The sequence below is a fragment of the Deinococcus budaensis genome, from assembly GCF_014201885.1.
Classification (GTDB): Bacteria; Deinococcota; Deinococci; order Deinococcales; family Deinococcaceae; genus Deinococcus; species Deinococcus budaensis.
In genome coordinates, this window is record NZ_JACHFN010000001.1 from 163,822 (window position 1) to 389,031 (window position 225,210).

A 225,210-nucleotide genomic window follows, 5' to 3' on the forward strand; every position below is an offset into this window, starting at 1 on the left:
AGATAGAGGGTGATCCCCCGCTGGGGCTGGGCAAAAACAGCGCCTGTGTGCGTACTGGTGGAGAGGTGACTCGGTATGCGGTCCCCAGTTTGAAGCTGATGGGTCGGCAGACCGTCTCCTCTGACCTCTGGTTTTGCCGTTGAAGTTGGGATTGGGTCACCCCGCCGTCATGCAGCCTGCGTAGGGTGAGGCATGCTCGCGCTTCTGCTGGCTTTGACTGCTCCGCAAGGTGGCTCCCTGACCATCGGCTTCGGGGCGGCAGGCTCGGTCAAAATCGATGGCCTGACGCCCTGGTACGACGAACGGGTTTATCACGACCCGCCGCTGATGTCCCCGCGTGGGGACGCGGCGGCGCTCCGCTTTTGCCACGATTTCGCCAAGTACCAGCCTTGCACGGTGTACTTGGCGCAGCCCGGTCAACCCGTCCAGACGCTCAAAAACAGCAACGTGCAGCGCCTCCTCTGGACCGGAGACGGCCAGTACTTGATCGGGGCAGGGGCGAACACGGTGCGGTTATGGAACCTGTCCGCTGGTGGCAGGGCCGCCGTACCCTATCCGGTCCTGACGGGCAAGCAGCGGAGCGTCTCACAGATCGAGCGGTTGTGGTTCCGGGACCGCGACCTGTGCGTGGCGATGAGCAGCGAGGTATTCGGCCCGAACGGTGGATACGCCACTGGACGGCTCACCACGACGACCCGCTACGCCCTCCCGACCCTCCAACCGCTCACCGTGACCACCCTTGAAGGCAGCAAAAAAGAGGCGGAGTGCCGCCCCTCCACCTCGTCGGCCCTCTGGCCGTGATTATTCCTTCCCCACCTCATCATGCCCGTCGTCCCGCTGCTCCAGCCGGAAGCCGTGCGGCAGAAAGTCGCGCACGTGCCCGCTGACCACGTCGCCGTGCTGGTTGGTGCAGACCACCCGGGCGTCCGGGGCGAACTCGAACAGCACCTGACGGCAGGCGCCGCAGGGGCTGGCGGGCGGGGAGGCTTCCGAGTACACCACGATATCGGTGAACTCGCGCCCTCCGGCGGTCGCCATCGCCTGCACCGCCGACTGCTCGGCGCAGCGGCCCAGGCCGTAGCTAGCGTTCTCGACGTTGGCGCCGAAATAGACCTGGCCCTCTGGCGTGCGCAGGGCCGCGCCCACCCGGAAGCGGCTGTAGGGGGCGTAGGCCTGCTTGAAGGCGGCTTTTGCGCCGTCGAGCAGTTGGGGGTCGGGGGTCAGGCCCAGGGGATTGTCGTCGGTCACGGGAATGCTAGTCACGGGAATGTTCCTCCTGCACGCCAAAGACCATGACCTCGGGGGCGCGCTCGACCCGCACCCGGGTGACGCGGCGCTGGTCGGCCTCCTCGACCGTGAAGGCCCAGCCCCCGTGCACGAAGCTCTGGCCGACCTCCGGAATGTCCCCGAAATGGCTGGTCATGAACCCCGAGAGGGTATCGTACTCGCCGTCGCCGTCTTCCAGGTTGCTGCCCAGCCGCTCCTCGACCTCGCCCACGGTGAGAGAAGCGTCCATCAGGTACAGGCCTTCGCCCAGCACCTCGATCAGGGCCACCTCCTCATCGTCGGTCTCGTCGTAGATCTCGCCCACGATCTCTTCCAGGGCGTCTTCCAGCGTGACCAGGCCCGAGGTGCCGCCAAACTCGTCTACCACGATGCTCAGGTGCGACTTCTTCTCGCGCATCTTGGCCAGCAGGTCCTTGATCTTCATGCCCTCCGGCACGAAAAAGACCGGGCGCATCACGTCCGCGATCAGGGTCTCGTCCAGCATGTCGAGGTGCCGCAGCATGTCGGAAGTGTGCGCGATCCCCACAATGTTGTCGGCGGTGTCCTGATACACCGGCACCCGCGAGTAGCCGTGTTCGGTGTTCAGCTCCAGCAGCCTCCTGAGCGGGCTGGCGCCGTCCACCAGCACCATGTCGATGCGCGGCGTCATCACCTCGCGCACGGTGGTGTCGGACAGATCGAAGACGTTGTAGACGAGTTCTTTCTCGTCGTCCTCCAGCACGCCTTCCTGGCTCGACGCGCCGACGATCATGCGGATTTCCTCTTCCGAGTAGGCCGCGTGGTGCCCGGCGACCCCGCGCAGGCCGAACATGCGGACCACGCCGTTGCCCATCGCGTTGAGGCCCACGATGGCCCACTTGAAGACGGCCGTAAAGATCAGCAGTGGCCGGGTGACCAGCAGGGACACCTGCTCGGAGCGCTGCAAGGCCCACGACTTGGGCGCCAGCTCCCCGAACACGATGTGCAAGATCGTGCTGATGGTAAAGGCGATGCCAAAGGACAGCGCCGTGATCTGCCCCTCACTGAGGGCCGTGTCGCCCAGCAGCGGGTGAACGAGGTGCTCGATGGCAGGCTCGGCCACAAAACCGATACTCAGCGAGGCCATGGTGATGCCGAGCTGGGTCGCAGCGATATACAGGTCGAGGTTTTTCAGGGCGCCCTGGGTCGCGCGGGCGGTGACGTTGCCCTCGTCGGCCAGCTGGTCGATGCGGGTGCGCCGCACGCTGACCAGCGCGAACTCCGCCGCGACGAAAAACCCGTTCAGGAGGACCAGCACGAAGAGGGCAACGATGCCGAGAAAGTCATTCATGGGTGGGCGCGCTCCATCGCGCCCCGGCTTGCCGCACAGGCACATGCTGCCCACCCGGCTGCCGCAGAAGCGGGCCGGGCGTCGGGTACCGGTTGGGGGGGCCACAGTAAAACGCCGCCCGCAGGCGGTGCAAACCGGGCGTCAGGTCAGAGCCAGAACTGGGAGGCTCCATAGGCGATGGGGAGCTTAACACACCCCCGGCCGCCATTATTGAGACCGGCGGAACCTTCGGCGACCTTCAGAAAGTCATAAGCCGCAGCAGGGGAGGCCCCAGCTCCACCACCCCGACCAGCAGCGCCCCCAGGCTCGCCACCAGCACGGCGCCCGCCGCCGCGTCTTTGGCGACCTTGGCGAGCGGCTGCCATTCCGGACTGGCGAGGTCCACCGCCGCCTCCAGCGCCGTGTTCAGCAGCTCCAGCCCCAGCACCAGCGCGCACGCCAGCAGGATGGGGGTGGGGGGAACCCGCAGGCCCACGGCCAGCCCCAGCGCCACGGCCCCCGCCCAGACCTCGATGCGGAAGTTGGGTTGCGCCCGGTAGGTGTGGGCGATGCCCGCCCAGGCGTACCCTGCCGAGCGCACCCAGCGCCGCCAGGAGAGGGCCGAGCCGCCCGGGTTCATGCGCCGGGCCTCACGAGGACTCGGGGGGAAGCGCCGCCCGCGCCGCCTCCCAGGCGTCGTGGAAGACCTGCCACTCCGGCCCGGTCGCGCCTTCCTCGAAGCCCAGGCCCTCGGCGTGGGGGTGATCGAAGCCGACCAGATGCGCGAGACCGTGGCTGGCGAGCAGCGCCACCTCGCGCGTCAGGCTGTGGCCGCGCGCCGCCGCCTGCCGCCCCGCCGTGTCCAGGCTGATGATGATGTCGCCCAGGTGCGGCGGCATGAAGGGGTCGCCCGGTTCCCAGGTTGGAAAGCTCAGCACGTCGGTGGGGGCGTCCTCGCCCCAGTGTTCGCGTTTGAGCGCCCGGATCGCGCGGTCGCCCACCAGCACGACCGTGACCTCGCGGTCCTGAACGCCGAAATGGCGCATCGCCGCCGCCAGGGAAGCGCGCAGGGCCGGGCGCAGGCCGGGGGGCGGGGTCTTGCGGGCCACGAGGTCGATCACGGGGTCAAGGATAGGGGACAGCGCGTGGGGGTGGGGAGCGCGCGGGGTCAGTCCTCCCGGCCCCCGACCGTGATGGCCCCGTAGGCGCCCTGCCGCTGCACCCCGGCCTCCGCCTCGATGGCGAGAATCACGCGGTTGACCCGGTTGGCCGTCTCCCCGAGTTCGCGGGCCAGGCTGCGGGCGGTGTAGCGCCCCGGCTCGGCTTGAAGCCGCAGCAAGACGCGCACGGCGAGCCGTTCCAGGCTCAGGCCGCTGGAGCTGGTGGGCATGGGTCTTCTCCTCTGGGGGACGGGACGGTCTGGGTGGGGAGACAGGCAAAAGCCCCGCGGTGGGCGGGGCCGGCCGTGCGTGGGGGGGTCAGGGGCGGTCGCCCTCGGCCTCGGGGATGGAGGCGAACTCGCCCCGGCGGGCGGCGCGCTTGTCCTCCTCGGCGTCCTCGGCGGCCTCGTAGGCCTTGATGATGCGGCCGACCAGGGGGTGGCGCACCACGTCCACCTCGGTGAATTCGTGCCAGGCGATGCCCTCGATGCGGCTCAGCACCCGCTTGGCGACCGCCAGCCCGGAGGTGATGTGGCGCGGCAGGTCGATCTGGGTCACGTCACCCGTCACCACGACCTTGGAGGAGTACCCCATGCGCGTCAGGAACATCTTCATCTGCTCGCCGGTGGTGTTCTGCGCCTCGTCCAGGATGATAAAGGCGTCGTTGAGGGTGCGCCCGCGCATAAAGGCGAGGGGAGCGATCTCGATCACGCCGCTGGTGAGGTACGACTCGAACTTCTCCTGGTCGAGCATGTCCTGAAGCGAGTCGTAGAGGGGGCGCAGGTAGGGGTCGATCTTGGCCTGGAGGTCGCCGGGCAAAAAGCCCAGCTTCTCGCCCGCCTCGACCGCCGGGCGGGTCAGGATGATGCGCTTGACCTTCTTGGCCTTGAGGGCCTGCACCGCCATCGCCACCGCGAGGTAGGTTTTGCCCGTTCCGGCAGGACCGACCCCGAAGGTGATGTCCGCGCCTTCGATCTTGTCGAGGTAGACCTTCTGGCCGGGCGTCTTGGGCTTGAGGCCGCGCGGCAGGCTCAGGCCCGAGACCTGGGTTTCTTGCGCCAGGCTGCGGCCCTCGCCGCTGAGCCGGGCGCTGCGCAGCAGGCTCTCGGGGGTCAGCTCGCCGCCCGACCGCACCACGTCGAGGGCGTCGCGCACCATCCGCTCGGCGGCCTGCAAGGTCTCGGCGCTGTCGGCGGTGATGGTGACCGTCTCGCCGCGCGTGGTGATCTTGGCCGGGGTCAGCTCGCGCATCCGGCGCAGGTTGGCGTCGCCCGCGCCGAGCAGCTCGAAGGCCTCGCGCTGGTTGTGCAATTGCAGGGTGGCGGAGACGCCCGCGCCCGCCGCCTCGGTCGCGGTGGGGGGCAGGGGGGTGGGCTGGCCGGGGGTGCGGTCTGTCAACTGGACTCCTGTCGGGGCACGTCGGCCCCCTGAACTCGGCGCGTCAAAGCGCACTCTCCCCCCAGTGGTGTGCTGGCGGGAGTCTGGAAGGGGGAGGGCATTGCAACGCCCCTATTGTCTGGCGTGCGGCCGGACCCGGGCGTGGGATGATCCACATTTCCCGCCGGAACCGCCGCCCGCCGTGGCGAGCCTGCGGGCAGAGAGGAGAACGGCGCCAGCGCACGACGAGAAAAACGGCGCTGTTTCTGGCCCAGGGCGTGCTCTAGACTTGCGGGCGTGAACCCTTCCGGCGCGCTGCGCGCCTACCTGTATGCCGACCCCGCCGCGCATTCCCGCTCGCCCGCCCTGCACCGCGCCGCTTTCGCCCATGCGGGCTTGCCGGGCGAGTACACGGCGCTGCGGGTGCCTGCGCCTGACCTGCCCGCCGCCCTGGCCCGCCTGCGGACCCCCGGCACCCTGGGCGCCAACCTCAGCCTGCCGCACAAGGAAGCGGCGCTCCCCTGGCTCGACGAGCTGTCGGACGCGGCGCGGGCGGTCGGGGCGGTGAACACGGTGATTCACCGGGGCGGGCGGCTGATCGGAGAGAACACCGACGCGCCGGGGCTGCTGGCCGCCTTGCACGGGTTGGGCGTGGGAGCTGCCGGCGACCGAGCAGTGGCCGGACCCGTCGTCGTGCTGGGTGCGGGTGGAGCGGCCAGGGCGGCGGTCTACACCGCCCTGATCCTGATGAAACGCGACGTGTTGATCGTCAACCGGACCCGGGTGCGGGCGGAAGAACTGGCCGCCTCCTGGGCGCAGGCAGAGGCCGGAGCGGAGGTCCGGGCCGCCGATCTCGCTGCCGTTCCCTGGCCCCAGGTCCGCCTGATCGTCAACGCCTCCAGCGCCGGGCTGGACGCGCCGGGGCAAACGCCGCTGCCGGGCTTCGACTTCTCCGCGCTGGCCCCCGGCGCCCTGGTCTACGACATGGTGTACAGCCCCCGCGAGACCCGGCTGCTGCAAGACGCCCGCGCCGCCGGGGTCCGCGCCGAGAACGGCCTGGGCATGCTCGCGCACCAGGCCAGGCTGGCGTTCCGGGCCTGGACCGGAGTGGACGTGCCGGCCGGGGCGCTGCTCGCGGCGCTGGAGGAAGCGTGAGGCGCGGCCTGAGGCGGGGCTTTCCGGCGGGGCATCACCTGCCGCTGGCGGTGCTGGTGCTGGTGCTGCTGCTGAGCGTGGTGGCGGCGGCGCTGCTGCACCGCTTCGTGCTCGACCAGCAGGAGGCGCGCTTTGGCCGCGAGGTGAGCGCCCACACCGCCAGCCTGCGTGACCGCCTGAGCGACTACGAGAACCTGCTGCGCGCCAGCCGCTCGTTCTGGCGGGTGGAGCAGGGGCCGGACCAGACCACCTTTTCCACCTATGTGGACAACCTCGACCTGCGCCGGCGCTTTCCGGGCGTGCTGGCCGTGGGGTTCGTGCGCTGGAGCGGGCCACCGGGCCGCCCGGCGCGGGCCACCATCGAGCGCATCGCGCCGCTGGCCGACGTGAACCGGGCCGCCCTGGGCTTTGACATGATGGCCGAACCCCGCCGCCGCGAGGCGATCTTGCTGGCGCGCGAGCGCGAGGACATCCAGGTGAGCCAGCCGGTCAAGCTGGTGCAGCGCGGCCCGGACGGCCAGCCGCTGAACGGCATGCTGCTGTTTTTGCCGGTGCGCGAGGCGGGCCAGCTTGAAGGTCTGGTCTACCTCGCGCTGCGCACCGATCAGTTTCTGGCGGGCCTGACGCCGCCTGACGCCACCCCCGGCGTGACGGTCCGCACGCTGCTCAACGGGCAGCCGCTGGGGGGATCAGCGTTCGCCGCCCTGCCCGGACAGGCCGCGTTCAGCGCGGCGACCCGCGTGAACACGGCGGGCGCGCAGTGGCAGCTCGTCTTCAGCGCGCCGGGCAGCTTCGGGCGCGACGCGGCGGCGGCGGTGCCGGTGGCGGTGCTGGTGGCGGGGCTGCTGGTGGCGGGGCTGGCCTTTTTGCTGATGCAGGCGCAGGTGCGTGCCCGGCAGCGGGCCGAGGAGGCGTCCGCCACCCTCTCGCTGTCGCGCGCCCGGTTGGAGCGCTCGCGCGCCGAGTTCGAGGCGATCTTCCAGTCGATTCAGGACGCGGCGGTCTTCGCGGACCTCTCGGGGCGGGTGCAGCTGGTCAACCGGGCGCTGGCCTCGCAGTTCGGGCACACGCCCGAAGCCTTGATCGGCCAGCCGCTGTCCCGGCTGCACGTGGACCGCCGCCTGGAAAACCGCGCGGCCTTTCAGGCGCTCACCACCCCGTACCGCCGCGCCGACGGCACGGTCTTTTCCGGCGAGGCCCAGCGCAGCGAGGTGACCGGGGCCGGGGGCGAGGTCCTGGGGCTGCTGGAGGTCGTGCGCGACGTGACCGGGCGCCTGGAAGCCGAGCGGGCCGTGCAGGCCGGAGAGCGCCGGTCGCGCGCGGTGCTCGACGCCATTCCGCACATCCTGTGGGTGAGTGACCCCCAGGGGCAGGTCACCTACGTGAACGCCCAGCACCGCGAGCGGTTGGCCCCGGTTGCGCCGGACGGCTCCCCGGAAAACCAAGCGGGCGTGCGCGAGCGGGTCCATCCCGAAGACCGCCCCGTCTATGCCCGGATGTGGGAAGACGCCTACGCCTCGGGCGAGCGCGCCCAGAGCGAGGTGCGGCTGGCCGTCGGGGAGGGCGGGACCTACCGCTGGTTCGTGCTGCGGGTGGCGCCGATCTCGGTCGAGCCGGGCGCGGGCGGGCCGGGAGGGGGCCGGGTGACCGAGTGGGTGGCCTCGGCCACCGACATCCACGACCGCCTGGAGGCCGAACAGCTCGCGCAGCGCAACGGCGAGCGCTACCGCGCGGTGGTGGAGGGCATGCCGCAGATCGTGTGGCTCACCGACCCCCAGGGCCAGCCCACCTACTTCAACCGCCGCTGGGACGAGTACGTGGGCCAGGACCGCGCCCGCTTCGGCTTCCTGAGCCTGCTGCACCCCGAAGACCGCGCCGAGTACCAGGCCCGCTGGGCCGCCGCCGTGCGCGCCGGGCGCCCCTTCGAGGCCGAGCACCGCCTGCTGAGCAAGGAGGGCCGCTACCGCACCTTCGTGACGCGCGGGTTGCCGGTGCACCGCGGCGCCGGGCCTCAGGCCGGGGGGGCAGCGCAAGACGGGGGCGGCGGCCGCGAGGAGGTGGCCGAATGGGTGGGCACCAGCACCGACGTGGACGACCAGGTGTACGCCGAGGCCGCCGCGCGGCTGCTGGCCAACGTCTCCGAGCGGCTCTCGGCGCGGGCCGAGGACCCGCTCGCCTCGCGCGGGGCGCACTACCGGGCCGCGCTCGACCTGATCACCGGGCGGCTGACCGAGGGCGCCGGGCTGTGGGGGACCGCGCCCGAGCTGAGGCTGCTGGCGGCCTCGCGCCTCGACCCGGAAGGCGTCTCGCCCGCCGCGCGGGGAGCGACCCGCGCCGCCGTCACGCAAGCGCTGCGCGGCGAGGACCCGGTGTTCGTCCACGCCGAGGATTCGCCGCTGCTCTACGAGGTCGGGGCCGCCGGGGCCATGCTCTACCCGCTGGCCGGGCGCAACGGCGCCGCGCGGGGCGTGCTGGGCCTGACCTACCGCCAGGCACCCACCGACCGCGACCACGACCTCGCGCTGGAACTTGCCCAACGCTTTGCCACCGCGCTCGACAACGACGCGCTGCGGCTGGAAGCCGAGGCGGCCCAGGCCGACCTGCGGGCGCTCAACACGTCGCTGGAGGAGCGGGTGCAGCTGCGCACCCTGGAGCTTCAGGACGCCAACCGCGAGCTGGAGGCGTTTTCCTACAGCGTGTCGCACGACCTGCGAACGCCCCTGCGCCACATCGTGGGCTTTGGCGACCTGCTGCGCAAGGACGCGGCGGGCAGCCTGTCCCCCAAAAGCGAGCGGTACCTGGGCGTGATCACCGACGCGGCCGGGCGCATGAGCCGCCTGATCGACGACCTGCTGGAGTTCTCGCGGATGGGCCGTCAGGAGCTGCGGCGCGGCCCGGTGGACCTGGGAGGCGTCGTGCGCGAGGTCTGGGCGTCCCTGGAACCCGACCGCGCAGGCCGCGACGTGACGCTGGACCTCGGGCCGCTGCCCACCGTGCAGGGCGACGCGGCGCTGCTCACCCAGGTGTTTGCCAACCTGCTGTCCAACGCGCTGAAATACTCGCGCACCCGCGAGCACGCCCGCGTCTGGGTGCAGGCCCAGCTGGCCGGCGAGGAGGTGACGGTGACGGTGCGCGACAACGGCGTGGGCTTCGACCCCCGCTACACGGATAAACTGTTCGGTGTGTTTCAACGTCTGCACCGCGCCGAGGAGTTCGAGGGAACGGGAATCGGCCTCGCCAATGTCCGCCGCATCGTCGTGCGCCACGGGGGCCGCGTTCAGGCCGAGGCGGTGCCCGGCGAGGGGGCGACCTTCCAGGTCACGCTGCCCCTGAGCGGCGCTCCCCAGGAGGCCCCCGCATGACCCTTTCGCAACAGGCGCTGTCGGAACGCGCGCTGCCCGAGCCGGGCGAGGCCCTGCGCATCCTGCACCTGGAGGACAACGAACTCGACCACGAGCTTGTGGCAATGCACCTCGGCGAGCTGCCCTGGCCGATCGAGATCGAGCGGGTCGAGGACGAGCCGGGGTTTCTGGACGCCCTGGAGGGGCACCGCCCCCACCTGATTCTCAGCGACTACGCGCTGCCGGGCTACGACGGCCTCTCGGCTTTCCACGCCGCGCACCAGCGCGCCCCGCACCGCCCCTTCATCATCGTGACGGGCGCGATGGGCGAGGAGGTGGCGGTGGACACCCTCAGCCAGGGGGTCACCGACTACATCCTCAAGCAGCGCCTCGAGCGCCTCAGCCCCAGCGTCCGGCGCGCCGTCGCGGAGGCCGACGCCCGCGACCGCCGCGAACGCGCCGAGCAGGAGGTCCGCGAACTCAACCTCTCGCTGCGCGCCCGGCTGGAGGAGGTCGAGAGGTTGCGCGGCATCGCGGAAGGCCAGCGCCAGCGCCTGGAAACCCAGGCCAAACAGCTCGAGGAAGCGCTGAACCTCCAGAAGACCTTTCTGGCCGAGACCAGCCACGAGCTGCGCACGCCGCTGACCGCCCTGCTGGGCTACCTGCGCCGCGCCGAGCGCGAGGCGGGCGGCTCGCAGACCCTGCTCGACGCCCAGCGGGTGGCCGAGAACATGACCCGGCTGGTCAACGACCTGCTGCAACTCTCGCGCGGCGAACTGGTGCAGGGGATCGAGATGCATTTCGTGAACCTGGGCAATATCGTCCGGCAGGTGGGGCGCGACTACGGGGTGCGGGTGGACGCGCCCGACCTGGAGATCGTGGGCGATCCGGGGCGGCTCACCCAGGTGTTTGTCAACCTCGTCAGCAACGCGATCCGGGTCTGCGGCAGTCCCGAGCTGGTGCACGTCGAGGCCCGGCAGGAGGAGGGCGGGCGGGTGTGCGCGTGGGTGATCGACCGTGGCCCCGGTATTCCCGACCACATCAAGCCGCGCATCTTCGACAAGTTCTACCGGGGCAAGGAGGCCGGCTCGACCGGCCTGGGCCTCACCATCGCGCAGCAGGTCGTGAACTCGCACGGCGGCAGCATCGAGGTGCAGGACACGCCCGGCGGCGGCGCCACCTTCGTGGTGTGCTTGCCGCCCCCCGACGAGGACGAGGACGACGGCCTGGACCCGGCCACCGGCCTGGACTCTGCCGATCTGGACTCGGCCGATCTGGATTCAGCCGATCTGGACTGGGCGCCCTCCGGCGTGGGGGGGCAGAGCCTCTGATTCACCGCTGGTTCGGGGGGCCGGCGGCCATTCCTCCGGCCCCCGCCGCGCTACGCTGGGGCCATGACCGCCACCCCGAGAAAGACCCTGAACGTGACCTGGCTGGGCGAGCAGCGCTATGTGGGCGTCAGCGAGAGCGGGCACCAGCTCTTGATCGACAACAGCGCGACCAAAGTCGGCGTCTCGCCGATGGAGGCCCTGCTGGGCGCGCTGGCGACCTGCACCGCCTACGACGTGGTGCAGGTGATGGGCAAGAAGCGCGTCAAGCTCACGAGCTACCGCATCGAGGCCGAGGGCGAGCGGGCGGAGGAGCACCCCAAGCGCTACACCCGCATCGTGGTCCGGCACATCGCCAGCGGGGAGGGCCTGACCCCCGAGGCGCTGGAGCGGGCCGCGCACCTCAGCCACGAGAAATACTGCTCGGTGGCGGCCAGCCTCAACAGCGAGATCGTGGTGGAGACGCGGGTGGAGGCGGGCGAGACGGCCAAGGTGTAGAACATGGGGGCCAAAACAGGAGGGGGACGCGCCGAACGTCTCCCTCCTGTTGCGTCCCGTTCGCTATTCCCAGACGCGCACCCCCGCCTCCCGCAGCAGCCGGATCACCAGCCCCAGCGGAAAGCCGACCACGTTGGAATAGTCGCCGTCCACGCGCCTCACCAGGACCATGCCGACCCCCTGGATGCCGTAGCCCCCGGCCTTGTCCAGCCCCTCGCCGGTGGCGGCATAGTGGGCGATCTCGTGGTCAGTCAGGGCGCGGAAGGTCACGTCGGTGCGCTCCACGCCGCCCCGGACCTGCCCGCCCACGATCACCGTGACGCCGGTATAGACCTGATGGGTCCGGCCCGCCAGCCGCCGCACGAAGGCGCGGTTCTCGGCCTCGTCTCCCGGTTTGCCCAGCAGTTCGCCCCCCAGCGCGACCACGGTGTCGGCGGCGATCACCACGGCGTCCGGGGCGAGCCGGGCCACCGCCCCCGCCTTGAGCGCGGCGAGTTCGCCCGCCAGCCGCGCGGGGTCACGCTCGGGGCTGTCCTCCGCCTCGCCGCTGACGACCACGCGGAAGGGCACGCCGAGATTCGCCAGCAGTTCGCGGCGCCGGGGGCTGCCCGACGCCAGGATCACCTCCGGCCCGCTGCCCTCCGGCACGCTCAGTAGCCCGCCCCGGGCCGCTCGCCGGACACCAGCGCCACGCCGCCCGAGGTGCCCAGGCGGGTGGCGCCCGCCCCGACCATCGCCCCGGCGTCGGCCACCGAGCGCACGCCCCCGGCGGCCTTGATCTGCACGCGCCGTTCGGGAGAAAGGGCCGCGATCACGTCCGCCATCAGCCGCACGTCCTCCACGGTCGCGCCGCCCGTGCCGAAGCCGGTGCTGGTCTTCACGAAGTCGGCGCCGCCCCGCACGGCGGCCCGGGTCGCGCCGCGCTTTTGCTCGTCGTCGAGATAGCAGGTTTCAATGATGACCTTGAGCACCGTGTCCGGAATCGCCTTGCGAACGGCCCGCACGTCGGCCTCCACCGTGTCCCAGTCGCCGGCGAGCGCCGCGCCGATGTGAATCACCATGTCCACCTCGTCGGCGCCCGCCTCCACGCTCAGGCGGGCCTCGACGGCCTTTTGCTCCGGCAGCATCGCCCCCAGCGGAAAGCCGCAGACGGTGGCGACCTTCACGCCCGAGTCCTGCAACTCGGCGGCGGCCAGCGGCACGTAGACCGGATTGACGCACACGGCGTAAAAGGCGTGCTGGCGGGCCTCGGCGCACAGCTGGCGGATGTCGTCCGGGGTCGCGGTGGCCTTGAGCAGCGTGTGGTCGATGTAGGGGGCGAGGTTCATGGTCCCAGGATACGCAGCCTGCCCGCTGGGAATGGCCCGGCCTCCACTCCCCGGCTTGTCGGCTACCCTCTGAGGCATGACGGCCACTCCTGTCCAGCCCGGCGCCCCCTTTCCCGACTTCTCGCTGTCCGACGCTGCGGGCCAGCCCCACCGTCTGGCGGATTACGCGGGCCGCTACGTGGTGCTGTACGCCTATCCCAAGGACGACACGCCCGGCTGCACCAAAGAAGCCTGCGATTTCCGCGACAGCGCCCGCCTGAGAGCACTGGGCGCCGCCATCCTGGGCGTCAGCCGCGACGACGCCGGGAGCCACCGCGCCTTTGCCGAGAAGTACAGCCTGCCCTTTCCGCTGCTGACCGACCCGGACGCGGAATTCCTGAAGACGGTGGGCGCCTACGGCACCAAGAACCTCTACGGCAAGGTCAGCGAGGGGGTCAAGCGCGCGACCTTTCTGATCGGCCCGGATGGACGGCTGGTGCGCGGCTGGCCCGCCGTGAAGGTGGAAGGCCACGCCGACGAGGTGGCCGCCGCCATCGAGGCCGACCGCCGGGAGCGCGGCGATGCCTGATCTGGAGGCCCTGAAAAAGGAGGCCGCCCTGCGCGCCGTCGCCCTGGTGGGGAGCGGGATGCGCGTCGGGCTGGGCACCGGCAGCACCGCCAAATACGCCATCGAGGCGATCGGGGAGCGGCTGGCCTCCGGCGACCTGCGGCGGGTGGTCGGCGTGGCGACCAGCGACGCTTCGGAAGCGCTGGCCCGCGCGGTGGGCATTCCCGTCGAGCCGCTCGACCCCCGCCCGCTCGACCTCGCCATCGACGGAGCGGACGAGATCGACCCCACGCTGAACCTGATCAAGGGCCTGGGCGGCGCCCTGCTGCGCGAGAAGCTCACCGAGGTGCAGGCGCGGCGGCTGGTCATCATCGCGGACCACACCAAGGTCGTGACCCGGCTGGGGGAGAAGGCGCCGTTGCCGGTCGAGATCGCGCGGTTCGGGTTTCTGTCTACCATCGAGCGGGTGCGGGCGCTGGTGCCGGGGGGGCGGCTCAGGCAGCCGGGGGCGCAGCCTTACGTGACCGACAACGGCAACTACATCTATGACGCGCAACTTCCCGCCTCGTTCGATCCGGTCGAGCTGGAGCGGCAGCTTAAGGGGACGCTGGGTGTGGTGGAGACGGGGTTTTTCCTGGGGATGGCAGACGCAGCGTTTGTGGCGGCGCCGGGGGGGGTTCGGGAGCTGGGGGGGTGAGACTGAGCTTCTTGGGCGGTGCGGGCATGGGGGAATTGTCTTTCGAAGATTTGCCCCCACCCCCAGCCCCTCCCCCAAAGGGGGCAGGGGAGCGAAGCGCTGCGCTCGGCAAGGACAAATCGGCGGCGTTGGGGGACGTGGTTCTCGGCCGGAATGTTTGATCTCGGTGCGTTCCCGCCTGCGGCCACCGTCTCGCTGCGCGAGCCGACGTGGGGAAGGCGGTGCGGACTCTATTCGCCCTCACCTGTGCGGCGTCCGCTGTGCCGTTTTTGAAAAGCTCAAGCTACGGCGCCTCTTCTCCCTCCTTGTGGGCGACTCGCAGAGCTGCGTCAGCAGAGGGTTGGGGAGGGGGGTGGCGGGCGCAGCTCGCCCTCATCCAAGGCCCGGCGCCCACAGCCCATAACCCTTGGCCTCCGCTGGCGACTTTCTTTCCCCTCACAACCGCCCCAACTGTCCCCCCAGCACCTCCGGGTCCCTCGTCGGCAGGTCGCAGGCGTGGCCGATGCACACGTAGGCGGTGCCGCCGCCCGGCCTGCCTTCCAGCACGGGCAATCCTTCGCCCTGTTCAGCCGGAGCGAGGGCCGCGAAGGGGAGGGGGAAGCGGGCGACCACCCGTTCGAGGGGGGCGCGTTCGGCGGGCGTGCCGATCAGGGCAACCTCGACGTGGGGGGCTTCCAGGAAGGCGGCCGCCTGCCACAGGCCGCCGAAGCCGCCCGCCGCCGCGAGCATGTCCCCGGCGTAGGTCTGCACCGTGCGCCGGGCCAGGGCCTCGGCCTGTTCGTCCCCGTAATAACGGCCCATCCACAGGCCCAGCAGTGCGGCGGCGGCGTTGTCGCTGAGGACGGCCGAGTCGAAGCCCTGGGCCTGCCGGGTCAGCAGCGCCTCGGCGCGGCCCCCGGTGGAGCGGAAGAGGCCCGCCTCCTCGTCCCAGAAGTCGCCCCGCACGACGCCCCACAGCTCGCGCGCCCACTCCAGATGCGAGAGGTCGCCGCCCGCCTGGTACAGCGCGACGAGGCCGAGCGCGTAGAGGGCATGGTCCTCCAGCAGCCCCTCCACGCGGGCCACGCCGTCCTTGTAGGTGTGGCGCAGGGTGCCGTCCGGGAGGCGCATCCGCTCCCGCACGAAGCTGGCGTTGCGGCGGGCCACGTCGAGGTAATGGGCTTCACCCAGGATGCGCCCGGCGTCCGCGAAGGCCGCCAGCGCCAGCCCGTTCCACGAGGTCAGCACCTTGTCGTCGGTGCCGGGCTGGGGCCGCGTCTGCCGGGCGGCGAGGAGCCTGGCGCGGGCGGTGTCCAGCCGCGCGGTCAGGGCCTCCACGCTCTCGCCGAGGTCGCGCGCGAGGCCAGCGGGCGGGGTCAGGACGTGCAGAATGCTGCGCCGCCCCGCGTCCGGGCGGTGGGGGTCCTCGAAGTTGCCCTCCGGGGTCACGCCGTAGACCCGCAAGGCCAGCTCGGCGTCCGGGCCGCCGCCCAGCCCCCCCTCATTCAACACAGCGCGGATTTCCTCCGGTGTCCAGGTGAAGGTCAGGCCCTCGACGCCCTGGGTGTCGGCGTCCTGGGCGCTGTAGAAGCCGCCTTCCGGCGCCAGCATCTCGCGTTCCAGGTAGCTCAGCGTCTCGCGGGCCAGCCGGGCGAAGTCCTCGTCCCCGGTGTGCTGGTAGGCGCGCAGCAGCGTGCGGGTGAGCTGGGCGTTGTCGTAGAGCATCTTCTCGAAGTGGGGCACCAGCCACTGCGCGTCCACCGAGTAGCGGTGAAAGCCGCCGCCAAGCTGGTCGTAGATGCCGCCCCGGCCCATCTGCCTGAGGGTGTGCAGCGCCATGTCGCGCCCGTCCGCACGGGTCAGCAGAAAATCGAGCGTGGTGGGGGCCGGGAACTTGGGCGCCCCGCCGAAGCCGCCCAGGTCGGCGTCGTACACCCGACGCAGGTTCGCCACGGCCCGCTCCAGAAAGTCCTCCGGCAGCTCGCCCGCCGAGGGCCGGGGACGGCTGGCCTCGCGCACATGCCCCGCGAGCGCCTGCGCGTTGCCCTCGATCTTGTCGCGGCCCTCCTGCCAGGTGTGCGCCACGCTCGCCAGCAGGCGGGGAAAGCCGGGCATCCCGTAGCGGTCTTCGGGCGGAAAATAGGTGCCCGCGTAGAACGGCTCGCCGCCTGGGGTCAGGAAGACCGTCATCGGCCAGCCGCCCTGCCCGGTCATCAGCTGGGTGGCCGTCATGTACACCCCGTCCACGTCGGGGCGCTCCTCGCGGTCCACCTTGACGCTCACGAAATGGGCGTTCATGAACTCGGCGGTGGCAGCGTCCTCGAAGCTCTCGTGGGCCATCACGTGGCACCAGTGACAGGTCGAGTACCCGATGGACAGCAGCACGGGCACGTCGCGCCGCCGGGCCTCCGCGAACGCCTCCTCGCCCCAGGGCCACCAGTCCACCGGATTGTCCGCGTGCTGGAGGAGGTAGGGGCTGGTTTCCTGGGCCAGACGGTTCTGGGCGGGCCGGTTCATGGGAGGCAGCGTAGCGCCCGCCCGCGCGCCCCGGTCTGACGCCGGATGAAGTGCCCGGTGTGGGAAGCTTCACACCCGCCACACCCGCCCGGCGCGGCAGACTGTGGGGGTATGGCCCAGCCCGATGCCCGCCCGCCCGCCGACCCCGCCGCCTATCCCATCGAGCAACCCGTCCGCGTCCGCGCGGGCTTTTCTCTCACCTTCGAGGTGCCCTACCCCACCCCGATGCTGTTCGTGGTGCAGCCCCGCGAGCGGCTGGAGGCGACCGGAACCCGCCAGCGGATTGTGGCCGAGCGGGCCCTGGGCGCGGCCGAGGGCATCCAGCGCTACACCGACACCCATGGCAACGTCGTGTGGCGCACGCTGGCGCAGCCGGGCGAGTTCACAGTCGGGCACGACCTGATCGCGGAGGTGACCCGCCGCCCCGACCCCGTGCTGCCGCACCTGCGCAAGCACCGCGTCGAGGAGCTGCCCGACGAGACCATCGGCTACCTGCTGCCCAGCCGCTACGTGGACAGCGATCTGGTCAGCCAGGAAGCCTGGGACCGTTTCGGGCATATCCAGGGCGGCTGGGCGCAGGTGCAGGCGATCAGCGACTTTCTGCAAGACGAATGCGTCTACGGCCCAGGCAGCACCTCCAGCACGACCGCCCGGCAGGCCTTCGACAGCAAGCGGGCGGTGTGCCGGGATTTTGCCCATATGGGCGTGGCCTTTTGCCGGGCGCTGAACATCCCGGCCCGCTACGTCTGCGGCTACATGCCCGACATCGACATCACGCCCGACCCGGTGCCGATGGATTTTCACGCCTGGTTCGAGGCGTATCTGGATGGCCAGTGGCGCACCTTCGACGCCCGCCACAACAAGCCGCGCGTGGGCCGCGTGCTGATCGCCCAGGGCCGCGACGCTTCGGACGTGGCCTTTACGACCACTTTCGGCAGCGCCCGACTGGTCCACATGAAAGTCTGGGCCGACGAGACGGGCGTGGACACGACGCTCGACGACGCGCCGAAGCCGCGGGTGTTCTGAAAACTTTCCCCTGCGGTCGGCAGCGTTCCGGGGAGGGAGGCAACTCTGACTTTGACCTGTCGGCAAGCTTGATTGCCACACTCGTCTCTCGCTCCTGAGATGTGGACCCCCGACGGGGGTATTCGCCTATGCGGCACTGGTCCTGCTGACGAGCCTGTACATTCCAAGCGTGAAATACCAGCACCTCGTTGTGACTTTGGCCGCCGCAGCAGTGATCACTTCATGTGGAGGGACGAACAGCCCCACTCCAAATAACCCTGCCCCAGGTACGCCTCCTGCTACGGGCGGTGGCGCAATCTCCTTCAATCAGCAGCAAACGGAACGCCTCTACGGATCATGGAACTTCACCTTCACCATAATCAGCACGTTCTCCGAAACCTACAAATTGAAGACTCTCAGGGCGTCCACAGTGACTCCGGGGGATTATTACCTCGCCGGGACCGACCAGTACAACGATCTGGTCATCTCCAGTTACGACTCTGAATACAAAAAGTTCAGTCTGTATGATCCCAGCATAACGATCGATAGGTTCTATACCTTTGATTTCGCGGGTGCCAACACCATTCAAGGTTGCTACTATCAGATTAACCTGTCCACCAACGAAATGTCCAGGTGCTACCCCATGACGGGAAATCGCTATTCACTGTCCACAAGTGCTCTCGCACCCATCACCACAGACGCTGCTCTCAAGGAACAGGATGCGCAAGAACAGTCCGGTGGGCAAACCTCGAAAGACAGCGCGGCTTACAGACAGTATCTGGAAGTGAAGGCGCTCGCCTCGCGCCAGTAAGCGTTCCTTCCTGTCATTTAAGAGTGCCTGCGAGTTCCTCTCGGTCATAGGGATTCGCAGGCACTTGGATTTCTCCGCCTTCCAGTCCTCAAATCCCCGTCAGCAGCCGTTCCACGTCCTCCAGACTCGTGTAGTGCGCGACGCTCGCCCGCACCACACCCTCCGGGTACAGGCCCAGGTCTTTCAGGGGCTGCACGGCGTAGAAGTGTCCGGCGGCCGCGTCCACCCCCTGCGCCGAGAGCCGGGCGGCGGTGGCTTCGGGGGCCTCTCCCAGCACCCGGAAGGCGACGGCGCCCATCCGGCCCTCCATCGTCGGCGGGCCGTAGACCGTGACGCCGGGGGCCTCCCGCAGCCCCGCGAGCAGCCGCCCGGCAACCGGGGTCTCCAGCGCCGCGATCCGCGCCGAGGCCGCTTCCAGCGCCGCGCGGGTCAGTGTGTCGTGGCCGCCGAGTTCGCGCAGGTAGTCCAGGGTGCCCAGCCACCCCGCGAGCAACTCGAACTGTGGGGTGCCGTACTCCAGCCCGGTGATGTCGCCCTCCGGTACGAAGCTCAGGCGGGGCCAGGGCAGCCCGGCGCGGCGCTCGGGCGCGACCCACAGCGCACCCAGGTGCGGCCCCCAGACCTTGTAGGGGCTGAACATGACGAAGTCCGCACCCCAGGCCTGCACGTCGGGAAAGGCGTGCGGGGCGGCGTGAACGGCGTCCACCACCGTCCAGGCGCCCGCCGCGCGGACCTGCGAGGTCACCGCCGGGATGTCCACCGCCACGCCCAGGACGTTGCTCGCCGCCGTGATCGCCACCAGCCGGGTGCGGGGGGAGAGCAGGGCGGCGAGGTCTTCGGTGTGCAGGCGCATGTCGGGCTGCCGGGCGTGCCAGACCTTGACGGTCACGCCCACGCGCTCCAGCTCGCGCCAGGGGCTGGCGTTCGCCTCGTGGTCCAGGCCCGACAGGATCACCTCGTCCCCCGGTCCCCACAGCCGCGCGAAGGCCGCCGCCAGCCGGAAGGCCAGGGCGGTGGCACTCGGCCCCAGCGCCACGTCCTCCGCCTGCGCGTTCAGAAAGAGGGCCGTGGCCTCGCGCGCCCGGCCCTTGAGGGCCAGCATCTCGCGGCCCGGCAGGTGGCCCGGCATCGCGTTGGTGGCGCCAAAACGGGTCAGGTGGTCGGTAATCGCCGTGATGGCGCGGGTGGGGAGCAGGCCGCCCGCCGCGTTGTCGAGGTACGCGCGGCCGGAGGCGAGCGGGGGAAACTGCGCCCGGATGGCTTCGAGGTTCATGGGGGAGAGTCTAGAGGGGGAGCGGGGACGGGAGGCGCGGTGCGCGGCAGAAGATGACCGCCGACGGCCTTCCGCGCCCTGTTCACCGCCTCCCCGTCAGCCACAGCAGCCCGCCCCCCAGCGCCAGCCCCCACACCGCGCTCCCGATGCCCAGGAAGCTCAGGCCGCTCGCGGTCACCGCCAGCGTCAGGAAGGCGGCCTCGCGCCCGCGCTCGTCCCCCAGCGCCGCCGTGACGCTTGACAGGGTGGTGGACACCAGCGCCAGCCCCGCCAGCGCCGCGACCACGGGCGCGGGGACGGCGCCCACCGCCCCCACCACCCAGCCCGCGAACACGCCCAGCAGCAGGTAGAACAGGGCCGCACTCAGGCCCGCGACCCAGCGCCGGTTCGGGTCGGGGTGCGCCTCCTCGCCCGCCGCGATGGCCGCCGTGATCGCGGCGAGGTTGGTCGTGTGCGCGCCGAAGGGGGCCGAGAGCAGGCTCGCCAGCCCAGACCACGTGATCAGCGGCGAGGTCGGCACCCGCGCGAAGCCGCAGGCCCGCAGCACCGCCACCCCCGGAAGCTGCTGCGAGGCCAGGGTCAGCACTGTCATGGGCAGGGCCAGCGTCAGCACGGCGGAAAGCGAGAAAGCAGGCGGGGTCCAGACCAGCGTGCCCAGGCCACCCCCGGTCAGCGGCCCCACCGCTCCGGCCGCCAGCGACAGGCCCGCCCCGGCCAGCAGCGCCGCCGGGACCGCCCAGCGCGCGAACCACACCCGGCCCGCCAGGAAGACCGCGATCATCCCGCCGACCGGCAGCGGGGCCTGCGGCAGCGCCCGGAAGGCTCCCAGCACAAAGGGCAGCAGCACCCCGGCCAGCAGCGCGTTCGCCAGCGCGGGCGGCAGCCGCGAGGTCACCCGCTCGAACGCCCCGCTCACGCCCAGCCCGGTCATGATCAGGGCGCTCAGCACATAGGCGCCCAGCACCTCGGCGTAGCTCAGGGTGCCCGCCGCCGCCACCGAAGCGACGAGCGCCAGCCCCGGCGTCGTCCAGGCCATCTTGACGGGGGCGCGGTGCCGCCAGGTCAGGGCCGCGCCCGACACGCTGATCGCCAGGTAGCAGCTCAGCACCCAGCTCACCGTCTGCCCGTGGCTCAGCCCGAAGTCCCGCGCCGCCCCCACCAGCAGCCCGATGCTGCTCGCCGCACCGACCACGACCGCCACAAAGCCCGCCGTGACCGCCGAGGCGGAAGCGTCCCGCCGCAGGTCGTGGAGGGTGGTGGGGGGGGTGGACGGCATCGGGAGTTCCATCTGCCGGGCATTCCAACACATGCCGGGAGGGAAAAGGGCAGGCCCTTCTAGGTTTTCTGGGGCGTGTCAGCCAAGCCTCGTAAAGCCAGATAATGTGGGAGCAACATGGTTGATGTTCTCCCCCTGCCGCGCGGCATCACCGGGTTTATCCAACAGGGTGAAAAACTTCCTTGGGTTGACGCTCCCGACTTTAAACGGGTGTGTTATGAGGCTGCACGGTCTATGGGTGCTCGTGTCGTCCGGGTGGACAGCGCTGACGGCAAAGTTGACCGAAATTATCATGCCGCAGAGGTGCAGATCGATGCTAAGCGAATCCTCGTTCTGTGTAACGCGCATTACCCCTGGCTTGCTCTGGTAGAGTCGAGCGCTAAGGTCGAGCTTGGCTCGCCCATCTTTGACCTGGGATGGGAAGACGTGCCTGCCATGACTCAAGCGCTGGAAGCCTTTTCGGAGTTCCGCGTGCTGGATGTGATGTATCTGGAGAGTGTGCCGGAGCCGCAGGTGCTCCAGCACCTCTGGGAAGGTGAGGTCAAACAAATTCGGTTGTGGAAGCCTCGGAATATCGGGGAAATCATTTTCAATCCCTGGGACTAACCTCGACCGTCCAACTTGGCTGACATACCTTACGCGCTCACCCACTCCCTCAGCACCTGTTCCAGGTGGGCGTCGTCCAGTTCCCCGTGCTCGGCCAGCGCCTTGATGTAGTCGGTGACCTGCCGCAAGGCCTCGTCGCCGTAGTGCAGGCCGAGTTCGCGCGCCCGGTACGCGATGGCGTGCTTGCCCGTCACCTTGCTCCCGGCCTGGATGCGGCGGCCCACCCCGAACACGCCGGGCGGAATCGCCTCGTAGGCGCCGGGGTTGAGGTAGATCGCCTTGAGGTGCATTCCCGCCTTGTGGTTGTAGGCGAATTCGCCCGTCAGGTAGTTGTTCCAGGGCACCGGCAGGTCCACCATCCGGGCGATCATGCGGTCGAGTTCGGGCAGCAGCTCCAGGTCGTACTTGTCGATCAGGCCCTGCGGGTCGAAGGTGAACATCCGCGCCAGGAAGCCCCCCAGCGGCGTGATCCCGTTGCGCTCCCCGATCCCCAGGATGGTCGTGTCGATGTGCGTGGCGCCCGCCTCGACGGCCTCGTAGGCGTTGGAGACCGCGCAGCCCGTGTCGTTGTGCCCGTGGAACTCGATGCCGCAGTCCTCGTGGATGACCTTGCGCACCTCGCGGACCAGTGTGTACACCTGCCGGGGCGTGGCGACCCCCACCGTGTCCGCCAGCCCGACCCGGTGGACGCCCAGCGCGGAGACGGCGCGGTACACCGCCATCAGGTCCGCCTCCTGCGAGCGGAAGGTGTCCTCGGCGCTGAAGCGGATTTGCAGCTCCGGGTGGTGCTGCTTGATCCACCCGATCACCTCGGACGCCGTGTCGATGATCTGCCCGATGCTCTTGCCGTGGCTGAACTCTCGCAGAAAGGAACTGGTGCCGAACAGCAGGTCCAGCCCGTCCACGCCGAGGTCCACCGCCCGCTGCACGTCGTCCATATGGCAGCGGACGTGCGTCAGAATCTTGGCCTTCAGGCCCAGCCCGGCGAGGGTGCGGATGTCCTGCGCGGTCTGCGCGCTCACCATCGGGGTGGTGACCTCCAGAAACTCGGCCCCGAAGGCGTTCAGCGCCCGCGCGATCTCGATCTTGTCGCCCCGTTTGAAGTTCCCGCGCGCGAACTGCTCGCCCTCCCGCAGCGTCGAGTCGATGATCGCCCAGGACCGGGCGGGGATGGGGGGGAGAGGAGAGTCTGGGGTCATGGGGAGCCTCGTGCCCGGTAGTCTGGCCTTTTGCCTATCAAATGTCAACAAGTTATGTAAATAGATTTGCGAATGTAAAACATCGTCTCTCTGGCAGGCAGGTGAAGATGCTCCTCATACCCGGGCGCCGGGGCGGGGCGTAGGGTGCGCGCATGACTCCGCACCAACGCCCACTGGGCCGCACCGGCCTGCACGTCACCGAGATCGGCTACGGCGCCTGGGGCATCGGCGCCGACATGTGGAAGGGCGCGCAGGACGACGAGAGCCTGACCGCGCTGCGGCGCTACGTTGAGCTGGGCGGCAACTTCATCGACACCGCCATGGGCTACGGCGACGGCCACAGCGAGCGGCTGGTCGGTCAGGTGGCCCGCGAGCACCCCGGCACGCTGGTCGCCACCAAGATCAGTCCCAGGAACGGCGAATGGCCCGCCGCGCCTGGCACGACCGCCGAGCAGGCGTTTCCCGGCGAGCACGTCATCCGGTGCACCGAGGCCAGCCTGGAGCGGCTGGGGTTGCCCTCCATCGACGTGCAGCAATTTCACGTCTGGAACGATTCGTGGCTGGGGCAGGGCGACTGGCAGGACGCGGTGGCGCAGCTGAGGCGCGACGGCAAGATCCGGCACTTCGGCATCTCCATCAACGACCACCAGCCCGAGAACGCCGTGAAGGCCGTCGAGGCGGGCGCGGTGGAGACCGTGCAGGTGATCTACAACGTGTTCGACCAGTCGCCGCAAGACCGCCTGCTCGACGCCTGCCTCGCCAACGGCGTCGGTGTGATCGTGCGCGTGGCGCTCGACGAGGGCAGCCTGACCGGCAACATCACGCCGGAGACGACCTTTCCGGAGGGTGACTGGCGCCACCGCTACTTCGGCGGCGACCGCAAGACCGAGTTGCAGCCGCGCCTGCGCGCCATCGAGACGGCCCTGGGCATCCCGACCGCGCAGCTTCCCGAGACGGCCCTGCGTTTCGTGCTGAGCCACCCCGCCGTTAGCACCGTGATCGTGGGAATGCGTAGCGCCCGCAACGTCGAGCGCAACCTCGCGCTGGCCGATGGCCGGGGCCTGTCCGCCGAACAGGTGCAAAAGCTCCACGCCCACCGCTGGGACCGCAACTGGTACGGCGCCGCCGACTGAGGGGGGCGAGGGGTGGAGTGCGGGGGAGGAGGCGGATCCGGGTCCGCCTCCTCCCTTTTTTCGGGGGCTCGCGCGCCGTCTCGCAAACCGGGACTCGGCCGCAGCGGATTGAGCGTTTCCTCAGCGATCCGGGAAGCGGCGCGCCCTCCCGCTCCCCTACAGTGCCCGGCGGAGGTTTTGCCTTGTCCAGCGTGCCCGACTCCAGTCTCTCCGCCGACCGCCCTACCGGGTCCGGCGACCACCTGCGCGACATCCTGCGGCTGGCCGTGCCCGCCAGCGTGGAGGGCGTCGTGCAGCTTGTGTTCAACTTTCTGGCCCAGCTGATCGTGGCGACCCTGGGCGCGACAGCGGTAGCAGCGGTCGGGTTTTCCAACAATGTCACGCTGCTGCTGATCTTCACGCTGGGCACGCTGGGGTCGGGCGCGGGGATCCTGGTCGCGCGGGCGCACGGGGCCGGCGACCGGGGGGCGGTGGCGCGGACCTCGGGGACGGCCCTGCTGCTCGCCGCTGCCCTCACGCTCGCGCTGGTGGCGGGGCTGCACGCTTTCGCCGCGCCGGTGCTGAGGACGCTGGGCGCTCCGGCCGAGCTGACCGAGGCCGCCACGCCCTTTTTTCAGGTCGCGCTGCTGAGTGTGCCGCTGATCGTGCTCAGCGTGGTCGCCGGAAGCGTGCTGCGGTCGCTGGAGCAGCCGCGCGTGCCCATGCTCGCCACATTTGCGGCGGCGGCGGTCAACGTGGCGCTGGGGTACGCGCTGGTTCACGGCGCGGCCGGATTGCCGCGGCTGGGGCTGGCGGGCGCGGCCTGGGGGGCGCTGGGCGGGCAGGCCTTGCGGGTGGGCCTGCTGGGCTGGTTCCTGTACGGGCGGCGCGGGGTGATTGCCCCGGCGTGGTCCGGCCTGGGGGCAGGCGGGCGGGTCCTGATCCGCGAGCTGCTGCACCTCTCGCTGCCGCTGGCCGCCACCCAGCTCGCCTGGAGCGGCGGCAACCTGCTGTACGCGCTGCTGCTCGCGCGGCTGGGCACGGCGGCGCTTGCCGGGGTGCAGATCGCGTCCACCCTGGAGGGCATCTTCGTGGTCGCCTCCTTCGGGCTGGTGCCTGCCGCGACCGCCTTGATCGGGCAGGCGGTGGGCCAGCGCGACGAGCAGCTCGCCCGCGAACGTGCCCGCGCCGTCGAGCGTTTCGGGCTGGTCACGGGCGTGGCCTTTGGGGTGCTGTTCGCCCTGACGGCCCTGGCGCTGCCTGCCCTGTATCCCGGGGTGGGCGCGCAGGTTCGTGAGATCGCCCTGGGCGCGATCCTGATCAACGCGGCGGTGCAGGTCGTCAAGGTCGCCAACATGGTGCGCGGCGGCGGCGTGCTGCCCTCGGGCAGCGACACACGCGGCGTGCTGATCGGCGACGCGGTCAGCGCCTTCGCGGTCGGGCTGCCGCTGGCCTACCTGCTCGCCTTCGGGCTGGACCTGGGCGTCTGGGGGGTGCTGATCGCCCGGGTGCTGGAGGAGATCGTCAAGGTCGCCATCTTCACCTGGCGCGCGAAGAGATTGTCGTGGGGCGCGGTGGTCGCGGGGCAGGCGGCGCTTCCGGCAGCGGCGGATTGAGCGCGCCTGCGGGCAGGCTGGATCAGGGGCGCCGCTGCATCAGCGCCGTGCGTTTGCAGCGGGCCACCACCTCCCCGCGCTGGTTGATCGCCCGGTGCTCGACGGTGACGATCCCGGCGTCCGGGCGGCTGCGGCTCGTCCGGGTGTCCAGTACCTCCGACTCGGCGCGGAGGGTGTCGCCGTGAAAGACGGGCCTCGGAAACACCACGTCGGTCAGGCCCAGGTTGGCGATCAGGGTGCCCAGCGTGAGTTCGTGCACGCTCAGGCCGACCAGGAGGCTCAGCGTCAGCAAGGAGTTCACCAGCGGCTGCCCGAACTCGGTCTGGGCGGCGTACTCGCGGTCGAGGTGCAGCGGCTGCGGGTTCATCGTCAGGGTGGTGAACAAGACGTTATCGGCCTCAGTGAGCGTGCGGGTGACCCGGTGGCGGATCACGGTGCCGGGCGGCAGTTCCTCGAAATAGCGGCCCTGGGGGCGCAGCAGGTCTTCGTTCATGGGGAGCCTCCGGGGAGTGGGCAGGGGGCAGTGGGGGCGGTTACTTCGTCTGTTCGCGGGCGTGCAGGATAGCGCGGGCTTTTGCCAGCATCGGCTCGTCGACCATCTGGCCCTCGAAGCTGAAGGCGCCGTGCCCCGCGAGGGCGGCCTCGTGCGCGGCGTCGAGCAAGCGGCGGGCGCGCTCGGCCTCGGCGTCGGTGGGACCGAAGTAGTCGTGGGCCAGCGCCACCTGCGCCGGGTGAATGCACAGCTTGCCGCCGTAGCCCAGGGCGCGGCCCTGCGCGGCGTCGGCGCGGAAGGTGGCCGCGTCGTTCAGCGCCGTGACCACGATGTCCAGCGCGTGCACCCCGGTCAGCCGGGCGGCGAGCGCGACGTGCGAGCGGGCATAGAGCACCTCCAGATTTCCAGGGGTACGGCTGCCTCCCAGGTCGGTGGTGTAATCCTCCGCCCCGAAGTAGGCCCAATGCACGCCCTCGTCGGCCAGAATCTCACGGGCATTCCAGACGCCCGCGCCCGTCTCCAACCCGGCGAGAAGGGGGAGGTCCAGCCCCCGCGCGGCCAGCGCCTCCCGCACCCGCCGCACGTCCGCCGCCGACTCCAGCTTGGGCACGACGACCCCCGCGAGTTCAGGCGTCAGCACCGCGAGGTCGTCCCCGAAAAAGGGCGAGTGCGGCGCGTTCACCCGCACAAAGACCGCGAGGTGCGGCGCGGCGGCGATCAATTCGCGGGCGGCGTCGCGGGCCACCGGGCGCGCGGCGGCCTTGGCTTCCGGGGTGCCCGGCACGGCGTCTTCGAGGTCGATGACCACGGCGTCGGGGCCAGAACGGGGCAACTTGGCGATCAGGTCGGCGCGGTTGCCGGGCGCGAAGAGGACGCTGCGGGGCCGCAGGCTGGGGTCGGAGGCTGGCACGCCGCCCAGGATACGGGCAGAGTGGGAGGCATGACCTCCCCGGCGCCCTTCGAACTCGGCCTGTATTCCTTCGGGGACCTCACGCCCGATCCGGCGGGCCGGGTCAGCCTCAGCCCGCCGGAGCGCCTGAACAATCTGGTGGAGGAGGCCGAACTCGCCGACCAGGTGGGCCTCGACGTGTTCGGCCTGGGCGAGCACCACCGCCCCGACTACCTGGTGTCGTCGCCCGCCACGGTCCTGGCGGCGATGGCGGCCCGCACCCGCCGCATCCGCCTCACGAGCGCGGTGACCGTGCTGGGCACCGACGACCCGGTGCGCGTCTACCAGGCGTTCGCCACGCTCGACCTGCTCTCCGGGGGCCGCGCCGAGATCATGGTGGGGCGCGGGTCCTTTGCCGAATCTTTTCCCCTCTTTCTGGGCGGCATGCCCGCCGACTACGACGCCCTCTTCGCCGAGCGGCTGGAGCTGCTGCTGGCGGTGCGCGGGGCCGAGCACGTGACCTGGCAGGGCCGCACCCGGCCGCCCCTGCGGGACGCGGGGGTCTACCCGCGCCCGGAAGCCCCGCTTCCGCTGTGGCTGGCGGTCGGCGGCACGTCCGCTTCGGCCCGGCGGGCGGGCACCCTGGGCCTGCCGATGGCGCTGGCGATCATCGGCGGGGCGCCCGAGCGCTTCCTGCCGCTGGTGCGCCTCTTCCGCGAGTCGGCCCAGGCCGCCGGTCACGGGGCGCTGCCGCTGGGTATCAACGCGCACGGGTTCCTGGCGGACACGTCACGGGCGGCGGCGGACCTCGCCTTTCCCGCCCACGCCCTGGTCATGAACCGTCTGGGGCGCGAGCGGGGCTGGGGGCCGATGGACCGCGCCCACTTCGAGGCCGAACGCTCGCCGCGCGGGGCGCTGTTCGTGGGAGACCCCGATGAGGTGGCCGCCAAAATCCTGGCCCAGCACGAGCTGTTCGGCCACACCCGTTTCCTGATGCAGATGAGCGTGGGCACGCTGCCGCACGCGCAGATGCTGCGTTCCATCGAGTTGTTCGGCACCCGGGTCGCGCCCGTGGTGCGGGCGGAGGTGGCGCGGCGTCAGGCCAGCCTGGGCCTATAGGGCCAGTTCGTACCGCACGACAAAAAAGCCCTTCACCGTCCGCTCGTCCACCGCCCGGAAGCCCGCCGACTCGTAGAGGGCGCGCAGCTTGGGGCGCTCGGCAGCGGTGTCGAGGCGTAGAAACGCACCTCCGGCCTCCCGGGTCTCGCGCGCCGCCTCACCCAGCAGCCGGTGGGCCAGCCGCCGCCCCTGCGCGTCCGGGTGAACGCCGAGCTTGTGCAGATACCGCGCCTCGCCGGGCGGGTCCCCAGGCCAGAAGAGGGGGTCTGCGTCCAGCAGCGCGAAGGTCCCGACCGCCTGCCCGCCGCGCCACGCCACCCGCCAGCTTGCCAGCGGGTAGTGCCGCAAGAGCCGCTCGGGGGTCAGGCTGGGCACGGGCCAGAGGGCCTCGCCGCGCTCCAGCAGCCGGGTCGCGGCGGCGGTCAGCACGCCGGAAGCCGCCCCCAGGTCGCCCCGCGTGAGGGTCAGCCCGTCCATTCAGCCCCCCAGCGGCGGCGCGGGTTCGATGCCGCTGGCGTAGAGCGCCCCGTCCCGAAGCTCCAGCCGCACGCGCGGCAGCGGCCCATTCGCCTTGCCGAAGACCGCCTGTCCCGCCTGCAAGGGGTCGAAGACGCTGTAGTGGCAGGGGCAGCCCAGTTGCGGGTGCCGCTCCCCCGGCGGGGGGCGGTAGTTGTAGGCAAAGGCCAGCACCTCGGGGTCGCGCACGAGGTGCACTGGGCAGCCCAGGTGGGTGCAGATGCGGCTGTAGGCGACGAGGTGGCGGCCATCCACGCTCAGGCCCCCCGGCACCGGCCCCGGCACCCGCAGCGCCAGGCAGGGCCGCCCCGCGTAGGCAAAGGGCACCTCGGCCCAGACCTCCCCGAACTGCCCCAGGGGCGCGACCTGCACGGCGCCGCCGCCCGCCACGAACTCCGGCTCGCCCGGCTCGCGCTTGCCGAAGGTCACCCGCGAGGCGTACCAGCCCATGTACCCGAAGGCGCCCAGCGTGCCCGCGACCGGCACCACCCACCAGCGTTCCAGCACGGCCCGGCGGGTGAGCCTCATACGGATTCCGGTGAAACAGTGAGAAAACCTGGTCCATCCGGGCAGACTGGTCCAGCTCCGCAGGAGAGCGAGCAGGAACAAACGGGTGCCGGGAAAGGACTTCTCCCCTCGGCGCTCTCCCGGGTTGACAACGGAGTGGACGGAAACCGGATCACTCGCCTTCCTTCTGCCAGCGCTCCAGCAGATCGAGCAGGGCATTCAGCTCGGCGGGCTTGAGGCCCGGATAGGCGGGCATGGCGCCCTTGCCGTTCACGATCACGCCCCGCAGGGCTTCCCGTGAGAGGTTCGACGCCCGCAGGCTGGGACCCAGCGCCCCGCCCCCGCCGTCCGCCCCGTGGCAGCTCGCGCAGTTCGCGGCGTAGACCCGCAGGGCGGGGTCGGCCTGGTTCTGGCGGGCGCGGATGGCGGTGATCGTCTCGTCCGCGTCGCGGCCCGAGGGGTTGAGCGTCCGGTAGCGCTCCAGGGCCGTCAGCGCCTCCTCGTCCTGCCCGAAGCGGGCCAGCGCGTAGCCCAGAAAGAGCTGCGACTCCGCCTCGCGGGGGGCGAGCTGCGCCGCCGTGCGAATCAGGAGGAAGGCCTGCTGCGCGTCACCTGCGCTGATCTCCTGCCCCGGCTGGCCGGGCCGGGTGAGCAGCAGGATGCCCAGCCGCCGCAGCGCCTCCGGCTGGCGGGGGTCGAGTTTCAGGGCGCTCCCGTAGGCCGAGACCGCCTGGTCGTAGGCGCCGCTGTCGAAGGCGGCCTGGCCCCAGGCGAGGAAGTCGGCGCTCTGCCCACTGGCTTCGGCGGCGCGGCGCAGCTCCGGCAGGGCCAGAGCGTTTTGCACCACCTGCGCCTCACCCGCGCCCAGCGACGCGAGCTGCCAGCGCGGCACGAAGGTCAGCGCTCCGGCGGCTGTGAGCAGCGCGGCGGCCCCGACCCCCAGCAGGGCCAGCCTGCGGGTGTGCCCGGCGCGGCCCGCCGGGGGCGGCGCGGGCGGCAGGGCGTCCAGGCCGCGCAGCGCCAGGGCCGCGCGGCGTTCGAGGTCGGGGCGCCTTCCCTCGTCTTCCAGCGCCGCGAGTTCGGCGTACAGACGGTCACGCTCGGCCGTCAGGCGCCCGCGCTCGGCGGCGTCGGGGTCCGCCGGACTTCCGGCCCGCAGCGGCTCGAGCGTCAACCACAGCGACACCAGCACGATCAACGCCAGCAGCACCACGCCCAGGATCACGCGCCGCCCCCTTCACCCGGCGCGTCCCGCCGCGTGCGCCGCTGCACCTCGGCCAGGTAGGGGTCGAAGGGATCGTCGAGCGCGGGCGCCGTGACCGGAGCCGCCTCCCCGGCCTCCACCCGCCCGCGCCGCAGGAAGCGCAGCAGCAGCGCGCCGCCCGCTGCCAGCGCGAGCACGGGCGCGCCCCACAGCAGCACCCCTGCCCCCTCTTTGGGCGGGTCGAGCAGCACGAAATTGCCGTAGCGCGCCGCGAAATAGGCGTAGACCTCGCGGTCGCTGCGCCCGGCGGCCACCTGCTCGCGCACGTCGCGCAGCATCTCGCGGCTGATGTCGTTGGTGCTCTCGGTGATGGGCACCCCCGTGCAGATCGGGCAGCGCAGGTTATCCCCCAGCCGCTCGGCCCGCGACTCCTGCGCGGGCGTCAGGGCGAGAGACGTGGACATTAGCAGGCAGAAGGCCAGAGCCAGGGAGCGTAGCCCTGTGGGCCGCAGGCCGCTGGACGCTGACCGGCTCACAGCCCCGTCACCCCGATCTTCTCCAGGCCGACGTTCAGCCGCTCGCGGGTCAGGCCGCCCCGGTCCACGTGCCGGATCACGCCCTCCGCGTCGATGAACACAGTCTCGGGAATCCCGGCCACCCCGTAGTTGATGCCGGTCTTGATGCCGGGGTCGCGCAGGTTGGGGTAGGCCAGCGCGTACTCCTGAATGAAGTCGCGGGCGTTTTGCTCCTTGGTCTCCTGAAAGAGGATGCCCAGGATCGCCGGGCCGTTCTCGCCGCTCCGGCGCTCGCCCAGTTCGCGAAACAGCGGCGCCTCCTCGCGGCAGGGCACGCACCACGACGCCCAGAAATTCAGCACGACCGGGCGGCCCTGGAGAGCGGCGAGGCTGACCTGCGCTCCGTCGAGGCTCTCCAGCGTGAAGGCGGGGGCGGGTTTGCCCACCAGCGGCCCGCCGTCGGTCGCGTTGCGCGCGGGATTGAGCAGCGCGGCGCCCAGCACGGCGACGAGCGCGGCGGCGATCAGGGGCGGAAGCAGCCGCCGCCAGAGGGGGGCAGGAGCCGGGGTCGGAGGGGAAGAGGGGGAAAGGTCAGTCATGGGTCACTCGCTTCAGTCGGTCGCCGGGGCCGGACTCAGGGCGGGGACGCGGGCGGGGGCGGCCCGGCGCGGCGGGACCAGGGTCAGCCCGGCCCCCAGCACCACGATCAATGTGCCCCACCAGATCCACGACACCAGCGGACTCTCGATCAGCCGCACGCTGACCCACTTGCCCCCCGGGTCGAAGGCGGTCGCCACGAGGTAGGTGTCGCCCAGCAGGCCGTAGCGCACGGCGGGCGCGGGAAAGAGGGTGTCGCCGCCCTGGACGTAGGTGTTCATGCGGGTCTCGAAGGGGCGGCCGTCGATGCGGACGCGCGCCACCGCCGAGGTGCCGTAAGGCTTTTGCTCCAGCCGGGTGCCCTCCAGCGCCAGCGTCTCGTGCAGCAGCCGCACCGGGGCGGCGCCCGCGTTCAGCGTGATCTGCGCGTCCTGACGGTAGGCGCCTGAAAAGGCGATCCCCAGCGCCATCACGACCAGCCCGGCGTGGGCGAGGTAGGCCCCGTAGCGGCGGGGTTGCTCGCGTACCAGCCCCGGCAGCCCGCCGCCGCGCCCCCCCGCCCGGTACTGGCGCAGCGCCCGCGCGGTCAGCAGCCCCAGGCCGACGAGGTTGTAGGCCGACAGCGCCACCGTGCCCAGCACGCCCCAGCCGCGCAGGCCGAACGCGAAAGCGACGAGGGCCGCCCCCAGCCCGGCCAGCAGCAGGGGCCGCAGCGCCCGCCACAGGCCCTGGCCCTCGGCCCGGCGCCACGGCAGCAGCGGCCCCACGCCCATCAGCCCCAGCAGCCCCAGCCCCAGCGGAATCGCGAAGGCGTTGTAAAAGGCCGGACCCACCGAGGCGTCACGCCGTCCCTGAATGGCTTCCACGAAGGTCGGAAAGAGGGTTCCCACCAGGACCATCACGGCGAACACCAGAAAGAGCCAGTTGCCCGCCAGGAACGCCCCCTCGCGGCTCAGCGCGGCGGGGGCTTCGCCCTCGTCACGCAGTTGCGGGGCACGCCACGCCGCCAGACCGATCCCGGCGATCAGCAGGAACGCCAGGAAGCCCAGGAACACCGGCCCCACCGGCCCGCCCGCGAAGGCGTGGACGCTCTGCACGATGCCCGAGCGGTTCAGGAAGGTGCCCAGCACGGTCGAGGCGTAGGCCAGCACGATCAGCCAGACGTTCCACGAGCGCATCAGGCCCCGGCGCTCCTGAATCTGCACGCTGTGCAAGAAGGCGGTCGCCAGCAGCCAGGGGATGAATGACGCATTCTCCACCGGGTCCCAGGCCCAGTAGCCGCCCCAGCCCAGCGTCTCGTAGCTCCACCAGCCGCCCGCGACGATGGCGGCCGTCAGAAAGGCCCAGGCGGTCAGCGTCCAGCGCCGGGTCGCCACGACCCAGTGGTCGGAAAGCCGCCCGGTCACCAGCGCGGCGACCGCGTAGGCAAAGGGCACCGCGAGGCCCACGAAGCCCAGGTACAGCAGGACCGGGTGAACGGCCATCATCCAGTGGTTTTGCAGCGCGGGGTTGGGGCCACGCCCGTCGGCGGGAATCTGCGCCAGCGGTGTAAAGGGGCTGGCGATGCTGACGCACACCCCCACGAAAAACAGCAGGCTGGCAAACATGGCCGCCAAGGCCCAGGGCCGCAGCGCGTCGCGCCGCAGGGTCAGGCTCAGGACGAAGGCGTACCCCGCCAGCAGCCAGGCCCACAGCAGAATGGAGCCTTCCAGCGCCCCCCACAGGCTGGTTACCTTGATCCAGGTCGGGGAGGCGCGCATGGAATGCTCGGCCACGTAGCGCACCGAGAAGTCGTCGCGCAGCAGCGCCGCCATCAGGACCACCGTGGCGAGGGAAACCAGCGCGAAGACCGCCCACATCGCCCGCCGCGCCGCCTCGGTGGCCCGGGTGTCGGCCTTTAGGCCCCCGACCACCGCCAGCCAGCCCCCGCCCAGGGTGAAGGCCAGGGCGCCGAGCAGCGCGAGTTGCCCCAGGGCGCCCGCCGCGCTCGCCTCGAAAGAGATCAGGTTCAGCACGGGATCACTCGCTCTGCTGGCGCAGCAGGTCTTTCAGCTCGGCCTGTGTCTGCGGCACGTTGTATTCCTCCGAGTGCTTCACGACCAGCTCGGAGGCGTGGAAGGTCTCGCCCTGAAACTCGCCGCGCACGACCACGCCCTGGTTTTCCTTGAACAGGTCGCTGACCGCGCCCACGTACTGCACCGGAAAGGTCGCGCCGCCGTCGGTCACGTCGAAGCGCAGGTTGAGGGTCTGCGGGTCGTAGTTCACGGCCTTGACCAGTCCGCCGATTCGCAGCGGGCGCCCTTCCAGCTCCGAGCGCTGCTGCACGTACTCGGTGGGGGTCACGAAGTATTCCAGGCTCTTGCCCAGGTTGCCAAAGGCGATAAAGGAGGTCAGCCCGACCAGCGCCAGCACCCCCAGCACGGTGGGCAGGGGACTGCGCCGCCGCCGCCGGGCGCGCGGAAGCGGGGTGGGGGAGGGCGCGGTCATCGCCGCTCCTCGTCGCGCACGGCCCGCAGCTTCCACCAGATCCAGCCCAGGTAGGCGGCCAGCAGCACAAAGGTCACCACGTACACGACGACCACATATCCGGTGTACTTATCCACGGGCGGCCTCCAGTCCATTCAGGTCGTCCATCAGTTCGCGTTCCTCGCGCGCCTCCTCGCGGGCGGCCAGGATCGCGCGCACCCGCAGCAGGTAGACGTACAGCAGGGTGAAGGCGAAGGTCGCCACCATCAACACCAGGCCGTACACGGGCGCGGCATTCCAGCGAGCGGACCAGTCCAGATCGCCCAGCAGCTTCAAGGTCTGCGTCTGGTGCACGCCGCGCCACCACTCGACCGCCATGTAGTTGACCGGCACGTACAGGGTGCCCACCAGCCCCACGACCGCCGCGATCCGCGCCCGGCGCTCGGGGTCGTCAATCAGGCTGCGGATCAGCAGATAACCGCCGTACACGACCAGGCTCAGGGCGGTGGTGGTCAACCGGGCGTCCCAGACCCAGTAGGTGCCCCAGGTCGGCTTAGCCCACAGCATCCCGCCCACGATGGTCGCTGCGGTGAACAGCACCCCGATCTCGGCGCTGCTCAGGGCCAGGCGGTCCCAGCGCCTTTGCCGGGTCAGCAGGTACAGCAGCCCGAACAGCCCGGTGCCCCCATAGGCGAGGTAACTCAGCCACGCGGTCGGCACATGCACGAAAAAGAGCCTTACCAGCGATCCCTGGTTGAGGTCCAGCGGCGCGCTGAGGCCCAGGGCCACGGCCACTCCCAGCGCCAGCAGGGTCGCGGCCCCCAGCAGCGTCGTCACGCGGTCTTGTCTCATGTCACTCCCTATTCTGACCCGCGCGCCGCCCGCATCACCGTGAGGCAGGGGAAGCGCAGGAAACCTTCGTGAGCGCAGCATCGCGTCTGGCACAGGCTGGGGCAAGTGCGAGTGTCCCCGGAGAGAGGGCGGCCCCAGGGCACGAGGCCGCAAGGTGCAGGCCAGGAGCGCCGAGGTGTCCGCCCCCTGACTCGCGGCCCCGCCCTCCCGCCTGCTACGGTGAGGCCACGCCCAATTCACCCGGAGGTTTTCCCGCCATGAAGCGTTCCCGCGTCCTGTCCCTGCTGGCCCTCGCCGCCGTGTCTGCCGCTGTCCTCGCCGCGTGCGCGCCCTCGGCCACCACCGCGCCCGCCGCTCCGCTGCCCGACCCGGCGACCTACCGCCCCGCCGATGCTCCGGTCACCGTCCCCGGCATCGGGGAGGTGGGGCGCTGGATGATCACCAAGACCCTGGTGCCCGCGACCTGGCTGGGCGAGAAACTCGGTGGGCGCACGCTGCGCGAGCCGGTCAACGTGCTGCTGATCGACCGCGTGGCCCGCACCCCTGAAGAAGCTACCACCCGCCTGCTCGCCGCGATGAGGGCGGCCGGCTACCCCCCGCGCGGCGGCCATTCGACCGGCTACTGGGGCGAGGTGGGCGGGCGCCTGTACCCCATGCTGCCCACCGGTGAGGGCGAGGCCTTCAGCGACGATCCCTTCTTCGTGCCCAACAACCACGGGCGAATCTTCGGGCCGGTGCCGGTGGAGGGCGGTTTCGCCTTCACGGGGGCCTTCAGCCTGGAGGGCATCCGCCTCTTTCCCCGCCCCGGCCATCCCTACCGCTCCTTTCAGGTCGCCCGCGAGGACCTCGCCGACCGCCTGAATGGGCGCAGCGCCTTCAAACGGGCCGGATACGTGGAGATGGGGTCACGCCTCGACACGCCCACCGAGACGACCGGGGACCACGACGGGCGGGCGGTGCTGCTGGTGGCGGGGGGGTAGGGAAAGGAGACGTAAGGGCGGGCTTCAGGCGTAGATCAGGCACCCCCGCGCCTCCAGCTCGGCAAAGGCCGGAGGCAGGGTGCTCAGCCGGTTCCAACGCAGGTCGAGCTTTTCCAGCCGGGGCAGCGCGGCGAGTTCCGGCGGCAGGGTCGTCAGGCGGTTCGCCCGCAGGTCCAGAACGCGCAAGCTCTCCAGTTCCGCAAGCGAGGCGGGCAGCTCCGTCAGCCCGTTGAAACGCAGGTCGAGTTCGCCCAATGCGGTCAGCCGCCCGATCTCGTCCGGAAGCGCCGTGAGGCGGTTGCCCTGGGCCATCAGCTTGCCCAGCCGGGTGCAGCGCCCCAGCTCGGGCGGCAGGCGGGTCAGGCGGTTGTTCATGACATGCAGTTCGCGCAGCTCGGACAACTGGCCCAGACTGGCGGGCAGCGCCGTGAGCGCGTTGTTGTAGGCGCGGAACTCGACCTGCCTGCCAAGTTCGCCCAGCCACCCGGGAAGCTGCTCCAGCGCGTTGTCGGTGACGTTGAGGTACGCCAGGGACCGCAGGTGCCGCAGAGACTCCGGCAGGGCCGTCAGCCGGTTGTTGCTGAGGTACAGAAAGCGCAGTTCGGCCATCCCGGCGAAAGCGTCCGGGAGCGCCTCCAGCCCGTTGTGCCCGAGGTCGAGCATCTCCAGCCCGGTCAGGTTGCCCACTCCTGGCGAGAGGTACGTTAGCCGGTTGGCCGAGAGGTTCAGGGTCCGCAGCCCGGTCCAGCTCCATAGCCAGTCCGGGACGGTGGTCAATGCGTTGTCGTAGACACTAAGCGTCCGCGCGTGGGTGCAGCGGCGCAGGCTCCCGGGCCACTCCGACAGGCCGCAGCCGTTCAGATTCAGTTCGTTGGGCAGCCGCTCCGCGTCCTGTTCGAGCGCTGCCAGCAGTGCGGGACCGCGTGCGCCAGTGGGGTGCTGGTGGCTCGGCGGGAAGACATCCGGGGTGGGCATGGGCCACTGTATCCGTCGCCGTCCTAGCCCTCCACCGCGAAAGGAAACAGCAGCGTCGCCAGAATGACCGTCCCCAGGTCGAAGGCGGCCAGAAAGACCACCCAGGTCGTGACCTCGGGGGTCCAGCCAGCGGTCAGCAGCAGGCTGGTGCCCTTGACGGTGGCGATCACGACCGGCACCAGGATCGGAAAGGCCAGCGCCGGGAGCAGCGCCTCGCGCGCCCGCAGGCTGACCGTGATCGAGCCGTAAAACGTCGTCCCCGCCGCGAAGCCCACCACCCCCAGCGCCGAGAGCAGCGTCAGCGCGGGCCACGGCACCGCCCGCCCCGCGCCCGCCGCGCCGAAGAGGACCAGCCCCGCCGGCAGCGTGAAGGCGGCGACCAGGCAAAGCGGCCCCAGCACCCCCAGCAGCTTGCCCAGGTACAGCGCCCCGTGCGGCCCCGGGTAGAGGGTCAGCTGCTCCAGCGCTCCCGCCTCCTGCTCCTGCGCGAAAGCCCGCTGGGCGCCCACCGCCGCCGCCAGAGCCAGCGCCGTCCACACCGCGCCCGCCGCCACTCCCGCCGTCTGCGCCGGGGTCCGCCCCGAGGTGTCCCCCCCCAGCGCCAGCCCCAGCACCAGCAGCACCAGCCCCGCGAAAAAGGCGGTCGCCAGCAGCGTGTCGCGCGTGCGCCCGGCCACCCGCAGGTCCTTGGCGGCGACGTGGAGGGCGGACTTCATGGGGCGCCCGGTGGGCGCCGGAAGTGGAAAGTGGAAAGTGGTGAGCAGAACAGACCAGGCGACCCATCCCCCGACCCCTGCTCCCTGCCCACTGACCTCACGCCTCCTCCACTTTCCCGCCCGCCACCCGCAGCGCCCGGGGCGCCACCTGCCGCGCGAGGTGCGGTTCGTGGGCGGCGATCACTAGCGTCACCCCGCGCCCGGCGAGGTCGCCCAGCAGCTCCAGCACCAGCGTGCGCCCCGCGCCGTCGAGGTTGGCGAACGGCTCGTCCACCAGCGTGAGGGGCCGGGCGAGCAGGTGCGCCCGCGCCAGCGCCAGCCTTTTGCGCATCCCCGCCGACAGGAACCGCACCCGCCGCCCCGCCGCCCGCTCCAGCCCGACCCGCCGCAGCGCCCCGGCGGCGTCTCCACGCTGCCCGTGCATCTTCAGGGCAAAGTCCAGGTTTTCCGTTCCGGTCAGGTCGGGATACAGCCCCGCGTCCACCGGCATCAGGTGAACGAGGTCGCGCACCGCCCGCGAGTCGCGCAGGTCGAAGCCCAGCACCCGGCCTTCCCCCCGGGTGGGCCGCAAGCCCGACGCGATCAGGCGCAGCAGCGTGGTCTTGCCCGCCCCGTTCTCGCCCAGCAGCGTGACGCCCCCTCCGGCGGGCACGTCCAGCGTCACGCCGCGCAAGATGACCTCGCGGCCCAGGCGCAGCCACACGTCGCGGAGTTGCAGGGCGTGGGAGGAAGCGGGAGGCGGGGCGCGGTGCGCGGTGAGAACAGTTTTTTCCTGCGCCCCGCGCACCGCGCCCTGATCCCCTACAGCGTCAGCCACGCCGGCATCACCTCATAGAAAAAGGTCGCCAGCCGCGTGAACTGCCCGGTCAGCATCAGCACGCCGACGACGACCAGCACCGCGCCGCCGACCTTCTCGAACAGAGGGGCATAGCGGTTGAGCCGGCGCAGGTTCAGCCGGTTCCACAGCAGCGCGGCCAGCAAGAAGGGGAGCGCCAGCCCCAGCGTGTAGGCGGTCAGGAGGCCCACGCCGGTGCCCAGGCTCGCGCTGCTGGCCGCCAGCCCCAGGATGCTGCCCAGCGCCGGGCCGAGGCAGGGACTCCAGCCAAAGGCGAAGGCGGCGCCCAGCGCGACCGGGCCGTACCCCCCGGCGTCGGCCAGCGCCCGCGTGTCGCGCATCAGGAAGGGCAGCCGGATCACCCCCAGCATCACCAGCCCGAAAAAGACGATCAGCGCCGCCGCCACCTGCCCCAACACGAACTTGTAGGGCGCCAGCAGCGCGCCCAGGCTGCTCGCGGTCGCCCCCAGCGCGATAAACACCAGCCCGAACCCCAGGATGAAGCCCAAGGCCCGCACCAGCGGCGCCCGCGCCCCCCCGATCACGCCCAGGTAACTGGGCACCAGCGGCAGCACGCACGGACTCAGAAACGAGAGCAGGCCCGCCAGAAAGGCCACCGTGACGGACGGGGCGCCGGGGGAGACGAACATGGGGCGAGTCTAGCCCAGCCGCAGGGGGCGGGCGTCCCCCGGCCGCGCCTCATCTTCCTCATAGGCTGGAGAGCACGCGGGATGTGAGCTTTCGTACACTCGGCCTCAGCGGGCGCTTGGCCGGACACCTGCCGGGCGCCGCAGCCTGCGCAGAGACTGGGCAGGCCGGAGTCCAGGCACCTTCGCCATTCACGCTCAGGTGGGAGGGCAGATCGCATGTCGGAGGAGACGCGGACCGCTTCCATGCCTATCCGCACGCCGGACCAGCGGCTGCGGGTGTTCGTGAGTTCGACCTTGCAGGAACTCGCCGAGGAGCGCCGGGCCGCCCGCAGCGCCATCGAGCGGCTGCACCTGTCCCCGGTGCTGTTCGAACTCGGCGCCCGGCCGCATCCGCCGCGCGAACTGTACCGGGCCTACCTGGCGCAGTCGGACGTCTTCGTGGGCATCTACTGGGAGCGCTACGGCTGGGTCGCGCCCGGCGAGACGGTGTCGGGCCTGGAGGACGAATACCGTCTGAGCGGGACCCGCCCCAAGTTGATCTACGTCAAGACCCCGGCGGCCCAGCGCGAGGCGCGGCTCGCGGGGCTGATCGAGCAGATTCAGCGCGACGATCAGGCGAGCTACCGGCCTTTTGCGGGCGCCGAGGAGCTGCGCGAGCTGCTGGAAAACGACCTCGCGCTGCTGCTCACCGAGCGCTTTGACCTCGCGCGGGCCGGGGCCGGGCCGCAGCCGCAGGACGCGCCCCCGGAGGTCCCGCCGCCGCCCGCGCCGCTGCCCCAGCCGCTCACGTCGCTGGTGGGCCGCGAGGCGCAGCTCCAGCGGATCGGCGCCCTGCTGGCCCGGCCGGGGGTGCGGCTGGTGACGCTGCTGGGTCCCGGCGGCATCGGCAAGACCCGGCTGGCGCTGGAGGTCGCGCGCCGGGCGCTGGCCGAGGGCCGCTACGCAGGCGGGGTGCGCTTCGTGGGGCTGGCGAACGTGCGCGAGCGCGAGGGCTTCGCGGCGGCGCTGGCCCACGCCCTGCGCCTGCCCGAGCGCGCGGACCGTCCGGCGCTGGACAGCGTGCAAGACGCCCTGCGCGGGCAGCGGCTGCTGCTGCTGCTGGACAACTTCGAGCAGATGCAGGGCGCGGCGCCCGATGTGGCGGGGCTGCTCGCGGGCCTCCCGGACCTCCAGATTCTGGTGACCAGCCGCGCGGCCCTGCGCCTCAGCGCCGAGCAGGAGTGGCCGGTGCCCCCGCTGGAGCTGCCGCAGGGCGACGGCGAGCAGGACGCGCAAGGCAGCGAGGCCGTGGCCCTGTTTGTGGAACGCGCCCGCGCCGTGCGGCCCGACTTCGAGATCACGCGGCAGAATCTGCCCGCGCTGCTGGCGATCGTGCGGCGGCTGGAGGGGATTCCGCTCGCCATCGAACTTGCCGCCGCCCGGCTGCGGACCAGCACGCCCGAGCTGCTGGCCGCGCGGTTGGCCCGCGGCCTGGACTGGCTGGGCGGCGGCCCGAGCGACGTGCCCGAACGCCAGCGGACGCTGCGGGCGACCCTCGACTGGAGCTACCAGCTGCTCAGCCTGCCCGAGCAGGCGCTGCTGCGCCGCCTGGGCGTGTTCGTGGGCGGCGCCTCTCCGGAGGCGGTGGAGGGCGTGTGCGGCGAGGCCTGCCGCGAGGTGGGCGGCACCGGAGACGCCCTGGACGCGCTCGAACGCCTGGTGGATCACAGCCTGGCGCGCCAGGAGGAGCGGGAGGACGAGGTCCGGTTCAGCCTGCTTCAGTCGGTGCGCGAGTACGCGCTGGCGGGGCTGGCGGCCCACGGCGAGGAGGAGGCCGCGCGCGCCGCCCACGCCGCCGCCTTTCTGAAGTTCACCGAGGCGACCGTCCCGCTGCTGTTCGGCCCCGAGCAGCTCGCGGCCCTGCACCGCCTCGACCGCGACGCGGGCAACGTGCGCGCCGCGCTGCACTGGCTTCAGGCCCACGACCTGGAAGCGGCCCAGCGGTTGACCGCCTGCCTGCGCTGGTACTGGGACGCGCGCGGCCTCTTCAGCGAAGGGCGCCAGGAGAGCGCGGCGGTGCTGGGGGGCGCCGGGACCCCGCCGCTGGTCCGGGCGGGCGCCCTGCTGGCCTCGGGAATGATGGCCTGGCGCCAGGGGGATTACGCGGGCGCCCTGCCGCAGCTGGAAGAGGCGCTGGGGCTGGCCCGCTCCTCGGGGGACCGGCGGCTGGTCGCGGCCAGCCTCCAGCTGCTCGGGAACCTCGCCGCGCACCAGGGCCGCTCTGGAGACGCCCGCGCCGCGCACAAAGAAGCGCTGGCGCTGCGCCGCGAGCTGGGCGACCCGCGCGGCGTGGCCGACTCGCTGTTCTCGCTGGGCAACGTCGCGCTGCTGCGCGGCGAGCTGGCCGAGGCCCGCCCGCTCTACCAGCAGAGCCTGACCGGCTTTCAGGAGGTGGGCGACCGCGCCAGCGCGGGCTTCGCGCTGATGAACCTGGGGGTCGTCGCGCGCTTCGAGGGCAACTTCGCGCTGGCCCGCACCCTGACCGGGGACGCGCTGGAGGTGGCGCGCACCCTGGGTGACCGGTTGCGGGTCGCCAACGCGCTCCAGAGCCTGGGCCTCATCGCCGCCGACGAGGGCGACAACGCGGAGGCGGGGCACTTTCTGGAAGAGGCGCTCGCCCTGTACCGCGCGTGCGGGCACCGCTACAAGGCGGCGTTCGTGCTCAGCGAACTCGCCACCGCCCTGCGCCGTTCGGGCGAGCTGGGCCGCGCCCGCACCCTCTACGAGGAGGGCCTGCGTGCCCACCGCGAGCTGGGCGACGGTCCCGGACTCGCCTTTGCGCTGGTCGGGCTGGCCCAGCTGGAGCGCGAGGAGGGGCGCCTCGACCGCGCGGGGGACCTGCTGCGTGAGGGCGTGCCGCTGGCCCTCGACCGCGCCGACGGCACCACGGCGGCCCGCGCCCTGGAAGCGCTGGCGGCCCTGCGCGTCGCCCAGGGCTGGCCCGAGCGCGGCGCGCGGCTGTTCGGCGCGGCCGAGACCCTGCGCGAGACGGCGGGCATCCCGCTGCCGCCCGCCGCCCAGCAGCTGCGCGCCCGCGAGACGGCGGCGGCCCGTCAGGCGCTGGGGGGCGCCCGCTTCGCCGTCCTGTTTGCCGAGGGCTGCGCGCTGACGCCCGCGCAGGTGCTGGCGGAAGAAAGCCTGACCCCCGCCGCGTCCAGCGAGTCTGCCTCGGGGTCGCGTCCCGCCCAGGCCGAGCACACGCCCGCGTGAAGCGGGACTGGAGGGGAAGCGGGCTTACAGTTCCTCGAAAAACTCGCTGTCCACGCGGTGGATGCGGTAGGTCTCGCGGGTCAGCACCCCCACGCCGGAGTCGATCATCAGCCGGGCGAGCTGCGGGCCGTCGATCAGGATGATGCTGCCGATGTGGGAAGCCGTGTTTCTCGCGCCGTCACTGAACCCCGACGTGGTGATAAAGACGCCCTTGCTGGCCTTGTGATAGGTCAGGCTGCCGGAAAAGGTGCGAATTTCCGGGCTGTGGACGGTGTTCTGCCAGCGTTTGGCCTGAAGGTAGATGCGGTCGAGGCCCAACGGGTCCTGCTTGATGACGCCGTCGATGCCGTTGTCACCGCTGCGGCCCAACGCCTGTCCCGCGTCGCGCACGTTGCCGCCGTAGCCCAGCGCCACCAGTACCTCCACCACCAACCGCTCGAACTGAGCGGGCGTGAGCTGCTGAACCTGCGCGAGCAGCTCGTCCGCAAGGCTGGCCGTGAGTTCGGCATAGAGAGTGGAGAACTGTTCTTCGGGAGAGAGGAACGGCAGAGCTTGCTGTGCGGGCGCCCGGGTTTCCTCCCCGGCTTGTGCCGGCTCCAAGTGTGCTGTGCCCTGAAAGCGGGCAAACTCGGGAAAGGCGAAGAGCTGCTTGGTGGTGACGCCTCCTGGAGAGGCCGTCAGCAGGTCGCGGCCGCGCGGGGTAATTTCGACCGTCCCGCGCTGCGGACTTTGCACCGCGCCTGCTTTGAGCAGATACGTCTTGGCCCAGCCGATGCGGTTCATGTAGGTCGGCTGGCGACCGCTGGGCAGCATCTCGGCCAGCTCCGCCTCGTCGAGACCGAACTCGGCGGCCAGGCGGACGTAGAGGTCGCGCATCTTCCAGACCTGGCCATCACTCAGCGCGAGGAGCAGGGGGCGCATGAACGCCTGGTAATCGGGGAGGGGCACCCGGTCAGTGTAGGGAAAAGGGGCTGCTGACCTGCGCTCAGTCCGTCACCGCGCCGCGCGCCGCGCTGCTTACCACCCGCGCGTATTTCGCCAGCACGCCCCGCCGGTACCTCGGCTCGGGCGGGGTCCAGGCGGCCCGGCGGCGCTCCAGCTCGGCTTCCTCCACGTGCAGGGTCAGTTCGCAGGTCTCGGCGTTCAGCTCGATGGTATCGCCCTCCTGCACCAGCGCGATGGGGCCGCCGACGTAGGCCTCGGGCGCCACGTGGCCCACGACCAGCCCGTAGGTGCCGCCGCTGAAACGCCCGTCGGTGATTAGGCCTACGCTGTCGCCCAAGCCCTTGCCGATAATCGCGCTCGTCGGCGAGAGCATTTCCCTCATGCCCGGGCCGCCCCTCGGCCCCTCGTAGCGGATCACCAGCACGTCCCCGGCGCGAATGCGGTCTGCCATGATCGCCCCCATGCACTCCTCCTCCGAGTCGAAGACGCGGGCGGGGCCGGTGATCTTGATGGACTTCAGGCCGCTGATCTTGGCGACCGACCCCTCCGGCGCGAGGTTGCCGCGCAAGATGGCGAGGTGACCCTGGCCGTACAGCGGCTGCGTGAAGGGCCGGATCACGTCCTGGCCCGCGTCCGGCTCCTCCGGCTCGTCCGCGAGGTTCTCGGCCACGGTTTTGCCGGTCACCGTCAGGCAGCCCCCATGCAGCAGGCCCGCCGCGAGCAGCATCTTCATCACGCGCGGGATGCCGCCCACCTCGTGCAGGTCGGTGGCGACGTAGCGCCCGCTGGGCTTGAGGTCGCAGAAGACCGGCGTGCGCTCGCGGAGGCGCTCGAAATCGGCCAGGTCGAGCGGCACATCACAGGTGTGGGCGATCGCCAGCAGATGCAGCACCGCGTTCGTCGAGCCGCCGACCGCCATGACCACCGTGATGGCGTTCTCGAAGGCTTCTTTCGTCAGGATGTCCAGCGGACGGATGTCCTGCTCGATCAGGTGCAGCAGGGCGCGGGCGCTGTCGGCGCTGGAGGTGGCCTTTTCGGCGTCCACCGCGCTCATGGTCGAGGAGTACGGCAGGCTCATCCCCATCGCCTCGAACGCACTGCTCATGGTGTTGGCGGTGTACATGCCGCCGCACGAGCCGTTGCCGGGGCAGGCGCGGCGCTCGATCTCCTGAAAGTCCTCGCGGCTGATCTTGCCCGCCCCGAAGGCCCCCACCGCCTCGAACACGCTGACGATGGTGAGGTCTTTCCCGTCGTAGTGGCCGGGTTTGATGGTGCCGCCGTACACGAAGATGGCCGGGATGTTCAGCCGGGCGATCCCGATCATCGCGCCGGGCATGTTCTTGTCGCAGCCGCCCACCACGATCACGCCGTCGTGGCTCTGGCCCCGGCTGACGGTCTCGATGGAGTCGGCAATCACCTCGCGGCTGACGAGCGAACACTTCATGCCCTCGGTGCCCATGCTGATGCCGTCGGACACCGTGATCGTCCCGTACACCTGCGGCATCGCTCCGCCCCGGCGGATCGCGTCCGTGATGTGGTCCGCCAGCTCGCCCAGCCCGTTGTTGCAGGGGGTGATGGTGCTCTGCGCGTGCGCCACGCCGATGATCGCCTTGTCAAAGTCGCCGTCCCCGAAGCCCACCGCCCGCAGCATCGCGCGGTTGGGCGCCCGCTCGTCGCCCTGGGTGACGTGGTGGCTGTTCCAGTTGGCCCTGCGCCCGGTGCGGGTGTCGGTCATGCCCCACGCTACGGCAAAGGTGGGGCGGGGGAAGGCGGGCGGGACAGACAGGCCGGGCAGGGCCAGGGCAGGGTGGGTGGAGGCGCGCAGTCTCCCCGGCCCTGTTTCCCGTACCCTCGGGGCGTGGCGGCTTCCTCCCGGTCCCTGATCTTCGTCTACAACGCCGACGGCGGTGTGCTGAACGGCCTGAAGGACCTGTGGATCAAGACGGTGCGCCCGCAGGACTACGATTGCTCGCTGTGCGCTGTCACTTACGGCCCCCTGGGCATGAAGCGCGCGTGGCGCGAGTACGTGCGGGGCCTGGGGGCGGATGTGCGCTTCCTGCACCGCGACGAGCTGCGGGCCGGGTTCGGCGTCAGCGGGGTGGCCCTGCCCGCCGTCTTCGAGGTGGGGCCGGACGGGCGCCTGCGCGAGTGGCTGTCCGCCCACGAGCTGCGCGCGGTGACCACGCTTGAAGACCTGATGCAGCTCGTCGGTGTGCGGTTCCAAAGGGACGGGGAGGTCGAAGCCCTCACCCCGGTCCCCTGACGCTCACCCGATATTCAGCCCCACGTCGAAGGTCGCCCGGTAGCCCCGCTCCGGGCTGCCGGTGAGGTTCAGCAGCAGTTGATTGCCGCCGTTGCGGTAGAGGCCGTCTTGCGCGTTGAGGGTGTTGCGCCTGCCCTTGCTGCTGTAGGGCGCGCGGGCGTGGACCCGGTCGGTGACGGCCTCCGGGAAAAAGAGCTGCGAGGTGAACTCGCCGGTTGCCTGCCCGGCGGCGTTCAGCGGCCGCAGCTTGAAGTGGATATGCACCGCGCGGCCCGGATACCACCCCGGATAGACAGTCGTGAAGGTCGCCTTGCCCCGCGCGTCCGTGACCTGCGCCCCGCGCAGAAAGTCGCCCGTGTTGCCCGCCACGTCCGAGTACACGCCCAGCGCGTCACAGTGCCACACGTCCACCAGCACGTTGGCGCGCGGCTGGCAGGCGTTCACGGCCACCCGCGAGGTCACGAACTCCAGCACCAGCGGCACACCCGCGCTGACCTTGCCGGTGGTCGTGTCCTTGCGGATGTCGCCCCGGCGCAGCCCCTCGTCCACGAAGTAGGGTCCCTCGGTCATCGCGGGCCGCACCACGCAGCCGGGCAGGCTGGCCGCGCCGCCCGTGCCCGCGCTGGTGCCGCCGCGCTGGGCCAGGACCCCGCCTGCGGCCAGGGCCGCCACCCCGCCGCCCAGGCCCAGCAGGCGCAGGGCGTGGCGGCGGCTGAGCAGGGTGCCGATGGTCTCGTCGTCGTTGTCGTCGTCGGGGTGCGCGGGGTGCAGGTTCATGGGCGGACCTCCTTGAAAGGGTGCCCGCAGCGTAAGTGCCGCCGATTAAAGCGGGGTTGGAAGGGTGGAGCAGGACACGTTTCCCCCCCGCGACTCACACGCCGCCGTGGCCTGCTCTCTCGCACGGGCCACAGGAGCAGGAGGCGGCCCCCTCTCCGGAAGCCGCCCCCTGGTGTTCCTGCGCGCCTTAGGCCTTGGCCGCCGCCTGGGCGCGCTTGCGCTTCGCCTGCCATTCCTCGAAGTACACGACCATCGGGGCCACGATGTAGATCGAGGAGTAGGTGCCGACCAGGATGCCGGTCAGGAGGATCAGCGAGAAGTCGCGCAGCACCGGGCCGCCGAAAATCAGGAGGCTCAGCAGCGGCAGCATGGTGCTGATGGAGGTCATCACCGTGCGCGAGAGCGTCTGGTTGATCGAGGTGTTCACGATCTCGCGGTAGGGCCGCCCGCGCATCTCGCGCAGGTTCTCGCGGATGCGGTCCGAGACGATGATCGAGTCGTTGAGCGAGTACCCGATCAGGGTCAGCAGCGCGGCCACCGTCGCCACGCTGAACTCCAGGCCCAGCAGGCTGAACAGCCCCATCGCGATCGCCACGTCGTGGATCGCCGCCACGATGCTGCCCAGCCCCATGATGAAGTCGAAGCGGAAGCCGACATACACCAGGATCAGGCCCAGGCCCAGCAGCACGGCGTACACGGTCTTCTGGGTCAGTTCCTGGCCCACGGCCGGGCCGACCGTCTCGCGGGCCAGCACCTCGCCCTGCGGCAGCGCGCCGATGGCGGTGCCCAGGCGGTCGGCCTCGGCGGCGCTGAGTTCGGGCACCTTCACGGTGTACTGGGCGCCCTCGATGCCGGGGATGATGTCCCGCTGAATGGTCGCGCTCTGCGGGGTGACCTTGCTCAGCCCGGCGCCCGTCACCGCGCCGCGCACCTGCTCGGTGGAGGTGTCCTCGCTGGCCCGGACCGTCAGGGTGGTGCCCGAGGTGAAGTCCACCCCGTAGTTCAGGCCCTTGGTGGCGAGAATCAGGCCGCCCGCCAGCGCCAGCAGCACGCTGACGGTGGTCACGAGGGTGGCGGCCTTCATGAACTGAATGTTGGTCTTGCCGATACGGGTGGGCGCGCTGATGTTCGCCCTGCGCTGCGAGAGCCACTGCATCAGCCACTTGGCAAACACCAGGTTCGAGAAGGTCGAGGCGATCACGCCGATGATCAGCGTGACGGCAAAGCCCTTCACGGCGCCGGTGGAGTAGTTGTAAAGCGCCAACGCCGAGAGCAGGTGCGAGGCGTTCACGTCCAGAATCGCGGCGGTGGAGTGTTCGTACCCGGCGCCGATGGCTCCCCGGAAGCCCTTGCCCTTGGCCATCTCCTCCTTGATGCGCTCGAAGGAGATCACGTTGCCGTCGATGGCCGCGCCGATGGTGAGCACCAGCCCCGCGATGCCCGGCAGCGTCAGGGTCGCGCCGAAGCCGCCCAGCATCCCCAGGATGATCACGATGGAAAAGAGCAGGCCCAGCGCGCCGACCAGACCGAACCAGAAGCCGTAGTACAAAAAGAGCATGCCGAACACCAGCGCGATGCCGACCAGCGAGGCGATGGCGCCGCTGCGAATCGCGTCCGCGCCCAGCGTGGGGCCGATGGCGCGCTCGGCCTCGGTCGTGATCTGGATGGGCAGGGCGCCCGATTGCAGCACCAGCGCGAGCTGACTGGCTTCCTCGGCGTCGAAGTTGCCGCTGATCTGCACGTCGCGGAAGAGGCGCTGCTGGATGGTGGCGACCGACTGGATCTGGCCGTCAAGCACGACCGCCATCAGGCGGCCCACGTTCTGGCCGGTGAACTCGCCGAACGTCTGGGCGCCCTCGTCGGTGGTCTGGAAGGTGACCAGCCAGCGCCCCGAGGTGGGGTCGGTGGCGGCCTGCGCGTTGTCGATGGCCTCGCCGGTCGCCAGCACCGGGCCGAGGTCTTCGAGGGTGTAGCCGCCCGTCTCGGGCTTTTGCTGGGCCAGCGCGGGATCCGGCTGCGCGCCCTGCTCCACGATCCGGAACTCCAGCCGCGCGGTCTGCCCGATGATGTCGCGCGCCCGCTGCTGCACGGCGGGGGTGGCGCCAGGAATCTCGACGACCACGCGCTTGCCGCCCGCCACGGTGACGGTCGGCTCGGCCACGCCCAGCGCGTTGATGCGGTTTTCGATCACGGTCTTGACCCGGTCGAGTTCCTCGCGGGTCGCGTTGCCGCTCTCGGGCGCAAGTTCGATCCTGAGACCGCCCTTGAGGTCGAGGCCCAGCGTGATGAACTGGTACTGCGCGTTCCACAGCGAGAGGGGCGTTTGCGGATGCTCCCAGGGACGCCAGATGTACAGCAGGCTGCCCAGCAGCGTGAGCAGCAGCAGCAGCCCGGTCCACAGGTTGGGGCGGCTGGCGGTCGGCGCCGCGCGTCTGGGGGGCGGGCGTTTGCGGTTGCGGTTGTTGTAGGTCACGGGGACAACTCCAGGGAAAGAAAGCGGGGAATAAAGAACATGGGACGCCTGGTCTTGGCCGCCGGGTCAGCCTCCGTCGGTCTGCCGGCGTCCCAGCAGCGCCAGGGTGCGCGGCAGGTGCGGCGCGGCCCAGCGCGGCGCGCCAGCAGGGGAGGGCGGGGCCAGCGGCGCGGCCCACACGGCGGCCGGAGGGGGGGCCGTCAGCAACGCCGGGCCGGGCGTGGGGGTGGGCGCGGGCCGCAGTTCCGGCACCACCGGCGCCTGCGCCCCCGCCGTGACGCGCGGCCCCGCGTCGGCGGCCACCGGAGGCTGCTGCCCGAGCCAGACTGCCAGCACCGAGAGCAGCGTGAGCAGGCCCGGCCAGCCGCCCAGGCTCCCGGGTAAACGCGGCAGCAGACGTGCCGCCAGCCGCGAGCGCCAGGGCGGCGTCACGTCGGAGCGCGTGGGGGAAGGCTGGGACATAGGCAGAAGAAGGGAGCCGCGCACGGGCCGCGACCGCCAGCGGAAATCCGCATGCGCGCAAAGGCGTGCAAAAGCGCCACAGGATAGCAGAGCGCCCCGGCCGCAAAGGAGGCCGGACCGCGTTCCGGCCGGGGCCGCACCGCGTTAGCCCCCGCTTAACCGCCCCCGGCCATGCTTCCCCTGTCCCGGTCAGGGTGGCCGGGCGAGTTCAGCAAGGAGTGTGCTTTCCCCATGACCCCCCACCAGAAACGTTCCGTCCTGTTTGCCCTTGCCGCCCTGCCGCTCACCGCCGGACTGGTCCTGGCTGCGGGCACGGCCGCCCAGCCGCCCCAGGCCTCTCCGACCCAAACGCAGCAGGCGCAACCCGCCCAGCCGGGCAGCGGGCAGACCGGGCAGCCGCGCACCCAGGCCAGCGGCACCAACTACGCCGAGGTCTTCTTCCAGAAACTCGCCGCGCAGCTCGGGGTCAGCGTCGAGCGGCTACGGGCGGCGGCCGTCGCGGCGGGGGGCGCCACCCTCGACCAGGCGGTAGGCGCCGGGGACCTGTCCGCACAACGCGCGGCGGCGATCAAACAGCGCCTGGAAGACGCGCCGCTGAACTTCGGCTTCGGGCGGCACGGCTTCGGCGGCCCTGACCGGGGCCGCCACGACCCCGGCGGACGCGGCGGCTGGGGCCAGATGGACGGCGGGCCACGCGGCTTCGGCCACCCGCACGTGCCGAACGGCGCTGGCGGCGGCGACACCAGCGGAGTCACCAGCGGGGACACGGCCGGAACCTGAGCGGCGGCCGCAGGTGCGGCCCGGCAAGGCCGCCGCGCGGGTGACAATGACCCCGTGACCTCGCTTCCCTCCCCGGCTCCCCCCGCCGACGTTGCGCCGCCGCGCTGGCCCGCGTGGCGGCGCCTGCTGCTGAACGTGGGCAGCCTGTACCTGGGGCTGTATTTCCTGATCGGGGGCCAGCCGCTGCTGGGGCTGCACGAGCTGCGGTTCCGGGCGGCCGACGCGCTGCACGGCCTGCTGTTCGGCCGCCGCCTGCCCCCCTTCACGCCGACCGGCAGCGGCGACACGCGCTTTGACTGGACCTTCGCGCTGCTGGTGCTGGGGCTGGCGCTGGTGGGGGGCCTGCTCTGGACCCTGCGGCGCCGCCGCGCCCCCTCCGCCGCCCACCTGCGCTGGCTGGAGGCGGGCCTGCGCGCCGCCCTGGTGCTGTGGCTGAGCGTGTACGGCCTGGCGAAGTTCAGTTTCGGGCAGTTCGGGCTGCTGCACGCGGGCCAGCTCGTCAGCACCTACGGCGAGTCCAGCCCGATGGGCCTGCTGTGGCGCTTCATGGCGGCCAGCCCCGGCTATCAGTACGTGGCGGGCGTGGCCGAGCTGCTGCCCGCCTTGCTGCTGCTGCACCGCCGCACGGTGACCCTGGGGGCGCTGCTCGCCGCCGTCACGATGACCAACGTCGCGGCGCTGAATCTCCTCTACGACGTGCCGGTCAAGCTGTTCAGCTTGCATCTTCTCCTCGCCGCCCTGGTGCTGCTCGCGCTGGACGGGAAGCGGCTGTGGGCCTTTGTGACAGGCCGGGCGTTTGCCGGCCGGGCAGTGGCCTCCCGCTTCCGCTGGGCGGCCCCCTCGGCCTGGGTCCTGACCGTCCTGCTGCTCGGCGGCGCGGTCGCCAGCACCCTGAGCGGCCTGCCCAGGCTTCAGGAGGCCCGGCGGGCGGCGGCGCAGGAAGGCGACCTGCTGCGCACGCGCGGCTTTCACTGGGTCAACGAACGGCCCTTCAACCGCTAGCCGCTGGCACAAGAATGGGCCCCTGGAACAAAGCCCCCTCACCCAGGGGAAGATGGGGACGGCCGCTGGCGGAGGGGCCTCGCGCGGAAAGGGGGGAAGGGGTCTTGCGCCCGACCACCGCTGAACGCCAGAGCAACGAAAAAGGGGGGCGGCCCCCACCGGGAAGCCGCCCTCTTTTTTCTGCTGGTGGCTGGCCGCTGGACGCTGGCCGCCTGCCCTTACGCCTGCTCGACCTCGACCATCTCCGAGGCCTCGATGATGTCGCCTTCCAACACGCCTTCCCAGTCGAGGTTGATCCCGCACTCGTAGCCCTGCTGGACCTCGCGCACGTCGTCCTTGAAGCGCTTGAGGCCGACCACGGTGCCCTCGTACACGACCGCCTTGCCGCGCGTGACTTTCGCCTTCGCGTTGCGGCGGAACATGCCGTCGGTGACGTAGGACCCGGCGATATTGCCGCTCTTGGGGTGCCGGATGACCATGCGGACTTCCGCGCGGCCCAGGTAGCGCTCCTCGAAGACGGGTTCGACGTTGCCCTTGAGCAGGCGGTCCACCTCGTCGATCAGCTCGTAGATGATGCGGAAGGACTTGATGTCCACGCCCTTGGTGTCGGCCACCTTCTTCACGCCGCCCGAGGGGGTCACGCTGAAGCACAGGATGGTCGCCTCCGCCGTCGAGGCCAGCAGCACGTCGCCCTCGGTGGGGGCGCCGATGCCCGCGAGCATCACGTTGATCTTGACGTCGTCACTTTCCTTGCGCGCCAGGATGCCCTGGATCGCCTCGACGCTGCCCTGGGTGTCGGCGCGCAGGATCAGGTTCACCGTGCGCGTCTCGCCCAGCTCGCCCATCATCTCTTCCAGGGTGAGCTTGCGGCGCTCGCGGGCGTTCTCGCTGTCGCGGCGGTCGCTGGCGCGGGCCCCGATCACCTCGCGGGCGGCGTGCTCGTTCTTGGCGCTCAGCACCGTCTCGCCGCTCGCCGGGGCTTCCGAGAAGCCCAGCACCTGCACGGGGGTGCTCGGCCCGGCCTCCTTGATGCGCCCGCCCGCCGAGTCGGTCATCGCCTTGATCTTGCCGTAGCCCTCGCCCACGACCAGGAAATCGCCCACGTGCAGGGTGCCCTGCTGCACCATCACGGTGGCCAGCACACCCGCCTGACGGTCCACCCGGCTCTCGATGATGACGCCGGAAAAGGGCGCCTTGGGATCGGCCCGCAGGTCCTCCAGCTCAGCGGTCAGCGAGATGTATTCCAGCAGGTCCTCGACGCCCTCGCCCGTCTTGGCGCTCACGGGCACGACCACGAGGTCGCCGCCGTACTCTTCGGGCACGAGGTTGAGCTGGGTGAGGTCGGTCTTGACCCGCTCGGCGTCGGCCTGCGGCAGGTCCACCTTGTTGATCGCCACGATCATGGGGACCTTGGCGGCCTGCGCGTGCGCGATGGCCTCGCGGGTCTGGGGCATCAGCGAGTCGTCGGCGGCGATCACGATGATGGCGATGTCGGCCACGTTCGCTCCGCGCGCCCGGATGGTCGTGAAGGCCTCGTGGCCGGGCGTGTCGATAAAGACGATGCGGCCCTTGCTGGTCTGGGCCTCGAAGGCGCCGACGTGCTGGGTGATGCCGCCCGCCTCCTTGGCCGCGACCTTGGTCTTGCGGATGTAGTCCAGCAAAGAGGTCTTGCCGTGGTCCACGTGCCCCATGATCGTGACGACCGGGGCGCGGTGGGGGACCTCGGCCTCGGCGGGGGCGGCGGCGGCCACCTGGGGTTCGCGCTCGGCGGTGGCGGTGGGGCTGGAGGCCGCGGCGACCTGGGGCTGAGCGCCCTGGGCCTGCCCCTGATTCACCTGAGGCTGGGCCGCTTGGGCCTGGGCGGGTGGGGTCGTCTGCGGTTGGGCCTCCGCCGCAGCGGCCGGGGCGCCGTCACGCGCTTCTTCCTCCAGAATCTGCTTGATCAGTTCGACGGTGTCCTCCTCGATGGTGCTGCTCACGCTCTTGTACGACACGCCGAGGCCGTCGAGAATTTCCAGCATTTTCGCGTTGTCCACGCCAAGGTCCTTGGCGAGGCTATAGATCCGAACTTTCGACATACTCACCTCCGGTGAGGCCCGCGCCGGGTGCGCCGCTGAGAAGGGGGCAGGGACGCGGGCAAAGGATCAGGGGGTCAGGGCTGATCCGGGGTTGGGGTGATGGGGGGGACGGACGGCGCCTGCCGGGCGTGCAGCGCCGCGCTGATCGCCGGGGCACCTTCCCGGAAGGCCCGCCGCAGCCGTTTTTCGGCCCAGCACGCGGGCGAATCGGCGCACACGTAGGCGCCCCGGCCTGTCCGCTGGCCCGGCAACACGCGCCAGCCGCCCTCCACCCGCGTCACCCGCACGAACTCGCCCTGGGGACGTTTGGCGCGGCAGGCGACGCAACTGCGCTCCGGGACATGCCGGGAGGGCGCGGTGGGGGGGAGGGAAGCAGGCACGGTCACGGCGGAATTACTCCTGGGCGTCGTCCGGGCTGGCGGTCGCCACCGACTTGCTGTCGCGGAACAGCGCGTCGAAGGCCGAGGCGGCGGCGCTGCCCTGGCCCGCGCCCTCCTGCTCGTCTTGCAGCGCCTGCTGCATGGCGGCGTCGAGGTCGGAAACGGCCGCCGTCTCGCGCAGGTCGATCTTGAAGCCGGTCAGCTTGGCGGCCAGCCGCACGTTCTGCCCGCCCTTGCCGATGGCGAGCGAGAGCTGGTCGGGCGTGACCGTCACGGTCGCCTCGCGGCTGTCGGGGTGCAGGTCGATCAGGCCCACCTTGGCTGGCGAGAGCGCGTTGCGGATAAAGTCGCGGGTGTTGGCGTCCCAGAGAATCACGTCCACCCGCTCGCGGCCGAGTTCGCCCGTCACGGCCTGGATGCGGTTGCCGCGGTGCCCGATGCACGCGCCGATGGGGTCCACGTTGGCGTTGTGCGAGAAGACCGCCACCTTGGAGCGCTGCCCGGCCTCGCGGGCAATCGCCTTGACCTCCACGATGCCGTTGGCGACTTCGGGGATTTCCTGCCGGAGCAGGTAGTCCAGCAGCCGCTCGTCGGCCCGGCTCGCCAGGATGGTCGGCCCCTTGGGCGTCTTGCGGACCTCCTTGAGGTAGATCTTGACCCGGTTGCCGGGGGTCAGCTTCTCGCCGGGAATCTGCTCGCGGGGCGGCAGGATCGCTTCCCCGGCGCCGAGTTCGACGAACCAGTTGCCCTTGTTGTCGCTGCGGGCGACCTGCGCGGTGAGCACCTGGCCCTCGCGGTCCTTGTACTCGTTGAACACGACGTTGCGCTCGGTCTCGCGCATCTTCTGGGTCAGGGTCTGCTTGGCGGCCTGGAGAGCGATCCGGGAGAACTTCTCGCGGTCCACCGGAAACTCCATCTCCATGCCGAGTTCGACGCCGGGATCGAGTTCGAGGGCGTCGGCGAGAGAAATCTGGAGGTTCTCGTCCTCCACCTTCTCGACGACCTCGCGCACGATCAAGACTTCGAGTTCGCCGCTCTGGGGATCGAGGTGGACCTCGACGCGGCGGTCGGGTTCCACGTTGCGGGTGTAGGCCTGCGCGAGCGACTGCTCGAAGGCCTCGATCAGCTGCATCTCGTTGATGTTGCGCTGCTGCGCCACTTCGCGCAGTGCATCCGCGAAGTTGAATTCTCCCTGGGTCATACCACTTCCTTCCTGCTGGGGGGCCTCGCCGGGCGGCGGGGCTGAGGGGGTGCGCGGGTCTTAGCGGTGGCGGTCGGGGAACTCGGCCAGGTTGCCCTGGAAGGTCCCGACCCTCAGCGTCACGTCGCCCTGGCCCTCGACCGCGAAGGTGACCGCGTCGCCCTCGACCGCCTTGATGGGCGCGGTGAAGCTGTGGGCCTCGTGCCGCACCCGGGCCTTGAGACCCACCATGCGCTCGAAATGCCGCGCGCGGGTGAGCGGACGCTTGGCGCCCGGCGACTCGAGTTCCAGCCGGTACTCGCCCGCGATGGGGTCCGTGCGGTCGAACTCCGCGCCGACCGCGCGGCTGGCGGCCTCCAGATTCTCGACCGTCACGGGCTGCTCGTCGAGGCGGTCCATCCGGATCACCACGATGGGCCGCCGACCGGGGTTTTGCACCTGCACGTCGAGCACCTCGAAGCCCAGGGGCCGCAAGACGCCGTCGGCAAGGCGCTGAAGAGTGTCTGAATTGTGCGTTGCGTTGTTATTCATATTGTGGGCCGCAGAAGAGCGGGCCGGAAACCACCCCCTCCACGAAAAGGGGTGGGCGAAAAACCCACCCCACCTCGAGGAATTCGTCTGGAAGTATACCTCAGCCTGGCGGGGACGCGCAGCAGCACGTCACAAACGCCCGGGCGGGGCGCGCGGCTCAGGGCGCGGGGGTGTCGGTGCCCAGCCGCACGGTCACGTCGGCGCCGGGGGCGCCCGCGTCCCGGCTGAGCTGGCCGTGGCCCACGTCACGGAGCACCTGCTCGGCGGCCGCGCCGCTCACGGTGGTACCCACGTCGGCGCGCGGGGCGTCGGCGACCCACACGTTCTGGTAGCCCAGGGTCAGGAGCTGCTCGCGCAGCTGCCGGGCGCTGCCGTCGGGGGCGCCGACGTTCAGCACCGCCACCCGCAGGCCGCGCGGGTCATTGGGGTCGCGGAAGTGCTCGGCGATCAGCGCCGAGAGCGCCGCGCGGTCGGGGACCCAGGTCGGGCCGCCGAAGTCGCCGGGCACGGTGTAGGTGCTGATGCGCGGCCCGTGCAGCGCCGCGCCCAGCAGCGCGCCGACCTCGTCCCGCGTCAGGTCCGAGCGGGTGTTCTGGTGCAGGGCGCCCACCATGCCGGGAAGGCGCCACCAGTTCAGCGGGTTGGTCATCCGGTTCGTCATCGCCGTCAGGAACGCCTGCTGCCGCGCGACGCGCCCGATGTCGCCCAGGTTGTCGTGCCGGAAGCGGAGGAAGCCCTCGACCTGCTCGCCGCTGAGGTGCTGGCGCCCCGGCTGAAGGTCGATGTGCAGGTGCCCGGCGTTGTCGTCGTACTTCATGCGCCCCGGCACGTCCAGCGTGACCCCGCCCGCCGCCTCGGTGAGCGCCCGCAGAGCACCCAGCGAGAGCAGCACGTGGGCGTCCACCCGCAGGCCCGTCAGCTCCTGCACGGTGCGGACCAGCAACTCCGGCCCGCCCTGGGGGTTGGCGGCGTTGATCTTGCTCCAGCGGTAGCCGGGAATGTTCACCCAGGTGTCGCGCGGAATGCTCAGCAACTTCACGGCGCCGTCGGGGCGCACCTGCGCGAGCATCAACGTGTCGGTGCGCTGGTCGTAGGCTTCCGGCTTGGGCGGGTACGGCCACACGGCGGCCGCGTCGTCGTAGTCCACGTCCACCCCGGCGAGCAGCACGTTGACCGGACCGTCCGCCACGCGGGGCAGCGCCCCGTAACGGCTCAGGGCGGGAAAGGCGGGAGCGGCGAGGGCGACGAGGCCCGCGAGAACGGTCAGGAGGACAAGGGCGGCGCGGCGCACCGGGCGAGTGTAGCGGGCGCGCGGATGAGGCACAATCGCGGCGGGCCGGGCCAGTTCCGCAGAGCGGACCCCCGGGACCCGCAGGCCACTTGACGAACTGGAGACGTTCCCGCAACCCCCGGCGCGGCAAGCTCCTGGGGGTGAGAGACCGTGCGGGGCTGCGGGAGGAGACTGAGGAGCGGTCGCTCGTCGGCCCTGGGTTGACCCCTCTTCGCCCCCCCCCCGCCCGCCCGGCCCGGGCATCCCCAGCGGGACCCCGGAACTGCCCCGCACCCTCCCCACAAGCCAGAATTTTCCCGCACCCAGGAGCAGGATGGTCAAGCAATTTTCTGTCATCGTCGCGGTCTACAACGCCCAGAACTACCTTCAGGAGACGCTGGTGTCTCTGCAACGCCAGACCTACCGGGAGTTCGAGGTCGTGATGGTGGACGACGGCTCGACCGACCAGAGCGCCGAGATCGCCCGGCAGTTTTGCATCAGCGACCCCCGCTTCCGGCTGCTGTCCACCCCCAACCGGGGGATCTCGCCCACCCGCAACCTCGCGATCGAGCACGCCCGGGGCGACTGGCTGGCGATCTGCGACGCCGACGACACCTGGAACCCGCACAAGCTCGAAAAGCAGGCGGCCTTTATCGCGGCGTGGGACGACCGGGCCCACGGTCCCCTCGCCGCGCTGGGCACCGCCGGGTACATCACCAACCGGTTCGGGCAGGTGCGGCGGGTCGAGGACCTGGGCATCACCACGCTGGAGGACTACCGCTACTGGCGCGACGAGATCGGGCAGATGGCGATGATCAACTCGTCGGTGGTGTTTCGCAAGGACCTCTTTTTCGAGGTGGGCGGCTACCGCGCGGACTACACGCCCGCCGAGGACACCGACCTGTGGACCCGGCTGGCAGGGCGGGGGGTGGTGCTCAACCTGCCCGGGCGCCTGACCTACTACCGGATGCACGGCGAGAACATCTCGGAGAGCAGCTACGTCCGCATGATGCTCAATGCCCGGCGGGTCCGCGCCAACTCGGGGCGGCGCCGCGCGGGGCTGCCGGAATACAGCTACGACGAGTTCTACGCGCACCTGGCCGAGCATCCGGAGCAGCTCGCCCGATTGCTGCGGCAGCTGAGGCACGAGATGCACTACTACGTGGCGCGCAACCGCTGGAACAACGGCCGCCGTTTGGGCGGACTGGGCCGTTTTCTGCGCGCGACCCTGCTGGCGCCGGAGCGCAGCCTGCGCCTGCTGCGCGAGGGCTACCTGCACCGCCTGCGCCGGGGGCAGGCGGCGTGAGGCGCCGCTCCCCATGACGGGCCACTCTGCTCCCGCGCCGCCCGCCGCCGCCGACTTCGATCTGGTGATCGAGGGCGGGCGGCACGAGCGCGGCTACTGGCGCGACCTGTGGCGCTACCGCGAACTGCTGCTCTTTCTGGCGTGGCGGGACCTCCTCGTGCGCTACAAGCAGACGGTCCTGGGCGTGGCCTGGAGCGTCCTGCGCCCGCTGGCGACCATGGCGGTGTTCACCTTCGTGTTCAGCCGGGTCGCGGGCCTCCCCTCCGAAGAGGGCGTGCCGTACCCGATCCTGGTCTACGCGGCGATGCTGCCCTGGAACCTCTTCGCGGGGGCCATGAGTGACAGCAGCAATTCGGTGGTGGGCAGCTCGGCCATCGTGTCCAAGGTGTATTTTCCGCGGCTGATCATCCCGGCGAGCACCGTGCTGGTGAACGTGGTCGATTTTCTGATCTCGCTGGCGGTGCTGCTGGGGCTGATGCTCGCGCTCGGGTTCGTGCCGTCGTGGCGGATGGTGCTGCTGCCGCTGTTCGTGGTGCCCGCGCTGCTGGGGGCGCTGGGGCTGGGGATGACGCTGGCGGCGCTGAACGTGCGCTTCCGCGACGTGCGGGTGCTGATTCCCTTTATCACCCAGTTCGGGCTGTACCTCTCGCCGGTGGGCTTCAGCAGCAACGTGGTGCCCGAGGCGTGGCGGGGGCTGTACGCCCTCAACCCGATGGTGGGCGTGATTGACGGCTTTCGCTGGGCGATTCTGGGCGACCGGGTAAGCATGAACTGGCCGGGCTTCGTGCTGGCCTGCGGGGTGGTCACGGCGCTGTTCGGGTTGGGCCTGTGGGTCTTCCGCCGCACCGAGCGCCAGTTCGCGGACGTGATCTGAACCATGGAGGAAAAACAGACATGACGGTGATCGACGTGGAAGGGCTGTCCAAGCGCTACACCCTGCGCCACGAACAGACGCACGACACCCTGCGCGATCAGCTCGCGCACGGGGCGCGGGCGCTGTGGCAGCGGGCGCGCGGCGGCGGGCAGGAGAGAGGCGGCAGCGAGACCTTCTGGGCGCTGCGCGACGTGGCCTTTCAGGTGCGCGAGGGCGACCGCCTGGGCATCGTGGGGCGCAACGGGGCAGGCAAGTCTACGCTGCTCAAGGTGCTCTCGCGCATCACCGAGCCGACCTCCGGGCGGGTGCGGATGCGCGGGCGGGTCGCCAGCCTGCTGGAGGTCGGCACCGGCTTCCACCCCGAGTTGACCGGCCGCGAGAACATCTATCTCAACGGGGCGATCCTGGGCATGCGCCGGGGCGAGATCCGGCGCCGCTTCGACGAGATCGTGGCCTTTTCCGAGATCGAGCGCTTTCTGGACACGCCGGTCAAGCGCTATTCCAGCGGCATGTACGTGCGCCTGGCCTTTGCGGTGGCCGCCCACCTCGAACCCGAGGTTCTGATCGTGGACGAGGTGCTGGCGGTGGGCGACCTGGAATTCCAGAAAAAGTGTCTGGGCAAGATGGAGGCCGTGGGCCGTGAGGGCCGCACCGTGATTTTCGTGAGCCACAACCTCGCCGCGATCAGCCAGCTGTGCAGCAGCGGCCTGCTGCTCTCGGGCGGGCAGGTCGAGGTGGCGGGGCCGGTGGGGCAGGTCGTCTCGGCGTACCTGAGCCGCATGGGGGCGGTGGGCGAGTCGGCGGACCTCGCCTCGGGACCGCCCCGGCCCGGCACCCAGGCGGCGCGCTTCGAGTGGGCCGAGGTGCAGGGCGCGGACGGCGCGCCCCGCCGCGAATTCTCGCTGGGCGAGGACGTGGCGATCCGGTTCCGGGTGAACTTCACGCCGCGCTTCACCGAGCGGCAGGTGCGGCTCTCGGTGGTCGTGAGGGCAGCCGACGGCACGCGGGTGTGCGACCTCAACGACGTGGACTCCCACTTCGACCTGCGCGACTTCGGTCCGCACGAGACGCTGACCGTCACCCTGCGCGACCTGCGCTTTTACCCCGACATCTACTACGTCGGGCTGTGGGCGGGCAGCGACTACGCCGACGAGACCCACGACTACGCCGAGGACTGCCTGAGTTTCGAGGTCGTGGACGGCGGGCGGCTGACCACCCGGCGCCTGAGCCGCAGCTCGGGCCTGATCTACCTCACGCCGGAGTGGCGCCGCGAGCAGGTCACCGCCCAGGCCGGAGCGGCTCAGGCCGTCTCATGAGCCAGGCTAAGATCAGCCGGTGGAGAGTGTGGACAAGGACGTGGGGTCGCCGCAAGTTTTTCCCGGGGCGCGCGTGAGTGGGGGGCCAGAACGGCGGCCGCGTCCGCTGCGGCAGGTGCTGGGCGCGGCCGTTCCGGTGCTCGGTCCCCTCACCCGGCGCCTGCTGCCGCCGCCGCTGTATGCCCGCCTGAGGCGGCAGCTGCGGCCGGAGGCGCCCCCCCCGGTCGGCGCGGTGGAGTTCGGCAGCTTCCGGCGGCTTCAGCCCATCAGCCAGGACTACGGCTTCGACCGGGGGGTGCCGGTGGACCGCAGCTATATCGAGGCCTTTTTGGAGCGGCACGCCGCCGACGTGCAGGGGCGCGTGCTGGAAATCGCGAACAATGCCTACACGCTCCGCTTCGGCGCGGGGCGGGTCACCCGCAGCGACGTGCTGCATGTCGATCCCGGGCATCCGGCCGCGACCTTTGTGGGTGACCTCGCGCACGGCGAGGCGCTGCCCTCCGGGACCTTCGACTGTTTCATCCTGACGCAGACGCTTCAGTACATCTACGACCTTCCGGCGGCCGTCGCCACGATTTACCGGGTGCTGAAACCCGGGGGCGTGGTGCTCGCCACCCTGCCGGGCATCACGCCCACGGGCGGCGACGACTGGCCGTGGTACTGGAGCTTTACCGGGCACTCGGCGCGGCGCTGCTTCGAGGAGGCCTTTCCGGAGAGCCACGTCGAGGTGGGGGGCCACGGCAACGTGCTGTCGGCCGTCGCCTTTCTGGAGGGGCTGTCGGCCGCCGAACTGCGGCCCGCGGAACTCGCCGCCCACGATCCCCGCTATCCGGTGATCTACACCGTCCGGGCCACCAAGCCCACCTCCGGGTGAGGGTGCCCGGCAGCGGCCGGGTGCGCCGCGGCCTGCGCCGCCTGCGGGGGCGGGTGCAGCACCTCGCTGACCCGCCGGGCGTCATCTTGCTCTACCACCGCGTGGCCTGCCCGGAGGTGGACCCCTGGGGCATCAGCGTGCGGCCCGAGCATTTCGCGCAGCATCTGGAGGTGCTGCGGCGCCTGGCCCGCCCGGCGGCGCTGGCGCGGCTGGGACAGGACGCGGGTGCCGGGCGCCGGCGCGGGGGGTTGGTCGCGGTCACCTTCGACGACGGGTACGCCGACAACCTCCACGCCGCCCTGCCCCTGCTGGCGCGCCACGAGGTGCCCGCCACCGTCTTTGTGGCGAGCGGCTACCTGGGGCAGCCGGGGCCTTTCTGGTGGGACGAGCTGGCGCAGCTGATCTTGCGTAGCCCCGTCCTGCCGGAGCGGTGGCGACTGGAGAACCCGGATCAGGAGTGGAGGCTGGGCCGCGCCGCCCAGGGGCCGGTGTCCCCGGCGTGGCGGGCCGAGACGGCGGCGGACCCCGGGCCACGCGGGCGGCTGTACCTCGACCTGTACTGGCGGCTGCGGACCCTGAGCGGCCCCGACAGAGAAGCGCTGCTCTCGGCGGTGCGCGCCTGGGTGGGCGCTTCCCCGCCGGCGGAGGGTCCCGGCGCCCCGGACCCCCACAACCGCCCGCTCACCCCGGCCGAACTGGAGCGCCTGGCCGCGCATCCGCTGGTCGAGATCGGCGCCCACACGGTGACGCATCCCCCGCTGGCCGAGCTGGGGCCGGCAGCCCAGCGGGCCGAGATTCAGGCCAGCAAGACCCGCCTGGAAGGCCTGCTCCAGCGTCCGGTGACGAGTTTCTCGTTGCCTTACGGCTCGCGGAGCGACCAGACCCTGGAGCTGGTGCGTCAGGCGGGGTTCGTCCGGGCCTGCACCTCCGTCAGCCGGGGGGTGCGCCGCGGCGACCAGGCCCTGGCGCTGCCGAGGTTCAGTGTGGCCGACTGGAACGGCCAGGAGTTCGCGGCGCGGCTGGGCCACTGGCTGGGGCGCTCCCTGGCCCGGTAAGCGCGCTGGGCCGCCCCTCTCCGGGACCGGCGCGGGGGAGCCTTGTGGGGAAGGGTCGCCCCCCTTCCCGGCGCGCGGTCACATCCCGCGCCGGTAGGACCGGACGATGAACCACATCTCGCGCGGGTCGCGCAACACCCACAAGAAGCGCAGCAGCACGCCGCGCGTCTGGGCGTCGCGCAGCCAGGCCCAGCGCGGCTGGCCCTCGCGGTGCAGCCGGAACTGCCACCAGCAAAAGGCCCCCAGCACGCTGCGGTAGGCCCGGGTGCCCCGTCCGAAGTTCTTGTCTGCCATCCGCGTGATGTTGGCCCACATGAAGGCGTAGCGGCGGTGCATCTGGGTGCCGTGCTGGCGGTACACGCACACCTGGCCGGGCAGGTAGGCAAAGCGGCCCGCCCGCTCGCAGCGCAGCCAGAAGTCCCAGTCCTCGCAGGCGTGCAGCGAGGCGTCAAAGCCCCCCACCCGCCGCGCCAGCGAGGTGCGCAGCAGCGCCGCCATCACCGGAAAGACATTGGTGTAGCGGTACGCCTCGCGCAGCGGCAGCCGCTTGCGGGTGCGCTCGTAGGAGAGCGGAAACAGGGTCTCGCTGACCATCAGGTAGTCCGAATACACCAGATCGGTCCCGGGGTGCGCGAGCAGGTAACCCAGCTGCCGCTCGACCTTGTCGGGGGCAATCAGGTCGTCGGCGTCCAGGAAGACCAGGTACTCGCCCGCCGCGTGCCGGATGCCGGTGTTGCGCGCGCCGGGCAGGCCCCGGTTCTCCTGCCGCACCACCTGCACCCGGGGGTCCCGGGCCGCCAGCCGCGCCGCCACCCCGGGCGTCTCGTCGGTCGAGCCGTCGTCCACGATCACGGCCTGCACGTGCGGGTAGGTCTGGCGCAGCACCGAGTCCACCGTGTCTTCCAGGTAGCCCGCCGCGTTGTACGCCGGGATGATGACCGAGACCAGCGGAGACGGTCCGGGGGCCGTCATGCGCTCTGCCCAGAGAGGACTCGCTGGCGCGCCTGCTGAAGCGCCGGGGGGGCGTGGGGGCTGGGGTGCATACTCACGTTTGGCTCCTGCGGCGGCGCCCCCTCATCCTGACTGGACCGGGAAAGAGCGTGCCTGAGTGCATCCAGGTTAGGTCCCGCCGCGTCAACGCAACGCAAAACCCGCCCCGCGTCACTCTCCGCCCCCCAGCAGCCACCCCGGCAACTCGGCGGGCGGCGCCTGTTCCCACAGCCAGCCGAAGAGGCGGGCGTACTCGGCGGCGGCGGCGGGCGCGGTCGTGGCGACGGTGTACTCGTTGAGGCCGCGCGGGGTCCACGAGGAGTAGTGCAGGTTCTGGCTGCCCACCGTGAGCAGCCGCCGGTCGATCAGCCCCGCCTTGGCGTGGAGGGGACCGGGGGACCAGCGGGCCTCGAAGCGCCCTGACAGCCCCCGCGCGGCGAGTTCGCGGCGCAGCGAGGCCAGCCCGATGCGGTTTTCCAGCCCCAGCAGGCTGTGTTCGTGCAGGATCACCCGAATCTGCACCCCGCGCGCCGCCGCCCGCACCAGCGCCCGCATCCAGGGCAGCGCGTCGCCTTCGGTGCACAGCCGGGGGTTGAGCAGCGCGAGGTTACAGCGCACGTTCATGCTGAAGCTCACGTGCAGCAGCTCGATGCTGCCTTGTGCGGCGTCCAGGGCCGCGACCAGCGCCTCGTCGGCGGCGGAAAAGCCCTCGCGGCGGTAGAGGCTGAAGGCCCGCACGTCCCCCGCCCGCGTCAGGGGCTGGCGGTCGGTGCCCTGCGGGTGCTCGGGCACGCCCAGCCCCCCGGTTTGACAGGCGGCGCGCACGCTGCGGGGGGTCACGCCGGGCGCGCACGCCAGCACCCGGCTGCGCGCCCACAGGTCGTCGAAGACGTTCAGGCCGTCGCGCGCCACCGGGCCGCGCAGCCGCAGCCCCAGGTCGCGCAGGTCGCCGCCGTAGCCCCCGGTAGGGCCGGAAGGCAGGTGCAGCGGCCCCACGTTGAAGCCGGTCACCGTGAGGTCCACGCCGTCGGTGACGAGCAACTTGGCGTGGCTGTGGGGAAAGCTGCCCGCGTAGTTCGCCACCTCGACCCGCCAGCCCAGCCGCTCGTCTTGCAGCGGCACCCCCGCCGCGAGCAGGTCGCGGGTGGCCGCGTACACCTGCGGTCCCCATTCCAGCGTCGCGGTGACCGGGAAGTTGCCCAGCGCCAGCCGCACCGTCACCCCGTCCGGGTAGGCCGCCGGGTCCGCCTGCACGCGGCGGTAGAGCGCGGCGACCCCCCCGGCGATCACCGCGCCTGGCCCCCGCCCAGGCTCGTCGGCCCACTCCATCACGGCGTACAGCACCTCGCGCCGGGCGCCCGCGATCTGTGCGGCCAGCCGGTCGTAGGCCCCGTGCGGCGTGGGCGCGGCGGCGCTGAAGGCCGGGTCGGGATTCGGCGTGTGCAGCATCCCCAGGTAGGCGTTCCCGCACGAGAGGTCGGGCCGCCCGCCCCGGGTCGTGACCCGCCACACGGCAAGTTCCAGGGGGTCCGTGGGCGCCGCGCAGTCCACCCCGGCCGCGAGGGGCACCGCCAGCGGCGCGGAGGGCGCCGGGCGCGACTGCACGAAGGCGACCGCCCGTTCGGCCAGCCCCCAGCCCCCCAGCAGCGCCAGCCCCAGCGCGGCCAGCGTGAGCTTGACCTGACGGTCGTCGGCGGCGTCGCGCTCCGGGTGCTCGGCCGCCGCCGCGATGCCGCCCGAGATCAGCAGGTCGCCCACCACCTGGAGGGTCACGAAAAAGACGGCCAGCACGAGCAGCAGCGCCCAGCCGCCCCCTGAAAGCAGGTCGGGCACCCCGCGCCAGGCCAGCAGGCTGCCCCCCAGCAGCCCGGCGGCCCCGAAGCCCAGCAGGCCCCCCAGGGCCGGGCGCCACGCCAGCCCCGCCCGCACGGTGAGCAGCCCCAGCACCCCGCCCGAGACCAGGCCGTACAGCGCGCACGCCGCCGTGACCAGCCCCACGAGCTGGGTGCCCCCCAGGGCGTCCCCCAGCAGCCCGCCCTGGTAGATGCCCGCCAGTCCCATCAGGCCGCCGACCGGCACGACCAGCAGGCCCGCCGTCGCCCCCGCCGCCGCCCCTGCCCGCAGGCGGGCCTGCCCGCGCGTCAGCCCCAGGCGCGCGAGCGGCAAGGCCCGCGCCGACAGCCCCCCCGCCAGCCCGAAGCCCAGCGTCACGCTGATCAGCGCGCTCAGCCCGCCCACCAGCGTCCGCACGTAGGGTTGCCCCGGCGGCACCAGCGCCAGCACCACGCTCACGGCGCCGCGCGCGAGCAAGGCTCCCAGCAGCAGCCCTGCCAGGGCGGCCAGCGCCAGTCGCCAGCCCTGGCTGAGGGGATCGTGACGGGGCAGCAGGCGCATCGGGGATCAGGATAAGGTCGGCGGCGGCCCACCGCTTCCCGGGCGCGGGGCCGCAGGGTGGGCTGGCGGCCCGCGTTTCAGCCGTCTGCCAGCAGCGCCGCGCCCAGACTCGCGTACCCCACCTCGTCGGAGGGCGGGTGGGTCAGGCCCGCCCGGGCGTCGCGCAGCAGCCGCTCCAGCGGCAGCGCGGGCATGAGCGCCGCGCCCCCCGCCGTCCGCACGGCGAGGTCGGTCGCGTTCACGGCGGCGCCCGTGGCGTGGGCCTTGGCGGCCGCCAGCCGGGGCAGAGCGCCGGGCGTGGGGTGGGCGTCCCAGCCCCGCGTGCTGTCCTCCAGCAGCGCCCGCGCCGCGTGCAGCTCCGAGGCGATCCGGCCCACGTTTTCCTGCACGCGCGGCAGGGTGGCCAGGGGCGCGCCCAGCGCCGTGGGGACCCGCTCGCGGGCGTAGCGGGTCAGGGCGTGCAGGGCCGCGAAGCCGACCCCCAGGTACGTCGCCGCGACCGCCGTCCAGAACCACGCGCTGCTCGCCGGGTGGGGCGCGCCAGGGGGCGCGGCGTGCTCGGCGGGCACCCGCACCTCCGCAAAGGTCACGTCGTGGCTGCCGCTGCCGCGCAGCGCGAGCGCGCCCGTCCAGGTCGGCTCCACCCCCACGCCCGGCGCGTCCATCGGCACCAGCAGCCGCACGACCTCGCCCCCCGGCGCGGCGGCGCTCACCAGCGCGAGGTCCAGGGCGCGCGCGCCCGTCGCCCAGGTCTTGCGGCCCGTGACTCGCCAGCCGTCCCCGTCCGGCACCGCCACGGTACGGGGCAGCCCCCCCCGCGAGGGACTGCCGAGTTCGGGTTCGCTCGCCAGCGCGTTCACCAGCCGCCCGTCCCGGCTGGCCTGCGCGAGGGCCTCCAGCAGCGGCCCGGGAAGCGTCCTGGCCTGAAAGGCCGCCCCGACCACGTGCGTGTGCATCGCCAGCACCAGTGCCAGCGCCGCGTTCGCCTGGCCCAGCGCGAGCTGCGCCGCCGCGTACCCGGTCAGGCTGGCCCCCAGACCCCCGGCCCCGCGCGGCAGGGTCAGCCGGGTGTACCCGCTGGCCCGCAGCGCCGCCGCCGCGCCCGGCGTCACGTCCCCGGCGGCCTCGCAGGCGTCGGCGTGGGCGTGGACCGCCTGCACGGCCCGCGCGGTCACGGCCTGCGCCTCCGGGGACAGCCCCTCCAGAGGCGGGGGGGTGGGGGAGGAGGGCAGCGTCATGTTCGCCAGGCTAGCGCGCCGGGCCGCTCTGCCTCCCCGACACGGTTCGCTGAAAACAGAATATAATACTGACAATATGTCCAAAGCTGCCCGTGATTCCGCCCGCGTCGTTATCCAGGCCCGCTTTCAGGAGAGTGTCGACCGCGACGTGAGCGGTCTGGCGGCCCAGCAGTGCGGGGAGCGTGATCTGCGCGCCCCTGACGGCACGCCCGCCCAGCTGCTGTGCCTGGGCAGTCATCCGGGCGTGACCCGCCTGCTGTGGCGGGACTTCGTCCCCGGCTGGGACGAGGTCGTGTATGTCTACGACGGCACGCGTTCCGAGCAGGCCCGCTACCTCAACGCCAAGCTGCACCTGACAGTCGCCCTGGCCGCCGCCGGGGACGAGGCCACGCCCGGCGTGCAGGCGGCTCTCAGCCACGCCCGGCAGACGCTGCACGCCCTCTGGCTGGTCTGGGCCGGGTATCAGGCGACCACGACCGACGCCCTGGCGCAGGCGGTGACCGAGTTCGAGGACGTGCGCTGAGGGGGAGGGAATGCGTGGTCCCCTCAGCACAGATCAGAAGTGGCGTCAGGCCATTCTCAAGGCAGCAGCCGAACGATGTACCCGTTGTTCAGGTTGTAGCCCGTGTTGGTGTAGCCACTCAGCACGATCTTTCCGTCGGCCTGGACCAGGAAATCAAAGAGGTTGAACTGGGTGGCTCCCGACACCGCGTCATTCAAGACGATGCGCGCAATCCCATTGGTCCCGAACGTCTTGTCTGGCTGTCCCTGGGGCGTTAACCGGGCCAATCCAGAGATGTAAGGCTGATTTGGGTGGTAATGGTGCGTGAATACATTGTCACCCCACCCCAGAATCTTGCCGTCCGTTTGAAGTTCGATGCCGTTAAATTGATCAAAGGGGGCGAACGAGGCGACGCCACCCACTCCAAAGCTGGCGTCCAGCGTCCCGTCGGTGTTGAGGCGCGCCAGCTTCGCAAGATAGGGGTCCTCGTCCCCCATCAGGGTGACGGCGGCCAGCAGCTTGCCGTCCGGCTGCACCTCCAGGTCGTGCAGTTCCTGACGGGTCGCGGCCGAGTTGATCCGGACGGTTCCACCAGCGAAGGACGCATCCACCTGGCCGTTCACGGTGTACCGGATGAACGTGGCTGCCTGGCTGCCCAGGGTGCCGGTGACGCCGCCGAGGACGATCCGGCCGTCAGGTTGAATGACCATGTCCCGAATCGCCGCGTCGTCGCCCACGTCCGTGAGGATCGCCCCGGCGGTGCCGAAGGTGAAATCCAGGGCGCCGTTTTGCGTGTACCTCTGCAACTTCCAACGGCTGGCTTTCCCGCTTCCGACCGGGTTCTTGGGTGCGTCATATTCCGCCGTCGCCACAATCACCTTGCCGTCCGGCTGTAACTCCATAAACACGCCGCTGGACACGCCCTCGTTGCTCGGCCTGGCTTCGATGGTCACCGTTCCATTCACGCCGTATGTCGGGTCCACGGTGCCGTCCGGCCTGAGGCGATTCAGGACGTATTGAGGTGGCTCAAGGCAGTAAGGGTCGAGGCAACCTAAGATGAGCAAGCGGCCGTCTTGCAGCACCGCACGTCTTGGAGAGAAGGGGAGTGGCGCCACACCCTGATTGCCGAACGCCCGGTTGAACTGGCCGTCAGGAATCAACTGCACGATCTTACGGTCCTGGAAAGCGATAGCGAGCAAGTTCCCGTTGGGCAGTTGAAGGAGATTCGACAAACCATAGAACCCAGTCTGGCCTGCGTTCGGGAAAGCGACGTAGCCGTCTCCGTCGAAGGCAAGGTCCAACGTGCCGGGCTTGCCGGTCGTGGGCGGCGTCTGTACCGCCTGGCAATAGATCTTCGGATCCGCCCAGTCCGCATGGTCGTAGTTGATCCCGTTCCCCGCGTCCGTCACCACCAGCCGCAGCTCCCCCTTGCCGCTGATGTCCAGGTCCACCCGCCGGGCCGCGTCCTTGCCCTTCATCACGCCGCTGTCGTAGGCCTTCACCCCGTCCAGGTAGACCTGAAAGACCACCTTGCCCCGGGGGCCGACCTCGTCGTCCACCCCCACGTCCGCCGTGAAGCGGGTGCAGGTCGCTCCGGTGCCCTTCAGGCTGAAGCGCAGTTCGCTGCCCGCGTGGGTGCCGAAGCCCCGGGTATAGGTCTTGCCGTTGATGGAAAGGGTCCGGCCGTCTCCGGGGGCCTGCTCGCCGTTGGAGCGGTTGACCTCGATGGGACCCCAGCCGTTGCGCGCGGCCAGAACGGGTTCGTATTGCAGGGTGTTCTCGCCGGGCGTGAGGGTGAGGGGAGTGAGCCTGTCCGCCGGAGCGGTGTAGGCCCAGGGGTAGCTGGCGCCGTTCGCGTAGGGGTCGGCCTCGGCGGGCTGCATCTGGGGCTGACCACATGCCGCCAAGAGAAGCGTCAGGGTACCGCCGAGCAGCAAGGAACGTCGTGGGTGCATGGGTGCAGACCTCTAGCCACCGGGAAGAGACCGTCTGAAATTGTGGTGGCTGAAGCCAGCATGACCCGGTATGAGGTTTTTCACATTGAGCAGCCCCTCATGAGATGTAAGGCGCCCTCCTGCGCGGGAGGGGTGACTCTCTCAGCGGACGCTCGCGGCCACGGCAGCCCGGGGTAGGCTGAAGCCTCCCCGTTCCAGCAGCCTAGACCCAGGAGGTTTTGCCCATGACTCGATCCAACCTGCCCCTGCCCGAACAGTTCCGTGCCCTGCGCGCCGTGAAAGACGACGCGGGCTTCCGCACCGAGTTCCAGACGCTGCCGCTGAGCGCCCTGCCAGGGGGCGACACGCTGGTCCGCGTGACCCACTCCAGCCTCAACTACAAAGACGGGCTGGCCGTGACCGGGCGTCCCGGCGTGCTGCGCTCGCTGCCCATGACGCCCGGCATCGACCTTGCCGGAACGGTCGTGCAAGACGAGACGGGCCGATACCAGCCCGGGGACGCGGTGGTCCTCACCGGCTGGGGCATCGGCGAGCGGCAAGACGGCGGGTACGCCGAGTACGCCCGCGTCCGGTCCGAATGGCTGGTGCCGCTGCCGCCCGGCACCGACGCCGCCTGGGCGATGAGTGTCGGCACGGCGGGCTTCACGGCCATGCTGGCGGTGCTGAGCCTGGAGGAGCACGGGCTGACCTCCGGCGGTGGCGGCGAGGTTCTCGTTACCGGCGCGGCGGGCGGCGTGGGCAGTACAGCGGTCGCCCTGCTCGCGGCGGCGGGGCACACGGTCACGGCGAGCACCGGCCGCCCGGGCGAAGAAGGCTACCTGCGTTCCCTCGGCGCTTCCCACATCATCGGCCGTGAGGAGGTGCCTGCCCTCAAGCGCCCGCTGGAAAAGGAGCGCTGGGCGGGCGTGGTCGACAGCGTGGGCGGGGAGACGCTGGCCGGGGCCATCGCCAGCACCCGCACCCACGGGGCCGTCGCCGCCTGCGGGCTGGCGGGCGGCAGCGAGCTGCACACCAGCGTCTTTCCCTTTATCCTGCGCGGGGTCGGGCTGCTGGGCATCGACTCGGTGACCTGCCCCATGGAGCGCCGCCGGGCGGCGTGGACCCGGCTGGCCCGCGACCTCCCCGCCGCCCGGCTCGCGGACGTGACCCAGGTTCGCCCGCTGAGCGACGTTCCCGCGCTCGCGCAGGAGATTCTGGCGGGCCGGGTGCGGGGCCGCACGGTGGTCGAGGTGGGGGCGTAGCTTGACTTTCCACGGCGGCCCCCGGCCCCCAGCCCGCGCTTGTTAAGCTGTTGCCATGAAGACCCTGACGCGCCCCGCGCTGCTCGTCGGCGCCGCCCTCGCCCTCAGCGCCTGCGGTTCCGCCCGGCTCCCCCCGGCTCCCGAGAACCAGCCTCCCGTGGCGGCCGTGCGGGGAGAGATCGCCAACTGGGCGGGGACGGGCACCGTGACCCTCCCCGGCCCCGCCGGTCAGGCGCTCGCCAGCGCGGAGGTCGCGGCGGACGGGAGCTTCAGCCTGGCGCTGCCCACCGAGGGGGCGCTTACCGGCGCGGGCGCGCTGCGGGACTCGGCCAGTGCGCTGGCGCAACTGGGCTGCACAGGGACGCTGAGCAGCAGCACCCCGGCGGCACGCGGCTACGGCTTCCTGGCCCTGAACGCGCGGAGTTCGGCGCAGGCGCAGACCATCGTGGCCGCGACCGTGGACTTCAGCTACCTGCCCCCCCGGGCCAGATTGCAAGGCTACGCCTGGCTGTACGCCGACCAGGCCACCCGGCTGACGGGCACCCTGGACTGCGGGAATCTGCTCGGCCTTCCCCGGGCGGCCGTGACGGTGAACGTTCAGGCGAAACAGGGCTGGAACGTCCTGGGAATCGTGCTGGACGCCAGTTCCGGTCTGGGTGGGATCAGCGCCCGGGGGACCATCGGGGACACCGCCGACACGCGGACCGTCTGGCGCGACCAGTCCGGCCTCATCGAGTGGTAGGCGCGCGCTTCTCCCCGCCGGGACCCGTCCTGATTACGCCTCAGGCGTAACGCGCTATCCTGTTCCTCCATGACCGCTGTCCTTCCGCCCACCGATCAGCGCGCCCTGGACCTCCTGAAAAGCGTCTGGGGCTACGGCGCCTTCCGGGGGGTGCAGGCCGACATCGTGCGGACGGTGGCCCAGGGCGGCAACGCGCTGGTCCTGATGCCCACGGGCGGCGGCAAGAGCCTGTGCTATCAGGTGCCCGCGCTGCTGCGGGACGGGGTAGGCGTCGTCGTCTCGCCCCTGATCGCGCTGATGAAAGACCAGGTGGACGCCCTGCGGCAGGTCGGCGTGCGGGCGGCCTTCCTGAACTCGACCCTGCCGCCCGAAGGGGTGCGCGAGGTCGAGGCCGCGCTGATGTCCGGAGACCTCGACCTGCTGTACGTGGCGCCCGAGCGGCTGCTGCTGGGGCGGACCCTCGACCTGCTCTCGCAGGCCCCGGTGGCGCTCTTTGCCATCGACGAGGCGCACTGCGTTTCTCAGTGGGGCCACGACTTCCGGCCCGAGTACGGGCAGCTTCATGTGCTGCCGCAGCGCTTTCCGCAGATCCCCCGCCTCGCCCTGACGGCCACCGCCGACGAGCGCACGCGGGCGGACATCCTGCGTGTGCTGGACCTGGGGGACGCCCCGCAGTTCATCTCGTCGTTCGACCGCCCCAACATCCAGTACCGGGTGGCGGCCAAGGAGGGGCCGAAGTCGCAGCTGCTGGACTTCATCCGCACCGAGCACCCGGGCGACGCGGGCATCGTGTACTGTCTCTCGCGCAAGTCGGTGGAGGAGACCGCCAGATGGCTCCAGGCGCAGGGCGTGGACGCGGTCGCCTACCACGCGGGCCTCTCGCCGCGCGAGCGCAACGCGGCCCAGGAGCGCTTCCTGAACGAGGAAGGATTGATCGTGGTCGCCACGGTCGCTTTCGGCATGGGGATCGACAAGCCCAACGTGCGTTTCGTGGCGCACCTCGACCTGCCCAAGAGCCTGGAAGGCTACTACCAGGAGACGGGCCGCGCCGGGCGCGACGGCCTGGGCAGCACCGCCTGGATGGTCTACGGCCTGGCCGACGTGGTGAACGTCAAGCGGATGCTCTCGCAGAGCCTGGCCCCCGAGGACGTGAAACGGGTCGAGGCCGCCAAGCTCGACGCGCTGCTGACCTACTGCGAGGCCGCGACCTGCCGCCGTCAGGTGCTGCTCTCGTATTTCGGGGAGACCCTGCCGGAGCCGTGCGGCAACTGCGACGTGTGCCTGACCCCTCCGCGCGTGCGCGACGCCACCCGGGAAGCCCAGATGGCGCTCTCGGCCGTGGTCCGCACCGGCAACCGCTTCGGCGCCGCGCACCTCACCGACGTATTGCTGGGCCGCGACACCGAGAAGGTCCGGGCGATGGGGCACCACACGCTGCCCACCTTCGGCGTGGGGCGAGACCACGACGAGAAGACCTGGCGCGGGCTGCTGCGCCAGCTGGTCAGCCTGGGGTACCTCGCGGCGGGCGAGCACCACGGCCTGACGGCGACGGCCAAAGCCCGCGCGATCCTGAAGGGCGAGGAGACGCTGACCCTGCGCGAGGACACCCTGGCTCCGAGGGCGGCCCGCGCCGGGCGGGACCGGGCCGCCCGGGGCAACCGCGCCCCGGTGGACGCCCAGGACCAGCCGCTGTTCGGGGCGCTGCGCCAGTGGCGGCTCTCGAAGGCCCGCGAGCAGGCCGTCCCCCCCTACGTGATCTTCAACGACGCGACCCTGAAAACCATTGCCGAGCTGCGGCCCGGCAGCCTGAACACCCTGGGCAGCGTGGGCGGCGTCGGATCACGCAAGCTCGCGGAGTACGGCGAGGAGGTGCTGGCGGTGGTGCGGGAGCATTCGGGGGGCAGCCAGCGGCCAGCGGTCAGCCGCCCGCCCACGGAGGCCGAACGCGGCGCGGCGGGCAACGCGGCGGTGCTGGGGCTGCTGCGGGGAAGCGGCGCCCCGGTCCCGGCGCCCCCCGTTCGCCCGCGCCCGGAAGCTCCGCCTTCCGCCCGGCCCGCCGCCCTTTTCCCGGAGGCGCCCCAAGCTGCCGCTCCCACCCTGCCCCCCAACCCCGAGGTGGCCGAGGCGCTGCGCGAACTTCGCAAGGAACTGTGCCGCGAGACAGGCCTGAGCGCCTTCGTGATCTTTCCCAACGCGACCCTCGACGCCCTGGCCGCCCGGCAGCCGCGCACCCTGGCCGAGCTGCGCGGGTTGCCGGGACTGGGGGACAAGCGCATCGAGGCGTACGGGGAGCGCATCGTGGACGCGGTGCTGACCGCGCTGGACGGGTAGGCCGCAGGCAGGCTCAATCGGCGCCGGAGGGCTTCGTCTCCGGCGCCCCCCCCGCACCCGGCCGGACCACCCGCAGCCCCAGCGTCAGCACGAAGCCCAGCGTCACCAGCCCGAAGGCGAGCACATACGCCCGCTGCAAGCCCTCGGCCAGCGCCAGGCCGCCCGTCAGGATCGCCGCCGGGCCGATCAGGAGGGCCATCAAGGCGACCCCCAGCGCCCCGCCCATCTGCCGGGCGAACAGCACGCCGCTGGTCACGGCGCCGAGTTCCTCGCGCGCGGCCTTTTCCTGCGCCGAGAGCAGCAGGCTCAGCATCGAGAAGCCCATCCCGATCCCGACCACGAAGCCCAGCGCGGACGTGACCCACAGTGGGGCGTGAACCGCGAAGATCAGCGCCGCAAAGGTCACGGTGAGCACCAGAAAGCCCAGTTGCGAGAGCCGCGCCAGCGGTACCCTGGTCAGCAGCCGGGCGCTGAGAATGCTGCTGAGGGTCCAGCCCACCAGCATCGGCGTCAGGATCGCGCCCGCGCCGGTCGCGCCGCCGCCCCCCACCCCCTGCGCGTACAGCGGCAGGTAGGCGATCACGCCGAAGTAGGCCGCGCCGCCCAGCAGGTTGCCCGCGAAAGCCAGCGCCGTGACCCGCTGCCCCAGCGCCCGCATGGGGAGCAGCGGTTCGGGGTGCCGCCGCTCGGTGACGATGGCGGCGGCCAGAATCAGCAGCCCCGCGCCGACCAGGGTCCAGGCGCGGCCCTCCAGCCCCCACACGGTCAGGCCGCTGCCCAGCGTAAAGAGCGCCGCGCCCGCCCAGTCCAGCCGCGCCGGGCGCGGGGTGCCTGTCTCGCGCAGGTGGCGCCAGGCGATCACCAGCGCCGCCAGCCCGAACGGCAGCGAGGCGTAAAAGGTCCAGCGCCACGACAGCGTGTCGGTGAGCCAGCCGCCCAGCAGCGGCCCGGTCAGCCCCGAGAGGCCCCACACCCCGCTGATGAACGCCTGGACCCGCCCGCGCTCGGTCAGCGCGTACGTCTCCCCGATGATCGTCAGCGTGAGGGGCAGCACCGCGCCCGCTCCCAGCCCCTGGAGCGCACGGGCGCCCACCAGCCAGCCCATGCTCTGCGCGAGGCCGCACAGGGCGCTGCCCGCCAGAAACAGCACCACGCCCACCAGATACAGCCGCCGCCGTCCCCACACGTCCGAGGCGCGGCCCCACAGCGGACTGCTCACGGTGCTGGTCAGCAGGTACACCGCGAAGGGGAGGGCGTACATCCGCTGTCCGCCCAGGTCGGCGATCACGCTGGGCATGGCCGAGGCGACCACGCTGGACTCCAGCGCGGCCAGAAAGACCCCCAGGATCAGGCCCGAGGTGGCGAGCTGCCGCGCACGCTGCGCGCTGGGGGAAAGGGAGGCGGCGTCACTCATGCCCGGCAGGCTACTCCCCCCGCCCCGAGGAGAGACTGGATGCCCGGCCCCTTTTCCCTCCTGGGTGAAGGCGGGCTTCAGCGCGGCGGCAGCGTGTCCAGAAACCCGCCCACGGCGCGCACGATCTCGCGCTCGGTCTGTTCACGCGTCACGTCCGGCAGGCCGTCGCCGCGCTGCGGCCCGTAGCGCCCGAAAAAGGCGTGGACCGCGCCGGGCAACACCGTCAGGGTCGTCCCCGGCGGCAGGCGGTCCAGCCCCCCGCGCACGTCCTCCGCCGCCGCCACCCCGTCACGCGCGGCCAGCAGCGACAGCACCGGAAAGGGGGCGGCGCGCAGGTCCACGTTCCGTGCCGGATAGGCTGCCAGCAGCACCAGCCCCGAGAGTGAGCTGCCCTGTTCTGCCGCGTATCCGGCCGCCACCGCGCCGCCCAGCGAGTGCCCGGCCAGCACCACCCGTTTGCCCGCGCCGAAACGCCCGATCAGGCTCCCGGCGCGGTTCACCCCGGTCACGGCCAGGTCCAGCGGAAAGACCGGGATGACCGTCTGCACGCCCCGCGCCGCCAGCGCTCGCCCCAGCCACTCGTAGGCCTGGGGCCGCACCAGCCCGCCGCCGTAGAAGACCAGCAGTGTCCCGGCCGCCCGGCCCCGGGGTTCGATGTTGATGAAGGGCTGCGGCGCCCACTCCAGCGTCACGCGGGCCGTTCCCGCCGCCCCTGGATACGCCGCGTCTTGCCCCAGCACCAGCGGCGGGCGCACCACCACCGGGCTGAGGCGCCCGGCTGCCGCCCCCAGCAGCAGCACCACCCCCAGTTGCAGCGCCCGCCGGGCACGGGAAGAAGGCGTCAGGCGCGGGCGGCGGCGAAGGGTCACCCGCCCAGCCTAGAGCGCCGGAACGCCAGGTCGGCCTGCTCAAGGGGCGGCTCTTCACCCCCCACACCGAGAAAAGCCTCCGGGGCGCAGCAGCAAAACGCCGCCCCCCACCTGGGAGAGCGGCGCCCTGGAAAGAAGTGTTAGCGGCGGTCGACCGGCAGCGTGGGGATCGCGCGGTGGGTCGCCGCGCTGCGGGCGCCCATGGTGGAGGCCAGCAGGGTCAGGCCAGCGGCCAGCAGCCAGCCCAGGCCGGTGTTGCGGGCGGCGGTGCGGGCGGTCTGCTCGGCGGTGTCGGCCAGCTGCTGGGTCTGGCGCTCCAGGCGGTTGATCTCGTTGTTGATGACGGTGCGCACTTCCTCGGCCTGGGCGCCGCTCAGGCCCTGGCGCTCCAGCCGGGTTTCAAAGGACTCGCCGGTCAGCGCGTTGCGGATGGCGGTCAGGCGGGCAGGCAGGAAGTCGGTGATGGTGGTGAGGTCCTGCTGGCCCAGGTCGTAGGCCGAGCGGCGGAAGATGTTGGTCACCACGTTGGCGGCGGCGTCCACCTGCTCCTCGTTGAGGCTGGGGCTGTTCTGGGCGATCAGGTCCACCACGTCCTGCTGGTTGACGCCGCTGATGAAGTTCTGAAGACCGTTCTGGAGGTTGCCGCTCTGGGCCGCGTCCCCGGCCACGTTGGCCGCCGTGCCCACCACGCTGCTCACCGCGTTGGTCGCCAGGCCCAGCAGGCTGCGGGCGGCGTTGAACAGCAGCAGGGTCGAGAGCAGCACCAGCAGGCCGCCGGTGATCAGCCCGGTCAGGCTGGCGTCACTGTGGGTCATGGCGGCGATGCCGTCGTCGTTGCGGGTCGAAGGCGCGCTGGCCCGCACCGCCGTGCGCCCGGCCGCGTAGGCGCCGACCAGCGCCGCGATGGCGGTCCAGATCAGCGCCTGAATGCCGGTGCCGGTCAGGGTGATGCCGGTCAGGGCCGTGATCACCAGCCCCAGCGCGATGATCGTCAGCGTGCTGACCAGGCCCATGACCAGGCCCGCGAGAATTCCGCGCCAGCTCAGGCGGCGGGAGAGGGCGTCGGTGTTCAGTGTCATAGGGTCTCCTTACGGCGCCGCTCCCACCTCGGGGAAAAGACTCGCGGCGCGCTCCCGGCCCCCCTCCGGAGGCCTGAAGCTCTGTCAGAACCCACCCTAAGCGGCCCTTGCGGCCTGTGTCTCCCTCGCATGCTTAATGCCCGGCTCATTCGTGGCCGCCTGCCGGGGCCTGCTTTCCGGCCTCACACGAAGGCGCTGAAGCCCGTGATCGCGCGCCCGACCACCAGCGTGTTGATCTCGTTGGTGCCCTCGTAGGAGTAGATCGCCTCGGTGTCCGCGAAGTGCTTGATGACCCCGTGGTCAAGCAGAATGCCGTTGCCGCCGAAGGTCTCGCGGGCCAGCGCCACCGTCTCGCGGCAGCGGGCCGCCGTGACCACCTTGGCCAGAGAAGCGTGCTCGTCGCGCATCTGCCCTGTGTCAGCCATGTGCGAGAGCCGCAGCACCATGCTCAGGCTGCTCGTGACGTTGCCCAGCATGTGGACGAGGTGGTTTTGGATCAGCTGAAACTCCCCGATGCGCTTGCCGAACTGCTCGCGCGTCTGGGCGTAACGCAGCGCCAGTTCGTAGGCGCCCAGCGCGCAGCCCACCCCCTGCCACGCCACCCCGGCCCGCGTCAGGCGCAGCACCTCGGCGGTCGTGCGCCAGCCCTGCACCTCCTGAAGGCGGTCGGTCTCGGGCACCCGGCAGCCTTCCAGGGTGATGTGCCCGTTCTCCACGATCCGCAGGGCCACCTTGCCCTCGATTTTCCGCACGCTGTAACCGGGGGTGCCCGTGCGCACGATGAAGCCCCGGACTTCCTGCGTGTCCACATCGCGCGCCCACACCACCGTGAAGTCGCTGAAGGGCGAGTTCCCGATCCAGTATTTCTCGCCGTTCAGCACCCAGTTGTCCCCGTCGCGGCGGCAGGTCGTCCGCATCCCCTGGCTGACCTGCGAGCCGCCTTCGGGTTCGGTCAGGCCGAAAGCGCCGATAGCCTCCAGGTCGAGCATCTTGGGCAGCCACTCGGCCTTTTGCTCGGGCGAGCCGCCCAGCGCGATGGATGCGAAGGCCAGCCCCGCGTGGACTCCGAAAAAGACGGCGGTGGACACGTCCACCCGGCAGGCTTCGAGGGTGATCAGCCCCTCCATGACGGTCGCATCACTCTTGCGGGTGCCGTCCTCGTTCCAGACGCGGCGCAGCAGGTCGAGCTTGCGGAGTTCGGGAATCAGGTGCTGGGGGAACTCGTCGCGGCTCCAGTGCTCGTTCATGATCGGCGCGACGTGGGCACGCATGAAGTCGGCCACGCTCGCGGCCACCGCCCGCTGCTCGGCGCCCAGTTCCGCGAGTTGCCCGTAGAAGTCCCCGTTCGCTTCGGGCAGGGCGCGCTGTTGTTCGGACCCGCCCGCCAGCATCCGCGAGAGCTGCTTCAGCTGTCCGTCGTTCAGGCGCGAAGCGCCGTTCAGCAGTGCGGGCAGATCGACTTTCTGGCTCAGGCGCCCCAGGGCTTCCAGGTCGAGCTGCGCGAGCAGGTCCATCGGATTTCTCGGCTGGGATGTCATGCTCAACTTTGTACCCAGTCCAGCGTGCCGCGACTGCGACCGCCGACCCAGGCCGCATTCACCTGACGTTGAGCCTTGCCGGGCGAGGGATGAGAAGGGCGCTGCCGTGCCGCAGGCCGGTTGAGCGGGGAGGGTGCGGCGACCGGCCCGGTGCTCCCACCCCTTACCATGACGGCGTGACCCTCAAGCCCACCCGCCCACTGCCCGCGCGCCCGGCCGGATACGTGGAACTCGCGCGGTACAGCAGCCTGGGGCGCTTCTGGGCCTACCTGGGGGGTGCCCAGCGGGCCGGGCGCGAGGTGCGGTCCCCACGCGGTGACGATCCCGAGCTGTGCCGCCGCCGCGTGACCGGCTACTCCCTTCCTGGCGCGGCCCTGATGCTCGACGTGGGCCGGGTCACCCAGGCCCTCGACGACGGTTTCGAGACGCACCCGGCCTTGCTGGCCCTGCTGGCGGGCGACCCTGGTCCCCTGCGCGCCGAGCTGAACGCCCACTTTGAGCTGAACGTGAATTTCGTGCTGGCCTTCACAGCCGCGCGCGACCTGGTTGCCCGGCCCGAGTTCAAGTACGCGCCCATCGTGCGTGGCCTCTCTGACCTGCCGCTGAGCCTGCCCCTCCAGCCCCGGCGCCTGGGCCGCGACGAGGTGCATCTGCTGGTGCAGCGGGCGTGCGGACTGGCGTAGGGGAGGCGGGACGCCGTGCGCGGTGCGCGGGAAAAGCTCTGTGACTGCGTCCCGCGCACCGCCTCCCGCGTCCTGCCTCTTACCCGTCGCTTTCCGTCCGCTTCTTGGGCTTGCTCGCGGCGAACTTCGCCAACCGGGCGGTGACGGCGGGCGGCGTGTTGGTCAGCAGGTGGCGCGAGGCGGGATTGCGGGCGGCAAAGACGCCGACCCGGTCAAACATCGCGCCGAAGAGGTCCTCGGGCATGTCGAGGGCCGGGGTCAGGCGCACGGTGCGCTTGGAGCTGAGGCTGAGGTTCGCCATCACGCCCGCCGCGTGCAGCTCGCGCAGGGCCAGAATGGCGGTCGCCTCGAAGACGATCTCCTTCAGCACGCCGGGGAGGGGTACCCCCACCACCGGCCGGAACTGCATCGCCAGCAGCAGGCCCTGGCCGCGCACGTTTTCCAGCAGGCGCGGGTGCTGGCGCTGAGTGGCCTGCAATCTCTCCAGCCCCAACGCTCCCAGGCGGGTGCTGCGGGCCGGGAGGTCCTGCTCCACGAGGTATTCCAGCGATTTCAGGCCCACCGCCATCGCCAGCGCGCCGCCGCCGAAGGTGTTGGAGTGCCGTTTGCTGCTCAGGCCGCCCAGCATCTTCTTGTAGATCGCGTGGCGGACGATGGTCGCGCCCACCGCCGTCATGCCCCCGCCCAGCGGCTTGGCGAGGGTCACGATGTCGGGGTCCAGGCCCTGCGCCGCCGACTCGAACCAGTGGCCGGTGCGCCCCAGCCCGGTCTGAATCTCGTCCGCGATGCACACGATGCCGTGACGGCGGCACAGCTCGCCCACCCCGCGCAGAAAGCCCGGCGGGGGAATGTTCACGCCGCCCTCGCCCTGAATCGGCTCGACGACGACCGCGACCACGTTGTCCGGCCCCAGCCGCCGCACCAGCCGGGTCAGGGCGTCCAGGTCGCCGTAGGGGCTGGTCAGCGCGCCGGGAAGCAGCGGGCGGAACACGTCCTGATACTCGGGGTTGGGCGTCAGGGACAGGCTCCCCAGCGTCTTGCCGTGGTAGCCGCTGGAAAAGGAGAGGTAGAACTTCGCCCTCGGGCGCCAGGCCTTGGCAAATTTCAGTGCGCCCTCGATGGCCTCGGTGCCGCTGGAGCAGAAAAAGACCTGCGAGTCGGCGTGGCTGGGCAGCTCGCGCGCGAGCAGCCGCACGAGGTTGCTCTGAAGCGCCGCCCGCCACGGCGAACTCGACTGCTGGGGCAGGCCCATCGCGCGGTTTTTCGTCAGGAATTCGCGCAAAAAGTCGGTGATGACGGGCGGCATCTCCCCGAACGGCACCGCCGCGTAGCCCGAGGCGTTGATGCGCCGCACGCCGCGCTCGTCTTCCAGCTCCCAGGGGGTCACGCGCGAGAACGGCCCGGCCAGGCCCAGCAGGTCCAGCCCGAAAAGCAGTTCCTCGTTGCCGTGTCGCTGGTCGAGGGTGCGCGTCTGCGCCGGGCTGAGGCGGCCCTCCAGCACGTCCCCCGCGCGGATGAAGCCGGGGGGAAGCTGGGCGGCGGGCAGGGGCGAGCCGGGGTCCGGGGGCAGGGGTGCCGGAAGACCCGGAGGGAGCGCAGGAGAGGAGGGGGAGGCGGTCATGGACGGCAGTGTAGCGCCCGCTGCCCAGCCGCCTGATCCAGCCGCCTGACCCGCGCACCCAGCGCGTTCGCCAGCTCCGGCGCCGCTCCCCGCACCCCCGGCAGCTGCCCGGCGAGTTCCTGCGTCCAGGCCCAGGCCTCGGCATAGAGGCGCTCCAGCTCGTCCAGCGAACCCGTCAGCCGGGCGTAGCGGCCCAGCGCGGCCCCGCTCAGCTCCCATTCCGCCCGGCGCGAGGCGGTAAGCCAGTGCCCGGTCTTCCCCTCCGCCAGCCGCGCCAGCCGCAGCAGCCCGGCGCGCACCCAGCCCAGCAGTTCCAGCGCCCGCACCCGCTCGCCGCGCTCCAGCACATTCAGCCCGAAGACCAGCCAGCCCAGCAGCCGGTCGTGGATGGGCTGGGCCTCGGTCTCAGGCTGCGGCCTGCCTTTCGCGGCCAGCGCGGCGAGGTGCCGGGCGAGGCGGCCGTCCCGGTCCTTGACGAGCATGGCCTCGGGCCGGATATGAAAGCCCGGCCAGCTCTCGACCCCGGCCAGCGCCGTTTCCGGCTCGGCGTGCAGCTCGACCCGCAGCAGCCCGTCCATCACCGCGTTCGGCGTGCCGAAATCGTTCACGAAGAAGTGGCGCACCGGGGCGACCGCCTCCAGCCACCGCCTCACGTCGAAGGTCGCCAGCTCGGCACTCGGCAGGAACACGAAATATTCCAGATCGCTGAAGGCGTCGGCGGTCCCCTGCGTGAAGCTGCCGTAGGCGAGCGCGTGCCCGATGCGGTCGTCCTGCTTGATGGCGGCCCGGATCGCCCGGTCGAGGTCGCGCTGGGCGGAGGTGACCGGCGAGTAGGGAAGCATGGGGTGAGTGTAACGGCGGGGAGCGGGCGCGGCTTTTTCAGTCCAGGTCCACGCCCAGCCCCGGCTCGCGCCACAGCTCGACCATCCGCTGCACCTGCTGGGGCAGATTGCGGCCCAGCGACAGGGGCGGCAGCGCGTCCGGCGCGAACCAGCCGCTTTCCAGCGTCTCGGTGTTGCCGGGGTGCGCCGTGTCCTCCAGCAGCTCGCAGGCGATAAAGACCTTGTACACGGCCCACAGGTCGGGCGGATGCGGGTGCTTGTCCTTGTCCAGCAGCGCGAGCAGCCGCGTGGCCCGCACTCCTCGCCCGGTTTCCTCGCGGACCTCGCGCACGGCGACCCGGCGGGGGCTGTCGCCGGGGTCGGCCCAGCCGCCGGGCAGGCTCCAGAGGCCGTCCACCCGCTCGCGGGTGAGCAGCACCTCGCCCGCCGCGTTCAGCACGACGGCCCGCACGTCCACCTTGGGCGTGAGGTAGCCGCGCTCCACGTTCAGCAGCCCGTGTACCTCCTGCGGCGTCTGCCCGGTGCCCTCCGCCAGCAGGTCGGCGGTCAGGGCCAGCAGGCGCCCGAAGCGTTCGCGGTCGTAGGGATCGCGGGTGTACGTCAGCCCCGCCTGGGCCAGGGACTGGAGTTCGCGCAGCTGCGAAAGGGTCGGCATGGCCGAGCGTATATCCTCCCCCCATGCGTCTGGTCCGAATCGAGCACGGGGAGGCCCCGCAGTGGGGGCAGGTTGAAGGAGACACGGTGTACCTCACGCGCGGCATGGGCGGCGAGCGGACGGGGGAGACCGCGCCGCTGTCCGGTACCCGCCTGCTGGCTCCCGCCGAGCCGACCAAGATCGTCTGCGTGGGCCGCAACTACCTCGACCACATCCGGGAACTGGGCAACGACACGGGCGATCTTCCGAAGGAGCCGGGCCTGTTTCTGAAAGGACCCAACGCGCTGGCCGCCGACGGCGAGACGGTTGGGTACCCGGAGTGGACCCGGAACTTCCACTTCGAGGGCGAACTCGCGCTGGTGGTCGGGCGGCGGGCGCGGGACCTCACGCCGGAAAACGCGCTGGAGCATGTCGCGGGCTACACCTGCGGGCTGGATCTCACCGCGCGCGACCTCCAGAAGACCGACCTCCAATGGTTCCGCGCCAAGGCGGCCGACCGCTTCTGCCCGCTGGGGCCGTGGCTGGAAACCGAGCTGGACCCCGCCGACGTGCGCGTCGTGACCCGCGTGAACGGTGAAACGCGCCAGGACGGCCGCACCGCCCAGATGATTTTCGGCGTGGTGCAGATTCTGACCTACGTCACCCGTTTCGTGACCCTGGAACCCGGCGACGTGGTCCTGACCGGCACGCCCGAGGGCGTCGGCCCACTGCACCGGGGCGACACGGTGGAGGTCGAGGTGGGGGGCATAGGGGTGCTCACCACCCGGATCGGGTAAGCCCGCACGGTTTGCGCTCCAGTTCGCGCGCTAGCCTGGAGGCGTGCGCCACAACCCACGTTTTTTGCGCGTCCTCGCGCTCGCGGCCCTGACTTCCGCTCTGGCGCAGGCCAGTCCCGCCAGCGACCTGTTCGGCGCCGCCACCCGCGCGGTGGAGACCCGGTATTTCGGCTGGTCCACCGCCGACCGCGCGGCGCTGAGCGGCAAGTACGCGGCGGTCTTAGAGGAGCGCTGCGCGCCCCAGGGCGACGCCTGCGACTACGCGACCGCCCGCAAGGTCGTGGGCGAACTGCTGACCGAGCTGGGCGACCCCCACACCAACCTGCGCGACCCCGAGGGTGCCGAGCGGCTGGCCGAGGTCTCGCAAAACCGCGCCGTGAGCCGCACGGGCGCCCGCGTGGTGCGCGTGACCGGCGGCCTGCTGGTGGTGTCGGTGATGCCCGGCAGCCCCGCCGAGGCCTCGGGCGTGCGGCGATTCGACCTGCTGACCCGCGTGAACGGCCAACCTGCCGGAAAGGACGCGGCGGGCCAGGACCTCGCTGCCGGGCCGAACGAGTTCGTGCGGCTGGAGCGGACGGGGGCGCCCATTCCGGTCACCCTGCGCCGCGCCGGGGCGCCCGACCGCGACCTCAGCCTGACGACCGCCCGGCTTCAGGCGCGCGACGAGCCGACCCTGGCCTGGGCCGGACCCGGGGGCAAGACAGCCGTGATTCAGCTGCCGACCTTCCTGTCTTCCGACAGCTCCGAGCTGTTCCTGACCCGGCTGGGCGAGGCGCGGGCGGGCGGCGCGGCGGCGCTGGTCGTGGACCTGCGCTACAACGGCGGCGGCTCGCTGGGTGAATGCGTGGCGGCGGCCAGCGCCTTTGGTCCGGTGCTGTACCAGTCGCGCTGGCAGGGTGGGGGCCACACCTACGGCGGCCTGCGCGGCGAAGAGGCGCTGCCCCTGCTGGCGCGGGCCGCGAAGCCAGACTGGAACGTCTGGCCGGGGCCGCTCGCGGTGCTGGTCGGCCCCGGCACCGCCTCGTGCGCCGAGGTCTTCACCTACCACGCGCGGCGGGCGGGCGCCGTCGTGGTGGGCGAGCGGACGCGCGGCGTGGGCAACAGCGGCGTGCTGTTCGAGCCGATGCCCGACGGCGGCGTGCTGTCCCTGACGGTGCTGCGCGCCTACACCGACGCCGACGAGGCGCTGCCCGCCTTCCTGACGCCGGACGTCTCCGCGCCCACCGACATCGCGGCCCTGACGGCCGAGGGCCGCGACACCACCCTGGAAGCCGCGCTGACGGCCCTGAGCGCCCTGGCCACCCAGCAGGGCGCGGCGGGGGGAGACGGGGCCGCCACGGTGACGCGCGCCGGAGCCACGCCTCCAAAGGCGGCCAGGACGACAGACGCCCCCCGGCCCGGCGGCGCTAGCCTGGGCGCAGGCAGAAGGTGACGCTGGCCGCCCAGTACGCGGGAACCCGCCCGTAGACTAGACTCCAGGTGTCACGCTTCCCCGCCTTCTTCTCGCCCCGCGCTCCGGGGCCGCCTTTGACCGCCCGGCCCCAGCCCGCAGCCACACAGGGGGTAGCCCAATGAACCGATACGACGACCGCGCCCGCCTCGTGTTTCACTACGCCCGCGAAGAGGGCAACCGCCTCGGGCACGCGATGGTCGGCCCCGAGCACCTGCTGCTCGGCCTGATGCGCGAGGGCGGCACCGCCGCGACCATCCTGACCGAGTTCGGCGCTTCGCTCGACGGTCTGCGCCGCCGGGTCGAGGAGATCATCGGCCGGGGCGAGGGCAACCGCCTCAACGACGCGCCCTCTATCACGCCGCGCGCCCGCCGGGTGATGGAACTCGCCTCCTCGGAGGCCCGCAACCTCGGCGCCCAGGTGACCTCCACCGAGCACATCCTCCTCGGCATCATCCGCGAGGGCGACGGGGTGGCCTTCCGCATCCTGCAGGAACTCACCAAGGACGTGGACACCATCCGCTGGCGGGTGCTCGCCCAGGGCGAGGGCGGCAGCTCCGGCAAGGCCGCCAAGCCGGTCGCCACGCCCTTCCTCGACGAGTACGGCCGGGATCTGACCAAGCAGGCGCGCGAGGGCAAGCTCGACCCGGTGATCGGCCGCTCGGAGGAGATCCGGCGCGTCACCCAGATCCTCACCCGGCGCACCAAGAACAACCCCGTCCTGATCGGGGACCCCGGCGTGGGCAAGACCGCCATCGTGGAGGGCCTCGCGCTCGCCATCCACGAGAAGCGCACCCCGCCCAACCTGCATGGCGTCCGGTTGGTCAGCCTCGACCTCTCGGGCGTCGTGGCGGGCACAAAGTACCGGGGCGAGTTCGAGGAACGGCTGCGCCAGATTATCGAGGAGCTGCGTAACGCCAAGGTGATGGCCTTTATCGACGAGCTGCACACCCTGGTCGGGGCGGGCGGCGCGGAGGGCACCCTCGACGCCGCGAACATCCTCAAGCCCGCGCTGTCGCGTGGTGAGATTCAGGTCATCGGCGCGACCACGACCGGCGAGTACCACCGCTATATCGAAAAGGACGCCGCCCTGGAACGCCGCTTCCAGCCTGTCATCGTGCTGGAACCCAGCCCCGCCGAGACGCTCCAGATTCTGCGCGGCCTGCGCCCCCGCTACGAGGAGCACCACGGGGTCCAGATTCCCGATCAGGCGCTGGAACTCGCCGTCCGCATCGGGGAACGCTCTCTCCCGGGCCGCAACTTCCCCGACAAGGCCATCGACCTGATCGACGAGGCGGCCAGTCGGGTCCGGTTGAACATGAGTGTCGGCCTGCCCGTCGCGGAGACCGAGGACGGCGAACCCTTCGTGACCCGCGAGGACATCGAGAGCGTCATCAACTCGATGGGCGGCGTGTACTCCGAGGAGTCGGCGGCGCAGCTCAGCGACCTCGAAGACCAGCTTACCGATCAGGTCTACGGCCAGCCCGACGCGATCAAGGCCCTTTCCAGCGCCCTGCGCCGCGCCCGGGTGGGCCTGGGCGGGCGCACCCGCGTGGCGGCCAGCTTCCTGTTCGTCGGCCCCAGCGGCGTGGGCAAGACCCACCTCGCCAAGGCGCTCGCGCGCACCCTCTTCGGCTCCGAGCGCTCGCTGATCCGGGTCGATATGAGCGAATTCCAGGAGTCCCACTCCATTTCCAAGCTGATCGGCTCGCCTCCCGGCTATGTGGGCTTCGAGCAGGGCGGGCGCCTGACGGAAGCCGTGCGCCGCCAGCCCTTCTCGGTGATCCTGCTCGACGAGATCGAGAAAGCGCACCCCGACGTGTACAACACCTTCCTGCAAGTGCTGGACGACGGCCGCCTGACCGACGGCCTGGGCCGCACGGTGGATTTCCGCCGCACGATTATCATCATGACCAGCAACACGGGCTTCAACGTCAACCCGACGGTGGGCTTCAGTCCGGTCACCCAGGATTCCAACACGCCGCTGCGGCATATCTTCACGCCGGAGTTCCTCGACCGCCTCGACGACGTGATCCGTTTCCGTCCGCTGGGCGAGGAGGAACTCGTGCGGGTGGCGCAGCAGCTCATGGGCGAGATGCGCGAGGAACTCGCCAGCCGCGAGCTGAGCGTCACCTTCGACCCGGCGATCGCCGCGTGGCTGGTGGGCAAACTCAAGTCGCGCAGCCCCAAGCACGCGGTCGGAAGCAGCCGCCAGCTGCGCACCCTGGTCCGCGAGGAGATCGAGGACCCGCTGGCGCTGGAGTTGATGGGCCACGCGGGCGAGGAGTTGCGGGTGGTGCTCGGCCAGGACGGCATCCAGTTCGAGCGCGGCACGACGGCGCCGCCGCAGATTCTGGCGTAGACGTCAGCAGGACACGCGGCAGAGGGCGGGAGAGCTTCCAGCGAGGCTCTCCCGCCCTCTGCGCTGCCGGCCAGACCGCAGGGGACGCTGGGGCATAGGGTTCCTGTGTTGGCCGCACCCAACCGCTACCATGCACGCCATGACCAAAAGCATCGCCGCCTTTCAGGACGAACACGGCCGCATCACCGGCTGGCCTTCGGATCGCCGCCGGGCGCACCAGCTCGCCATCCTCGACCACCTCACGGGCCTCTTCGAGCCGGGCCGCCGCTATAGCGAGGCCGAAGTGACGGCCCTGCTGCATGACCACAGCACCCTGGAAGACCCGGCCGTCCTGCTCACCGAACTGGTGGACGGGGACTACCTCGCCGCCGGGGACGGGGGCTACTGGCGCGCGGACGCGAGGCCCAATGGGTAGGCCCCGTGGCTAGGGTCACCACCCGTTACGCCTGCACGAGCTGCGGCTACCAGTCCGCCAAGCCGCTGGGCCGCTGCCCGAACTGCCAGGCCTGGAACTCCTTCGAGGAGGAAGCCCCCACCGCCCTGGCAGGCAAGGCCCGCAGCGGCGGCGCGGGTGGCTACGGCGGCGTGGCGGGCGGTAAGCTCACCGCCCTCTCGACCGTCGGGCGGCGCGAGGAACCCCGCACGGCCACCGGCATTCCCGAACTCGACCGGGTGCTGGGGGGCGGGCTGGTCGCGGGCGGCGTCACACTGATCGGCGGCGAACCCGGCATCGGCAAGAGCACGCTGCTGCTTCAGGTCGCCGACCGGCTGGCGCGAACCGGGCAGACGGTGCTGTACGTCGCGGGCGAGGAGTCGCTGGAACAGATTCGCCTGCGCGCCGACCGCCTGGGGGTGACTGCCGAGATTCAGCTCACCCGCGACACCCGCGCCGAGCACGTCGCCGCGCTGATGGCCGAGCACAAGCCCGCGCTGTGCATCGTGGACTCGATTCAGACCGTGACCGTGGAGGGGGACGGCACCCCCGGCGGCGTCGCGCAGGTCCGCGAGGGCACCGCGCTGCTGACCCGCGCCGCCAAGGAGACGGGCACTGCCACTGTCCTCGTCGGCCACGTCACCAAGGAGGGTACGGTCGCCGGGCCGAAGGTGATGGAGCACATCGTCGATACGACGGTCTTTCTGGAGACGGTCGGATCGTTCCGGCTGCTGCGCAGCGTGAAAAACCGCTTCGGGCAGGCCGGGGAACTCGGCGTGTTCGAGATGCGCGGCGAGGGACTGGTGGCGGTCGAGAACCCGTCCGGCGCCTTTCTGGCCGAGCGGCCCGTCGGGGTGCCCGGCAGCGTGGTCGCCGCGACCATCGACGGGCAGCGGCCCATGTTGCTCGAAGTCCAGGCGCTCGCCAGTAAGACGCCCTATCCCAACGCCCGGCGGGTGGTCGTCGGTCTCGATCCCCGGCGGGTGGACGTGGTGCTGGCGGTGCTCGAACGCCGCCTCGACCTCACGCTGGGGGGGCTGGACGTGTATGTCAACCTCGCGGGCGGCCTGAAGGTGCCCGATCCCGGCCTCGACCTCGCCACCGCGCTGGCGGTGTATTCCGCCGTCGTGGGCCGCGCCCTGCCGGGCAACGTGGCCGTCTTCGGTGAGGTCGGACTGGCGGGCGAGGTGCGCAGCACCCAGGGCACCCTGCGCCGCGCCGAGGAGGCCACCCGCGCGGGCTACCGCCGGTTGATCGTGCCGCCCGGCGTGGAGGGACACGGCGGCGTCCGCAGCGTGGAAGAGGCTGTCGGGCAGGTCTGGCAGGCCGTGCCCTGAAGCCGGGGACCGCACATGCAGGTTTGCTCAAGGGCACGTCATCTGTGCACTCTGGGCCATGCGTCACACTGCGTCTCATGAAGAGCAACGTTCTGAAGACGCTGACCCTCGCCGCCGTGCTCGCCCTGCCCGTCCAGGCTTATGCCCAGACCGACGGTACCGAGAGCGAGACCGTGGGCACCGAGGCTCCCGCCGAGGCGACCGACGCCGCCACCGACTGGGGCTGGCTGGGCCTCGCCGGTCTGCTGGGCCTCGCGGGCCTGGCGGGCAAGCGCTACACGGAAACCACCACCGTTCGCCGCTGATCCCCGCGAACGAAAAAGCCGCCGCCCGAGCCTGGGCGGCGGCTTTTTAATGTTCTTCTCTCTGGCTGGAGGCGCAGAACCTCAGTTCAGCACTCCGGCCTCGAAGGTGAAGCCCTGGCCGGTGTAGTCCACCGTGAGGCTGCTGCCGTCCGTCACCCGGCCCGCCAGGATCTCGCGGGCGAGGGGCGTCTCGATCTCGCGGGCGATGGCGCGCTTGAGGGGCCGGGCGCCGAAGGCCGGGTCGTAGCCGATCTGGGCCAGCCGGTCCTTGGCGGCGTCGGTGAGGTGCAGCGTCACGCGGCGCTCGGCCAGCCGCCTTCTCAGGCCGCTGATCTGGATGTCCACGATGCGGTGCAGGTCGGCCGGGGTCAACGCGTCGAAGACGATAATGTCGTCCACCCGGTTGAGGAACTCGGGCCGGAACTCGCCGCGCAGCTCCTCCAGCACGGCGTCGCGGATGGCCTCCGGCTCCTCCCCCCGGTGCTGCATCTCCAGGATCAGCGGCGAGCCGATGTTGCTCGTCAGGATGATCAGGGTGTTGCGGAAGTCCACCGTGCGGCCCTGACCGTCGGTGAGGCGCCCGTCGTCCAGGACTTGCAGCAGCACGTTGAACACGTCGGGGTGCGCCTTTTCGATCTCGTCGAGCAGCAGCACCGCGTAGGGGCGGCGCCGGACGGCCTCGGTGAGCTGCCCGCCCTCCTCGTAACCCACGTAGCCGGGAGGCGCCCCGATCAAGCGGGCCACGGTGTGCTTCTCCATGTACTCGGACATGTCGAGCCGCACCATCGCGTCCGCCGAGTCGAAGAGGAACTCGGCCAGGGCCTTGGCCAGCTCGGTCTTGCCCACGCCGGTCGGTCCCAGGAACATGAACGATCCCAGGGGCCGGTTGGGGTCGTTGAGGCCCGCCCGCGCCCGGCGGATGGTGTCGGCCACGCTCACGATGGCGCGGTCCTGCCCGATCACCCGGCGGTGCAGCTGCTCTTCGAGGTGCAGCAGCTTCTCGCGCTCGCCCTCCATCAATTTGCTCACCGGAATGCCGGTCCAGCGGCTCACCACGGCGGCAATGTCCTCCTCGGTCACCTCCATGTGCGCGAACTCGGCACCCTTGAGCTTGCGCTCCAGCTCCTGTACCTCGCGCTCCAGTTGCGGCAGGGTACCGTATTCCAGCTCGGCGGCTTTCTGGAGGTCGTAGTCGCGCCGCGCTCGCTCGATATCGGTGCGGACCTGGTCGAGCGCCTCGCGCTTCTCGCGCAGCTGCTGCACCTCGCCGCGCTCGGCTTCCCAGCGGCTGCGGACCTCGGCCAGCTCGTCCGTGACGGCCTTGAGGGACTCCTCGAGGTCCAGCAGGCGGTTTTGCGAGTCCTGGTCCTTCTCGCGCCTGAGGGCCTCGCGCTCGATCTCCAGTTGCAGCTTGCGGCGCGCCAGCTGGTCGATGCGCTCGGGGCTGGACTCCAGCGCCATGCGCAGCCGGGCCGCCGACTCGTCGATCAGGTCGATGGCCTTGTCGGGGAGCTGGCGGTCGGAGATGTAGCGGTGCGAGAGCTGCGCGGCGGCCACCAGCGCGGGGTCGGTGATCTCCACGTTGTGGTGGACCTGATAGCGCTCCTTGATGCCGCGCAGGATCGAGATGGTGTCCTCCACGCTGGGTTCGTCCACAAAGACGGGCTGGAAGCGCCGCTCCAGCGCCGGGTCCTTTTCGATCTCGCGGTACTCGTCGAGCGTCGTGGCGCCGATCAGGTGCAGCTCGCCGCGTGCCAGCGCGGGCTTGAGCATGTTGCCCGCGTCGGGGCTGCCCTCGGTCTTGCCCGCGCCCACGATGGTGTGAATCTCGTCCACGAAGAGGATCACTTCACCCTGGGACGCCACCACCTCGTCGATCACGCCCTTGAGGCGCTCCTCGAACTCGCCCCGGAACTTCGCCCCGGCCAGCAGGCTGCCCATCTCCAGCGAGACGATGCGCTTGTCCCTCAGGCCCTCGGGCACGTCGCCCTGCACCACCCGGATGGCGAGGCCCTCCGCGATGGCGGTTTTGCCCACGCCGGGTTCACCGATCAATACGGGGTTGTTCTTGGTGCGGCGCAGCAGAATCTGCATCGCGCGGCGAATCTCCTCGTCGCGGCCGATCACCGGGTCGAATTTGCCGTCGCGGGCGCGCTGGGTGAGGTCGGTGCCGTACTTGTTCAGCGCGTCGAATTGCTGCTCGGAAGTCTTGCTCGTCACGGTCTTTCCTTTCCGCGCCTCAGAGACGGCCTGGCGCAGGGCCTGTTCGGGGGGCAATCCCACCGTGCGGCTCTCGCCGCGCAGGGCGAGCAGCAGCGCGTCGGCGGCGATAAAGGCGTCGCCCAGGGCTTTGGCTTCCTGCTCGGCTTTCTGGAACGCGCGGTTCAGCGCCGGGTCGAGATAGAGGTTCTCGCCTGCGCCCTGCACGCGCGGGAGCTTGCCCAGCTCGGCGTCGAGCGCGGCGCGGATCACGTTCAGGTCGCCCCCGGCAGCGGTCAGGGCACGCGCGGCGGTGTCGTTGTCGGTCAAGGCGCGCAGCACGTGCGCGACGGTCAGGTTCTGCTGCTGGTTCGCCTGGGCCAGCTGTTGGGCGCTGGCGATGGCCTGCGTGGCAGCCTCGGTGAAACGTTCGGGATTCAAGGCAGTTTCCTCCTCAAGTGCTCCCATTTTGAAACTTGAGTGCGGTTATGTCAAGTTTGTGGAGTCTTGAATAAGGTAGCCGTTGCCCTGCCCTACCGCCTTGGGGGAAGGAAGCGGCCCCCCTCAGCCTGGGTCAGCACGCCGCCGACGAACTCGCCCATGCCTTCGGCGGTGAGGGCCTGACCTCCCAGGGTGCCCGCGCCGCGCACCGGCCCCTCCCAGTAGGCGACCGAGGTGGTCTTGGAGAGCAGCTCCTGCTCGTCGCGCACGGCCTCCAGCGCCAGGCGCAGGTCGGGCGCGGTCACGTCCCAGGTCAGCACGTACTCGCGCCCGCTGGGACTGCGCCACACCCGGCCCGGGGTCATGGTGACGCCCGGCACCTCCCGCGCCACACCGTCCACCCCGACGCGCGAGGCCGCGACCTGCACCACCTGCCCCGCCGCGTCTCGCACCCGGTAGAGCATCAGGTCCGAGCCGTCCGAGAGGTGCAGCCCGAACCAGTCCCAGCGCGCCTGGGCGCCGGGCTGCTGGTCACCCCACTGGTGGTCGAGCCAGGCCTGACCCTGGGCGGGGCGCCGCTCGCCGCCGGGCAGCTCGACCGTGCCGCCCACGTCCAACCGGGTCACGCTCTGGTAGTACAGCCGCCCGACCTCCGGAGTGCCCGAGTACCCGGGCGGGTGGACCACCGGGCCTTTGCGCGGCGTCAGTGTCAGGTTGAGCGGCCCGGCCCGCAGGGTGTAGGTGGCGGCGCCTTGCCTCAGCCGCCACCCGCCCTGCTCGACCCGCAGCGGCGGAAAGCGGAAGCGCGCGTCTTGCGCGTCGTTCTCGATGAAGGTCAGCCGCCCGGTTTTCAGGTCGGTGATTGCGACGTGCCCGGCGTGGTAAGGAATGCCCCGGTAATTGACCTTGAACTGCGCCCAGTGAAAGGCCAGTCCCGACCCCGGCAGGTAGCCCGACACGTACCACCACTCCATCGGCGCGTTCTTCGCGCCCAGGTCGCGGGCCTCGGGCAGCCGCGCCGGGTCGAAGGCCTGCGGCGCGGGCAGACACGAGGAGAGCACCAGGGCCGCAAGGACGGACGCCGCGCCGACACGGAGGGGTCGCATGGCTGACCTTACCCGGCCCGGGCGTGGGGAAGACGTGGGAAGGGCCATGAACCGGGTGCAAGCAAGGCCAGCGAAAGGCCCACAGCAGAAGGCAGAAGGCGTTCCTGCTCGGCCTTCTGCCTTTCGCGTTCCGCTGCGCGTTATTCGTCGCCCAGGTACGCCTTGCGGACGCTCTCGTCACGGGCGATGTCGGCGGCCGGGCCGCTGAGGCGGATCTCGCCGGTCTGCAACACGTAGGCGCGGTGCGCGATCCCCAGCGCCATGCTCGCGTTTTGCTCGACGAGCAAGATGGTCGTGCCGCGCTCGCGGTTGAGCTTCTCGACGATGTCGAAAATCGCTTCCACGAAGAGCGGAGAGAGGCCCATGCTGGGTTCGTCCAGCAGCAGCAGCCGGGGATTGACCATCAGCGCGCGGGCAATCGCCAGCATCTGCTGCTCGCCGCCCGACATGGTGCCGCCCAGCTGGGTCTCGCGCTCCTTGAGGCGCGGAAACAGCGCGAAGCCCTCCTCGATGCGCTGCTCGACCACCGCGCGGTCGGTCACGGTGTAGGCGCCGACCTCCAGGTTCTCGCGCACGCTGAGCTGCGGAAAGATGCGGCGGCCCTCGGGCACGTGGCTCATGCCGCGCCCCAGGATGGTGTGGGCGGGCACCCCGCCGATGCTCTGGCCCTCGTAGACGACCTGCCCGTGCTTGGGCTTCATCATGCCGCTGATCGTGCGCAGGGTGGTCGTCTTGCCCGCCCCATTGCCGCCGATCAGGGCCACGATCTCGCCCTGGTTCACGGTCATGTTCAGGCCCTTGAGGGCGTGAATCTGGCCGTAGTAGGTGTGCACGTCCCTCAGCTCCAGCATCACCGGGCCGGAGGCCGGGGCCGCAGGCTGCCCGCCCGGGTCCCGCTCCGTCTCGACCGTTCCGGGCCGGGCCGCGCCCACGATCACCTGTGTCTCGGCTGCTGCTCGGTCAACCACTGTGCCCCGCCTCCTTGCCGTACTCGCCCGCCGCCGCGCCCCGGCCCAGATAGGCTTCCATCACGCGCGGGTCGTTGCGAACCTGGTGCGGCAGGCCCTCGCTGATCTTGGTGCCGTAGTCCAGCACCGTGATGTTCTCCGACAGGGTCATCACCAGCCGCATGTCGTGCTCGATCAGGACCACCGTCACGCCCAGGTCGTCGCGGATCGAGCGGATCAATGCCTTGAGGTCCTCGGTCTCGCGGGGGTTCATGCCCGCCGCCGGTTCGTCCAGCAAGATCAGCTTCGGGGTGGTCGCCAGCGCGCGGGCGATTTCCAGCTTGCGCTGGTCGCCGTAGGGCAGATTGGTCGCCAGCTCGCCGCGCCACTTGCTCAGCCCCACGAAATCGAGCATCACCCGGGCCGTCTCACGCGCCTCGGCCTCGGTGGAGTGAAAGCGGCGGGTGTGCAGCACGGCGTCCCAGAAGCCCACCTTCAGGCGGCTGTGGCGGCCCACCATGATGTTTTCCTCCGAGGTCATGGTGGAAAAGAGCCGGATGTTCTGGAACGTGCGCGCGATGCCGGCGGCGGCCACCTGGTCGGGACGCAGGCCGATCAGCTCGCGCCCGGCCAGCCGCACGGTGCCCCGGTCGGGCGCGTAGATGCCGGTGATCAGGTTGAAAAAAGTCGTCTTGCCCGCCCCGTTCGGCCCGATCACGCTGATGATGCTGCGCTCGGGCACCTCGAAGGTCACGTCGTTCACGGCCGTCAGGCCGCCGAAGGTCTTGGTGACCCCCTGCACTTCCAGAATGTTGCCCGCGCCCATGGGGGCGCCCCCCCGCAAGCTGGACTGTCTCGTTGCGGTGCCCGTCACTTCGCGCCTCCTGCCCGGTCTTCTTCTTTCAGGGGGGCCAGGCCGGGGCTGTACACGTGGCCGCTTCCGGCGGTCAGCGCCCCGGCGTTGCCCCGCGCGCTGTCGTCTTCCTGGTTGTCCTCGTGGTGCAGTTCCAGCGTGCGGCGGCGGCTGGGCAGCAGGCCCTCGGGGCGCAGCAGCATGATCGTGACCAGAATGACCCCGAACACGAAGCGCTGGAGCTGCCCGGGGTTGACCTGCTGGGGAATCCAGGCGATGTTGGCGGTCGCCTCGCCCAGCCCCGGCAGAATGCGCAGGTTGAGCAGCGTGACCACCGTGGCGCCCAGAATCACGCCGGGAAACGACCCCATGCCGCCCAGAATCACCATCGCCAGCACGCCGATGCTCTGAAAGAGGTTGAAGCTCTCCGGGCTGATAAAGGTCTGCTTGGCCGCGAAGATCATGCCCATCGCGCCCGCAAAACTCGCCCCGGTGGCAAAGGCGATCAGTTTGGTCTGCACCAGCGGCACGCCCATCGCCTGCGCCGCGACCTCGTCATCGCGGATGGCGATCCAGGCCCGTCCGATGCGCGAGCGGTCGAGGCGCACGTTGACGAGCAGGATCAGCCCCACCATCGCCAGCGACAGCGCGTACAGAAAGAGCAGGTAATACTGGTCCTCGGCAAAGCCCAGGCGGGCGGCCAGCGCGTCGAACCACGGCACCGAGGCGCTCCGGATGGGCGTGATGCCCTGCGACCCCGCCGAGTACAGGTCGAGGTTGTTCGCCAGCACCCGGATCACCTCGCCCAGCCCCAGCGTGATGATCGCCAGGTAATCGCCCTTGAGCCGCAGCACCGGCAGGCCGATCAGGACGCCCACGATGGCGGCGGCCATCACGCTCAGCGCGAGGAAGAGCCAGAAAAAGGCCGGGTCGATGCCGTTCGCCAGTCCCTGGGCGCGGAAGGCGTTGAGCACGATCAGCGCCCGCGCCGTCAGCGTCAGCCCGGCCAGCAGCCCGAAACTCGCCAGCGCGAAGCTCCAGGAGGCGAAGCGGCTGGGCCGCGCCGTCCGCCCGCGCCGCCGGATGTAGACCAGACTGGCCGCCGTGACCGCCGTCAGAAAGAGGCCCAGCGCCAGCGTGCCCGCGTTCGTCGCGCCGGGGTTCTCGCCGTAGTAGCGCAGAATCTCGCCGAAGCGCGGGCTGGCAAAGATGCCCCAGGTGTACGCGCCCACCGCAAAGAAAGCCACGTACCCGAGGTCGAGCAGCCCCGCCAGCCCCACCACGATGTTCAGCCCCAGCGCCAGGGCCGCGAAGATCATAATCTGGATGCTGAGGTCGAGCAGCGAGGTGTCCTCCTGCCCGGCCCACGGCAACACCAGCAGCAGGCTGCCCAGGCCGACCAGCGCCTTGGCCCAGGGTGCCGCGCGCCACAGGTAGGCGAACAGCACATTCGCCAGGAAAAGCGACACGACAATCGCTTCCACGATGGGATTGCGCAGGAACGCGCCCACGCCGCCCAGGCCCCCCAGCACGTCACTGTTGTGCGAGAGCAGCAGCAGCGAGCTGGTCAGCAAAAAGATCAGGACCAGCAGCCCGGTGCGGTCGGGAGGCGGGGCCGTGCGGCGCGGCGTCAGGGGACTGGCGGCCGTCATACCTTCTCCACGTTGCTCTTGCCGAGCAGGCCGGTCGGCTTGAAGATCAGGATCAGCACCAGCACCAGAAAGGCCCCGATGCGCTGGTAGCTGGCATCGATCGCTTCGAGGTTGGCGATCCCCAGCAGGCTGCCGAAGATGTTGCTCACGCCGATCAGGTTCTGGATCACGCCCAGCAACAGGCCGCCCAGCACGGCTCCCGGAATCGACCCGATGCCGCCCAGCACGGCCGCCGTAAAGGCGATGATTCCCGGATCGAAGCCCGAGTAGGCGTTCACGGTGCCGAACTTCACGCCGAACAGCACGCCGCTGATGCCGCCCAGCGCCCCGCCGATCAGGAAGGTGGCGCTGATCATGCGGTTGGCGTCGATGCCCATCAGGCCCGAGGTCACGCGGTCTTGCGCCACGGCGCGGATCGCCTTGCCCAGCCGGGTGCGGCTGACCAGGTAGTTCAGCACGGCCAGGCTCAGCAGCGACACCGCGATCAGGATCACATCCTTGAGTTGCAGGTCCACGCCGACCGTCCGCAGGGCGTTGCCCAGACCCGCGCAGGAACTCTCGGCGGCGCAGAACTTGTTGCTGAAGCCGTCGGGCAGCGTGTAGGTCAGGTCAAAGCGGCCCTGAAAGCCCTCGATGACCCGCAGGGTGTCTTGCAAGATCAGCGACACCCCGATGGCGGTGATCAGCGGCACCAGCTTCGGGGCGTTGCGCAGCGGACGGTAGGCCAGGCGCTCGATCAAGACGTTGAGCAGGCCCGACACCACCATCGCGGCGAGCAGGGCGACGCCCAGCTTGAGGTAGCCGTTCATGGGGCTGGGGGTCAACACCCGGAACACCTCGAAGCCCACCACGGCGCCGGTCACGAAGACCTCCGAGTGGGCGAAGTTGATGAGCTGCAAGACGCCGTACACCATGGTGTAGCCCAGCGCGATGATCGCGTAGACGAACCCCAGCACCAGGCCGCCCACGATCACGTTCACGACGAACGGCAGCAATGTGGCGAGATCCAAAATCCTTGCTCCTCTCTAGGGGTGCCCCGGCGCAGCCGGGCCAGGGCAGAAACGAAAAAACGGCGAATGGAGTGCTTCTGGCGGGAGAGGCGCGGGCGGGCGCGCGCCCCCCCCGGCGCCAGAGCACCTTAGCGTGACGGGGCGCGGCTGCGAACCGACCCCTCTAGCATGACCCCTTCCCCGGCAGGTTTTCAAAAAACAGGGCCGGGCACGGCGGCCCAGCCCAGGGGGTGCAGGAAGGAGGAGGCCCACTTCCCGCACGGGTCGTGCTTACTGCCGGACGGGCCTGACCGGCACGCTGGTCGCCAGCTTGTACTTGCCGCCTTCCACGTTCATCACGTAGAGGGTCGCGGCCTTGCGGTCGCCCACGCTGTTGAACGACACGTTGCCCGAGAGCAGGCCGGTGAAGCTGCCCTTGCGGATGGCGGCCTCGACCTGCTGGCGGCTGGGCGCCTTGTTGCCGTTGGCCTGAGCGGCCTTCAGGATGCCCTGCAAGACGACCTTGGCGGCGTCGTAGCCAAAGGCGCCGAAGCCCTGCGCGCCGTCGTTGAAGGTCTTCTGGAAGTTGGCGGCGAAGGTCTTGGCGGCCGGGAGCGCCTCGATGGGGGCCGCCACGGTCGTGAAGTAGATGTTGCTGGCCCCCTTGCCCGCGATGGTGGCGAGTTCGGAGGAGTCCAGGCCGTCACCGCCGACGACCGGGGTGGTGATGCCGTTTTCACGCAGCTGCTTGATGAACACGCCCACCTGGTTGTAGATGCCGCCGAAGTAGATCGCGTCGGGCTTTTGCAGCCGGATCTTGGCGACGATGGAGGAAAAGTCGCTCTTTTCCTCGGTGCCCTCGTTGCCGACGACCTGGGTGCCCTTGGCCTTCAGCGCCTTTTCGACTTCCTTGGCGAGGCCCTCGCCGTAGGCGGTCTTGTCGTTGAGGATGTAGACCTTCTTGGCCTTGAGGTTGCCGGTGATGAAGTTCGCTCCCGCCGGACCCTGCGCGTCGTCGCGCGCCACGATGCGGTTCATGTTGCTCAGGCCGCGGTCGGTGACCTGGTTGGCGGTGTTGGCCGGGCTGACCATCGCCACGCGGCTGGACGCCAGCGCCTGGCTGCTGGGAATCGCCACGCCCGAGTTCAGGGTGCCCACCACCGCGAGAATCGCGCGGTCGGAAGCAATCTTGCGCGCCTGGGCGGTGCCGGTCGCGGGGTCGGCCTGGTCGTCGTAGGCGACGAGTTGCAGGTTCATGCCCAGCCGCTGGAACTGCGCCTTGTACTCGTTGACGGCCAGCTGCGCGCCGTTACGAATCTGGAGGCCGAGGTCACTCTGGCCACCCGAGAGCGGCGAGAGGGTGGCGATCTTGACGGTCGTCTGGGCGCTGGCGCTTCCCAGGGCGAGGGCGGCCAGTACGGACAGGCTCAGGGCAGTCTTCTTCATGGATCTCCTCCGGGTATTCCTGCGCTCACGCGCCTTGTTTGAGATGGACCGATTCTAGGGATACATGAAGGGGAAGTCAACGCCACCCTCACCGTAGCCATCGCAATAAAAGCTAACCAGCCCCGAGGCAAGTGCGCGAACATTGCGCCTCAACCCATGATCCGGCAACGGCTCGCACGATTGTTGCCTGTGGCCTCTGCTGTGACTGGCCTGTGACGGCCGCCTGGCCTGCGGCGGTGCGGCCCGGCCAGGCGGAGCGCCCTCAGATCAGGTCGAGGTAGCGCTCCAGCTCCCAGGCGTGGACGGCGGCGCTGTACTCGGCCCACTCGGCTCGTTTGGCGGCCACGAAATGGTCCATGACGTGCTCTCCCAGCGCGCCCGCGATCACCGGGTCCTTTTCGAGTTCGTCCACGGCCTCGCGCAGGTCGCCCGGCAACTCGCGGATGCGGTGGTGGCGCTTTTCGCGAACGGTCATGCGGAAGATGTTGCGGGCGATGGCGGGGGGCGGCTCCAGGCCCTGCTCGATGCCGTCCAGGCCCGCCGCGAGCATCACCGCCAGCGCGAGGTAGGGGTTGCACGAGGGGTCGGGCATCCGCACCTCGGCGCGGGTGGAGGGGCCGCGCTTGGCCGGAATGCGGATCAGCGCCGAGCGGTTGCCGGTGCTCCAGGCCACGTTGACGGGCGCCTCGAAGCCGGGGACCAGCCGCTTGTAGGAATTCACCAGCGGGTTGGTGATCGCCGCCATGCCGCCCGCGTGCTCCAGCAGCCCCGCGATGAACTGCCGCGCGGTCTGCGAGAGGCCCCCGTCGCCCTCGGGGTCGGCAAAGGCGTTCTCGCCCCCGCGCCACAGGCTGAGGTGACAGTGCATCCCCGAGCCGCTGACGCCCTGGATCGGCTTGGGCAGGAAGGAGGCCAGCAGACCGTATTCCAACGCCACCCTTTTGACCACGAACTTGAAGGTGGCGATGCGGTCGGCGGCCTCCAGCGCGGGGGCGTAGCGAAAGTCGATCTCGTGTTGGCCGGGCGCGACCTCGTGGTGGGCGGCCTCGATCTCGAAGCCCATGCCGACCAGCCGGTGGGTGATCTCGCGGCGGATCCGCTCGCCCCGGTCGATGGGCGCGAGGTCGAAATACCCGGCGCGGTCGTGGGTCACGGTGCCCTGCCTGACTCCGCTGCCGGGAGCCGGGCGCTCGAACAGGAAGAACTCGGGTTCGGTGCCCACCGACATCTCGAAACCCAGCGCGGCGGCCCGCTCGATCTGCCGCCGCAGCACCCGCCGCGGATCACCCCCGAACGGGGTGCCGTCCGGCAGGGTCACGTCGCAGATCAGCCGCGCGACCCGGCCCCCCTCCTCGTCCTCGCGCGAGAAGGGCGGATAGATCAGGAAGGTCGAGAGGTCCGGCGAGAGCAGCATGTCGCTCTCCTCGACCCGGGTAAAGCCCTCGACCGCGCTGCCGTCGAAGGTCACGTCGCCGCGCAGGGCCTTCTCGAACTGCGAGCGCGGCACCTCCACGTTCTTCGTCGCGCCCAGGATGTCGGTGAATTGCAGCCGCAGAAATTCGACCTCTGCCTGCAAGAGGCGGTCGAGCAGGGCCTGAAGGGTGGGGAGAGGGGGGGTCATGTCTGTAGGCGCCTCCGTGGTGTGCTGCTGACCGTAGCGGGTCGGCCGGGTGGTCTGCAAGCCGCGCGCCCCCGATCTGCCGTGTAGCAAGGTTCCGGAAAACAAATTGCAGGCCCGGGCTGACCAGCGCATGCTTCCTGCCCCGAAAATTGCAGGTTGTGCAGGCAAAGTTGACCGCTCTTCGCGGCGGCTCCTATACTGACCCCCGCAAAGGCGGCGGCGCTCCGGCCCCAGCCGCCCGCCCAGGAGACAGCCCATGAACCACGATTTCGACGTGATTTCCGCCGCCCGCAACTGGCGTGTTGACGCTTCCGCCCCGGCCACGCCCGCGCAGGTGGTGGGCGAACTGTTTGCCAGCGACGTGCTGACGCTCGAACAGCTCAAGACCCGCCTGAGCAAGCCCGACTACCGGAGCCTGCGGGCGACCGTGGAGCGCGGCGCGCGGCTCGACCCCGCGATTGCCGACACGGTGGCGCTGGCGATGAAAACCTGGGCGATGGAAAAGGGCGCGACCCACTACACCCACTGGTTCCAGCCGCTGACCGGCTCGACCGCCGAGAAGCACGATTCGTTCGTCTCGCCCAACGGGGACGGGCTGGCGATCGCCACCTTCAGCGGCAAGGAGCTGATCCAGGCCGAACCCGACGCCTCTTCTTTTCCGTCGGGCGGCCTGCGCGCGACCTTCGAGGCGCGCGGCTACACCGCCTGGGATTCGAGCAGCCCGGCTTTTCTGATTCGCCACGCCAACGGGGCGACCCTGTGCATCCCGACCGCCTTCGCCTCGTGGACCGGCGAGGCCCTCGACCTCAAGACGCCGCTGCTGCGCTCGGTCGAGGCACTGAACCAGGCGGTGACGCCCGCCTTGCGGCTCTTCGGGGCCTCGGCGGGCACCCGGGTGGGCAGCAGCCTGGGCGCCGAGCAGGAGTATTTCCTGATCGCCGAGGAGTACTTCTTTCGCCGCCCCGACCTGGTGATGACCGGCCGGACGCTGTTCGGGGCGCGGCCCCCGCGCGGTCAGGAGCTGGAGGACCACTACTTCGGCGCGATTCCCGACCGGGTGCTGAGCTTCATGACCGACGCCGAGATGCAGCTGTACGCCCTGGGCATCCCGGTCAAGACCCGCCACAACGAGGTCGCGCCCGGCCAGTTCGAGATCGCGCCCATCTACGAGAGCAGCAACGTGGCCGCCGACCACCAGCAGCTGATCATGCAGGTGCTGCGCAACACCGCCCGCAAGTACGGTCTGGTGGCGCTCCTGCACGAGAAGCCTTTCGCGGGCGTCAACGGCAGCGGCAAGCACTGCAACTGGAGCATGGCGACCGACGCGGGCGAGAACCTGCTGGAACCCGGCGACACCCCGCACGAGAACCTCCAGTTCCTGTTCTTCTGCGCCGCCGTGATCAGGGCGGTGGACGAGCACCAGGACCTCTTGAGAATCAGTGTGGCGGGCGCCAGCAACGACCACCGCCTGGGCGCCAACGAGGCCCCGCCCGCGATCCTCTCCATCTTCCTGGGCAGCGAACTGACCGATATCCTCGACCGGCTGGAAAGTGGCCGGGGCGGGCGCGGCCCCGAGGCCGGGCTGCTGGGCCTGGGGTCAAGCGTGCTGCCGCCCATCCCCAGGCACGCCGGGGACCGCAACCGCACCAGCCCCTTTGCCTTTACCGGTAACAAGTTCGAGTTCCGGGCGGTCGGCAGCAGCCAGAGCATCTCCTTTCCGGTCACGGTGCTGAACACCATCATCGCGGACGCGGTGCAGGCCCTCACGGCGGACCTCCAGACCCGGCTGGACGCGGGCGCCGACCTCGACGACGCGGTGGGCGAGATCGTGCGCGAGACGTACGCGGCCCACAAGCGGGTGGTCTTCAACGGGGACGGCTACTCCGAGGACTGGCACCACGAGGCCGAGCACGGGCGCGGGCTGCTGAACCTGCGCACCAGCCTCGACGCGATTCCGCTGCTGACCAGCCCCAAGAACGCCGCGCTGTTCGAGCGCTTCGGGGTCCTGACCGGGCGCGAGTTGACGGCCCGGCAGGAGATCATGTACGACATCTACTTCAAGACCGTGAACATCGAGGGCGAGACGACCGAGTACGTCGCCCAGACGATGATCCTGCCCGCCGCCGTGCGTTACCTGGGCGACCTGCGTCAGGCGGGAGCGGGCCGCGCCGTGCAGGGCCTCGCCGCGCAGGTCGAGGCCGCCGCCGACGCCCTCTACGACGCCCTCTTGCACCTGGGCGAGCAAAACCGCGCCCTGGGCGGCGACGAGGTCCACGAAAAAGCCCACCACATGCGCGACCACGTCCTGCCCGCCATGACCGAGGTCCGTCAGGCCGCCGACGCGCTGGAAAAGGTGGTCGCGGACCTGCACTGGCCGCTGCCCAGCTACCGGCAGATGCTGTTCGTGAAGTGAGGCCAGCCCCCCCCCGCGACGGGCGAGAAGCCTGGGGAGGCGAAGCGTGGGAGACGCCCGGAGTGGGAGGGCGTCTCCCGCGCCGCGCCTCAGCTCAGGGGCACGCCAACCGGAAGCCCCGATCTGTGGCCCGGTCCGCTGACCCGCACGGGGGCCGCGCTGGTAAGCTGAGGGGGTGCTGAACCTGCTGCGCAAGCCCGCTGTCTCGGCGGCCGACCTCGACGAGGGGCTGGCCTCGCTGGGGCTGGACGGCTCCCGGCACGTCATCGTCCACGCCAGCCTGCGCGCCTTCGGGCAACTCGACGGCGGCGCGCGCACGGTGGTGGACACCCTCGCGGCGCGGGCGGCGACCGTGGTGGCCCCCGCCTTTACCTACAGCACGCTGCTGCGGCACGCGACCTCGCCGGTCCACGCCCGTTTCCACCGGGACCTGCGGGTGAGCCGCGACATCGGCCGGGTGCCGCAGGAACTGGTCGAGCGCCCGGAGGCCCGGCGCTCCTTTCACCCCACCCTCAGCTTCGTCGCGCTGGGGGCAGAGGCTGAGCGGATCACGGCGGCGCAGACGCTCTCCAGCCCCTACCAGCCGGTCGGCGCGCTGTACGACCTCGACGGCTTCGCGCTGCTGATGGGGGTGGATTTCGGCAGCAACACGACCGTCCACTACGGCGAGCACGTCGCTGGAATGCCGCTGCTGACCCGGTACGTGCCGCTGGGGGACCAGGTGCTGCCCACCGCCTTTCCCAACTGCTCGGCGGATTTCGGGCGGCTCGAACCCCACGTGCGCGGGGTGAGCACCCGGGTGGGCGGCGCCGAGCTGCGGCTCTACCGGGTGCGCGAGCTGGTGGACGCCACCGTCCGGCTGCTGACCCAGGACCCCGAAGCCTTGCTGTGCACCTATCCCTCCTGCCGCTGCCAGGAGGTCCGGCGCCTGGTGCGCCAGCAGGGCCTGACGCCCCGCCCGCTGTGGTGACCCGGCCCCTCTACCATCAGGCGCCGCTGGAACTGACCTTCGGGGCCACTGTGACGGCCGTGCGGCCCGGCGCCGTGGCCCTGGACGCCACCGCCTTTTACCCGGAAGGCGGCGGCCAGAACGGCGACGCGGGCACGCTGCGCTGGCCCGGCGGCGAGGCCCGCGTGGGCGATACCCAAAAGGACAAGGCCAGCGGCGTGATCTGGCACGTGCTGGACGGAGAGGCCCCGCCGGTCGGCACTTCGGTCACGGGTGAAGTGGACGCCGCGCGGCGCTGGCGCCACATGGCCCGCCACAGCGCCGAGCACCTGCTCGCGCAGGCCTTTTTGCGGGTGAATCCGGCGTTCCGGGTCGCGGCGGTGGGCATGAGAAGTGCGGAGGTGACCCTCGACCTGGAAGGCCAGCCGGGCGAGGCCGACGCCCGCGCCGCCGAGGCGCTGCTGCGCGGGGTGCTGGCCCGCCGCGACCTGACGCTGGAGACCCCGGTCGTACCCGAGGCCGACCTCTTGGGCTACCCGCTGCGCCGCGAGACGAAGGTGCGCGGAGAGGTGCGGCTGGTGATCTTCCGTGACGCCGACGGCGTGCCCTTCGACGTGAGCGCCTGCGGCGGGACCCACCTGCCGCGTGCCAGTCTCGCCGCGCCTGTTACCGTCTTGCGAACCGAGCGCATCCGGGCGGGCCTGACCCGGGTCGTGTTCATGGCGGGCGAGGAGGCGGCCGAGTACCTTTCCGGCGTCTACCAGGAGTCCCGCATGCTGGCCCAGGGCTTCAGCGTGCCCGTCTCGCGACTGCCCGAGCGGGTGCGGGCACTGGCCGCCGAGCGCGACACCCTGAAAACCGAGGCCGCCGTCCTGCGCGAGCGGCTGGCGCGGGCGCTGGCCGACGCCGCGCCCCTGGAGCACCCTGCGGGCGTTTCCCTGCGGCTGATCGCGCTGGACGACCCCGCGTTGCTGCCCGCCGCGCTGGCCGCTACCCCGGCGGGCGAACTGCGGGCGGCCCTGGCCCCCGGCGGGCGCTGCGGCGTCGGCAGCGGGCACACTGACTGGCCTGCGGGCGAGTTGCTGGCGGCGGCGCTGCGGCAGACCGGCGGCCGGGGGGGAGGCCGGGCCACCCTCGCCCAGGGGACGACCGAGGCGCCGGAGAGCTTCTTCGCGGCGCTGCGGGACCGTCTGGCCGCCCCGCGCTCTCCGGCCTGACGCTCCGGTCACCGCTCTGGCGCTATCCTGAGCCGAACATGAAGAACAACCTGATGTTGGTCGGCGCGGCCCTCAGCCTGAGCAGCTGCGCCTCGATTCTGGCTCCCTCACAGTCCACCGTCGACGTGACGGTTATGGGCGTCAACGACTTTCACGGCAACCTGCTGCCCTCCACCCTGCGGGTGCCTGACCCCGCCGACCGCACCAAGACGCTGACCGTGACGGCGGGCGGCATCGAGGCCATCGGCGGCGTGCTGGCCGAGACGCGCAAGGAAAACCCCAACACCGTGTTTGTGGGCGTGGGCGACATGACCGGGGCCAGCCCCATCATCAGCGCCCTGCTGCGCGACGAGCCGACCATCGACGCGCTGAGCAAGCTGGGCATGGCCGTCAACGTGGTCGGCAACCACGAGTTCGACTATGGGTTGGGTGAATTGCAGCGTTTCCAGAAGGGCGGCTGCAACAGCAACGACGCGGCCCGGGCCTGCAAGTACAACAACACCTTCGCGGGGGCCGAGTTCACCTACCTCGCCGCCAACGTGGTGGACGAGAAGACCGGAGCGCGGGTGTTCCCGGCCTACAAGATCGTCAAGGTCGGCGCGGCGCGGGTCGCCTTCGTCGGCGCGGTGCTTCAGAGCACGCCCACCGTCGTGACCCCCTCGGGCGTGGCGGGGCTGCGCTTCCAGGCCGAGGTGGCCTCCATCAACGCCGCCGTCCCGCAGATCAAGCGCGGCGGCGCGGACGCGATCATCGCGCTCGTCCACCAGGGGGGCGCGGCCAAGGACGCCTTTGACGTGACGGACTGCAAGACGCTCACCGGGGACATCGTGGACATCGCCCGGGGCCTCGACCCCGCGATCAGCGCGATCATGACCGCCCACACCCACAACGGCTACAACTGCCGCGTGGCGGGGCCGGACGGTCAGGAGCGCGTGGTCATTCAGGGCGCGTCGTTCGGGCGCCTGCTGCAACGCCTCGACCTCACCATCGACACCCGCGCCAACCGGGTGCTGAGCCTCAAGGCCCGCAACGTCGTGGTGAACGCCGCGACCGCCCCCAAGGACCCCGCCATGACCGCCATCGTGCAGAAGGCCAAGGCCCTGACCGACGCCGAGGCGAACAAGGTGGTCGCCACGCTGGGCACCGAGCAGATCACCCGCGCCCAGAACCCGGCGGGCGAGAGCGCCCTGGGTGACGTGATCGCCGACGCTCAGCTCGCGGCCACCCGCGCGCCCGAGAAGGGCGGCGCCGTGATCGCCTTCATGAACCCCGGCGGCATCCGCGCGGACCTGCCTGGCCGCGCGTCCAACCCCAGCCGTCAGGTGACCTTTGGAGACGTGTTCGCCGTGCAGCCTTTCGGCAACATCGTGACTGTGATCACCCTGACCGGCGCGCAGATCAAGGCTGTGCTGGAGCAGCAGTTCGGCAACCCCACAGCCACGGAAAACCGCATCCTTCAGGTCAGCCAGGGCTTCGCCTACACCTGGGACAACGCCAGGGCCAAGGGCGAGAAGGTCGTGAGCCTCACCCTGAATGGCCAGCCGCTTGACCCGGCCGCGAGCTACCGCGTCACCGTGAACAACTTCCTGGCCGACGGCGGCGACGGCTTCACCGTCTTCGCGCAGGGCAAGGACCGCCTGGGCGGCGACCTCGACATCGACGCTTTCCAGAACTACCTGAGGGCGAACACCGTCACGCCCGGTCCCTTGAACCGCATCACCCGGCTGAACTGAAGTTCGGGTCCAAGCCGTGCAGAAGAGGGGAGAGGCGGAGGTGCTTTTCCCCTCACTGCTTGAGCAGCGCCGTGAGCTGCCGCCGCAGCGCGTCCAGGACGGGCGCGCTTTTCAGGCAGGCGGCCAGCGCGCGGGTCGCGTGGTGCTCGCTGCCGCCCATCGCGTCCCCCAGGTGGGCGGCGACGGTGGGGTGCAGCCGCCCGCCCCGGTAGAGCGCCGAGTCGAGCAGGTCGTCTACCGGCAGCCGGGCGTGCCGCTCGCCATCCGGGGTCACCGTCTCGACCACCGCGCGGCCCCGCCCGTCGGCCACGACCTGCGCGTGCAGCGGCCGGCCCGCGTGGCGGGTGACCTGCTCGACGGTGGGGACCAGGGCGTTGACCAGATTCACTGCCAGGCTCAGGCCGATCAGGTGCGCGCGGGCCACGTCCCCCTCGCCGCCCCCCAGCGTCTGCGCCAGCCGCCGCGCGAGGCGCTCGCCCTCGGCGTACAGCAGCGCCTGGGCGTCGTCGGGGTCCATTGGGGCGGGGGAGTGCGGCATGGGTCCCAGGCTACCGCTGTCTCAACATCCGCTGTGGCCCCCTATCATCCGCGCGGCCCTCCGGCGCCTAGCCTGCGGGGATGGAAGGCGCAGCGGTGGGCGAGATGGCGGGACTGTTCGGGCAATTCGAGGCCGTGGTGCGGCAATTCACTGTCTATCTGGCGACCGGGGTCGAGGCGGCGTCGGGCATCATCGTGGGCATCGCGGTCATCGAGGCGCTGTGGCGCTCGCTGGGGCTGTTTTTCCGGCAGCACGGGACGCCCGAATCGCTCAAGGAGGCCATTCGCCTGCGCCTGGGCCGCTGGCTCTCGGTGGTGCTGGAGTTCCTGCTCGCCGCCGACATCCTGCGGACGGCCATCGCGCCCACCTGGAACGACATCGGAAAGCTCGCCGCTATCGCGGGCATCCGCACGGCCCTGAACTATTTCCTGCAACGCGAGGTCCGCGAGGCCGAGCAGTCGCGCACCGACGCGAAAATCACGGCTCCCCTTCAGCGGAACCAGGCCCGGCAGGAAGGGGGATAGGAACGGTGCTGTCGGTGCTGCGCTTGTTCGTGGAGCTGCTCACCAATCTGGTACTCGCGGGCTACGTCGCCTCGGCGCTGCTGAGCCTGTTGCGCGGCGCGGACCTGCACCGCGCCCGGCTTCAGGTCGCGGACGGCATGTTGCTGGCTCTCAACCTCAAGGTCGTGGCGACGCTGCTGCGGACCCTGGAATTGACCTCGTGGAACCAGATCGGTCTGTTCGCGGCCGTCTTCGCGCTGCGGACGGTGCTCAAGCGGGCCGTGACCTGGGAGCGCCAGCAGCTCCAGGCAGATCAGCGGGCGGGCCTGAACCCCCATGGGGGTGCCGAGGCACGGTGAGGTAAGCTTCTTTCCATATGAACGTCATCGGTCAGGTCACCGTTCTCCCCGAGTTGCCCGGCTCAATCGGGCGGCTGTCCGAACTCGCCTACAACCTGTACTGGTCGTGGACGCCGCACGCTCAGGCGCTGTATCAGGCCCTGGACGCCGAAATTTGGGAGCGCTTCCAGCACAATCCGGTTCGCACCCTGCTGGAAGTTCCCCAGGCGCGACTCGACGAGCTTGCCGCCGACGCCGACTATCTGGAGCGCTACCGCCAGGTGCTGGCCGACTTCGACGCCTACCTGAACAAGCAAGACACCTGGGCAAAGCAGAACGCGGCAAAGATGGCGCCGGTCGCCTACTTCAGCATGGAGTACGGCTTTCACGAGTCGTTGCCAATCTACTCGGGCGGCCTGGGCGTGCTGGCGGGCGACCACTGCAAGAGTGCCTCCGACCTGGGGCTGCCCTTCACGGCGGTCGGGATGCTCTTTCACCAGGGGTACTTCCGGCAGCTGCTGAACAAGGATGGCTGGCAGGAGGAAGCCTACGACGAACTTGACCTGACCACCCTGCCCATCCGCCCCGCGCGCACCTCCTCGGGCGACGAGGCCCGCGTGCAGGTCCGCATCGCTGAGCGCGACGTTCATGTGCGGGTCTGGGAACTGGCGGTGGGCCGCATCCGGGTGCTGCTGCTCGACACCAACGTGCCGGAGAACCGCGAAGACGACCGCAAGCTCACCGCCCGGCTCTACGGCGGCAACCAGGAACTGAGATTGCAGCAGTACGCGCTGCTGGGCGTGGCGGGTATCCGGGCGCTGCGGGCACTGAACATCCCGGCGGGCGTCTACCACATGAACGAGGGCCACGCCGCGCTGCTGGGCCTGGAACGGGTGCGCGAGTTCGTCGAGGGCGGCCTGGACTTCCGCGCGGCGGTGGAGGCGGTCGCCAGCTCGACCCTCTTTACCACCCACACCCCGGTGCCCGCCGGAAACGACGCCTTCGCCTACGAGCTGGTGGACCGCTTTCTTGCCAAGTGGCCGGGGCGGTTGCATGTCAGCCGCGACGAGCTGTACGCGCTGGCCCGCCACGACCAGTTCTGGGACGGCCACTGGGTGCCGACCTTTTCCATGACCGTCTTCGCGCTGAACATGAGCCGCGCGGCCAACGGCGTCTCCGAGCTGCACGGTGAAGTCAGCCGCGACATGTGGAAGTTCCTGTACCCGGGGGCCGAGGTCGCAGAAGTGCCCATCGGCCACGTCACCAACGGGGCGCACAACCTCACCTTCACCTCGCAGGCGATGCGCGACCTGCTCTCGACCGTGCTGCCGCAGGGCTGGGAAGAGCGGCTGGAGGACGAGGCGATGTGGCAGGCTGCCGAAGGCCTCAGCGACGCGCAGCTGGCCGACGTGCAGCGCGACATGAAGCGCGGCATGGTTCAGTTCGTGCGCCGCCGGATGCGCGAGCAGAAGATCCGCAACGGGGCCAGCGCCGCTGAGGTGGCCGCCACCGACACGCTGCTCTCGGAAGACGCCCTGACCATCGGCTTTGCCCGCCGCTTTGCCACCTACAAGCGCGCGACCCTGCTCTTTCGCGACCGCGAGCGCCTCAGCCGGATCGTGAACGATCCCCAGCGGCCGGTGCAGTTCGTGTTCGCGGGCAAGGCGCACCCCGCCGATAACCCCGGCAAGGCCTTTATCCAGGAACTCTACCGGATGTCCCAGGAACCCGAGTTCCAGGGCCGAATCGTGATTCTGGAAAACTACGACATGAACGTGGCCCGCTGGCTCGTGCAGGGCGTGGACATCTGGCTGAACAACCCCCGCCGCCCGCTGGAGGCGTCGGGCACCAGCGGCATGAAGGCCAGCTTCAACGGGGCGCCCAACTTCTCGATTCTCGACGGCTGGTGGCGCGAGGGGTACGACACCACCAACGGCTGGCCCATCGGCGAGGAGCGTGAGTACGCTGACCTGAATGTGCAAGACGACGCCGACGCCTACAGCCTGTACTCGACCCTGGAAGAGCAAATCGTGCCGCTGTACTACGGCCAGGCCGACGCCGAGGGCCGGGGCGGCTGGGCGGGGACCGTGCGCCGCGCCATTCAGACGGTCAGCCCGCGCTTTTCCATGCAGCGGCAGGTGATCGACTACGTGCAGGGGTACTACCTGCCCCTCACCACGCGCGGCGCGGCGGTCGCGGCCGGCGGCGGGCAGCGGGCGCGCGAGATCGCGGGGTGGAAAACCTGGGTGCGCCAGCAGTGGCCCCACACCAGCCTGAGCGCCAGCGCCGACCTGCCCACCACCGCCCGCCCCGGCCAGACGGTCGAGGTGCGCGCCAGCGTGAACCCCGCCGGAATCCGCCCCGAGGACCTGCGCGTCGAGGCGGTCCTCAAGCGCGGCGACCACGTGACCCGCGTCCCGCTGGCCCACGCCCAGGGCGGTCAGTACAGCGCCCAGGTGACGCTGCCGGACAGCGGCCTCTACGCGGTCGGCGTGCGGATGCTGCCCGTAATCGACGGCCTGAGCAGCGAGCTGGAGGCGGGCCTGATCAAGTGGGCCTGAGCCTGACGGCAGGAACCTGACCGAACAGACTGGCACCGCTGAGCGAGCCGCCGGGGGAGATCAGGCGCCTTCTCCCCCCGGCGGCTCGCAGGCACACTGGCCAGCTGAACGCGGACCGCCCCCGGCCCCATAATGCCCCCCGTGCGCCGCGCCCTCCCCACCCCTGCCCTGCCTCCGGTCCCGGCGCTGCTGCTCTCGATGCTGAGCATTCAGGGCGGCGCGGCCTTTGCCAAGACGCTGTTTCCCGCCCTGGGCGCGGCAGGCACCACCGCCCTGCGGGTGACCCTGGCCGCCGCGCTGCTCAGCCTGATCTTCCGCCCCCGCCTGCGCGAACTGTCACCGGGCGCCTGGCGGGCCGTCGTGCCCTACGGCGTGGCGCTGGGGCTGATGAATCTCACCTTTTACCTGTCGCTGACGCGGCTGCCGCTGGGCCTGGCCGTCACGCTGGAGTTCGTGGGGCCGCTGGTGCTGGCGCTCGTCCTCTCGCGCCGCCTGACCGACCTGCTGTGGGTGGCGCTCGCCGGGCTGGGCATCGTCTTGATCGCGCCGCACGGTGGGGGAGAGGGGAGCCTCGATCTGCCCGGCGCCGGGCTGGCGCTGACCGCCGGGGCCTTCTGGGCGCTGTACATCCTGGCGGGAGGCGCGGTGGGGCGGCGGGTGCCGGGCGTGACCGGCGTGGTCGCGGGCATGCTGGTCGCGGCGGCGGTGACCCTCCCTTTCGGCATCGCCCAGGCCGGACCAGGTCTGCTGGCCCCCGCCGCTCTGCTCGCGGGGCTGGCGGTCGCGGTGTTGTCAAGCGCCCTGCCCTACACCCTGGAAATGGCGGCCTTGCGCGCCCTGCCCGCCCGGGTGTTCGGCGTGCTGATGAGCCTGGAACCTGCCATCGCGGCGCTGAGCGGCCTGTTGCTGCTGGGCGAGCGCCTCAGCCTGGGGCAGTGGCTGGCCCTGCTGTGCGTGATCGCCGCGAGCGTGGGCATCAGCGTGGCCGGTCAGCGCCCGGTGGTGGAGGCGGAACCGGCCAACTGACCGGCTGTGCCGACGACCCCGCGCGGCGTTCTGCCCGTCCCGGCGCCCGGCCGGACGCGGCCCTTCTGTCCGGGGGCCGCCTACCCTCGCCGCGACGGCTCCGGCGCCGGTTCGTCCAGCAGGAGGTCCGGGGTCTGGAACCGCTCGCGCAGAAAGCGGCCCTGGGTCAGCACCCGGTCGGCCGCCGCGTGGTCGAGGCGCAGGGCGTCTTCCAGCCCCTCCCCGATCAACCCGAGTTGCTCGCTCAGCAGCGTCTCGGGGTCCAGGCCCTGGGCGGCGAGCCGCCGCCGCGCGCCGTCATGAAGGTCGAGGTAGGCGCGCAGGGTGGCGGGCAGGTACTCCGCCTGCGTCTGGCGCACCAGGTAGGCGCTGCGCGGGTCGAGGTCGGCGGGGGCGTCCGCGAGCTGGCACAGCAGCCGCAGCGCCTGCGTCCGCTGGGGTTCAGGCAGCCGCAGGGCCAAGGCGGGCGCGGCGTGGGGATCGGCGGGGGCGGCCGCCGGGGGCAGGGCCAGGCGCTGGGCCTCGGCCAGACGCGTCTTCTCGCGCAGCAATTCGATCTTCTGCCTGCCGGAGACGTAGGTCATCAGCGCCACGCCGCCGAAGATGCTGCCGAACATCGCCAGGGTCGTGAGTGCCTCTTCCATACGTCCCTCCTGCCCGCGCCTTGACCCAGTGCCTCGATTCAGGGCCGCGACTCAGGGCCATTTGAGCACGGCGGCCTATGGCAAGGGGCGCCGGAAGCGACATAGCTCCGGCCCCCTCCCCAGTCGCGGCGGCTCAGCCCTGCGCGTGCTCCGGCATGCTCGCCGTGACCGCCGGGTCCACGCCGTCCTCGAAGCGCTTGAAATTCTCGCGGAACATCCCGGCCAGCTTGCGCGCCGTGCGGTCGTAGGCCTCCTGGTCGCTCCAGGCGTCGCGCGGGTTGAGGACCTCGCTGGGGACGCCGGGCACCTCGGTCGGAATTTCCAGGTCGAAAAACGGTTCGCGCTCGAACCGCACGCCGTCGAGCTGTCCGGAAAGCGCCGCATTGATCAGGGCGCGGGTGTGCGCGATGCTCATGCGCTGGCCCTGGCCGTACTGCCCGCCGCTCCAGCCGGTGTTCACCAGCCAGACGGTCGCGCCGCTCTTCTCGACCTTCTCGGCCAGCAGCCGGGCGTACTCGCCGGGGTGCCGGGGCATGAAGGGCGCCCCGAAGCAGGTCGAAAAGGTGGGCTGCGGCTCGGTGACCCCCTGCTCGGTGCCGGGAATCTTGGCGGTAAAGCCGCTGATGAACTGGTACATGGTCTGCTCGGGCGTCAGGCGGCTCAGGGGGGGCAGCACCCCGAAAGCGTCGGCGGTCAGGAACACCACGTTGCTGGGGTGCCCCGCCATGCCCTCTTCCACGATGTTGCCGATCTGGGTGATCGGATAGGCGCTGCGGGTGTTCTCGGTCAGCGAGCCGTCGTCCAGGTCGGGCGTGCCGTCAGGACGCAGCACCACGTTTTCCAGCACGGTGCCGTAGCTGCGGGTGGTGCGGTAGATCGCGGGTTCGGCCTCGGGGTTGAGCTTGATCACCTTGGCGTAGCAGCCGCCCTCGAAGTTGAAAATGCCCCGGTCGGTCCAGCCGTGCTCGTCGTCGCCGATCAACTTGCGGCCGGGGTCGGCGCTGAGGGTGGTCTTGCCGGTCCCGCTGAGGCCGAAAAACAGCGCCACGTCGCCGTCCAGCCCGACGTTCGCCGAGCAGTGCATCGGCATCACGCCCCGTTCGGGCAGCAGGAAGTTCAGCACCCCGAAGATGCCCTTCTTGTTCTCGCCCGCGTACTGGGTGCCCCCCACGATGATCATCCGGCGGGTGAAGTTCACGATGATAAAGGTCTCGCTGCGCACGCCGTCGCGGGCAGGATCCGCCTTGAAGGAGGGAATGTTCAGCACCGTCCACTCGGGCTGAAACCCGGCGCGTTCCTCCTCGGTCGGGCGCACGAACATGTTGCGGATAAAGAGCGAGTGGTAGGCCATCTCGGTCACCATCCGCACCGACAGGCGGTATTCGGGATCGGTCCCGGCGAACACGTCCTGCACGAACAGTTCCTTGCCCTGGGCGTAGGCGGTCATCTTTTCCAGCAGCCGGTCGAACACGTCCCCGGAAATCGGCGTGTTGAAGCCGCCCCACCACACCCGCTCGCGCGTCAGGTCGTCTTCGACGATAAAGCGGTCCTTGGGGCTGCGGCCCGTCTTGTCGGTGCGGACCGTCAGCGGCCCTCCCGCCGCGCGCACGCCCTCACCCAGCCGCAGGGCGGCAGCGTACAGCTCGTCCACACCGGGATTGTGGTGGATGGTGGCGTCGTAGATACCGAGGTCGTGCAGCAGAGCAGCTTGGGTCAGACTCATGGGGAATTCCTCCGGAAGCGTGGGGCGTGCGCGAGGGTGAAAAGCAGAGAACAGCCGCATCCTGCCCCATGAAGCGCTTCCACGCCAACAGCATCCGCTGTTACAGACGGGGAAACAAGGCGCGGCGCCGCTGACGGGCCAGGCGGCGTGCGGCAGCGCCGCCTTTGTCCCGCTTCTGTGGACTGGGTTCAGGCTTCCCCCGCCGCCGATGACGCGCCGGGCACCCCAGCGCTGGGGTGCCCGGCGGTCTCGGGGGAGCGGCTCTCAGCGGGTCAGGCCGCCGCCCGTGCCGAGCTGGAGGGGCCGACCGGACGGGTCCACCAGCCTCACGTCGCGGAAGTTGCCCGGCACCCGCACCAGCGTCCAGGGGCTGGTCAGCGCCTGGGTGGTGATCGCCCCCGCCCCCGGTGCGCGCACCTCCACCGTCAGCGTCAGCGTCTCGCCCTGTCCGCTCGCCCCGGTCACGCGCACGCTGTAACCCCCGGTCGGGCGCTGGCCCAGGAAAACGCCGACCACCGTCTCGCCGGCGCGCAGGGTGGGGACGGGAGGGGCGCCGGTCTGGTTGCCGTAGGCGACCCGGTACAGGGTGCCCAGGGCGCCCGGGGTGGCGGCCAACTGGACGGCAGGGGCGGTCTGGGCGGCGTTGGTGCCGCTGGCGAGTTCGGTCACGGGCACGCGGCCTCCAGCAGTGGGGGGGGCGGGGGTCACCGGAGCAGGCGCTGGGCCGGCGGCCACCGTCGGCACGCCGGGCAGCAGGTACAGCGCCGTGCGGCGGTACTCGGCCGGGGCGGGTTCGGCGGTCAGCCGGGCATCGGGCACGGTCGCCTCGTTCAGCACGGCCACCGCCAGCGTCCCCTGGTTGAGCAGCGCGCCGCCCAGGGCGTCCGCCTCGGCGTCGGTGAGGTTGCCCGCGCCGCGCAGGCCGCTCACGGGGGTGCCGGTCAGCCCTGCGCCCTGCACCCCGTTCACGCGGGTCCAGCCCCGGCCGTCGGTGTAGTAGACCGCGCCGCGCGCCTCGTTGAAGGTGACGTTGAAGCGCCCCAGGGTGTCGCGCGTCACCGCGAGCTTGGGCGTCAGGGCGGTGGTCGGCTGCCGGTAGGTCGCCTGACCGTTCACGCTGAGGGTGCCGGCCAGGGCCAGGGGGTCACGCACCTGCGGCCGCAGCTCGACCGCCGCGCCGCCCAGCTTCAGGCTGCCCTGCGCGCCGCTGCCCAGCGAGCCATAGACCCAGACGATGCGCTCCTGGGCGGCGCCGTACAGCAGCGCCTCGTGGAGTCTCAGGGTGCCGGGGCCATTCACCGTGCAGCCTGCGAGCAGGCCCGCGCCGAGAGCCAGCGCGGCAGCTAGGGTCTTGTTCATGCGGCCAGCTTAGGGGCGGCGTCTGACGGCCGACTGAAGGTCCCCTTGAGCAAACCCCCACCGGGGCGTCAGGCGCCGCAGGCGCTCCTGGGGCCGCGCTTCAGTGCAGCGCTACCTGACTGCGGCCCAGCAGTTCGCGGGCGTGGCTCAGCGCCGCGTCAGAGATGTCCCCGCTCAGCATCCGGGCGATCTCCTCCAGGCGCTCCGGGTCGCTCAGTTGCCGCACCCGGCTGACGGTGCGCCCGCCCTCGACGTGTTTCTCGACCTTGTAGTGGTGGTCGGCGCGGGCGGCAATCTGCGCGAGGTGGGTGACGACCAGCACCTGCCGCTCCTTTGCCAGGCGCCCAAGCTGCTCGGCGACGGCCAGCGCCGCCGCGCCGCCGATTCCCGCGTCCACCTCGTCGAAGACCACGGCGGGCGTGTCGGCGCCCAACACGGTGGAGATCGCCAGCATCACCCGCGACAGCTCGCCGCCCGAGGCCACGTCGGCCAGCGGCCCGAGTTCCTCACCGGGGTTGGCCGTGAACCGCAGCGCCACGTCGCTCAGGCCATGCGAGGCCGGCTGCGCCAGGGCCGTGAGCTGAAAGGCCAGCCGGGCGTGCGGCATGCCCAACTCGCGAATCACTCCCAGCAGCTCGGCGGCGAGCGGCCCGGCCCGGCGGGTACGGGCGGCGTCGAGCGCCTCGCCTGCCCCGCGCACCGCCCGTTCCAGCTGCGCCACGTCGGCCTCCAGCGTGCCCGCATCCCGCTCGTCGCGGGTCAGGGCCGCGAGGTCCTCCGCCGCCTTCGCCTGGAATTCCAGCACGTCCTCCAGCGTGGGGCCGTACTTGGCGCGCAGCTTGCCCAGCGCCGAGAGCCGCGTTTCCACCCGCGCGAGTTCGGCGGGGTCGGGCGCGCTGTCCTCGGCCACGCCGCGCAATTCGCCCACCACCGCCTGCACGCCCTCCAGCGCCTCGCGCAGTTCGCGCCCCAGCTGGGTGCTCGTCTCGTCGTATTTGGCTCCGGCGTTCAGCGCCCGCAGCGCCTCGGCGATCAGGGCCGCCGCGTTCGTCTCGCCGTCGGAGAGCAGTTCCAGCGCGCCCGCCGCCCCCTGCGCGATGGTGTCGAGGTTCGCCAGCCGGGTGAGTTCGGCCGCCAGCGGCTCTTCCTCGCCGGGCTGCGGGTTGACTTCCGCGATCTCGCGCACCTGGAATTCGAGCAGGTCGAGCTGCCGCGCCCGCTCGCGCTCCCCGGCGCGCAGGGTTTCCAGCCGGGTGCGGGCGTCTACCCAGGCGCGGTAGGCCGCCGCGTAGGCCGCCGCCTCGGCGCCCACCTGGCGGTCGAGCAGCCCCCGCTGGTTGGCGGGCGAGAGCAGGCTGACCGCGCTGTGCTGCCAGTGGATCGTCAGCCGGCCCGAGGCCCAGTCCTGAAGCTCGCGCACGGAGACGAGTTCGCCGTCCAGCCGGGCGGTGCCGCGCCCCTGGGTGGTCACCCGGCGGCTGGCGCTGGCGCCGTCCTCGCCCCCCTCGCCCCAGAAGCCGGTCACCAGCAGGGCGTCTTCCCCCGTGCGAATCAGGTCGGTGTTCGCCCGCGACCCCAGCAGCAGCCCCAGCGCGTCCACGATGATGCTCTTGCCCGCGCCTGTCTCGCCGGTAAAGACGCTGAAACCGCCCCCGAACTCCAGCGTCAGGTCGCGGATGGTGGCGAGGTTGCGGACTTCCAGCCGTGAGAGCGGCGGCCCGGCGGGGGCCGGAACAGGTGGAGCCGCCGCCGGAGAGGAGGGCGCGGCGGCAGCTTGGGGGGCGCGGGCCTTGCGGGTCACGCCCCTGAGTGTAAAGCGCCTCGCGGGGGCTGAAAGGAGATCAGGCGCCAGACGGCGGCGGCTCCCGGCGGCCTGCTGCGGGAACATGAAACCCGCGTTACGTTCCTGCCCACACTCCCCACTCTGGCCCGCCGCACAATGGGGCCGCATGGTTCCGCCCCGGCCGCCGCCCGGCAGCCCGGTCCGGAACGCGAAAGGAGCGCGACATGAACAAGGCCGAACACGTCCGCGTGGGCGACGACAATGCGGGAGTCAGCAAGAGCAGCCTGTTGCTGCTGGGGGGGCTGGCCGCCCTGGCCCTGAATGCCGAGGCGCGGCGCAAGCTGGTCGGCGGCACCCGCAGCCTGATGAGCACGGCGGGCCACACCCTGGAAGGCACCGTCAAGACGCTGGAGGAGACGCTGGAAGGCACGGTCAAGCCCGCCCTGGCGACCGCCGCCGATCAGGCGGAAAAGGCCGCCCAGACGGCTGTCCACAAGGGTGCCGGAGCGCTGGAGACCCTGCGTGAGGAGGTGCCGGGCCGCGCCCACGCCCTGCTGGAAACCGTGCAGGAGGCCGCCGGGCACGCGGCCGAAGCCGCCGCCAGCCGCGCGACCGAGCTGACGCGTGAGGCGCGGCACACCGCCCGTGACCTCGCCAGCGAGGGCCGCCAGGGTGCGGCGCAGGTGATCGGCGGCGCGTCCCGGCAGGCCAGCCGCGACCTCGCGCACGCCCGGCGGGCGGGGCAGGAGCTGCTCTCGGACGTGGAAGGCCGCGCCAAGGCCCTGGCCCGCACCGGGCAGGACACGCTGGAAGCGGGACGCCGCGACGCCGAGCGCCAGCTCAGCCGCGCCCGCCGCGACGTGCAAAAGGAACTGCGCGCGGCCCGGCGTCACTGGGACGCCGACAAGCTCGAGCGCGAGGTCGAGAAGCGGATGGCGCCCCTGCACAAGCAGGCGGCCCGGCATCTGGCCCTGCTGGAAAAGCAAGACAAGAAGGCGCGGCGCCAGAAACGCGCCCGCCGCGCTGAGGCGCAGACGGGCAGCGGCGTGGGCGGCGTGCTGACCCTCGCGCTGCTGGGCACGGGGATCGTCGTGCTGGCCCGCATTCCGGCGGCCCGTCAGGGCATCCTCAGGGCCGTCGAGTCGGTCAGTCCCGAGGCCGCCGAGCGGCTCCACAAGGCCAGCCGCGACGCCCGCAACGTGATCGGCTCGATGTGGCTGGAGCGCATCGAGGAGCCTGCTCAGGCCCCGGCGCCCGGCGCTGCGCCCTCCACCCAGGCGGCCACGACCGGCGCGACCTGGGGCGGCTCGCCCGAGGCCGGATCGTCCGCTGCGAGCGGCGCGGCCCCTAGCGCTGGAGGCCAGAGCCAACCCGCCCAGGGTCAGCCGGGCGAGACCGGGACCGGGCAGGCCCAGTCCGGCGCCTCCGGCCGCGCGGACAGCAAGCCCAACTGACGGCTTCTCCCTCTGCGTACCGGGGCCGTCTCCCAGTGGGGGGGCGGCCTTCTGGGCTGTCGGGCGCGCGCTAGACTGACCCGGATGCCCGCCCCCTCTGACGTGCCCCTCGCCCTGATCGGTTACCCCGTCTCCGCCGCCCGCGCCCTGCGGGAGAGGGGTCTGCTGGCCCTGCCTGTGCCCGACGAGGAGCTGCCCGCCGTGCTGGACGCCTGCCGCACGCTGGGGTTCGCGGGCGCGCTCGTCCACCCCTCGCGCGAGGTCGCGGTGGCCGGGCAGGTGGAGGCCGACCCGGCCGCGCGGCGGGTGGGCCGGGTGGACGCCCTGGCCTTTACCGGCGGCGTCCACGGCACCTACGCCCTGGCCGACGCCCTGACCGACGCGGTCGAGGCCAGCGGATACGCGGCGCGCGGCGCCGACGCGCTGCTGCTGGGGACTGGCGCGGACCTCGCGCGGGCGCTGCCGCTGGTGCGCCTGGGCTTTGGCAACGTGGGCATCGTGGCGGACTCCTACCCGGAAGCCGAGCGCTTCGCCCGCGACCTGCCCGCCAACGTGCGCGCCTTTCCGGTCGCCCGCCGCGACTCGGCCCTCGCTTCTCTCGCCGACCGCGCCGACCTGGTCGTGCTGACGGGCGGGAGCCTGCCGCCCGGCCTGCTCCAGCCCTACCACACCCTGGTGGACCTGACCGGCCAGGCCACCCCCGGGAGCAGCGGCGCGTCCGGCCTGGACCTCTCCGGGCTGCCCGCGCTGCGCCTCGTCCGGCAACTGCTGCACGCCACCGGCCAGCGTTACCGGCCCGAGGACCTCAGCGGCCTGGTGACGGCGCTCGCCTGAGTCCCCTTCCAGCCGCACCCAGAAGGGACAAGAAAGGAGCAGAGGGGATCTGGCCGCCCCTCTGCCCTTGGTCTGGGGTTGCCACTACTGGGTGCTTCTGGGGTCGAGCACGTCGCGCAGGCCGTCGCCCAGCAGGTTGAAACCCAGTACGGTCAGGAAGATCGCCAGGCCCGGAAAGACCATCGTCCACGGCGCGTCCACGTAGTACTGCCTGGAATCGCTGATCATGGTGCCCCACTCGGGCAGGGGCGGCTGCGCGCCGATGCCCAGAAAGCCCAGTGCGGCGACCTCGATGGTCGCGGTGGCGATGCTCAGGGCGCCCTGCACGATCAGGGGCGAGAGGCTGTTGGGCAGCACGTGCCGGAAGATCATGCGGCCTTGAGAAGCGCCCAGCGCTCCGGCGGCCTGCACGAACTCGCGCTCGCGGATGCTCAGGACCACCGCGCGGGCCAGCCGCATGTACACCGGCACCTGCACCAGCGACACCGCCAGCATCGCGGTCACGAGTTGCGGACTGTTCAGCGCGAACAGGCGGTCCATCGCCGCGATCAAGAGCGGCGGATTGTCGCTGGAAAAGATGCTGGCAAAGCCGATGGCGAGCAAAATGCTGGGAAAGGCCAGCATCACGTCGCTGAGGTAGCCCACCACCGTGTCGAGCAGGCCGCCGAAGTACCCGGCCAGCAACCCCAGCAGCGTGCCCGCGATCAGGGCCAGCACGGTGCTCACCACGCCGACCTTGAGGCTGAGCTGCGCGCCGTGCAGCACCCGGGTGGAAATCGAGCGGCCCAGGTTGTCGGTCCCGAAGGGGGCCTGCCAGACGCCCACGGCTCCGGTCACCGGGTCGCGGTATTCCTCGGCGACCTCGGGGTTCCACAGCGCGGCCACGCTGGGCGGCTTGAGGTTGAGGCGGTAGTTACGGTCGGTGGTCGGGTCGTAGGGCTGGATCACGGGCGCCAGCAGCGCCAGCAGCACGAACGCCGCCACGATCACCGCGCCGACCTTGCCGGGCGTCGAGCGCCGGAAGCGCCGCCAGAAGATGCTGGGCTGGCGCTTGGCCGGAGCGGGGGGGGAGAGGGTGGTCATAGATACCTCGGGGGGGAAAGGAGCGGTGCAGGGCCGAGCAGCGGCGCAGGCGGGAGGCGGGCGGAAGCCGTGACGCTCCCGGACGACCCACCCCGCGCCTCTCAGCGGTACTGAATCCTGGGGTCGAGCGCGGCGTAGCTGAGGTCCACCAGCAGGTTGACCAGACTGACCACCAGCGCCGCGAAGATCACGCCGCCCTGAATGACCGGGTAGTCGCGCTGACTGATCGCCTCATAGACCCACGACCCCAGCCCCGGCCAGGAAAAGATCGTCTCGGTGAGCACGGCGCCGCCCAGCAGCGCCCCGGCCTGCAACCCGATCACGGTCACGACCGGCAGCAGGGCGTTTCTCAGCGCGTGCTTCAGGGTCACGGTGCGGTGCGACAGTCCCTTGGCGCGGGCAGTGCGGACATAGTCCTGGCCCAGTACTTCCAACAGGCTGGAGCGGGTGATGCGCGCGATGATCGCCAGCGGAATGGTGCCCAGCGCGATGGCGGGCAAGATCAGGTGCCGCACGGCGTCCCAGGCGGCGGCGGGTTGGCCGCGCAGCAGGGCGTCGAGGACATAGAACCCGGTGACCGGTTCCAGCACGGTCTCGTTGCCCAGCCGCGCCGAGGGCGGCAGCCAGCCCAGCCGCACTGCGAAAAAGTACGACAGCAGCAGGCCCAGCCAGAAAATCGGCATGCTGACCCCCACCAGGCTGATGGTGGTGGCGAGGTTGTCCCACACGCTGTTGCGCCGCAGCGCCGCCAGAATCCCGGCGGGCAGCCCGACCAGCAGCGCGAACAGCAGGGCGGCGACGGCGAGTTCGGCGGTCGCGGGAAAGCGGGCGGCAAGTTCGTCGCGCACCGGGATGTTGCTCTTGAGGCCGCTGCCCAGGTCGCCCTGCACCAGTTGACCCACGTACTTGGGAAACTGCGCGTCGAGGGGATTGGTGGGGTTCTGGAAGTTGATGAACCACGGCTTGTTCAGCCCCAGCTGCTCGCGCAGGGCGGCGGCGGCCTCGGGCGTGGCGCGCTCGCCCAGCATGGCGGTCGCCGGGTCGCCGGGAATCGAGCGCACGAAGGCGAACACCACCACGCTGATGCCGATCATCACCAGCAGGGTCCGCAGAATGCGGCGGATCAGGTAACTGGTCAAAGTGAAAAGCTCCTCTCGTACCGGGTTGCGCCGCTTCCTGCGCAGCAACCGGGCGAAGCGGACGGCAAAGCAAAAGGGGCAGGGCGGCGAAGCTGAACGAGTCTCCGGTGCTCTCCCGGATGCTCGGAAGTCGGGCGCCCCGTCCCGCACTGCATCCGGCCTCGCGGGACCGGGCAGAAGCCGGAACAGGGCGCGGGGCGGGCCACCGATCTCGCCCCCCCCGCACCCCTCAGAAGCCCGCGCCCTTCAGGAGCGGACCGCAGCCGGGTATTGCCGCCGTACTTAGCGCTTGCCCGTGATGGTAATGGTGTTGAAGGCCTCGCTGCCCAGCGGGCTGGGCACCCAGCCTTTGAGGTAGGAGCGGGCCGCCGACAGCGGCTGGCTGTGCACCACCGGCAGGCGGTAGTTGGCCTTGTAGGTCAGCTCGTGCAGCTGGGCGTAGACGCGGGCCTTGGCGGTCTGGCCGACGGCGGCGCGGCCCTGCTCCAGCAGGCGCTGGACTTCCGGCGGGTTCCAGTTGATGTCGTCGCTGGCGTTCGAGCCGTAGTAGGCGCCGTAGAAGTTGTCGGGGTCTCCATAGTCGCCGGTCCAGCCGATCATGTACATGTCGAAGCCGGGTTCCTTGTTGCGCTCTTCGAGGTACTTGGCCCAGTCCTGGGTCTTGAGGTTCACCTTGATGCCGATGGCCGAGAGGTCGGCGGCGATGGCCTCCGCGATGGGCTTGGGCGTGGGGAAGTACGGGCGGCTGACCGGCATGTACCACAGGTCGATGGAAAAGCCGTTGGGGTAGCCCGCGTCCGCGAGCATCTTCTTGGCGGCCTGCGGGTCGAACTTGTAGTCGGCGGGCACGTTCTTGGAGTTCGCCCAGGCGAGCACCGGCGGCACGAAGCTGGTGTTGCTGGTGCCCAGTCCGTTCCAGAAGGCTTCCACGATGGCTTCCTTGTTGATCGCCATGGAGATCGCCTGCCGCACCTGGTCGTTCTTGAGGTACTGGTTGCGGTTGTTCAGGCTGACAAAGCCCACGTTGAAGCTGGGGCGCTTGACCGCGACCAGGTTGCGGTCGGCCTGCACGCTCTTCAGGGCGTCGGGCGTCAGGTCGTTGGTAAAGTCGATGGTTCCGGCCTTCAGCTCGTTGAGGCGCTGCGAGGCGTCCTTGATCGAGCGGACCACCAACTGATCGACCTTGGGCTTGACGCCCCAGTACAGCTTGTTGGGCAGCAGCACCACGCGGTCACCCGTGCGCCAGCTCTGGAAGATGAAGGGGCCGGTGCCGACCGGCTTGGAGGCGGGCGTGCCGTACTTCGCGCCCTCCTTGCGAATGGCCGCAGGGCTGGCGATGCCGAAGTAGCCCGAGCCGATCACGCTGGGAAACACGCTCGACGGCTTGTTGAGGTCGAAGCGCACCGTGTTGTCGTTGACTTTGACGATGTTCTTGATGACGGCGGTCGCGTCGCCCTTGTACCCGCCCAGCAGCTCGCCCATGATCTCGAAGGTGCGGCCCTGGTTGCGAAAGCCGTAGGGGTGCGCCTTGTCCCACCAGCGGCTCACGTTGAACACCACCGCGTCGGCGTTGAAGGGCGTGCCGTCGTGGAACTTGACGTTCTTGCGCAGGGTAAAGGTCCACTGGGTTGCGGCCGGGTTGCTCTTCCAGCTCGTCGCCAGGCCGGGTTCCAGGTCGGTCGTGCCGTTCTTGAAGTCCACCAGCGTGTCGTAAATCTGGCGCTGCACCATGATGCTGATGCCGTCGGTGATGTTGCCCGGCTCCAGGCTGACGGGGTCGCCGTTGCCGCCGAACACGAGCGTGGCAGCCCCGGCGCTGGGAAGGGTCGCGAGTAGAGCAGTCAGCAGCAGTTTCTTCATGAAGCCTCCGGTGCCGCGTCGGTCCGCCTCCCCAGCCTGACGGCAAGCGGAGAGCAGCCTAAACGGCAGGTAAAGCACAAGGGCGTGCGCTCAGGGTAGGGGCACCCTGGAACAGTGTCAAGCGAGCTGCACAGTTGGGCTGCTGGGGGCAGGAAGATCCCGCAACGGCCACGGCAAGCGCCCCCGGCCTATCAGGGCGCGGAGGCGCGGGCGGCCGGAAGCTCAGGGCGTGGGGGTCAGGTCCCCGAGGTCTACCTGCACCTGCCCAGGGCCGAGGTCGGCCTCGCGCTCGGTGCGCGGCTCGTGCGCCTCGCCGTAGATGCCGTTGCCGTCGCGGTCGCGTCCCGCCACGACCCGGAAGATGCCGTCCGGGAGGTAGGCGTTGAAGCGGCCCAGCGCGTCGAGCCTGGGCTGAAAGGCCAGGCCCCGGCTGTCCTGCACCCGCAGGCCCAGCGTGTCGCTGATCGCCGGGGCGCCCAGGGCCGCCGCCGCGTTGACCATCCCGTGCCCGAACTGCGGGTCACGCCCCTCGGCGCCTAGGTCGGTGGCCGTGTCCACCAGCCGCTTCAGGGTGTCCTCGCGCCCCTGGGTCACGCCCTTGCTGAGCAGCAGCGCCGCGAGCGCGCTGACCTGCGGGGCCGCCTGGCTGGTGCCTGAATGGCCCATGTAGGTGGGCTGGTTTCTGGTGTAGTCCCAGTCGGTGGAGAGAATCACGTCCGCGTAGGGATCGCCGTTGAGCTGGGCGCCGTTGTAAAAGGTCGCCGGGTTGAGGTCCACGCCGCCCGGCGCCGAGAGCTGAACCTGCGCGTAGCGGTTGGAATAGCGGGCGTGCGCGGGGGCGCTGGCGCCCGAGAGCGTCACCGCGCCCACCGCGACCGCGCCCTCGCAGGCGGCGGGGTAAAAGGGCGCGGTCCCGTAGCCGTTGCCAGCGGCGACGACCACCAGCGCCCCCGCGCGGGTCGCGTCGGCCACCGCCTCGCACAGCGGACGGGCCGTGTCGGCCGAGATCGCCGCCCCCAGGCTGAGGTTGATGACCTGCGCCGGGTGCGGCGTGCGGTACGCCTGGCCCTCCAGCGTGACCTCCAGCCCCGCCGCGTAGCGCAGGCCGGTGACCACGTCGGCGATCTCCGCGTCGCCCGCCGCGTCGATCACGCGGATGGGCAGCACCTTGACGGGCGCTTTGTAGCTGGCGCCCACCCCGCCGCTGGTGCTGCACTCCGGGCAGCCGGGAAACGGCCCGATTTGCCCCCAGCGCGCCGCGATGATGCCGCTGACGTGGGTGCCGTGGCTGCCGCCCCCGCCCGTGGGCGAGCCGGGATCGGTCGGGTCGGTGTCCACCCCGTCGCCGTCGCCGTTGTCGTAGCCGCCCGCCCCGTTCACCGGGGGCGCGAAACACAGCACGTCGAGCGCGCCCTCACCCGGCCCGTGGAACTGCCCCGCCAGGTCGGGATGGTCGAAGCGCACGCCCGAGTCGATCACGGCGACCGTGACCGGGCGGGTGTAGCTCCCCGCCTCCATGTCGCGCCAGACAGCCGGGTAGCCCAGCAGCTTGTAGGCCCATTGCAGCCCGGCGTACTGGTCGGTCGGCACCACCGGGGCCGCCTCCGCCTGGGCACGCAGCAGCGCGTTGGGCACGGCATATTCCACGTTGGGATCCGAGCGCAGCGCCCGCAGCGCTCCCGCCACGTCGTTGGTCTGGAGGTGCAGGCGGCGGCCTCCCAGGTCGGCCAGCGCCCCGCGTCCCGCCCCCAGTCCCGCCAGAGTGTCCAGGGTGGTGGCCTGCGCCGCCCCGCTCAGCGTGCCCGCCGGAGCCGCGCGCCCCAGCGCCACCGCCTGGGCCGCCGCCGAGCGGTACTTCACGATCACGCCCCGGGCGGCCGCCGTCCCCTGCGCCGCGACGTCCCCTCCGGTGCCCGCGTCCGTGCCCTGCGCGCGCGCGGCGTCCAGCACCCGGCCGGTCAGGGTGTACTGGTCGGCGGTGACGGTCCAGCTGAAGCGCCCGCTCTGGGTTCCCTGCTGCCAGGTCACGCTGACCTCGCCGCTGAGCTGGGGCTGGTCAGCGGCGGTCGGGGTGGCCCGCGCGCGGTCGGCGGTGACCTTTAGGGCGACGTTGCCCTCGCCGCGCGCAGGCTGCACGCTCAGCCAGTCCGGCACCCGGTCGAGTTCCCAGCGGCCGGTGAACGCCTGCGTCAGTTCGCCCCCCAGCGCCGTGCCCAGCGCCAGGGTGCTGCCGGCGCTCGCCGGGGTCAGCCGGGGGACCGGCAGCGCCGCCGCGCGGGCGGGGGCCGTCAGGCTGGCCCCGGAGGTTTGACTCGTGTCCCCGCAGGTCGGCGCGCCCGGCGTGACCGGAGGCGTCACCGGGGGCGGACTGGGAGGCGCCGGGGGGGCGGCGCAGCTTGCCAGGAGCAGCAGCGCCGTGAGGACGGGCGAGAGGCGTTTCATGTGTCCCTCAGCATGGCGCATCCAGGCTGACCGCAGATGAACTCGGCCAGGGGCAGGGGGCCTCGCCGCCCGGCCCGCCGCGCCGCCGGGCGCGCCACAATAGGCGGCGTGCCCAGTGGTCGCGTTCACAACCTCACCAACATCGCCGTCTACAGCGTCCTGGCCGCCGGGGTGCTCGTCGCCTCGCGCCAGGAACTGCTGAACATCACGCCCGTGCAGGCGCTCACCTTCACGCTGGGCTTTTTCGTGGGCACCTTCCTGCTCTCGCCCGACCTCGACCTCGCGGAAGGGCGGGTGGACAGCAAGCGGCGCTGGGGCGTGCTGGGCTTCTTGTGGGTGCCCTACGGGATGCTGTTCAGCCACCGGGGCCTGTCGCACACCTGGCTGCTGGGACCGCTGACCCGGCTGGCGTATCTGGCCGTGATCGTGGGCCTGATCGCCGGATTGCTGCGCTTCGTGTGGCCGGGGGTGCCGCTGCCGAGCATTCCGCAGCCGATCAGTCTCAAGGTACTGCTGCCGCTCTTGCTGGGTTACTACCTCAGCCAGTGGCTGCACCTGCTGGCCGACGGGGTGCGGCCCGACCACGGGATGAGACATGCGCGGCGCAAGGTGCGGGGGCGGGGCTGAGACGGCAGGGCCGGACGCGAGGGGCGTGTCAGGGGCAGGAGGGTGGACTGAGCTGATCGGCTCTGGCCTGAAGCTCAGCCAATGTTGGGACTTCGTAGCGTGCGCGCTCCGAATCCGTCGTTTTGGGGTCCACGGGATAAAGCTTCCAGTTGCAGCCCTTGGCGTCCCCGACATACTGCGTTCCGAAGTGCTGGGGTTTGCCCTGATTCATCAGCAGACGGTCGAGACTTGCCGCGTAGATCCACGGTGCGCCCGGATAGCCTTTCTTCATGGCCTGCGCGGCGAGGAAGTTTGCCACCCTGAAATGCTCAACGCAGTTGCCGTGCTGGAAGACGAAGGCAGCGGCGTAGAAGTCCTCGGCGGTCGTCAGCCGGCCCTGGGCCAGCATCGCCCTGACTTCCTCCCGCCTCGCCTGATCCCGGAGGGTCACCACGGTCCAGTCGATCACGCCCTGACGGTCCTGCTGGTCCAGGCGCAAAAGGGTCTGCACCCGCGCGGACGCCTGGGCATCCGGCCGCCCCCCCACGCGGATGATCCTGACGGCCGGGGCACATCCCGGCGCGTCCGCGAACGTCGCCAGCACCCTGTCCCCGCCTTCCGCGCCCCCCGCCCACGCCCCGCCGTGCAACAGCAGGGCCGCCACCACCTGAAGTGTTCGCATCTGGACCTCCACCCCGATTCTGAGCGCCCGAGACTTGCGCTGCGGCCTAATCTCTACGCCGCGTCTGGAACACCATCACCTCGCTCGCGTCGGTCAGCGGGCCGCCCTGAAAACTCCCTGTCACGCGCGGCGCCTCGAAGCCCGCGTGCCGGAGCAACCATTCCATCTCAAAGCGGGTGTAGTAGCGCTGGGTCAGGGTGTAGTGCCGCCGCCGCAGGGTACCGTCGGGGGCGGTGGTGTCGGCGTGGTACTCGGTGGTCACGTGCTGGCGGGGCCGGTCGTGGCGCTGGACCAGGAAGACGTCCGTGCGCGAGCCGCCCTGGCCGTAGAAGGTCTCGCCCTCGTGCCGCACGGTGTTCATCTCGCCGTAGCGCGGCACGTACAGGTCGAACGCGAGCGCGCCGCCCGGCCGCAGGTGTGCCCGCAGGTTTTCCAGCGCGGCGAGCTGCTCATTCGGCGTGTACAGGTGCATCAGCGCGTTGAAGGGCGCGATCACCAGCGCGAAGCGCTCCTCCAGCGCGAAGTCCTGCGCGCCGCCCTGCACGAAGGTCAGGTCCAGCCCTTCTTCCTGCGCCCGCGCCCGCCCGCGCTCGATCATGCGGGCGCTCGGCTCCAGCCCCACCACCGGCACGCCGCGCCGCGCCAGAAAAGCCGTGACCCGTCCCGTTCCGGCGCCCACCTCCAGCACCGGCCCGCCCGCGCGCTCGGCCACCCCCGCGTAGAAGTGCAGGTCGTCGCGGTACACGCCGTACTGGTGGTCGTAGAGGTCAGCGAAATCGTCGTAGTTCACAGCAGGAAGGGTAGTGGCAAGTGGGGAGCGGAGGGTCCCTGTCTTGCGCTCATGGCCGCCCACGCTCCGCCGTTCCATACCGCTCCAGAAAGCCTGCCCGCCCCATGACGCTCAGTTTCGGCTCGGGCGCGTCCGGGTCGCTGCCGTAGGCGCGGCGCAGCACATTCGCCCAGGTCTGAAGCCGGCGCGTGTCGGCGGGCGAGAGGGCCTGGGTCTCGAACCCCAGGGTGGCAAGCAGCGGCGACAGGGCGCTGAGGCAGAAGACGACCTGCGCGTCTCCCAGCTCGGGCCGGGTCTGGAGGTCGCGGGCCACGGCGCGGAAGTCCTCCCGGGCCAGGCGCAGGCTGCGGCGCAGGCCCAGGTCCACCAGCAGCGGATTGTTGACGTGGAACTCGGCGGCGGGCGTGCCCCTGGGGACCGGGGTGCCGTCTGCCAGCGTGACGTGCGGCAGCGGAAAGCGCACCCGTCCCACCCGGAAGAGGTTGTCCGCGCGGCCCCCGGCGGGGCGGGTGCGGCTCAGGCGGTCGAGCACCCGGTCGAGGCCGCCCATCACCCGGCGGGGAAGTGCCCGCGCGCCCAGCGGCGCCGCGCCGGGCAGCTCGCCCAGCGGCACCAGCCGGTAGCCCCGTTCGCCCAGATCGGCCAGCAGGCCCGGCAGCATCGGCACGCTGACCCGCGCGCCCGGTCCCGCATCGTGCAGCACGGCGATTCCTCCCGGATGCGCCTGGGCGTTCACCCGCGCCCGCACCGTCTGCGGGGTGGAGGCGGGGTGCCAGTCGCGGCCCTCGACGCTCCAGTGGGCGCCCGTGACGCCCGCCGCCCGCTGTCCGGCCCAGGTGGCGAGGGTATAGGCGCCGTGCGGGGGCCGGTGCCACCGCACAGGCTGCCCGGTGACGGACGCGACGCGCCGGGCGGCGCGCCCCGGGTCCAGAAACGCGCCCCAGGGGGTCCGTCCCCAGGCGTGGACATGCCGGACCGCGTGTGCCCCGACCTCATGGCCTTCGGCGAGCATCCGCCGGATCAGCTCCGGGTGCGCCCCCGCCCGCCCCGCCATCACGAAAAAGGTGGCCCGCGCCCCCGCCTCCCGCAACGCGTCCAGCACGGCGGGGGTCGTGGCCGGGTCCGGCCCGTCGTCGAAGGTGAGCGCCAGCGCGCGGGTGCCCTGGGCGCCCTCACGGATCAGGCCCAGGTTCAGCCGCTGCACCAGCAGGTAAGGCAGCAGCGCGTACCCGGTGAGCAGCCCGGCCCCCCACGCCCAGCGCCTCCTCACGCCCGCCCCAGCCTGCGCAGCAGCGCACCCGCCACCCGGTCGGCGGCGTCGGGCACGCTCAGGGCGGTGGCGCGGGCGCTCAGGCAGGCGTGCTCGGCAGGGTCCAGCGCCCGCAGCACGGCGGGGCGCACGTCGGCCAGCCCCCGCGCCCACCGCGCCGCCCCGTGGCGCACCAGGTAGTCGGCGTTGTGCTCCTCCTGCCCGGGAATGGGTTCGTGGACGACCAGCGGCACCCCCAGCGTGGTCGCCTCGGCCACCGTCAGGCCGCCCGCCTTGCCCACCACCAGATCGGACGCGGCCAGCAGTTCGGGAAAGTCGGTGGTGAAGCCCAGCGCGTGGACGGTGGCGCCGCCCACCCGCGTCACCCCGCGCGCCCGCGCCCCCGCCAGCACCAGCACCTGCACCTGCCGCCCCAGGGCGCCCAGTTCCCCCAGCACCCGCGAAAGTGCCCGGTAGCTGCCGGTCCCGCCCCCCGAGACCAGGATCAGCGGCTGGTCCGGCCTCAGCCCGCGCTTTTCCCGCAGCGCCGCCCGGTCGGCCCCGATCAGCGCCCGGTACGCCGGATTGATGGGAATGCCGGTCACGACCACGTCCTGCTCGGGAATGCGCCAGCGGCCCATCTGCGCGCGCGCCTCTTCGGTCGCCACCATCAGCAGCTCGGCTTCGGGCCGCGCCCAGTGGTGGTGGACGCGGTAGTCGGTCACGACCAGCGCGTTTAGGAAATCCAGCCCCAGCCGGGCGCGCGCCGTGTGCGCCAGCGCGACCGGCGTGGGGTAGCTGCTCACCACGACCTCGGGCCGCAGCGCCGATACGTCCCGGCACATGCCGCGCAAGCCCAGCACGCCGAACGCGCCGGTGAGAAAACGCGGCTCGCTCTCGCGGTCGGTCCAGTCGTAAAAGGCCCGGTACATCCCCGGCGCGTAGCGCAGCCACGCCGCGTAGGTGCCCGCCGTGACCCCACGCTCAAGGGGGTTGAGGTAGCGCAGCAGGTCGGCGTGCCGCGCCCGCAGGGGGACGCCCCGCGCCCGCAGCGCCCGGTCGAGCGCGTCGTTGGCCTGGTGGTGCCCGCTGCCGAACGACGCCGACAGAATCAAGGCCCGCAGCTCGGTGGCGGGGAGCTGTGCGGGAGACTCAGCGCGCGGGGTTGGCCCTTCCCGCGTCCCGGTTGCGGTCACGTGCGCCTCAGCAGCCACAGGGCCGCGAGTGCAAAGGCCACGTTCGCCAGCCACACGCCCGGCTCCGGCAAGGCGGGGAAGCTTCCCGCCAGCGTCAGCCCCACGAAAAAGACCAGGTAGTACGCGACCGCGATCATCAGCGCGATGCCCAGGCTGACCCCCAGCGTGCGCCCGTATCTGAGCGCGAAAGGCAGCGCCGCCAGCGCCAGCACCAGGTTCCCGAAGGGCAGCGCCAGCTTGCGGTTGAGGTTCAGCCGCGCGTCCTGCCGCTCCTGCGCGGGCGCGCCGGGGTCGCCCAGCGTGGCGATCAGCTCGGGCCACCCCTGACTGTCGGCCCCGATGGCGTCGGCGTACTGGGCGAACGTCTCCTGGCGCGACAGCCCGGTGTCGAGGTTGAGCGCGGCTCCCGGGTCTTCGGGCAGCACCACGCTGGGAAAGACCTCGTTCACGGCCGCCCGGAAGGCGGCGGGGTCATTTTCCGGCACCCGCGTCAGCTCGGCGGCGGCCGCGTAGTTCACGCTGAAGACCTGATACCCCGTGAGGCTCAGCCGGTTGTCCTCGAACGTTCCCTGCTGCGCGAAAATCACTGTGCCCCGGCGGATGTCGTCTTGTTGCCAGCGTTCGACGCGCACCCCGCTCATGCGCCGCGTCTCGTGGTCGTAGCCTGCCAGCGAGAGCGTCAGCCCGCCGCGCAGGTCCAGCGTCTGCCCGACCAGTCGGCCCAGGCCGCTGCCCGTCAGCACGTCCCAGTACAGGCTGCGCGTCTCCACGTTGGCGCGCGGGGCGACCCACAGGCTCAGCCACAGCGCCAGCGCGGTCACCCCCGCCGCGACGGCCACCACCGGCCGCGCGACCTGTCCCAGCCCGATGCCGCCCGCCTGCACCGCCACCAGTTCGCGCTCGGTGGCGAGGCGCCCGAAGGCCACCACGGTCATCAGCACGGCGGCCATCGGCAGCACCTTGACCAAGGTGTCGGGCACCTGATAGGCGATCCACTGCCCCACCAGCCCCAGCGGCACCCCCCGCAGGTACTGGCTGGAGATGAAGAAGTACCCGAAACTCAAGATCGCGGTAAACAGCAACGTGCCCGCCAGCAACGGGGGCCACAGCTCGCGGGTGACGTAGCGGGTGAGACGGGTCAACGGGGCGCTCCTGCGGAGCGGTGCGCGGGAGGCGGGAGGCGGTACGCGGTCGGGATGACAGGCGCCCTGTCGGCGTGCACAGGGAGGTGCTGGGGGTGGCCTCCTGCGCGCCGCTCACCGCGTACCGCCAACCTCCTCACCCTTTCCCCACCGCGAACAGGATCGTCGCCTCCGCCGCCACCGCGCCGTCCACCTCGGCGCGGCAGGTCGTCTTGCCCAGGCCCCGGCGCAGGAACTCCAGTTTCGCGTACAGGTGCAGCTGGTCTCCCGGCACCACCTTGCGTTTGAAGCGGGCGCCCTCGACCCCGGCGAGGTAGCCCACCGTGCCGGGTTCCAGCTCCCCGTGCAGGCAGAACATGCTCGCCTGCGCCAGCGCTTCCACGATCAACACGCCCGGCATCACCGGCTCCTGCGGAAAGTGGCCGGGGAAAAAGGGTTCGCCAATCGTCACGTTTTTCAGCGCGTGGACCTCGCCCCCCCCGGCGCTCAGCACCCGGTCCACCAGCACGAAGGGAAAGCGGTGCGGCAAGACTTTCAGCACATCCTGAATCAGCATGGGTTCCATTCAAAAGCTCCTTGGGTGGGCGGCGCCGGAGCCGGGGCAAGGCGGCCGCGACCGGCTTTCCGCAGTCAAAACGCCCCGAGCGTAGCACGCGCCCCCCAGAGGACCGGACCCCCGCCACCCGCGCCCAGCGGGAGTCCGGCCCCGGGACCAGCCGCAGGGTCAGCCGCGTTTCCACAGCGCCGCCAGCGCTCCCGCCAGCCCGCTGGTCAGCAGCGCCAGCCCCAGCCCGCGCGCGAAGCCCGGCACGCCCCCCAGGCCCAGCCCGGCGCTCAGCAGCCCTTCGGCGCTGCCCAGCGAGCGCAGCCACAGCGGCGCGCCCGGATTCAGGCTGGCGAAGGTTCCCAGCGTCAGCGCGGCCAGCAGCAGCGTCAGTAAGGTGAGCAGCGCGAGGCCCAGCCCCCTCACGCGCGGGCCGTTCCCGGTTCCGCCCCCGCCTGCCCCGCAGGTGTGCCCGCTGCCTGCCCGCTCCGTCTTTGCCCGCTCAGTCTTTGCACAGTGCCGCCCCGCTTGCCGTCATCGCGGGGCATTGTAGAGTGCCCCGCCCGCGCTACACTCCGGCGCGTGACTGCCTCCGGTTCTGGCTCCGGCCTGCCCGCCCGCGTCCGCGTGACCCGCCCGCCCCTGCCCCTGGCCCCGGCGCTGCGGACGGCGGCCGCGCGGCTGTGCCCCCAGGCGCCCGGAATGCTGACGGGCGCGGCCCTGGCCGTCGCGGGCGGCGCGGTGATCGGCGCGGCCCTGCGCTGGGAGGGCGGCGAGGCCCTGAATGTGGACACCGGCTGGCGCGGGCGCGGCATCGAGGAGGCGCTGGTCCGGGCGCTGGCAACCCAGGCGTAGGCTGGAGGCTGCCGAACAGTCCTCCTAACGCCCGTTTGGTAGCCTGACTCCATGACCGCGACCCTCACCGCCGAGCCGGGCATGGCCTTTGCGCTTTCCGGAGACCAGCGCCTGATCGTGCAGCATGTCCGCGAATACGCGCGCGCCGAGATCGCGCCCAAGGCCGCCGAGTACGACCGCAGCGGCGAGTTTCCGCACGAGCAGCTGCGCGGGCTGGCCGACCTCGGCCTGATGGGCGCGACCCTGCCCGAGGCGTGGGACGGCGCGGGCCTGGACTCGGTGACCTACGCCCTGTGCCTGGAGGAGATCGCCGCCGCCGACGCCTCGGTCGCCGTGATCGTCTCGGTGCAAAACGGTCTGCCCGAGCAGATGATCCTGCGCTACGGCACCGACGCCCAGCGCGAGACCTACCTGCGCCCCCTGGCACGCGGCGAGAAGATCGGCGCCTTTTGCCTCACCGAGAGCGGGGCGGGCAGCGACGCGGCCAGCCTGCGGCTGAAGGCCGAGCGCGACGGCGACGGGTGGGTCCTGAACGGCGCCAAGGCCTGGATCACCTCGGGCGGGCAGGCCCAGACCTACCTGGTGATGGCCCGCACGGGCGGTCCCGGGGCGCGCGGCGTGTCGTGCTTCATCGTGGAACAGGGCACGCCCGGCCTGAGCTTCGGCCGCCCCGAGGAAAAGATGGGCCTGCACGCCGCCCACACGACCACCGTCACCTTCGACGGGGTGCGGGTGCCCGCCGCCAACCTGGTCGGTGAGGAGGGCCAGGGCCTCGTGATCGCCCTCGCCAGCCTGGACGCGGGCCGCATCGGGATCGCCATGCAGGCGCTGGGCATTGCCCGCTCGGCCCTGGAACACGCCGCCCGCTACGCCTCCGAGCGCGAGCAGTTCGGCAAGAAGCTCAAGGAGTTCGAGGGCGTCTCCTTCAAGGTCGCCCGCATGGCCGCCCGCATCGAATCGGCCCGGCTGGTGGCGCTCAAGGCCGCCTGGCTCAAGGACCAGGGCCTGCCCTACGGCAAGGAGGCCAGCATCGCCAAGCTGCTCGCCTCGGAGGCCGCCGTGGACTGCACCCGCGACGCCATCCAGATTTTCGGCGGCAACGGCTACAGCCGCGAGTATCCCGTCGAGCGCCTCTACCGCGACGCCAAGGTCACCGAGATCTACGAGGGCACCTCCGAGATCCAGCAGCTCGTGATCGGCCGCGCCGTCTTCGCCGAGTACGCCGAGTAACCCCACCAGGGCGCGGGCCGGGAAAGCCGCCTGACCCCCCGCATGGGGGGGGCGGCCCGCCGCGCATTGCCGCGCCCGCCAGATGAGTTTATATTAGAACCATTAATATGCCCCAGGCCCTGATTCCTGTCGAAACCCTGCGCGTCTCCGGCAACTCCCGGCCCAACGCGGTCGCGGGGGCAGTGGCCGCGCTGCTGCGGTCCCAGGGGCAGGTGGAGGTGCAGGCCATCGGCCCGGCCGCCGTCAATCAGGCGGTCAAGGCGCTCGCCATCGCGCGCGGGTATCTGGCGGGCGACCGCCTCGACCTCACCGTGCAGCCGTCTTTCGTCAAGCTCGATGTCGAGACCGAGGAGCGCACGGCGATGCATTTCGCGGTGCGCGGCGTTCAGGCTGACCCCGATCTTCTGTAGCGAATCCTCATAAAACCTGAGTGGCCCCCGCTAAACTAACAGCAGGAGGACGCCTGCCATGATCTTCGGCCCCTACACCATCTTGATTCTGGTTATCTTCGTCGCCTCGCTGGTGATTCAGGGCTATCTGAGCCGCACCTACGGCAAGTGGGGCAACGTCCGCAACAGCCGTGGCCTCACCGGCGCGCAGCTCGCCCGCATGATGCTGGACGAGAACGGCCTCTCGCACGTGCCGGTCAACGCCGTGCCCGGCAACCTCAGCGACCACTACGACCCCATCCGCAAGACCGTCAACCTGTCGGAAGCGAACTACAACCTGCCCAGCGTGTCGGCGCTGGCCGTCGCCGCCCACGAGGTCGGGCACGCGATTCAGGACAAGGTGCGGATGCCCGCGCTGGTGCTGCGCGGCCGCCTCGCCGTGCCGCTGAGCCTGGGCATGAACCTCGCGCCGCTGCTGCTTTTGGTCGGTATCATGACTTCGCTGAGTGGCCTGCTGTGGGTAGGCGTGATCCTGTTCGCGGGCGCGCTGCTCTTTCACCTGGTCACCCTGCCGGTCGAGTTCGACGCCAGCCGCCGGGCACTCGCTTACCTGGGCCAGCGCGGCGTGGTCGCCGGGCAGGAGGCCAGCGGCGCCCGCGCGGTCCTGACCGCCGCCGCCCTGACCTATGTCGCGGGCTTCGCGATGGCCCTGGCGCAGCTTCTGAACGTGCTGGGCATCGCGCGCAGCCAGAGCGACTGAGCCGTCAGCGTCCAGCCAAACGCCCCCGCATGGAGCAGGGGCGTTTTCTTTATTGCTGGCCGCTTTTACACGTTGAAGCCGAACATCCGCATCTGCCGCTTGCCGTCCTCGGTCATCTTGTCCGGTCCCCAGGGCGGCGTCCAGACGAACTCGACGTTGACCTCGCTGACCCCGTCCAGCCGTCCCACGGCCATCTCGGCGTCGGCGCGAATCAGGTCCTGCACCGGGCAGCCCACGCTGGTCAGCGTCATGGTGATGTCCACCAAGCCGCCGGGATTCACGTCCACCCCGTAGATCAGGCCCAGATCGACCACGTTGACCGGAATTTCGGGATCCTTGACGACCTTGAGGGCCTCGAGAATCTGCGCCTCGTTGGGCAGGCCGCCCGCCCCGGCGGTGTCCGGCGCGGCGTTCACGGTGGTGTCGTCCATCAGCCTTTTCCTCCCTGGGTCGGCAGCCCGGCCTCGGCCCAGGCCAGCGTGCCGCCCGCCAGATTGGTGACGTCGCCGTAGCCCTGCCCCAGCAGGTATTCCCCGGCGCGGGCGCTGCGGGCGCCGCTGCGGCAGATCATGACCAGCGGCCGGTCCCGGGGCAGCTCGGCGTGGCGGGCCTCGAACTCGCTCAAGGGGAGCAGCTGCGCGCCCTCGGCGTGAAGCTCATCGTATTCGCCCTGCTCGCGCACGTCGATCAGGAGCGCGCCCTCCTGCACCAGCTGTTGCCCCTCTGCGGGCGTGACTTCCTTCATGCCGCCCAGCATACAGGCGGGCCGCCCCGCCGGACCGTGGTGCGGGCGGGGGTCGGCGGCGCCGGGAGCGCCCTACACTTTCTCCATGCCCCTCCCCGACGGCGTGACCCTGATCGACCTGCGCCCCGCCGAGCTGCGCTTCCGCGAGCCGCTGGAGCGCCTGACCGCCCTGCCGGTGCGCGCCGTGGCGCTCGGCGCCATCGAGGGCGGCACCCACGGCCTGGGGCCAGAGCTGGGGCCGCTCGTCGTGATCTGCGAGCGCGGCGCCCGGTCGGGCCTGGCCGCCCGTTTCCTGCAAGCCGACGGGCTGGACGCGGCGGCCTACCCGGGAGGCGTTCCGGCCCTGCGCCGCGAGACTTCCTGACTGCCGGACACCTGAGCGTGAAGGAAAGGCCCAGGCGGCCCTCCCCGCGCGCCTTTTACCCTGATCCGCATGGACCTGTCCCCCGATCAGTTCGAGAAGATGGCGAAAGCCACCTGCGCCGCCTACTCCGCCCGCCTCGGGCCGTCGCTCAGCCTGACGATGGGGGAGGGGGGCCAGCCGGACGAGGTGCTGTTTGTGCTGCGCCACCAGACCACGCCCTCGGCCGAGGTCTCCGGGGCGGCGGCGCGCGTGACCCGTCCGGCGGTGGAGCAGGGCGGCGCCGACGCCTTCCAGCGGGTGCTCGACCACCTGCTCGACCTGAACGAACGCGGCGAGCTGCCTGCGGGAGAGGCGTTGCCCGTCGTCTGCGAGATCACCGCCGGGGGCGAGTTCCGCACGCTGGGCTGAGGCCCGGGTCCCTGGTTCCCCCGCTCACGCTCGGGCCGCGCCCCTCGGCTAGACTGGCGCGTTATGCCCAGTGCCGCCCAGCCCAGCATCCTGCCTGCCCGTCCGCGCGTGAAACCCGAAGTGATGAGTCCGGTCGGCGGCCCCCGCCAGCTTCGCGCGGCGGTGGAGGCCGGGGCGGACGCGGTGTTCTTCGGCGTGGAGGGCTTTCACGCCCGCGCCAAGGTCGGCTTTTCCAACGAGGAGCTGCCCGAGATCATGCGCGGGCTGCACGAGCGCGGCGTGCAGGGCTTCGTGACCTTCAACATCCTGGTGTTCGACCGCGAGCTGCGCGAGGCCGAGCGGCAACTGATGCACCTGGCCCAGAGCGGCGTGGACGCGATCATCGTGCAGGACCACGGGGTCGCGCGGCTGGCCCGCGAGATCTGCCCCGACCTCCCGATCCACGGCTCGACCCAGATGAGCATCACGTCCGCCGAGGGCGCCGAACTCGCCCGGCGCTTCGGGGCCAGCCGGGTGGTGCTGGGCCGCGAACTCTCGCTGCGCGACATCGGGCGCATCGCCGCCGCGACCGACATCGAGCTGGAGACCTTCGTGCACGGGGCGCTGTGCGTGAGCTACTCCGGCCAGTGCTTTTCCTCGGAAGCCTGGGGAGGCCGCAGCGCCAACCGGGGCCAGTGCGCCCAGGCCTGCCGCCTGCCCTACGACCTGCTGGTGGACGGGCAGAGGCGTGAGCTGGGCGACGCCCGCTACCTGCTCTCGCCCGGCGACCTCTACGCGCTGCATCAGGTGCCCGAACTGGTGAACCTCGGCGTGAACTGCCTGAAGATCGAGGGCCGTTACAAGGACGCCGAGTTCGTGGCCCTGACCACCGCCGCCTACCGCAAGGCCGTGGACGAGGCCTGGGCGGGCCTGCCCCTCAGCGTGTCGGCGCAGGAGGAGCGCGATCTGGAGCAGGCCTACTCGCGCGGGCTGGCCCCGCACTTCCTGAGCGGCACCAACCACCAGACGGTCGTGCGCGGGCGGGCGCCCAGGCACCGGGGCGTGCGGGTGGGCACCGTGCGCGGGACCACCGAACGCGGGGTCCTGGTCGAGCTGGCCGAGGAGGTCAAGCCCGGCGACGGTCTGGTCTTCGACCCCGCCAACTGGCGCACCCCCGAGGGCCGCGAGGAGGGCGGCTTCCTCTACGGCCTGTGGCAGGGCGGCCGCCAGGTCGAAACCGTGCGCCCCGGCGAGCTGGCCGAACTGCGCTTCGGGCGCGGCGCGGTGGATCCGGCGCGCGTGCGGCCCGGCGACCCGGTCTGGCGCACCCACGACCCCGCGCTGGGCGCCCGCGTTCGCCCGCTGGTCGAGGCGAGTGACCCCGTACACACCCGCCCCGTCACCGCCCACTTCCGGGGCCACGTCGGTGAGGTCCCGGCGCTCACCCTGACCGACGAGCAGGGGAGGAGCGTCACCGCGACCCTGCCTGATCCCCTCGCGCCCGCCCGCAACCGCGCGCTGGACGAGGCGGGCTTGCGCGAGCAACTCGGCAAGCTGGGCGGCACCGGCCACCACCTCGCGGCCCTGACGGTGGACCTGGGCGGCCCCGGCTTCCTGCCCGTCTCGGCGCTCAACGCCCTGCGCCGCGACGCCGCCGAACGGCTCACGGCCCGGCGCGGTCAGGCCCCCGAGCGCCGCGTCGCCCCGCGCCTGGACGACGTGCTGCGCGAGGGAACCACGCCCCAGCCCGCCGCCCACGACCCCCAGCCCCGCCTCCACGTCCTCGTCCGCACGCCCGAGCAGCTGGACGCCGCGCTCGCCCAGCGGCCCGATTCCATCACGCTCGACTACCTGGAGCTGTACGGCCTGAAGCCCAGCGTGGAGCGGGTGCGGGCGGCGGGAATCGAGGTGCGGGTGGCGAGTCCGCGCATCCTCAAGCCCACCGAGCAGAACCTCCAGAAGTTCCTGCTGTCGCTGGGCGCCGGGCTGCTGGTGCGTTCTGGCGGCCTGCTGGAAGGGTTGCAGGGCGCGCCCGACCTCCCCGCCCTGACCGGCGACTTCAGCCTCAACGCCGCCAACGTGCTCACCACCCGCGCGCTGCTGGACCTCGGGCTGGGCCGCGTCACGCCCACGCACGACCTCAACGCCCGCCAGATCACGGAACTCGCCTCGCTGGTCGGGCCGGAGCGGCTGGAGGTGATCGCCTACGGGCACCTGCCGGTCTTCCACACCGAGCACTGCGTCTTTTGCCGGTTCCTGTCTCAGGGCACCGACTACACCAACTGCGGCCACCCCTGCGAGTCGCACCGGGTCGCCCTGCGCGACGAGCGGGGGCGGGCGCACCCGGTGATGGCCGATGTGGGCTGCCGCAACACCGTCTTCGAGGGCCGTCCCCAGGTCGCGGGCGCGCACCTGGAGGGCTGGTTGGCAGCTGGACTGCGCGACTTCCGCCTGGAGTTCGTCCACGAGACGCCCGGACAGGTGGCCGAGGTGATCCGGCTGCACCGCGCGGCGCTGGCGGGTGAAGTGGGCGCGGCCGAGCTGGAAGGGCACCTGGCGGCCCTCGCGGAGCAGGGAACCACCCAGGGCAGCCTCTTCGTGCCCCAGGAGTTCGAGCGCCTGCCCGCCCTGCCGGTGCTCTGATCCCGGCGCGCGCCAGGCTTCATGAAGCCGGGTCGTGTATTCAGGCCACGCCGCGCGGCCGGGAAACCCGGTTACGATGGTCCATGCCCCCCGCCGAACCCGTCAAAACCGAACGTCATGACGTGGCCGCGCGGCAGCACCACACGAATACCGGCGTGCGCCCCGTCCAGCTTTACCGCGAGCACACCCACGGCCTGTTCGTCGCCCGCGACTTCGTGGCCCACCCGCGCATTCGCCACTGGCAGGCGCACCTGCTCCCGGCGCCTGGGCTGGTGGTCTGCCGCTACGATTTTCACGGGGCGCGCGAACACGACTTCTACCTCGACATCGCCACGATCACCCGCGCGGGTCACCTGTGGAGCGTGCGCGACCATTACCTCGACGTGATCGTGCAGGACGGCACGGCCGCCGAGATCGTGGACACCGACGAACTGCTCGCCGCGCACCGGGCCGGATTTCTGGGCGCGGCCGAGTTGCACCACGCGGTCACGGTGGCGCACGGCGTCCTCTCGGGTCTGGCCCGCACCCGCTATGACCTGGGCGCTTGGCTGGCCGCTCAGGGGGTCACGCTGGAATGGCTCCCGGTGCCTGAATACGCGGTGCCCGAATATGCGGGCGCGTAGGCCAGGGAGCGGCTAGCCTCGACCCATGCCCGCCCCCAGCCCCACTCCTCGCAACCCCGCCGCCCAGGCCAGTCTGGAAGGCGCCCTGCCCGCCGCCCTCGCCCGCATCGCGGCCACGCCGGGCGTGTACGCGGCGCTGTGGTGCGGCAGCGCGGCCCGGGGGGAGGCGGACGCCCACAGCGACCTCGACATTCACGCCCTGGTGACCGGGGACCACCGCTGGCGGTCCAGCTTCGTGGCGGGCGGCGTCCCGGTCGAGGTCTTTCACAACCCGGCGCGGAAGGTGCGGGCGATGCTCGCGCAGCCTGACCACGCCACCGTCGCCATGTTCGCCGGGGGACGGGTGCTGCTGCCGCACCCCGATCTGGACGCGCTGTTCGGGGAGGCCCGCGCTCTGTACGCGGCGGGTCCCGCCCCACGTCCCCTGACGCCCGCCGAGCGGCACACGCTGCTCGACGAGGTGGTGGAGGCGCGGGCGGCCCTGACGGAGCCGGTTCATCCCCTGCTGGTGGCGAGCGCCGCCGGGAGGCTGGTGCGGGCGCTCTACGCGGCGCGCGGCTGGTGGGAGGTCAAGCCGCGTGTCTGGCCGCGCGACCTGGCCCGGCGCGGCGCCCCGGAAGCTGGACTGCTGCACGCTGTTCTCAGCGAAGCCTCAGCCGCCGAGCGGCAGACGGCGCTGGAAGCCCTGGCCTTCTCCCTCCTGCCCGGCGGCCTGGACTACGGCGAGAGCGCGAGCGAAGCCCAGACGGTCGCCTGAAGCCTCAGGCGATCGCCAGCTCCGCCTGGGTGCCCGGCGCCAGCGCCAGCAGCGTCCGCAAGGGCGCGTCCCCGTGCTTGAGCAGGAAGGTCAGGAAATTCATCTCGCGTTCCTGCGGCACGCCGCCCGGCAGCAGGTGGCGTCTCAGGCGCGTGAGCTGACGGGTCCGGTCGTCCTCCTGGCGGGCCAGGGCGCGCACAGCGAGCGTCTGAAGGTGCCCGACGCGGGCGGTCGTGCGGCGGCGGGTGCGTTCGGCGGCGCCCGCCAGCGTGGGATCGAGGGCCGAGAGTTCCCCGGTCAGGGCGCGCAACTCGGCGTCGAGGGCCGCGAGCCGCTCGGCCGAAGCCGCCGCCGCCCCCCGCTCGCGGGCCAGCGCGCGCCCCAGCACGCCTTCCGGGTCGGCCTGCACCTGCGCGGCGGTGGCGCCCATGCGCGTGAGCAGCCGCGCGACGGGCGGCTCCAGCCAGGTCACGCTCAGGCGCGGCCACAGCAACGGCTGGCGCAACCCGTGCAGCCCATACACCTCCGCGAGCTGCGCCCCGTAGGCGATCTCGCCCGGCCCCACCACGAAAGCCAGCGTGGGCAGCAGCGCATCCTGCACGACCGGGCGCAGCCCCGCCGCCGGGGTCAGGCGCGAGGGGTCGGCGTCCAGCACCCCGCGCAGCTCCTCTGCGCTGTAGGCGCGCGTGTCGGTCTCGAAGTGCCCGCCGCGAACCCTCAGCAGTCGCCGCTGTCCGTCTTCCTCCTCCAGAAAAAGGTTGGTCGCCCCCGCCGGACGCCGCAGCTGGGGCGTGAAGCCCGCCTGCTCCAGCCGCGCCGCCGCCGCCTCGATGCACGCCGGGCCGTCCAGCGGGCGCTCCAGCTCGCGGCTCAAGGCCGGGGCCATCAGCCGGGCCAGCGCCGGGTGCAGCGGGTCGAGGACGATCAACCCCGCCGGGGCGAGCAGTCCGTGAATCAGCCGCGCAAACACGTCGGCGTAGCCCATCCGTGGACCACCCGGCTCCACCGCCCGCAGCACCCGCGCCCGCAGGGCCTCGCGGTACTCGGGCGCGGTGTCGAAGCGGTCCAGCAGGCCCAGCACCTCGGCGGTCCATTCTGGCTGCCAGGGTACCCGGCCCACCGGCACCCCCTGCGGCACATCCAGGGTCAGGCGGTGCAGCGTCTCGGCGCGGTCGAGCAGGGTGGTGGAGGCGACCTCGGCGGCGTCGTGGTCCTGGCTGGCGACCCAGTACACGGCCACGACCGGAGCGTCCTCGCGGTCAAGCTGCCGGGCGAGCAGCGCGGCGTCCGCGCCCTTGTGGACGCTGTAGGCCGGGCCAGTCAGCAGCCCCGCCTGCTGCCCGGTCACGACCACCCGCGAGGCCGGATGGGCCAGCCGCGCCAGCCCCGCTTCCACGTCCGGGCCGAGCGTGCCCAGGTCGCGGTGGTACTCGCGCAGGGCGCTGACCAGGGCCGCGCGGTCCACGTCGGGGCGCTCCTGTGCCGCCGCCGTGTCCAGATCAGCGGGTCCCAGCCGGAAAAAAGCGGGCAGGTCGCCCGCCCGGTACGCCGCAGCGATGCTCCTCGTCAACGTGTGTCCTTCCTGGGGCTTGCCTCATAGGAGTTTCGCTTCATACAGGCCACCTTCGGGCGACGGGAGAGGCAGGCGCCCCGTCCCCTTCGCCACTGCGCTTTGGATTCTACAGTGCTTGTTCCCGCCGCGTGCCTAACGCAGCGGCTCACGCGACGCCGTGAGCAGCCCGGCGCGGTCGGTCAGGATGATCCGGCGGTAGCCCAGATCGAGCAGGCCGCGCGTGCGGAAGTCGCCCAGCAGTTTGGTGATCGTCTCGCGCGTGCTGCCGACCACGTGCGCGAGGTCCTGATGCGACACCCGCTCCTTGAGCGCCAGCGCCGCCCCGTCGGGCCAGGGTCCCTCGCGCTCGGCCAGGGTCAGCAGCGCCAGCGCCAGCCGCTGCGAGACCTCCATGAACACCAGCCCCGAGAGCCGTTCTTGCACCCCGCGCGTCTGCCGGGTGACCTGCTCGGTGAGCGCCACGCCTACCGCCGGATGGGTGCCGGTCAGCCGGGTCAAGGTCTCGCGCCCCAGCAGCAGCGCCTCGGTGTCGTCCATCGCCTCGGCGTACATGCCGTAGCTCGCGCCGGTCAGCAGGGCCGCCGTGCCCAGCAGGTCCCCGGGGCCATGCACGTCCAGCGTCACCTCGCGCGCCCCGGCCCCCAGGCGGTAGAGCCGCACGCTGCCGCGCGTCAGCACGAACAGCGTCTCCGCCGCGTCCTCCGGGTGAAACAGCAGGCCCCCCCGCGCCCAGCGCCCCCCCCGGGCGGCAGCCACCACCTGTGCTTGCGTCTCCTGCGGCAGCGCCCCAAACGGCCCGGACATCATGGGGACAGTGTGGCATATCAAGTCCCCACAGTCCGCCTGAGCGGGTCCGGCGTCAACAGGCAGGTCCGGCCCAGTTCCGTGCCCCTGGCGCGGGGCGCCCTCCCTACCCGCTGCGGCCCCGGCCTGGACGGGCGAGCGCCGTTGTCAGTGCCCCTGACCCGCCTCCCAGCCCCCTTGACCCCCCGTGTTACAATCCGCGCCACGCATGAGCCGACCCGACCTCACTCCGCCGCCCCCCAGCGGCAAGCGCCTGAGCCTGCTTAACCTGCCGCTGGATGTGGTGACGCTGGAACAGACCCTCGACCGCCTGGGCGACTGGATGTTCCGCGCCCCCCGCGCGCCGCACACGGTCGTGACCCTCAACCCCGAGATCATCGTGCAGGCGCGCACGCATCCCGAGTTCGTGGACGCGGTGCAGGAAGCCGATCTGGTGACCGCCGACGGGGTGGGCATCGTCTGGGCGGCGCGGCAACTGCACCGCCAGGAGGTCCCGCGCGCGCCCGGCTACGACATCGTGCGGGGGCTGATGGAGCGCCACGGCCCCGAGCTGCGGGTCTTTTTCCTGGGGGCCAAGCCCGGCGTGGCCGAACAGGCCGCCCAGAACGCCGTGCGCGACTTCGGGGTTCAGGTCGCGGGCGTCCACCACGGCTATTTCGACCCGGCAGAAGACCAGCGGGTCGCGGACCTCGTCGGCGCGTCGCGGGCGCACCTCGTCCTGACGGCGATGGGCGCCGGGCGGCAGGAAGTTTTTAACCAGTATTGGCGCCAGGTGCTCGCCGCGCCCGTGCTGATCGGCTGCGGCGGCGTGATCGACGTCCTGGCCGGGACCGCCGATCTGGCCCCGGCCTGGACCCGCAAGCTCGGGGTGGAGTTCATCTGGCGGGTGGGCCTGGACCGCAAGCGCTGGAACCGGGCGCCCCGCCTCGTGCAGTTCGTGCGGCTGGTGCAGGTGGAAAGGCGGCGGCTGGCCCGACAGGGCTGAGGGCTGAGGCCTCAGCGCGTTCCGGCCAGCCCCAGATCGCCCCCGAACGTCCCCTCCCAGGCGTTGAGCACCCGGCCTCCACGTACCAGCAGCACCGTGGGGTAGGCGCCGACCCGCAGCGCGCGGGCAAAGGCAGTGGCCTCAGGGCCGCGCCAGACGTTCACGCCCGCCGGGGCCGGGGCAGGCACGTCCTCGGCGTTCACCGCGCGTACCGGCAATCCGGCGGCCAGCACCGCGCTCCACAGCTCGCCCAGGTCGCCGCAGTCGTGCGAGTACACCACGATCACCTCGCGCTCGCCGGAGGTCCAGGGGTGCGCCGGCAGGACGTCGCCCAGCCGCACCCGCGCGTCGGCGGCCGGGGTTCCCAGGGCGAGCAGCAGCGTGAGCAGGGGAGCACGTCTCATGCCCGGCATGATGCCCGCCCCGGGCCGCCGCGCGTGTAACCGCCCGGTGAGAGCCGCAATGTCCAGAAAACGGCGCCCCCACACGGAACAGGGGGCGCCGGAGACGGGAGAAGGTCCGGGCTTCAGGGGGCGCTCTGCTCCGGGGCCTTGGGCTGAGCTTTGGGCGGAGTGGTGTCCGCCGCCGTCATCCCCGGCGAGCGAATGGCCTTGATCGCCTGCGGATCAGGCTTCTCGTCACGCAGCGGCTGGGGATTGGGGTCGGGCGCGTAGCCGGGCAGGTCGTCGATGGCGATCCGGCGCGGCACCACGTTCTCGGGCGGCGTGAACTCGGTCGCCAGGCGCCCGGTCGTGCGGTCGAGGTTGACGACCCGGGTGCGCGGGTCGGGCGTGCCCGGCGCCCAGCTGATCTCGCGGTACACCACCGGGGGCGGGGTGTCTTCCTCGGTGAGCGTGTTGGCCCGGTCGCGGTAGCGCGGGTCGAGCAGCGCCACCTTCACGCCCGGCAGGTAGCCGGGGTCCGGCGCGTCGGCGTAGACGATGCCGGGCGGTTCCACGAACTTGGTCGGGGTCTTGCCGCTGTGGGCCAGTTCCATCATGCGCCGCCAGATGGGGCCGTTCACCACGCCCGAATAGTAGTAGTCGGGGTTGCCGCCGCCCTGCTGCTTGCCGACCCACACGGCGCCGGTGTACAGCGGCGTGGTGCCCACGAACCACAGGTCCTTGACCTCGTTGCTGGTGCCGGTCTTGCCCGCCACCGGCCACTCGCCGAACTTGGCCTGCGCGGCCAGGCCGCCCTGCGCGGTGGTCCAGTCGTTGACCACGCCCCGGATCATATCCAGGCCCAGGAAGGCGACCTGCGGCGTCCAGACCCGCCGGGGCTTGGTGACCTCGTTGGCCACGTCGTAGAGCACCTCGCCGCGCGCGGTGGTGACGCGGGTGACGTAACGCGGCGAGCGGTACAGGCCCCCGTTCACGAAGGGCGCGTAGGCCGCCGCCATCTTCACCGGCGTCGTCTCGACCGCGCCCAGGGCCGCCGCCAGCCCGGTGCCGTCGTTCGTGGGGATGTCGAGCGCCCGCAGCTTGCTGAAAAAAGTCTGGAGGCCGATGCGGTCGGCCAGGCGCACGGTCACCAGGTTCAGCGAGCGGTCGAGCGCCTCCCGGATGGTCATGCTGCGGTAGGTCGTCGCGCCCTCGAAGTTCTTGGGTTCGTACACCCCGTTCTTGCAGCCCTCGCACGGAAAGGACACCGGCTTGTCGTCCTCACGGTGGGTCTGGTCCAGCCCGGTCGAGAGCGCGGTGGTGTACAGCAGCGGCTTGATGGTCGAGCCGATCTGGCGCTGGCCCTGCGCGGCGTTGTTCCAGTCGTCGGGCGGCGCGGCGCCGCGCAGCTTCTGGCCCACCATGCCCAGCACCTCGGAGGTGTAGGGGTCGATCACGACCGCGCCCAGCGTCGCGCCCGGCGGCAGCCCGGTGGCCTCGCGGCTGGCCGTTTCCACCCCCGTCTGCACCTTGGGGTCAAGGGTCGTGTACACCCGCAGGCCGCCCGAGCCGTACACCTTCTCGCGCCCGAAGCGCCGCAGCAGCTCGCCCTCGACCTGCCCCATGAAGTGCGGCGCGCGGGTGCTGGTCACGGCCTTGAGTTCCTTGGCGGTGCGGTCGACCAGCTGGGCGCTTTTCAGGGTGCCGTCCGGCTCGTAGCGGATCTGCCAGCCGCGCGGCTGAAGGTCTTCTTTCCAGGCGGCGTCGGCCTGCGCCCGGGTGACCCACTTGTCCTCGACCATGCGGTCGAGCAGCACCTTCATCAGCGGGCGGGTCGCCTCGTAGTTGAAGTAGCGCCCCGCGCTGGGCACCAGCACCGTCAGGTACGCGCTTTCCGCGAGGCTGAGCTGCTTGGGCGTCTTGCCGAAGTAAGCCTGCGCCGCCGAGTAGATGCCGTACAGCTCGACCGGGCCGCCGTCGCCCCAGTAGATCGCGTTGAGGTAGTTGCGCAGGATCTCTTCTTTGGTAAAGGCGCGCTCGACCTGCACCGAGAGCAGCCATTCCTTGATCTTGCGGTCGGGGGTGCGGGCCGCCTTGTACTCGTCGTACAGCAGGGTGTTCTTGATCAGCTGGTTGGTGAGGGTCGAGCCGCCCTGGGCCTCTTCGCCCTGCGCGAGGCGCTGGAACTGCCGCCCGATGCCGTAGGGGTCCAGGCCGTAGTGCTCGAAAAACCGCCGGTCCTCGTTGGCGATCAGGGCCGCCGTCATGAAGGGGCTGATCTCGTCGAGCCGCACCAGCGTGCGGCTGATCGCCTGCTCCCCGATCTTGGGAATCAGGCTGCCCAGCGGCGTGCCGTCGCGCGCAAACACGCGCGTCTCGGCCCCCAGGCTCAGGGTGTCGAGTTCGCGGTAGTCGGGCAGCTCGCGGGTCCACTTGGTCACGTAGGTCGCGCCCACCCCGGCGGCGGCCACCCCGCCCGCCAGCAGCAGCGAACCGGTCAATTTGAGGAATCTCAGAAACACAAGAAGGTCTCCTTGGCCGGGCGCACAGCAACAAGGCGCCCAGCAGAACAACGCGGCGGGGGAGTCATGGGCGGCGGGCCTGCACCAGCTCGTTGACGCGCCCGCGCAGGTAAGGCCCGCTCAGGGGCTTGGCGAGCAGGCCGTCCGCTCCGGCCAGCCGCGCCTGGGTGCGGGTGCGGTCGTCGTCGAGGCGGCTGAGCAGCAGCACCGCCGCCCCGCGCAATCTCCCCACCCGCTTGACCCGCGAGCAGACCTCGAAGCCATTCATCTGGGTCAGGTCCACGTCCAGCAGCAGGGCGTCGGGCGTGTGGCCGCGCAGGTAGGCCAGCGCCGCGCGCCCGTCCGGCACCGTGACGATCTCATGCCCGTCCGCCGACAGCAGGACCTCCAGCAGGGTCCGGATGGCCGGTTCGTCGTCCGCGACGAGGATGGTATACGCCATACCCTCCATGATAGAGCAGCCGCCCGCCAGGCCGCTGAACCGGGCATGAAAACCCCCCGCACCGGGCGGGGGAGGAGCAGGGGGGCGCGCGCCCGGCCCCCGCCTCAGCTCGCCTGCGGGGTGCCCGCCTGCCGCGCTTCCCGCGCCTCGGCAGCGAGCTGGCGGCGCAGCACCTTGCCGACCGCCGTCTTGGGCAGCTCGGGGCGGAACTCCACGCTGCGCGGCACCTTGTAGGCGCTGAGTTCCACCTTGCAGTGGGCGATGATCTCGGCCGGGGTGGCAGTGGCGCCGGGTTTGAGCACCACAACGGCGTGAACGCTCTCGCCCCGGTACTCGTCGGGCACGCCCACGGCGGCGGCCTCCAGCACGGCGGGGTGGGCGCTCAGCACCTCCTCGACCTCGCGCGGGTAGATGTTGTACCCGCTGGCGATAATCAGTTCCTTTTTGCGGTCCACGATGCGGAAATAGCCGTCGTCGTCCATCACCGCCATGTCGCCGGTGAGCAGCCAGCTCTGGCCGCCCTGCTCGCGCATGGTCTTGGCCGTCTCGTCGGGGCGCTGCCAGTAGCCTTTCATCACGTTCGGCCCGGCGACCCACAGCTCCCCGATCTCGCCCGGAGGCAGCCGCCCGCCGTTCGCGTCCGCCACGAACGCGTCCACCCCGGGCATCGGGAGGCCGATGCTGCCCTCGCGCTGGTCCCCGAAAATCGGGTTGGTGTGGGTGATCGGGCTGGCTTCGGTCAGGCCGTAGCCTTCCACCAGATTGGCGCCCCCGGTGATCTGCCGGAACTGCCGCGCGGTTTCGAGCAAGAGGGGCGCGCTGCCGCTGATGCAGGCGCGGATGGTGGTCAGGTCGTACCTGGGCGTGTCGGCGTGGTGGTTGATCGCGTTGTACAGCGTGGGCACGCCCGGAAAGAGGGTCGCTCCGCTCGCGGCGATTTGCGAGAGCACCATCTTGATGTCGCGGGCGTTGGGCACCAGCGCGATGGTCGCCCCGATCAGCACGCTGAGGTTCATCGCGACCGTCATGCCGTACACGTGGAAAAAGGGGATGGCGGCCAGCGTGACCTCCTGTCCCTCCCTCAGGCCGGTCATCCAAGCGCGCGCCTGCTCGGCGTTGGCGACGAGGTTGCGGTGGGTGAGCATCGCCCCCTTGGGGACCCCGGTCGTGCCGCCGGTGTACTGGAGCAGCGCCACGTCGTCCGGGCGCACCGTGACCGCCTGCGGGGTGAGCGGCTGCCCGCGCCCCAGCGCCGTGAAGGAGTACACCGACCCGCCCGTCTTCACGCCGACCCAGCTGCCCTCGCGGCGCGCCTTGAGGGGATACAGCACGTTCTTGGGAAAAGGCAGCGCGTCCTGAATCCCGGTCACGATCACCCGCTGCACGGGCACCCCCGCCGCAATCTGGCTGTAGCGCGGGTAGAAGGCGTCGAGCAGGATCAGGGTCTCGCTGCCGCTGTCGGTGAGCTGGTGCTCGAGTTCGTGCGGCGTGTACAGCGGGCTGGTGTTCACCACCGTCGCGCCCGCCAGCAGCGCCCCGTAAAAGGCGACCACGAACTGCGGGCAGTTGGGCAGCATCACGCTCACGCGCTCGCCGGGCCGCACCCCCAGCCGTTGCAGGGCGGCAGCGAAATGCTGCACGCCGCTCCACAGCTCGCGGTAGGTCGTCTTCGCGCCCAGGAAGGTCAGGGCGACGCGGTCGGGAAAGCGCTCCGCGCTGCGGCGCAGCAGGTCCGGCAGCACATCGTTGCTCGCGGTGAACTCGCGCGGCACACCTTCCTCGTAATGGTCCAGCCAGGGCCTCGTCATGCCTCACGCTCCTCGTGTTCCCGCCCCCCGCGAAGCCGCACAACCCTCCAGGCCACGCGGGGAACAGATTGTAATTGAACCCAGTATAAGCATACCGCCAGAGGAGCAGCTCTGCCGTACCCACCCGGTCCTGTCGCCGGTCCCACCAAACCCCGGGGCGCGGGCGTGCCACACTCCGGGCATGTCTTCAGGCTCCTCTGATCCCCAGGTCCACCGCCTGCACCTGCAAGAAGCCCTGCAACTGGCGCGCGAGGCGCAGGAGGCCGGAAGCGCCCCGGTCGGCGCGGTGCTCGTGAACGCCCAGGGCGCGGTGATCGCGCGGGGCCGCAACCGCGTGGCTGAAGCCCAGACCGCCGAGCACGTCGGTCAAGCCAGCGTGGCCCACGCCGAGATGGACGTGTTTTTCGGGGTGGGGAAGCTGGAAGACCCCGGGACGCTGACCCTCTACACCAGCCTGGAACCCTGCCTGATGTGCGGCGGGGCCTCGGCGCTGCTGGGCGTGGGCCGGGTGGTGTGGGCCACCGACGATCCCTGGGGCGGGTCGGGCCGGCTGATCGCCTGGAGCAGCCACCCCGCGATGCAGGAGACCGAGGTGATCCCCACCCCCGACCCCGAGCTGGAAGCCGAGGGCGCCCTCCTGTTCGCGCCCGAGGCCAAGCGCGCCTTTCCCGAGGAAGGCTGGGCGCTGTGGCGCGGGCGCTACCCCCGCGAGACCGAGGGCGTCCAGGAGCGCGACCCGGAAGACCGGACCCCCAGGGTGTGAGCCTGCTGGTCGTCGGCAGCGTGAACGCCGACCTGACGGTCCAGGCCCCCCGCATCCCTGCGCCGGGCGAGACGGTGCTGGGCGGGGACGTGCGGGTGTCGCCCGGCGGCAAGGGGGCCAACCAGGCGGTCGCGGCGGCGCTGGCAGGGGCCCCCGTCACCTTCTGCGGCGCGGCAGGCCACGACGCCTTCCGCGAGATCGCCCTCCGGGGCCTGACCCGCGCGGGTGTGGACCTCGCCCGGCTGCACACGCTGGACGCCCCCACCGGGCTGGCCCTGATCACCGTCGCCCCCGGCGGGGAGAACGCGATCACGGTCGCGAGCGGCGCGAACGCCCACCTCACGCCCGCGCAGTTGCCCGGGGACCTGGGCGGCTTCACCCACCTGCTGCTCCAGGGCGAGCTGCCCCCGGAGGTCACCCGCGAGGCCGCCCGCCGGGCACACGCGGCGGGCCTGACCGTCTTGCACAACGCCGCCCCCGCCCGCACCCCCGACCCCGCGCTGCTGGCCCATACCCACCATCTCATCGTCAACGAACACGAACTCGCCGCGTTCGCTGCGGGGCGGGCAGGGCCGGACAGAGAAGCGCAGGTCCGCGCCCTGCTGGGCCGGGGGCCGGGAGCCGTGACCGTCACCCTGGGCGCGCGGGGCAGCCTGACCGCCACCCCGGACGCCACCTTCCGCCTGCCCGCCTTTCCGGTCACGCCGCTGGACACCACCGGGGCCGGGGACACCTTCTGCGGGGTGCTGGCGGCCGGGCTGGTCGCGGGCCAGCCGCTGGCGGACGCGCTGCACGCCGCCGGGGTCGCCGGGGCGCTGGCCTGCACCCGCCCCGGCGCGCAAGACGCCATGCCCACCCGCGCCGAGATCCGGGCCGCGCTGACCGGGGGCTGAGGGGCCGACCCGCGCCGGACGGGTGCTCTAGGCTGAGCGCCATGCTGCGTTACCGCACCTTTACCGAAACCGACTACCCGGCCCTGGCGGCCCTCGACCTCGCCGCGCAACGGGCTGCCGACCCTGAATTCAGCGCCCGCCCGGAGCGCGAGCGCGAGGGCCGCCTGAGCACCAGCCTCCCGGCGCTGAAGTTCTACGAACGCAGCGAGCACTCCTTTGTGGCGCAGGACAGCGCGGGCGCGCTGCTGGGCGTCATCCTCGCGCAGCACGTCTGGCAGGGCGACCGCCCCATCGTGCTGGTCCGCACGGTCCTGCTGGCGCCCGCGGCCCCGGCCGAAGCGGCGGCGGGGCTGCTGCACGCCACCGTCAAGAGCGCCTACGACAGCGCGGTGTACGAGGTGCATTTTCCCCTGACGCCCGCGCTGGCGGCGGCCGCCGCCGAGGAAGCGGCCCACGTGACCGGGCGCTACGCGGTGCGCCACCTGGGCACCCGCGCGGACACGGCGCCCGGCGAGCGGCTGGGTGAGCCGTCCGGACCGGGGGCCACCGCGCCGGGCGGCGGGGCATAATGGCGGGCATGACCACCCGAGCCACCCGCGTGCTGCTCGGCGTCCGGGGCATGTCCCGTGACGCCGGGGAGCGTGTCGCCCAGCAGCTGCGCGCCCTGCCCGGCGTCTCGCAGGCCACCCCCGACGACGGCCAGATCGAAGTTCACTACGACCCCTCCCAGCACACCGTCATGGACCTGGTGCGCACCGTGCGCGCCCAGGGCTTCCTGGCGGGCATGCTCTAGCCGGGCCGTGGCCCTGGGCTACGTCGGCGTCCTCACCGTCCGGGTCGAGATGCCCTGGGTGGGCAACCTCAAGGAAAAACGCGCCCTGGTGCGCCCGGTCGTCGAGCGCCTCAAGGCCCGCTTTCCCCTCACGGTCGCCCGGCTCGACGGCCTCGACGCCCACGACTGGGAGGTGATCGGCGTCGCCACCCTCAGCAACGACTACGGCTGGGTCGAAGAGACCCTCCGCATGGCGTCGGACTTCATCGCGCGCGAGGGCGAGTACCGCGTCGTGTCCGAGGAAGTGGAGATCAACGTGCTGGGCGAGGACGGCGAAGAGGAAGACTAGCGCCGCCCGCCACAGCAGAGAGGGGGAGGCCTGCATCGCCTCCCCCTCTTCTTTTTGCCCGCTGGCCTACTTCTGGCCCAGCTGGGTCTTGAGCGTGTCGAAAGCCTCGGGGCGCTCCAGCACGCGCCAGTTCAGCACGCTCTCGCCCGTCAGGTTCGCCACCTGCCCGGCCGAGCAGTCGTACTGGGCACTCTGCTTGCGCATGATCGGCCACACGACCGCCGCCGCGCGCCCCGCGATGTCGCGCAGCGGCACCGGCCCGAAGAGGCGCGAATCCTCGCTGCCGCTCGCCGTGCGGTTGTCGCCCATCACGTAGTAGTGCCCCTCCGGCACCGTGATCTCAGGCTGGTCGGGCAGGATCCCGGCCGCCGAGGAGATCGCCAGGTTCGCCAGGTCGCTCTGGGTGTCCCAGCAGCCCTGCTCGCGCCAGTAGTCGGTGGTCCAGCTTTGATCCAGCTGCACCCCGTTGATAAACACCCGGCCGCCCTCGATCCGGATGCGGTCGCCGGGCAGGCCGATCAGCCGCTTGATCAAAAAAGGCCGGTAGGTCCACAGCCCAAAGGCGCTGCGGGTGAGGTTGGACGCCTGCGCCGCCGCCTCGCGGGGCGGCTTGAAAATCACCACGTCGCCGCGCCGAAAGTCGCCCACGCCCGCCTTGTGCAGCCAGGTCTCGTACTTGGGCACAAAGACCCGCTCACGGTCGCGCAGGTTGGGCATCATGCTCACGCCGTCCACGCCCACCAGCGTCGCCAGAAACTGGGTGATCACCACCGCGAACACGATGGGTTCCAGCACTTCCTTCCACAGTTTGCCCAGCGGGCCGCTCCCGGCCCCTCTCAGTCTCGTCATGCCGCTCCTTATCGTCCGCCGCGCAGGATAGCGGACGGCGGCGCTTCCGGCGCGGGATGGAAAGCCCCTCAGGCCCCCAGCGCGCGCAGCCGCGGCAGCTCGGCCCGCGCCGCCGCCTCGCCCGCCAGGATCGCCTGCCCGCCGCGCCGGAAGCTCTGGAGGTCCACCCCCTCCAGCCGGGGCCGCAGCAGCACGTCGGGGCGGTAGAGGCTCAGCCGCGCGTCGGTCAGCTGCGCCTGCATGATGTCCACCGCCCGGCGCAGCGAGCGCACGGTGCCCAGCGGGGCCTGCCCCGGCAATTCCAGCGGTTCCGGTCCCGTCACGTCCACCGCGGCCACCCGCCGCACGCCCAGAAAGAGGGCCGCGTCCACCGGGACCTGGTTGAGGATGCCGCCGTCGGCCAGCAACATGTCCTCCCAGGGCACCGGCTGGGTCGCGCCGGGATACGCGGAGGTGGCCCGCAGCGCCGGGTAGAGCGGTCCGCTGGAGAGGTAGACCATTCGCCCGGTGAGCAGGTCGGTCGCGGTGACGGCCAGTGGAAGCTTCAGCTCCTCGAAGGTGGGGGGCAGGTGGGTCGCCAGCCACGCCTCGAAGGCGCTCGTGCGCAGCAGCCCCCGCCCGGGGCGCCAGTCGAGCAGCCGCCGCCACGACACCGTCTCCGAGACCTGCCGTAACTGCGCCGCGTCCATGCCCGCCGCGATAAAGGCCGCCACCAGCCCGCCCATGCTGGTTCCGGCCAGGACCCCGGGCCGCAGCCCGGCGTCTTCGAGCACCGCCCACACCCCGATGTGCGCCAGGCCCCGCGCGCCCCCGCCGCCCAGCACCAGCCCGAACCCCGACATGGCCGGATTGTAGCCAGCGCCCGCCGGGGGGTACCGCCCGGCCCACCCGCTGGAGTACCGTGCATGAGGAATGCCGCTGGCCGGTCAGGTGGTGGGAGAGGGCGTGCGTCTGGTGCGCCCGCTGGGCCGTGGCTCGCACAGCGTGGTCTATTTCGCCGTTGGCCCCGGCGGCCAGCCTTGCGCGGTCAAGATCTTTGAACCCCGCTTTGCCGACCACGCCCTGCGCGAGTACCGCCACGGTTCGGGCCTCGACCACCCCCGGCTGGAACGGGTGCTCGGCCCGGTCAGCGTGGACGACCGCCCCGCCTTGATCGTCACGCTCGCGCGCGGCGTGGTGCTGTTCGGGCGCTACGTCCGCCGCCCGGCCCTGACCCATGAGCGGCGCGCCTTTCTCCTCACGCTCGCGCACCTGCTGGGCGCCCTGGACCACCTGCACGTGCGGGGCGTGGTTCACCGCGACGTGAAGCCCGAAAACATCCTGGTCGAACCCGACGGCAGCGCCACCCTGGTCGATTTCGACCTCTCCGGCCCCAGCCGGGAAGCCTTCGCCGCCCCCACCCGTCTGGGCACCGCCGCCTTCCAGAGTCCCGAGGCCACGCGCGGCGAGCCGCTGGGACCGGAAAGCGACCTCTACAGCGTCGGGGTGCTGCTGGGCTGGGGCCTGCACGGCGCGCTCTCGGGGCCGGAGGTGCCGCCGCCGCCGCTGGCCGATCCGCTGGACGCGCTGCTGGTGGCCTTGACGGAGCCGGACCGGCGGCGGCGGCTGGGGAGTGCGGGGGAGGCGCGGGAGACGCTCTTGCGGTTGGCGGGGTTGCCGTATTGAGGTTGGAAGGTGGGTGCCCCACCCCCAGCCCCTCTGCAAGCAGCTCTGCGAGTCCCCCCGGAGGGTGAGGGGAGTGAAGCGCTGCGCTCGGCAAGGGCAGATGGGCGGCGCTGGCGAGGCGTCATCCTCGAATAAAACGTTTGATCTTGGTGCGATTTCGTCGCGTCCACCGTCTCGCTGCGCGATTGAGGCGTGGTGAAGGCAGTGCGGACTCTATCCGTTCCCGCCTGTGCGGCGTCCGCTGTGCCCGTTTCTGAAGCGCTTCAGCTTGAGCGTTTTTCCTTCTTCCCCTCGACTCGCAGAGCTGCTCGCAGACTTGTAAAGCTCCGCATGAGCCTGCACAGCTCTCGTCGCGCCTCAGCCCGGCCCCTCCCCCCACCCCGTCCCTTACGCTGTTCGGGTGACCCGACCTCAACCCGGCTCCCTGGTGATGGTGGACGTTCCTGGCCCCGTGCTCGACGCGGACACGGCGGCGCATCTGCGGCGCTTCGGCGTGCAGGCGGTGTGCCTGTTCGGCAAGAACATTCAGGACGCGGGGCAGTTGCGGGGACTGTGCGCCGACCTGCGGGAGGTGATGGGGGAGGGCGCGCTGATCGCCCTCGACCACGAGGGGGGGGCGATCTTGCGCCCAGGCTTCTGGCCCTTCGCGCCCTCCGCGATGGGGCTGGGGGCCGCCGACGACCCCGCGCTGACGGAGGAGGTGAACGCGGCGCTCTCGCGGCAGCTGCGCTCGGTCGGTGTGAACTGGAATTTCGCCCCGGTGCTCGACGTGAACGTGAACCCCGCCAACCCGGTGATCGGGGAGCGGGCCTACGGGGCGGACGCCGGACAGGTCGCCCGGCACGGCGCGGCGGCGCTGCGGGGGCACGCGCGCGAGGGGGTCGCGGGCTGCGTGAAGCACTTTCCGGGCCACGGCGACACCCACCTCGACAGCCACCTGGCCCTGCCGCGCGTGGAGCGGTCCCGGGGGGCGCTGGACGCGGTCGAGTTCGCCCCCTTCCGCGCCTGCCTGCCGCACGCTCCCGCCGTGATGACCGCCCACATCGTCTACGGCCCGCTCGACCCCGCCCACCCGGCGACCCTCTCGCGCCGCGTGCTCACCGACCTGCTGCGCGGCGAGTGGGGCTACGGCGGCGTGACCGTCACCGACAGCATGGGCATGGCCGCCATCGACGCGAACTACGGCCGGGGCGAGGCCGCCGTGCTGGCCCTCCAGGCCGGGGCCGACCTGGTGATGGCGCTGGGCCGCCGCGAGGTGCAGGAGACCACCCTGAGCGCCCTGGCCGCCGCGATGAGTGAGGGGGACCTCGACCCCCGCGAGGTGGACGCCAGCCTGGAGCGCCTGCACGCCCTGGCCGCCGCCTACCCGGCCCGCCCGGACCCCACCTTCGACCCCGCCGCCGACGCCCCGCTGTTCGCCCACGCCTGGGCGCGTGCCCTGACCGCCTGGCGAGGTCCCCAGCCGCCCCCGCCCGGCACGCGCGTGCTGCTCGTCGCTCAGCGCCGGGTGGGGCGCCAGAACGTCAGCGAGGCCAGCGTGGACGCGCAGGCGCTGGCCGGGGACCTCGCCGCCGTCTACCCGGTCGAGCTGCACGCCTACGACGACCCGGCGGACCTCGACTGGGCCGCCCTGCGGGCACGCGGCCTCCCGGTGATCCTCGCCACGACCACCCGCCATCGCCAGCCTGCCCTGCGCGGCGCCCGGCCCGACCTGCACCTCGCCCTGTACAACCCCTACGCCGTTCTCGACGTGGACGCGCCCGCCGCCCTGACCTACGGCTTTCGCCCGGAAGCCCGCGCGGCCCTGGTCGCCTGGCTGCGCGGCGAGGCGGGCGCGCCGGGGCAGCTCCCCTTCGGCGCATGAGCGCTCCCGGCGGGGCCGAGATCGCCGGGCTGTGGGCGGCTGCCTGGCCGGAGCGCGCGCCGCATCCGCGCGGACTGGAAGCCCGTCTGGGCGACCCCTCCGGCTGGGTCTGGCGGCGCGGCCCGGCGGGAGAGCTGACCGCCTTCGCCGCCTTTCGCCCGCCCGAGGCCTACGGGCACGGGCACCTGCGCCTGATCCTCGTCCACCCCGGCGCACGGGGTCAGGGCCTGGGCCGCACGCTCGTCACCGGGGTCCGCGAACGCCTCGGCCCGCTGCCGCTGGCGGTGGGCGAAGAACGCGGCCACTTCCTGCCCGGAGCGCCCGAACCCAGCGTGGGCTTTTTCGAGCGGGTGGGCTTTGTGCGCAGCGGCCGCGTGAGCGTGGACATGGTGGCCGACCTGCGCCCGCCGCTGCCCGCCGCCGCCCTGCCCGCTGGGTTGCGCCTCACCGACGCCCGCGAGGAGGGCATCCTCCCCGGTGTCCTGGCGCTCACGGAGGGCGTGTTCAGCGCCCGCTGGACGCACGACGCGGCGGCGGTCGCCCGGCAGGCGCCCCAGCAACTGCTCGCCCTGGCAGACGGCTCCCGCGTGCTGGGTTTCGCCCTGGTGGGCACCGAGGACGACCCGGCGGTCTTGCCTTCTTTCCTCTTTCCGGCCGCCCTGCGCGCGGCGGCCCGCACGTCCGGCCCGGCGGGGGGTCTCGGCCCGGTCGGCCTGCACCCCGACCTGCGCGGGAGCGGCGTGGGCCGCGCCCTGATGCTCACGGCGATGGGCCGCTTGAAGGCCAGAGGCGTGGAGGCGATGGGCATCGACTGGACCGACCTCGCCCCCTTCTATGAGCGCCTGGGCTTCCGCACCTGGGCGCGGCACGTTCACCTGCGGGGCTAGCGGCCGACCCGCCGCCCCCTCACGCCTTCAGCGTTCCCAGACCCAGTTGCCCGGCGCCGCCGCCACCCCCAGCGCACGCGGCCCGGTATGCACGTTGAGCACCGGGTTGACCCCCGCGAACCCCGACCACACGACCGGATGCCGCGCCCGGATCGCCGCCAGCAGCGCGTCGGCGTCCTCGCGGACCGAGCCGTACAGCAGGCCCAGCCGCAGCGGGGTGCCCTCGCCGTGGCGGGCGGTGACCTGCGCGGCGACGGCCTCGATGGCCCCCTTGTACGAGCGCGCCCGGCCCACGTTGGTGTAGATCGCGGCCTCCTTGTCCACCGTGATGACGGGCTTGAGGTTCAGCAGCCCGCCCAGCGTGGCCTGCACCCGTCCGATGCGGCCGCCCCGCCGCAGGTACTCCAGCGTCTCGATGGTGAAGTACAGCTCGGTCTCCTCGTGCGTGCGCCGCACCCAGGCGAGCGCCGTCTCCAGCGACTCGCCGCGCTCGGCCGCCGTCACGGCGGCGTGAACCTGAAAGGCCTGCGCCGCGCTGAGCGTGCGGGTGTCGTGGATGGTCACATCCACTCCCGGCACCAGCGCGAGCGCCTGCTCGGCGGCGTTGCGGCTGCCCGACAGCCCCGCGCTGATCGTCAGCGCCAGCACCGGCAGCCCGCCTGCCCCCGCCGCCCGGTAGGCCTCCGCCCAGTCCTGCGGGGTGGGCTGGCTGGAGGTCGGGTGCGCCGGGTTGCGCTGGAGTTCCTGAAAGAGCCACTCGCGGGTGATCTCGTCCATGCGGTAGTTCTGCGTCCCGAACGTCAGGCTGAAGGGCGCGACCGGCACCCCGTTGCGGAGGTCCGGGAAGGCGTCGAGGCCCCCGTCGGTCACGACGGCAAACTGCGGCTGGTGGGTCATTTGATCTCCTTGTCGTTGAATTGTTCGATCAGCCTCAGGGCGGCGGTGTGGTCCTCCCCGGCGCCGACGGTGTGGGCGGCGGCGCGCATCAGGGCCTCGACCTGCATCAGCACGGGCGCGCTCGCCCCGGCCTCCCGCACCACGTCCGCCGCGATCCCGGTGTCTTTGGCCAGCAGCCCGAGCTGGAAGGTGACCGGAAACGCGCGCGTCAGGACGCGGGAGCCGATCAGGTTCTCGGAAGCGTTGCTTCTTCCGCTGCTCGCGTTGATCACGTCCAGCGCCGCGCCCAGGTCCACTCCGGCCCGGGCCAGCGCCGCCAGTCCCTCGCCCGCCGCCCAGAGGTTCGCGGCCAGCAGCGCGTTGTTGACGGCCTTGACCGCGAAGCCCGCGCCCGCCTCGCCCACGTGGACCACCTTGCCCGCGAAGGCGAGGTCCGGCTGCACCCGCGCGAGCACCTGCGGGTCCCCGCCCACCATCACGGTGAGCGTGCCCGCCGCCGCGCCCGAGGTGCCCCCGCTGACGGGCGCGTCCAGAAAGGCGACCCCCCGCTCCGCCAGCGCCGCCGCCTGCCGCCGCGCCGCCTGCGGGTGCCCGCTGGTGCAGTCCACCCAGACGGTGCCGGGGCGCAGGTCGCCCGCCAGCCGCGCGAGCATCTCGTCCACCTCGGCGCTGGTGGGCAGGCAGGAAAAGATCACGTCGGCCCCGGCCACGCCGGGCAGGTCCACCCGCTCGCTGCCGTGTTCGCGGGCGTGGGCCTCGGCCCTGGACTGGGTGCGGTTCCAGACCAGGGCGCGGCCGCCCGCCGCCCGGGCCTGCCGGGCAAGGTGCGCGGCCATGGGAAACCCCATCGCGCCCAGCCCCAGGAATGCTGTGGTGGTCATATTCTTGCAGGCTAAGGGCCGCGCGCCTCCGCTCCCCGTGATTCTGAACCGGGTTCAGAAAGAGCGGGAGGGGCGGACGCGCCCGGCGCGGGCGGGCGGCGTATGCTGCCCCCCGTGTTCGCCGCCCTGTTCAACGTCGTGCTGCCGGTCGTGCTGGTGGCGGGGGTGGGCGCCCTGCTGGCCCGGCGTTTTCCCCTCCACCCGGACACGCTGGGCAAGGTCAGCCTCAACGCGCTGACGCCCGCGCTGGCCCTCAGCAGCCTGCTGGGCACCACCGTGACGGCCCGCGCCGGGCTGCGGCTCTCGCTGGCCTACTTCGCGCTGGCGGGGCTGGGGGTGCTGGCGGCCTATCTGGCTGCCCGCCGCACGCCGGGGCTGACCCGCCGGGCGGTCATGGCGAGCGTCGCCATCGGCAACAACGGCAATTTCGGGCTGCCCATCGCGCTGTTCGCGCTGGGGCAGGCAGGTCTCGACCAGGCGGTGGTGATTTTCCTGTGCTCGGTCGTCTTGACCTTCACGCTGGGGCCGCTGCTGTACGGCTCGGCGGGCGGCGCGCGGGCCGGGCTGCTGGCGGTGCTGCGCCTGCCGGTGGTCTGGTGCATCGGGGCGGCCCTGCTGGTGCGCCTGCTCGACCTGCCCCTGCCGCTGGGCCTGCGCCGGGGGATCGACCTGCTGGGGCAGGCCGCGCTGCCGATGGTGCTGCTCTCGCTGGGGATTCAGCTGGGACAGTCCGGCCACGTGGCGCTCACCCGGCCCGTCCTGACCGCCGTGGGCCTGCGCGTGTTCGCGATGCCCGCGCTGGCGCTGGCGGTCGGCCTGGCTTTCGGGCTGCGCGGCCTGGGCCTTCAGGGCCTGGTCCTCGCCTCGGCCATGCCCACCGCCGTGAACGCCTTTTTGCTCGCCCGCGAATACGGCGCCGACGCCGACACGGTCGCCAGCGCGGTGGCCCTCAGCACCCTCGCCAGCCTCGGGACCGCTGCGCTGGTCGTGACGCTGCTGCCCGGAATCGGGGCGCTGGGCTAGCCGGGCTTCAGGGCGTCACCCCGTCCAGGTACACCCACGCCCCGCCCACCTGCGTGAAGGTGCTGCGCTCGCGCAGCCGCTGCCGGCGCCCGCCCGCGACCAGCGTGGCCGTGAACTCCACCTCCTCGCCCTGCGCCCGGTGGACCGTCAGCCCCGTGTACCGCGTGTCGTCTCCGGCCAGGTCGAGGTCCGGCGGGCAGGTGTCGGGGTGCCAGGTCCGGCGCACGTAGCCGGTGTCGCGCAGCGCATAGGCCGCGTACCGCGACCGCATCAGCGCTTCCGGCGTCTCGGCGGGCCGCTCGCCCGTGTGCCGGGGGCCGCAGCACCCGCCGTAACTGCGCCCCGAGCCGCACGGGCACGGCTTGAAAACGGGAAAGGGGAGAGGCATGGCCCGAGGATAGCGGGCATACTGAACCCCCGATGTCCCTGCCCCCGGCCCCGATCACTTCCCTGCAAAACCCCCACGTCAAGCGGCTGGTGCGCCTGCGCAACCGCCGCGAGCGCGACCGCGAGGGCGTGATCCTGATCGAGGGCGCCCGCGAACTCGCCCGCGCCGCTGCCGCCGGTCTGGTGCCCCAGACCCTCTACACCTGTCCCCCCCTCTACAGCCCCGAGGCGCACGAGGTCGAATCCGGTCTGCCCGGCCCCCGCCAGCCGCTCTCGCGGGACGCCTTCGAGAAGGTCAGCGGCCGTGAGAACCCCGACGGCCTGCTCGCGGTCGTTCCCGCCCCCGCGCCGCGCCTGCCTGACCCCGCCGGGGACGCCCTGCTCGTCGTGCTGCACGGGTTGGAAAAGCCCGGCAACATCGGCGCGATCCTGCGGACGGCGGACGCGGTGGGAGCGTCGGGGGTGCTGGTGCTGGGGCGCGGCGCGGACGTGTATTCCCCGGGCGTGATCCGCGCCTCGCAGGGCAGCGTCTTCTCGGTTCCGGTCGCCGCGCTGGGTGAGGAAGAAGCCCTGGCGTACCTCGCCGGGCACCAGTTCACCCGCGTCGCCTGCACCCCCGACGCCCCCCGCGAGTACTGGGACGCGCCGCTGACCGGCCGGGTCGCGCTGGTCCTGGGCGCCGAGCACGCGGGCCTGCCCCCCGAGTGGCGCACCTCCGATCTGTCCGTCCGCATCCCTATGCACGGGGAAGCTGACAGCCTCAATGTGGCGACGGCGGCGGCCTTGGTGCTGTACGAGACCCTGCGGCAGCGGCGTTGAGACGGCCTCTTGCGGCTCCAGCCGAGGGTCTGGAGCGGGCCGTCTGGAGGTGCGCAGGCCTCCAGCGGCGGTTCGGCTAGGAGGAGGGGGCGCCCGGTTTCTCGACCGGGTATCTGGCCTCTGCCCAGGCCTTGAGACCGCCATCGAGATGGGCCACGTTCGTGTAGCCCAGTTGCTGCAAGGTGTCTGCGGCGAGGGCCGAGCGGCCCCCACTGGCACAGTGCAGGATGACTCGGCGCCCTGGGTCGAATTCCGGGCGGTGATATGGACTGGACGGGTCCGCCCAGAACTCCAGCATGCCCCGTGGGGCCGACACCGCACCGGGGATGACACCTGCGGCGGCCTGTTCCGCCGGTTCACGCACGTCGATCAGCACCGCTTCTCCACCTTCCAGCTCAACCGCGACCTGCGCAGCCGACAGGTTCTCGACCCGTTGCCGGGCCTCGAGCACGAGTTGAGCCGCCGTTTTGGGGGACATGCCGGACTCCTTTTTCCCCTCCGCCGCCCAGAAAGGCGGCCAAGACGCGGGGTGAATGAGCACAGGGGCGGACCACCGCAGGCACAGCCTCTGCCGGTAGCTCCTCAGTCAGACGCCTCTCTCCCTCTCCGGCGCGGGATCGACCAGCAGTGCCCCCAGCTTACTCCTGCCTGTCCTCTGGACCCCCCGGACCGGTGGCGAGTCTCCACCGCGTTGCCACTTCGTGTGAGAGCGGGCTAGGTCAAATGGCGGACTCCGTCCCGCCGCGCGCCCGGTGCTAGCCTGCCGGACGTGACCACAACCCAGAACAGCCCGGCCGGAAGAGCGGCCCTGCCGTCCCGCGCCGACGTGCCCCGCGAGCAGACCTGGGACATCGAGGCCCTCTTTGCGACCCCCGAAAGCTGGGAGGCCGAGGCGAACGCCCTCCCCGCCGCCATCGAGGCGCTCGCGGCCCACAGCGGGCGGTTGGGTCTCGGCCCCGAGGCGCTGGCCGCCTACCTGACCGAGGAAGGCGAGGTCGAGCTGCGCCTGATCCGCCTGATGTCCTACGCGGGGATGGGCGCCAGCGTGGACGGCCGCGACGCCGTGGCCGCCGCCCGGCGCGACCGGGTGGGCGCAGTCGCCGCGCAGTTCGGCAGCGTGACCGCCTTCGCGGACCCCGAACTGCTCGCCCTGGACGAGCAGGCGGTGCGCGGCTGGCTCACGCGCCCCGAGCTGACTGACCACCGCATCCGCCTGGAGCGGCTGTGGCGTGACCGTGCCCACGTCCGCTCCGCCGAGGTGGAAGAACTGCTGGGCGCCGTGCAGGCCCCCTTCGCCTCCGAGCGCGGCATCCATCCGGCGCTGGCCAACATGGACCTGCGCTTCGGCACCGCAGGCGGCGAGGCCGTCACCCAGGGCAACGTGGACCGCCTGACCTCCGCCCAGGGGCGCGAGGTGCGCCGCGAGGCCTGGGAGAACTACGCCGACGCGCACCTGGCCGTGCGCCACGCCCAGGCGGCCATGTACGCCACCAACGTGCGCCAGAACGTCTTCCTGGCCCGCGCCCGCCGCTACCCCGACGCGATCACCGCGACCCTGGCTCCCGACTGTATTCCCACCGAGGTCGTGACCACCCTGCTGGAGACCTACCGCGCCCACACCCCCACCTGGCACCGTTACTGGCGGGTCCGCCGCGAGTGGCTGGGCCTGCCCGAACTGCGCGAGTACGACGTGAAAGCTGCCCTGGTCCCCCCCCGCGCGGTCAGTTACGAACAGGCGGTCGAGTGGATCGCCGACGGCATGGCCCCGCTGGGCGAGGCCTACGTGCGTGAGTTGCGCGCGGGCCTGACCACTGAGCGCTGGGTGGACTACGCCGAGAACGACGGCAAGCGCCAGGGCGCCTATTCCAACGGCGGCGGGCGGGTCAAGCCCTACATCTTCATGACCTGGAACGGTACCATGAGCAGCTATTCCACCCTGGCCCACGAGATCGGCCACTCCATGCACTCGCTGCTCTCCCAGCGCGAGCACTCCTATGCAGTGCCCCGCTACACGCTCTTCCACGCCGAGGTCGCCAGCAACTTCGATCAGGCGATGGTCCGCTCCCACCTGCTGAAACAGGCCCGGGAAAGCGGCGACACCGACTTCGAGGTGGCGATCATCGAAGAAGCGCTCGCCAACTTCCACCGCTACTTCTTCATCATGCCGACGCTGGCCGCCTTCGAGCTGGAAGCCTACCGCCGCGTCGAGGCGGGCGGCACCCTCAGCGCCCCCGACCTGATCGAACTGACCGCCGACCTGCTGCACGAGGGCTACGGCGACGGCGTGCAGATGGACCGCGAGAGAAGCGGCATCCTGTGGGCGCAGTTCTCCACCCACCTCTACGCCAACTTCTACGCCTACCAGTACGCGACCGGCATCAGCGCCGCCCACCAGATTCTGGAGCAGTTCCAGGCAGACCCCGAGGCCGCCCGCGAGCGCTACCTCGCCTTCCTGAAATCCGGCGGCAGCCTCGACCCCATCGACGCCTTGCGGGAAGCCGGGCTGGACATGCTCAGCCCCGAACCCGTGCAGGCCACCTTCCGCACCCTGGCCGGGTACGTGGACCGCCTGGAGGAATTGCTGGCCGCCCGAGGCTGAGGCGCGCGACCGGGCCAGCGTGGAGGGGGAGAGGATCCCCCGTCTGCGCTGGCTCTTATCTCTCCTCTTTAAAAGAGACAAAAAAGTCACGACCGGCTGTATAGTGAAACTTATCACTTAAACAAGCATAGAACGGGCGGGGGGCTTCCCCGCCTGTTTCACCTGCCTTACGCCTGAGGTTGCTGAAGCTGCGGGCCGGGGGTGTAGCCTTCCAGCGCCGCGTAGTCGTCCTGGAAGTGCATCAGGACGCCGCCGAACAGGGTGTCGAAGGTTTCCTGGGGCATCTCGGCCAGGGTGGGGTAGAAGCCCACGTACTCCAGCCAGACGTTGCCGTCGGCGTCGATGGAGCGCGAGAAGGCCCGCTCGCGGTTGCGGTCGTTGAGCATGTTCACGACCTCGCTGCGGCGGTCGGCGTAGCCCTTCTGGGTCACGCAGGTGATCTCCAGGCGGCTGGTGTTGTTGGGGCCGTCGTTGACGGAGACCAGCACGGCGGCGTCGCCCATCTCGAAGCGCCAGCCCATGCGGATAAACCGCTGGCCGCCGTTTTCTTCCATATCGAGCTGGACTTCCTTTTCCTTCAGGTACTTCGCCAGCGTGTCCAGCGTCAAAAGCGCCGTTTCCATCGTCATCGAAACTCCTCCTCTTAGGGTGAAACCCGGGGCAGATTCTAACACCCGCCTTCCCGGGCGTGCGGCCTGAAGTCCAGGCCCGACCCACGGCTCAGGTCAGGCGCGCGGCCTCTCAGACCTTCTCTTTGGGCGTGTGGCTCAGCACCTCATACCCGTCCTCCGTGACCAGCACGAGGTCCTCGATACGGACACCCCCCACGCCCGGCAAGTAGGCGCCCGGCTCCACCGTGATCACCATGCCGGGTTCCAGCACGTCCTCGCTGCCCTTGCGCAGCCCCGGCCCCTCATGGATGTTCAGGCCGACGCCGTGCCCCAGCGAGTGCGCGAACGCCTCGGCCAGCCCGTGCCGCTCCAGAATCCCCCGCGCCAGGGCGTCCAGGTCGGCGGCCCGCATTCCCGGCCTCACGGCAGCGACAGCGGCTTCCTCGGCTTCCAGCACCGCCTCGTAGACGCGCCGCATTTCGTCCGACGGGCGATCCACCGCCACCGTTCGCGTCATGTCGGAGTGGTACCCCCGCACCCGCGCCCCGAAATCGATGGTCACGAGGTCGCCCTCCTCGACCACCCGCTCACTGGCGACCCCGTGCGGCATCGCCCCACGCGGCCCGCTCGCCACGATCACGTCGAAGCCGACCTCGGCCCCGGCGCGGCGCAGGCCGGTTTCCAGTTCCAGCGCCACATCGAGTTCGCGCACGCCCGCGCGGATCATGGGGCGCACCTGGGCAAACACCCGGTCCGCCAGCGCCTGCGCCTCCCGGATCGCCTGCACCTCCCCCGGCGTCTTGATCAGCCGCACGCCCTCCACCAGTCCGCGCGTGGGGACCAGCTCGGCCTCCCAGTGCTCGCGCAGGGCGTCGAGTCCCGCCACCGTCAGGTGCTCGGCCTCGAAGCCCACGCGCCCGCCGCGCACCCGCTCCGCCGCATCCTGGTAGGTCTCCGGGGGCCGCGCGATGTGCTGCTCGATGCGCGATTCCTCCTGCGCCTGCACCGTGTAGCGCCCGTCGGTGTACAGCGCCGCCCCGTCCCCGGTCACCAGCACCTTGCCGTCCTTGCCGCTCGAAAAGCCGCTCACCGCCCGCACGTTGGCCGGGTCGCTGATCCACAGGGCGTCCACCCCAGCCTGCCTCATCGCCGCTCTCAAACCTTCCAGTTGGGTCATCGGCGGGCACCGTAACATATGGGCCTGGCGCCGGGGCGGAGGCCAGCTTCCCCGGCGGCCAGGGGCGGCGCCCCGCTGTCCCCCCCACGGGGACAAGGCGCGCCGGGACGAAAAGGGCGGCTTATACTCCTCTATCGGGACAAAAGACGGGCCGGGACTGCCCGGCCAGCCACCCCCAAGGAGGAGAAACGTCGTGAAACTTCACGAGTATCAGGGCAAGGAACTGCTGCGCCGTTTCGGCGTGAACGTGCAGGACGGCAAGGTGGCCTACACCCCCGACGAGGTGCGGCAGATCGCCCGCGAGTACGGCCAGCCGGTCGTCGTCAAGGCGCAGGTGCACGTCGGCGGGCGCGGCAAGGCGGGCGGCGTGAAGTTCAGCCCCGACATCGACAAGGCCTTCGAGAACGGCGAGAAGATCCTGGGGATGGACATCAAGGGCCTCACCGTCAAGAAGGTCCTCGTGACCAAGGCCGTCGACATCGACGCCGGGACCGAGTACTACGTCGGCATGATCGTCGACCGCAACGTGCAGAGCTACACCCTGATGGCCTCCGCCGAGGGCGGCATGGAGATCGAGGAAGTGGCGGAAGCTACCCCCGAGAAGATCATCAAGCACCGCGTGGACCCCGTGACCGGCCTGCGCCCCTTCGAGGCGCGCGAGGTCGCGCTCAAGGCGGGCTTCAAGGGCAACCTCAACAAGATCGCCGACATGATGGTCAAGATGTCGGAAGCGGCCCTGAAGATGGACGCCGTTCTGGTCGAGATCAACCCGCTGTTCGTGGACGAAGGCGGCACGCCGCTCGCCCTGGACACCAAGTTCGAGATCGACGACAACGCGATGTACCGCCACAAGGACCTCTCCGACTGGCGCGAGCTGGAAGCCGAGCATCCCCTGGAGATCGAGGCCAGCAAGTACGGCTTTGCCTACGTCAAGCTCGACGACGGCAATGTCGGCGTGCTGGGCAACGGCGCCGGGATCGTGATGACCTCGCTCGACGTGGTGAACCGCGCCGGGGCCAAGCCCGCCAACTTCCTCGACATCGGCGGCGGCGCCAAGGCCGAGATCGTGTACAACGCGGTCAAGCTGGTCTCCAAGGACCCCGACGTCAAGTCGATCTTCATCAACATCTTCGGCGGCATCACCCGCGCCGACGAGGTCGCCAAGGGCGTGATCCAGGCGCTCGAAGACGGCATCCTGACCAAGCCGGTGCGCATGCGCATCGCCGGGACCGCCGAGGACGAAGCCAAGGCGCTGCTGGCCGAGGTGGGCAGCCCCCTCATCCAGATGTACCCCACCATGTTCGAGGCCGCCGACGAGGCTGCCCGCGAGGCCAACGCTGCGGAGGGCAAATAATGGGCATCCTCGTTAACAAAGACTCCAGGGTCATCGTGCAGGGCATGACCGGCCGCGAGGGCGCCAGCCACAGCCGCGCCATGCGCGACTTCGGCACCCAGGTCGTGGCGGGCGTGACCCCCGGCAAGGGCGGCACCGACTTTGAGGGCTGGCCCGTGTACAACTCGGTCGAGGAAGCGAAAGAGGCGACCGGCGCGAACGTCTCCATCATCTTCGTGCCCCCCGCCGGGGCCGCCGACGCCGTGCTGGAAGCCGCCCACGCGGGCATTCCCCTGATCGTCCTGATCACCGAGGGCGTGCCCACCGTGGACATGATGCGCGCCGTGCAGGAGGTCAAGGAACTCGATGCCCAGAGCCGCGCCTCAGGCGGCCCGGGCGTGCGCCTGATCGGCGGCAACTGCCCCGGCCTGGTCACCAACGGCGAAGCCAAGGTGGGCATCATGCCCAACCGCATCTACGAGAAGCCCGGCCGCATCGGCCTGATCAGCCGCTCCGGCACGCTGACCTACGAGGCCGCCAAGCTGCTCAACGACGCCGGGATGGGCACTTCCACCACCGTCGGCATCGGCGGTGACCCCGTGATCGGCACGACCTTCGCGGACGTGCTGCCCATGTTCGAGGCCGACCCTGACACCGACGCCGTGGTCGTGATCGGCGAGATCGGCGGCGCGGACGAGGAAGCGGCCGCCGAGTACATCGCGCAGAACATGAAAAAGCCCGTCGTGGCCTTCATCTCGGGCCGCTCGGCCCCCGCAGGCAAGCGCATGGGCCACGCGGGCGCGATCATCATGGGCAACGTCGGGACCCCCGAAAGCAAGCTCGCGGCCTTTGCCGCCGCGAACGTGCCGGTGGCCGATACCATGCCCGAGATCATCGACCTCGTCAAAAAGGCGCTGAACGTCACCGCCTGAAGCCCTCTGGGCAGGGGAGGGGGAGCCGGGGCCGCGCGCGTGCGTGCTCCGGCTCCCCCTCCCCGCACCTTGAGACGGGCGTCATGGGCCGTCACACCCCCGTCAGGCCCGCGCGTAGACTGGGGGCATGAAGATGCGTCTCTGGTCCCTCGCTGCGGCCTTCCTGGTGGGGTCGGGCAGCGCCCTGACCGTGACGGGCAGCGTCTCCGGCAGCGTGCCCGGTGATACCCGCCTGAGCGGCTGGGCCGTGAGCGCCTCCGGCCAGCCGGTGCAGGAGATCGTGAGCGTGCCGGTCAACGCCGGGCGATTCCAACTCGAGATTCCCCCCGCCCCCCCCAGCTTCCGCGCCCAGACGGCGCTGAATGCCGCCAACGTCGCCTGGCCCGGCGTCCTCGACCCGGTCAGCATGAGCGCCCAGCCTTCGGCGGCCGAGCTGAAGTTCTTCAGCTACCGCGACGCCAACCGCAACGGCCAGCACGACGAGGCCGAAACGCTGCGCGAGGTGACCCTCCGCGGCGCGCGCGGCACCCTGTTCGTCGTGTGGGTGGGGAGCGACGTGACCGTCAAGGCCAGCCGGGGCTACCAGGCCACCCTGACGCGCGGCTGGAACGCCTTCGTGGTCGAGGTGGGCCGCGCGGTGAAGGTCGCCCCTTTCGTGGATGGCGTGGCCGCCGTCACCCTGGACCTGGGACGCTGACGCGGCCTCCCGGCCTGGCTGGCCCGGCCCTCTGCACAGGAGGCCGGGTCATCCCTTTCCCAAAGGAACCAAAACTTTCACGACCGGATTTATCGTGAAACAAATCACTTGCATACCCCTCGCCCAGCACCGTCTCTCCCTCATCCCTGCACGGTGCGGGCGTAGGCTTCGAGGTAACGCGGCACGATCAGGTCGGGATGAAAGCGCGTCAGGGCGGCCTGGCGGCCAGCGGCGCCCATGCCCAGGTACAGGGCGCGGTCGCGCAGCACCCGCAGGGCGGCGTCGGCCATCGCGTCCACGTCCCCGACCGGGACCAGAAAGCCGGTCACGCCGTCCTCGACGACCTCGGGCACGCCTCCGGCACGGGCGGCGACGACCGGGACCTCGCAGCTCATCGCCTCCAGCGCGGCCAGGCCGAAGCTCTCGTTGGAACTCGGGAGAAGGAAAAGGTCGCTGATGCCCAGCACGGTCTGCACGTCGGGAAAGGACCCCAGGAAGTGCGTGCGCCCCAGGGTGCCGAGCTGCCCGGCGAGTTCAAAGGCGCGCGGGCGTTCGGGGCCGTCGCCGACCATCAGCAGCCGGGCGGGAATCTCACTCGCCACCCGGGCGAAAGTCTGCACCACGTCCTCGACCCGCTTGACCGGGCGGAAATTGCTGACATGCACGATCAACGCCTCGTCCGGGTGGGCGAAGCGGGCGCGCACGGCGGGGTCGGTGACGCGCACGAAGCGCCCGGCGTCCACGAAATTGTGGATCACCTCGATCTCGCGCGCCGTGCCGAACACCTCGCGGGTCTGCTCGGCCAGGAAGTGCGAGACCGCCGTCACGTGGTCGCTGCGCTCGATGGCGTGGCGGGTGGTGTGGCGAAAGGCCGGCTCGGCGCCCACCAGCGTCACGTCGGTGCCGTGCAGGGTGGTGACCACCCGGCTGCGGCCCGTGATGGCCCGCGCATGGATGGCGGCGGTCGCGTGCGGAATCGCGTAGTGCGCGTGCGTCAGCTGCACCCCGTGTTCCAGAATCGCCTCGCTGAGGGTGTTCGCGGCGGCGAGTTCGGGGTAGGGCTGGTCGAACAGCGCGTAGGCGAAGCCGCCGACCTGATGAAAGTACGGCCCCTGGAGGCCCCGCTGCCCCGAGAGCCGGAACGGCACCGCCGACCCCACGAAATGCACCTCGCGCCCTGCCTGCGCCACCAGCAAGCCGAGTTCGGTCGCCACCACGCCGGAGCCGCCCGCCCCGGTGTGGCATAGCACGGCGATCTTTTCAGGAGTGGCAGGAGCAGGAGGTACGGGAGAAGGCGCCATCGCTTGCGGAGTATAGGGCGGCCCCCACCCGCCGCACCCGGAGCGCCTGTCAGGAAAGTGTGAGAAAACTCACCTTACACTGAATGCCACCATGATCGCGCTCGTGACCGATTCCACCTGTGACCTGCATCCGGACGCGGCCCGGGACCTCGGGCTGCATGTCGTGCCGCTCGGGGTGCTGCTGGGGGGACAAACGCTGCTCGACTGGCAGGAGATCGACCCCGAAGCCGTCTACGACCATCAGCGTCAGGGCGGCGCGGTGAGCACCTAGCCTGCCCCCCAGGCGGCCTTCGAGCGCGCCTACCGGGAGCTGCTCGGCACCCACGACGCGGTGCTCAGCCTGCATATCAGCGGGCACCTGTCGGCCACCGCCGAGCACGCCCGTCAAGCCGCGCAGGTGCTGGGGGCCGGAAGCCGCGTGCATGTGGTGGACAGCAGTTTCGCGTCGCTGCCGCTGGCCGAGGTCGTGATCGCCGCGCGCGACGTGCTCCGGAGCGGGGGCGACATGGACGCCGCCCTGCGGGCGGTCGGAGCGGTGCAGCGCGACCTGCTTGCCGAATTCACCGTGCCCACGCTGGACTACCTGCGCCGGGGCGGTCGCCTGTCGCGCACCCAGACCCTGATCGGCAACGTGCTGGGCGTGCGGCCCATCCTGCGCTTCGACGCGGGGCGGCTTCAGGCGGTGCGGCGGGTGCGGGCGCCGCAGGCCACCCGCGACATCCTGGCCCAGCTCGAGGCGAGATTCGGCCGCGAACCGGTCGCCGTCACCATCGGTCACGCCGGGCGCGACCCCGCCCGCATCGCGGAGCTGCGGGCCGCCATGCAGGCCAGCCGCCTGAACGTGGCGCGCGGACGGACGCAACTGCTCGGCCCGGTGATCGGCGCCCACGTCGGCCCCGGCACCTACGGCCTGATGGCGCGGCCCCTCCTGGGCTGAGCCGTCACCCCCGCCGCGCCGTGAACAGCACCCGCGTGAAGGCGTAGTACACCCGCTCGCCTGGCCAGCGTTCCCTCAGCCGCGCGAGGTAGGCCGCCGTGAAGCGCTCCCCGTCCCCGGCCCCCAGCCGCGACAGATACGGCACCAGCGCCGTGCCGCGCGTCCAGTCCAGCACCCCCTCGGCCCCCGGCAAGACGACCGGGTAGACCTTGCTCAGCGCGGTCACCTCCACCGCCCCCAGCTCGTCCAATCGCTCGGCGTAGGCGGCGGGCGTCAGCACCGGAGAAGCCCCCTGCGCCGTGCCGAAGCGGGTAAAACCGCCCAGCTCCGCCGCGAACTCCCCGGCCGTCTCGGTCAGCAGGCGGTGGCTGTCGTGGTCGTGGTTGGCGGGCACCTGCACCGCCAGCACCCCACCGGGCCGCAGCTGTTCCCACAGCCGCCCCAGCAGCGCCGGGTGGTCCGGCAGCCACTGCAAGGCCGCGTTGGAAAAGATCAGGTCGTACCCGCCCGTCAGGCCCAGAATGTCTCCCCGCTCGAAGCGCAGGTTCGGCAGGCCCGCAGCGTCCGCCCGCCCCAGCATCTCGGCGCTGATGTCCAGCCCCAGCACCTGCGCGGCCGTGAAACGTTCCGCCAGCCTCCGCGTCGGCTCCCCCGTTCCGCACCCCAGGTCCACCACGTCCCGGTAGGGGAGGTCAGGAATCAGGGCCAGCAGGTCGCGTACCGGCACGCTGCGGGCCTCGCGGTGGCGGTGGTAGACATCCGGGTTCCAGGTCATGGAAACAGCGTACCCGGGCTGGAAGTGAGGTGTACGTACCGGAGTGGTAACAAAGAACGTTCACGTCAAGGGGTCTGGCCGTTCTCCTTTTCGCCTGCCTTTTTCACTGCCGGGTGGGGGACTGCAAAAGCGGAGTGCTCGTCGCCGTACTCCTTCGGGGCATGGTTGCAAGTCTCTAGAAAGACTTCTTTCTGGTGCCCAGTGTGCTGATCGACCTGGGCCTCGGGCAACTCGGCAACGCTGGGGGAGGGCATAGCTGCCTCCTTGCGGCCCATCCTGCGTGGCGTCCCTGAGGGCCAGGCCCCGGCATGGTCAGGAGAAGGGGGCAGACCCGCAGGCCCGCCCCTCCCAGGCATTCCCTCAAACCCGCGTCAGGTGGGCCGTGCCCCCTTCGACCTCGGCCGCGAAGCCCTCGCCCGGCCCGAAGGTCAGCTCCTGGGCCAGCACTTCCCCGGCGATGAAGTCGCGCCACGCGGAAGCGGCCTCCCGCGCGTCTCCCTCCAGCGCCAGGGCGAGGCGGATGCGGTCTTGCACCTCGAAGCCCGCCGCCTTGCGCGCCTCCTGGATGCCGCGCACCAGGTCGCGGGCCAGGCCCTCTTGCACCAGCTCGCGCGTCAGCGTGGTGTCGAAGGCGACCAGGAACCCGCCGTCCTCGGCCGCCGCCACGCCCTCCGGCGCCCGCGCGTCCACCAGCACCCCCTCCGGGGTCAGCGTGAACGCCTGCCCGTTCGCCTCCACGGTGAAGCTCTCGCCCGCCTGCACCGCGCGGGCCACCGCCGCCGCGTCCGCCGCCGCCAGGGCCGCGCGCACCTGCGGCAGGGCCTTGCCGTACACCTTGCCGATCACCGGCAGGTTGGGCCGCAGGCTGTACTGCACGAGGTCGGTCACGCCCTCCAGGAAGGTCACGTCCTTGACGTTGAGTTCCTCTTGCAGTTGCGCCTGCGAGCGCCGCAGCGCCGCCGTCTGCTCGGGCGTCGCGGCCCGCACCGTCACCCGGGACAGCGGCTGCCGGGTCTTGAGGTTGTGCGCCCCGCGCACCGCCCGGCCCAACTCGACGACCTTGATCACGGCGGCCATCTCCGCCGTCAGCTGCGCGTCGAGCCGCTCGGGGCGCACCTGCGGCCAGCGGGTGAGGTGGACGCTCTCGGCCCCCTGCCCGCGCGTGAGGTTCCCATACATCGCTTCGGCCAAAAAGGGCGTGAAGGGCGCGGTGAGCTGCGACATCACCCGCAGCGCCTCGTACAGGGTGGCGTAGGCGCTCAGGTCCGCGCCGCCCTCCCCGCCCCAGAAGCGCGAGCGGTTGCGCCGCACGTACCAGTTGCTGAGGTCGTCCACGAAGCGCTCCAGCGCCCGGCCCCCGCCCCGCGCGTCGTAGGCGTCGAGCGCCCCGGTCACGTCCCGCACCGTCTCCTCCAGCCGCGCGAGCAGCCAGCGGTCGATCTCGGGCCGCTTCTCAGCAGCAGGCGCGTCCTCCAGCCCCGGCTGATCGAGGTTCGCGTACAGCACGAAAAAGGAGTACACGTTCCACAGCGTATTCACGTAGGAGCGCTGCGCTTCTGCGACCAGCCGCTCGGAAAACCTCTTCTGGTCGCCGGGGTCCGACGCCATGAACATGTACCAGCGCACCGAGTCGGCCCCGTAGCGGTCGAAGAGCGGCAGCGGCTCGACCACGTTGCCCTTGCTCTTGCTCATCTTGGCCCCGTGCTCGTCCACGATGTGCCCCAGGCAGATCACGTTCTTGTAGGCAGGCTGGTCATACAGCATCGTGGCGATCGCGTGCAGGCTGTAAAACCACCCGCGCGTCTGGTCGATCGCCTCGCAGATGAAGTCCGCCGGGAAGTGCCGCTCGAACACCTCCTTGTTCGCCTCGAAGCCCGGCAGCGCCCGCTCGCCCGTCTCGTCGGTCATCAGGTGCCACTGGGCGTAGGGCACCGAGCCGGAGTCGAACCACACGTCGAGTACTTCCGGCACCCGGCGGTAAGTCTTCCCGTCCAGCTCGAAGGTCACGTCGTCGATATACGGCCGGTGCAGGTCGAGTTCCGAAAGGTCGCGCCCCGCCAACGCCGACAGCTCGGCCACGCTGCCCACCACCCGCAGATCGTCCCCGTCCTCGCTCTGCCAGAAGGGGAGCGGCGTGCCCCAGTAGCGTTCGCGGCTGATCGCCCAGTCCACGTTGCCCTCCAGCCAGTTGCCGAAGCGGCCGTGCTTGATGTTGCCCGGGACCCAGTTGATCTGCTCGTTGGTTTCCAGCATCCGCTCCGACATGCTCGCCGTGCGGATGTACCAGCCCTTCTTGGCGAAATACAGGATCGGGTCGCCCGTCCGGTCGTGAAAGGGGTAGCGGTGGCGCAGGGTGCCCGCGTGGAACATCCGCCCCCGCGCCTTGAGGTCCGCGATCAATCCCTTATCGGCATCCTTGAAGAACTTGCCGCGCTCGCCCGTCACCCGCAGGATGCCGTGGTCGTCCACCCCGAACATCAGCGGCACGCCGTACTTGCGGGCCAGTTCCAGGTCCTCCGCGCCGTACGCCGGGGCCTCGTGCGCCACGCCCGAGCCGTCCGCCGCCGAGACGAAGTCCGCCAGCGTGACAAAGTGCATCACCGGGCGCCCCTCCGCGTTGCGCTCGTGCAGTTCCTTCAGCACGCCCAGCTCGGTCGCCACCTCCGGAAAGGGCGGCTCGTACTCCACGCCCTCCAGGTCACGGCCCGGGAAGCTCGCCAGCACCTCCAGCGGCGCGGCGTTCTTGTGCAGCCCCGAGAGCCGCTCCACCGCGTCGGCCGCCACGATGATCGGCCCGCCTTCCCCCCGCGCGACCACATAGGTGAGGTCCGCGTTCACCGCCGCGAGCGTGTTGCTGGGCAGCGTCCACGGGGTCGTGGTCCACACGACGAGCGCGAGGCCCTGGCGGTCCTCCCCACTCAAGGCACTCAGCGCCGCGTGCGCCCGCTCGGGCAGCGTGTCCCACACCACCGGAAAGCGCACGTATACGGAGGGGTCGTCCACCATCCGGTAGGAGTCCACCTCACCCAGCTCGGCCTTGGACAGCGTGCTGCTGATGCGCGGCGAGAGGGGCACCACCCGGTAGTCCTGCGCGATCAGGTCCTGGGCGTGCAGCCGCGCGAGCAGGTTCCACACGCTTTCCACGTAGCTGTTCTGGTAGGTGATGTAGGGGCCTTGGAGGTCCACCCAGTACCCCAGCCGCTGGGTAAAGGTGTTCCACTCCTGAATCGTCTCCCACACCGAGCTGCGGCACAGCCGGGTGAACTCCTCGACCTCTTCCCGGCTCGCGCCGTGGTTGCGGCCCAGCCAGCCCAACTTCTTTTCCACGCTGATCTCGACCGGCAGGCCGTGGGTGTCCCAGCCGCCCTTGCGGGTCACGAAGTAGCCCTGCATCGCCTTGTAGCGCGGAAAGAGGTCCTTGAACGACCGCGCCAGCACGTGGTGCAGCGCCGGGCGTCCGTTGGCGGTGGGCGGTCCCTCGTAGAACACGTATTCGGGCTGGCCTTCCCGGCGCTCCTGGGTCCGCTCGAAGACCCGGCGCTCCTGCCAGAGCTGGAGCACCCCCGCTTCCAGCTCCCGGAAGCTGGGCTGCGAGGGGACCGGCGCGAAGAGAGAGGGGGTGGACGGGGCGGAGTCGGGCTGGGATGGGGTGGTCGTCATGGGGCCTCCAGGGGCAGGAAAACTCGGCGGGACAACAAGAGACAGCGCGTCCCAGACGGCTTGCTGGGACGCGCCGGGACACCCTCTCGCGCGTGGTACCACCCAACTTCGCCGCTCCTGACACCCGCAAGGGCCGGGCGCGGCCTCGTCGTGCCCACTGCCGGGGGGCGGTCCGGGACGGTCTACTGGGCCTTTCCACACGGAGAGGGCCGTTCTTCGTCCGGCGCGGAAGGGGATCTTCGGCGGGGGGCGGGCAGTCCGGCTCTCACCGTCCCGGACTCGCTCATGCCTGCTTGACCCCGCGTACTCTTCTCCCGGTCGCCTGTCTCGTTGCTCACCCCCCGCAGGGAGTGACGCTCATGGTAGGCGCGCAGCATGGCCGGGGTCAATCACGCCCCGGCCGACACCCGGCGCGGGCAGCGATACAATCAACCCAAAGACGCCCGCCCCACGGCGCGGGGCTGTCCTCTGCGGGCGCGGCTGCTCCCCAGGGAATCCAAGGAGTCCACATGGAATTTTTCATCGATACGGCGATCATTGACGAAGTGCGCGAAATCAACGCCTGGGGCGTGCTCTCGGGCGTCACCACCAACCCCAGCCTGGTGGCCTCCTCGGGCCGCGATTTTCGGGAAGTCATTCAGGAACTCTCGGCCCTGGTCGGCGGCGCGATCAGCGCGGAGGTCACGGCCCTCGACGCCGAGGGCATGATCAAAGAAGGCCGCGAGGTCGCCGGGTGGAGCGAGCACGTCGTCGTGAAGCTGCCGCTGACCCCGGCGGGCCTGCAAGCCTGCAAGACGCTGACGGGTGAGGGCATCAAGACCAACGTGACCCTCTGCTTCTCGGTCCCGCAGGCCCTGCTGGCCGCCCGCGCCGGGGCCACCTACATCAGCCCCTTCGCGGGCCGGGTGGACGACATCGGCTGGGACGGCATGGAGCTGATCCGGCAGATCAAGGAAGCCTACGTGATGGGCGACATCTCGACCAAGGTGCTGGCCGCCTCCATCCGTCACCCGCAACACGTCGTGCAGTCGGCGCTCGCCGGAGCGGACGTGGCGACCATTCCCTACAAGGTCTTCACGGCCATGATCAAGCACCCGCTGACGCAAGCGGGCCTCGACGCCTTCCTGGCCGACTGGGCGGGGCGCGCCGGAGCCAGCCCCCAGACCCCGCCCAGCGAGGCGGGCAGCAATCCGCAGGCGGGCGGCGTCGACGCCCAGGGAGGCCAGACGAAGTGACCGAACCCCACACCGCGCCGCTGCCCTTCCACGAGCTTCAGCAAAAAATCCTGCCCGAGCTGCACCTGCTGGCCGCGCAAAACGGCATCGAGAACTACCGCAAGCTGAAAAAAGACGCCCTGGCCCTCGCGATCATGGAGCGCCAGGCCGCCGCCGAGGGCCAGGTGCTCGCGCGCGGTTACCTGGAGATCAGCCCCGACGGCTACGGGTTCCTGCAAGCCGACCTGCTCGACCCGGCTTCCCGCAGCGTCCTGGTCACGGCGGGGGTGATCAAGCAGTTTCACCTGCGGACCGGCGACGAGGTGATTGGCCGCGCCCGCCGCCCGCGCGAGAACGAGCGCTACGGCACCCTCGTGCAGGTCGAAGCCGTCAACGGCCTGGACCCCGAGTCCGCCCGGCGCCGCCCCCGCTTCGACGACCTCACGCCGACCTTCCCCGACCAGCAGCTCGTCCTCGAAGACCCCCTGATGGACGACAGCCTCTCGCTGCGGGTGGTGGACCTGCTGGTGCCCATCGGGCGCGGCCAGCGTGCCCTGATCGTCGCGCCTCCCAAGGCGGGCAAGACGACCCTGCTGAAGAAGATCGCCAACTCCATCGTCAAGAACTATCCCGACGTGACGGTGATGGTCCTGCTGGTCGACGAGCGCCCCGAGGAGGTCACCGACTTCCGCGAGAGCGTGCAAGGAGCGCAGGTGATCGCCTCGACCTTCGACGAGCCGCCGCAGCACCACGTCCGGGTGGCCGAGTTCGTCCACGAGCGCGCCCGCCGCATCGTGGAGGAAGGCGGGCACGTGGTGATCCTGCTCGACTCGATCACCCGCCTGGCCCGTGCGAACAACCTCGTCACGCCGCCCACCGGCCGCACCCTCTCGGGGGGCCTGGACTCCAACGCCCTGCACTGGCCCAAGCGCTTTCTCGGCGCCGCCCGCAACATCCGCGAGGGCGGCAGCCTGACCATCCTGGCGACCGCGCTGGTGGAGACCGGCAGCCGGATGGACGACGTGATCTTCGAGGAATTCAAGGGGACCGGCAACGCCGAACTGGTCCTCTCGCGCCGGCTCGAGGAGCGCCGCATCTTCCCGGCCCTCGACATCCTCAAGTCCGGCACCCGCCGCGAGGAGCTGCTGCTTCAGCCCGAGGTCCTGAAGAAGATGTGGCTGCTGCGCAAGGTGATCTCCGACATGGACCCCGCCGACGCGATGGAGATGCTGCTGGGCCGCATGGGCAAGACCCGCAACAACGTCGAGTTTCTCCAGGCCCTCGCGGGCGGCTGAGCGCCGCCTGCCTCCGCAGGTGCCGCGCGGCTCCGCTCGTCGTGCCCCAGCTCCCGTTGCCCCCCGGGGGCAGGCCACCACGCAAAAGCGGCAGACTGCGCGCTCCCCGAACGCGTATGGTGGGTCCCGCATGACCCGCCCGACCGTTTCCCGAGCCTGCCTTTCCAGGGACGGCGTCTCTCCCTGCGCCGCGCCCGCCGCACGCGGGGTGCGCCCACTGTGACCTGGCCCCACGTGCCGTCCCCCGCGCCCTGCCGCCTGCTGGTCGTGGACGACGAGGCGCAGATTCTGGAACTGCTCGACCTCACCCTGCGGCTCCAGGGCTTCGAGGTCGTGACCGCCCGCAGCGGCCCCGAGGCGCTGGCAGCGGCTCAGGCGGGCACCTTCGATGTGGTGGTCATGGACGTGCTGATGGCCCCCTGGGACGGTTTCGAGACGGTGCACCGCCTCCAGCTCGCCCTGGGGGCGGCCATGCCCCCGGTCGTCTTCCTGTCGGGCCTCAACCGCCCCGAGACGCTGCCAGGGGTGGTCAGCGAGTACCTCGTCAAGCCCTTTCGCCCGTCCCAGCTGGTCGAGAGCATCGGCCGGGTCGCCCGCTCCAGAACCTGACCCCACCGTCCCCACTCAACTGGCCCTGCGAATGGGGCCAGTTTCGCGTTAGGCTCGGCCCATGACCGATGCCTCTTCCGCCGCGACCCCCCAGACCGGCACCGCGCAGATCAAGCAGGGCTTTGCCGAGATGTTCAAGGGCGGCGTCATCATGGACGTGGTGACGGCCGACCAGGCCCGCATCGCGGAAGCGGCCGGGGCGACCGCCGTGATGGCCCTGGAGCGCGTGCCCGCCGACATCCGCGCCGACGGCGGCGTGGCGCGCATGAGCGATCCGAAGATGATCAAGGAGATCATCGCCGCCGTGACCATCCCGGTGATGGCCAAGGTCCGCATCGGCCACTTCGTGGAGGCGCAGATTCTCCAGGCCCTGGGCGTGGACTTCATCGACGAGTCCGAGGTGCTGACCCCCGCCGACGAGCAGTACCACATCGAGAAGGCGGGCTTCCGCGTGCCTTTCGTGTGCGGCGCCAAGAACCTCGGAGAAGCCCTGCGCCGGGTGGGCGAGGGCGCGAGCATGATCCGCACCAAGGGCGAGGCCGGGACCGGCGACATCATCGAGGCGGTGCGGCACGCCCGCACGGTGCTGGGCGAGATTCGCAGCATCCGGGCGCGCCCCAGCGACGAGCTGATGACGGTGGCGCGTGACCTCCAGGCGCCCTACCACCTCGTGCAGTACGTCCACGAGCACGGCGCGCTGCCGGTCGTGAACTTCGCCGCTGGGGGGGTCGCCACGCCCGCCGACGCCGCCCTAATGATGCACCTGGGTCTCGACGGGGTGTTTGTCGGCAGCGGCATCTTCAAGAGCAGCAACCCCGAGCGCCGCGCCCAGGCCATCGTGAAGGCCGTCACCCACTACCGCAATCCCGACGTGCTGGCCGAGATCAGCGAGGACCTCGGCGCGCCCATGACCGGCATCAACATCGACAGCCTGGTGCCCGCCGAGCGTCTCGCCGGACGCGGCTGGTGAAGGTGGCGGCGCCCCGCATCGGCGTGCTGGCCCTGCAAGGCGCCTTCCGCGAGCACCGCCAGCGGCTGGAGTCGCTGGGCGCGCAGGTGAGCGAGGTGCGCCTGCCCGCCGACCTCGCCGGCCTGCACGGCCTGGTGCTGCCCGGCGGCGAGAGCACCACCATCGCCCGGCTGATGACCGACTTCGGGCTGTGGGCGCCGCTGCGCGACTTTCACGCGGCGGGAGGGGCGCTGTGGGGCACCTGCGCGGGGGCGATCCTGCTCGCGCGCGGGGTACAGGGCGCTCCGCCGCAGTTCGGCGGTCAGCAGCGCAGCCTGGCGGTCATGGACCTCACCGTGCGCCGCAACGCCTTCGGGCGGCAGGTCGATTCCTTCGCGGTGCCGCTGGACGTTCACGGGCTGGACGCGCCCTTTCCCGCCGTGTTTATCCGCGCGCCCGTCATCGAGGAGGTGGGGGAGGACGTGGAGGTTCTGGCGCGCCACGCCGGGCAGATCGTCCTGGTTCGCCAGGGCCGCCTGCTCGCCAGCTCCTTTCACCCCGAGCTGACCGCCGACGCCCGGCTGCACGCCCTGTTCCTGGGCTTGGCCGCCCCGCCCGTGCCCGCCTGAGCCACCCGCTCCCGGTTCCCCGGGCCTCGGGTCCTGTTTCTGGGCGGTCCACCCCCGTGTCCCTTCCGCCCCCACCCCGCGCCACCCCCCCCATCCCCGCAGCGCTTTTCCCTCCGGGTGCTCTATGCTCGGGCGCGTGCGATCCCTGGAATTCCGCTCTGGCGGCGCGACCCTGCGCTACGACGCGACCGGCCACGGAACGCCCGTCGTGCTCGTCCACGGCCTCAGCGGCTCGGGACGCTGGTGGCGGCGCAACGTGCCCGCGCTGTCGGCCTCGCACCGGGTCTATGTGCTGGACCTGGCCGGCTACGGGCAGGCCTACCGCCAGCGGGCGCTGGGCGTGCAGGGCGCCGCCGACCTGATCGCCGCCTGGCTCGACCACCTCGACCTGCGGCAGGTCGCCCTGGTGGGACACTCGTTGGGCGGGCACATCTCGGTTCACGTCGCGGCGCGGCGCCCGGGGCGGGTGACCCACCTGGTGCTCGCCTGCGCCAGCGGCCTGCTGCGCGGCACGCCCTACCGGGTGGCCCTGAACCTGCCGCGCGCCGCCCTGACGGGCCGGGTCACCTTCATGCCGCGCATCCTGGCCGACACGGTCCGCGCCGGGCCGCTGAACGTGTGGCGCAGCACCACCGATCTGCTGCGCGACAGCGTGCAGGAGTTGCTGCCCGCTCTCAGCACCCGCACCCTGGTCGTGTGGGGAGCGCGCGACGCCCTGGTGCCGCCCAGCATGGGCCGCGCGCTCGCCGCCGCGATTCCCGGCGCCCAGTACGAGGAGATTCCCCGCGCCGGGCACGTCGTGATGGTGGACGCCCCGGAGCGCTTCAACGCGCTGGTCCTGGCCTTTCTGGATGGCCCGGTGCCGGATGCCCCGGCCGAGCCGTCTCCCCCGCCAGCGGGCCAGGCCGGGGGAGAGGAGGCTTGAGCGGCGCACCCCACTTCGTCCGCGTCGCTGGCCTGCGGACCCATGCCTGGGTGCGCGGCGAGGGGCCGCCGCTGGTGCTGGTGCCCGGCCTGGGCTGCGCCTCGTGGATGTACCTGCGCGTCTCGCGCGCCCTCGCCCGGGAGCGCACCGTCTACCTGTATGACCCCCCCGGCCACGGCCACAGCCAGGGCCGCCCCGGTTTTCCGCGCTCCATCGAGGACCTGACCGACCACCTCGCGGCCTGGCTGGACGCCAGCGGCCTGAGCGGCGCGCCCCTGCTGGGCCACTCGCTGGGCGGCGAGGTGATCTTCGACCTGGCGGCCCGCTACCCGCACCGTACCTCGGCCCTGATCGCCTGCGCTCCCACCGGCATCCCCGAGAACCCCCGCGTCCCGGTGCAGCTGCTGCGGCTGCTGATCGACGCCCCTCGTGAGCGCCCCGGCCTGCTCCCCCTGGCTGTGGGCGCCTACCTCCTCAGCGGCCCCGCGCTGATGTACCGCCTCGCCCGCGACCAGAGCGAGCACGACACCGGCCCACTGCTGCCCCACGTCCGCGTGCCCACCCTGCTGCTCGACGGCACCCGCGACCCGGTGGTCCAGAGCTGGACCGTCGAGGCCATCCGTCACGCCATTCCCCACGCCACCGTGCGCAAGGTCAGGGGCGGCACCCACGCCCTGACCGACACCTTTCCGCGCACCGTGGCCCGCTCGACCCTCGACTTTCTGCGCGCGGTCGAAAGCTGAGCGATAGAGCCATATATTACGGGACAAAAAATCCACGAACAGAATTTATCGTGAAACCTTTCACTTGACACCTCTTCTCCACACTGATACCGCTCCTCATACCCTCTCCACCGTCCCGCGCCGCCGCGCCCGCTCGGCTGCGAAGGCCATCCGGTGCGAATCCAGCGACTCGGAAAGGGGCGTGGGCACCGCCGCCTCCCCGCGCAGGAAGGCCAGCCAGGCGGCCACCAGCGCCACGTCCCCGCCGCCGTGGGTGCCGCTCACGTCCACCGTCTGGTGGCCGGCCTCGTCCGTGCGGAAATCATGCACCTCAATCGAGCCGCGCTCCATCTGGGCGCGCACCTCGCCGTGGGTGCCCAGCAACTTCAGCGTGCGGGTGTTGTTGTGGGTAAAGGCGCTCACCGTGAGTTGCCCGATCACGCCGTTCGCGAAGGTGACGGTGACCGCCTGGTGGTCGGGCACGTTGTTGTCCGCGTGATACACGCAGCGCCCGTACGGCCCGGTCGCCAGCGCCTGGGCCAGCGGGACACCCCCCGCCGTCAGCACGGTCACCGGCCAGCGGTCGGGGTCGCGGGCCGGGTAGATCGTGCGCGCGTCGTAGGGACAGGCCACGACCGGGCAGGTCAGGCAGCGCTCCGAGGCGCCCGGCGGGGCCTCCTGCGGACGGAAGTGGTGCAGGGCGCCCTCGCTGCTCACCCGCAGGGGCGGCGCCCCCGCGAGCCAGCGCAGCAGGTCGAGGTCGTGCCCGCTTTTGGCGAGCACGAAGGGCGCGGCGGGCGGTGACTGCGCCCAGTTGCCGCGCACGTAGGAGTGCGCGTAGTGCCAGTACGCGACGTTCTCGGCGTGCTGGATACCCACCAGCCGTCCCAGCCGCCCCGAGTCGAGCACCGCCCGCACCGCCTGGAAAAACGGGGTGGCCCGCAGCACGTGGCAGACCGTTACCCGCCCCGGGGAAACTGCCTCCGCCGCGAGCAGGCGGCCCAGATCGGCCTCGTCCAGACAGACCGGTTTTTCCAGCAGCACGTCGTAGCCCAGCGCCAGCGCCCGCAGGCACGGGTCCACGTGCGCGTCGTCCGGCGTGGCGATCACCACGGCGTCCGCCACCCGCCCCAAGGCAAAAAAAGCCTCCGGGTCGGCAAAGCACGCCTCCGGTCCCAGGCCGTGCCGCGCGGCCACCTCGGCCAGCCGGGCGGGCCGGGGGTCCACCAGCGCGGTGACGCGCGCCCCCTGCGCCGCGAGCTGCCGCGCGTACACGTCCGCGCCCCGGTTGCCGCAGCCCAGCACGGCGACGGTGACCGTCACGCCCGCTGCACCCCCCAGCCTGGCCCGGTCGGGCGTTCCAGCTGGCCTGCCGTCCACTCCAGCCCCGTGAAGGGGTCGTCCCCCAGCAGCAGCGCCCCGTCCAGATCGGCCCAGTCGCAGGCTCCGGCAAGCTGCGCGGCGGCGGCGATCCCCAGCGAACTCTCGATCATGCAGCCCATCATCACCTGTAGGCCGTGCGCGCGGGCCAGCCGCAGCGCGGCGAGAGCCTGGAGAGGCCCCCCCAGCTTGGCGAGCTTGAGGTTCACCCCGTCAAAGGCCCCGGCCAGCGCCCGCACGTCGGAGACGTGGTGCAGGCTCTCGTCCGCGACCAGCGGCACCCGCGAAAAGGCCCGCAGCCCCGCGTGCCCCTCCAGATCGCCTGCCGCCAGCGGCTGCTCGACGAGTTCCACCCGCGCCGCGTCCAGCACGCCCAGCATTCGCCGCGCCTGCGGGCGCGTCCAGGCCGCGTTCGCGTCCACCCGCAGCGCGGCGGCGGGCGCCTCCTCGCGCAGAGCCTCCACGATCCGCTCGTCCTGCGCGGTGCCCAGCTTGACCTTCAGCACCCCGTGCCCGCGCGCGGCGGCCTCGCGCGCCTCGCGCCGCATGTCCTCCAATTCGCCCAGGCCCACCGTGAAGCTGCTCTCGGGCAGCGGGGCGGGGGACAGCCCCAGCAGCCGCCCCACCGGCACGCCCGCCGAGCAGGCCGCCCACTCGACCGCCGCCATCTCCAGCGCGCATTTCACGCTGGGATGGTGAAAGGGCATGAGTGCCGCCATCCGCGCGTGCAACCCGTCCCAGTCCCAGGGGTCAGTCAGCGCGGGGGCCAGCAGCGGGAGCACCGCCGCCACCGTCCCCGCCGTCTCGCCGTAAAAGGCGTTCGGCGCCGCCTCGCCGCGCCCGGTGACGCCCTCCTGCTCGAAAGTCACGAAGGTGCGCGGATAGCTCGTGTGCGTCCAGCGCGCGATGCCGAAGGGCCGCGCGGTGTGCAGCTCCAGCGTCTCCCAGCGGACGCTCACGCCCGCCACCGCCCGAAGCCGCTCAGCTCGCGCGCCAGCCGCGTGCCGTACTCGCCCTCGCCCAGCGTCTCGACCGTCACGCGCAGGTGGGTCGCGTTCGCGTGGACCATCTGCCGCCCGTCCAGCATCACCCCGACGTGGCCGGGAAAGAACGCCAGGTCCCCGCGCCCCGGCACCTCCACCGCCGGGAGAAAGGCCTGCTGCTGGTCGGCGTCGCGCGGCAGCCCGCGCCCCAGCGCCGCGTAGGCGAGCTGGGTCAGCCCCGAGCAGTCCAGCCCCCAGGCGCTGCGCCCGCCCCACACGTAGGGCGCCTCCAGCAACCGCAGGGCGAAGGCGGCCGCGTCTCCCGGCACGTCGGGGCGCAGCGCGGCCTCGCCCACCCAGGCCTCCTCGCCGCCGGGGAGCCGCACCGGCACCCAGCGCCGCCCAGCCCCCTCGGTCACGACCTCGCCGGGTGCCCGGGTGAGCCGCGCCCCCGCGCACAGCTCTGCGAGGACTGCGCGGCTGACCCCCGGCCCCGCGAAAGCGTGGGCACGCAGGGCGGTCACCCTCAGCTCCTCGCCGCCGGCCTCCTCCGCCCCCACCAGCGCCTGCGCCCGTGCCCAGCCCAGGTAGCCGTCGTGCGCGGTGCGGACCCAGCTCCAGCCGTCCCCGCGCGTGTAGAGGACCTCCAGCGCCTCACCCGGCAGCGCCTCGCTGACCTGCGCGGCCCCGGCGTCCGGGCGGGCACGCAGGCTGACCCGCGCCTTGCCCGCGCGGGCGGGGTGCGGCGTGACGAACTGCCAGCCCTCCTCCCCCCCCGGCAGGCGGCCCCGCAGGGCGACCTCCGCCAGGCGCGCCTGGGGGTCGAAAGCGTGGGTCCGGGGGTCGAGTTCGGCGGGAAAGACGCTCATCGTCCCCAGGGTAGCCCGTCCCAGCCGTGCCCGTCAGGCCCCTCAGAACAGCGTGGTCAGCCAGCGCGCCCAGTTGCCCCCGGCCACGCCCTCCCGCGCCCCCGGCGGCAGGTGCGTGAGCAGCCGCCCCACGTCGCGGTAGCGCCCGATTCCCGCCGGGGCCTTCTCGCGCCCGAAGCCGCCGTCCAGATCCGTGCCCAGCCCGACGTGTGCCCAGCCCACCACCCCGGCGTAATGGGCCGCGTGCGCCGCGAGGTCCGCCAGCCGGGCGCGCGGCTGCCCCACGCTCCAGCCGGGCCGCACGAAGCTGCTCAGGAACACCAGCCCGATCACGCCGCCCGCTGCCGCGACCGCCCGCGCCATCTCGTCACTCAGGTGGCGGTTGCCGGGAACCCGCGCCCGGCTGTTCGCGTGGGTGGCGATCAGCCGCGGCCCCAGCTCCGCCGCCTCCCAGAACGCGGCGTCGTCAAGGTGCGAAGCGTCGAGTGTCACGCCCAGGTCGCGCATCGCGGTGACCAGCTCGCGTCCCTCGGCGGTCAGCGGTCCCGGCGCGTCCGTCCCCCCCGCGTAGCGCGTCCGCCCCCAGGCCGGACCGATCACCCGCACCCCCGCCCCGACCCAGAAGGGCAGGTCGTCCGCGTCCCGCACAGGGTCCGCCCCCTCCATCAGCAGGACCACACCCAGCGGGCTGCCCGGCCCGGGGGAAGCGAGGTGCGCGGCGACCTCCGCCCCGCCGCGCAGCACCCGCACCTGGCCCGCGTCCTCCCAGTGGCGGTACTGTTCGAGCTGCGCGAGGGCCTGCGCCCGCGCCCCCGCGTGGTCGGCGTAGCCGTGCGGACTCTCCGGGCTACGCGGCAGCGCGAACAGCGTGCCGAAGCACACCCGCGTCCCCGCCGCCCTCAGCTCCCCGAAGGTGACGGTCGCCGTCTCGCCCTTCAGGGGGTCGCCCGCCCGCAGCGTGCCGAGGCTCAGCGTCAGGTCGCGGCCCTGCGCGGCATTCCAGGCCAGGTCGAGGTGCCCGTCGATCAGCAGGGGAGAGGCAGGCGCCCTCAAGCCCCGCCGCCCTCCACCAGGTCCAGCACCGCGCTCAGGCTGTGCAGCGCGCCTGGCGTGCGGCCCGTGTGGTCGATCAGGGCGGCGGGCATCCCCAGCGCGCGGGCGGCCTCCACATTCTCGGGGCGGTCGTCCACGAACAGCACGGCCCCGGCGGGCAGCCCCAGCCTCTCCAGCGTGGCCTGGAACGCCCGGGCCTCGGGCTTGTGCGCCCCCACCGTGCAGCTTGCCACCGCCACGTCCACCAGATCGGCCAGCCCCACCGCCTCCAGCGTCCGGCCGATGCTCGGCAGCGTGTTGCTCAGCACCCCGATCTGCAAGCCGCGCGCCCGCAGCGCCTCCAGCACCTCGCGCGCTCCCGCCACCGGCTTGAGATAGCGCTCGTAGGGAAAGGCCGCCATCAGCGCCGGGGTGTGGGCCATGTCCAGTCCCAGCCGCCCCGCCAGCGCCCCGGCATACGCGGTCCAGAAGGCGGCCTCGTCCTCCTCGGTGCGCAGGTCCCACCATGCCCCCGCCTGTTCCGCCCACTGCGCCGCCAGCGCCCGCTCCACCCGCCCGGCGTCCAGCCCGAACTCGCGCGCCGTCCACAGCGCGGCCTCGCGGTAGACGGCGTGGTCGGTGCGCGTCAGGGTATCGTCGCGGTCGAACAGCACCGCCTGAAGGGGCCGAACAGCAGAAACCGTCATGTGCGCCAGTCTAGGCGGGGGGGGCCATGTTGTCCTGTCCTATCGGTGGTGTCAAAAATCCGACAAAAGCTTCACGATCCGGATTTATCGTGAAGCTTTTCACTAGTAATATAGCCTTCCACTTCTGGGAGGGCTACTTCTCCGTAACATCAAAATCTCAGCAACCCTATTGCGCTCTATCCCCCTGAGAACAGTTGTCCAGCAATGCCGTTGCGGCCGCTCCCACAGCGGGTGCTACACTCGTCGCCATGCCCGTGGACCTGCCCGGCCTGCTGTCCCCACGCCCCCACCTGCTGCTGACCCCAGGGCCGACCCCGCTGCACCCGCGCGCGCAGGAGGCGCTGGGGCGCGAGTTGCTGGGCCACATGGACCCCGAAGTGTTCGCGCTCAACCGCGAGATTCAGCAGGACCTGCGCGCGATGTACGGGGCGGCGCCCGGCACCTTCACGGCGCTGCTGGCGGGTACCGGCAGTCTGGGGATGGAGGCGGGCTTCGCCAATCTGGTCGAACCGGGCGACGAGGTGCTGGTGTGCGTCAATGGCGCTTTCGGCGCCCGGATGGCCGAGATGGCGGCCCGCTACGGCGCCCGCGTCCGGCAGGTCGCGGCCCCCCACGGCGAGGCGATCCGGCCGGAGGACGTGGCCGCGCAGCTCGGCGGCGTGAGCCTGGTCGCCCTGGTCCACGGCGAGACCAGCACCGGGGTGCTCAACCCGCTGGGGCAGATCGCGAAGCTGGTGCGGGAGAGCGGCGCGCTGCTCACCGTGGACGCGGTCACGACTGCGGGCATGGAGCCGTTTCACATGGCCGAGTGGGGCATCGACTACGTGTACACCGGGGCACAAAAATGCCTCTCGGCGCCTCCCGGGGTGGCGCCGGTGGCGATCAGCGACCGGGCGCTCGCGCGTCAGGCGGCGCGGCGCACCCCCACGCCGCTGTGGTACTGCGATTTCTCGGGGCTGCGCGACTACTGGGAGCGTCAGGCCTACCACCACACCGTGCCGGTCCACCTGCACTACGCGCTGCACGCCGCCCTGCGCGCCGCGCTGGAAGAGGGCCTGCCCGCCCGCCGCGCCCGCGTGGCCGCGCTGGGCCGCGCCCTGCTCTCGGCGCTGGCCCCGCTGGGCTTTACCCCCTACGTGCCTGACCCTGCCGCGCGGCTGCCGACGGTCCTGGCCCTGCGCCTGCCGCCGGGACTCGACGACGCGGCCACCCGTCAGGCGCTGCGGGCCCGCGAGATCAGCATCACGGGCGGCCTGGGGCCGACGGCGGGACTGATCTGGCGCCTGGGCCTGATGGGCGAGGCCGCCCGGCCCGCGCCCTACCGCCGCCTGCTGCACGAACTGGAAGACCTGCTGGCCGCTCCCGGCCTGTGCGGGCGCTTCGACGAGGCGCTGGCACCGCTGCCCGCCTGAGCAGCCCCGCGCAACAGGGGAGAGGCCGCCCGCCGCCTGTCAGCCCATGCGCCCGCTGCGAATCACGTCGGCAATCACCGGGGGCAGGTTCCAGGCCAGGATGTCGAACGCCGAGGAAGCGTAGTCGTACGTCACCTTGTGCAGCGTGACGCGCGGCTTGCGGCCCACACAGTCGATCAGCGCCACGTCGGCGCCGGGTTCGGAATTGAGGCTCAGGCCCACCGAGCCGGGGTCCACGAAGGTCGTGTCGCCCACCACCCGCACGAAAGGCACGTGCGATCCGCCGACCACGACCACGCGCGCGCCCAGGCGCTCGGCGAGGTCTTCCAGCTCGCGCTCGGGGGCCATCAGGTCGAGGCGCTCGTCCGGGTCGTGCGGGCTGCCGTGGAAATAGCGCACCCGGCCGACCGGCGTCGTCAGGCGGCCCCCCGGCGGCAAGCGGCGCAGAAAGTCGAGCTGCCCCGGGTCCAGCACGCCCCGGGTCCAGTCCAGCACCTGATCGGCCACCCCGTGGCGCTCGGGGCGCTCACCGATCTCCAGCGCCACCCGCAGGTCGCTCGACCCCAGCCCCGTGACCCAGCCCTCGCGCCGCACCAGGTCGATCACCGGCCCCGGGCTGGCGCCGTAGCCCACCAAGTCGCCCAGGACGATCACCCCGTTGACCGGGGTCCCCTCCAGGAAACGCCTGACCGCTGTCAACGCGTGGATATTGCCGTGCAGGTCACTGATAAAGGCCAGTCTCAAAGTGGGTCCATGCTACGGCAAAGGCGGGGCCTTGCGGGCAGGTGGGTTGCCCCCGGTGGGGGAGCGCCACTGCCCCCTATCATGGCGCGGTGTTGCCGCTCCTGCCCTCCAAGCTGCCGCCGCCCCTGACCGCCCTGCTGCTGGGCGCCCTGCTCGCGGCCTGCGGCCTGCCGCTGGAGTGGAGTTTCGTGGCCTACCTGCCGCTGGCGCTGGTGCTGCTCTATGCCGCCTCGGCCCCCACCCGCCGGGAGGTCGTGGGGCGCGCCTTCTGGTCGGGGGCGGGCTACAGCGCCGTGCATCTGTGGTGGCTGACCGCCTTCCTGGGCAAGCTGTTCGGCACACCGCTCGCGGGTGGGCTGGCCCTGTTCCTCTTCGCGCTGGAAGGCGCTTTCCTGGCGGTGATGGCCTGGCTCGCCGCGCGGCTGGTGCGCTCGCCGGAGGCGCGGGTCTGGGTGCTGGCGGGCGGCTGGGTCGTGCTGGAATGGCTGCGTTTTCTGGGACCGCTGGCCTTTCCCTGGCCCACCCTGGGCTACACCCTGCTGCCCACGCCCGCCGTCCAGATCGCGGACCTGGGCGGGGTGCTGCTGGGCAGCGTGCTGGTCGCCGCGACCGCCGCCGCGCTGGTCAGTTTCTGGCGCGGGAGGCGCCCGCCGCTGCTGCTGCTCTCGGCCGCGTGGGTGGGGGCGCTCGCCTACGGGGTCACGCGCACGCCGGGGCAGGGGCCGGCGCAACCGATGCTCACGCTGCGGACCGAGTTCGACTCGTTCGGACGGGCGACGCGCCAGCTCTCGCTCGAAGAGATGTACGGTATCCAACGTCGGCTCAGCGCGGCCCGGCGGCCCGGCGAACTGGTCGTGTGGAGCGAGACGGCGGTGACGGCCAGCGGCGAGCCACAGCTCCTGCCTGAATTCGCCGCGCCGGGCATCACCGGGCTGGGGACCCCTCCCGGCGAGACCCCCCGGCGCAACAGCGTGGTCAGCGTGAACGCGGCGGGGGAGATCACCGCCCGGAGTGAGAAGGCAAAGCTGGTCCCCTTCGGGGAATATTTTCCGCTCTACAGCCCGCTGCGCCCCGCCTACGGCGTGATTGAGCAGGTCATCGGGTTCGGCCTGGCGCCGATCCGCCCGGCCGAGACGGTCACGCCTCTCACCCTGAACGGCGTCTCCTACGGCGCGTACATCTGCTACGACTCGGTCTTTCCCTGGGTCGCCCGCCAGCTCACCCGGCAGGGCGCGGAGCTGCTGGTCAACGTCAGCAATGACGGCTGGTACGACGGCTGGGGTGTGCAGCAGCACTTCATGATGGGCCGGGTGCGCGCCATCGAGACGCGGCGCTGGATTGTCCGCAGCGTGAACCAGGGCGTGGCGGGCGCCGTGGACGACCTCGGGCGGCCCCGGCAGACGCTTTCGGCCGGGGAAGGGGCGCTGCACGTCCAGCCCCGGCTGCTGACCGGCCAGACCCCCTATACCCGGCTGGGGGACCTGCCCGCGCTGCTGCTGGCCGCCCTGATGATCGGGTATGGAGTGCGGCTGGAGCGGCGGGCAGAGCCGACCGGGCCGCTCAGCTGAAACGCTCGACGATGTCGTCGAGGTCGTCTTCCGGCACCTCGACATAGCGCCGGGTGGTGTCCACCTGCTCGTGTCCCAGGAACCCGGCCACCCGCGTGAAATCCCGGGTCGCCGCGTACAGCTGGGTTCCCGCATACTTGCGCCCTGCATGGAAGCCCCGAAATTCGTGTTCTCGCCCACATTTCAGCGCCAATTTTTGTAGGCGCTCGTAGGCGGTCGAGTAGGCGCGCCAGGGCAGGACGCGGCCGGAGGCTGCCGCGCCTGCCTCGGCCTGAAGCGCAGTCAGGGCGTCTCGCAGCCGGGCGCTGAGCGGCACCCGCCGCGCCTTGTCCCCCTTGCCGTGGGCGACCAGCAGGCGGCGGCGCTCCAGGTCCACGTGCCTCCACTCGACGGCCAGCGCTTCCGCGATGCGCAGCCCCGCGTGCGTGAGCAGCAGCAGCAGCGCCCGTTCGTGGGGATCGGCCTCGGCGAGCATCGCCGCCACGAAATCGGACCGGTAAGGCGGGTTTTTCACGATGCCCTTGGTCCGGTCTTTCGGACGCTTGACATCCGCGAAGGGGTCGGCGTCGGTCGCGCCTGCCCAGCGCAGGGCGCGGTACAGGGCCACGGCCGCCGCGACCCGGGCCTGCACGGTCGCGGGTTTGAGGCCCAACGCCGTCAGGCCCGTGACGTAGAGGGAAGGCTCACGCCGCGCGGGATGCAGCAGGTTCCAGGCCTGGTCCCGGGCATGGTCCACCAGCACCTCGATGCCCTTGCGGTAGGCCCGCAGCGTATGAGGACTGAGCCGCACGCCGCCGCCCGTCTCGGTGGTCAGGTAAGCGAGCGTCAGCGCCCACAGGTCCTCAAAGGCTTTGTCCCGCGCCGCCGTCACCGCGCGGACCCGCAGCGCCTCGTCGGTGAGTCCGCTGAAGGCCCGGGCTTGTGCGAGGCGGTCACCGCTGTACGGAAGCAGGTCGTCGGACATCAATGCCGATGATAACATGCCTTATCAACGGCGCCGCTGGACTGTGCGCACCCACCCAAGAACGCCCTGGCCTCGGCGGGAGCGTTCAGCGGCGAGGGCGCGTTCAGGTGTCCAGGTCCGTCTTCTTGATCGGCGTCAAAAACCGGATGGCGCCGGGCAGGATGCGGGCGGTAAAGGGCGTGGTCTCGACGTGCAGCTCGCCGTCGTATTGCAGCGGGAAGGGTTCCTCGGCCTCGACGGTGACGGTCTTGGCTTCCAGGGTTTCGAGGTTGCCGCTGAACATGGGGTCACCCAGCCCCAGCTTGCCGCGCACGGAATCGATCAGGTTGGGCAGCAGGCGCAGGATGTTCCCGGCCTTGAGCAGCACGACCGTGAAGCGGCCGTCCGACGGGCTGATGTCGCTGGTGATGGGCAGGCGGTAGTTCGCCATGCCGAAGTTGGCGACCATCACGCCGATGCCCTCGAAGGTGCGCGCCTCGCCGTCGATCAGCAGGTTGAAGGTGGTCTTCTTGGGGTTGAGCTGTTTCATCGCGCTCATGACGTAGGCCATCGCGCCGAAGCGTTCCTTGAGGTCTTCGGAGTCGCGGATCATCGCGGCGTCGGCGCCCGCGCCGGCCAGCATCGCAAAGCCGCTCTTCTCGCCCTTGACCTCGACCTCTCCCAGGTCCACCCGCACGGTGTGGGCGTCGGCCAGCACCTCGGCCAGGGCGGCGGCGTCGCGCGGCAGGTCGAGATTCTGGGCGATCAGGTTGGCGGTGCCTGCCGGGTAGGCCAGCAGCGGCACGTCCTTGTAGCGCGCGGCGTAGGCCAGGCTGCTCACCGTGCCGTCGCCCCCCGCGCCGACCAGCAGGTCGTGGCTCGCCAGGTCGGCGACGTACTCGCTCATGGGGGTGTCCGGCTGCAACTCGCGCCGGGTGACGTGCGCGCCTGCCGTGTCCAGCAGCGTGAGAAAGTCGGGCAGGGTGCTCTCGCCCTGCCCGCTCTTGGGGTTGAAGACGACCAGCACGCGCTTGCCCTGAAGACGCGGGTCGGGGGCCGGGGCCGCCTCGGCCGTGGTGGGGGGGGTGGTTTGACCCGTCATAGCGCCCGTCATTAGACTGCCCCCACGGAGGCTGCTGCTATGGTGCGTTTCTTCTTTGCTTCTTTACTGTTCGCCGGGGCGCTCGCGTCGTGTGCGCCGCGTCAGCAGGCCACGGCGGGCGTGACGGTCACGCCGGTGCTGATCAAACTCTCGGAACCGGCCGCGCGGGGGGGCGGCCTGACCATCCAGGGCCGTTACCTGGGCGGTCCCACGACCGGCCGCGTGCGCCTGGGCGCCGACGAGACCGGCGCGGGGGGCTACCTCTTTCCCGCCTCGGCGGTCCGCTCCTGGACCGACAGCGAGATCGTGCTGACCATTCCCGCCGACGCGCCGCTGGGCGGCTCCTGGCTCTTCGTCGAGGTGGGGGGCAAGCGCTCGACGGGGCTGCCCTACAGCGTCCGTCAGTAACTGTTCTTCCTGGAGGGCGGCCCCCGCGTGGTGGCCGCCCTCTCCCCTGTTTTGGCAGGCGGCTGGGGCCGCTGGCGGCGGGCTGCTACACTCCCAGGGTTATGGCGTTACAGCGCCCCAAGGGCACCCAGGACCATCTGCCGGACGGCAGTCCCAAACTTTCCAGCGATCTCCGGGCCTCGGCCTTCGCCTTCGTGCAAGACACCGCGCGGCGGGTGCTGGAGCGCTCGGGGGCGCAGCCCATCACCACGCCGCTGTTCGAGGAGGCCGAACTCGTCAAGCGCGGCGTGGGCGGCAGCACCGACATAGTCCGCAAGGAGATGTTCACGGTGTATTACTTCGGGGACCACGGCGGCTACGTCCTGCGCCCGGAAGGCACCGCCAGCATTGTGCGGGCGTACCTCCAGAACGGCCTCAAGCAACTCCCCGCGCCGCTGAAGCTCTGGACGCACGGGCCGATGTTCCGCGCCGAGAACGTCCAGAAAGGCCGGTTGCGCCAGTTTCATCAGGTCGACTACGAGGTGCTGGGCAGCACCGACCCGCTGGTCGATGCCGAGGCGATCTGGCTGATGTGGGAGGTCGTGCGCGAGCTGGGCCTGACGGGCGTGCGGGTCAAGCTCGGCTCCATCGGGGACCCCGAAGACCGCGAGGCGTACAACACCTACCTGCGGGGGCTGTTCGGGGCGCATCTGGAGCGCCTCTCTGGCGACAGCAAGGACCGCCTGGAGCGCAACCCGATGCGGATCCTGGATTCCAAGAGCGAGGCGGACCAGGCGTTGATCACGGAACTGGGGGTGCGGCCCATGCTCGACTTTCTGGGCGAGGAGGCCCGCGCGCACTTCGGGGCGGTGCAGGCCTACCTGCGCGAGTGGGATGTGCCCTTTGACCTCGACCCCTCCATCGTGCGCGGGCTGGACTACTACCGCCGCACGGCCTGGGAGCTGCACCACACCCAGGTCGGGGCGAAGTCGGCGCTGGGAGGAGGCGGGCGCTACGACGGGCTGGCCGAGCAGCTCGGCGGGGCGGCGGTGCCGGGCATCGGCTGGGCCTTCGGCATCGAGCGGCTGCTGCTGGCGCTCGACGCCGAGGGGGTGGCGCTGCCGGAGGCGGAAGGACCGGCCCTCTTTCTCGCCGCGCTGGACGAGGAGGGGGTCGGGCTGGCCGCGCGGCTGGCGCTGAAAGCCCGCGCGGCGGCCCGGGTGGAGTTCGCCTACCGGGCGCTGAAGCCGGGCAGCGCCTTCAAGGAGGCCGATCGCCGCCGCGCCCGCTTCGCCGCCGTGATCGGCAGTGAGGAGGCCGCGCGGGGCGTGCTGAGGCTCAAGGCCCTGGCCTCGGGCGAGCAGCGCGAGGTCGCCTTCGGGGACCTGGGGACCTTTTTGAGGGAGCACGCATGAAACGCACCTGCTACATCGGAGAACTGAACGAGGCTGACCTGGGCCGGAGCGTGACCCTCCAGGGCTGGGTCAACCGCCGCCGCGACCTGGGAGGCCTGATCTTCCTCGAACTGCGCGACCGCTCCGGCGTGGTGCAGGTCGAGGTCGAGCCGGATTCGCCCGCCTTCGCCGCCGCCGATCCCCTGCGCGCCGAGTACGTCGTGGAGGTCGAGGGCCGCTTCCAGGCCCGCCCCGAGGGCCAGCGCAAGGGCGGGCTGGCCGATTACGAGGTCATCGCCTCGCGCGTGGAGGTGCTCAACGCCGCCAAGACGCCCCCCTTCGAGCTGGACAAGGGCGACGCGGTGGCCGAGGACATCCGGCTGAAATACCGCTACCTCGACCTGCGCCGGGGCGAGATGCAGCGCGGGCTGCTGCTGCGCTCGAAGGCGGTGGCGGCGGTGACGGCCTTTCTGGACGCGGCGGGCTTCGTGCAGGTGGAAACGCCGATGCTCACCAAGTCCACCCCCGAGGGGGCGCGCGACTTTCTGGTGCCTTCGCGGCTGAATCCGGGCGAGTTCTACGCGCTGCCGCAGTCGCCGCAGCTGTTCAAGCAACTGCTGATGATCGCGGGCTTCGACCGCTATTACCAGCTGGCCCGCTGCTTCCGCGACGAGGACCTGCGCGCCGACCGCCAGCCGGACTTCACCCAGCTGGACATGGAAATGAGCTTCGTGACGCAGGAGGACGTGCTGGAGGTGCAGGAGCAGCTGCTGGCGCACGTCTTCCGCGAGGTGCTGGGCGTGGCGCTGCCTCTCCCCTTTCCCCGCCTCTCCTACCGCGACGCGATGGACCGCTACGGCTCGGACAAGCCGGACTTGCGCTTCGACTCGGCCTTCGTGGACGTGACCGACCTGTTCCGGGGGGGCGAATTCGCGGCGTTTGCGGGGGCGGAGACGGTGAAGGTCCTGGCCGCGCCCGAGCTGACGCGCAAGCAGATCGACGAGCTGGAGCGGGTGGCTAGGCAACACGGCGCCAGGGGTCTGGCCTGGCTGCGCCGCGACGGCGAGGGCTTCACGGGCGGGATCAGCAAGTTCGTCGGCGCACAGACGGCGGCGCTGCTCGAACGCACCGGGGTGGAGCCGGGCGGCACGCTGCTGTTCGCGGCGGGCGAGTGGAAGAAGGCCGTGACGGCGCTGGGGGCGGTGCGGCTCGCGCTGCGGGACCTGTTTGCGCTGGCGGCGGCGGGGCCGCAGTTCCACGTCTCCTGGGTGCTGGATTTTCCCCAGCTCGAGTTCGACGAGGACTCCGGAAGCTGGACCTACATGCACCACCCCTTCACCGCGCCGCACCCCGACGACGTGGGGCTGTTCGGCACCGAGCGGCAGGGCGAGATGCGCGCCCAGGCGTACGACCTGGTCCTCAACGGGTTCGAGATCGGCGGCGGCTCGATCCGCATCCACGACCCGGCGGTGCAAGCGCGGATGTTCCAGGCGATCGGTTTTTCGGAGGCCGAGGCGCAGGCCAAGTTCGGCTTCTTTCTCGACGCGCTTGCCTACGGCACGCCCCCCCACGGCGGCATCGCCTGGGGCTTCGACCGTCTGGTGATGGTGATGGCGGGCGCCGCGAGCATCCGCGAGGTGATTGCCTTTCCCAAGAATAACCGCGGCGCCGACCTGATGGCCGAGGCGCCCTCCCCCGTCGAGCCTGCCCAGCTCGCGGAGGCTGGGGTGGGGGTGCTGCCGCAGGACTGAGGGCGAGGGAGGCGGCGGCCTCCTTGCTCTTATGGTACTAAGTGAAAGTATTCACGATAAATCCAGATCGTGAAAGGTTTATTCGACCGCCAATGCGGCGAGGTGCGGATGCTCGGCCAGGCGGCGCACCTGCCAGCCTGACGCGCCGCGCTCCAGCTCGGTCACGGCGGTGTTGGCGTGGGCGTACCGTGGGTCGTCCCAGACGGCGCGGGGGGCGAGGTCGAGGAGGCGGGCCAGGACAGCGGTCAGCGCCCCCCCGTGCGAGACGACGATGGGGGTGGTGCCCGGCTGGGTCAGCGGCTGCTCCAGCGCGGCCAGAAAACGGGTCGCCACCGCGTCCAGCGTCTCGCCGCCGGGAAAGCCGAAGGCGCCGCCGGGCAGCTCCAGCTCGTGCGCGTGGGTGCGCAGGTGGGCGTAGGGGCGGCCTGACCAGCCCGGACCGACCTCGATCTCGTGCAGGCCGTCCAGCAGGGTGACGGGCTGGCCGAGGGCCTCCCCGATGGCCCCGGCGGTCTGCCCGGCGCGCAGGTAACGGCTGGCGTAGACGCGCGGGGCGGGAAGGTTCAGCCCAGTCAGCCAGGTGGCCACGGCGCGGGCCTGGCGCTGGCCCAGCGCGTCGAGGGGGTCGTCGTGGGCGGCGCCGAGGGTCTGGGCGACGTTGCTGGCCGTCTGGCCGTGGCGGACCAGCAGCAGGCGGGAGGCAGAGGAAGGGGACACGCCCGGAAGTCTAAGGGTGAAGGGCGAACGCGACCGCTTCCGGGAAGGCCTCGGCCCACATCAGGAAGTCGTGGCCCCCGACGCGCTCCACCAGCCGGGTGGGATTGCCCGCCTGCCGGGTCAGGGCCGCGTAGCGGCGGGCCGCCCCCAGGAAAGACGGCTCCAGGGTACCGCCCTGGGTGAACACCCGCGCGGCGGGATGCGGCGCGGCCTGGGCACCCGCGTTGCTGGGACTCAGGGCGATCACGCCCCGGAAGACCCCGGGAGAATGGGCCGCCATGCTGATGGCCCACGCGCCCCCGTTCGAGAAGCCGCCGACCGCGCGGGCCTGGGGGGTGGGCTTCAGATGGTACTCGCGCTCCATCTGCGGGAGAACCGTGTTCAGGACGAACCGCTCGTGGGCGGCAAAGGCGGCGGCCCCGCCAGGGAGACCCTCGAGATACTCCAGGCTGCGGCGGTCGTCCTCGGGACGGTAGGTCGTGCTGCCGGGGGCCAGTGACGGCCCATTCTCGATGCCGACCAGCACGGCGCGGGGGGCCTTCCCGGCGCGGATCGCGGGTTCGAGGCTGCGGGCGAGCGCTTCGGCCGAGTCGCCGTCTGCCAGGTACACGGCGGGGAGGCTCTCGGCGGGCGTCCAGCCGGGCGGCGTGTACACCGTGATCCGGCGCGCTCCGATCCGCGCCTCCCCCGAGGAGAGGGAAAAGCGGTCCACCCGGCCCAGCAGGTGCGGCGCTTCCGGGCTGGCCGCAGGCGCCTGCGGGCCGCGCCAGGTGAGGGGTGGGGGCGCGCTGCCCGGCTGGCCGCCGACCACAGACAGCGACAGGGCCGCCCGCTCGACGTGACGGACCCGGGCCGTCACCGCCCAGAAGCGGGTGCCGGGCAGCGGCGCGAGCGGGAGTTGCAGGCCGCAGCACAGGCTGACCTCGCGGGTTCCGGGCGGGGCGTGGTACAGCACGGTCAGGCGGTCCGGGCCGGGCTGCACGCTGAGCTGCCCGGGCGCGGGCAGGCGGGTGCCGGGCGGCAGCGGGAGGCGCAGGCGGCAGCCGTCCTCGCCGCGCACACCTCCACCGGGCGCGTCACAGTCCACCGGCCAGCGGGAGGCCGCCGCGAAATCGGGAACCGGCAGGCGGGGGCCGCCCGCGCCTCCGGCCAGGGCCGACGAGACGAGCAGCAGGGGGAGCAGCAGAGAAGCGCGCATGGAAGACCTCCGGTGCAGGGGGGGGCAGCGGGCGGGAGCGTTGAGGGATCAGCCCGGTCACCTTATCCCGGGCGGGGAGAGGCCGGGCGCCGCTTTGCCTTACGGTGACGTGCGGGCGCCCTCCCCTATCCTGGGGCGTGCATTTCGACGATCTGCCTGTGCTGCCCGCCTCGCCGGGGGTGTATCTCTTCCGCAAGGGGGGAACCCCGATCTATATCGGCAAGGCGGTGAATCTGCGCTCGCGCGTCTCGCAGCATTTCAAGGCGGGCGGCAAGAGCGGCAAGTTCACGGCCCTGGCCGACACGCTGGAGTTCATCACGGCGCGGAACGAGGTCGAGGCGCTGGTGCTGGAAGCCAACCTGATCAAGCAGCACCGCCCGCACTACAACGTGCTGCTCAAGGACGACAAGCACTATCCCTTCCTGAAGCTGACCAACGAACAGTTCCCGATGCTGGTCGTCACCCGGCGGGTGCTGAAAGACGGGGCGAGCTACTACGGGCCGTACCCCGACGCCTCCGCCGTGCGGCGGGTCAAGCACCTGATCGACACGATGTTTCCCCTGCGCAAGAATTCGGGACTGCCCCTCCAGAAAAAGCCCCGGCCCTGCCTGAATTACCACATGGGCCGCTGCCTGGGGCCGTGCGTGGACGCGGCCGACCCCGGCGACTACAGCCGGGTGGTGGAGGACGTCAAGGCGCTGCTGGAGGGCCGCGCCGCGCCCGTGATCGCCCGCCTGAAAGACGACATGAAAGCGGCCGCCCAGGGCCGGGATTTCGAGCAGGCGGCGCGGGTGCGTGACCGGGTGCAGGCGGTCGAGAAGCTGTTCGGGACCGAGCAGCACGCCTACGTGAGCGAGGAAACCGACCTCGACTTTCTGGGCGCGGCGCAGGCGGGCGAGTACGCGATGGTGCAGCTGTTCCGGCTGCGCGGCGGGCGGGTGGTGGGCCGCGACAAGCGGTTTCTCACCGACGCGGAGGGCGCGGGCGAGGGGGGAGGCGGCGGGGACCTGGGCGAGATTCTGGGGGCCTTCGTGCAGGACTACTACACCCAGGCCACGCACGTGCCGCCGCTGATCCTGCTGCCTGCCGAGTTCGCGGACGCGCCGGTCTGGAGCGCTTTTCTCTCGGAAAAGGCCGGGCGGCGAGTCGAGATGCGGACCCCCAAGCGCGGCGACAAGGCCGACCTGGTGGAGATGGCGCAGCGCAACGCGCACAACGGGCTGGAGTCCGAACTCGCGCTGCTGGAGCGCCGGGGCGACCATCCCGGGCTGGACGCGCTGCGGGAGGTGCTGGCGCTGCCCGAGCGGCCCTGGCGCATCGAGGGGTACGACAACTCCAACCTGTTCGGCACCAACATCGTCTCGGGGATGGTGGTGTTCGAGGGCGGGCGGTCGCGGCGCGGCGAGCACCGGCGCTTCAAGGTGCGCGGCCTGGAACAGCCCGACGACTACGCGGCGATGCGGCAGACGATCTCGCGGCGCTTTACCGGGTCGCTCTCGGACAAGTTGCCGCTGCCGGACCTGATCCTGATCGACGGCGGGCGCGGACAGGTCAACGCGGCGCTCGACGCGCTGCGCGAGGCCGAGGTGAGGGTGCCGGTGGTGGGCCTCGCCAAGCGCGAGGAACGGCTCATCTTGCCGGGGCGCTACGGGGCGCAGTGGTGGCTGGAAACCGGCACCGAGATCGGCGTGGAGCGCGAGCTGCTGCTGCCGCACACCCATCCGGCCTTGCGGGTCTTGATCGGCGTGCGCGACGAGGTCCACAACTACGCCGTGAGCTACCACCGCAAGCTGCGCGGGGAAGCCATGCTCCGCAGCGTGTTCGACGACCTGCCGGGCATCGGGCAAAAGCGCCAGAACGCCCTGTTGGAGCAGTTCACCAGCCTGGAGGACCTGGCGGCCGCCTCCGCCGAGCAGATCGCGCAGGTGCCGGGCATGACCCTGAAAGCCGCGCAGAGCGTCAAGGAGTTTCTGGCGCAGCGGGCCGCCCGCAACACGCCGGTCTAGCTCGCTGCAAAAGAAGTCGCCCCCTCCGCTGCACGAGGGGGCGATTTCTGATGGGGCGGCGACTCATGCGGGCCGGACGCGGGGGCGCAGGTGCAGGGCGCCGAGCAGCGCGGCGAGGGGGCGCAAAGCGGGACGGGCCGCGCGGGCCGAGCGGGCGTCGCGTTCGCGCTGGGCCTCGGCCAGCAGGCTCTGGGCGCGGTCGCGGCTGAAGGCGAGCTGAAGCTGGACGTTCATGGGGGGCCTTCCTTTCGGCCGCTCGGCGCTCCGCGTTTCCATGGGGAGTGGGGCGCTTTCCCGGCTGCCTCCATGGTGCGCCCGGGGGCAGCGGCGCCACATCGGCGGGGTGGCGCAGGCCCGGGTGCGCCGAATGGCGGAGCGGGCCGCTTTAGAGTGATGCCCATGCGCCGTGACCTTCCCACGTTGCTGGCCGCGCACTGGACGCGGCTGGCGCTGCTGCTGCTGGGCGTGCTGGGACCGCTGGCCCTGTTTGCCGACCTCGCCGGGGACGTGCTGCGGACAGGCGGCTTCGGGTGGGACCGGACGATCCTGGCGGGGGTGGCGAGCAGCCGCACGCCGGACGGGACTTTCGCGGCGCAGGCGCTCTCGACCCTGGGCGGGCTGTGGGCGCTGCCGCTGGTCGTGGGCGCCCTGGCGCTGGGGCTGGCCCGGGCCGGGGGGCGGGCGCACGCCCGCTTCCTGGTGGGCGCGGTGGCGGGGGCGGCGGCCCTGAACGTGCTGGTCAAGCTGGTGTTCCAGCGGCCCCGCCCGGCCGACCTGGTCGCCGTGCTGACCGAGCCGGGCTTTTCCTTTCCCAGCGGGCACGCCATGAGCAACCTGGCGTTCGGGTACGCGCTGACACTGGTGTTCTGGCACACCCGCTGGCGCTGGCCGGTCGCCCTGCTGGGCTGCGGCTGGGGGCTGGCGGTGGGCCTGAGCCGCATCTACCTGGGCGTGCATTACCCCAGCGACGTGCTGGCGGGTTTCGCGGCCTCGGTCGCCTGGGTGGCGGGGCTGTACCTGATTCTGGGGCGGCGCTGGCCCGCGCTGCGGCGTTCGCCGCGCCCAGGGCGGTGAGGACCGCAGGGGACGGCCGAGGTGGAACCGGAAGCCCGCGCCTCAGTCGGCAGCAGTGGGGGCGGTTTCGCCCAGGCGGAAGGCGGCGTGGACGGCGCGGGTGGCCTGGTCGACCTGGGCGCCCTCGATGGCGACGCTGATGTTCAGCTCGCTCGACCCCTGGGAGATCATCAGGATATTCACGTCCTCGCCCGCCAGCGCGCCGAACATCCGGGCGGCGACGCCTTTCTGGCCGCGCATCCCCGCCCCGACGATGGCGAGCACCGCCACGCCGGGCTGCTCCTCGATGCCCAGTTCGCCGCTCACTCCCCGGCGCAGGGCGGCCAGGGTGCGGCGGGCGTCGGCGCTTTGCACGGCCAGCGAGACGTTGCTCATCGAGCTGCTCTGCGAGACCATCAGGAGGGTGATGTTCTCGCGGGCGATGGCGGCGAACAGGCTGGCGACCACGTCGGGAACGCCGAGCACGCCCGCGCCGGTCACGCTGATGATGCTGACTCCCCGGATGGCGGTCACCGCCTTGACTGGGTGCGCCGCGTCGCCGCCCGCCTGCTCGCGCACCAGCGTGCCGGGAAAGTCGGGGTCGGCGGCACTCTTGACCCGCAGCGGAATGCCGCTTTCTTGCAGCGGCGTGACGGCCAGCGGGTGCAGCACCTTGGCGCCGAAGTAGGCGAGTTCCATCACCTCGCCGTAGCTCAGGACCTCGATGTTGCGGGCATCCTCCACCACCCGGGGATCGGCGCTCATCACGCCGTCCACGTCTTTCCAGGCCCAGACCTCGTCGGCGCCCAGCGCCTGCCCGATGATGGTGGCCGAGAAGTCGGTGCCGCCGCGCCCCAGGGTGGTGATCGCGCCGTCCTCGTTCTCGCCCATGAAGCCCGCCACGACCGGCGTGATCCCGGCCGCGAGGAGGCCGCCCAGGCGGTCGGAGATGCGCTCCCCGGTGCCGGGCAGGGGCCGGGCATTGCCGAAGTGCGCGTCGGTCATGATGCCCGCCTGCCCGCCGGTGAGATGGTGCGCGCGGACGCCCCCCTGTTCGAGCGCGAGGCCCATCAGCGGCGCCGAGAGCCGCTCCCCGAAGGCGACGATCAGGTCGCGGCTCCTGGGCGTGAGTTCGCGCAGCAGATAGACGCCGTACACCGCCTGGCGCAGGGTCTCGTGCAGCTCGCGGATCTCGCGCACCGCCGGGGAGTCGGGGGCCGCGCCGAGGTCCTGGGCCGCCGTGAAGTGACGGGTGCGCATCGCGGCGATCTCGTCGTTGGCCGCCGCGATGTCGCCGCCCTGCGCGGCCTCGGCCAGCCGCAGCAGGCCGTTGGTCACGCCCGCCATCGCGGAGACCACCACGACCACTTTCACACCCTCACGCACGCTGCGCGCCGCCAGCCCCGCGCTGTGGCGGATCGCCCGCGCGTCTTGCATGTTGGTGCCGCCGAACTTCATCACCAGCAGGGAATGCGCCATATGGGGCACAGTATGGGGCCACAGCCCTGGCCGGGGCAGGGCTGCGGGGGCCGCAAGCACCGAAAAAGGCGCCCACCCCCGTGGACGCCCCGCTCCCGGCGGCTCCCCTCCCGCTGATTGTGGCCTTCAGCTGTTCTGGCGGGTCTGGCCACCGCGTGCGGCGCGGGTGCTGCCGCGCGAGGCCTCACCGCCCTTGCGGCCCGCCTCGCGGGCTTCTTCGCTGGTAAAACGGTGGGCGTTGCCGCTGGCGTGGGCGGCGCGGCCCCCCGCGCTGGCGATGGCGCGTTGACGCTCGGGGTCCATGCCCGCAAAGCCCCGGCCTCGGCGGGCGGCGGTGCGGCTCTCGGTGCGGCTCTTGCTGGGGTTGTCGGTCATGTCGTTTCCTCCCTGAGGGGGCGCAGCGGCGCGTCTGGCCGCTGGTTTTCCCGCGCGCCTGGCTTCGGCACGCGGTCAGTCTGGGGGGCCGCTCGGCCGCGCAGGCCCAGAGCGGCGCCAAGCGCGGTTCACGTAAGCTCATCAGCCGCTGGGGTTTGGGTGAAGGGCTTTTCAGGCAAACCTCATGGGCGGGGGGGACAGGACGAGGGAGGACTGGCCCGCGTGCCGCCACATGGCGCTTGCCCCCTGTGAAGGCGCTGGGACCGGCACTGCGGGAACTGGAACTGGGGCTATCGTGGCGCTACCCCCACCGCTGCGGCCTGGGCCAACCGGCCTGACGTCTCCTGTTGTCCTCTCTTCCTGCTTGTTCTCTCTGCGGCCACTACCTTCCGGCGCAGTCCCCGGCGCAGACGCTGCGCGAGGCTCCGGATTCGGCGGGGCGGCGGGAAAGCGGAAAGGTGCGTTACACTCGCGGAGGCGTGGAGCGCGCTTCTGGGCGGTCTCCACCGATTCAAGCTGGGCGTGCAAGCCGCCGCGCTTGCCAACGAGGGGGGAAGCAGACATGAAAGTAGGCATCAACGGGTTCGGCCGAATCGGGCGTCTGGTGTTTCGCATTCTGGTCGAGCGGGGCGTGGAGGTCGTGGCGATCAACGACCTGACCGATAACAAGACCCTGGCGACCCTGCTGAAGTACGACAGCACGGCGGGACGCTTTAACGGCACGGTGGAGTATGACGACCAGAGCCTGACGGTCAACGGGCAGAAGATTCACGCCCTGGCCGAGCGCGACCCCGCCAACATCAAGTGGGGCGAGCTGGGCGTGGACATCGTGATCGAGTCGACCGGCATCTTTACCGACCGCGAGGGCGCGAGCAAGCACCTTCAGGGCGGCGCCAAGAAGGTGCTGATCACCGCGCCTGCCAAGAACGAGGACTTTTCCATCGTGCTGGGCGTCAACGAGCAGGACTACGACCCGCAGAATCACCACATCGTCTCCAACGCGAGCTGCACGACCAACTCGCTGGGCGTGCCCATGAAGCTGCTGGATGAAGCCTTCGGCATCGAAAAGGCGATCATGACGACCGTGCACTCGTACACCAACGACCAGCGCGTGCTCGACCTGCCGCACAAGGACCTGCGCCGCGCCCGCGCCGCCGCCGTGAACATCATCCCGACCTCGACCGGCGCGGCCAAGGCGGTGTCGCAGGTCTACCCCAAGCTCAAGGGCAAGTTCGACGGCACCTCGCTGCGGGTGCCCACCCCGGTCGGCTCGATCAGCGACGTGGTGGTCATCCTGGGCCGGGAGGTCACCGCCGACGAGGTGAACGCGGTCTTCCGGCAGGCCGCCGAGGGCAGCCACCAGGGGATCATCCGGTACACCGAAGACCCCATCGTCCTGGCGGACATCGTGGGCGACCCGCACTCGGCGATCATCGACGGCGGCCTGACCATGGCGATGGGGAGCCTCGTCAAGTTCTTCTCGTGGTACGACAACGAGTGGGGCTACTCCAACCGCATCGCCGATCTGGTCGAGCTGGTGCAGGAAAAAGGCGTCTAAAGTCACCAGCGGCCAGTCGCCAGTCGCCAGTTCACCGCCTCTGTCCTGGCGACTGGTGACTGGCGACTTCCACGAAAGGAGCAACCATGCAGACCCTCGATCAACTGGAGTTCCAGAACAAGCGCGTGCTGGTGCGCGTGGACTACAACGTGCCCGTTCAGGGCGGCGTGGTGCAGGACGACACCCGCGTCACGGCCAGCCTGCCCACGCTGCGGCGCTTGCTCGACGGCGGCGCCTCGCTGGTGCTGATGAGCCACTTCGGGCGGCCCAAGTCCGGGCCGGAGGAGAAATACAGCCTGCGCCCGGTCGCGGCGGTGCTGGAGGGGGCGCTGGGGCGGTCGGTGCGCTTCATTCCCTCGCTGCCGGGCAGTGACGAGACGCTGGCGGCGGTGCAGGCGCTGGAGCCAGGCGAGGTCGCGCTGCTGGAGAACGTGCGCTTCGAGCCGGGCGAGGAGAAGAACGATCCCGAACTGGCCGCGAGGTTCGCGCGGCTGGGCGAGGCCTTCGTGCTCGACGCCTTCGGGAGCGCGCACCGGGCGCACGCCTCGGTCAGCGGGGTGGCGGCGCGGCTGCCGCACGCGGCGGGGCTGCTGCTTCAGCGCGAGGTCGAGGCGCTCTCGCGGCTGATCGAGCACCCCGAGCGGCCCTACGTGGTCATCATCGGCGGGGCCAAGGTCAGCGACAAGATCAAGGTGATCGAGAACCTGCTGCCGCGCGTGGACCGCATGCTGATCGGCGGCGGAATGGCCTACACCTTTATCAAGAGCCAGGGCGGGCAGATCGGGGACTCGATCCACGAGGACGATCAGCTGGAGCTGGCGCGCCGGCTGCTGGCCGAGTACGGCGACAGGTTGCTGCTGCCGGTGGACGTGATCGCCGCCGACCGCTTCGCGGAGGACGCGCAGACGCAGGTCGTCCCCGCAGACGAGATTCCGGACGGCTGGCAGGGCCTCGACGCCGGGCCGCAGACGGTACAGGCGTACACCGAGGCCCTGCGGGGGGCAAGGACCGTCTTCTGGAACGGGCCGCTGGGCGTGTTCGAGTTTCCGGCCTTCGCGGGGGGCACCAACGCGATTGCCCGGGCGGTCGCGGAGCTGGGCGAGGAGGCCTACACCGTGATCGGCGGCGGCGACTCGGTGAGCGCGATTCACCAGAGCGGGCAGGCGGAGCGCGTGAGCCACATCAGCACCGGGGGCGGCGCCAGCCTGGAACTGCTGGAAGGCCGGGAGCTGCCGGGCGTGGAGGCGATGCGATGAGCGCCCCCACCTCCGGGCCGCGCACGCTGCTGGCCCTGAACTGGAAGATGAACAAGACGACCACCGAGGCGCGGGCCTGGGGCCGCGAGCTGGCGGGGGGCTTTGAACGCGGCGACGTGGAGGTCGCGGTGATGGCCCCGGCGATCAGCCTGCCGGGCCTCAAGGAGAGCCTGCCCGGCGGCGTGGACGTGGGCGGCCAGGATGTCAGCGCGCACGAGTCGGGCGCGTACACCGGCGAGATCAGTGCGGCGATGCTGCGCGACGTGCACGCGACCTACGTGATCGTGGGCCACTCCGAGCGCCGCGAGTACCACGGGGAAACCGACGCCGTGGTCGCCGCCAAGGCCCGGCAGGCCCAGGCGCACGGCCTGACGCCCATCGTCTGCGTGGGCGAGGGCCTGGAGGTGCGCGAGCGGGGCGAGCAGGTCGCCTACACCCTCGCGCAGCTGCGCGGCAGCCTGGACGGCGTGGCCGAGAACGTGGTCGTCGCCTACGAGCCGGTCTGGGCCATCGGCACCGGCAAGACCGCCACCGCCGACGATGCCGAGGAGCTGGCCGCCGCGATTCGCGGAGCGCTGCGGGAGCAGTACGGCGAGCTGGCGGCGGGCCTGCGGGTGCTGTACGGCGGCAGCGTCAAGCCGGACAACGTGGCCTCCATCTGCGCGCAGCCCAACGTGAACGGGGCGCTGGTGGGCGGCGCGAGCCTGAAGGTGGACGACGTGCTGGGCATGGTGAACGCACTGAAGTAGGCCGGAGCAGTTTCGCCCCCTCCCCCACTGCGGTTTGGGTGGGGGTGCTGATATGTCATTCAAGTGAATAGATTCACGATATGACAGGTCGTGAAGTTTTTGTCCCAGTCTGCCTTTCCACCCGCCTAAAGCGCTGGCCGAGCGGCTGGACGACCTGCGGACCTTCCACGCGGCGCCGGAAGGCCTCGTCCCGGGCCGCGCCTATCCGTACCTGGGAGAGGCGACGATGGACCGGGTGGTGCAGGTGAGTGCGGAGGTGATCCTGGGGCTGCTCGCGCGGCTGGAGGCGGGCGGGGTGCCAGAGGAAGCGCCGGTGTCGCTGCCGGTCCTCGACCTGCCTGGCCCGCTCAGGCTGCCGTGAGAAATGGACGGCGCCTATAATTCCGCTCGTGACTGCGACGGATACCAACATCACTATCAGCGGCCTCGGGGCGCACGTGGGCGAGACCGTGACCCTCAATGCCTGGCTGACCGACAAGAGCGGCAAGGGCAAGATCCAGTTTCTGAAGCTGCGCGACGGCTCGGGCTTCGTGCAGGCGACCGTCTTCAAGAATGACGTGCCGGAGGACGTGTTCGAGGCGGCAAAGCGCGTGGCGCAGGAGCAGGCCGTGCGGGTCACGGGCGAGGTGCGCGCCGACGAGCGGGCGCCGGGCGGCGTGGAACTGGCGGTGCGGGACCTTGCACCCTACGCCGAGAGCGGCGGCGAGTACCCCATCACGCCCAAGGAACACGGGATCGAGTTTCTGCTCGACCACCGCCACCTGTGGCTGCGTCACCGCCGTCCCTGGGCGGTGCTGCGGATTCGCGACTGCGTGCAGCGCGCCATCGTGACCTTCTTTCACGGGGAGGGCTTCGTGCGTTTCGACGCGCCCTTTTTCACGCCGAACGCCGCCGAGGGGACCACCGAACTGTTCGAGATCGACCTGTTCGGGGAGGACAAGGCCTACCTCTCGCAGACCGGGCAACTGCACGCCGAGGCGGGCGCGCTGGCGTTCGGCAAGGTCTACACCTTCGGGCCGACCTTCCGCGCGGAGAAGTCCAAGACGCGGCGGCACCTGCTGGAGTTCTGGATGGTCGAGCCGGAGGTCGCGCCGGGCGACCACGCGGGGAACATGGCCTTGCAGGAGCGGTTCGTCTCGTTCCTGGTGCGGCGGGTGCTGGAGGAATGCCGGACGGAGCTGGAGCTGCTGGGCCGCGACGTGGAAAAGCTGCGGGGGGCGGCCGAGGGCAACTACCCGCGCGTGACGTACACCGAGGCGCTGGAGATCATCCGGGGGCATATCGAGTCCGGCGACCTGCCGAAGGGCGTCCAGGCGGACGTGCAGCCCGTCGAGTGGGGCGACGACCTGGGCGCCCCGCACGAGACGATCCTGGGCTACCACTTCGACCGCCCGGTGATCGTCGAGAAGTATCCGGCGGCGATCAAGGCCTTTTACATGCAGCCGGACCCGGAAGACGCGCGGCTGGCCCTGTGCGACGACATGATCGCGCCCGAGGGCTACGGCGAGATCATCGGCGGGTCCGAGCGCATCCACGACTTCGCGCTGCTGAAGTCGCGCATCGAACACGAGGGGCTGCCGCTGGACGCCTTCGAGTGGTACCTCGACCTGCGCCGCTTCGGCAGCGTGCCGCACGCGGGCTTCGGCATGGGGCTGGAGCGCGTCATCGCCTGGATCAGCGGCATCGACCATATCCGCGAGGCGATCCCCTTCCCGCGCATGCTCACGCGCATGACGCCCTGAGCGGCTGGCGGCTGGATGAAGGCCTGGGCCGGGTTTCTCCCCGGCCTTCTGACGAAATCTACAAGTGAATAGATTCACGATAAAACTGGTCGTGAAATTTTTGTTTGCAGAGCAGCCTGGGAAGTGCGCTACAGTGCCTGCATGATCGCGTACTGCGAGGTGAGCGCGTTCACGGACACGCCCGGACACGGCAACCGGGCGGGCGTGGTGCTGGGAGCGGAGCGGCTGTCGGAGGCGCAGATGCAGGCGCTGGCAGCTTTTCTGGGCGTGCCCGAGACGGTCTTCGTGACCCGGATGGAGCAGGGGGCGGTGCGGGTGCGCTACTTCACGCCGACCCAGGAGATCGAGTTCTGCGGCCACGCGACGGTGGCGCTGGGGCTGCGGCTGGCGCAGGGTGGGCACTGGCGCGGCGAGGCGCTGGTGCTCGAAACGCTGGTGGGGCGCATTCCGCTGACGCTGGAGGCCGAGGCGGGGGTGCCCGCGCGGGTGTGGATGGAGCAGCGCGGGCTGGAGTCGCGCCCGGTGCCGCGCCCCGTGTACCGCCACCTGGCCGAGGCGCTGGGCATCGACGAGCGCATGATCCACCGGGGGCTGCCGCTGGCGTCGGCCAGCACGGGGCTGTGGAGCGTGTTCGTGCCGCTGATCGACACCCTGGTGCTCGACGCGCTGGAGCCGGACCTCGACCGCATCCATGCGCTGTCGGGCGCGCTGGAAGTGTGCAGCGTGTACGCCTACGCGCCTGTGGGGGTGGGCCGCTTCGCGGCGCGGGATTTCGCGCCTGCCGTGGGGATTCCCGAAGACCCGGTGACGGGCAGCGCGGCGGGGGCCTTGATGGCGCTGCTGGCTGGGGAAGGCCGCCTGCCGGTGCGCGGGAAGCGGGCGTGCGGCGTGGTGTACCAGGGCCACGCGCTGGGCACCCCCGGCGAGGTGGAGGTCGAGGTCGTGCTGACGGGCCGGGGGGTGGACCGGGTACGGGTGGGCGGCCGGGCGGCGCTCGACCGCGAGGGGCACTGGACGCCGGAAGGGGAAGGGTAAGCGGCCTCGGCGCGGGCGTACACTGCCCCGGTGCTGGGACTCTTGTGTGTGGACGTGGACGGAACGCTGGTGGGCACTGACAACGCGGTGCGGCCGGACGTATGGGCGGCGCTGGCGGGGGCGCGCGGGCGCGGCGTTCGGATCGCGCTGTGCTCCGGGCGCCCGGCTTTCGGAACCGCGCTGGAGTACGCGCGGCGGCTCGATCCGCAGGGCTGGCACGTCTTTCAGAACGGGGCGTCGGTGGTCGAGGTGCACGGTGGGCGCAGCCTGTCCGAAGCCCTGCCGGAGGGGGCGGAAGCCGCGCTGCTGGCCCGCGCGCGGGAGACCGGGCGGCTGCTGGAGGTCTACACCGACACCGATTACGGGGTGACCCTGCCCGGCGAGCTGGCGCGGCGGCACTCGGCGCTGCTGGGGCTGCCGTACCGGCCGCGCGAGCCGGAGGTGCTGGAGGGCGCGCGGGTGCGGGCGCAGTGGGTGGTGCCGCACACTGAGGCGGCCACCGTGCAGGCCGAACCCCACCCGGGGCTGGAGCTGCATCCGGCGGGCAGCCCGGCGATGACGGACGTGCTGTTTATCAGCGTGACGCGCGCGGGCGTGAGCAAGGGCAGCGCGGTGACGCGGGTGGCCGCCGAGTACGGGGTGCCCCTCTCGCGGGTGATGATGGTGGGCGACGGCCACAACGACGTAACGGCGATGCGGGTGGTCGGCCACCCGGTCGCGATGGGCAACGCGGACGCCGAGGCCCGCGCGGCTGCCCGTCATCACGTCGGCCACGTGGACGCGGGCGGGCTGGCCCAGGCGGTGGAGCTGGCGCTGACGCTGTAGCCTGTCAGCGTCGTCCGTCAGGGACGCACGCCGCGCGCCAGGCCGCCGCGCCAGAACAGGTCGATGCGGAAGGGCCGCGCCGTGACCCCGCCGAAGCCTGCCGTTTCCAGCAGTCTGCCTATCTCCGGCACCGTGTAGACCCGCACGAGTTCGCGGTCGTTCAGCGCGGCGAGGCGGGCAAAACCGGGCAGACCGTTGGGTACGTAATCCTGCAAGACGAGGCTGGCCCCGGGCCGCAGCACCCGCCGCCACTCGCGCAGGGCCGCCGCCGGGTCCGCGAGGTAGTGCAGGACGTTCAGGCAGGTCAGGGCGTCCACCGAGGCGTCCGGCAGCGCGAGGGCCTCGGCGGGGGAAGTCAGCAGGGTCACGCCCTGACCGGCGAGGGTGCGCGCGGCGACCCCGCGCATGCCCGCGCTGGGTTCGGCGCCGACGAGGCGCGCTCCCGGAAAGCGGGCGCGCGCCAGCGCGAGCAGGGTGCCCGTGCCGGAGCCGACGTCGAGCAGGATGCCCGCTTCCAGGGGCGGCAGCGCGTCCAGCACCTCCTGAGCGGTGCGCCGAGCGTAGCGGCCCCATTGGCGGTCATAACTCGCGGCGAGGCGGTCATAGGCTCCCATACGCCCCAGCGTACTCAGAGTGAGGCCCACCGTGAGGCAGGGCAGCGACGGCCCCGGCGCCCCTCTGTTAGCCTGCCGGGCGGTATGGCGACGGTCGCGGAATTGCGGGACAGGCTGCGGCGACCCCTGGCGGCGGAACTCGCCTCGGGCTGCGCGGACCGGGTGGTGGCGGGCGGGGTGGAGCGGCTGCTGGCCTCGCCGCTGGCCGGTCCCTTTCCGGCGGTGCGCGAGGCGCTGCGCGGCTACGCGGGGCTGGACGGCGCCGGGCGCGAGGAGGCGCTGCGGGCGGCGCTGGGGGCGCTCGACGGGCAGGCAGCGGCGGCGAGGGCGCCCCGGCCTCCCCGCGCCCCCGCCCGGCAGGCGGCGCCCACGGCGGCGCCCGGCGAGCGGCTGCCCATCGGCGCCGAGGTCGCGCGGCTGGACACCGGGCCGGGCGGGGCCAGGAAACTGGGATCGCTGGGCCTGCACACCCTGCGCGACGTGCTGCACGCCTACCCACACCGCCACGAGGACCGCCGGGCGCTGCCGGACCTCGCGGCGGTCGAGGAGGGGCAGAAGGTGACGGTAGAGGGCACGGTCGTGGCGAAGTCGCGCCGCAAGCCGAAGCCCAATATGCTGATCCTGGACGTGACGCTGGAGACGCCCTCGCGCGGGCGGGTGAAGGCGAGCTGGTTCAATCAACCGTGGGTGGAGCGGCAGCTGCGGGAGGGCGCGCGGCTGGTCCTCACGGGCCGGGTCAAGAAGTTCGGCCGCTCCGTGCAGCTCGGGGTCGAGCATCTGGAGACGGTGGAAGACGCCCAGGAGAGCCTCAGCACGGGCCGGATCGTGGGCGTGTACGACGCCAAGGACGGCATTTCGCAGGAGTTCTTGCGCCGCGCCGCTTTCCGGGCACTTCAGGCCGCGCCGCCCGACGACTACCTGCCCGCGCACTGGCGGCAGAAATACGGGCTGACCGACCTGGGGGACGCGCTGTGGGGCATCCACTTTCCGGGAGACGAGGCGCACCTGGAGCGCGGGATGAACCGGCTGCGCTTCGACGAGTACCTCTTTTTGGAGCTGCGGGTACTGCTGCAAGGCGAGGACGCGGTGCTGCTGGGCAAGAGATTCCAGGCGACCGGGGATGATATCGGGCGCTTCGAGGCCGCCCTCCCCTTCTCGTTCACGGGCGCGCAGCGGCGGGTGCTGCTGGAGATCACCGACGACATGCGCAGTGACCGCCAGATGGCGAGGTTGGTGCAGGGGGACGTGGGGAGTGGCAAGACGGCGGTAGCGGCGTGCGCGCTGTACCTCGCCGTGCGCGACGGCTACCAGGGGGCGCTGATGGCCCCGACCGAGATCCTGGCGCGGCAGCACTACGCGAATCTGGTGGGGTACCTGGGCAAGCTCGACGTGCGGGTCGGCCTCCTGATCGGCGCGATGACGCCGAGACAGAAGCTGGAGATGCAGACGCGCATCGCCCAGGGCGAGGTGGACGTGGTGGTGGGCACCCAGGCCCTGATTCAGGAGAACGTGCGCTTCGACAACCTGGGGCTGGCGGTCGTGGACGAGGAGCACCGCTTCGGGGTGATGCAGCGGCGCAAATTGCTGGCGGGCCGCCCGGACGTGCTGGTCATGAGCGCCACGCCGATTCCGCGCAGCCTCGCGCTGACCGCCTACGGCGACCTCGAACTCTCGGTCATCGACGAGCTGCCGCCGGGGCGCACGCCGGTCGAGACGAAGCTGATTCAGGACACGCACCGCCAGCAGGCTTACGGCTTCGTGATGAAACAGATCCGGGAGGGGCGACAGGCCTTTGTGGTCACGGCCCTGATCGAGGAGAACGAGAACCTGGAGCTGCTGGCGGCCACCCAGCTCGCGGACGACCTGAAGGTCATCTTGCCCGAAGCGCGCATCGACCTGCTGCACGGCAAGATGACGGCGGCCGAAAAGGAACACGTGATGGACCGCTTCCGGGCGCGCGAGTTCGACGTGCTGGTCTCCACCACCGTGATCGAGGTCGGCGTGGACGTGCCCAACGCCTCGGTGATGGTGATCGAGAACGCCGAGCGCTTCGGCCTCTCGCAGTTGCACCAGCTGCGGGGCCGGGTGGGGCGCGGCAGCGCGAAGAGTTACTGCGTGCTGGTCGCAGGCGAGCATTCCAAGAAGACCCGCCAGCGCCTCAAGATCATCGAGGGGTCCACCGACGGCTTCGTGATCGCCGAGGCCGACCTCAAGCTGCGCGGCCCCGGCGAGCTTCGCGGCACGCGCCAGAGCGGGATTCCGGATTTGCGGCTGGGCGACCTCGCCAGCGACGTGGAGGTCATCGAACGGGCGCGCGAACTCGCCAAGCACATCCTCAGCCACGATCCCCGGCTGGAGCACCCCCGGCTCCAGTACCTCAGGACCGAGTTGCAGAGCCGCTCGCAGAGCGTGGCGTTCCGCGAGGTGATCTAGGGCTGGTTGTTCCCTCTGCGGCGCCAGACCGCGACCACCCCGGCCAGAACCAGCACCGCGCCCAGGCCGATCACGATGGGTTGACTGCTCGCCCAGCCGAGGTAGGCCAGCAGCAGGCCGCCGAGGAAGAACAGCAAAAGACCCCCCAGGTGCGCGAGAACGTGAATCAGAACGGAGGCCAGTTCTTGCATGGCCCAGGGTACCCTTCCCGGTCCAGGCCGCGTGCCGCAGATCAGCCCGCCGCCGTGACAACGCTGTGACACGGCCCGCCTAGACTGACCCCATCAGCGCACAATTCAAAGCGGGCCGGGTGAAGCCCGCAAGCGCCGGGAGGTTGGCTCCACCGTGGGCCAGCCTCTCTTTTCGTCCATTCGGGGGCCCCGTATTGTCTTCACGGACGCCGCGCCGGGTGGGGATGCGCCCCTATGCTGGGCCGCATGGTCTACGACATGCACGGCAAGGTGGTCCTGGTGACGGGCGCGACGAACGGCATCGGCTTGGTGACGGCGCGGGAACTGGCCGGGGCGGGCGCGCGGGTGCATGTCGTGGGGCGTGACCCGCAGAAGACGGCGCGGGTGGCGCGGGAGGTCGGCGCGGCGGGGACCCTGATCGCCGACCTGTCCGAACTCGCGCAGGTGCGCCGCTTGGCCGCCGAGTTCCGTGAGCGCGAGGAGCGGCTGGACGTGCTGGTCAACAACGCCGGGGCCTACTACGCCCGGCGGCAGGAGACGCGAGAGGGGGTGGAGATGACCTGGGCCCTCAATCACCTCGCGCCCTTCCTGCTCACGCGGGAGCTGTTGCCGCTGCTGCGCGGGTCGCGGGACGCGCGGGTGGTGACGGTGTCCTCGGAGGCGCACCGCTTCGGGCGAATCCGCTTCGATGACCCGGAGTTCCGGCGCGGGTACGGCGGCTGGGGCGCCTACGCCCAGAGCAAGCTGGCGAACGTGCTGTTCGCGCGCGAACTCGCCCGCCGGGAGGGGTGGCTGAGCAGCAACAGCCTGCACCCCGGCATGGTCCGCAGCGGCTTCGGGCACAACAACGGCGGACGGGTCAGCCTGCTGTGGCGGGTGATGGACCGCTTCGCCATCACGCCGGAAGAGGGCGCGTTGACGACGCTGCGGCTTGCCAGCGACCCGTCCCTGGCGGTCAGCGGGGGCTATTTCAGCGAGGAAAGGCTGAAGACCCCCGCGCCGCAGGCCCGGGACGACGCGGCGGCGGCGCGGCTGTGGGCGCTGAGCGAGGAATACGTGGGGCGCTGAGGCGCCGGGAGTGGGAAGTGGGCAGTGGTGAGCGGAGGAAAGCCCCGATCTACTGACCACTTCCTCCTGCCCACTTACCACACCGCGATATGCCCGTCCGTCCGGCTCTCGGTGCCGCCCTCCAGCACGCCGGTTTCGGGGTTGCGCCAGATGATCTGGCCGCGTCCGAAAGAGCCGGGGTCAAGCTGCACCCGGACCTCGTGGCCCCGGGCGGCGAGGGCGCGGGCGGCCTGAGCGCCGAGGGCATGCTCGACCTCCACCGCCTTGCCCTGAAGCCACTGCCAGCGCGGGGCGTCGAGGGCCTGCTGGGGGTTCAGGCCGTAACGCAAGGTGTTCAGCACGACCTGGAGGTGGCCCTGCGGCTGCATGAAGCCGCCCATGACGCCGAAGGGGCCGACCGGGGTGCCGTCCGCGCGGGTCAGGAAGCCGGGGATGATGGTGTGGTAGGGCCGCTTGCCGGGCGCGAGGGCGTTGGGGTGCCCCGGCTGGAGGCTGAAGTTGTGGCCGCGGTTGTGCAGCCCGATGCCGGTGCCGGGCACGACCACGCCCGAGCCAAAGCCCATGTAGTTGCTCTGGATCAGGCTGACCATCCCGCCTTCCCCGTCGGCGGCGGCGAGGTAGACGGTGCCGCCGGAGCTGGGGGCGGTGGTGGCGGGGTCGTGGGCCAGGTTGCCCAGCAGCGCGCGGTGGGCCGCCGCGTTTCCGGCCGAGAGCAGCCGCTCCACGTCCACCGGCACCTGGCGGGGATCGCCCACGTAGGCATGAGCGTCGGCAAAGCCGCGCTTCATCGCCTCGATCTGGAGGTGCAGCCCGGCGGGGTCGCCCCACTGTTCCGGCAGGTCCAGGCCGTTCAGGACGTTCAGGGCGATCAGGGCCGCGATCCCCTGGCCGTTGGGCGGAATCTCGTGGACGCGGTGACCGCCAAACTCGGCATGGATCGGCGTGACCCATTCCGAGCGGTGGGCGGCGAGGTCGCTGCCGCGCAGCAAGCCGCCGGTCGCGCGGGAATGGGCGTCGATCTGCCCGGCCAGCTCGCCCTCGTAGAAGGCGGCGCCGTTCGTGGCGGCGATGCGTTCCAGGGTGCGGGCGTGGGCCTCGCTGCGCCACAGGGCGCCGGGGGCCGGGGTAAAGCCGCCGGGCGCGAAGACGCGGAACCATTCCTCCATGATCGGCAGGCCCAGGCCCTGGTAGATACGGATCGCCCGCGCCCAGCCGGAGGCCAGCACGGGCGAGAGTGGATAGCCCCCCCGGGCGAGGCGAATGGCGGGCGCCAGCACCTCCGCGAAGGGCAGGCGGCCGAAGCGGGCATGCAGGTCGGCCCAGCCGCGCACCGCGCCGGGCACGGTGACGGGGGTCCAGCCGTGGCGGGGCATCTCGCCGCCGTGGCGCTCGGCCAGGGCGTCCAAAGTCAGGGCCTCAGGTGCCGCGCCGCTGGCGTTCAGGCCGTGCAGCTCGCCCCCGGCCCACACCAGCGCGAAGAGGTCCCCGCCGATCCCGTTGCTGGTGGGTTCGGCCACCGTCAGGGCGGCGGCGGTGGCGATGGCCGCGTCCACGGCGTTGCCGCCCGCTTGCAGGAGGCTCAGGCCCGCCTGGGCGGCGAGCGGCTGGCTGGTGGCGACCATGCCCCGGTGCGCGTACAGGGGGCGGCGGACGGTGGCGAACTCGGGGAGAAAGGTCACGGCTCCAGGGTATGACGGCGGGGGGACCCACAAGCCCGCGCCCCGGTCTTGAGGAGGCGGACCGGGGCGCGGGGAGGGAGCGGCTTTAGCGGGCCAGCGCGGCTTCGAGGTCGGCCAAGGTGATGGGCCGGGCCTGGGCGCCCACCCGGGTGGCGGCGAGCGCCCCGGCGGCGTTGGCGGTGCGGGCGGCCTGGGCCAGCGGCTGCCCGGTCAGGACCGCGTGCGCGAAGGCGGCGGTGAAGGTGTCCCCGGCGCCAGTGGAGTCCACGACCTTGCCTTCGGGCTTGATCGCGTCCACCAGTTCGGTCTCGGTGGGCGTCCAGACGATGCTGCCCATCTTGCCGACCTTGACGACCACCCGCCGCGCTCCGGCCGCGCCCAGTTGCGCCAGCGCCGCGCTGATGCTGGCCGTGTTCGTCAGGGCCAGCAGTTCGTGCTGGTTGAGGGTGAGATAATCCGCGCCGCTCACGTTGCCGATCAGGTCGGTGCCGACCTTGTTCACGGCCCCGGTGCCCAGGTCGATAAAGACGGGCACGGGCTTTTTGGCCCCGCGCGCGGTCTCGATGGCCTTCAGGGTGTAGTCGCGCTGCGGCCCTTCCGTGAGGCTGTAGGCGCTGACGATCAGGGCGTCGCTGCCCTCGATGTCCTTTTTCTTGAGCTTGGCGGGGTCCAGCTGACGGTTGGCCGCGCCGTCACTGATCATGGCGCGCTGGCCGCCCTTGGTCTGCATCACCGTGATGGTGCTGGTGAGGTGCTCGGGGTCCTGCTGGATGGCGCCCTGGGACACGCCGCTTTCGCGCACGCTTTGCAGGGCGTACTCGGCGAAAGGGTCGTCACCGACCCGGGCGGCCAGCGTGACCGTGTGGCCCAGCCGGGCCAGCGTCACGCTGATGGTGCCGCCTGCCCCGCCGGGCTTCATGGTGGCGCGGGTGGGCGCGAGTTCCTCGCCGGGGGCGGGCAGGTGGTCGAGGTGGTAGAGGTGATCGACGGTCACGTCACCGATAACAAAAAACTTCACGTGGAAACCTCCGGGCCGGTGCTGGTGCGGCCCTGCCTTGCGCCGTGCCGGGGAAGGCAACGGAGCGGGAAAAAGATGCAGTCTGGCGTTTGGAACGCGGGATCTACCGTATCACGCCGCCCGCCTGCACCACACCCAGCTCCCCGGCGACCCGCGCGAGGTCCGCCAGGGCCACGTCCTCGGCGCGCACGTCGGCGCGCAGCCCGGCCGCCTCCAGCGCCGCGCCGACGCGGCCCACCTCCAGCCCGTGCAGGCGCAGGTTGTTGCGCAGCGTCTTGCGGCGGTGGTGCAGCGCGGCCTCCACGAACCGCAAGAAGGCGGGGTCGGGCAGCGGGCGGCTGCGGTCGAAATCGAGCCGCACCACGCTGCTGGTCACGTCGGGAGCGGGCAAAAAGGCCCCCTTGGGCACGTCGCGCACGTGGCGAACCGTGCCGTGCAGGGCGGCGAGGGCGGAGAGAAAACCGTAATGGTCCCCTCCGGGGTGGGCCGCGAGGCGCTGGCCGACCTCCTTTTGCACCAGCACGGTCGCCGAGAGAATGTTCGGCGCGTGCATGAAGCGCGAGAGCAGCACCCCGGTGATGTAGTAGGGCAGGTTGGCGATCACCCGGGTGCCCGCCGGGAGCGAGGCGTAGTCGAAGTCCAGGGCGTCGCCCCAGACGACCTCCACGTCCACGCCCGCGAGCGTCTCGGCCAGCACGGGCCTCAGGCGCTCGTCTTTTTCCAGCGCCGTGACCCTTGCCCCGCGCGAGGCGATCTCGCGGGTGAGCACCCCCAGGCCGGGGCCGACCTCCAGCACCGGCACGCCCACGTCGGCGCCGCCTGCCTGGGCGATGGCGCGCAGGATGTTGCCGTCGATCAGGAAGTTCTGCCCCAGGCTCTTGGTGGGCCGCAACCCGTGGCGGGTGAGCAGCTCGCGCACGCGGGCGGGCGAGTACAGCGGCAGGTCAGGCGCGGCGGAGGTCGGGGAAGCGGGGGTCGGATCAGGCTGGGTCACGGGGGTCCTCGGGGAGCAGGCAGGGACCATGCCCGCCCGCCGAATACGCCCCGGAAAGGGCGGGCGGGGGCGGGGTGGGGAGGCCTCCTGAGCGCGTCAGTATACTCCGCGCATGACCGATTCCGGCTCCCCTGCGGCCCCGCCACCTGCCCCGCCCGACTGGACGGGCTTTGCGCGGGCGGGCGAGTGGCGGCGGGCGCTGGCGGCGGCGCGGCTGACCGGGGCCGATCACGCGGCGGGGCTGCTGGAGGCCGTGCTGGCGGTGCAAGACGGCCTGCGCGCCCGCCGCCTCGGCCCGGCGCGGCGCTCGGCGGGCCGCCTGCGCGAACTGCTGGAGGCTGCCGGGGCGTCCGGCGAGGCCGCGCTGCTGGGGTCGCTGACCCGGCCCCGGGAGCTGGACGGCGCGCTGGACGCGCTGGCCGACTCGGGCGAGACCGACCCCGGCACGCTGCGCGAGCGGCTGGCCCCGGCGCTGGCGCATCCCCTCACGCGCGCCGAGGCGCTCAACATGCTGGGCGTGCTGCACGCGCTGCGCGAGGAACCCGGAGAAGCCCGCACCCTGTTCGGCGGGGCGCTGGAGGCGGACGCCGGGCACTACCGGGCGGGCACCAACCTGGGCAACCTCGACCTCGAAGCGGGCCGCCCCGCCGAGGCCGAGGCCCGCTACCGCGAGGTGCTGCGCCTCAGCCCGGAGTACGACGGCGCGCACCACAACCTGGGGGTGGCGCTGCGGCGTCAGGGGCGGCTTCAGGAGTCGGTGCGCTCGATTCGCCACGCCCAGCGCCTGGGCAACAAGCGCCTTCAGGAAAGCAGCCGCGAGGACCTGCGCGACCAGTTCCGGAGCAGCGAGGCGATTCGGCGGCTGCGCTGGGGGCTGATCGCGGGGGCGGCGGGGCTACTGTGGCTGCTGCTGCGCGGCCAGGGGGGCTGAGCGGTCCGTGGCCGAGTCTGTCTATGCCCCGGCGGGCGTGCGCGCCCTGGACGCGCGGCTGGCGGGGGCGGGCCTGCTGGAAAGCGCGATGGAGGAAGCGGGGCGGGCGGTCGCCGAGGCGGTGCGCGCCCGCTGGCCCGGCGAGCGGACGCTGCTGCTCGCCGGGGGCGGGGCCAACGGCGGGGACGCGCTGGTGGCCGCGCGCTTCCTCGCGGCGTGGGGAGAGGCGGTGGAGGTCCTCGCCGCCCCCGCGCGGCACCCGCTGACCCGGCTGAACCGGCGGCGGCTGGCGGCCTACGGGGTGAGGGCCGGGGTGCTGACCCCCGCCGCCGTGACGCGCTGCGCGCGGGGCGTGGTGGTGGACGGCCTGCTGGGCACCGGCTTCACGCCGCCGCTGCGCCCGGAGTTGGGCGCCGTCGTCGCGGCCGTGAACGCGGCGCGGTCCCGCCCAGGGGTGCGGGTGGTCGCCATCGACCTGCCCAGCGGCCTGAACGCGGCCAGCGCGGAGGTGGCGGGCGAGGCTGTGGAGGCCGACCTCACGGTCGCGCTCAGCGGCTTCAAGACCGCGCTGCTGTTCGGCCCCGCCGCGCGCCGGGCGGGGAGGGTCGTGCTCGCGCCGCTGGCGGTGCCGCCGGGCTGGCGGGAAGACCACGCGCTGGCAAGTCGCCCGGACGACGCCGAGATCGCCGCGTGGCTGCCCATGCGCGCGGCGGACGCCCACAAGGGCACGGCCGGGCACGTCTGGGTGGTCGGCGGGCACCCCGGCACGGTGGGCGCCCCGGCGCTGGCGGGGGTGGGGGCGCTGCGGGCCGGGGCCGGGCTGGTCACCGTGTACTCGGCGGCGGAGGTCCCGCTGGTGACGCCCGAGCTGATGCTGCGGCGCCACGCGGACCTGGCGGGCGCGCTCGCCGGGGCGCACGCCCGGGGCGCGCCCGACGCCGTGTGCCTGGGCATGGGCCTGGGGCCGGACGCCCCGGCGCTGGCCCGGCAGGTGCTGGGCTGGGACCTGCCCACCGTCCTCGACGCCGACGCCCTGCAACCGGAACTGGCGGGCGCCGGGCACGCGCGCTGCGTCTGGACCCCGCACCCCGGCGAGGCCGCGCGGCTGCTGGGGGTGGGCACGCCGGAGGTGACGCGCGATCCGCTCGCGGCGGCGCGGGCCTTGCAGGAGCGCCTGGGAGGGGTGGTCGTGCTCAAGGGCGGTCCCAGCGTGGTCGCGCACCCCGGCGGCCTGAGCGTAGGCCGGGGCGGGCACCCCGGCATGGCGAGCGCGGGCATGGGAGACACCCTGGCGGGCATCGTCGCCGCCTTGCTGGGGCAGGGCCTCCCGGCGCCCGACGCGGCGCGGGCCGGGGTCCGGCTGCACGCCCGCGCCGGGGAACGCGCGGGCGCGCGCCTGGGCTACGGCCTGACCGCCAGCGACGTGGCCGCCGAGCTGGGAGGGGCCTGGCTCGACCTGCGGCGGACAGCGGACCGCCGCCTGCCCACAGAATGGTAACCTGAGCACCATACATGCAGGGACTTCTTTCCGATTTGCCGCTGTTGGGGATTCTAGAGCTGGTCAACGCCACCCGGCAGACCGGCATCCTCGACGTGAAAGCCGAGGTGCCCTTCACGGTGGCCTTTGCGGAGGGCGAGATCGTGGGCGGCGGTATCCTCGACTGGCTGGGGGTGGACGCGGTGCAGGCCGCTCCCCTGCTGCCCGAGGGGGGCAGCTTCGAGTTCGCGCCGCGCGCGGTGACGGGCACGCCGCTGGCACCCTACGAGCACTTCACCACCGACTGGGCGCGGGCCAGCGACGAGTGGGAGCAGCTGTGCGCGGTGATCGGCAGCCCCAGCCGGGTGTTCCGGGGCGCGGAGGCCCCCTTCGACGGGCCGGAGGGCCGCAGCGTGCGCGGCGCGGCCCAGCACCTGGGGCGCCCGCTGTTCGAGGTCGCCGGGCAGCTCGCGGCGGCGGTGCGGGCGGGCCAGGCCGAGCCGACCGGGCGCTACGCCTGGCACGCCCTGCGCCTGCGCTCGGGCACCACCCGCACCTCTCCTTCGCCGGTCGCCCTCGCGCTCGACGGCGAGCGCAACCTGGGGGAGGTGATCGCCTCCGGGCTGGGCGAGGCGGAGGTCCGCGCGCACCTGCTCGCCGAGATTCGAGCTGGACTGCGCTTTCCGGGCAGCGGCTGGGTGCTGCGCGACCTGATCTGGGAACAAAAGCACCTGAGCTGAGGAAGCGGCAGCGGGAAGCGGGCGTGGGTTGTGTCGGGTTCAATCTGTTTTGACACTGAGTTGCAATACGCGTGGCATTACGGATTGCCATGACACTGCCGTCGAGTCTGATGCAAGGGCTATTCAAGGTGTTTGACTTTGCCATGACACTCGCAAACCCCCTGTTCAGTCTGGGGAGATCGTGGAAGTTCCTGCCACCAAGGTCAGCACAAGCTGGCGGTGAAGCGCCGGGTTGACCTGACGCGCCAGTTCGATCATGCCGTCACTCAAGAACATCCTGGCCGTCTGGGTACGCCAGTCATCTGCCGCTCCCCGCATCGCCTGTATCCGCAACGGCGCCTTCCCCCGCGCAAGGTGTTCTTGGAGATGGGTGTACAGCAGGCTGAGCACGACACCCAGCCAACCCGAGTGTTGCCACGCCTCGGCACGCAGCCACACTGACTCAACAGACAGGTCAGGCAACGCTGAATGTGACCTCCCGTGCGCGGCACGAGAGAGAAGGCTGATGACGATACCCTCGAATTCAGGATCACTCGCTGCCGGACCCGGGACACTGCGCACGAGTGCCCACTGCTCATCGGTCAGCATCATCGGTTCCCCTGGGGGCAGCAAGGCATTCGAGCGCAGCGCGGCAAGAGATCCTTGACGCGTCCTGACTTCTCTCGCGGTCACGAGTTCCTCGAAGCGGGCCCCGAAGTGGTCCACGAGCGTGGGCCATCTGTTCAGCAGGTCTCCGGGGAAATCCTCTTCCAGTCGGGTCATCAACCAGGCCAAGTAGACCTCTCGGCGTTGTGAATGCACGTCGACATGAACCAGCAAGCCCAGCATGGCCCCCGCCCAGGCCTTGATCCGGGCGTGCCGGGTGGAAAAACCATCGTCCTGATCGCCGAGCAGCCACGCCACCAGGGCCTGCGCCTCGAAACGTGCCCTCGCACTGTGGGGCGTCTCCACCTGCCATTTCGATGGCCGCACACGCAGCTTCCCCGGCTCAGCGATGTCGTTCACGCCAAAGGTATTGATGACTGTCCACAGCGCCTGCACGAACCTCGCCCAGGTTTCCTCGCTCGCCTGCCCCCGCGTGAACGAGCGTGACATGGGCGGGGGCTGTACCCGCTGAAGACCCAGCGGGGGGTCCGCGCTGAGATCCTGGCCGCACACCCAGCACTCCCGCAGAGAGTGCTGGACACGGCGTACTTCTGAAACCCCACCCTTGATCCAGAGCGTCGTCCCCCGGGGACGCATGACCTGGATGCTCTTCGTGCAGTGCGGACAAGCGTCGCGCAGGGGCCCCCCGTGCTGGGGACACGCCGCGACCCTGCGCTGAACCCACTCCCGGCGGATGTAAGGCACCTCGTCGTCCCGCAGGCAGAAAGGACAGACCTGCACGTACCGCACGCCCAGAACCGGCGCTGGTTTGGCTTTCCCCTTGCGGCCCCGCTCCAACAGGGGGTCCCGGGGGGTCTGCATGCGGGTGATGGCCTCCAAGGGTTGCCCCGTGGCCTCGGCCAGCACCTCGAAGTCCCTCTGCGTCGGTCGCGCTTCGCTGTCGATGCCGAGGGCCAAGAGAAACCTCGGGGCAGGACGTCGATTCGCGTGCGCCAGACGGGTCACCCACGACCCGATCCATTCATCTTCCCTGGGGCCGGGGTAACGGAGCAATCGCGGCACGCGGACCATCCTGCCCCACGCCCCGGCCGCCGCACCAGGAACCCCCCCAGCAGGGGGGAGCGGTACTCACTCCCGCTCCACGTCCAGTCTCGCCAGGGCCTCCTCCGCCATCAGCGTCCAGAGGTGCTCGGCGTGGCGACTGCGGAGACGGGTCAGGCCGCCGACCGTCTCCGGGGCCGTGAGGACGAACCGGCACTCCGGCAGGCCGCCCAGCATCCGCTCCACCACCGCGTCCAGCACGCCACCCGCCATCAGCCGGTTCAGGTGCCGGAACATGGTCGGGTAGCTCACCTCCCCCACCCAGTCCTGCTGCCGTGTGCCCCTGAGGCTGCGCGTGAACCAGGCCTCGAGGATTTCCCGGACGGGCTTCTCGCCCCGGCGCGTCTGCCTCTCCGGCGGCACGACCGGGGCCACCACCTGCCACTGCCCCTCCGTGAACCGGAACGTCAAGGACCCCGGCGAACCCCCCGGCAGTCCCTGGGTTTCCGGTGACAGTGTCAGCATCAACAGGTCACGAAACCAGCCGGGCAGTTTCCCACCCGCCCGAAACACCCGGGTAGGCACCACCCGACGCCGTCGCCAGCGCCGCAGGAGTGCCAGCAGCCCGCCAGCCATGTCCTGCCCCCCGGCTACCACGACCCCGAAGCGTTCACGCAGCGTAGCTGTCTCGGGGCGCCAGTTCGCTCGGCCCGACACGACCTTCCCCGGGTAGTGCAACCGCAGCACACTCTCGAGTAAGGCGTCGAACTCGTGGCCCGTGAGTCGAAGGCCGCTCCACGCCACCCACCCCACCCGCGTGGCCTGCCTCATGAGGGACTGCACCAGCCCAGCGAACCCCAGGAGGTCAGCCGACAGGGGGGCCGGCTCCGGGAGCGCGGCGCGGCATCCGGGGCAGACATCGGGCCGGTGGACCATCAGGCGCAAACGGTTGCCGTAGGTCCGGTGCTCGGCGGCGTGATGCAGCAGCGTCCCGCAGCCCGGGCAGGCGTCGATCAGGGGGACGCGGTGACGCTCGCACACGACACTCGTGGTGAGACGCCATTCCCGCAACATCACCCCCGTCTCGCGCACGCAGGCCACGCAAAGGGGGTGCCCACGCACCCCCCGGTCCCTCCCGATCCTCACCACGTATCGTGGCGTGACATCCGTCCGCGGCTGTTCGAGAAGACGCTCCAGCATCGGCATCAGGCTGCACTCCAGAAGCCGTTCCAGTGGGTACCCCGTGGCCGCGGCCAGCACCGCGATCTCCTCGGGGGTGAGGTGTACGTCCGCGTCCCGCTCCCAGAACGTCGGGAGGCCCAGCACACGCATGAACCGCACCGGCCGCAGCCTGTTCGCCAGCGCGAGGCGCAGGGCGTAGCTGCTCAGCAACTCTCCCGGCGAGGGTGGAGGGGACACGAGCAGGCGCATCTACACCAGGCCGTCCAGGGTGTCCCCCAGGAACTCCCGCTGCGTCTCCAGGGACGTCACGCTGAGGTCACCGTGGTGCACCAGGGCCGCCTGGATCAGGTCGAGGGAGTGCCCGAGCACCCCCCGGCACTGCTCCAGCACGTACATGACGGCGTCGTCCTCGATGACATCTTCCTCGTCTTCCGACAGGCCAGCCATGTCCATCATCAGCCGCTTGATGTCCCCCGGTTTCTCGAGGCGCTTCAGGCGGCCCCGGCGGTAGTTGAAGCGTGTGTTGAGCTGCGTGTCGGTCCCCAGCACCTCCTTCAACACCTCGGTGCCCATGGGCACGACGCGCTGGCCCGCGCCCATCAGCCCCTTGACCAGGCGGACGAACGGCTCACCCCGCGCCCGGCCCCGCGGATCGGGCTTCGAGGCGTCGTGGAACTCGTCGATGAACGTCAGACCCAGTTCCGCTTCCTCCGCGAGGTCGATGAAACGCTGTACGCGTTCACGGTGGTTTCCCCCCTCGGGATCCAGGTCGCCCAGGGCCCTGAGCAGGGCCATACTCAGGTCTTCCACCCGGGGGTTCAGCGTCAGGCTCACGTAGATCGCGGGGACCTTCCGGCCCGTCTCCCCCTCCGTGGGAGGGTGCAGTTCCAGGTACTTGCGGGTGAGGCGGGTTTTCCCGGCATTCGCCTCCCCCACGATGGCGATGCTCGTGAGACGGTCGCCTTCCTCCTTGGGCTCACTGGCGAGGGCGAAGAGTTCTTTGAGCACGGCCTCCCGGGAGGTTTCGTCGTACCAGAACCGCCGCCTGCGGACGTAGTCGTTCCTGTCCACGGGTCAGTCCTCTTCCTTCCGGGTCACCTTGCTCGCCGGGGCCGCCTTGATGCGTGACGTTCCCCCTGACTTCGACTTGGCCGGTGACTTCACGACCGCCTCCCGCGGGGGGCGCGGCCGTGCCCGGTGCTCGGCCTCCCGCAGCTGACGTCTCTCGAAGATCTCCGCCGCCAGTTGCTGGGGGAGTTTGACGCTGTTGAGAGCCGCCTCGTGCGCCTCGGCGATCTGCTTCTTCCGCACCTTCCATTCCGCCAGCGACAGCGGGGCGTCCAACCACTCCGGGAGCCGGGCCTCGATGCGAATCATCCCCTTGACGTCCGGGTGCGCGGCGTGGGCGACGCTGATGTCATCCCGGTTATAGAACACCTCTACCTCCGCCTCCCGCTCGATCAGCGGATCGAGCGCCCGGGCGGTGTAGATCAGGCCGTGCATCTCGATGCCCTCCCCACGGCAGACCCGCATCTCCCGCGGGTGCATGCGGTGCAGGACGTACTCCAGTTGCTTGCCCTCCAGCGGACGCCAGACGGACAGGCCCGTGTCGAGGAGGTGCTGCGCCTGCTCGTGCCGGGTGCGGAATTGCCGCGGCGCGGGCAGGGCATTGTGCCGCTCGGTGTTGAGCTGGTGGAGCGCGTTCAGCTCCGCGATGGTGAACACCGCGCGCTTCTGACCGTCGTACTCCCCCCGGTTGGCGACGTTGTTCATGGACGTGCCGGGCAGCATGTGGTGCAGGTGGATCAGGGTCTGGATGGTGCGTTCCTCGAGGCCGCCGTTGTGCCGGTTCCACTTTTTCCTGGGCAGCAACTCGATGCCGAGAAAGGCCAGCGCCCGCCGCACCGGCCCATTGTCG

At 71.4% G+C, this 225,210-nt stretch carries 208 protein-coding genes and 2 pseudogenes (1 of these 210 only partly in view); 96 read left to right on the plus strand and 114 right to left on the minus strand.

All coding sequences use genetic code 11. The features are described 5' to 3' along the window. Positions 1-192: 192 nt before the first annotated feature. Positions 193-801 carry a hypothetical protein gene (locus HNQ09_RS00825; RefSeq protein ID WP_184024185.1) on the plus strand — a complete coding sequence of 203 codons (609 nt, stop codon included), beginning with the start codon at positions 193-195 and terminating at the stop codon, positions 799-801. On the opposite strand, the gene cdd is transcribed toward HNQ09_RS00825, so the two are convergent. The 6 genes from cdd to HNQ09_RS00855 all read right to left on the minus strand — a co-directional run bounded on the left by cdd (position 802) and on the right by HNQ09_RS00855 (position 5,133). Next, a complete protein-coding gene (gene cdd, locus HNQ09_RS00830) occupies positions 802-1,263 on the minus strand; it encodes a cytidine deaminase (protein WP_343057558.1) in 462 nt (153 codons plus the stop codon). Further along, positions 1,256-2,596, minus strand: a complete 1,341-nt coding sequence (locus HNQ09_RS00835) for a hemolysin family protein (RefSeq protein ID WP_184024188.1) — start codon at positions 2,594-2,596, stop codon at positions 1,256-1,258. The genes cdd and HNQ09_RS00835 overlap by 8 nt, the downstream gene beginning before the upstream one ends. A gap of 238 nt (positions 2,597-2,834) precedes the next feature. Continuing rightward, positions 2,835-3,215 carry a diacylglycerol kinase family protein gene (locus HNQ09_RS00840; RefSeq protein ID WP_184024190.1) on the minus strand — a complete coding sequence of 127 codons (381 nt, stop codon included), beginning with the start codon at positions 3,213-3,215 and terminating at the stop codon, positions 2,835-2,837. 10 nt (positions 3,216-3,225) lie between these two features. Then, complete coding sequence (gene ybeY / locus HNQ09_RS00845) at positions 3,226-3,696, minus strand: rRNA maturation RNase YbeY (RefSeq protein WP_184024192.1); 471 nt, start codon at positions 3,694-3,696, stop codon at positions 3,226-3,228. Between the two features lie 47 nt (positions 3,697-3,743). Further along, the gene (locus HNQ09_RS00850) at positions 3,744-3,965 is read right to left on the minus strand and encodes a hypothetical protein (RefSeq protein ID WP_184024194.1); all 222 of its coding nucleotides are present in this window, start codon (positions 3,963-3,965) and stop codon (positions 3,744-3,746) included. 88 nt (positions 3,966-4,053) lie between these two features. Then, the gene (locus HNQ09_RS00855; protein ID WP_184024196.1) at positions 4,054-5,133 is read right to left on the minus strand and encodes a PhoH family protein; all 1,080 of its coding nucleotides are present in this window, start codon (positions 5,131-5,133) and stop codon (positions 4,054-4,056) included. Positions 5,134-5,409: 276 nt separating this feature from the next. Here HNQ09_RS00855 and aroE point away from each other — a divergent pair, with 276 nt between their 5' ends. The 4 genes from aroE to HNQ09_RS00875 all read left to right on the plus strand — a co-directional run bounded on the left by aroE (position 5,410) and on the right by HNQ09_RS00875 (position 11,434). Then, positions 5,410-6,267 carry a shikimate dehydrogenase gene (aroE, locus tag HNQ09_RS00860; RefSeq protein ID WP_184024198.1) on the plus strand — a complete coding sequence of 286 codons (858 nt, stop codon included), beginning with the start codon at positions 5,410-5,412 and terminating at the stop codon, positions 6,265-6,267. After that, positions 6,264-9,629: a PAS domain S-box protein gene (locus tag HNQ09_RS00865; RefSeq protein WP_343057559.1), complete on the plus strand. Its 3,366-nt coding sequence runs from the start codon at positions 6,264-6,266 to the stop codon at positions 9,627-9,629. Before aroE ends, HNQ09_RS00865 begins: the two co-directional genes overlap by 4 nt. Then, entirely contained in the window at positions 9,626-10,939 is a 1,314-nt protein-coding gene (locus HNQ09_RS00870) for a hybrid sensor histidine kinase/response regulator (protein ID WP_184024200.1), read from the plus strand. Before HNQ09_RS00865 ends, HNQ09_RS00870 begins: the two co-directional genes overlap by 4 nt. 63 nt (positions 10,940-11,002) lie before the next feature. After that, entirely contained in the window at positions 11,003-11,434 is a 432-nt protein-coding gene (locus tag HNQ09_RS00875; protein ID WP_184024202.1) for an OsmC family protein, read from the plus strand. A gap of 63 nt (positions 11,435-11,497) precedes the next feature. On the opposite strand, the gene HNQ09_RS00880 is transcribed toward HNQ09_RS00875, so the two are convergent. Both HNQ09_RS00880 and deoC read right to left on the minus strand, forming a co-directional pair. After that, positions 11,498-12,082 carry a Maf family nucleotide pyrophosphatase gene (locus HNQ09_RS00880; RefSeq protein ID WP_343057560.1) on the minus strand — a complete coding sequence of 195 codons (585 nt, stop codon included), beginning with the start codon at positions 12,080-12,082 and terminating at the stop codon, positions 11,498-11,500. 2 nt (positions 12,083-12,084) lie between these two features. Beyond that, positions 12,085-12,762, minus strand: coding sequence for a deoxyribose-phosphate aldolase (deoC, locus tag HNQ09_RS00885; RefSeq protein ID WP_184024205.1), 678 nt, complete (start codon positions 12,760-12,762; stop codon positions 12,085-12,087). 76 nt (positions 12,763-12,838) lie between these two features. Between deoC and prxQ the strand changes: the two genes are divergently transcribed. Further along, on the plus strand, positions 12,839-13,330 hold the full coding sequence (gene prxQ, locus HNQ09_RS00890; protein WP_184024207.1) for a thioredoxin-dependent peroxiredoxin PrxQ: 492 nt from the start codon (positions 12,839-12,841) through the stop codon (positions 13,328-13,330). Next, positions 13,323-14,006 (plus strand): ribose 5-phosphate isomerase A, encoded by a 684-nt coding sequence (rpiA, locus tag HNQ09_RS00895; protein WP_184024210.1) that lies wholly within the window; start codon positions 13,323-13,325, stop codon positions 14,004-14,006. Before prxQ ends, rpiA begins: the two co-directional genes overlap by 8 nt. 435 nt (positions 14,007-14,441) lie before the next feature. On the opposite strand, the gene HNQ09_RS00900 is transcribed toward rpiA, so the two are convergent. Next, positions 14,442-16,502 (minus strand): thioredoxin domain-containing protein, encoded by a 2,061-nt coding sequence (locus HNQ09_RS00900; protein ID WP_184024213.1) that lies wholly within the window; start codon positions 16,500-16,502, stop codon positions 14,442-14,444. Positions 16,503-16,613: 111 nt separating this feature from the next. On the opposite strand from HNQ09_RS00900, the gene HNQ09_RS00905 reads away from it, so the two are divergent. Together HNQ09_RS00905 and HNQ09_RS00910 are read left to right on the plus strand one after the other, a co-directional pair. Next, entirely contained in the window at positions 16,614-17,528 is a 915-nt protein-coding gene (locus HNQ09_RS00905; RefSeq protein ID WP_184024216.1) for a transglutaminase-like domain-containing protein, read from the plus strand. A 169-nt stretch (positions 17,529-17,697) separates the two neighbouring features. Continuing rightward, complete coding sequence (locus HNQ09_RS00910) at positions 17,698-18,318, plus strand: hypothetical protein (protein ID WP_184024219.1); 621 nt, start codon at positions 17,698-17,700, stop codon at positions 18,316-18,318. Positions 18,319-18,406: 88 nt separating this feature from the next. Here the strand turns inward: HNQ09_RS00910 and HNQ09_RS00915 are convergent, their stop codons facing one another. Together HNQ09_RS00915 and HNQ09_RS00920 are read right to left on the minus strand one after the other, a co-directional pair. Beyond that, positions 18,407-19,591 carry a cysteine desulfurase-like protein gene (locus HNQ09_RS00915; protein ID WP_184024222.1) on the minus strand — a complete coding sequence of 395 codons (1,185 nt, stop codon included), beginning with the start codon at positions 19,589-19,591 and terminating at the stop codon, positions 18,407-18,409. Between the two features lie 82 nt (positions 19,592-19,673). Then, a complete protein-coding gene (locus tag HNQ09_RS00920; protein ID WP_246363046.1) occupies positions 19,674-20,879 on the minus strand; it encodes a benzoate/H(+) symporter BenE family transporter in 1,206 nt (401 codons plus the stop codon). Positions 20,880-20,984: 105 nt separating this feature from the next. Between HNQ09_RS00920 and HNQ09_RS00925 the strand changes: the two genes are divergently transcribed. Continuing rightward, entirely contained in the window at positions 20,985-21,473 is a 489-nt protein-coding gene (locus HNQ09_RS00925) for a hypothetical protein (RefSeq protein ID WP_184024225.1), read from the plus strand. A gap of 29 nt (positions 21,474-21,502) precedes the next feature. Here HNQ09_RS00925 and lysS read toward each other — a convergent pair whose 3' ends face one another. Then, positions 21,503-22,672: a homocitrate synthase gene (gene lysS / locus HNQ09_RS00930; RefSeq protein ID WP_184024228.1), complete on the minus strand. Its 1,170-nt coding sequence runs from the start codon at positions 22,670-22,672 to the stop codon at positions 21,503-21,505. 152 nt (positions 22,673-22,824) lie between these two features. Between lysS and HNQ09_RS00935 the strand changes: the two genes are divergently transcribed. Both HNQ09_RS00935 and HNQ09_RS00940 read left to right on the plus strand, forming a co-directional pair. Next, positions 22,825-23,805, plus strand: a complete 981-nt coding sequence (locus HNQ09_RS00935; RefSeq protein ID WP_184024230.1) for an aldo/keto reductase — start codon at positions 22,825-22,827, stop codon at positions 23,803-23,805. Positions 23,806-23,996: 191 nt separating this feature from the next. Further along, positions 23,997-25,400 carry an MATE family efflux transporter gene (locus HNQ09_RS00940; RefSeq protein ID WP_184024233.1) on the plus strand — a complete coding sequence of 468 codons (1,404 nt, stop codon included), beginning with the start codon at positions 23,997-23,999 and terminating at the stop codon, positions 25,398-25,400. A gap of 22 nt (positions 25,401-25,422) precedes the next feature. On the opposite strand, the gene HNQ09_RS00945 is transcribed toward HNQ09_RS00940, so the two are convergent. Then, positions 25,423-25,893, minus strand: a complete 471-nt coding sequence (locus HNQ09_RS00945) for a MaoC family dehydratase (RefSeq protein WP_184024236.1) — start codon at positions 25,891-25,893, stop codon at positions 25,423-25,425. A gap of 40 nt (positions 25,894-25,933) precedes the next feature. Next, positions 25,934-26,803, minus strand: coding sequence for an aldolase/citrate lyase family protein (locus HNQ09_RS00950; RefSeq protein WP_184024240.1), 870 nt, complete (start codon positions 26,801-26,803; stop codon positions 25,934-25,936). A gap of 30 nt (positions 26,804-26,833) precedes the next feature. Here HNQ09_RS00950 and HNQ09_RS00955 point away from each other — a divergent pair, with 30 nt between their 5' ends. Beyond that, the gene (locus tag HNQ09_RS00955) at positions 26,834-27,901 is read left to right on the plus strand and encodes an LLM class flavin-dependent oxidoreductase (RefSeq protein WP_184024243.1); all 1,068 of its coding nucleotides are present in this window, start codon (positions 26,834-26,836) and stop codon (positions 27,899-27,901) included. On the opposite strand, the gene HNQ09_RS00960 is transcribed toward HNQ09_RS00955, so the two are convergent. The 9 genes from HNQ09_RS00960 to ccsA all read right to left on the minus strand — a co-directional run bounded on the left by HNQ09_RS00960 (position 27,896) and on the right by ccsA (position 34,558). Continuing rightward, positions 27,896-28,378: a GNAT family N-acetyltransferase gene (locus HNQ09_RS00960; RefSeq protein ID WP_184024246.1), complete on the minus strand. Its 483-nt coding sequence runs from the start codon at positions 28,376-28,378 to the stop codon at positions 27,896-27,898. The two genes, HNQ09_RS00955 and HNQ09_RS00960, sit on opposite strands and share 6 nt — an antisense overlap. Further along, positions 28,379-28,945 carry a Rieske 2Fe-2S domain-containing protein gene (locus HNQ09_RS00965; RefSeq protein WP_184024249.1) on the minus strand — a complete coding sequence of 189 codons (567 nt, stop codon included), beginning with the start codon at positions 28,943-28,945 and terminating at the stop codon, positions 28,379-28,381. 151 nt (positions 28,946-29,096) lie between these two features. Next, positions 29,097-30,149, minus strand: coding sequence for a c-type cytochrome (locus tag HNQ09_RS00970; protein ID WP_184024253.1), 1,053 nt, complete (start codon positions 30,147-30,149; stop codon positions 29,097-29,099). Beyond that, complete coding sequence (locus HNQ09_RS00975; protein WP_184024256.1) at positions 30,146-30,592, minus strand: cytochrome c-type biogenesis protein; 447 nt, start codon at positions 30,590-30,592, stop codon at positions 30,146-30,148. The genes HNQ09_RS00970 and HNQ09_RS00975 overlap by 4 nt, the downstream gene beginning before the upstream one ends. A gap of 68 nt (positions 30,593-30,660) precedes the next feature. After that, positions 30,661-31,242 carry a TlpA family protein disulfide reductase gene (locus HNQ09_RS00980; protein ID WP_184024259.1) on the minus strand — a complete coding sequence of 194 codons (582 nt, stop codon included), beginning with the start codon at positions 31,240-31,242 and terminating at the stop codon, positions 30,661-30,663. 12 nt (positions 31,243-31,254) lie between these two features. Then, positions 31,255-33,255 carry a cytochrome c-type biogenesis CcmF C-terminal domain-containing protein gene (locus HNQ09_RS00985; protein ID WP_184024262.1) on the minus strand — a complete coding sequence of 667 codons (2,001 nt, stop codon included), beginning with the start codon at positions 33,253-33,255 and terminating at the stop codon, positions 31,255-31,257. A gap of 4 nt (positions 33,256-33,259) precedes the next feature. After that, positions 33,260-33,727 (minus strand): cytochrome c maturation protein CcmE, encoded by a 468-nt coding sequence (gene ccmE / locus HNQ09_RS00990; RefSeq protein WP_184024265.1) that lies wholly within the window; start codon positions 33,725-33,727, stop codon positions 33,260-33,262. Beyond that, a complete protein-coding gene (gene ccmD, locus HNQ09_RS00995; protein WP_184024268.1) occupies positions 33,724-33,843 on the minus strand; it encodes a heme exporter protein CcmD in 120 nt (39 codons plus the stop codon). Before ccmD ends, ccmE begins: the two co-directional genes overlap by 4 nt. Next, positions 33,836-34,558 (minus strand): cytochrome c biogenesis protein CcsA, encoded by a 723-nt coding sequence (gene ccsA, locus HNQ09_RS01000; protein WP_184024271.1) that lies wholly within the window; start codon positions 34,556-34,558, stop codon positions 33,836-33,838. The genes ccmD and ccsA overlap by 8 nt, the downstream gene beginning before the upstream one ends. A gap of 257 nt (positions 34,559-34,815) precedes the next feature. Between ccsA and HNQ09_RS01005 the strand changes: the two genes are divergently transcribed. After that, the gene (locus tag HNQ09_RS01005) at positions 34,816-35,538 is read left to right on the plus strand and encodes a hypothetical protein (RefSeq protein ID WP_184024274.1); all 723 of its coding nucleotides are present in this window, start codon (positions 34,816-34,818) and stop codon (positions 35,536-35,538) included. A gap of 24 nt (positions 35,539-35,562) precedes the next feature. On the opposite strand, the gene HNQ09_RS01010 is transcribed toward HNQ09_RS01005, so the two are convergent. The 4 genes from HNQ09_RS01010 to HNQ09_RS01025 all read right to left on the minus strand — a co-directional run bounded on the left by HNQ09_RS01010 (position 35,563) and on the right by HNQ09_RS01025 (position 38,714). Further along, on the minus strand, positions 35,563-36,513 hold the full coding sequence (locus HNQ09_RS01010; RefSeq protein WP_184024276.1) for a leucine-rich repeat domain-containing protein: 951 nt from the start codon (positions 36,511-36,513) through the stop codon (positions 35,563-35,565). A gap of 23 nt (positions 36,514-36,536) precedes the next feature. After that, positions 36,537-37,229: a heme exporter protein CcmB gene (locus tag HNQ09_RS01015; protein ID WP_184024280.1), complete on the minus strand. Its 693-nt coding sequence runs from the start codon at positions 37,227-37,229 to the stop codon at positions 36,537-36,539. A 97-nt stretch (positions 37,230-37,326) separates the two neighbouring features. Continuing rightward, positions 37,327-37,947 (minus strand): ABC transporter ATP-binding protein, encoded by a 621-nt coding sequence (locus HNQ09_RS01020; protein WP_221269522.1) that lies wholly within the window; start codon positions 37,945-37,947, stop codon positions 37,327-37,329. An 83-nt stretch (positions 37,948-38,030) separates the two neighbouring features. Continuing rightward, positions 38,031-38,714, minus strand: a complete 684-nt coding sequence (locus HNQ09_RS01025) for a cytochrome c biogenesis CcdA family protein (protein ID WP_184024283.1) — start codon at positions 38,712-38,714, stop codon at positions 38,031-38,033. A gap of 243 nt (positions 38,715-38,957) precedes the next feature. Between HNQ09_RS01025 and HNQ09_RS01030 the strand changes: the two genes are divergently transcribed. Then, the gene (locus HNQ09_RS01030) at positions 38,958-41,963 is read left to right on the plus strand and encodes a tetratricopeptide repeat protein (RefSeq protein ID WP_184024286.1); all 3,006 of its coding nucleotides are present in this window, start codon (positions 38,958-38,960) and stop codon (positions 41,961-41,963) included. Positions 41,964-41,987: 24 nt separating this feature from the next. On the opposite strand, the gene HNQ09_RS01035 is transcribed toward HNQ09_RS01030, so the two are convergent. Next, entirely contained in the window at positions 41,988-42,911 is a 924-nt protein-coding gene (locus tag HNQ09_RS01035) for a restriction endonuclease (protein WP_184024289.1), read from the minus strand. Positions 42,912-42,948: 37 nt separating this feature from the next. Next, a complete protein-coding gene (ilvD, locus tag HNQ09_RS01040) occupies positions 42,949-44,643 on the minus strand; it encodes a dihydroxy-acid dehydratase (RefSeq protein ID WP_184024292.1) in 1,695 nt (564 codons plus the stop codon). A 123-nt stretch (positions 44,644-44,766) separates the two neighbouring features. Between ilvD and HNQ09_RS01045 the strand changes: the two genes are divergently transcribed. Next, positions 44,767-45,171: a hypothetical protein gene (locus HNQ09_RS01045; protein ID WP_343057561.1), complete on the plus strand. Its 405-nt coding sequence runs from the start codon at positions 44,767-44,769 to the stop codon at positions 45,169-45,171. A 3-nt stretch (positions 45,172-45,174) separates the two neighbouring features. Here HNQ09_RS01045 and HNQ09_RS01050 read toward each other — a convergent pair whose 3' ends face one another. The 3 genes from HNQ09_RS01050 to HNQ09_RS01060 all read right to left on the minus strand — a co-directional run bounded on the left by HNQ09_RS01050 (position 45,175) and on the right by HNQ09_RS01060 (position 48,883). Next, positions 45,175-45,948, minus strand: coding sequence for an intradiol ring-cleavage dioxygenase (locus HNQ09_RS01050; RefSeq protein ID WP_184024295.1), 774 nt, complete (start codon positions 45,946-45,948; stop codon positions 45,175-45,177). A gap of 187 nt (positions 45,949-46,135) precedes the next feature. After that, positions 46,136-48,421: a protein translocase subunit SecD gene (gene secD, locus HNQ09_RS01055; RefSeq protein ID WP_184024297.1), complete on the minus strand. Its 2,286-nt coding sequence runs from the start codon at positions 48,419-48,421 to the stop codon at positions 46,136-46,138. 66 nt (positions 48,422-48,487) lie between these two features. Further along, positions 48,488-48,883 (minus strand): hypothetical protein, encoded by a 396-nt coding sequence (locus tag HNQ09_RS01060; protein WP_246363047.1) that lies wholly within the window; start codon positions 48,881-48,883, stop codon positions 48,488-48,490. A 231-nt stretch (positions 48,884-49,114) separates the two neighbouring features. Here HNQ09_RS01060 and HNQ09_RS01065 point away from each other — a divergent pair, with 231 nt between their 5' ends. Both HNQ09_RS01065 and HNQ09_RS01070 read left to right on the plus strand, forming a co-directional pair. Further along, positions 49,115-49,663, plus strand: coding sequence for a hypothetical protein (locus HNQ09_RS01065; RefSeq protein ID WP_184024300.1), 549 nt, complete (start codon positions 49,115-49,117; stop codon positions 49,661-49,663). Positions 49,664-49,717: 54 nt separating this feature from the next. Beyond that, positions 49,718-50,665 (plus strand): hypothetical protein, encoded by a 948-nt coding sequence (locus tag HNQ09_RS01070; protein WP_184024303.1) that lies wholly within the window; start codon positions 49,718-49,720, stop codon positions 50,663-50,665. Positions 50,666-50,883: 218 nt separating this feature from the next. Here the strand turns inward: HNQ09_RS01070 and infB are convergent, their stop codons facing one another. The 5 genes from infB to HNQ09_RS01095 form a co-directional block, all read right to left on the minus strand. Continuing rightward, positions 50,884-52,743 (minus strand): translation initiation factor IF-2, encoded by a 1,860-nt coding sequence (infB, locus tag HNQ09_RS01075; RefSeq protein WP_184024306.1) that lies wholly within the window; start codon positions 52,741-52,743, stop codon positions 50,884-50,886. A gap of 74 nt (positions 52,744-52,817) precedes the next feature. Beyond that, positions 52,818-53,129: a YlxR family protein gene (locus HNQ09_RS01080; protein ID WP_343057562.1), complete on the minus strand. Its 312-nt coding sequence runs from the start codon at positions 53,127-53,129 to the stop codon at positions 52,818-52,820. 7 nt (positions 53,130-53,136) lie between these two features. Further along, positions 53,137-54,324, minus strand: coding sequence for a transcription termination factor NusA (gene nusA / locus HNQ09_RS01085; RefSeq protein WP_184024307.1), 1,188 nt, complete (start codon positions 54,322-54,324; stop codon positions 53,137-53,139). 60 nt (positions 54,325-54,384) lie between these two features. Further along, positions 54,385-54,855: a ribosome maturation factor RimP gene (gene rimP, locus HNQ09_RS01090; RefSeq protein WP_184024309.1), complete on the minus strand. Its 471-nt coding sequence runs from the start codon at positions 54,853-54,855 to the stop codon at positions 54,385-54,387. 157 nt (positions 54,856-55,012) lie between these two features. Then, positions 55,013-56,146 carry an LCP family glycopolymer transferase gene (locus HNQ09_RS01095; RefSeq protein ID WP_184024311.1) on the minus strand — a complete coding sequence of 378 codons (1,134 nt, stop codon included), beginning with the start codon at positions 56,144-56,146 and terminating at the stop codon, positions 55,013-55,015. Between the two features lie 313 nt (positions 56,147-56,459). Here HNQ09_RS01095 and HNQ09_RS01100 point away from each other — a divergent pair, with 313 nt between their 5' ends. The 5 genes from HNQ09_RS01100 to HNQ09_RS01120 are packed head-to-tail and all read left to right on the plus strand — an operon-like array spanning position 56,460 to position 61,550. Next, the gene (locus HNQ09_RS01100) at positions 56,460-57,431 is read left to right on the plus strand and encodes a glycosyltransferase family 2 protein (RefSeq protein ID WP_184024313.1); all 972 of its coding nucleotides are present in this window, start codon (positions 56,460-56,462) and stop codon (positions 57,429-57,431) included. A gap of 13 nt (positions 57,432-57,444) precedes the next feature. Next, on the plus strand, positions 57,445-58,305 hold the full coding sequence (locus HNQ09_RS01105; RefSeq protein ID WP_184024315.1) for an ABC transporter permease: 861 nt from the start codon (positions 57,445-57,447) through the stop codon (positions 58,303-58,305). A gap of 20 nt (positions 58,306-58,325) precedes the next feature. Further along, complete coding sequence (locus HNQ09_RS01110; protein WP_184024317.1) at positions 58,326-59,621, plus strand: ABC transporter ATP-binding protein; 1,296 nt, start codon at positions 58,326-58,328, stop codon at positions 59,619-59,621. A gap of 19 nt (positions 59,622-59,640) precedes the next feature. Next, a complete protein-coding gene (locus HNQ09_RS19225; RefSeq protein ID WP_221269485.1) occupies positions 59,641-60,495 on the plus strand; it encodes a methyltransferase domain-containing protein in 855 nt (284 codons plus the stop codon). Positions 60,496-60,497: 2 nt separating this feature from the next. Next, positions 60,498-61,550: a polysaccharide deacetylase family protein gene (locus HNQ09_RS01120; protein ID WP_184024318.1), complete on the plus strand. Its 1,053-nt coding sequence runs from the start codon at positions 60,498-60,500 to the stop codon at positions 61,548-61,550. A 78-nt stretch (positions 61,551-61,628) separates the two neighbouring features. Here HNQ09_RS01120 and HNQ09_RS01125 read toward each other — a convergent pair whose 3' ends face one another. The 3 genes from HNQ09_RS01125 to HNQ09_RS01135 form a co-directional block, all read right to left on the minus strand. Further along, positions 61,629-62,522 (minus strand): glycosyltransferase family 2 protein, encoded by an 894-nt coding sequence (locus HNQ09_RS01125; RefSeq protein WP_184024320.1) that lies wholly within the window; start codon positions 62,520-62,522, stop codon positions 61,629-61,631. Positions 62,523-62,711: 189 nt separating this feature from the next. Further along, positions 62,712-64,934, minus strand: coding sequence for a phospholipase D-like domain-containing protein (locus tag HNQ09_RS01130; protein WP_184024322.1), 2,223 nt, complete (start codon positions 64,932-64,934; stop codon positions 62,712-62,714). Positions 64,935-65,011: 77 nt separating this feature from the next. After that, entirely contained in the window at positions 65,012-66,172 is a 1,161-nt protein-coding gene (locus HNQ09_RS01135; RefSeq protein WP_184024324.1) for an acyl-CoA dehydrogenase family protein, read from the minus strand. A gap of 76 nt (positions 66,173-66,248) precedes the next feature. Here HNQ09_RS01135 and HNQ09_RS01140 point away from each other — a divergent pair, with 76 nt between their 5' ends. Beyond that, the gene (locus HNQ09_RS01140; RefSeq protein ID WP_184024327.1) at positions 66,249-66,695 is read left to right on the plus strand and encodes a hypothetical protein; all 447 of its coding nucleotides are present in this window, start codon (positions 66,249-66,251) and stop codon (positions 66,693-66,695) included. Between the two features lie 56 nt (positions 66,696-66,751). Here the strand turns inward: HNQ09_RS01140 and HNQ09_RS01145 are convergent, their stop codons facing one another. After that, entirely contained in the window at positions 66,752-68,557 is a 1,806-nt protein-coding gene (locus HNQ09_RS01145) for an NPCBM/NEW2 domain-containing protein (protein WP_246363048.1), read from the minus strand. Between the two features lie 296 nt (positions 68,558-68,853). Between HNQ09_RS01145 and HNQ09_RS01150 the strand changes: the two genes are divergently transcribed. The 3 genes from HNQ09_RS01150 (at position 68,854) to recQ (ending at position 72,943) form a co-directional block, all read left to right on the plus strand. Continuing rightward, complete coding sequence (locus tag HNQ09_RS01150) at positions 68,854-69,870, plus strand: MDR family oxidoreductase (protein WP_184024331.1); 1,017 nt, start codon at positions 68,854-68,856, stop codon at positions 69,868-69,870. Positions 69,871-69,925: 55 nt separating this feature from the next. After that, positions 69,926-70,612, plus strand: a complete 687-nt coding sequence (locus tag HNQ09_RS01155; protein WP_184024332.1) for a hypothetical protein — start codon at positions 69,926-69,928, stop codon at positions 70,610-70,612. A 69-nt stretch (positions 70,613-70,681) separates the two neighbouring features. Then, the gene (gene recQ, locus HNQ09_RS01160) at positions 70,682-72,943 is read left to right on the plus strand and encodes a DNA helicase RecQ (protein WP_184024333.1); all 2,262 of its coding nucleotides are present in this window, start codon (positions 70,682-70,684) and stop codon (positions 72,941-72,943) included. Positions 72,944-72,956: 13 nt separating this feature from the next. Here the strand turns inward: recQ and HNQ09_RS01165 are convergent, their stop codons facing one another. The 4 genes from HNQ09_RS01165 to HNQ09_RS01180 form a co-directional block, all read right to left on the minus strand. Further along, complete coding sequence (locus HNQ09_RS01165) at positions 72,957-74,357, minus strand: MDR family MFS transporter (protein ID WP_184024334.1); 1,401 nt, start codon at positions 74,355-74,357, stop codon at positions 72,957-72,959. 77 nt (positions 74,358-74,434) lie between these two features. Then, positions 74,435-75,226 carry an alpha/beta hydrolase gene (locus tag HNQ09_RS01170; protein WP_184024335.1) on the minus strand — a complete coding sequence of 264 codons (792 nt, stop codon included), beginning with the start codon at positions 75,224-75,226 and terminating at the stop codon, positions 74,435-74,437. A gap of 140 nt (positions 75,227-75,366) precedes the next feature. Continuing rightward, a complete protein-coding gene (locus HNQ09_RS01175) occupies positions 75,367-76,305 on the minus strand; it encodes a hypothetical protein (RefSeq protein ID WP_184024336.1) in 939 nt (312 codons plus the stop codon). A 182-nt stretch (positions 76,306-76,487) separates the two neighbouring features. Continuing rightward, positions 76,488-77,843, minus strand: coding sequence for an acyl-CoA dehydrogenase family protein (locus tag HNQ09_RS01180; protein WP_184024337.1), 1,356 nt, complete (start codon positions 77,841-77,843; stop codon positions 76,488-76,490). A 176-nt stretch (positions 77,844-78,019) separates the two neighbouring features. Between HNQ09_RS01180 and HNQ09_RS01185 the strand changes: the two genes are divergently transcribed. Next, on the plus strand, positions 78,020-78,526 hold the full coding sequence (locus HNQ09_RS01185) for a hypothetical protein (protein WP_184024338.1): 507 nt from the start codon (positions 78,020-78,022) through the stop codon (positions 78,524-78,526). Between the two features lie 79 nt (positions 78,527-78,605). Here the strand turns inward: HNQ09_RS01185 and HNQ09_RS01190 are convergent, their stop codons facing one another. From HNQ09_RS01190 to HNQ09_RS01200, 3 genes are read right to left on the minus strand one after another with little or no spacing between them, the layout of a single operon-like run. Continuing rightward, entirely contained in the window at positions 78,606-80,147 is a 1,542-nt protein-coding gene (locus HNQ09_RS01190) for a class-III pyridoxal-phosphate-dependent aminotransferase (RefSeq protein WP_184024339.1), read from the minus strand. After that, entirely contained in the window at positions 80,144-80,989 is an 846-nt protein-coding gene (locus tag HNQ09_RS01195; RefSeq protein WP_184024340.1) for a hypothetical protein, read from the minus strand. The genes HNQ09_RS01190 and HNQ09_RS01195 overlap by 4 nt, the downstream gene beginning before the upstream one ends. Before the next feature lie 37 nt (positions 80,990-81,026). Next, the gene (locus HNQ09_RS01200) at positions 81,027-81,644 is read right to left on the minus strand and encodes an NUDIX hydrolase (RefSeq protein WP_184024342.1); all 618 of its coding nucleotides are present in this window, start codon (positions 81,642-81,644) and stop codon (positions 81,027-81,029) included. A 23-nt stretch (positions 81,645-81,667) separates the two neighbouring features. Here HNQ09_RS01200 and HNQ09_RS01205 point away from each other — a divergent pair, with 23 nt between their 5' ends. The 6 genes from HNQ09_RS01205 to HNQ09_RS01230 all read left to right on the plus strand — a co-directional run bounded on the left by HNQ09_RS01205 (position 81,668) and on the right by HNQ09_RS01230 (position 88,307). Continuing rightward, positions 81,668-82,420 carry a fumarylacetoacetate hydrolase family protein gene (locus HNQ09_RS01205; protein WP_184024344.1) on the plus strand — a complete coding sequence of 251 codons (753 nt, stop codon included), beginning with the start codon at positions 81,668-81,670 and terminating at the stop codon, positions 82,418-82,420. Positions 82,421-82,463: 43 nt separating this feature from the next. Further along, a complete protein-coding gene (locus HNQ09_RS01210; protein WP_343057563.1) occupies positions 82,464-83,852 on the plus strand; it encodes a S41 family peptidase in 1,389 nt (462 codons plus the stop codon). Positions 83,853-83,991: 139 nt separating this feature from the next. Continuing rightward, positions 83,992-86,232, plus strand: a complete 2,241-nt coding sequence (locus tag HNQ09_RS01215; RefSeq protein ID WP_184024346.1) for an ATP-dependent Clp protease ATP-binding subunit — start codon at positions 83,992-83,994, stop codon at positions 86,230-86,232. A 139-nt stretch (positions 86,233-86,371) separates the two neighbouring features. Beyond that, complete coding sequence (locus HNQ09_RS01220) at positions 86,372-86,647, plus strand: DUF2087 domain-containing protein (protein ID WP_184024348.1); 276 nt, start codon at positions 86,372-86,374, stop codon at positions 86,645-86,647. A gap of 5 nt (positions 86,648-86,652) precedes the next feature. Next, positions 86,653-88,002: a DNA repair protein RadA gene (gene radA, locus HNQ09_RS01225; RefSeq protein WP_184024350.1), complete on the plus strand. Its 1,350-nt coding sequence runs from the start codon at positions 86,653-86,655 to the stop codon at positions 88,000-88,002. A gap of 77 nt (positions 88,003-88,079) precedes the next feature. Then, positions 88,080-88,307, plus strand: a complete 228-nt coding sequence (locus tag HNQ09_RS01230) for a WGxxGxxG family protein (protein ID WP_184024351.1) — start codon at positions 88,080-88,082, stop codon at positions 88,305-88,307. 81 nt (positions 88,308-88,388) lie between these two features. Here HNQ09_RS01230 and clpB read toward each other — a convergent pair whose 3' ends face one another. From clpB to glnA, 8 genes are all read right to left on the minus strand, one after another. Next, a complete protein-coding gene (gene clpB, locus HNQ09_RS01235) occupies positions 88,389-90,947 on the minus strand; it encodes an ATP-dependent chaperone ClpB (RefSeq protein ID WP_184024352.1) in 2,559 nt (852 codons plus the stop codon). A 92-nt stretch (positions 90,948-91,039) separates the two neighbouring features. Continuing rightward, complete coding sequence (locus tag HNQ09_RS01240; protein WP_184024354.1) at positions 91,040-92,053, minus strand: lipocalin family protein; 1,014 nt, start codon at positions 92,051-92,053, stop codon at positions 91,040-91,042. A 140-nt stretch (positions 92,054-92,193) separates the two neighbouring features. After that, complete coding sequence (locus HNQ09_RS01245) at positions 92,194-92,904, minus strand: ABC transporter ATP-binding protein (protein ID WP_184025127.1); 711 nt, start codon at positions 92,902-92,904, stop codon at positions 92,194-92,196. Between the two features lie 109 nt (positions 92,905-93,013). Beyond that, entirely contained in the window at positions 93,014-93,826 is an 813-nt protein-coding gene (locus HNQ09_RS01250) for an ABC transporter ATP-binding protein (RefSeq protein WP_184024356.1), read from the minus strand. A 44-nt stretch (positions 93,827-93,870) separates the two neighbouring features. Further along, positions 93,871-95,505, minus strand: coding sequence for a branched-chain amino acid ABC transporter permease (locus HNQ09_RS01255; RefSeq protein WP_184024358.1), 1,635 nt, complete (start codon positions 95,503-95,505; stop codon positions 93,871-93,873). Next, the gene (locus HNQ09_RS01260) at positions 95,502-96,515 is read right to left on the minus strand and encodes a branched-chain amino acid ABC transporter permease (RefSeq protein ID WP_184024360.1); all 1,014 of its coding nucleotides are present in this window, start codon (positions 96,513-96,515) and stop codon (positions 95,502-95,504) included. The genes HNQ09_RS01255 and HNQ09_RS01260 overlap by 4 nt, the downstream gene beginning before the upstream one ends. Before the next feature lie 270 nt (positions 96,516-96,785). Next, positions 96,786-97,940 (minus strand): branched-chain amino acid ABC transporter substrate-binding protein, encoded by a 1,155-nt coding sequence (locus HNQ09_RS01265; protein WP_184024362.1) that lies wholly within the window; start codon positions 97,938-97,940, stop codon positions 96,786-96,788. A gap of 262 nt (positions 97,941-98,202) precedes the next feature. Next, entirely contained in the window at positions 98,203-99,561 is a 1,359-nt protein-coding gene (gene glnA / locus HNQ09_RS01270; protein WP_184024364.1) for a type I glutamate--ammonia ligase, read from the minus strand. Between the two features lie 256 nt (positions 99,562-99,817). Between glnA and HNQ09_RS01275 the strand changes: the two genes are divergently transcribed. The 4 genes from HNQ09_RS01275 to HNQ09_RS01290 all read left to right on the plus strand — a co-directional run bounded on the left by HNQ09_RS01275 (position 99,818) and on the right by HNQ09_RS01290 (position 105,873). Continuing rightward, positions 99,818-101,974, plus strand: coding sequence for a glutamine synthetase III family protein (locus tag HNQ09_RS01275; RefSeq protein WP_184024366.1), 2,157 nt, complete (start codon positions 99,818-99,820; stop codon positions 101,972-101,974). 175 nt (positions 101,975-102,149) lie between these two features. Then, a complete protein-coding gene (locus HNQ09_RS01280) occupies positions 102,150-102,944 on the plus strand; it encodes an AAC(3) family N-acetyltransferase (RefSeq protein ID WP_184024368.1) in 795 nt (264 codons plus the stop codon). Continuing rightward, complete coding sequence (locus tag HNQ09_RS01285; protein WP_184024370.1) at positions 102,941-104,140, plus strand: alanine--tRNA ligase-related protein; 1,200 nt, start codon at positions 102,941-102,943, stop codon at positions 104,138-104,140. The genes HNQ09_RS01280 and HNQ09_RS01285 overlap by 4 nt, the downstream gene beginning before the upstream one ends. Positions 104,141-104,178: 38 nt before the next feature. After that, positions 104,179-105,873, plus strand: coding sequence for a bifunctional metallophosphatase/5'-nucleotidase (locus HNQ09_RS01290; RefSeq protein ID WP_184024372.1), 1,695 nt, complete (start codon positions 104,179-104,181; stop codon positions 105,871-105,873). A gap of 52 nt (positions 105,874-105,925) precedes the next feature. On the opposite strand, the gene HNQ09_RS01295 is transcribed toward HNQ09_RS01290, so the two are convergent. Further along, entirely contained in the window at positions 105,926-106,411 is a 486-nt protein-coding gene (locus tag HNQ09_RS01295) for a hypothetical protein (protein ID WP_246363049.1), read from the minus strand. A gap of 80 nt (positions 106,412-106,491) precedes the next feature. On the opposite strand from HNQ09_RS01295, the gene HNQ09_RS01300 reads away from it, so the two are divergent. The 4 genes from HNQ09_RS01300 (at position 106,492) to HNQ09_RS01315 (ending at position 110,839) form a co-directional block, all read left to right on the plus strand. Beyond that, complete coding sequence (locus tag HNQ09_RS01300; RefSeq protein ID WP_184024374.1) at positions 106,492-106,935, plus strand: DUF1622 domain-containing protein; 444 nt, start codon at positions 106,492-106,494, stop codon at positions 106,933-106,935. Positions 106,936-106,940: 5 nt separating this feature from the next. After that, positions 106,941-107,273: a DUF1622 domain-containing protein gene (locus HNQ09_RS01305; protein ID WP_184024376.1), complete on the plus strand. Its 333-nt coding sequence runs from the start codon at positions 106,941-106,943 to the stop codon at positions 107,271-107,273. 17 nt (positions 107,274-107,290) lie between these two features. Further along, positions 107,291-109,813 carry an alpha-glucan family phosphorylase gene (gene glgP / locus HNQ09_RS01310; RefSeq protein WP_184024377.1) on the plus strand — a complete coding sequence of 841 codons (2,523 nt, stop codon included), beginning with the start codon at positions 107,291-107,293 and terminating at the stop codon, positions 109,811-109,813. Between the two features lie 132 nt (positions 109,814-109,945). Further along, positions 109,946-110,839, plus strand: coding sequence for an EamA family transporter (locus tag HNQ09_RS01315; RefSeq protein ID WP_184024378.1), 894 nt, complete (start codon positions 109,946-109,948; stop codon positions 110,837-110,839). A gap of 80 nt (positions 110,840-110,919) precedes the next feature. Here HNQ09_RS01315 and HNQ09_RS01320 read toward each other — a convergent pair whose 3' ends face one another. The 4 genes from HNQ09_RS01320 to recN form a co-directional block, all read right to left on the minus strand. Then, complete coding sequence (locus HNQ09_RS01320) at positions 110,920-111,483, minus strand: hypothetical protein (RefSeq protein WP_184024379.1); 564 nt, start codon at positions 111,481-111,483, stop codon at positions 110,920-110,922. A 133-nt stretch (positions 111,484-111,616) separates the two neighbouring features. Then, positions 111,617-113,206, minus strand: coding sequence for a phosphoenolpyruvate carboxykinase (ATP) (pckA, locus tag HNQ09_RS01325; RefSeq protein ID WP_184024381.1), 1,590 nt, complete (start codon positions 113,204-113,206; stop codon positions 111,617-111,619). A gap of 264 nt (positions 113,207-113,470) precedes the next feature. Further along, positions 113,471-114,565 (minus strand): protease complex subunit PrcB family protein, encoded by a 1,095-nt coding sequence (locus HNQ09_RS01330; RefSeq protein ID WP_184024384.1) that lies wholly within the window; start codon positions 114,563-114,565, stop codon positions 113,471-113,473. A 100-nt stretch (positions 114,566-114,665) separates the two neighbouring features. Beyond that, on the minus strand, positions 114,666-116,366 hold the full coding sequence (gene recN, locus HNQ09_RS01335) for a DNA repair protein RecN (protein WP_184024387.1): 1,701 nt from the start codon (positions 116,364-116,366) through the stop codon (positions 114,666-114,668). A 206-nt stretch (positions 116,367-116,572) separates the two neighbouring features. Between recN and HNQ09_RS01340 the strand changes: the two genes are divergently transcribed. Together HNQ09_RS01340 and HNQ09_RS01345 are read left to right on the plus strand one after the other, a co-directional pair. Continuing rightward, entirely contained in the window at positions 116,573-117,802 is a 1,230-nt protein-coding gene (locus tag HNQ09_RS01340) for an alginate biosynthesis protein AlgP (RefSeq protein WP_184024389.1), read from the plus strand. A gap of 84 nt (positions 117,803-117,886) precedes the next feature. After that, positions 117,887-118,636, plus strand: a complete 750-nt coding sequence (locus HNQ09_RS01345) for a shikimate dehydrogenase (RefSeq protein ID WP_184024391.1) — start codon at positions 117,887-117,889, stop codon at positions 118,634-118,636. 84 nt (positions 118,637-118,720) lie between these two features. Here HNQ09_RS01345 and HNQ09_RS01350 read toward each other — a convergent pair whose 3' ends face one another. From HNQ09_RS01350 to HNQ09_RS01365, 4 genes are all read right to left on the minus strand, one after another. Further along, the gene (locus HNQ09_RS01350; protein ID WP_184024393.1) at positions 118,721-119,719 is read right to left on the minus strand and encodes an ABC transporter permease; all 999 of its coding nucleotides are present in this window, start codon (positions 119,717-119,719) and stop codon (positions 118,721-118,723) included. Positions 119,720-119,820: 101 nt separating this feature from the next. After that, positions 119,821-120,858, minus strand: coding sequence for an ABC transporter permease (locus HNQ09_RS01355; protein ID WP_184024397.1), 1,038 nt, complete (start codon positions 120,856-120,858; stop codon positions 119,821-119,823). Between the two features lie 282 nt (positions 120,859-121,140). Beyond that, the gene (locus HNQ09_RS01360; RefSeq protein ID WP_184024400.1) at positions 121,141-122,718 is read right to left on the minus strand and encodes an ABC transporter substrate-binding protein; all 1,578 of its coding nucleotides are present in this window, start codon (positions 122,716-122,718) and stop codon (positions 121,141-121,143) included. A gap of 222 nt (positions 122,719-122,940) precedes the next feature. Continuing rightward, complete coding sequence (locus HNQ09_RS01365; RefSeq protein ID WP_184024402.1) at positions 122,941-125,160, minus strand: S8 family serine peptidase; 2,220 nt, start codon at positions 125,158-125,160, stop codon at positions 122,941-122,943. A 108-nt stretch (positions 125,161-125,268) separates the two neighbouring features. Between HNQ09_RS01365 and HNQ09_RS01370 the strand changes: the two genes are divergently transcribed. Then, positions 125,269-125,787 (plus strand): metal-binding protein, encoded by a 519-nt coding sequence (locus HNQ09_RS01370; RefSeq protein ID WP_343057565.1) that lies wholly within the window; start codon positions 125,269-125,271, stop codon positions 125,785-125,787. Between the two features lie 28 nt (positions 125,788-125,815). On the opposite strand, the gene HNQ09_RS01375 is transcribed toward HNQ09_RS01370, so the two are convergent. From HNQ09_RS01375 to HNQ09_RS01405, 7 genes are all read right to left on the minus strand, one after another. Beyond that, positions 125,816-126,430, minus strand: a complete 615-nt coding sequence (locus tag HNQ09_RS01375) for a hypothetical protein (RefSeq protein WP_184024406.1) — start codon at positions 126,428-126,430, stop codon at positions 125,816-125,818. Between the two features lie 64 nt (positions 126,431-126,494). Then, entirely contained in the window at positions 126,495-127,238 is a 744-nt protein-coding gene (locus HNQ09_RS01380; protein ID WP_184024408.1) for a methyltransferase domain-containing protein, read from the minus strand. Positions 127,239-127,287: 49 nt separating this feature from the next. After that, positions 127,288-128,508, minus strand: a complete 1,221-nt coding sequence (locus tag HNQ09_RS01385) for a polysaccharide deacetylase family protein (RefSeq protein ID WP_184024410.1) — start codon at positions 128,506-128,508, stop codon at positions 127,288-127,290. Then, complete coding sequence (locus HNQ09_RS01390) at positions 128,505-129,683, minus strand: MGDG synthase family glycosyltransferase (RefSeq protein ID WP_343057566.1); 1,179 nt, start codon at positions 129,681-129,683, stop codon at positions 128,505-128,507. Before HNQ09_RS01390 ends, HNQ09_RS01385 begins: the two co-directional genes overlap by 4 nt. After that, the gene (locus HNQ09_RS01395; protein WP_184024413.1) at positions 129,680-130,825 is read right to left on the minus strand and encodes an LptF/LptG family permease; all 1,146 of its coding nucleotides are present in this window, start codon (positions 130,823-130,825) and stop codon (positions 129,680-129,682) included. The genes HNQ09_RS01390 and HNQ09_RS01395 overlap by 4 nt, the downstream gene beginning before the upstream one ends. Positions 130,826-130,961: 136 nt before the next feature. Then, positions 130,962-131,390, minus strand: a complete 429-nt coding sequence (fabZ, locus tag HNQ09_RS01400) for a 3-hydroxyacyl-ACP dehydratase FabZ (protein ID WP_184024415.1) — start codon at positions 131,388-131,390, stop codon at positions 130,962-130,964. A gap of 159 nt (positions 131,391-131,549) precedes the next feature. Further along, positions 131,550-131,795: a hypothetical protein gene (locus HNQ09_RS01405; protein WP_184024417.1), complete on the minus strand. Its 246-nt coding sequence runs from the start codon at positions 131,793-131,795 to the stop codon at positions 131,550-131,552. A gap of 156 nt (positions 131,796-131,951) precedes the next feature. Here HNQ09_RS01405 and HNQ09_RS01410 point away from each other — a divergent pair, with 156 nt between their 5' ends. From HNQ09_RS01410 to HNQ09_RS01425, 4 genes are all read left to right on the plus strand, one after another. Continuing rightward, entirely contained in the window at positions 131,952-132,224 is a 273-nt protein-coding gene (locus tag HNQ09_RS01410; RefSeq protein ID WP_343057567.1) for a hypothetical protein, read from the plus strand. Between the two features lie 51 nt (positions 132,225-132,275). Further along, the gene (locus tag HNQ09_RS01415) at positions 132,276-133,454 is read left to right on the plus strand and encodes an acyl-CoA dehydrogenase (protein ID WP_281378239.1); all 1,179 of its coding nucleotides are present in this window, start codon (positions 132,276-132,278) and stop codon (positions 133,452-133,454) included. Between the two features lie 107 nt (positions 133,455-133,561). Then, a complete protein-coding gene (locus tag HNQ09_RS01420) occupies positions 133,562-133,864 on the plus strand; it encodes a stage V sporulation protein S (RefSeq protein WP_184024419.1) in 303 nt (100 codons plus the stop codon). Between the two features lie 58 nt (positions 133,865-133,922). After that, positions 133,923-134,603 (plus strand): zinc metallopeptidase, encoded by a 681-nt coding sequence (locus tag HNQ09_RS01425; RefSeq protein WP_184024421.1) that lies wholly within the window; start codon positions 133,923-133,925, stop codon positions 134,601-134,603. 65 nt (positions 134,604-134,668) lie between these two features. Here the strand turns inward: HNQ09_RS01425 and HNQ09_RS01430 are convergent, their stop codons facing one another. Continuing rightward, positions 134,669-135,034, minus strand: a complete 366-nt coding sequence (locus HNQ09_RS01430; RefSeq protein ID WP_184024423.1) for a metal-sulfur cluster assembly factor — start codon at positions 135,032-135,034, stop codon at positions 134,669-134,671. Next, the gene (locus tag HNQ09_RS01435; protein ID WP_246363050.1) at positions 135,034-135,348 is read right to left on the minus strand and encodes a rhodanese-like domain-containing protein; all 315 of its coding nucleotides are present in this window, start codon (positions 135,346-135,348) and stop codon (positions 135,034-135,036) included. The genes HNQ09_RS01430 and HNQ09_RS01435 overlap by 1 nt, the downstream gene beginning before the upstream one ends. An 85-nt stretch (positions 135,349-135,433) precedes the next feature. Here HNQ09_RS01435 and HNQ09_RS01440 point away from each other — a divergent pair, with 85 nt between their 5' ends. The 5 genes from HNQ09_RS01440 to HNQ09_RS01460 all read left to right on the plus strand — a co-directional run bounded on the left by HNQ09_RS01440 (position 135,434) and on the right by HNQ09_RS01460 (position 140,122). Continuing rightward, complete coding sequence (locus HNQ09_RS01440; RefSeq protein ID WP_184024427.1) at positions 135,434-135,712, plus strand: rhodanese-like domain-containing protein; 279 nt, start codon at positions 135,434-135,436, stop codon at positions 135,710-135,712. A 69-nt stretch (positions 135,713-135,781) separates the two neighbouring features. After that, positions 135,782-136,120 carry a hypothetical protein gene (locus tag HNQ09_RS01445; protein WP_184024430.1) on the plus strand — a complete coding sequence of 113 codons (339 nt, stop codon included), beginning with the start codon at positions 135,782-135,784 and terminating at the stop codon, positions 136,118-136,120. Between the two features lie 63 nt (positions 136,121-136,183). Continuing rightward, complete coding sequence (locus HNQ09_RS01450) at positions 136,184-138,742, plus strand: U32 family peptidase (protein WP_246363051.1); 2,559 nt, start codon at positions 136,184-136,186, stop codon at positions 138,740-138,742. Positions 138,743-138,825: 83 nt separating this feature from the next. Next, positions 138,826-139,365: a DUF402 domain-containing protein gene (locus tag HNQ09_RS01455; RefSeq protein WP_184024433.1), complete on the plus strand. Its 540-nt coding sequence runs from the start codon at positions 138,826-138,828 to the stop codon at positions 139,363-139,365. 25 nt (positions 139,366-139,390) lie between these two features. After that, on the plus strand, positions 139,391-140,122 hold the full coding sequence (locus HNQ09_RS01460) for a nucleotidyltransferase domain-containing protein (RefSeq protein WP_184024435.1): 732 nt from the start codon (positions 139,391-139,393) through the stop codon (positions 140,120-140,122). Positions 140,123-140,126: 4 nt separating this feature from the next. Here HNQ09_RS01460 and bshC read toward each other — a convergent pair whose 3' ends face one another. Continuing rightward, positions 140,127-141,692, minus strand: coding sequence for a bacillithiol biosynthesis cysteine-adding enzyme BshC (bshC, locus tag HNQ09_RS01465; protein WP_184024438.1), 1,566 nt, complete (start codon positions 141,690-141,692; stop codon positions 140,127-140,129). 135 nt (positions 141,693-141,827) lie between these two features. Beyond that, the gene (locus tag HNQ09_RS01470; protein WP_184024442.1) at positions 141,828-142,502 is read right to left on the minus strand and encodes a Crp/Fnr family transcriptional regulator; all 675 of its coding nucleotides are present in this window, start codon (positions 142,500-142,502) and stop codon (positions 141,828-141,830) included. 205 nt (positions 142,503-142,707) lie between these two features. Between HNQ09_RS01470 and HNQ09_RS01475 the strand changes: the two genes are divergently transcribed. Beyond that, entirely contained in the window at positions 142,708-143,484 is a 777-nt protein-coding gene (locus HNQ09_RS01475; RefSeq protein ID WP_184024445.1) for a WecB/TagA/CpsF family glycosyltransferase, read from the plus strand. Between the two features lie 11 nt (positions 143,485-143,495). Here the strand turns inward: HNQ09_RS01475 and HNQ09_RS01480 are convergent, their stop codons facing one another. From HNQ09_RS01480 to HNQ09_RS01495, 4 genes are all read right to left on the minus strand, one after another. After that, complete coding sequence (locus tag HNQ09_RS01480) at positions 143,496-143,897, minus strand: penicillin-binding protein (protein ID WP_184024448.1); 402 nt, start codon at positions 143,895-143,897, stop codon at positions 143,496-143,498. A 113-nt stretch (positions 143,898-144,010) separates the two neighbouring features. Then, the gene (locus tag HNQ09_RS01485) at positions 144,011-146,389 is read right to left on the minus strand and encodes a transglycosylase domain-containing protein (protein ID WP_184024451.1); all 2,379 of its coding nucleotides are present in this window, start codon (positions 146,387-146,389) and stop codon (positions 144,011-144,013) included. Between the two features lie 64 nt (positions 146,390-146,453). Next, positions 146,454-146,840, minus strand: a complete 387-nt coding sequence (locus tag HNQ09_RS01490; protein ID WP_184024454.1) for a response regulator — start codon at positions 146,838-146,840, stop codon at positions 146,454-146,456. Between the two features lie 95 nt (positions 146,841-146,935). Continuing rightward, positions 146,936-148,639 (minus strand): long-chain-fatty-acid--CoA ligase, encoded by a 1,704-nt coding sequence (locus HNQ09_RS01495; protein WP_184024457.1) that lies wholly within the window; start codon positions 148,637-148,639, stop codon positions 146,936-146,938. A gap of 181 nt (positions 148,640-148,820) precedes the next feature. Here HNQ09_RS01495 and HNQ09_RS01500 point away from each other — a divergent pair, with 181 nt between their 5' ends. From HNQ09_RS01500 to HNQ09_RS01520, 5 genes are read left to right on the plus strand one after another with little or no spacing between them, the layout of a single operon-like run. Beyond that, the gene (locus tag HNQ09_RS01500; protein WP_184024459.1) at positions 148,821-149,402 is read left to right on the plus strand and encodes a nucleoside deaminase; all 582 of its coding nucleotides are present in this window, start codon (positions 148,821-148,823) and stop codon (positions 149,400-149,402) included. Then, the gene (locus HNQ09_RS01505; protein ID WP_184024462.1) at positions 149,399-150,295 is read left to right on the plus strand and encodes a PfkB family carbohydrate kinase; all 897 of its coding nucleotides are present in this window, start codon (positions 149,399-149,401) and stop codon (positions 150,293-150,295) included. Before HNQ09_RS01500 ends, HNQ09_RS01505 begins: the two co-directional genes overlap by 4 nt. 41 nt (positions 150,296-150,336) lie before the next feature. Next, positions 150,337-150,864: a DUF1999 domain-containing protein gene (locus HNQ09_RS01510; RefSeq protein WP_246363052.1), complete on the plus strand. Its 528-nt coding sequence runs from the start codon at positions 150,337-150,339 to the stop codon at positions 150,862-150,864. Further along, a complete protein-coding gene (locus tag HNQ09_RS01515; RefSeq protein WP_184024465.1) occupies positions 150,864-151,088 on the plus strand; it encodes a heavy-metal-associated domain-containing protein in 225 nt (74 codons plus the stop codon). The genes HNQ09_RS01510 and HNQ09_RS01515 overlap by 1 nt, the downstream gene beginning before the upstream one ends. A 7-nt stretch (positions 151,089-151,095) precedes the next feature. Next, the gene (locus HNQ09_RS01520) at positions 151,096-151,416 is read left to right on the plus strand and encodes a DUF503 family protein (protein ID WP_184024468.1); all 321 of its coding nucleotides are present in this window, start codon (positions 151,096-151,098) and stop codon (positions 151,414-151,416) included. A 66-nt stretch (positions 151,417-151,482) separates the two neighbouring features. On the opposite strand, the gene lepB is transcribed toward HNQ09_RS01520, so the two are convergent. Both lepB and HNQ09_RS01530 read right to left on the minus strand, forming a co-directional pair. Then, complete coding sequence (gene lepB / locus HNQ09_RS01525; RefSeq protein WP_184024471.1) at positions 151,483-152,265, minus strand: signal peptidase I; 783 nt, start codon at positions 152,263-152,265, stop codon at positions 151,483-151,485. A 68-nt stretch (positions 152,266-152,333) separates the two neighbouring features. Continuing rightward, positions 152,334-153,107 carry a patatin-like phospholipase family protein gene (locus tag HNQ09_RS01530; RefSeq protein ID WP_184024473.1) on the minus strand — a complete coding sequence of 258 codons (774 nt, stop codon included), beginning with the start codon at positions 153,105-153,107 and terminating at the stop codon, positions 152,334-152,336. 70 nt (positions 153,108-153,177) lie between these two features. On the opposite strand from HNQ09_RS01530, the gene HNQ09_RS01535 reads away from it, so the two are divergent. From HNQ09_RS01535 to HNQ09_RS01545, 3 genes are all read left to right on the plus strand, one after another. Continuing rightward, positions 153,178-153,930 carry a serine/threonine-protein kinase gene (locus HNQ09_RS01535; RefSeq protein ID WP_184024476.1) on the plus strand — a complete coding sequence of 251 codons (753 nt, stop codon included), beginning with the start codon at positions 153,178-153,180 and terminating at the stop codon, positions 153,928-153,930. A 400-nt stretch (positions 153,931-154,330) separates the two neighbouring features. Further along, positions 154,331-155,794, plus strand: coding sequence for a glycoside hydrolase family 3 protein (locus HNQ09_RS01540; RefSeq protein WP_343057568.1), 1,464 nt, complete (start codon positions 154,331-154,333; stop codon positions 155,792-155,794). Then, the gene (locus tag HNQ09_RS01545) at positions 155,791-156,681 is read left to right on the plus strand and encodes a GNAT family N-acetyltransferase (RefSeq protein WP_184024479.1); all 891 of its coding nucleotides are present in this window, start codon (positions 155,791-155,793) and stop codon (positions 156,679-156,681) included. Before HNQ09_RS01540 ends, HNQ09_RS01545 begins: the two co-directional genes overlap by 4 nt. Positions 156,682-156,708: 27 nt before the next feature. On the opposite strand, the gene HNQ09_RS01550 is transcribed toward HNQ09_RS01545, so the two are convergent. Continuing rightward, positions 156,709-157,578, minus strand: a complete 870-nt coding sequence (locus HNQ09_RS01550) for a DegV family protein (RefSeq protein ID WP_184024482.1) — start codon at positions 157,576-157,578, stop codon at positions 156,709-156,711. After that, complete coding sequence (locus HNQ09_RS01555) at positions 157,575-158,459, minus strand: NAD(P)-dependent oxidoreductase (RefSeq protein WP_184024483.1); 885 nt, start codon at positions 158,457-158,459, stop codon at positions 157,575-157,577. The genes HNQ09_RS01550 and HNQ09_RS01555 overlap by 4 nt, the downstream gene beginning before the upstream one ends. Positions 158,460-158,573: 114 nt before the next feature. Between HNQ09_RS01555 and HNQ09_RS01560 the strand changes: the two genes are divergently transcribed. Then, positions 158,574-159,482, plus strand: a complete 909-nt coding sequence (locus tag HNQ09_RS01560) for an AEC family transporter (RefSeq protein WP_343057569.1) — start codon at positions 158,574-158,576, stop codon at positions 159,480-159,482. A 7-nt stretch (positions 159,483-159,489) separates the two neighbouring features. Here the strand turns inward: HNQ09_RS01560 and HNQ09_RS01565 are convergent, their stop codons facing one another. Beyond that, entirely contained in the window at positions 159,490-159,870 is a 381-nt protein-coding gene (locus HNQ09_RS01565) for a YchJ family protein (protein ID WP_184024487.1), read from the minus strand. Positions 159,871-159,902: 32 nt separating this feature from the next. Between HNQ09_RS01565 and HNQ09_RS01570 the strand changes: the two genes are divergently transcribed. Then, positions 159,903-160,688, plus strand: a complete 786-nt coding sequence (locus HNQ09_RS01570) for a TrmH family RNA methyltransferase (protein ID WP_184024490.1) — start codon at positions 159,903-159,905, stop codon at positions 160,686-160,688. A 76-nt stretch (positions 160,689-160,764) separates the two neighbouring features. On the opposite strand, the gene HNQ09_RS01575 is transcribed toward HNQ09_RS01570, so the two are convergent. Further along, a complete protein-coding gene (locus HNQ09_RS01575) occupies positions 160,765-161,166 on the minus strand; it encodes a rhodanese-like domain-containing protein (protein WP_184024493.1) in 402 nt (133 codons plus the stop codon). 291 nt (positions 161,167-161,457) lie between these two features. On the opposite strand from HNQ09_RS01575, the gene pepF reads away from it, so the two are divergent. Then, positions 161,458-163,287, plus strand: a complete 1,830-nt coding sequence (gene pepF, locus HNQ09_RS01580) for an oligoendopeptidase F (RefSeq protein ID WP_184024495.1) — start codon at positions 161,458-161,460, stop codon at positions 163,285-163,287. Positions 163,288-163,454: 167 nt separating this feature from the next. On the opposite strand, the gene HNQ09_RS01585 is transcribed toward pepF, so the two are convergent. Both HNQ09_RS01585 and HNQ09_RS01590 read right to left on the minus strand, forming a co-directional pair. After that, positions 163,455-163,916, minus strand: coding sequence for a YbjN domain-containing protein (locus HNQ09_RS01585; protein ID WP_184024498.1), 462 nt, complete (start codon positions 163,914-163,916; stop codon positions 163,455-163,457). Positions 163,917-164,028: 112 nt separating this feature from the next. Then, complete coding sequence (locus HNQ09_RS01590) at positions 164,029-165,075, minus strand: M24 family metallopeptidase (RefSeq protein ID WP_184024501.1); 1,047 nt, start codon at positions 165,073-165,075, stop codon at positions 164,029-164,031. Between the two features lie 193 nt (positions 165,076-165,268). Between HNQ09_RS01590 and sucC the strand changes: the two genes are divergently transcribed. The 3 genes from sucC (at position 165,269) to HNQ09_RS01605 (ending at position 168,037) form a co-directional block, all read left to right on the plus strand. Beyond that, positions 165,269-166,429: an ADP-forming succinate--CoA ligase subunit beta gene (gene sucC, locus HNQ09_RS01595; protein ID WP_184024504.1), complete on the plus strand. Its 1,161-nt coding sequence runs from the start codon at positions 165,269-165,271 to the stop codon at positions 166,427-166,429. Continuing rightward, positions 166,429-167,340 carry a succinate--CoA ligase subunit alpha gene (gene sucD, locus HNQ09_RS01600; protein WP_184024507.1) on the plus strand — a complete coding sequence of 304 codons (912 nt, stop codon included), beginning with the start codon at positions 166,429-166,431 and terminating at the stop codon, positions 167,338-167,340. Before sucC ends, sucD begins: the two co-directional genes overlap by 1 nt. Before the next feature lie 127 nt (positions 167,341-167,467). Next, on the plus strand, positions 167,468-168,037 hold the full coding sequence (locus tag HNQ09_RS01605) for a hypothetical protein (RefSeq protein ID WP_184024510.1): 570 nt from the start codon (positions 167,468-167,470) through the stop codon (positions 168,035-168,037). A 140-nt stretch (positions 168,038-168,177) separates the two neighbouring features. Here the strand turns inward: HNQ09_RS01605 and bshA are convergent, their stop codons facing one another. After that, positions 168,178-169,338, minus strand: coding sequence for an N-acetyl-alpha-D-glucosaminyl L-malate synthase BshA (gene bshA / locus HNQ09_RS01610; RefSeq protein WP_184024512.1), 1,161 nt, complete (start codon positions 169,336-169,338; stop codon positions 168,178-168,180). A gap of 91 nt (positions 169,339-169,429) precedes the next feature. On the opposite strand from bshA, the pseudogene HNQ09_RS01615 reads away from it, so the two are divergent. Further along, a pseudogene (locus tag HNQ09_RS01615) lies at positions 169,430-170,275 on the plus strand (DegV family protein). Positions 170,276-170,279: 4 nt separating this feature from the next. Here the strand turns inward: HNQ09_RS01615 and HNQ09_RS01620 are convergent. Continuing rightward, positions 170,280-171,050 (minus strand): methyltransferase domain-containing protein, encoded by a 771-nt coding sequence (locus HNQ09_RS01620; protein ID WP_184024514.1) that lies wholly within the window; start codon positions 171,048-171,050, stop codon positions 170,280-170,282. A 360-nt stretch (positions 171,051-171,410) separates the two neighbouring features. Beyond that, the gene (ileS, locus tag HNQ09_RS01625) at positions 171,411-174,710 is read right to left on the minus strand and encodes an isoleucine--tRNA ligase (protein ID WP_184024516.1); all 3,300 of its coding nucleotides are present in this window, start codon (positions 174,708-174,710) and stop codon (positions 171,411-171,413) included. A gap of 509 nt (positions 174,711-175,219) precedes the next feature. Between ileS and fsa the strand changes: the two genes are divergently transcribed. The 7 genes from fsa to HNQ09_RS01660 all read left to right on the plus strand — a co-directional run bounded on the left by fsa (position 175,220) and on the right by HNQ09_RS01660 (position 181,074). After that, the gene (gene fsa / locus HNQ09_RS01630; protein WP_184024518.1) at positions 175,220-175,945 is read left to right on the plus strand and encodes a fructose-6-phosphate aldolase; all 726 of its coding nucleotides are present in this window, start codon (positions 175,220-175,222) and stop codon (positions 175,943-175,945) included. Then, positions 175,942-177,219 carry a transcription termination factor Rho gene (rho, locus tag HNQ09_RS01635; RefSeq protein ID WP_184024520.1) on the plus strand — a complete coding sequence of 426 codons (1,278 nt, stop codon included), beginning with the start codon at positions 175,942-175,944 and terminating at the stop codon, positions 177,217-177,219. The genes fsa and rho overlap by 4 nt, the downstream gene beginning before the upstream one ends. Before the next feature lie 219 nt (positions 177,220-177,438). Further along, positions 177,439-177,828: a response regulator gene (locus tag HNQ09_RS01640; protein WP_343057570.1), complete on the plus strand. Its 390-nt coding sequence runs from the start codon at positions 177,439-177,441 to the stop codon at positions 177,826-177,828. Positions 177,829-177,889: 61 nt separating this feature from the next. Further along, the gene (gene pdxS, locus HNQ09_RS01645) at positions 177,890-178,798 is read left to right on the plus strand and encodes a pyridoxal 5'-phosphate synthase lyase subunit PdxS (protein WP_184024522.1); all 909 of its coding nucleotides are present in this window, start codon (positions 177,890-177,892) and stop codon (positions 178,796-178,798) included. A 2-nt stretch (positions 178,799-178,800) separates the two neighbouring features. Then, positions 178,801-179,406 (plus strand): pyridoxal 5'-phosphate synthase glutaminase subunit PdxT, encoded by a 606-nt coding sequence (pdxT, locus tag HNQ09_RS01650; RefSeq protein ID WP_184024525.1) that lies wholly within the window; start codon positions 178,801-178,803, stop codon positions 179,404-179,406. 124 nt (positions 179,407-179,530) lie between these two features. Then, positions 179,531-180,331, plus strand: coding sequence for an alpha/beta fold hydrolase (locus HNQ09_RS01655; RefSeq protein WP_184024528.1), 801 nt, complete (start codon positions 179,531-179,533; stop codon positions 180,329-180,331). Next, on the plus strand, positions 180,328-181,074 hold the full coding sequence (locus HNQ09_RS01660) for an alpha/beta fold hydrolase (protein ID WP_184024531.1): 747 nt from the start codon (positions 180,328-180,330) through the stop codon (positions 181,072-181,074). Before HNQ09_RS01655 ends, HNQ09_RS01660 begins: the two co-directional genes overlap by 4 nt. Positions 181,075-181,170: 96 nt before the next feature. Here the strand turns inward: HNQ09_RS01660 and HNQ09_RS01665 are convergent, their stop codons facing one another. Genes HNQ09_RS01665 through HNQ09_RS01685 form a run of 5 tightly spaced genes read right to left on the minus strand, consistent with a single transcriptional unit; the run spans position 181,171 to position 186,024 of the window. Further along, entirely contained in the window at positions 181,171-182,376 is a 1,206-nt protein-coding gene (locus HNQ09_RS01665; protein ID WP_343057571.1) for a Gfo/Idh/MocA family protein, read from the minus strand. Then, entirely contained in the window at positions 182,373-183,401 is a 1,029-nt protein-coding gene (locus tag HNQ09_RS01670) for an enolase C-terminal domain-like protein (protein WP_184024534.1), read from the minus strand. Before HNQ09_RS01670 ends, HNQ09_RS01665 begins: the two co-directional genes overlap by 4 nt. After that, complete coding sequence (locus tag HNQ09_RS01675; RefSeq protein WP_184024537.1) at positions 183,389-184,285, minus strand: C40 family peptidase; 897 nt, start codon at positions 184,283-184,285, stop codon at positions 183,389-183,391. Before HNQ09_RS01675 ends, HNQ09_RS01670 begins: the two co-directional genes overlap by 13 nt. Positions 184,286-184,327: 42 nt before the next feature. Next, a complete protein-coding gene (locus HNQ09_RS01680; protein WP_246363053.1) occupies positions 184,328-185,338 on the minus strand; it encodes a dipeptidase in 1,011 nt (336 codons plus the stop codon). Continuing rightward, positions 185,335-186,024: an HAD family hydrolase gene (locus HNQ09_RS01685; protein ID WP_184024540.1), complete on the minus strand. Its 690-nt coding sequence runs from the start codon at positions 186,022-186,024 to the stop codon at positions 185,335-185,337. The genes HNQ09_RS01680 and HNQ09_RS01685 overlap by 4 nt, the downstream gene beginning before the upstream one ends. A 248-nt stretch (positions 186,025-186,272) precedes the next feature. On the opposite strand from HNQ09_RS01685, the gene HNQ09_RS01690 reads away from it, so the two are divergent. Beyond that, positions 186,273-187,436: an aminotransferase class V-fold PLP-dependent enzyme gene (locus tag HNQ09_RS01690; protein ID WP_184024543.1), complete on the plus strand. Its 1,164-nt coding sequence runs from the start codon at positions 186,273-186,275 to the stop codon at positions 187,434-187,436. Between the two features lie 39 nt (positions 187,437-187,475). Here HNQ09_RS01690 and HNQ09_RS01695 read toward each other — a convergent pair whose 3' ends face one another. Continuing rightward, on the minus strand, positions 187,476-188,180 hold the full coding sequence (locus tag HNQ09_RS01695; RefSeq protein ID WP_184024546.1) for a metallophosphoesterase family protein: 705 nt from the start codon (positions 188,178-188,180) through the stop codon (positions 187,476-187,478). 89 nt (positions 188,181-188,269) lie between these two features. Here HNQ09_RS01695 and lnt point away from each other — a divergent pair, with 89 nt between their 5' ends. Continuing rightward, positions 188,270-189,748 carry an apolipoprotein N-acyltransferase gene (lnt, locus tag HNQ09_RS01700; protein ID WP_343057572.1) on the plus strand — a complete coding sequence of 493 codons (1,479 nt, stop codon included), beginning with the start codon at positions 188,270-188,272 and terminating at the stop codon, positions 189,746-189,748. Here lnt and HNQ09_RS01705 read toward each other — a convergent pair. Both HNQ09_RS01705 and HNQ09_RS01710 read right to left on the minus strand, forming a co-directional pair. Beyond that, positions 189,741-190,712 carry a tyrosine-type recombinase/integrase gene (locus tag HNQ09_RS01705; protein ID WP_184024549.1) on the minus strand — a complete coding sequence of 324 codons (972 nt, stop codon included), beginning with the start codon at positions 190,710-190,712 and terminating at the stop codon, positions 189,741-189,743. The genes lnt and HNQ09_RS01705 overlap by 8 nt on opposite strands. Positions 190,713-190,815: 103 nt before the next feature. Further along, positions 190,816-191,793 (minus strand): diacylglycerol/lipid kinase family protein, encoded by a 978-nt coding sequence (locus tag HNQ09_RS01710; protein WP_246363054.1) that lies wholly within the window; start codon positions 191,791-191,793, stop codon positions 190,816-190,818. Positions 191,794-191,832: 39 nt separating this feature from the next. Between HNQ09_RS01710 and HNQ09_RS01715 the strand changes: the two genes are divergently transcribed. The 3 genes from HNQ09_RS01715 to aspS all read left to right on the plus strand — a co-directional run bounded on the left by HNQ09_RS01715 (position 191,833) and on the right by aspS (position 195,325). Next, a complete protein-coding gene (locus HNQ09_RS01715) occupies positions 191,833-192,201 on the plus strand; it encodes an IPT/TIG domain-containing protein (RefSeq protein WP_184024554.1) in 369 nt (122 codons plus the stop codon). A gap of 101 nt (positions 192,202-192,302) precedes the next feature. Further along, entirely contained in the window at positions 192,303-193,595 is a 1,293-nt protein-coding gene (hisS, locus tag HNQ09_RS01720) for a histidine--tRNA ligase (RefSeq protein WP_184024557.1), read from the plus strand. Further along, positions 193,592-195,325 carry an aspartate--tRNA ligase gene (gene aspS / locus HNQ09_RS01725; RefSeq protein ID WP_184024560.1) on the plus strand — a complete coding sequence of 578 codons (1,734 nt, stop codon included), beginning with the start codon at positions 193,592-193,594 and terminating at the stop codon, positions 195,323-195,325. Before hisS ends, aspS begins: the two co-directional genes overlap by 4 nt. 78 nt (positions 195,326-195,403) lie before the next feature. Here the strand turns inward: aspS and HNQ09_RS01730 are convergent, their stop codons facing one another. Further along, positions 195,404-196,042 carry a histidine phosphatase family protein gene (locus HNQ09_RS01730; protein ID WP_184024563.1) on the minus strand — a complete coding sequence of 213 codons (639 nt, stop codon included), beginning with the start codon at positions 196,040-196,042 and terminating at the stop codon, positions 195,404-195,406. A gap of 10 nt (positions 196,043-196,052) precedes the next feature. Next, positions 196,053-197,240, minus strand: a complete 1,188-nt coding sequence (locus HNQ09_RS01735; RefSeq protein WP_184024566.1) for an alpha/beta hydrolase — start codon at positions 197,238-197,240, stop codon at positions 196,053-196,055. Between the two features lie 137 nt (positions 197,241-197,377). On the opposite strand from HNQ09_RS01735, the gene uvrC reads away from it, so the two are divergent. Then, a complete protein-coding gene (uvrC, locus tag HNQ09_RS01740) occupies positions 197,378-199,246 on the plus strand; it encodes an excinuclease ABC subunit UvrC (protein WP_184024569.1) in 1,869 nt (622 codons plus the stop codon). Positions 199,247-199,309: 63 nt separating this feature from the next. On the opposite strand, the gene HNQ09_RS01745 is transcribed toward uvrC, so the two are convergent. Continuing rightward, complete coding sequence (locus HNQ09_RS01745; RefSeq protein WP_184024571.1) at positions 199,310-199,480, minus strand: hypothetical protein; 171 nt, start codon at positions 199,478-199,480, stop codon at positions 199,310-199,312. A gap of 165 nt (positions 199,481-199,645) precedes the next feature. Between HNQ09_RS01745 and HNQ09_RS01750 the strand changes: the two genes are divergently transcribed. Continuing rightward, the gene (locus HNQ09_RS01750) at positions 199,646-200,320 is read left to right on the plus strand and encodes a phosphatase PAP2 family protein (RefSeq protein WP_184024574.1); all 675 of its coding nucleotides are present in this window, start codon (positions 199,646-199,648) and stop codon (positions 200,318-200,320) included. 42 nt (positions 200,321-200,362) lie between these two features. Here the strand turns inward: HNQ09_RS01750 and HNQ09_RS01755 are convergent, their stop codons facing one another. Together HNQ09_RS01755 and HNQ09_RS01760 are read right to left on the minus strand one after the other, a co-directional pair. After that, positions 200,363-201,778, minus strand: coding sequence for an aspartate kinase (locus tag HNQ09_RS01755; RefSeq protein WP_184024577.1), 1,416 nt, complete (start codon positions 201,776-201,778; stop codon positions 200,363-200,365). A gap of 126 nt (positions 201,779-201,904) precedes the next feature. Further along, the gene (locus HNQ09_RS01760; RefSeq protein ID WP_184024580.1) at positions 201,905-202,153 is read right to left on the minus strand and encodes a KGG domain-containing protein; all 249 of its coding nucleotides are present in this window, start codon (positions 202,151-202,153) and stop codon (positions 201,905-201,907) included. A 562-nt stretch (positions 202,154-202,715) separates the two neighbouring features. On the opposite strand from HNQ09_RS01760, the gene gap reads away from it, so the two are divergent. The 7 genes from gap (at position 202,716) to HNQ09_RS01790 (ending at position 209,318) form a co-directional block, all read left to right on the plus strand. Then, positions 202,716-203,711, plus strand: a complete 996-nt coding sequence (gene gap / locus HNQ09_RS01765; protein WP_184024582.1) for a type I glyceraldehyde-3-phosphate dehydrogenase — start codon at positions 202,716-202,718, stop codon at positions 203,709-203,711. 86 nt (positions 203,712-203,797) lie between these two features. Beyond that, entirely contained in the window at positions 203,798-204,967 is a 1,170-nt protein-coding gene (locus HNQ09_RS01770; protein WP_184024584.1) for a phosphoglycerate kinase, read from the plus strand. Further along, positions 204,964-205,716 (plus strand): triose-phosphate isomerase, encoded by a 753-nt coding sequence (gene tpiA, locus HNQ09_RS01775; RefSeq protein WP_184024586.1) that lies wholly within the window; start codon positions 204,964-204,966, stop codon positions 205,714-205,716. Before HNQ09_RS01770 ends, tpiA begins: the two co-directional genes overlap by 4 nt. 226 nt (positions 205,717-205,942) lie before the next feature. Continuing rightward, complete coding sequence (locus HNQ09_RS19075) at positions 205,943-206,077, plus strand: hypothetical protein (protein WP_281378242.1); 135 nt, start codon at positions 205,943-205,945, stop codon at positions 206,075-206,077. Between the two features lie 28 nt (positions 206,078-206,105). Next, entirely contained in the window at positions 206,106-207,458 is a 1,353-nt protein-coding gene (asnS, locus tag HNQ09_RS01780; RefSeq protein WP_343057573.1) for an asparagine--tRNA ligase, read from the plus strand. 141 nt (positions 207,459-207,599) lie between these two features. Next, positions 207,600-208,493, plus strand: coding sequence for a PhzF family phenazine biosynthesis isomerase (locus HNQ09_RS01785; RefSeq protein WP_184024588.1), 894 nt, complete (start codon positions 207,600-207,602; stop codon positions 208,491-208,493). Between the two features lie 30 nt (positions 208,494-208,523). Further along, complete coding sequence (locus HNQ09_RS01790) at positions 208,524-209,318, plus strand: Cof-type HAD-IIB family hydrolase (RefSeq protein ID WP_184024590.1); 795 nt, start codon at positions 208,524-208,526, stop codon at positions 209,316-209,318. Between the two features lie 17 nt (positions 209,319-209,335). On the opposite strand, the gene HNQ09_RS01795 is transcribed toward HNQ09_RS01790, so the two are convergent. Beyond that, entirely contained in the window at positions 209,336-209,932 is a 597-nt protein-coding gene (locus HNQ09_RS01795; RefSeq protein WP_184024592.1) for a class I SAM-dependent methyltransferase, read from the minus strand. An 84-nt stretch (positions 209,933-210,016) separates the two neighbouring features. Here HNQ09_RS01795 and recG point away from each other — a divergent pair, with 84 nt between their 5' ends. Beyond that, positions 210,017-212,365 carry an ATP-dependent DNA helicase RecG gene (gene recG, locus HNQ09_RS01800; protein WP_184024595.1) on the plus strand — a complete coding sequence of 783 codons (2,349 nt, stop codon included), beginning with the start codon at positions 210,017-210,019 and terminating at the stop codon, positions 212,363-212,365. Here recG and HNQ09_RS01805 read toward each other — a convergent pair. Continuing rightward, positions 212,362-212,556 carry a hypothetical protein gene (locus HNQ09_RS01805; protein ID WP_184024598.1) on the minus strand — a complete coding sequence of 65 codons (195 nt, stop codon included), beginning with the start codon at positions 212,554-212,556 and terminating at the stop codon, positions 212,362-212,364. The two genes, recG and HNQ09_RS01805, sit on opposite strands and share 4 nt — an antisense overlap. Positions 212,557-212,802: 246 nt before the next feature. Between HNQ09_RS01805 and HNQ09_RS01810 the strand changes: the two genes are divergently transcribed. Then, a complete protein-coding gene (locus tag HNQ09_RS01810) occupies positions 212,803-213,624 on the plus strand; it encodes an SDR family oxidoreductase (protein ID WP_184024600.1) in 822 nt (273 codons plus the stop codon). 74 nt (positions 213,625-213,698) lie between these two features. Here HNQ09_RS01810 and HNQ09_RS01815 read toward each other — a convergent pair whose 3' ends face one another. From HNQ09_RS01815 to rsmA, 3 genes are all read right to left on the minus strand, one after another. Next, complete coding sequence (locus tag HNQ09_RS01815) at positions 213,699-215,246, minus strand: gamma-glutamyltransferase family protein (RefSeq protein ID WP_184025168.1); 1,548 nt, start codon at positions 215,244-215,246, stop codon at positions 213,699-213,701. Between the two features lie 142 nt (positions 215,247-215,388). After that, positions 215,389-216,321 carry a PfkB family carbohydrate kinase gene (locus tag HNQ09_RS01820; protein ID WP_184024603.1) on the minus strand — a complete coding sequence of 311 codons (933 nt, stop codon included), beginning with the start codon at positions 216,319-216,321 and terminating at the stop codon, positions 215,389-215,391. A 103-nt stretch (positions 216,322-216,424) separates the two neighbouring features. Continuing rightward, positions 216,425-217,315, minus strand: coding sequence for a 16S rRNA (adenine(1518)-N(6)/adenine(1519)-N(6))-dimethyltransferase RsmA (gene rsmA / locus HNQ09_RS01825; RefSeq protein ID WP_343057574.1), 891 nt, complete (start codon positions 217,313-217,315; stop codon positions 216,425-216,427). A 112-nt stretch (positions 217,316-217,427) separates the two neighbouring features. On the opposite strand from rsmA, the gene HNQ09_RS01830 reads away from it, so the two are divergent. The 3 genes from HNQ09_RS01830 to HNQ09_RS01840 all read left to right on the plus strand — a co-directional run bounded on the left by HNQ09_RS01830 (position 217,428) and on the right by HNQ09_RS01840 (position 220,463). Next, positions 217,428-218,246, plus strand: coding sequence for a tetratricopeptide repeat protein (locus HNQ09_RS01830; RefSeq protein WP_184024609.1), 819 nt, complete (start codon positions 217,428-217,430; stop codon positions 218,244-218,246). An 88-nt stretch (positions 218,247-218,334) separates the two neighbouring features. Then, positions 218,335-219,744 (plus strand): NAD(P)H-hydrate dehydratase, encoded by a 1,410-nt coding sequence (locus HNQ09_RS01835; RefSeq protein ID WP_184025171.1) that lies wholly within the window; start codon positions 218,335-218,337, stop codon positions 219,742-219,744. Between the two features lie 14 nt (positions 219,745-219,758). Then, positions 219,759-220,463 (plus strand): DUF4388 domain-containing protein, encoded by a 705-nt coding sequence (locus tag HNQ09_RS01840; protein WP_184024613.1) that lies wholly within the window; start codon positions 219,759-219,761, stop codon positions 220,461-220,463. A gap of 165 nt (positions 220,464-220,628) precedes the next feature. On the opposite strand, the gene HNQ09_RS18750 is transcribed toward HNQ09_RS01840, so the two are convergent. The 5 genes and pseudogenes from HNQ09_RS18750 to HNQ09_RS01860 form a co-directional block, all read right to left on the minus strand. Beyond that, positions 220,629-221,558 (minus strand): hypothetical protein, encoded by a 930-nt coding sequence (locus tag HNQ09_RS18750; protein WP_246363055.1) that lies wholly within the window; start codon positions 221,556-221,558, stop codon positions 220,629-220,631. A 201-nt stretch (positions 221,559-221,759) separates the two neighbouring features. After that, a pseudogene (locus HNQ09_RS19300) lies at positions 221,760-222,140 on the minus strand (TniQ family protein); the annotation flags it as partial. Positions 222,141-222,197: 57 nt separating this feature from the next. Further along, a complete protein-coding gene (locus tag HNQ09_RS01850; RefSeq protein WP_184024621.1) occupies positions 222,198-223,541 on the minus strand; it encodes a TniQ family protein in 1,344 nt (447 codons plus the stop codon). Next, positions 223,542-224,363, minus strand: coding sequence for a TniB family NTP-binding protein (locus tag HNQ09_RS01855; protein WP_184024624.1), 822 nt, complete (start codon positions 224,361-224,363; stop codon positions 223,542-223,544). A 3-nt stretch (positions 224,364-224,366) separates the two neighbouring features. Next, positions 224,367-225,210, minus strand: the 3' portion of a protein-coding gene (locus HNQ09_RS01860) for a hypothetical protein (protein ID WP_184024627.1). It continues 1,607 nt past the right edge of the window; 844 of the gene's 2,451 nt are visible here — the last part of the coding sequence; its start codon lies off the right edge, out of view; its stop codon occupies positions 224,367-224,369.

Coding starts and splice junctions, on each gene's coding strand:
- HNQ09_RS00825 (WP_184024185.1), top strand. CDS start 193: ATGCTCGCGCTTCTGCTGGCTTTGACTGCTCCGCAAGGTGGCTCCCTG.
- HNQ09_RS00835 (WP_184024188.1), bottom strand. CDS start 2,596: ATGAATGACTTTCTCGGCATCGTTGCCCTCTTCGTGCTGGTCCTCCTG.
- HNQ09_RS00840 (WP_184024190.1), bottom strand. CDS start 3,215: ATGAACCCGGGCGGCTCGGCCCTCTCCTGGCGGCGCTGGGTGCGCTCG.
- HNQ09_RS00850 (WP_184024194.1), bottom strand. CDS start 3,965: ATGCCCACCAGCTCCAGCGGCCTGAGCCTGGAACGGCTCGCCGTGCGC.
- HNQ09_RS00870 (WP_184024200.1), top strand. CDS start 9,626: ATGACCCTTTCGCAACAGGCGCTGTCGGAACGCGCGCTGCCCGAGCCG.
- HNQ09_RS00875 (WP_184024202.1), top strand. CDS start 11,003: ATGACCGCCACCCCGAGAAAGACCCTGAACGTGACCTGGCTGGGCGAG.
- deoC (WP_184024205.1), bottom strand. CDS start 12,762: ATGAACCTCGCCCCCTACATCGACCACACGCTGCTCAAGGCCACCGCG.
- prxQ (WP_184024207.1), top strand. CDS start 12,839: ATGACGGCCACTCCTGTCCAGCCCGGCGCCCCCTTTCCCGACTTCTCG.
- rpiA (WP_184024210.1), top strand. CDS start 13,323: ATGCCTGATCTGGAGGCCCTGAAAAAGGAGGCCGCCCTGCGCGCCGTC.
- HNQ09_RS00900 (WP_184024213.1), bottom strand. CDS start 16,502: ATGAACCGGCCCGCCCAGAACCGTCTGGCCCAGGAAACCAGCCCCTAC.
- HNQ09_RS00905 (WP_184024216.1), top strand. CDS start 16,614: ATGGCCCAGCCCGATGCCCGCCCGCCCGCCGACCCCGCCGCCTATCCC.
- HNQ09_RS00915 (WP_184024222.1), bottom strand. CDS start 19,591: ATGAACCTCGAAGCCATCCGGGCGCAGTTTCCCCCGCTCGCCTCCGGC.
- HNQ09_RS00920 (WP_246363046.1), bottom strand. CDS start 20,879: ATGGAACTCCCGATGCCGTCCACCCCCCCCACCACCCTCCACGACCTG.
- HNQ09_RS00925 (WP_184024225.1), top strand. CDS start 20,985: ATGGTTGATGTTCTCCCCCTGCCGCGCGGCATCACCGGGTTTATCCAA.
- lysS (WP_184024228.1), bottom strand. CDS start 22,672: ATGACCCCAGACTCTCCTCTCCCCCCCATCCCCGCCCGGTCCTGGGCG.
- HNQ09_RS00935 (WP_184024230.1), top strand. CDS start 22,825: ATGACTCCGCACCAACGCCCACTGGGCCGCACCGGCCTGCACGTCACC.
- HNQ09_RS00945 (WP_184024236.1), bottom strand. CDS start 25,893: ATGAACGAAGACCTGCTGCGCCCCCAGGGCCGCTATTTCGAGGAACTG.
- HNQ09_RS00955 (WP_184024243.1), top strand. CDS start 26,834: ATGACCTCCCCGGCGCCCTTCGAACTCGGCCTGTATTCCTTCGGGGAC.
- HNQ09_RS00960 (WP_184024246.1), bottom strand. CDS start 28,378: ATGGACGGGCTGACCCTCACGCGGGGCGACCTGGGGGCGGCTTCCGGC.
- HNQ09_RS00965 (WP_184024249.1), bottom strand. CDS start 28,945: ATGAGGCTCACCCGCCGGGCCGTGCTGGAACGCTGGTGGGTGGTGCCG.
- HNQ09_RS00975 (WP_184024256.1), bottom strand. CDS start 30,592: ATGTCCACGTCTCTCGCCCTGACGCCCGCGCAGGAGTCGCGGGCCGAG.
- HNQ09_RS00980 (WP_184024259.1), bottom strand. CDS start 31,242: ATGACTGACCTTTCCCCCTCTTCCCCTCCGACCCCGGCTCCTGCCCCC.
- ccmE (WP_184024265.1), bottom strand. CDS start 33,727: ATGACCGCGCCCTCCCCCACCCCGCTTCCGCGCGCCCGGCGGCGGCGG.
- ccsA (WP_184024271.1), bottom strand. CDS start 34,558: ATGAGACAAGACCGCGTGACGACGCTGCTGGGGGCCGCGACCCTGCTG.
- HNQ09_RS01005 (WP_184024274.1), top strand. CDS start 34,816: ATGAAGCGTTCCCGCGTCCTGTCCCTGCTGGCCCTCGCCGCCGTGTCT.
- HNQ09_RS01010 (WP_184024276.1), bottom strand. CDS start 36,513: ATGCCCACCCCGGATGTCTTCCCGCCGAGCCACCAGCACCCCACTGGC.
- HNQ09_RS01015 (WP_184024280.1), bottom strand. CDS start 37,229: ATGAAGTCCGCCCTCCACGTCGCCGCCAAGGACCTGCGGGTGGCCGGG.
- HNQ09_RS01025 (WP_184024283.1), bottom strand. CDS start 38,714: ATGTTCGTCTCCCCCGGCGCCCCGTCCGTCACGGTGGCCTTTCTGGCG.
- HNQ09_RS01030 (WP_184024286.1), top strand. CDS start 38,958: ATGCCTATCCGCACGCCGGACCAGCGGCTGCGGGTGTTCGTGAGTTCG.
- ilvD (WP_184024292.1), bottom strand. CDS start 44,643: ATGACCGACACCCGCACCGGGCGCAGGGCCAACTGGAACAGCCACCAC.
- HNQ09_RS01050 (WP_184024295.1), bottom strand. CDS start 45,948: ATGAACCTGCACCCCGCGCACCCCGACGACGACAACGACGACGAGACC.
- HNQ09_RS01060 (WP_246363047.1), bottom strand. CDS start 48,883: ATGTCCCAGCCTTCCCCCACGCGCTCCGACGTGACGCCGCCCTGGCGC.
- HNQ09_RS01065 (WP_184024300.1), top strand. CDS start 49,115: ATGACCCCCCACCAGAAACGTTCCGTCCTGTTTGCCCTTGCCGCCCTG.
- infB (WP_184024306.1), bottom strand. CDS start 52,743: ATGTCGAAAGTTCGGATCTATAGCCTCGCCAAGGACCTTGGCGTGGAC.
- nusA (WP_184024307.1), bottom strand. CDS start 54,324: ATGACCCAGGGAGAATTCAACTTCGCGGATGCACTGCGCGAAGTGGCG.
- rimP (WP_184024309.1), bottom strand. CDS start 54,855: ATGAATAACAACGCAACGCACAATTCAGACACTCTTCAGCGCCTTGCC.
- HNQ09_RS01100 (WP_184024313.1), top strand. CDS start 56,460: ATGGTCAAGCAATTTTCTGTCATCGTCGCGGTCTACAACGCCCAGAAC.
- HNQ09_RS01105 (WP_184024315.1), top strand. CDS start 57,445: ATGACGGGCCACTCTGCTCCCGCGCCGCCCGCCGCCGCCGACTTCGAT.
- HNQ09_RS01110 (WP_184024317.1), top strand. CDS start 58,326: ATGACGGTGATCGACGTGGAAGGGCTGTCCAAGCGCTACACCCTGCGC.
- HNQ09_RS01125 (WP_184024320.1), bottom strand. CDS start 62,522: ATGACGGCCCCCGGACCGTCTCCGCTGGTCTCGGTCATCATCCCGGCG.
- HNQ09_RS01130 (WP_184024322.1), bottom strand. CDS start 64,934: ATGCGCCTGCTGCCCCGTCACGATCCCCTCAGCCAGGGCTGGCGACTG.
- HNQ09_RS01135 (WP_184024324.1), bottom strand. CDS start 66,172: ATGACGCTGCCCTCCTCCCCCACCCCCCCGCCTCTGGAGGGGCTGTCC.
- HNQ09_RS01140 (WP_184024327.1), top strand. CDS start 66,249: ATGTCCAAAGCTGCCCGTGATTCCGCCCGCGTCGTTATCCAGGCCCGC.
- HNQ09_RS01145 (WP_246363048.1), bottom strand. CDS start 68,557: ATGCAGCCCGCCGAGGCCGACCCCTACGCGAACGGCGCCAGCTACCCC.
- HNQ09_RS01150 (WP_184024331.1), top strand. CDS start 68,854: ATGACTCGATCCAACCTGCCCCTGCCCGAACAGTTCCGTGCCCTGCGC.
- HNQ09_RS01155 (WP_184024332.1), top strand. CDS start 69,926: ATGAAGACCCTGACGCGCCCCGCGCTGCTCGTCGGCGCCGCCCTCGCC.
- recQ (WP_184024333.1), top strand. CDS start 70,682: ATGACCGCTGTCCTTCCGCCCACCGATCAGCGCGCCCTGGACCTCCTG.
- HNQ09_RS01165 (WP_184024334.1), bottom strand. CDS start 74,357: ATGAGTGACGCCGCCTCCCTTTCCCCCAGCGCGCAGCGTGCGCGGCAG.
- HNQ09_RS01175 (WP_184024336.1), bottom strand. CDS start 76,305: ATGACACTGAACACCGACGCCCTCTCCCGCCGCCTGAGCTGGCGCGGA.
- HNQ09_RS01180 (WP_184024337.1), bottom strand. CDS start 77,843: ATGACATCCCAGCCGAGAAATCCGATGGACCTGCTCGCGCAGCTCGAC.
- HNQ09_RS01190 (WP_184024339.1), bottom strand. CDS start 80,147: ATGACCGCCTCCCCCTCCTCTCCTGCGCTCCCTCCGGGTCTTCCGGCA.
- HNQ09_RS01195 (WP_184024340.1), bottom strand. CDS start 80,989: ATGCTTCCCTACTCGCCGGTCACCTCCGCCCAGCGCGACCTCGACCGG.
- HNQ09_RS01200 (WP_184024342.1), bottom strand. CDS start 81,644: ATGCCGACCCTTTCGCAGCTGCGCGAACTCCAGTCCCTGGCCCAGGCG.
- HNQ09_RS01205 (WP_184024344.1), top strand. CDS start 81,668: ATGCGTCTGGTCCGAATCGAGCACGGGGAGGCCCCGCAGTGGGGGCAG.
- HNQ09_RS01215 (WP_184024346.1), top strand. CDS start 83,992: ATGAACCGATACGACGACCGCGCCCGCCTCGTGTTTCACTACGCCCGC.
- HNQ09_RS01220 (WP_184024348.1), top strand. CDS start 86,372: ATGACCAAAAGCATCGCCGCCTTTCAGGACGAACACGGCCGCATCACC.
- HNQ09_RS01230 (WP_184024351.1), top strand. CDS start 88,080: ATGAAGAGCAACGTTCTGAAGACGCTGACCCTCGCCGCCGTGCTCGCC.
- HNQ09_RS01240 (WP_184024354.1), bottom strand. CDS start 92,053: ATGCGACCCCTCCGTGTCGGCGCGGCGTCCGTCCTTGCGGCCCTGGTG.
- HNQ09_RS01245 (WP_184025127.1), bottom strand. CDS start 92,904: ATGCTGGAGCTGAGGGACGTGCACACCTACTACGGCCAGATTCACGCC.
- HNQ09_RS01250 (WP_184024356.1), bottom strand. CDS start 93,826: ATGGGCGCGGGCAACATTCTGGAAGTGCAGGGGGTCACCAAGACCTTC.
- HNQ09_RS01255 (WP_184024358.1), bottom strand. CDS start 95,505: ATGACGGCCGCCAGTCCCCTGACGCCGCGCCGCACGGCCCCGCCTCCC.
- HNQ09_RS01265 (WP_184024362.1), bottom strand. CDS start 97,940: ATGAAGAAGACTGCCCTGAGCCTGTCCGTACTGGCCGCCCTCGCCCTG.
- glnA (WP_184024364.1), bottom strand. CDS start 99,561: ATGACCCCCCCTCTCCCCACCCTTCAGGCCCTGCTCGACCGCCTCTTG.
- HNQ09_RS01275 (WP_184024366.1), top strand. CDS start 99,818: ATGAACCACGATTTCGACGTGATTTCCGCCGCCCGCAACTGGCGTGTT.
- HNQ09_RS01290 (WP_184024372.1), top strand. CDS start 104,179: ATGAAGAACAACCTGATGTTGGTCGGCGCGGCCCTCAGCCTGAGCAGC.
- HNQ09_RS01295 (WP_246363049.1), bottom strand. CDS start 106,411: ATGCCGCACTCCCCCGCCCCAATGGACCCCGACGACGCCCAGGCGCTG.
- HNQ09_RS01300 (WP_184024374.1), top strand. CDS start 106,492: ATGGAAGGCGCAGCGGTGGGCGAGATGGCGGGACTGTTCGGGCAATTC.
- glgP (WP_184024377.1), top strand. CDS start 107,291: ATGAACGTCATCGGTCAGGTCACCGTTCTCCCCGAGTTGCCCGGCTCA.
- HNQ09_RS01315 (WP_184024378.1), top strand. CDS start 109,946: ATGCCCCCCGTGCGCCGCGCCCTCCCCACCCCTGCCCTGCCTCCGGTC.
- HNQ09_RS01320 (WP_184024379.1), bottom strand. CDS start 111,483: ATGGAAGAGGCACTCACGACCCTGGCGATGTTCGGCAGCATCTTCGGC.
- pckA (WP_184024381.1), bottom strand. CDS start 113,206: ATGAGTCTGACCCAAGCTGCTCTGCTGCACGACCTCGGTATCTACGAC.
- HNQ09_RS01330 (WP_184024384.1), bottom strand. CDS start 114,565: ATGAACAAGACCCTAGCTGCCGCGCTGGCTCTCGGCGCGGGCCTGCTC.
- HNQ09_RS01340 (WP_184024389.1), top strand. CDS start 116,573: ATGAACAAGGCCGAACACGTCCGCGTGGGCGACGACAATGCGGGAGTC.
- HNQ09_RS01345 (WP_184024391.1), top strand. CDS start 117,887: ATGCCCGCCCCCTCTGACGTGCCCCTCGCCCTGATCGGTTACCCCGTC.
- HNQ09_RS01350 (WP_184024393.1), bottom strand. CDS start 119,719: ATGACCACCCTCTCCCCCCCCGCTCCGGCCAAGCGCCAGCCCAGCATC.
- HNQ09_RS01360 (WP_184024400.1), bottom strand. CDS start 122,718: ATGAAGAAACTGCTGCTGACTGCTCTACTCGCGACCCTTCCCAGCGCC.
- HNQ09_RS01365 (WP_184024402.1), bottom strand. CDS start 125,160: ATGAAACGCCTCTCGCCCGTCCTCACGGCGCTGCTGCTCCTGGCAAGC.
- fabZ (WP_184024415.1), bottom strand. CDS start 131,390: ATGGAACCCATGCTGATTCAGGATGTGCTGAAAGTCTTGCCGCACCGC.
- HNQ09_RS01415 (WP_281378239.1), top strand. CDS start 132,276: ATGACCGCGACCCTCACCGCCGAGCCGGGCATGGCCTTTGCGCTTTCC.
- HNQ09_RS01420 (WP_184024419.1), top strand. CDS start 133,562: ATGCCCCAGGCCCTGATTCCTGTCGAAACCCTGCGCGTCTCCGGCAAC.
- HNQ09_RS01425 (WP_184024421.1), top strand. CDS start 133,923: ATGATCTTCGGCCCCTACACCATCTTGATTCTGGTTATCTTCGTCGCC.
- HNQ09_RS01430 (WP_184024423.1), bottom strand. CDS start 135,034: ATGGACGACACCACCGTGAACGCCGCGCCGGACACCGCCGGGGCGGGC.
- HNQ09_RS01435 (WP_246363050.1), bottom strand. CDS start 135,348: ATGAAGGAAGTCACGCCCGCAGAGGGGCAACAGCTGGTGCAGGAGGGC.
- HNQ09_RS01440 (WP_184024427.1), top strand. CDS start 135,434: ATGCCCCTCCCCGACGGCGTGACCCTGATCGACCTGCGCCCCGCCGAG.
- HNQ09_RS01445 (WP_184024430.1), top strand. CDS start 135,782: ATGGACCTGTCCCCCGATCAGTTCGAGAAGATGGCGAAAGCCACCTGC.
- HNQ09_RS01450 (WP_246363051.1), top strand. CDS start 136,184: ATGCCCAGTGCCGCCCAGCCCAGCATCCTGCCTGCCCGTCCGCGCGTG.
- HNQ09_RS01455 (WP_184024433.1), top strand. CDS start 138,826: ATGCCCCCCGCCGAACCCGTCAAAACCGAACGTCATGACGTGGCCGCG.
- HNQ09_RS01460 (WP_184024435.1), top strand. CDS start 139,391: ATGCCCGCCCCCAGCCCCACTCCTCGCAACCCCGCCGCCCAGGCCAGT.
- HNQ09_RS01470 (WP_184024442.1), bottom strand. CDS start 142,502: ATGATGTCCGGGCCGTTTGGGGCGCTGCCGCAGGAGACGCAAGCACAG.
- HNQ09_RS01475 (WP_184024445.1), top strand. CDS start 142,708: ATGAGCCGACCCGACCTCACTCCGCCGCCCCCCAGCGGCAAGCGCCTG.
- HNQ09_RS01480 (WP_184024448.1), bottom strand. CDS start 143,897: ATGCCGGGCATGAGACGTGCTCCCCTGCTCACGCTGCTGCTCGCCCTG.
- HNQ09_RS01490 (WP_184024454.1), bottom strand. CDS start 146,840: ATGGAGGGTATGGCGTATACCATCCTCGTCGCGGACGACGAACCGGCC.
- HNQ09_RS01495 (WP_184024457.1), bottom strand. CDS start 148,639: ATGACGAGGCCCTGGCTGGACCATTACGAGGAAGGTGTGCCGCGCGAG.
- HNQ09_RS01500 (WP_184024459.1), top strand. CDS start 148,821: ATGTCTTCAGGCTCCTCTGATCCCCAGGTCCACCGCCTGCACCTGCAA.
- HNQ09_RS01510 (WP_246363052.1), top strand. CDS start 150,337: ATGCTGCGTTACCGCACCTTTACCGAAACCGACTACCCGGCCCTGGCG.
- HNQ09_RS01515 (WP_184024465.1), top strand. CDS start 150,864: ATGGCGGGCATGACCACCCGAGCCACCCGCGTGCTGCTCGGCGTCCGG.
- lepB (WP_184024471.1), bottom strand. CDS start 152,265: ATGACGAGACTGAGAGGGGCCGGGAGCGGCCCGCTGGGCAAACTGTGG.
- HNQ09_RS01530 (WP_184024473.1), bottom strand. CDS start 153,107: ATGTCGGGGTTCGGGCTGGTGCTGGGCGGCGGGGGCGCGCGGGGCCTG.
- HNQ09_RS01535 (WP_184024476.1), top strand. CDS start 153,178: ATGCCGCTGGCCGGTCAGGTGGTGGGAGAGGGCGTGCGTCTGGTGCGC.
- HNQ09_RS01545 (WP_184024479.1), top strand. CDS start 155,791: ATGAGCGCTCCCGGCGGGGCCGAGATCGCCGGGCTGTGGGCGGCTGCC.
- HNQ09_RS01550 (WP_184024482.1), bottom strand. CDS start 157,578: ATGACCCACCAGCCGCAGTTTGCCGTCGTGACCGACGGGGGCCTCGAC.
- HNQ09_RS01555 (WP_184024483.1), bottom strand. CDS start 158,459: ATGACCACCACAGCATTCCTGGGGCTGGGCGCGATGGGGTTTCCCATG.
- HNQ09_RS01565 (WP_184024487.1), bottom strand. CDS start 159,870: ATGCCTCTCCCCTTTCCCGTTTTCAAGCCGTGCCCGTGCGGCTCGGGG.
- HNQ09_RS01570 (WP_184024490.1), top strand. CDS start 159,903: ATGTCCCTGCCCCCGGCCCCGATCACTTCCCTGCAAAACCCCCACGTC.
- HNQ09_RS01575 (WP_184024493.1), bottom strand. CDS start 161,166: ATGTCCCCCAAAACGGCGGCTCAACTCGTGCTCGAGGCCCGGCAACGG.
- HNQ09_RS01585 (WP_184024498.1), bottom strand. CDS start 163,916: ATGACGATGGAAACGGCGCTTTTGACGCTGGACACGCTGGCGAAGTAC.
- HNQ09_RS01590 (WP_184024501.1), bottom strand. CDS start 165,075: ATGACCCAACTGGAAGGTTTGAGAGCGGCGATGAGGCAGGCTGGGGTG.
- sucD (WP_184024507.1), top strand. CDS start 166,429: ATGGGCATCCTCGTTAACAAAGACTCCAGGGTCATCGTGCAGGGCATG.
- HNQ09_RS01605 (WP_184024510.1), top strand. CDS start 167,468: ATGAAGATGCGTCTCTGGTCCCTCGCTGCGGCCTTCCTGGTGGGGTCG.
- bshA (WP_184024512.1), bottom strand. CDS start 169,338: ATGGCGCCTTCTCCCGTACCTCCTGCTCCTGCCACTCCTGAAAAGATC.
- HNQ09_RS01620 (WP_184024514.1), bottom strand. CDS start 171,050: ATGACCTGGAACCCGGATGTCTACCACCGCCACCGCGAGGCCCGCAGC.
- ileS (WP_184024516.1), bottom strand. CDS start 174,710: ATGACGACCACCCCATCCCAGCCCGACTCCGCCCCGTCCACCCCCTCT.
- fsa (WP_184024518.1), top strand. CDS start 175,220: ATGGAATTTTTCATCGATACGGCGATCATTGACGAAGTGCGCGAAATC.
- pdxS (WP_184024522.1), top strand. CDS start 177,890: ATGACCGATGCCTCTTCCGCCGCGACCCCCCAGACCGGCACCGCGCAG.
- HNQ09_RS01655 (WP_184024528.1), top strand. CDS start 179,531: ATGCTCGGGCGCGTGCGATCCCTGGAATTCCGCTCTGGCGGCGCGACC.
- HNQ09_RS01675 (WP_184024537.1), bottom strand. CDS start 184,285: ATGAGCGTCTTTCCCGCCGAACTCGACCCCCGGACCCACGCTTTCGAC.
- HNQ09_RS01685 (WP_184024540.1), bottom strand. CDS start 186,024: ATGACGGTTTCTGCTGTTCGGCCCCTTCAGGCGGTGCTGTTCGACCGC.
- HNQ09_RS01690 (WP_184024543.1), top strand. CDS start 186,273: ATGCCCGTGGACCTGCCCGGCCTGCTGTCCCCACGCCCCCACCTGCTG.
- HNQ09_RS01705 (WP_184024549.1), bottom strand. CDS start 190,712: ATGTCCGACGACCTGCTTCCGTACAGCGGTGACCGCCTCGCACAAGCC.
- HNQ09_RS01710 (WP_246363054.1), bottom strand. CDS start 191,793: ATGACGGGTCAAACCACCCCCCCCACCACGGCCGAGGCGGCCCCGGCC.
- HNQ09_RS01715 (WP_184024554.1), top strand. CDS start 191,833: ATGGTGCGTTTCTTCTTTGCTTCTTTACTGTTCGCCGGGGCGCTCGCG.
- hisS (WP_184024557.1), top strand. CDS start 192,303: ATGGCGTTACAGCGCCCCAAGGGCACCCAGGACCATCTGCCGGACGGC.
- aspS (WP_184024560.1), top strand. CDS start 193,592: ATGAAACGCACCTGCTACATCGGAGAACTGAACGAGGCTGACCTGGGC.
- HNQ09_RS01735 (WP_184024566.1), bottom strand. CDS start 197,240: ATGCGCGCTTCTCTGCTGCTCCCCCTGCTGCTCGTCTCGTCGGCCCTG.
- HNQ09_RS01745 (WP_184024571.1), bottom strand. CDS start 199,480: ATGAACGTCCAGCTTCAGCTCGCCTTCAGCCGCGACCGCGCCCAGAGC.
- HNQ09_RS01750 (WP_184024574.1), top strand. CDS start 199,646: ATGCGCCGTGACCTTCCCACGTTGCTGGCCGCGCACTGGACGCGGCTG.
- HNQ09_RS01755 (WP_184024577.1), bottom strand. CDS start 201,778: ATGGCGCATTCCCTGCTGGTGATGAAGTTCGGCGGCACCAACATGCAA.
- HNQ09_RS01760 (WP_184024580.1), bottom strand. CDS start 202,153: ATGACCGACAACCCCAGCAAGAGCCGCACCGAGAGCCGCACCGCCGCC.
- gap (WP_184024582.1), top strand. CDS start 202,716: ATGAAAGTAGGCATCAACGGGTTCGGCCGAATCGGGCGTCTGGTGTTT.
- HNQ09_RS01770 (WP_184024584.1), top strand. CDS start 203,798: ATGCAGACCCTCGATCAACTGGAGTTCCAGAACAAGCGCGTGCTGGTG.
- tpiA (WP_184024586.1), top strand. CDS start 204,964: ATGAGCGCCCCCACCTCCGGGCCGCGCACGCTGCTGGCCCTGAACTGG.
- HNQ09_RS19075 (WP_281378242.1), top strand. CDS start 205,943: ATGGACCGGGTGGTGCAGGTGAGTGCGGAGGTGATCCTGGGGCTGCTC.
- HNQ09_RS01785 (WP_184024588.1), top strand. CDS start 207,600: ATGATCGCGTACTGCGAGGTGAGCGCGTTCACGGACACGCCCGGACAC.
- HNQ09_RS01795 (WP_184024592.1), bottom strand. CDS start 209,932: ATGGGAGCCTATGACCGCCTCGCCGCGAGTTATGACCGCCAATGGGGC.
- recG (WP_184024595.1), top strand. CDS start 210,017: ATGGCGACGGTCGCGGAATTGCGGGACAGGCTGCGGCGACCCCTGGCG.
- HNQ09_RS01805 (WP_184024598.1), bottom strand. CDS start 212,556: ATGCAAGAACTGGCCTCCGTTCTGATTCACGTTCTCGCGCACCTGGGG.
- HNQ09_RS01810 (WP_184024600.1), top strand. CDS start 212,803: ATGGTCTACGACATGCACGGCAAGGTGGTCCTGGTGACGGGCGCGACG.
- HNQ09_RS01815 (WP_184025168.1), bottom strand. CDS start 215,246: ATGGTCGCCACCAGCCAGCCGCTCGCCGCCCAGGCGGGCCTGAGCCTC.
- HNQ09_RS01830 (WP_184024609.1), top strand. CDS start 217,428: ATGACCGATTCCGGCTCCCCTGCGGCCCCGCCACCTGCCCCGCCCGAC.
- HNQ09_RS01835 (WP_184025171.1), top strand. CDS start 218,335: ATGGAGGAAGCGGGGCGGGCGGTCGCCGAGGCGGTGCGCGCCCGCTGG.
- HNQ09_RS01840 (WP_184024613.1), top strand. CDS start 219,759: ATGCAGGGACTTCTTTCCGATTTGCCGCTGTTGGGGATTCTAGAGCTG.
- HNQ09_RS18750 (WP_246363055.1), bottom strand. CDS start 221,558: ATGTCACGCTCGTTCACGCGGGGGCAGGCGAGCGAGGAAACCTGGGCG.
- HNQ09_RS01850 (WP_184024621.1), bottom strand. CDS start 223,541: ATGCGCCTGCTCGTGTCCCCTCCACCCTCGCCGGGAGAGTTGCTGAGC.